This is a genomic window from Pseudomonas prosekii, from assembly GCF_900105155.1.
Classification (GTDB): domain Bacteria; phylum Pseudomonadota; class Gammaproteobacteria; order Pseudomonadales; family Pseudomonadaceae; genus Aquipseudomonas; species Aquipseudomonas prosekii.
In genome coordinates this window covers 1,828,855-2,059,540 of sequence record NZ_LT629762.1, presented here as the reverse complement: position 1 = coordinate 2,059,540, position 230,686 = coordinate 1,828,855, and the positions used below count along the sequence as shown (strand labels likewise).

The 230,686-nt window shown below is 59.6% G+C and carries 186 protein-coding genes, 3 tRNA genes, 3 rRNA genes, 1 other RNA gene and 3 pseudogenes (2 of these 196 running past the window's edge); 106 read left to right on the top strand and 90 right to left on the bottom strand.

The features are described from left to right. Both BLU01_RS09470 and BLU01_RS09465 read left to right on the top strand, forming a co-directional pair. Positions 1–2,623: the final stretch of a TcdA/TcdB pore-forming domain-containing protein gene (locus BLU01_RS09470; RefSeq protein WP_092273899.1), read on the top strand. 4,478 nt of this gene lie to the left of the window's left edge; 2,623 of the gene's 7,101 nt are visible here — the last part of the coding sequence; the start codon falls outside the window, past its left edge; the stop codon is at positions 2,621–2,623. Between the two features lie 27 nt (positions 2,624–2,650). After that, positions 2,651–9,742, top strand: a complete 7,092-nt coding sequence (locus BLU01_RS09465; RefSeq protein ID WP_092273896.1) for a TcdA/TcdB pore-forming domain-containing protein — start codon at positions 2,651–2,653, stop codon at positions 9,740–9,742. Between the two features lie 86 nt (positions 9,743–9,828). On the opposite strand, the gene BLU01_RS09460 is transcribed toward BLU01_RS09465, so the two are convergent. Further along, positions 9,829–10,485: an RNA-dependent RNA polymerase family protein gene (locus tag BLU01_RS09460; protein WP_092273893.1), complete on the bottom strand. Its 657-nt coding sequence runs from the start codon at positions 10,483–10,485 to the stop codon at positions 9,829–9,831. Between the two features lie 276 nt (positions 10,486–10,761). Between BLU01_RS09460 and BLU01_RS09455 the strand changes: the two genes are divergently transcribed. After that, positions 10,762–11,586, top strand: coding sequence for a hypothetical protein (locus BLU01_RS09455; RefSeq protein WP_092281544.1), 825 nt, complete (start codon positions 10,762–10,764; stop codon positions 11,584–11,586). A 58-nt stretch (positions 11,587–11,644) separates the two neighbouring features. On the opposite strand, the gene BLU01_RS09450 is transcribed toward BLU01_RS09455, so the two are convergent. From BLU01_RS09450 to gcbA, 14 genes are all read right to left on the bottom strand, one after another. Continuing rightward, entirely contained in the window at positions 11,645–12,241 is a 597-nt protein-coding gene (locus BLU01_RS09450) for a MarC family protein (protein ID WP_092273891.1), read from the bottom strand. 65 nt (positions 12,242–12,306) lie between these two features. Continuing rightward, positions 12,307–15,084: a hybrid sensor histidine kinase/response regulator gene (locus tag BLU01_RS09445; RefSeq protein ID WP_092273888.1), complete on the bottom strand. Its 2,778-nt coding sequence runs from the start codon at positions 15,082–15,084 to the stop codon at positions 12,307–12,309. A 99-nt stretch (positions 15,085–15,183) separates the two neighbouring features. Next, complete coding sequence (purD, locus tag BLU01_RS09440) at positions 15,184–16,479, bottom strand: phosphoribosylamine--glycine ligase (RefSeq protein WP_092273885.1); 1,296 nt, start codon at positions 16,477–16,479, stop codon at positions 15,184–15,186. 151 nt (positions 16,480–16,630) lie between these two features. Continuing rightward, positions 16,631–18,238: a bifunctional phosphoribosylaminoimidazolecarboxamide formyltransferase/IMP cyclohydrolase gene (gene purH / locus BLU01_RS09435; protein WP_092273882.1), complete on the bottom strand. Its 1,608-nt coding sequence runs from the start codon at positions 18,236–18,238 to the stop codon at positions 16,631–16,633. Positions 18,239–18,319: 81 nt separating this feature from the next. Further along, positions 18,320–18,640 carry a DNA-binding transcriptional regulator Fis gene (fis, locus tag BLU01_RS09430; protein ID WP_007907419.1) on the bottom strand — a complete coding sequence of 107 codons (321 nt, stop codon included), beginning with the start codon at positions 18,638–18,640 and terminating at the stop codon, positions 18,320–18,322. Continuing rightward, on the bottom strand, positions 18,637–19,647 hold the full coding sequence (dusB, locus tag BLU01_RS09425; RefSeq protein ID WP_092273879.1) for a tRNA dihydrouridine synthase DusB: 1,011 nt from the start codon (positions 19,645–19,647) through the stop codon (positions 18,637–18,639). Before dusB ends, fis begins: the two co-directional genes overlap by 4 nt. A 185-nt stretch (positions 19,648–19,832) precedes the next feature. Further along, on the bottom strand, positions 19,833–21,056 hold the full coding sequence (locus BLU01_RS09420; protein WP_092273876.1) for a DUF3426 domain-containing protein: 1,224 nt from the start codon (positions 21,054–21,056) through the stop codon (positions 19,833–19,835). A 30-nt stretch (positions 21,057–21,086) separates the two neighbouring features. Continuing rightward, positions 21,087–21,965, bottom strand: coding sequence for a 50S ribosomal protein L11 methyltransferase (prmA, locus tag BLU01_RS09415; protein WP_092273873.1), 879 nt, complete (start codon positions 21,963–21,965; stop codon positions 21,087–21,089). A 340-nt stretch (positions 21,966–22,305) separates the two neighbouring features. Continuing rightward, complete coding sequence (gene accC / locus BLU01_RS09410) at positions 22,306–23,661, bottom strand: acetyl-CoA carboxylase biotin carboxylase subunit (protein WP_092273870.1); 1,356 nt, start codon at positions 23,659–23,661, stop codon at positions 22,306–22,308. 17 nt (positions 23,662–23,678) lie between these two features. After that, entirely contained in the window at positions 23,679–24,137 is a 459-nt protein-coding gene (accB, locus tag BLU01_RS09405) for an acetyl-CoA carboxylase biotin carboxyl carrier protein (RefSeq protein WP_092273867.1), read from the bottom strand. 48 nt (positions 24,138–24,185) lie between these two features. Beyond that, positions 24,186–24,638, bottom strand: a complete 453-nt coding sequence (gene aroQ / locus BLU01_RS09400; RefSeq protein ID WP_092273864.1) for a type II 3-dehydroquinate dehydratase — start codon at positions 24,636–24,638, stop codon at positions 24,186–24,188. A gap of 145 nt (positions 24,639–24,783) precedes the next feature. Then, the gene (locus BLU01_RS09395; protein ID WP_092273861.1) at positions 24,784–26,547 is read right to left on the bottom strand and encodes a protein-disulfide reductase DsbD; all 1,764 of its coding nucleotides are present in this window, start codon (positions 26,545–26,547) and stop codon (positions 24,784–24,786) included. Positions 26,548–26,710: 163 nt separating this feature from the next. Next, positions 26,711–27,754, bottom strand: a complete 1,044-nt coding sequence (locus BLU01_RS28280; protein ID WP_408003140.1) for a methyl-accepting chemotaxis protein — start codon at positions 27,752–27,754, stop codon at positions 26,711–26,713. Positions 27,755–28,709: 955 nt separating this feature from the next. Continuing rightward, positions 28,710–30,380, bottom strand: coding sequence for a diguanylate cyclase GcbA (gene gcbA, locus BLU01_RS09385; protein ID WP_092273855.1), 1,671 nt, complete (start codon positions 30,378–30,380; stop codon positions 28,710–28,712). A 429-nt stretch (positions 30,381–30,809) separates the two neighbouring features. Here gcbA and BLU01_RS09380 point away from each other — a divergent pair, with 429 nt between their 5' ends. The 7 genes from BLU01_RS09380 (at position 30,810) to BLU01_RS09350 (ending at position 38,465) form a co-directional block, all read left to right on the top strand. After that, a complete protein-coding gene (locus BLU01_RS09380) occupies positions 30,810–31,877 on the top strand; it encodes a DUF2333 family protein (RefSeq protein ID WP_092273852.1) in 1,068 nt (355 codons plus the stop codon). Between the two features lie 3 nt (positions 31,878–31,880). Beyond that, positions 31,881–32,438: an NUDIX hydrolase gene (locus tag BLU01_RS09375; protein ID WP_092273849.1), complete on the top strand. Its 558-nt coding sequence runs from the start codon at positions 31,881–31,883 to the stop codon at positions 32,436–32,438. Between the two features lie 280 nt (positions 32,439–32,718). Then, positions 32,719–33,090: a translation initiation factor Sui1 gene (locus BLU01_RS09370; protein WP_092273846.1), complete on the top strand. Its 372-nt coding sequence runs from the start codon at positions 32,719–32,721 to the stop codon at positions 33,088–33,090. 223 nt (positions 33,091–33,313) lie between these two features. Beyond that, a complete protein-coding gene (gene speA / locus BLU01_RS09365) occupies positions 33,314–35,227 on the top strand; it encodes an arginine decarboxylase (protein WP_092273843.1) in 1,914 nt (637 codons plus the stop codon). Between the two features lie 233 nt (positions 35,228–35,460). Beyond that, positions 35,461–36,774: a type VI secretion system Vgr family protein gene (locus BLU01_RS09360; RefSeq protein WP_092273840.1), complete on the top strand. Its 1,314-nt coding sequence runs from the start codon at positions 35,461–35,463 to the stop codon at positions 36,772–36,774. Then, positions 36,771–37,571: a DUF4123 domain-containing protein gene (locus BLU01_RS09355; protein WP_092273837.1), complete on the top strand. Its 801-nt coding sequence runs from the start codon at positions 36,771–36,773 to the stop codon at positions 37,569–37,571. Before BLU01_RS09360 ends, BLU01_RS09355 begins: the two co-directional genes overlap by 4 nt. 18 nt (positions 37,572–37,589) lie before the next feature. After that, the gene (locus tag BLU01_RS09350) at positions 37,590–38,465 is read left to right on the top strand and encodes an alpha/beta hydrolase (RefSeq protein WP_092273833.1); all 876 of its coding nucleotides are present in this window, start codon (positions 37,590–37,592) and stop codon (positions 38,463–38,465) included. On the opposite strand, the gene BLU01_RS09345 is transcribed toward BLU01_RS09350, so the two are convergent. Both BLU01_RS09345 and BLU01_RS09340 read right to left on the bottom strand, forming a co-directional pair. Next, positions 38,459–39,808 carry an MATE family efflux transporter gene (locus BLU01_RS09345; protein WP_092273830.1) on the bottom strand — a complete coding sequence of 450 codons (1,350 nt, stop codon included), beginning with the start codon at positions 39,806–39,808 and terminating at the stop codon, positions 38,459–38,461. The genes BLU01_RS09350 and BLU01_RS09345 overlap by 7 nt on opposite strands. A gap of 122 nt (positions 39,809–39,930) precedes the next feature. Then, positions 39,931–40,224: a hypothetical protein gene (locus BLU01_RS09340; RefSeq protein ID WP_092273827.1), complete on the bottom strand. Its 294-nt coding sequence runs from the start codon at positions 40,222–40,224 to the stop codon at positions 39,931–39,933. Positions 40,225–40,425: 201 nt separating this feature from the next. Between BLU01_RS09340 and BLU01_RS09335 the strand changes: the two genes are divergently transcribed. Genes BLU01_RS09335 through BLU01_RS09320 form a run of 4 tightly spaced genes read left to right on the top strand, consistent with a single transcriptional unit; the run spans position 40,426 to position 42,704 of the window. Further along, on the top strand, positions 40,426–40,728 hold the full coding sequence (locus BLU01_RS09335; RefSeq protein WP_092273824.1) for a MazG-like family protein: 303 nt from the start codon (positions 40,426–40,428) through the stop codon (positions 40,726–40,728). Further along, entirely contained in the window at positions 40,728–41,477 is a 750-nt protein-coding gene (locus tag BLU01_RS09330) for a methyltransferase domain-containing protein (protein ID WP_092273821.1), read from the top strand. Before BLU01_RS09335 ends, BLU01_RS09330 begins: the two co-directional genes overlap by 1 nt. 12 nt (positions 41,478–41,489) lie before the next feature. Next, positions 41,490–42,104, top strand: a complete 615-nt coding sequence (locus tag BLU01_RS09325; protein WP_092273818.1) for a DUF4136 domain-containing protein — start codon at positions 41,490–41,492, stop codon at positions 42,102–42,104. A 42-nt stretch (positions 42,105–42,146) separates the two neighbouring features. Then, positions 42,147–42,704 (top strand): DUF4136 domain-containing protein, encoded by a 558-nt coding sequence (locus tag BLU01_RS09320; protein ID WP_092273814.1) that lies wholly within the window; start codon positions 42,147–42,149, stop codon positions 42,702–42,704. Positions 42,705–42,838: 134 nt separating this feature from the next. Here the strand turns inward: BLU01_RS09320 and BLU01_RS09315 are convergent, their stop codons facing one another. The 6 genes from BLU01_RS09315 to BLU01_RS09295 all read right to left on the bottom strand — a co-directional run bounded on the left by BLU01_RS09315 (position 42,839) and on the right by BLU01_RS09295 (position 50,312). Then, a complete protein-coding gene (locus BLU01_RS09315) occupies positions 42,839–43,663 on the bottom strand; it encodes an IS3 family transposase (protein WP_231987151.1) in 825 nt (274 codons plus the stop codon). An 8-nt stretch (positions 43,664–43,671) separates the two neighbouring features. Continuing rightward, positions 43,672–43,974: a transposase gene (locus tag BLU01_RS27980; RefSeq protein WP_231987094.1), complete on the bottom strand. Its 303-nt coding sequence runs from the start codon at positions 43,972–43,974 to the stop codon at positions 43,672–43,674. A 187-nt stretch (positions 43,975–44,161) separates the two neighbouring features. Continuing rightward, a complete protein-coding gene (locus BLU01_RS09310) occupies positions 44,162–45,829 on the bottom strand; it encodes a ShlB/FhaC/HecB family hemolysin secretion/activation protein (protein ID WP_092273811.1) in 1,668 nt (555 codons plus the stop codon). Between the two features lie 168 nt (positions 45,830–45,997). Beyond that, on the bottom strand, positions 45,998–47,758 hold the full coding sequence (locus tag BLU01_RS09305) for a collagen-like triple helix repeat-containing protein (RefSeq protein ID WP_092273808.1): 1,761 nt from the start codon (positions 47,756–47,758) through the stop codon (positions 45,998–46,000). Positions 47,759–48,102: 344 nt separating this feature from the next. Then, entirely contained in the window at positions 48,103–48,957 is an 855-nt protein-coding gene (locus tag BLU01_RS09300) for a MaoC family dehydratase (protein ID WP_092273805.1), read from the bottom strand. 2 nt (positions 48,958–48,959) lie between these two features. Continuing rightward, a complete protein-coding gene (locus BLU01_RS09295; protein WP_092273801.1) occupies positions 48,960–50,312 on the bottom strand; it encodes a 3-oxoacyl-ACP reductase in 1,353 nt (450 codons plus the stop codon). Positions 50,313–50,593: 281 nt separating this feature from the next. On the opposite strand from BLU01_RS09295, the gene BLU01_RS09290 reads away from it, so the two are divergent. Together BLU01_RS09290 and BLU01_RS09285 are read left to right on the top strand one after the other, a co-directional pair. After that, the gene (locus BLU01_RS09290; RefSeq protein WP_092273798.1) at positions 50,594–51,871 is read left to right on the top strand and encodes an acetyl-CoA C-acetyltransferase; all 1,278 of its coding nucleotides are present in this window, start codon (positions 50,594–50,596) and stop codon (positions 51,869–51,871) included. 371 nt (positions 51,872–52,242) lie between these two features. Next, entirely contained in the window at positions 52,243–53,034 is a 792-nt protein-coding gene (locus BLU01_RS09285) for an AraC family transcriptional regulator (RefSeq protein WP_092273795.1), read from the top strand. An 89-nt stretch (positions 53,035–53,123) separates the two neighbouring features. Here the strand turns inward: BLU01_RS09285 and BLU01_RS28275 are convergent. Continuing rightward, positions 53,124–53,720, bottom strand: a pseudogene (locus BLU01_RS28275) (methyl-accepting chemotaxis protein); the annotation flags it as partial. Positions 53,721–53,981: 261 nt separating this feature from the next. Further along, positions 53,982–54,914 (bottom strand): annotated as a pseudogene (locus tag BLU01_RS28270) (cache domain-containing protein); the annotation flags it as partial. 628 nt (positions 54,915–55,542) lie between these two features. Here BLU01_RS28270 and BLU01_RS09275 point away from each other — a divergent pair. Next, positions 55,543–56,436 carry a PA4780 family RIO1-like protein kinase gene (locus BLU01_RS09275; protein ID WP_092273789.1) on the top strand — a complete coding sequence of 298 codons (894 nt, stop codon included), beginning with the start codon at positions 55,543–55,545 and terminating at the stop codon, positions 56,434–56,436. A gap of 523 nt (positions 56,437–56,959) precedes the next feature. Here the strand turns inward: BLU01_RS09275 and BLU01_RS09270 are convergent. Both BLU01_RS09270 and BLU01_RS27975 read right to left on the bottom strand, forming a co-directional pair. Then, positions 56,960–57,784, bottom strand: coding sequence for an IS3 family transposase (locus BLU01_RS09270; RefSeq protein WP_231987161.1), 825 nt, complete (start codon positions 57,782–57,784; stop codon positions 56,960–56,962). 8 nt (positions 57,785–57,792) lie between these two features. Continuing rightward, positions 57,793–58,095: a transposase gene (locus BLU01_RS27975; RefSeq protein WP_231987094.1), complete on the bottom strand. Its 303-nt coding sequence runs from the start codon at positions 58,093–58,095 to the stop codon at positions 57,793–57,795. Between the two features lie 233 nt (positions 58,096–58,328). Between BLU01_RS27975 and BLU01_RS09265 the strand changes: the two genes are divergently transcribed. Next, the gene (locus BLU01_RS09265; protein WP_092273786.1) at positions 58,329–59,543 is read left to right on the top strand and encodes an MFS transporter; all 1,215 of its coding nucleotides are present in this window, start codon (positions 58,329–58,331) and stop codon (positions 59,541–59,543) included. Here BLU01_RS09265 and cueR read toward each other — a convergent pair. The 3 genes from cueR to BLU01_RS09250 all read right to left on the bottom strand — a co-directional run bounded on the left by cueR (position 59,497) and on the right by BLU01_RS09250 (position 63,032). Beyond that, positions 59,497–59,910: a Cu(I)-responsive transcriptional regulator gene (cueR, locus tag BLU01_RS09260; protein WP_092273783.1), complete on the bottom strand. Its 414-nt coding sequence runs from the start codon at positions 59,908–59,910 to the stop codon at positions 59,497–59,499. The genes BLU01_RS09265 and cueR overlap by 47 nt on opposite strands. Beyond that, the gene (locus tag BLU01_RS09255) at positions 59,910–62,300 is read right to left on the bottom strand and encodes a heavy metal translocating P-type ATPase (RefSeq protein WP_092273780.1); all 2,391 of its coding nucleotides are present in this window, start codon (positions 62,298–62,300) and stop codon (positions 59,910–59,912) included. Before BLU01_RS09255 ends, cueR begins: the two co-directional genes overlap by 1 nt. Before the next feature lie 348 nt (positions 62,301–62,648). Beyond that, on the bottom strand, positions 62,649–63,032 hold the full coding sequence (locus BLU01_RS09250) for a hypothetical protein (protein ID WP_092273776.1): 384 nt from the start codon (positions 63,030–63,032) through the stop codon (positions 62,649–62,651). A gap of 160 nt (positions 63,033–63,192) precedes the next feature. On the opposite strand from BLU01_RS09250, the gene BLU01_RS09245 reads away from it, so the two are divergent. Together BLU01_RS09245 and BLU01_RS09240 are read left to right on the top strand one after the other, a co-directional pair. Then, complete coding sequence (locus BLU01_RS09245) at positions 63,193–63,390, top strand: cation transporter (RefSeq protein ID WP_092273773.1); 198 nt, start codon at positions 63,193–63,195, stop codon at positions 63,388–63,390. 278 nt (positions 63,391–63,668) lie between these two features. Continuing rightward, a complete protein-coding gene (locus BLU01_RS09240; RefSeq protein ID WP_092273769.1) occupies positions 63,669–64,865 on the top strand; it encodes a multidrug effflux MFS transporter in 1,197 nt (398 codons plus the stop codon). 8 nt (positions 64,866–64,873) lie between these two features. Here BLU01_RS09240 and BLU01_RS27760 read toward each other — a convergent pair whose 3' ends face one another. From BLU01_RS27760 to BLU01_RS09230, 3 genes are all read right to left on the bottom strand, one after another. Further along, positions 64,874–65,044, bottom strand: coding sequence for a hypothetical protein (locus BLU01_RS27760; RefSeq protein ID WP_167370424.1), 171 nt, complete (start codon positions 65,042–65,044; stop codon positions 64,874–64,876). Positions 65,045–65,306: 262 nt separating this feature from the next. Next, on the bottom strand, positions 65,307–66,320 hold the full coding sequence (locus BLU01_RS09235; protein ID WP_092273766.1) for a zinc-binding alcohol dehydrogenase family protein: 1,014 nt from the start codon (positions 66,318–66,320) through the stop codon (positions 65,307–65,309). Between the two features lie 32 nt (positions 66,321–66,352). Beyond that, on the bottom strand, positions 66,353–66,646 hold the full coding sequence (locus BLU01_RS09230) for a putative quinol monooxygenase (protein WP_092273763.1): 294 nt from the start codon (positions 66,644–66,646) through the stop codon (positions 66,353–66,355). Between the two features lie 119 nt (positions 66,647–66,765). On the opposite strand from BLU01_RS09230, the gene BLU01_RS09225 reads away from it, so the two are divergent. From BLU01_RS09225 to BLU01_RS09215, 3 genes are all read left to right on the top strand, one after another. Then, a complete protein-coding gene (locus tag BLU01_RS09225; RefSeq protein WP_092273760.1) occupies positions 66,766–67,695 on the top strand; it encodes a LysR family transcriptional regulator in 930 nt (309 codons plus the stop codon). 303 nt (positions 67,696–67,998) lie between these two features. Then, complete coding sequence (locus BLU01_RS09220) at positions 67,999–68,733, top strand: ArsR/SmtB family transcription factor (RefSeq protein WP_092273756.1); 735 nt, start codon at positions 67,999–68,001, stop codon at positions 68,731–68,733. 127 nt (positions 68,734–68,860) lie between these two features. Beyond that, positions 68,861–70,240: an MFS transporter gene (locus tag BLU01_RS09215; protein ID WP_092273752.1), complete on the top strand. Its 1,380-nt coding sequence runs from the start codon at positions 68,861–68,863 to the stop codon at positions 70,238–70,240. Between the two features lie 112 nt (positions 70,241–70,352). Here the strand turns inward: BLU01_RS09215 and BLU01_RS09210 are convergent, their stop codons facing one another. The 3 genes from BLU01_RS09210 to BLU01_RS09200 form a co-directional block, all read right to left on the bottom strand. Beyond that, positions 70,353–71,306 (bottom strand): adenosine deaminase, encoded by a 954-nt coding sequence (locus BLU01_RS09210; RefSeq protein ID WP_092273748.1) that lies wholly within the window; start codon positions 71,304–71,306, stop codon positions 70,353–70,355. A gap of 81 nt (positions 71,307–71,387) precedes the next feature. Then, positions 71,388–72,353 (bottom strand): isopenicillin N synthase family dioxygenase, encoded by a 966-nt coding sequence (locus BLU01_RS09205; RefSeq protein WP_092273745.1) that lies wholly within the window; start codon positions 72,351–72,353, stop codon positions 71,388–71,390. A 143-nt stretch (positions 72,354–72,496) separates the two neighbouring features. Continuing rightward, positions 72,497–73,579 (bottom strand): BMP family ABC transporter substrate-binding protein, encoded by a 1,083-nt coding sequence (locus BLU01_RS09200; protein ID WP_092281542.1) that lies wholly within the window; start codon positions 73,577–73,579, stop codon positions 72,497–72,499. A gap of 309 nt (positions 73,580–73,888) precedes the next feature. Between BLU01_RS09200 and BLU01_RS09195 the strand changes: the two genes are divergently transcribed. After that, positions 73,889–75,004 (top strand): calcium:proton antiporter, encoded by a 1,116-nt coding sequence (locus BLU01_RS09195; protein WP_092273742.1) that lies wholly within the window; start codon positions 73,889–73,891, stop codon positions 75,002–75,004. Positions 75,005–75,126: 122 nt separating this feature from the next. Here the strand turns inward: BLU01_RS09195 and BLU01_RS09190 are convergent, their stop codons facing one another. The 3 genes from BLU01_RS09190 to BLU01_RS09180 all read right to left on the bottom strand — a co-directional run bounded on the left by BLU01_RS09190 (position 75,127) and on the right by BLU01_RS09180 (position 77,806). Then, complete coding sequence (locus BLU01_RS09190) at positions 75,127–76,485, bottom strand: 8-oxoguanine deaminase (RefSeq protein WP_092273738.1); 1,359 nt, start codon at positions 76,483–76,485, stop codon at positions 75,127–75,129. A gap of 258 nt (positions 76,486–76,743) precedes the next feature. Continuing rightward, on the bottom strand, positions 76,744–77,430 hold the full coding sequence (locus tag BLU01_RS09185; RefSeq protein ID WP_092273735.1) for an SDR family oxidoreductase: 687 nt from the start codon (positions 77,428–77,430) through the stop codon (positions 76,744–76,746). Between the two features lie 25 nt (positions 77,431–77,455). After that, a complete protein-coding gene (locus BLU01_RS09180) occupies positions 77,456–77,806 on the bottom strand; it encodes a MerR family transcriptional regulator (protein WP_092281540.1) in 351 nt (116 codons plus the stop codon). An 83-nt stretch (positions 77,807–77,889) separates the two neighbouring features. On the opposite strand from BLU01_RS09180, the gene BLU01_RS09175 reads away from it, so the two are divergent. Further along, positions 77,890–78,330, top strand: a complete 441-nt coding sequence (locus BLU01_RS09175; RefSeq protein WP_092273732.1) for a hypothetical protein — start codon at positions 77,890–77,892, stop codon at positions 78,328–78,330. 40 nt (positions 78,331–78,370) lie between these two features. Here the strand turns inward: BLU01_RS09175 and BLU01_RS09170 are convergent, their stop codons facing one another. From BLU01_RS09170 to BLU01_RS09145, 6 genes are all read right to left on the bottom strand, one after another. Continuing rightward, positions 78,371–79,297 (bottom strand): ABC transporter permease, encoded by a 927-nt coding sequence (locus tag BLU01_RS09170; protein WP_092273729.1) that lies wholly within the window; start codon positions 79,295–79,297, stop codon positions 78,371–78,373. Next, positions 79,297–80,403 (bottom strand): ABC transporter permease, encoded by a 1,107-nt coding sequence (locus BLU01_RS09165; RefSeq protein WP_092273726.1) that lies wholly within the window; start codon positions 80,401–80,403, stop codon positions 79,297–79,299. Before BLU01_RS09165 ends, BLU01_RS09170 begins: the two co-directional genes overlap by 1 nt. An 11-nt stretch (positions 80,404–80,414) precedes the next feature. Further along, entirely contained in the window at positions 80,415–81,992 is a 1,578-nt protein-coding gene (locus tag BLU01_RS09160; RefSeq protein ID WP_092273723.1) for an ABC transporter ATP-binding protein, read from the bottom strand. Between the two features lie 550 nt (positions 81,993–82,542). Continuing rightward, a complete protein-coding gene (locus tag BLU01_RS09155; protein WP_092273720.1) occupies positions 82,543–83,124 on the bottom strand; it encodes an IMPACT family protein in 582 nt (193 codons plus the stop codon). A 7-nt stretch (positions 83,125–83,131) separates the two neighbouring features. Continuing rightward, positions 83,132–83,782: a TetR/AcrR family transcriptional regulator gene (locus BLU01_RS09150; protein ID WP_092273717.1), complete on the bottom strand. Its 651-nt coding sequence runs from the start codon at positions 83,780–83,782 to the stop codon at positions 83,132–83,134. A gap of 199 nt (positions 83,783–83,981) precedes the next feature. Continuing rightward, positions 83,982–84,902 carry a LysR family transcriptional regulator gene (locus tag BLU01_RS09145; protein ID WP_092273714.1) on the bottom strand — a complete coding sequence of 307 codons (921 nt, stop codon included), beginning with the start codon at positions 84,900–84,902 and terminating at the stop codon, positions 83,982–83,984. 151 nt (positions 84,903–85,053) lie between these two features. Here BLU01_RS09145 and BLU01_RS09140 point away from each other — a divergent pair, with 151 nt between their 5' ends. The 11 genes from BLU01_RS09140 to BLU01_RS09085 all read left to right on the top strand — a co-directional run bounded on the left by BLU01_RS09140 (position 85,054) and on the right by BLU01_RS09085 (position 105,440). Further along, positions 85,054–86,403: an aspartate aminotransferase family protein gene (locus BLU01_RS09140; protein ID WP_092273711.1), complete on the top strand. Its 1,350-nt coding sequence runs from the start codon at positions 85,054–85,056 to the stop codon at positions 86,401–86,403. Positions 86,404–86,475: 72 nt separating this feature from the next. After that, a complete protein-coding gene (locus BLU01_RS09135) occupies positions 86,476–87,969 on the top strand; it encodes a CoA-acylating methylmalonate-semialdehyde dehydrogenase (RefSeq protein WP_092273708.1) in 1,494 nt (497 codons plus the stop codon). 581 nt (positions 87,970–88,550) lie between these two features. Continuing rightward, a 16S ribosomal RNA gene (locus BLU01_RS09125) occupies positions 88,551–90,087 on the top strand. Between the two features lie 310 nt (positions 90,088–90,397). Beyond that, positions 90,398–93,289, top strand: a 23S ribosomal RNA gene (locus BLU01_RS09120). Between the two features lie 168 nt (positions 93,290–93,457). Continuing rightward, a 5S ribosomal RNA gene (rrf, locus tag BLU01_RS09115) occupies positions 93,458–93,573 on the top strand. Together the 16S, 23S and 5S rRNA genes form the textbook arrangement of a ribosomal RNA operon. A 156-nt stretch (positions 93,574–93,729) precedes the next feature. Continuing rightward, positions 93,730–97,182, top strand: a complete 3,453-nt coding sequence (gene recC / locus BLU01_RS09110; protein WP_092273705.1) for an exodeoxyribonuclease V subunit gamma — start codon at positions 93,730–93,732, stop codon at positions 97,180–97,182. Next, on the top strand, positions 97,179–100,868 hold the full coding sequence (gene recB / locus BLU01_RS09105) for an exodeoxyribonuclease V subunit beta (RefSeq protein ID WP_092273702.1): 3,690 nt from the start codon (positions 97,179–97,181) through the stop codon (positions 100,866–100,868). The genes recC and recB overlap by 4 nt, the downstream gene beginning before the upstream one ends. Beyond that, positions 100,865–102,973 (top strand): exodeoxyribonuclease V subunit alpha, encoded by a 2,109-nt coding sequence (recD, locus tag BLU01_RS09100; protein ID WP_092273699.1) that lies wholly within the window; start codon positions 100,865–100,867, stop codon positions 102,971–102,973. Before recB ends, recD begins: the two co-directional genes overlap by 4 nt. Positions 102,974–103,093: 120 nt before the next feature. After that, on the top strand, positions 103,094–103,669 hold the full coding sequence (locus BLU01_RS09095; protein WP_092273696.1) for a YfiR family protein: 576 nt from the start codon (positions 103,094–103,096) through the stop codon (positions 103,667–103,669). Then, positions 103,666–104,931: a diguanylate cyclase domain-containing protein gene (locus BLU01_RS09090; protein WP_092273693.1), complete on the top strand. Its 1,266-nt coding sequence runs from the start codon at positions 103,666–103,668 to the stop codon at positions 104,929–104,931. Before BLU01_RS09095 ends, BLU01_RS09090 begins: the two co-directional genes overlap by 4 nt. Positions 104,932–104,987: 56 nt before the next feature. Then, complete coding sequence (locus BLU01_RS09085; RefSeq protein ID WP_092281539.1) at positions 104,988–105,440, top strand: OmpA family protein; 453 nt, start codon at positions 104,988–104,990, stop codon at positions 105,438–105,440. Here the strand turns inward: BLU01_RS09085 and BLU01_RS09080 are convergent. Further along, complete coding sequence (locus BLU01_RS09080; protein ID WP_092273690.1) at positions 105,437–106,384, bottom strand: LysR family transcriptional regulator; 948 nt, start codon at positions 106,382–106,384, stop codon at positions 105,437–105,439. The two genes, BLU01_RS09085 and BLU01_RS09080, sit on opposite strands and share 4 nt — an antisense overlap. A 161-nt stretch (positions 106,385–106,545) precedes the next feature. On the opposite strand from BLU01_RS09080, the gene BLU01_RS09075 reads away from it, so the two are divergent. Together BLU01_RS09075 and mmsB are read left to right on the top strand one after the other, a co-directional pair. After that, complete coding sequence (locus tag BLU01_RS09075; protein ID WP_092273687.1) at positions 106,546–108,072, top strand: CoA-acylating methylmalonate-semialdehyde dehydrogenase; 1,527 nt, start codon at positions 106,546–106,548, stop codon at positions 108,070–108,072. Between the two features lie 10 nt (positions 108,073–108,082). Beyond that, entirely contained in the window at positions 108,083–108,970 is an 888-nt protein-coding gene (gene mmsB / locus BLU01_RS09070; protein WP_092273685.1) for a 3-hydroxyisobutyrate dehydrogenase, read from the top strand. A 219-nt stretch (positions 108,971–109,189) separates the two neighbouring features. Here the strand turns inward: mmsB and BLU01_RS09065 are convergent, their stop codons facing one another. After that, a complete protein-coding gene (locus BLU01_RS09065; RefSeq protein ID WP_016783536.1) occupies positions 109,190–109,534 on the bottom strand; it encodes a cupin domain-containing protein in 345 nt (114 codons plus the stop codon). A gap of 533 nt (positions 109,535–110,067) precedes the next feature. Between BLU01_RS09065 and BLU01_RS09060 the strand changes: the two genes are divergently transcribed. Genes BLU01_RS09060 through BLU01_RS09010 form a run of 11 tightly spaced genes read left to right on the top strand, consistent with a single transcriptional unit; the run spans position 110,068 to position 124,860 of the window. Further along, entirely contained in the window at positions 110,068–110,637 is a 570-nt protein-coding gene (locus tag BLU01_RS09060; protein ID WP_092273682.1) for an acyl carrier protein, read from the top strand. Positions 110,638–110,646: 9 nt separating this feature from the next. Next, a complete protein-coding gene (locus BLU01_RS09055; RefSeq protein ID WP_092273679.1) occupies positions 110,647–111,921 on the top strand; it encodes a beta-ketoacyl-[acyl-carrier-protein] synthase family protein in 1,275 nt (424 codons plus the stop codon). A 1-nt stretch (position 111,922) separates the two neighbouring features. Next, positions 111,923–112,993, top strand: a complete 1,071-nt coding sequence (locus tag BLU01_RS09050; protein ID WP_092273676.1) for a beta-ketoacyl-[acyl-carrier-protein] synthase family protein — start codon at positions 111,923–111,925, stop codon at positions 112,991–112,993. Beyond that, on the top strand, positions 112,990–114,285 hold the full coding sequence (locus tag BLU01_RS09045) for a beta-ketoacyl-[acyl-carrier-protein] synthase family protein (protein WP_092273673.1): 1,296 nt from the start codon (positions 112,990–112,992) through the stop codon (positions 114,283–114,285). The genes BLU01_RS09050 and BLU01_RS09045 overlap by 4 nt, the downstream gene beginning before the upstream one ends. After that, positions 114,282–115,562, top strand: coding sequence for a beta-ketoacyl synthase N-terminal-like domain-containing protein (locus BLU01_RS09040; RefSeq protein ID WP_092273670.1), 1,281 nt, complete (start codon positions 114,282–114,284; stop codon positions 115,560–115,562). The genes BLU01_RS09045 and BLU01_RS09040 overlap by 4 nt, the downstream gene beginning before the upstream one ends. Before the next feature lie 49 nt (positions 115,563–115,611). Then, positions 115,612–118,482: an aminotransferase class III-fold pyridoxal phosphate-dependent enzyme gene (locus tag BLU01_RS09035; protein WP_092273667.1), complete on the top strand. Its 2,871-nt coding sequence runs from the start codon at positions 115,612–115,614 to the stop codon at positions 118,480–118,482. Between the two features lie 34 nt (positions 118,483–118,516). After that, positions 118,517–119,254 carry a 3-oxoacyl-ACP reductase family protein gene (locus BLU01_RS09030; protein WP_092273664.1) on the top strand — a complete coding sequence of 246 codons (738 nt, stop codon included), beginning with the start codon at positions 118,517–118,519 and terminating at the stop codon, positions 119,252–119,254. After that, the gene (locus BLU01_RS09025; RefSeq protein WP_092273661.1) at positions 119,251–120,015 is read left to right on the top strand and encodes an SDR family NAD(P)-dependent oxidoreductase; all 765 of its coding nucleotides are present in this window, start codon (positions 119,251–119,253) and stop codon (positions 120,013–120,015) included. The genes BLU01_RS09030 and BLU01_RS09025 overlap by 4 nt, the downstream gene beginning before the upstream one ends. A 2-nt stretch (positions 120,016–120,017) precedes the next feature. After that, positions 120,018–121,316: a DUF1302 domain-containing protein gene (locus tag BLU01_RS09020; RefSeq protein WP_092273658.1), complete on the top strand. Its 1,299-nt coding sequence runs from the start codon at positions 120,018–120,020 to the stop codon at positions 121,314–121,316. 24 nt (positions 121,317–121,340) lie between these two features. Further along, the gene (locus tag BLU01_RS09015; RefSeq protein WP_231987143.1) at positions 121,341–122,213 is read left to right on the top strand and encodes an outer membrane lipoprotein-sorting protein; all 873 of its coding nucleotides are present in this window, start codon (positions 121,341–121,343) and stop codon (positions 122,211–122,213) included. Between the two features lie 31 nt (positions 122,214–122,244). Beyond that, on the top strand, positions 122,245–124,860 hold the full coding sequence (locus BLU01_RS09010; RefSeq protein WP_092273655.1) for an efflux RND transporter permease subunit: 2,616 nt from the start codon (positions 122,245–122,247) through the stop codon (positions 124,858–124,860). A 66-nt stretch (positions 124,861–124,926) separates the two neighbouring features. Here BLU01_RS09010 and BLU01_RS09005 read toward each other — a convergent pair whose 3' ends face one another. The 3 genes from BLU01_RS09005 to BLU01_RS08995 all read right to left on the bottom strand — a co-directional run bounded on the left by BLU01_RS09005 (position 124,927) and on the right by BLU01_RS08995 (position 127,055). Continuing rightward, entirely contained in the window at positions 124,927–125,337 is a 411-nt protein-coding gene (locus BLU01_RS09005) for a MerR family transcriptional regulator (RefSeq protein WP_092273652.1), read from the bottom strand. A 196-nt stretch (positions 125,338–125,533) separates the two neighbouring features. After that, entirely contained in the window at positions 125,534–126,109 is a 576-nt protein-coding gene (locus BLU01_RS09000; RefSeq protein ID WP_092273649.1) for an NAD(P)H-dependent oxidoreductase, read from the bottom strand. A 55-nt stretch (positions 126,110–126,164) separates the two neighbouring features. After that, positions 126,165–127,055: a LysR substrate-binding domain-containing protein gene (locus BLU01_RS08995; protein WP_092273646.1), complete on the bottom strand. Its 891-nt coding sequence runs from the start codon at positions 127,053–127,055 to the stop codon at positions 126,165–126,167. A gap of 232 nt (positions 127,056–127,287) precedes the next feature. On the opposite strand from BLU01_RS08995, the gene BLU01_RS08990 reads away from it, so the two are divergent. From BLU01_RS08990 to BLU01_RS08945, 10 genes are all read left to right on the top strand, one after another. Beyond that, complete coding sequence (locus BLU01_RS08990) at positions 127,288–128,052, top strand: sulfite exporter TauE/SafE family protein (protein WP_092273643.1); 765 nt, start codon at positions 127,288–127,290, stop codon at positions 128,050–128,052. A 152-nt stretch (positions 128,053–128,204) separates the two neighbouring features. After that, positions 128,205–128,795: an NAD(P)H-dependent oxidoreductase gene (locus BLU01_RS08985; protein WP_092273640.1), complete on the top strand. Its 591-nt coding sequence runs from the start codon at positions 128,205–128,207 to the stop codon at positions 128,793–128,795. 263 nt (positions 128,796–129,058) lie between these two features. Beyond that, a complete protein-coding gene (locus BLU01_RS08980; protein WP_092273637.1) occupies positions 129,059–129,970 on the top strand; it encodes a LysR family transcriptional regulator in 912 nt (303 codons plus the stop codon). A 103-nt stretch (positions 129,971–130,073) separates the two neighbouring features. Then, a complete protein-coding gene (locus tag BLU01_RS08975; RefSeq protein ID WP_092273634.1) occupies positions 130,074–130,967 on the top strand; it encodes an NAD-dependent epimerase/dehydratase family protein in 894 nt (297 codons plus the stop codon). A 267-nt stretch (positions 130,968–131,234) separates the two neighbouring features. Then, positions 131,235–132,584: a GntP family permease gene (locus BLU01_RS08970; protein WP_092273631.1), complete on the top strand. Its 1,350-nt coding sequence runs from the start codon at positions 131,235–131,237 to the stop codon at positions 132,582–132,584. Positions 132,585–132,600: 16 nt separating this feature from the next. Beyond that, entirely contained in the window at positions 132,601–133,461 is an 861-nt protein-coding gene (locus BLU01_RS08965; RefSeq protein ID WP_092273628.1) for a MurR/RpiR family transcriptional regulator, read from the top strand. Position 133,462: 1 nt separating this feature from the next. Beyond that, on the top strand, positions 133,463–134,917 hold the full coding sequence (locus tag BLU01_RS08960) for an N-acyl-D-amino-acid deacylase family protein (RefSeq protein ID WP_092273624.1): 1,455 nt from the start codon (positions 133,463–133,465) through the stop codon (positions 134,915–134,917). A gap of 110 nt (positions 134,918–135,027) precedes the next feature. Further along, a complete protein-coding gene (locus BLU01_RS08955; RefSeq protein ID WP_092273621.1) occupies positions 135,028–135,396 on the top strand; it encodes a glyoxalase superfamily protein in 369 nt (122 codons plus the stop codon). A gap of 82 nt (positions 135,397–135,478) precedes the next feature. Then, positions 135,479–135,724 carry a FitA-like ribbon-helix-helix domain-containing protein gene (locus BLU01_RS08950; RefSeq protein WP_092273618.1) on the top strand — a complete coding sequence of 82 codons (246 nt, stop codon included), beginning with the start codon at positions 135,479–135,481 and terminating at the stop codon, positions 135,722–135,724. Beyond that, positions 135,721–136,140 (top strand): type II toxin-antitoxin system VapC family toxin, encoded by a 420-nt coding sequence (locus tag BLU01_RS08945; RefSeq protein WP_092273613.1) that lies wholly within the window; start codon positions 135,721–135,723, stop codon positions 136,138–136,140. The genes BLU01_RS08950 and BLU01_RS08945 overlap by 4 nt, the downstream gene beginning before the upstream one ends. Before the next feature lie 134 nt (positions 136,141–136,274). Here the strand turns inward: BLU01_RS08945 and BLU01_RS28265 are convergent, their stop codons facing one another. From BLU01_RS28265 to BLU01_RS08920, 6 genes and pseudogenes are all read right to left on the bottom strand, one after another. Then, a complete protein-coding gene (locus BLU01_RS28265; RefSeq protein WP_371918774.1) occupies positions 136,275–136,979 on the bottom strand; it encodes a methyl-accepting chemotaxis protein in 705 nt (234 codons plus the stop codon). 201 nt (positions 136,980–137,180) lie between these two features. Then, positions 137,181–138,059 (bottom strand): annotated as a pseudogene (locus BLU01_RS28260) (methyl-accepting chemotaxis protein); the annotation flags it as partial. Positions 138,060–138,340: 281 nt separating this feature from the next. Continuing rightward, positions 138,341–138,928, bottom strand: coding sequence for a ribosomal protein S5-alanine N-acetyltransferase (rimJ, locus tag BLU01_RS08935; RefSeq protein WP_092273607.1), 588 nt, complete (start codon positions 138,926–138,928; stop codon positions 138,341–138,343). Positions 138,929–138,985: 57 nt separating this feature from the next. Further along, positions 138,986–140,023 (bottom strand): sensor histidine kinase, encoded by a 1,038-nt coding sequence (locus tag BLU01_RS08930; protein WP_092273603.1) that lies wholly within the window; start codon positions 140,021–140,023, stop codon positions 138,986–138,988. 9 nt (positions 140,024–140,032) lie between these two features. After that, complete coding sequence (locus BLU01_RS08925) at positions 140,033–141,490, bottom strand: ATPase domain-containing protein (protein ID WP_092273600.1); 1,458 nt, start codon at positions 141,488–141,490, stop codon at positions 140,033–140,035. After that, positions 141,487–141,921 carry a hypothetical protein gene (locus BLU01_RS08920; protein ID WP_231987142.1) on the bottom strand — a complete coding sequence of 145 codons (435 nt, stop codon included), beginning with the start codon at positions 141,919–141,921 and terminating at the stop codon, positions 141,487–141,489. Before BLU01_RS08920 ends, BLU01_RS08925 begins: the two co-directional genes overlap by 4 nt. A 173-nt stretch (positions 141,922–142,094) precedes the next feature. Here BLU01_RS08920 and BLU01_RS08915 point away from each other — a divergent pair, with 173 nt between their 5' ends. The 3 genes from BLU01_RS08915 to BLU01_RS08905 all read left to right on the top strand — a co-directional run bounded on the left by BLU01_RS08915 (position 142,095) and on the right by BLU01_RS08905 (position 144,271). Next, positions 142,095–142,625, top strand: coding sequence for a GNAT family N-acetyltransferase (locus tag BLU01_RS08915; RefSeq protein ID WP_167370423.1), 531 nt, complete (start codon positions 142,095–142,097; stop codon positions 142,623–142,625). A gap of 198 nt (positions 142,626–142,823) precedes the next feature. Beyond that, positions 142,824–143,075: a helix-turn-helix transcriptional regulator gene (locus BLU01_RS08910; protein ID WP_092273594.1), complete on the top strand. Its 252-nt coding sequence runs from the start codon at positions 142,824–142,826 to the stop codon at positions 143,073–143,075. Next, positions 143,072–144,271: a type II toxin-antitoxin system HipA family toxin gene (locus BLU01_RS08905; RefSeq protein ID WP_092273591.1), complete on the top strand. Its 1,200-nt coding sequence runs from the start codon at positions 143,072–143,074 to the stop codon at positions 144,269–144,271. Before BLU01_RS08910 ends, BLU01_RS08905 begins: the two co-directional genes overlap by 4 nt. Before the next feature lie 32 nt (positions 144,272–144,303). Here BLU01_RS08905 and BLU01_RS27545 read toward each other — a convergent pair whose 3' ends face one another. After that, positions 144,304–144,672, bottom strand: a complete 369-nt coding sequence (locus tag BLU01_RS27545; protein ID WP_157720153.1) for a DUF6124 family protein — start codon at positions 144,670–144,672, stop codon at positions 144,304–144,306. A 224-nt stretch (positions 144,673–144,896) separates the two neighbouring features. Between BLU01_RS27545 and BLU01_RS08895 the strand changes: the two genes are divergently transcribed. Next, positions 144,897–145,763 carry an exonuclease domain-containing protein gene (locus BLU01_RS08895; RefSeq protein WP_092273583.1) on the top strand — a complete coding sequence of 289 codons (867 nt, stop codon included), beginning with the start codon at positions 144,897–144,899 and terminating at the stop codon, positions 145,761–145,763. 126 nt (positions 145,764–145,889) lie between these two features. Here BLU01_RS08895 and BLU01_RS08890 read toward each other — a convergent pair whose 3' ends face one another. The 9 genes from BLU01_RS08890 to BLU01_RS08850 all read right to left on the bottom strand — a co-directional run bounded on the left by BLU01_RS08890 (position 145,890) and on the right by BLU01_RS08850 (position 153,198). Then, positions 145,890–146,255, bottom strand: a complete 366-nt coding sequence (locus BLU01_RS08890; RefSeq protein WP_092273579.1) for a histone-like nucleoid-structuring protein, MvaT/MvaU family — start codon at positions 146,253–146,255, stop codon at positions 145,890–145,892. A gap of 968 nt (positions 146,256–147,223) precedes the next feature. Then, on the bottom strand, positions 147,224–148,609 hold the full coding sequence (locus BLU01_RS08885) for a tyrosine-type recombinase/integrase (protein WP_092281535.1): 1,386 nt from the start codon (positions 148,607–148,609) through the stop codon (positions 147,224–147,226). Positions 148,610–148,637: 28 nt separating this feature from the next. Beyond that, the gene (locus BLU01_RS08880; protein WP_092273576.1) at positions 148,638–150,476 is read right to left on the bottom strand and encodes a ClpP-like prohead protease/major capsid protein fusion protein; all 1,839 of its coding nucleotides are present in this window, start codon (positions 150,474–150,476) and stop codon (positions 148,638–148,640) included. Positions 150,477–150,478: 2 nt separating this feature from the next. Then, positions 150,479–150,706 carry a ribbon-helix-helix domain-containing protein gene (locus BLU01_RS08875; RefSeq protein WP_092273573.1) on the bottom strand — a complete coding sequence of 76 codons (228 nt, stop codon included), beginning with the start codon at positions 150,704–150,706 and terminating at the stop codon, positions 150,479–150,481. A gap of 105 nt (positions 150,707–150,811) precedes the next feature. Beyond that, positions 150,812–151,039, bottom strand: coding sequence for a DNA-binding protein (locus BLU01_RS08870; RefSeq protein ID WP_231987141.1), 228 nt, complete (start codon positions 151,037–151,039; stop codon positions 150,812–150,814). Next, entirely contained in the window at positions 151,036–151,332 is a 297-nt protein-coding gene (locus BLU01_RS08865; RefSeq protein ID WP_092273570.1) for a hypothetical protein, read from the bottom strand. The genes BLU01_RS08870 and BLU01_RS08865 overlap by 4 nt, the downstream gene beginning before the upstream one ends. Continuing rightward, positions 151,329–152,501 (bottom strand): AAA family ATPase, encoded by a 1,173-nt coding sequence (locus tag BLU01_RS08860; protein WP_092273567.1) that lies wholly within the window; start codon positions 152,499–152,501, stop codon positions 151,329–151,331. Before BLU01_RS08860 ends, BLU01_RS08865 begins: the two co-directional genes overlap by 4 nt. Further along, entirely contained in the window at positions 152,498–152,908 is a 411-nt protein-coding gene (locus tag BLU01_RS08855; protein ID WP_092273564.1) for a virulence-associated protein E, read from the bottom strand. Before BLU01_RS08855 ends, BLU01_RS08860 begins: the two co-directional genes overlap by 4 nt. A gap of 2 nt (positions 152,909–152,910) precedes the next feature. Next, the gene (locus BLU01_RS08850; protein WP_092273561.1) at positions 152,911–153,198 is read right to left on the bottom strand and encodes a DUF3077 domain-containing protein; all 288 of its coding nucleotides are present in this window, start codon (positions 153,196–153,198) and stop codon (positions 152,911–152,913) included. Here BLU01_RS08850 and BLU01_RS27540 point away from each other — a divergent pair. Then, complete coding sequence (locus BLU01_RS27540; RefSeq protein WP_157720152.1) at positions 153,198–153,383, top strand: hypothetical protein; 186 nt, start codon at positions 153,198–153,200, stop codon at positions 153,381–153,383. The two genes, BLU01_RS08850 and BLU01_RS27540, sit on opposite strands and share 1 nt — an antisense overlap. A 374-nt stretch (positions 153,384–153,757) precedes the next feature. Here BLU01_RS27540 and BLU01_RS08840 read toward each other — a convergent pair whose 3' ends face one another. The 10 genes from BLU01_RS08840 to BLU01_RS08795 form a co-directional block, all read right to left on the bottom strand. Continuing rightward, positions 153,758–154,012 carry a helix-turn-helix transcriptional regulator gene (locus BLU01_RS08840; RefSeq protein ID WP_092273558.1) on the bottom strand — a complete coding sequence of 85 codons (255 nt, stop codon included), beginning with the start codon at positions 154,010–154,012 and terminating at the stop codon, positions 153,758–153,760. Between the two features lie 93 nt (positions 154,013–154,105). Further along, entirely contained in the window at positions 154,106–154,915 is an 810-nt protein-coding gene (locus BLU01_RS08835) for a hypothetical protein (RefSeq protein WP_092273555.1), read from the bottom strand. A gap of 51 nt (positions 154,916–154,966) precedes the next feature. Continuing rightward, positions 154,967–156,205, bottom strand: coding sequence for a tyrosine-type recombinase/integrase (locus tag BLU01_RS08830; protein WP_092281531.1), 1,239 nt, complete (start codon positions 156,203–156,205; stop codon positions 154,967–154,969). Positions 156,206–156,371: 166 nt separating this feature from the next. Continuing rightward, positions 156,372–156,765, bottom strand: a transfer-messenger RNA (tmRNA) gene (ssrA, locus tag BLU01_RS08825). A gap of 94 nt (positions 156,766–156,859) precedes the next feature. After that, positions 156,860–157,138 carry a hypothetical protein gene (locus BLU01_RS08820; RefSeq protein WP_092273553.1) on the bottom strand — a complete coding sequence of 93 codons (279 nt, stop codon included), beginning with the start codon at positions 157,136–157,138 and terminating at the stop codon, positions 156,860–156,862. A 210-nt stretch (positions 157,139–157,348) separates the two neighbouring features. After that, positions 157,349–160,159: an FAD-binding and (Fe-S)-binding domain-containing protein gene (locus tag BLU01_RS08815; protein WP_092273550.1), complete on the bottom strand. Its 2,811-nt coding sequence runs from the start codon at positions 160,157–160,159 to the stop codon at positions 157,349–157,351. After that, positions 160,156–160,827: a LutC/YkgG family protein gene (locus BLU01_RS08810; RefSeq protein WP_092273547.1), complete on the bottom strand. Its 672-nt coding sequence runs from the start codon at positions 160,825–160,827 to the stop codon at positions 160,156–160,158. Before BLU01_RS08810 ends, BLU01_RS08815 begins: the two co-directional genes overlap by 4 nt. Next, complete coding sequence (locus BLU01_RS08805) at positions 160,827–162,281, bottom strand: LutB/LldF family L-lactate oxidation iron-sulfur protein (protein WP_092273544.1); 1,455 nt, start codon at positions 162,279–162,281, stop codon at positions 160,827–160,829. The genes BLU01_RS08810 and BLU01_RS08805 overlap by 1 nt, the downstream gene beginning before the upstream one ends. Beyond that, positions 162,278–163,102, bottom strand: a complete 825-nt coding sequence (locus BLU01_RS08800; protein WP_092273541.1) for a (Fe-S)-binding protein — start codon at positions 163,100–163,102, stop codon at positions 162,278–162,280. Before BLU01_RS08800 ends, BLU01_RS08805 begins: the two co-directional genes overlap by 4 nt. Positions 163,103–163,251: 149 nt before the next feature. Continuing rightward, positions 163,252–164,946, bottom strand: a complete 1,695-nt coding sequence (locus tag BLU01_RS08795) for a lactate permease LctP family transporter (protein ID WP_092273538.1) — start codon at positions 164,944–164,946, stop codon at positions 163,252–163,254. A 261-nt stretch (positions 164,947–165,207) separates the two neighbouring features. Between BLU01_RS08795 and BLU01_RS08790 the strand changes: the two genes are divergently transcribed. Continuing rightward, on the top strand, positions 165,208–165,975 hold the full coding sequence (locus BLU01_RS08790) for a GntR family transcriptional regulator (protein WP_092273535.1): 768 nt from the start codon (positions 165,208–165,210) through the stop codon (positions 165,973–165,975). A gap of 46 nt (positions 165,976–166,021) precedes the next feature. Here the strand turns inward: BLU01_RS08790 and smpB are convergent, their stop codons facing one another. Then, entirely contained in the window at positions 166,022–166,504 is a 483-nt protein-coding gene (gene smpB / locus BLU01_RS08785) for an SsrA-binding protein SmpB (RefSeq protein ID WP_092273532.1), read from the bottom strand. Between the two features lie 118 nt (positions 166,505–166,622). Here smpB and BLU01_RS08780 point away from each other — a divergent pair, with 118 nt between their 5' ends. From BLU01_RS08780 to BLU01_RS08770, 3 genes are read left to right on the top strand one after another with little or no spacing between them, the layout of a single operon-like run. After that, positions 166,623–168,026: a sodium-dependent transporter gene (locus BLU01_RS08780; RefSeq protein ID WP_092273529.1), complete on the top strand. Its 1,404-nt coding sequence runs from the start codon at positions 166,623–166,625 to the stop codon at positions 168,024–168,026. Between the two features lie 7 nt (positions 168,027–168,033). Then, on the top strand, positions 168,034–168,468 hold the full coding sequence (locus BLU01_RS08775; protein WP_054050071.1) for a type II toxin-antitoxin system RatA family toxin: 435 nt from the start codon (positions 168,034–168,036) through the stop codon (positions 168,466–168,468). Continuing rightward, a complete protein-coding gene (locus BLU01_RS08770; protein ID WP_092273526.1) occupies positions 168,461–168,775 on the top strand; it encodes an RnfH family protein in 315 nt (104 codons plus the stop codon). Before BLU01_RS08775 ends, BLU01_RS08770 begins: the two co-directional genes overlap by 8 nt. A 60-nt stretch (positions 168,776–168,835) precedes the next feature. Here BLU01_RS08770 and BLU01_RS08765 read toward each other — a convergent pair whose 3' ends face one another. Then, positions 168,836–169,363: an outer membrane protein assembly factor BamE gene (locus BLU01_RS08765; RefSeq protein WP_092273523.1), complete on the bottom strand. Its 528-nt coding sequence runs from the start codon at positions 169,361–169,363 to the stop codon at positions 168,836–168,838. Positions 169,364–169,460: 97 nt separating this feature from the next. Between BLU01_RS08765 and fur the strand changes: the two genes are divergently transcribed. Further along, positions 169,461–169,865, top strand: coding sequence for a ferric iron uptake transcriptional regulator (gene fur, locus BLU01_RS08760; RefSeq protein ID WP_003197684.1), 405 nt, complete (start codon positions 169,461–169,463; stop codon positions 169,863–169,865). A 109-nt stretch (positions 169,866–169,974) separates the two neighbouring features. On the opposite strand, the gene recN is transcribed toward fur, so the two are convergent. Then, on the bottom strand, positions 169,975–171,648 hold the full coding sequence (recN, locus tag BLU01_RS08755) for a DNA repair protein RecN (protein ID WP_092273521.1): 1,674 nt from the start codon (positions 171,646–171,648) through the stop codon (positions 169,975–169,977). A 242-nt stretch (positions 171,649–171,890) separates the two neighbouring features. On the opposite strand from recN, the gene grpE reads away from it, so the two are divergent. The 8 genes from grpE (at position 171,891) to BLU01_RS08715 (ending at position 182,354) form a co-directional block, all read left to right on the top strand. Beyond that, positions 171,891–172,457: a nucleotide exchange factor GrpE gene (grpE, locus tag BLU01_RS08750; RefSeq protein ID WP_092273518.1), complete on the top strand. Its 567-nt coding sequence runs from the start codon at positions 171,891–171,893 to the stop codon at positions 172,455–172,457. Between the two features lie 103 nt (positions 172,458–172,560). Further along, a complete protein-coding gene (gene dnaK, locus BLU01_RS08745; RefSeq protein WP_092273515.1) occupies positions 172,561–174,477 on the top strand; it encodes a molecular chaperone DnaK in 1,917 nt (638 codons plus the stop codon). A gap of 297 nt (positions 174,478–174,774) precedes the next feature. Further along, complete coding sequence (gene dnaJ / locus BLU01_RS08740) at positions 174,775–175,896, top strand: molecular chaperone DnaJ (protein WP_092273512.1); 1,122 nt, start codon at positions 174,775–174,777, stop codon at positions 175,894–175,896. Positions 175,897–175,905: 9 nt separating this feature from the next. Continuing rightward, positions 175,906–176,712 (top strand): 4-hydroxy-tetrahydrodipicolinate reductase, encoded by an 807-nt coding sequence (gene dapB / locus BLU01_RS08735; protein ID WP_092273509.1) that lies wholly within the window; start codon positions 175,906–175,908, stop codon positions 176,710–176,712. A 259-nt stretch (positions 176,713–176,971) separates the two neighbouring features. Beyond that, positions 176,972–178,108, top strand: a complete 1,137-nt coding sequence (carA, locus tag BLU01_RS08730) for a glutamine-hydrolyzing carbamoyl-phosphate synthase small subunit (RefSeq protein ID WP_092273506.1) — start codon at positions 176,972–176,974, stop codon at positions 178,106–178,108. A 118-nt stretch (positions 178,109–178,226) separates the two neighbouring features. Then, on the top strand, positions 178,227–181,448 hold the full coding sequence (gene carB / locus BLU01_RS08725; RefSeq protein ID WP_092273502.1) for a carbamoyl-phosphate synthase large subunit: 3,222 nt from the start codon (positions 178,227–178,229) through the stop codon (positions 181,446–181,448). Then, on the top strand, positions 181,445–181,921 hold the full coding sequence (gene greA / locus BLU01_RS08720) for a transcription elongation factor GreA (protein WP_092273499.1): 477 nt from the start codon (positions 181,445–181,447) through the stop codon (positions 181,919–181,921). Before carB ends, greA begins: the two co-directional genes overlap by 4 nt. A 28-nt stretch (positions 181,922–181,949) precedes the next feature. Continuing rightward, complete coding sequence (locus tag BLU01_RS08715) at positions 181,950–182,354, top strand: MFS transporter (RefSeq protein WP_092273496.1); 405 nt, start codon at positions 181,950–181,952, stop codon at positions 182,352–182,354. 9 nt (positions 182,355–182,363) lie between these two features. On the opposite strand, the gene BLU01_RS08710 is transcribed toward BLU01_RS08715, so the two are convergent. Continuing rightward, entirely contained in the window at positions 182,364–182,672 is a 309-nt protein-coding gene (locus BLU01_RS08710; RefSeq protein ID WP_008005472.1) for a YhbY family RNA-binding protein, read from the bottom strand. A gap of 105 nt (positions 182,673–182,777) precedes the next feature. On the opposite strand from BLU01_RS08710, the gene rlmE reads away from it, so the two are divergent. The 16 genes from rlmE (at position 182,778) to BLU01_RS08630 (ending at position 198,303) form a co-directional block, all read left to right on the top strand. Further along, positions 182,778–183,407: a 23S rRNA (uridine(2552)-2'-O)-methyltransferase RlmE gene (rlmE, locus tag BLU01_RS08705; protein WP_092273493.1), complete on the top strand. Its 630-nt coding sequence runs from the start codon at positions 182,778–182,780 to the stop codon at positions 183,405–183,407. A gap of 202 nt (positions 183,408–183,609) precedes the next feature. After that, on the top strand, positions 183,610–185,523 hold the full coding sequence (ftsH, locus tag BLU01_RS08700) for an ATP-dependent zinc metalloprotease FtsH (RefSeq protein ID WP_092273490.1): 1,914 nt from the start codon (positions 183,610–183,612) through the stop codon (positions 185,521–185,523). 8 nt (positions 185,524–185,531) lie between these two features. Continuing rightward, on the top strand, positions 185,532–186,383 hold the full coding sequence (folP, locus tag BLU01_RS08695) for a dihydropteroate synthase (protein ID WP_092273487.1): 852 nt from the start codon (positions 185,532–185,534) through the stop codon (positions 186,381–186,383). Positions 186,384–186,399: 16 nt separating this feature from the next. Further along, complete coding sequence (glmM, locus tag BLU01_RS08690; RefSeq protein WP_092273484.1) at positions 186,400–187,737, top strand: phosphoglucosamine mutase; 1,338 nt, start codon at positions 186,400–186,402, stop codon at positions 187,735–187,737. Positions 187,738–187,803: 66 nt separating this feature from the next. Beyond that, positions 187,804–188,559: a triose-phosphate isomerase gene (gene tpiA, locus BLU01_RS08685; protein WP_092273481.1), complete on the top strand. Its 756-nt coding sequence runs from the start codon at positions 187,804–187,806 to the stop codon at positions 188,557–188,559. Between the two features lie 4 nt (positions 188,560–188,563). After that, positions 188,564–188,947, top strand: coding sequence for a preprotein translocase subunit SecG (gene secG / locus BLU01_RS08680; protein WP_060541200.1), 384 nt, complete (start codon positions 188,564–188,566; stop codon positions 188,945–188,947). Between the two features lie 25 nt (positions 188,948–188,972). After that, positions 188,973–189,058: transfer RNA gene (locus BLU01_RS08675), tRNA-Leu, on the top strand. Positions 189,059–189,154: 96 nt separating this feature from the next. Further along, a tRNA-Met gene (locus BLU01_RS08670) sits at positions 189,155–189,231 on the top strand. Positions 189,232–189,369: 138 nt separating this feature from the next. Then, positions 189,370–189,828, top strand: a complete 459-nt coding sequence (gene rimP, locus BLU01_RS08665; protein WP_149088505.1) for a ribosome maturation factor RimP — start codon at positions 189,370–189,372, stop codon at positions 189,826–189,828. 47 nt (positions 189,829–189,875) lie between these two features. After that, positions 189,876–191,357: a transcription termination factor NusA gene (nusA, locus tag BLU01_RS08660; RefSeq protein WP_092273475.1), complete on the top strand. Its 1,482-nt coding sequence runs from the start codon at positions 189,876–189,878 to the stop codon at positions 191,355–191,357. A 27-nt stretch (positions 191,358–191,384) separates the two neighbouring features. Beyond that, positions 191,385–193,910, top strand: a complete 2,526-nt coding sequence (gene infB / locus BLU01_RS08655) for a translation initiation factor IF-2 (protein WP_092273472.1) — start codon at positions 191,385–191,387, stop codon at positions 193,908–193,910. A gap of 159 nt (positions 193,911–194,069) precedes the next feature. Then, positions 194,070–194,471, top strand: a complete 402-nt coding sequence (rbfA, locus tag BLU01_RS08650; RefSeq protein ID WP_030128077.1) for a 30S ribosome-binding factor RbfA — start codon at positions 194,070–194,072, stop codon at positions 194,469–194,471. 3 nt (positions 194,472–194,474) lie between these two features. Beyond that, positions 194,475–195,392, top strand: a complete 918-nt coding sequence (gene truB / locus BLU01_RS08645; protein WP_054616162.1) for a tRNA pseudouridine(55) synthase TruB — start codon at positions 194,475–194,477, stop codon at positions 195,390–195,392. A gap of 142 nt (positions 195,393–195,534) precedes the next feature. Further along, complete coding sequence (gene rpsO, locus BLU01_RS08640) at positions 195,535–195,804, top strand: 30S ribosomal protein S15 (RefSeq protein ID WP_003176135.1); 270 nt, start codon at positions 195,535–195,537, stop codon at positions 195,802–195,804. A 194-nt stretch (positions 195,805–195,998) separates the two neighbouring features. Further along, positions 195,999–198,104 (top strand): polyribonucleotide nucleotidyltransferase, encoded by a 2,106-nt coding sequence (gene pnp / locus BLU01_RS08635; RefSeq protein ID WP_092273469.1) that lies wholly within the window; start codon positions 195,999–196,001, stop codon positions 198,102–198,104. A gap of 123 nt (positions 198,105–198,227) precedes the next feature. Next, positions 198,228–198,303 (top strand) — tRNA-Thr (locus BLU01_RS08630). A gap of 9 nt (positions 198,304–198,312) precedes the next feature. Here the strand turns inward: BLU01_RS08630 and BLU01_RS08625 are convergent. After that, positions 198,313–198,978 (bottom strand): hypothetical protein, encoded by a 666-nt coding sequence (locus BLU01_RS08625; RefSeq protein WP_092273466.1) that lies wholly within the window; start codon positions 198,976–198,978, stop codon positions 198,313–198,315. A 316-nt stretch (positions 198,979–199,294) separates the two neighbouring features. On the opposite strand from BLU01_RS08625, the gene BLU01_RS08620 reads away from it, so the two are divergent. Further along, complete coding sequence (locus BLU01_RS08620; protein ID WP_092281529.1) at positions 199,295–199,600, top strand: DUF6388 family protein; 306 nt, start codon at positions 199,295–199,297, stop codon at positions 199,598–199,600. A 93-nt stretch (positions 199,601–199,693) separates the two neighbouring features. On the opposite strand, the gene nadC is transcribed toward BLU01_RS08620, so the two are convergent. Beyond that, entirely contained in the window at positions 199,694–200,542 is an 849-nt protein-coding gene (gene nadC, locus BLU01_RS08615; protein ID WP_092273463.1) for a carboxylating nicotinate-nucleotide diphosphorylase, read from the bottom strand. A gap of 360 nt (positions 200,543–200,902) precedes the next feature. Between nadC and BLU01_RS08610 the strand changes: the two genes are divergently transcribed. The 4 genes from BLU01_RS08610 to BLU01_RS08595 all read left to right on the top strand — a co-directional run bounded on the left by BLU01_RS08610 (position 200,903) and on the right by BLU01_RS08595 (position 206,912). After that, on the top strand, positions 200,903–203,116 hold the full coding sequence (locus BLU01_RS08610; RefSeq protein ID WP_092273460.1) for a DUF1631 domain-containing protein: 2,214 nt from the start codon (positions 200,903–200,905) through the stop codon (positions 203,114–203,116). Positions 203,117–203,180: 64 nt separating this feature from the next. After that, positions 203,181–203,741 (top strand): 1,6-anhydro-N-acetylmuramyl-L-alanine amidase AmpD, encoded by a 561-nt coding sequence (gene ampD, locus BLU01_RS08605; RefSeq protein ID WP_092273457.1) that lies wholly within the window; start codon positions 203,181–203,183, stop codon positions 203,739–203,741. After that, positions 203,738–204,574 (top strand): regulatory signaling modulator protein AmpE, encoded by an 837-nt coding sequence (gene ampE, locus BLU01_RS08600; RefSeq protein WP_092273454.1) that lies wholly within the window; start codon positions 203,738–203,740, stop codon positions 204,572–204,574. The genes ampD and ampE overlap by 4 nt, the downstream gene beginning before the upstream one ends. Positions 204,575–204,881: 307 nt before the next feature. Next, positions 204,882–206,912: a methyl-accepting chemotaxis protein gene (locus tag BLU01_RS08595; RefSeq protein ID WP_092273450.1), complete on the top strand. Its 2,031-nt coding sequence runs from the start codon at positions 204,882–204,884 to the stop codon at positions 206,910–206,912. Positions 206,913–207,037: 125 nt separating this feature from the next. On the opposite strand, the gene BLU01_RS08590 is transcribed toward BLU01_RS08595, so the two are convergent. Next, a complete protein-coding gene (locus BLU01_RS08590; RefSeq protein ID WP_092273447.1) occupies positions 207,038–207,814 on the bottom strand; it encodes a TatD family hydrolase in 777 nt (258 codons plus the stop codon). A 3-nt stretch (positions 207,815–207,817) separates the two neighbouring features. Continuing rightward, positions 207,818–208,813 (bottom strand): catabolite repressor/activator, encoded by a 996-nt coding sequence (gene cra / locus BLU01_RS08585; protein ID WP_092273444.1) that lies wholly within the window; start codon positions 208,811–208,813, stop codon positions 207,818–207,820. A 303-nt stretch (positions 208,814–209,116) separates the two neighbouring features. On the opposite strand from cra, the gene ptsP reads away from it, so the two are divergent. The 4 genes from ptsP (at position 209,117) to BLU01_RS08565 (ending at position 216,372) form a co-directional block, all read left to right on the top strand. Continuing rightward, positions 209,117–211,978 carry a phosphoenolpyruvate--protein phosphotransferase gene (gene ptsP, locus BLU01_RS08580; protein WP_092273441.1) on the top strand — a complete coding sequence of 954 codons (2,862 nt, stop codon included), beginning with the start codon at positions 209,117–209,119 and terminating at the stop codon, positions 211,976–211,978. Further along, positions 211,978–212,919, top strand: a complete 942-nt coding sequence (gene pfkB, locus BLU01_RS08575) for a 1-phosphofructokinase (protein WP_092273438.1) — start codon at positions 211,978–211,980, stop codon at positions 212,917–212,919. Before ptsP ends, pfkB begins: the two co-directional genes overlap by 1 nt. A gap of 11 nt (positions 212,920–212,930) precedes the next feature. Beyond that, on the top strand, positions 212,931–214,658 hold the full coding sequence (locus BLU01_RS08570; RefSeq protein WP_092273435.1) for a PTS fructose-like transporter subunit IIB: 1,728 nt from the start codon (positions 212,931–212,933) through the stop codon (positions 214,656–214,658). A 172-nt stretch (positions 214,659–214,830) separates the two neighbouring features. Then, complete coding sequence (locus BLU01_RS08565) at positions 214,831–216,372, top strand: alkaline phosphatase D family protein (RefSeq protein WP_092273432.1); 1,542 nt, start codon at positions 214,831–214,833, stop codon at positions 216,370–216,372. 337 nt (positions 216,373–216,709) lie between these two features. On the opposite strand, the gene BLU01_RS08560 is transcribed toward BLU01_RS08565, so the two are convergent. The 3 genes from BLU01_RS08560 to BLU01_RS08550 form a co-directional block, all read right to left on the bottom strand. Beyond that, a complete protein-coding gene (locus BLU01_RS08560; RefSeq protein WP_092273429.1) occupies positions 216,710–217,075 on the bottom strand; it encodes an endonuclease domain-containing protein in 366 nt (121 codons plus the stop codon). 376 nt (positions 217,076–217,451) lie between these two features. Continuing rightward, positions 217,452–219,977: a PepSY domain-containing protein gene (locus tag BLU01_RS08555; RefSeq protein ID WP_092281527.1), complete on the bottom strand. Its 2,526-nt coding sequence runs from the start codon at positions 219,975–219,977 to the stop codon at positions 217,452–217,454. A 243-nt stretch (positions 219,978–220,220) separates the two neighbouring features. Continuing rightward, entirely contained in the window at positions 220,221–222,536 is a 2,316-nt protein-coding gene (locus tag BLU01_RS08550) for a TonB-dependent receptor (protein WP_092273426.1), read from the bottom strand. A 207-nt stretch (positions 222,537–222,743) separates the two neighbouring features. Here BLU01_RS08550 and BLU01_RS08545 point away from each other — a divergent pair, with 207 nt between their 5' ends. The 4 genes from BLU01_RS08545 (at position 222,744) to BLU01_RS08530 (ending at position 227,593) form a co-directional block, all read left to right on the top strand. Continuing rightward, complete coding sequence (locus BLU01_RS08545; protein ID WP_092273423.1) at positions 222,744–223,424, top strand: Fe2+-dependent dioxygenase; 681 nt, start codon at positions 222,744–222,746, stop codon at positions 223,422–223,424. Then, positions 223,421–224,176 (top strand): tetratricopeptide repeat protein, encoded by a 756-nt coding sequence (locus BLU01_RS08540; RefSeq protein WP_092273420.1) that lies wholly within the window; start codon positions 223,421–223,423, stop codon positions 224,174–224,176. Before BLU01_RS08545 ends, BLU01_RS08540 begins: the two co-directional genes overlap by 4 nt. A 182-nt stretch (positions 224,177–224,358) precedes the next feature. Then, entirely contained in the window at positions 224,359–226,623 is a 2,265-nt protein-coding gene (locus tag BLU01_RS08535; protein ID WP_092273417.1) for an alpha-xenorhabdolysin family binary toxin subunit A, read from the top strand. Between the two features lie 76 nt (positions 226,624–226,699). Then, positions 226,700–227,593 carry a hypothetical protein gene (locus tag BLU01_RS08530; protein ID WP_092273414.1) on the top strand — a complete coding sequence of 298 codons (894 nt, stop codon included), beginning with the start codon at positions 226,700–226,702 and terminating at the stop codon, positions 227,591–227,593. 74 nt (positions 227,594–227,667) lie between these two features. Here BLU01_RS08530 and BLU01_RS08525 read toward each other — a convergent pair whose 3' ends face one another. The 3 genes from BLU01_RS08525 to BLU01_RS08515 all read right to left on the bottom strand — a co-directional run. Beyond that, positions 227,668–228,831: a type III PLP-dependent enzyme gene (locus tag BLU01_RS08525; RefSeq protein ID WP_092273411.1), complete on the bottom strand. Its 1,164-nt coding sequence runs from the start codon at positions 228,829–228,831 to the stop codon at positions 227,668–227,670. Positions 228,832–229,345: 514 nt separating this feature from the next. After that, complete coding sequence (locus BLU01_RS08520) at positions 229,346–230,503, bottom strand: osmoprotectant ABC transporter ATP-binding protein OsmV (protein WP_033058082.1); 1,158 nt, start codon at positions 230,501–230,503, stop codon at positions 229,346–229,348. After that, on the bottom strand, positions 230,500–230,686 hold the 3' end of the coding sequence (locus tag BLU01_RS08515; protein WP_092273408.1) for an ABC transporter permease. It continues 467 nt past the right edge of the window; only the last 187 of its 654 coding nucleotides appear in the window; its start codon lies off the right edge, out of view — the gene reads right to left on this strand; it ends in the stop codon at positions 230,500–230,502. Before BLU01_RS08515 ends, BLU01_RS08520 begins: the two co-directional genes overlap by 4 nt.

Sequence of the window (230,686 nt, the reverse complement as noted above, 5' to 3'; positions counted from 1 at the left end):
GCCCGACAGCCCGACAGTCATTCAAGTGGTGCTCGACGATGTGCCGCGCACACTGGTGGTGCCGATGCTGCTCAAGAGCTGGCAGGGGCAGATCGTTTATGAAATTGAAGCAGGTGATGCAGCGGGCCGGTTGATGCTCAATCAAGGCGTCAACGTGATGCTCAAATCGCAGTTGCCGAAAACCTTGCACTGGACACTGCTGGCGCCGTGGGCGACGGAAAGCGACGTGCAATTGCTCCCCGGCGCAGCGTTGAAAATTGGCGACGTGACTATCAGCTACAGCGGCAAAGCGCTCTTCGACTTCACTTTGCACCTGGCGGGCAACACCAGGTTTATCGTCGATCCGCGCCGCAAAGTGCTGATCCTTCAAGAGGCCGCCGAGCAGCCGGGCACGTCGGCACTCGCACTGCAAAAGCACTTCAAGGAATTGGCCCGCGAACATCGGCTGGAGCTGCCGTTTACCCCTGTGCACGAGTTTCTGGTGCCATTCGATGACCCGGCAGAGGAGCGCTTTACCACGGCCTATTACGATTCGGGCGAAGAGCGCTTTTTGTACATTCAGGACGACGATGCGTTGGTCCCGGAAAACCCGGTATTGGGCGCCGTGGTCGATGGCTCGGCCTATTTCTACCATCCGCAGGGTGTCGAGATTTACCAGACCGACGTGGTCAGCGGCCTGATCATCCATCGCTATCGCCTGATGCTGCGGCCCGGCGAATCGACCGTGACGCAATGTGTTGCGGTGCCGGGCGGCGGGGTCAGGGTGGTGCAGCATTTTGCGCAAGACGGCCAAGGCTTGACCCTTGACTATTTGCTGACTGACGAAGGGGTGTTCCTGACCTCGCTGACGCGCGAAGTCGATCACACGCTCGAAGATATCCTCGGGCAAGCGCCATTGCTGGCTGACTGGAAATCCTTGCTGGGCGATTACGTTGCATGGCCGAACGTGCGTTCTGAATATCGTTTCGAAACATCAATCTGGCAATTGGCGGTGTTCGTTTCGATTCACTGGAAACCGGACGCGAACAGTTCCGACATGAGCTGGGTGCGCAGCAGCGATGGCCTGATTATTCGACCAATGCCGCCGCGTGGGCATGCGCGCGGCTGGGGGGATTCGGACAAGGATAAGAACCAGTCGAACCTGCTGGCGCCGGGCGGGGCCGAGGGCAATGTGTTTGCCGTCTATACCCGTGACAGTCCGCGCCTGTGCGTGCAGCGCTGCGTGATTGTTGAAGAACAGGTTGCGGTGTCGATCGAATGGAAAACCGTGGCAGACCTGAAAAACGTGGTCGCGACCGAAGAGGGTTGCCTGGCCCTGACCGATAAAGGCCTGCTCTACGAGCTGACGGCGCAGGGCGAATTGCAACTGGCAGGGGTGAACGAAGTCTGGTTCAAGGAGCGCCCGCAATGGTGGGCGCAGCTGCCGGCGCTGGTGGCCGAAGCGCCTTTGAGCACGCTGACGCTGATCGGCTTGAGCAATGCCAGCGGCGATGCGCGGTTGTGCGCCTGGTATGTCGAAGGGCGCTTGCTGTTGGCGGATCTGGGCGGCGGCACGGCGGTGCGCTTGCTCGGGATTACCCCGGATAATGCCGCCGTGTGGTTGTTTGATGTCAGCCGTGGGCAGATTTGTCGGCAGGCATTTTTGCCCGAAGCGACATTGGCGGTGGCCTTTGGTGATGGTTCGCGATTGTTGGCGGCTGACGCGTTGCCGGTAGCGCAACCGCTGTGGACCGAATGGTTGTTCAGCGACGTCAAACGCTCGGGCGCCGGCCTGCTCGCCACGACCGTGGAAGGTTTGCAGATGCAACTCAACCACCAGGAGCCAGCGTTGCTGGTGGGCGTTGACCGTCAATGGGCGCGCGAACACGCCGCTGCGTTGGCCGAGCATCTGAAGGCGCTGGCGGCTGACTCGTCGCGATGCGCGCCGTTGCTGACGGTGGCGAGCGCGGGTGGCCAGCAATGGTTTGTCACAGGCACTGCACGCTTGTTTGCAGCCGCCAGCCTGGCCCATCCCGAAGTGACCGTTGCGGTGGGTACCCAACAGCAGAATAACGTGCTGTTGTTTGATGCTGCCGACGGATTGCTGCGCCGTTATCCGCTGCACGATGTGCTCGGGCCGCTCAGCTATCTCCAACGCGACGCCGAACTGCTGACGGTGGGCAGTGCGCAGGCGCTGGATGATCTGCTGCCGCTGATTCCCGATGATGTCAGCACGCTGATTCTGCGTTTGAGTGGCGAAGGCACGGTTTGCCAATTGTCGCAGGACGTCTGGCGTCGCCTCGAGTCGGTGATCATCGATTGCCGGCCGCCTCTGGGCAGCCCTGTGCCTGCACCGGTCAGGCTGGAATGGGCATTCCTTGCGCCGGAGCAATTGATTGTCAGCCTGGTAGATGAACACCTGGTGGTGCTTGATCCTGACACATGCCACAGCCTGATCTTCCGTCAGGTAAATGCGACAGATGTCGCGTTACGCGGGGAAGTGTTGCTGGCGATTCCAGGATATCAGTCATTTGCCATATCGACTTTAGTGAAGGTCTTTTTAGAACAAGGCCTACCGGCCTTTGCACTGCTGACAGCGTTACTACCTGCCGTGAAAGTTAAAACATTAGAAAGTCAACTCTGACTTTTTCTGGGAAAGGCACCCACTTCAATGAATGGATTTGAGGGGGGTGCTATTTTTATTAAGGATGATGAAGTGAGCGAAATGAGTAATAAAAATACAACTTTTAATGATCTGTTTGATCGTAGTGAGTTGGTGGCTGCATTACAGGGGCTTGATAACGATGAGTTGCACAATGCTGCGTTACGTTATTATGACGGTGCCGCTTCGGTAGCCATTTCCGGGGAACAATTAACGGCAGTGGCTCTGCTCAAGGATGTCATGGAGCTAGTTCCATCGGTTAATCCGAGCGCCGAGCTGCAGAAAGTTAAATCCAGTTTGGCGGATTATCATCAACGCTTGTCGACGACTGTGAATTTATTGGGTGCTTATAAAACCGTGCCCAAGAAAATGCATTTTGTCTGGGTCGGTGGTGCGGCGTTTGGTGATAATCAGCGAGATTACTTCAATATCTGGAAAACAGTACTGGGTAAGGATGGCTACACCCTAAACATTCATTATGATCCCGACGCGTTGATGGCTTTTGATACTAATCGTATCCTGACCCAGGCTGCCAAGGCCGACGCGATGCTGGCGGGAGGGGCGGCATTGACTGAAACAGTCCATGAATCTGCGGCCGGGCGAAATGTCTCCGAGTTGACTGGCCTTATCGAGGCTCGCCTGGTGGTATTGAAACAGCAAATGTTTGAGCACATTCAGGCTGCCCGACAACGTGGGCAAAGCGCCGATGCGGCGCGAATTGACCTCTTGGTGGATGCCTATGGCCAAGACCGCGCCGTGTTGCTGGCCTCAAAGCAGCGCTACCTTGAAAGTCATCTGGCCATGGCCGGCAAAAACGTACTGTTGCGAGATGTTCGCGCGGAGTTTGGATCGCATGTGCTGTGGGACGTCTACGATCGGGAAATTGCCTTTCGCGGCAATTTTGCCGGGGCTTCGGATGTCATACGTCTAATGGCATTGGAGCCCGAAGGTGGTCGCTACAGTGACTTGGACTACCTGCCGGCACTGGTTGCTGAAATGGCGGGGGTGAACATCAGTGAATACACTTTCGAACAACGCCTGGGGACGTTGCAACTGCTGCTCAATCATAACCCTGACTTTATGCCGGGGCGTGACAGAAATCGCTATAGAAGTTATCTGGATGATATTCCGGCAGAGCACAGATCAGCCCTGGAAGACTATGCAAAAAGCCACCCGTCAATAGTTGATGTATTCGTGCCGGCAGCGGAAGTGCAGATTCCGGTCGATGGCCTGATGTTGGGGCGAGGCTACGATACGCCTGGATCGGTGATGAACGCTTACATGTTGGCGCATCCGGAATCTGGCATGGTCAAGGCCTCCTTGAATCTGATAAGGCTGGCGTATGACGCGATATTTGAAATCGAGAAAAGTCTTGCCGAAAAGGGGGCACTATGGAGTGGAGACTCGGTAGCAGATGTTGCGTCGGATATTGTAAACCGACAGATTGAAGGCAGTCCGTATCGTGATTTCCTAACTCAGGCATACAGTGCAAAGTTGGTAAAGGCCATTGTTTATTACCATTTGGATGGTGTTCACCCAGAGGCCAATGGAACCGTTACGTTGAGTGGGCCGGGTGCAGTTATGTTCGGTAGGGATGTATTCGCGCAAGTCCAGGGCTTGTTAGAAGGTACAATCGATCTGGAAAACAGGCTGCGACTTGATGGCGGCTACAATCGAGCGACCGAAGAGGAGACCATCAGCGGATGGGTGGAACAGGAAAGAGGATTCGTAGCCTGGCTGGAGAAGGAGCGGGCGAACTGGCTTGAAGGCAGATACAAGGCCCGCTACGCCGGACAAATGAGCGAGTTGCTCAAACCGCAAACACTGACTTTCAAGCAAGGCTGGCCAGTCATCGAAGGCCGGCCCGTTATGCTGAACTCGATTTTGCAGCGAATGCTGAGTCACTTGGGCGAGCCTTTCCTGCGCGCAATGAACCAGCAACTGAGCGGAGATGTGACGTTCGACAAGCCTCTGAATTTGAGTTTCGATGAGCGTCAGCGGATCCTCGCGCAGGGCAGCAGCACCCCGCCGGTATCCATCGGCTTCGAACCTGCCGGTAATTTCAATGAATTGATTTCGCGCATCGGCCACGGTTCGCTACCACTGGAACAACTGAGCCCGGCGCATCGAGTGTACCTGGGTGGTCTGTTTGGTGCCGTTACACTGGACGAGGCCGGTTTCGGCCGCGCTTGGCAGCAAACGCTTGAATTGGCAAAGAACACCGCCGATCACGGTCTCGCACAACGCTACATCGCCATCGAACAGACGCTGCTGAGCCAGAACAATCCGGCCTTTACCGCCGGGCTCTCCGAAGGGCTGGCGACCTTCAATGTCGGCGCGCAAGATTCCAGGACGCTTAAAACGCTAGCCTTCGCGCAACCGCTCACTCTGCGCCAGTGGGGCGAGCATATTGCCCGAATTCGGATCCAGGCCGACCACGAACTGCGCACCAACATCTTCGACCGCAGTGCCACCGTGCTGGAAACCTTCATCACGGCGGGAGCGTCCACCGCCAAGCTCATGCCGCAGGGCTTGTTGATCCGCGGTGAAGGCGATCCGGGCAGGCATTGTTTTCCACTGGTGCTGGCCATGGCCGCTGCCTTGGCGAAAGGCCCATCGGCCGTCGACACACTCAGCGGTCGTCTGGCCAATGCCAATCTGGAACGCGGCGCCAGTGCCACCCACGCCCTGTTGCGTGTCCTGGATGAGCTGCGCAGCGTACCGATGGCTGAATCCGGCACCGTGTTGGGCGCATCCCGACTGGACCAGACCCTGCGCACACTGGAAGGAAAAACCGCCACCACTACCTTGATGCTCAACAGCGAAAGCCATTCGCTGCTACTGGCCAAAGTGGTGAGCGGCGACGCGAGCAGCTATCGCTTCTATGACCCCAACTTCGGTGTCTTCGGATTTGAGCAGGCCCGGGAGCTGCGTCGCGGTCTTGAACATTTCTTCAGTGACGCGCAAGTGACTCGGCTGTATGGCATCCCTTCGACGGTCGATGCCACGTTCAATGTGATCGAACTCGATGGATCACGGATCGCCGATAAAACCTTGCCGTCGAAAATCAACGTTGCCAGTTTGCTCGAATATGGGCCGGTGAGTGCTGGCGTTACGGTCGCTCCTTGGGAGCATCACGCGGCGTTGCGTGCCCGTGCATTGTCAGAGAACGCCCGTTTGGGACGTAGCCTGGGTGAGATGGATGCCCGCCATTGGGCCAAACAAATCGAGGGCAGTACGAAGCGCTTGCAAGCAGAAAACAAGTTGGGAGGTGAGTTTGTCCCGGTGTTCGAAAGTGTGCGCGAGCAATCGGGTGGCGGCTATGAAATCAGCCTGGTCAATACCAGGGACCCCAACAGTACAGTCCGGGTATCGAGCACGGATCGGATCCTGAACCGAATCAAATCTTTCCTGACAGAGACCTTCCAGACGTTATCGGTAAGGCCGTCCATTCCAGGCGTGGTGGATCCGACCAACTTCAGTGCGGTGCATTCGATCAATGCGGCGTATACCGTGCAGGCGCTGCTCATGGTGCTCAAAACCCTTGAGCAAACAGACGGTATCAACCAGGACCGCAGCCTGACCACCGCCGTGCGGATGCACGGTTATCTCAGCTATACACAATTGGCCCATGGCAACGTGATCGACGTCGTGGAACTGGTCAAACTGTTCAAGGTGGCACTCAAGGATGCCCCTCTGGTGGCCAGGGCCAGCTCGTCGGTGTTGGTCAATTCCCTTGGGCATATCGCCAGGGACGGCGTGGCCACGGTGTTGCAACTGGCGACGGTCGGCTTCGATATTTATCTTTTGGCCAATGCCAGGGACGATCTGCAGCGGGCGCAATTCGGTACGCAGTTAGCGTTTGACGCGACAGGGCTGGCGTTGTCGGTGGCCGGTATCGGCGCCGGTTTGGCCGGGGCCGGCACCGCGGCTGCATTCCTCGGCGGCGCCGGAGTGATCCTTGGCGGCTTGGCCGTGGGAGTGGGCGCATTGGTCGAAGGTTTCAATGGCACCCTGGAGCGCGGTCGGCAGATCGGAAAGTACTTGAACCGAGTCGACAGGGCTTATCGCACCGGTGGCCATTCGATCAAGGAAGGGGTGTTCTATCCCAATCCATACGCGGCCATTCGCGAGATCGATTTACGCAATAAACGCGTGACGTTCGACAGCCAGGAAATTCTCTCGGTGAAAGCCGGTTGGCTGTCCACTCCGGAGCAAGATCCCGATCGCACCAAAGCGATCAATATTCGCCAACACCTTGGTCGCCCGGAGCACGGCACGATTGCTGACCTGTCGACCTTTCAAACCCTCGTGCTGCCTTGCGTCGCCAAGACTTACTTCGGTTTCGATTACTCTGCGCTGCCGTTCGCGACCACGCGCTTCGAGCATTTTGACACCGCGCTGAAGCTTGAGTACGACGCGGCGGGCGAGCGTCAGTTCTGGTTTACGTTTTACTCGTTCCCCAGCGAGTTCATCTTGCATAACCTCTATCCGGTGGAGGTCGAAACCACGATCAACATCCGGCTGGATGAAGGGTCGCGCTCGCTGCTGGTTCCGCAGTTGAATAAACCCTTGCACGGCAAGTTGTCGTACAGCATTGAGGGGTATGGCGGCCATTGCGCGCTGACCCTGACGCCGGGCATACGTTTGATCAGCCTGTCTAACGCCAAAGGCGCCCTGCCGATAGCCTGGACGCTGCGGGCGCCGTGGCTCGGTGAGGACGCAATAGTTATAAAAACGGGACGCCTGACTGTCGGTGACATCGAAATCGAGGTGGTGGACCGCTCCGAGGTGACGGTTCAGACGGCGGAAAAAACCGTGAAGGTCGATTGGGCGAAACAGCAATTGCTGTTCGAAGAGCTGGTGCTGGAACCAGACGCCGACACCAAAACCCTTCAGGCAGAGGTAAGGGCACTGGCGCGCGACAATCGACTGGCCAGCCCGTTTACCGCCGTGCAGAACTTTCTGGTGCCCTATGGCGACCCGTACGCGCCACAACGCACGACCGCCTATTACGAGCAAGGTCGCGACCGGTTCATTTACTCGCGTGACCTGCCTGTGGCGCTCGCTGGCCAGGCGCGTCTGGGCGCGGTCATCGATCAGGTCGCCTACTTTTATGCGCCGCAGGAAGCGCTCATCTGGCAAGTTGACGTGGTCACCGGATCCATCAACCGTTTCTACCGTCTGATGGATCCGGTGCCAGGTTCCAGCATTGCGGTATTCCAGGACCTCGGGCAAGGAATGATCCGTATCGTTCAGCAAGTGACGCAGCGCAACGGGCGAGAAGTCGAAGTCATTTATCTGCTGGGCGAGAACGAAGTCAGGCTGGTGGCGACTGCCGGACAGCTCACCGAACGCCAACAGAGCCTGATGCTCAAGGCTAACCTGGGGCCATGGTCGAATTTTTTCTGGGACTACGAGTTGCTGGTCAAGCGTTCGAAACTTGAGCCGCTGACTCACGTACCGGTCGTTGATTATCAACCTGCGGCGTTTACCTCGATTACCCGTTTGACCGAAGGCAAAAAGGACCCTGTCAGCACGTGGGTTCGCGCCAGCGATGGCTTGCTGATTCGCCCGAATGGTTTGCCAGCCGAAGGGCCTGGCGGAGTGGTTATGCCTTTGCTATTGACTCCGGCCACGAGTACCGGCGACACCTTCCTGTTCTATGACAAGCCCAATCAGCGCCTCTACCGGCAAAAAATCGACTCGAGTGCCACTGGCAACAGCGTTCAGATTGAAGCCGTCAAGTTGTTAAATGTAGTGGATGTCATCGCAAACGAAGGGCGCTATGTTGCAGTGACCAAGGACGGACTGTATTTCGATATCAGCGATCAAGGAGAGGTACAGCTGGCCGGACTGACCGAAGACTGGTTACAGAACGAAAAAGGACCACTGGGCATCGGTTTTCAATGGTGGAAGCAGGTCGAAGCGCTTGCGCAGGAACACCAGGCCGTAAACTTTACGATTCTGGGCCTGGATAGCTTCGCCGGGGATCGGAAACTATGCGCCTGGTATGTCGGTGGACGTCTGCTGATTTGCGACATGGGGGCCGGCAAAGTGGTGCGCCTATTGGCGTTGACTCCCGATAAAGAGGCCGCGTGGCTCCTGGATGTGTCCGCCGGACAGGTTTACCGTCAGGCATTCCTTGCGCCAGAAACGCTCGCCGACGCTTTTGGCAACGACTTGCAACTGCTGCGCGCGGATCAGTTGCCGGCGCCGCACAAGGAATGGGCCGAGTGGTCGTTCGTTCAGGTCTCTGCCCATGGTGCAGGATTGCTTGGCCGCACGGTCGACGGTCTGGAAGTGGAAATGCTTGTGGGTGAGCCCGCCAGGATCGTCGGGGTCACGGCGCAATGGCTCAAGACACAGGGCAGTTCCAATCCTTACGACGAGCATATCGGGGCAGTGCTGAAAGCGTTGACCGCCAGGCACCGCCACGCGCCGTTCATTCAGATCGGTGGCAACCGTGGATATCACTGGTACGTCAGCAGCATTGATCGCGTGCTCGGTGAATCGAACACCCAACTGGAAACCCGCATGCTCGGCGTGCGCGAGGCAAAGACTGCCTTGCTTCATGAAATTCCAACCCGCCTGAGCTACAGCACCTCGAGAGACGTCTGGCTGGAAAACAGTGTGGCGCAGCGAGAGGCTGAGGTGTTGAGCCTGCAATGGCAGGGCACGCTGAATGATCTGACGCCGCTGATTCCCGATGATGTCAGCACGCTGATTCTGAGTTTGAGTGGCGAAGGCACGGTTTGCCGATTGTCGCAGGAGGTCTGGCGTCGCCTCGAGTCGGTGATCATTGATTGCCGACCTGCGCTGGGGAGCTCGGCGTCCGCTGCGGCGAAGCTCGAATGGAAGCTGGATACGCCTGCGGGGTTGATCATCAATCTGGTGGACGAACACGTGGTCATCCTCGATCCCGATACCGGTCACAGCCTGATCCTGCGCGAAGCCAATGCCACCGATGTGACGCTGCGCGGGGACATAGTGCTGGCCATCAGTGGTTATCAGCCTTTCACTGTTGCTTCAATGGTCACGCTGCTGGCGGACCGGCCAAATGTCAGTGGTGGGGAATTGCTGAATGCGCTAATTGCCTGACAAGCGAAAGTAACAGCGCTGCCGGCCTGAGTTATAACTTCTGCCCCTTCACAGCGGTTGCGTGTGAAGGGGCTTTTTATTGTGCGTTATCCCGTGGCGCGCTTTCTTCTCAGGGCAAAACGTTGCATGACTTTTTCACGAAGTTTTTTCGCCATCAACTCCCGCCGGGTGGCAAGTATCGCGCGATCAAGTTTCAGAAAAGCGCTTTGCTGGACCAGTACGGCGGTTTGTTGTTCCCATGGCCAAAACATAAAGTTGCTCTTTTTTGTGCCGGCATCCAACGACAGGTTGAACACCGCGATGTTCAAGTTGCCAGCGCCGTCATAACGTGCGGGCACTACTTGGAAGCGCTGACCTTCAAGACTTTCCTTGTCCAGCGAATAGACGGCGGGAGTGTCAGACTTGAACGCGCCAAGGGTGTCGATCATGGCATTGCCCTGGCGCGGGTCATTGATCGCTTGTGCCTTGCGCACCAGAAAATCCGCCACGCTCCCGGAGATGTCCGAGCGCGTGCGGGTGGTGATGGCGCCCTCGTGCAGCGACCAACCGAGGAACATCAGCGTGCGCACGTACTCTTCCAGCCAGCCTTGTGCGTTGGCAAAACGGTAGTGTGCAAGGTCTGCCGATTGAGTGGCGATATGGGTGGAGTCAGTCAAATCATCGAAGTCTTGAAGCGTGAGTTCGCCGATACATGAAATAAGGTTAGGGCCCGTCACCAGTCCGGACGGTAGTTCAATAGTCATAAGTCATTCCTGAAGCGTAAGTGCAGTGGATAGCGTTGACAGAACATTACTGTTGTCAGTGAAACTCAAAGCTTACAGGGGCAGATACAAAGCGCGGATAAAGAGTGCAAGTTAAAATCAGTCTTGATATGTAGGTCTTTATTGATCGAGATTGTCTGTTGAGTACATATAAGGAATTCAATTATGGTTAGTCTGATTGCGCGCGGTTGAGTTAGTTTTGTTGGGTGCCCAAGAGGCCGTTACTTAATTTTGAATGGAAGTTTTGATATGTTGAATATGGACATCATGGAAAGCACAGCGAATGTTGAAGTTTGTACTGATCGGGTGCTGGCACGCATCCGTAATCGTAAAGCATCGCTGCCGCCAATGCCCCGCGCCCGGAGCCTTGCAGTCACTTCCGAAGCCAAGCCGAGCAAAGAACTGAATGCGGTCGTGCTGGCAAATACCCTGGTGGGTTATGGCGATAATATTTCGCTGGATAACATGGCGATTATCGAAAACATGATCAAGTTTTCGAAGTTGGAAGCGACTTTTGAAGTGCCGGGTGATGATCCTAAAGCGTGGTACATGGCGTTTTTGACCTGCATGGACCAATCGGGCTGTTTCGTCGCCGATATGGGTTACAACGCTTACCAACAGAGTTCGATGCAGTTGACGATGGAGAACGTTGTTGTCGATATCGTCCAGGCCGGCGTTGCTGCCGCGCGGACCGCCATCCCCGGGGCCGCCGTGTTGAGCGCAATTGCTGACACCACCCTGGATTCTTTGAAAAAAACTCCTGACGCCATCAACCTGTTCAACCGTGAAGTGACCAGGAGTCAAGGCGTCCGGCTGGCGATCATGCCGTGCGACCAACTGCGTAACGGCGTTATCCTGACTTCGTTGTCGTCGATCGACAGCCTCGGTGGCAGCAAGGAAACCAGCCCGCTGTTCTTCGATTGGAAAACCGCCGGCCGCGATTTCTTTCAGGGCAGCACTTACATCACGTTCAACCCGACGCGTTATGCGCCACTCAAAGCTGAACTGGAAGAGTATCTGGGCCAGTACTACAAGGCTGCGCTGACCAATCGCTTTCAGCGCCGCAGAAATGCAATCAGCTAAGTAACGCAAAGTAATAAACAACAAGGCTGAAGGTTAATAACCTTCAGCCTTTGCGCTTTTACGGGACCAGATAACCTCTGACGCCGGTAAAGATAATCTGCGCCGCCAGCGCACACACGAACAACCCCATCAGGCGGCTGACAATCTGCAAACCCTGATCACCGAGAATTCGCTCGATGCGGTTGGACATGTAAAGCACCACACCGACGGTAAGGCTAGCCAGCGCGATACTCAGAATGGCCGTGAGTTTGTCGTCCCAATGCGGCTGGCTCACGCCCATCACCAGCAGCGCACCGATGGTGCCGGGGCCGACCGTCAGCGGGATGGTCAGCGGCACGATGGTCACGTCTTGCTGCACATTGTCGGTCTGCACCGCCGACTTGCCTTGCGCCATGCCCAGCGCCGAGATGAACAGCACGCTGCCGGCGCCGATGCGGAAGGCGTCCACGGTGATGCCGAACACACTGAAAATCACCCGCCCGAACAGGTACAGCAGAACGCTGGATACCAGGGTCGCCGTCGCGACTTTCCAGGCCAGGCGTCGTTGTTCCTTGCGCGAATAACCGCGAGTCAGGCTGATGAAGCAGGACAACACGAAGAACGGGCTATAGAGCACCAGCATCTTCAGGTAAACACTGAACAACACATGGAGCATGGGGACGGGCTCACTGGCGGGGGAAGTCGAGGCGCAGTCTATCAGGCGCTGTGGCGCCTGTCGGCTCAGGAGGTTTGCGGGCTCACGCGGCTCTGCTGATCACGCTGCGCAACCCAGTGTTCGATCAGTTCGCGCAGTTGCGACAACTCCACCGGTTTGGCCATGTGCCCGTCCATGCCGGCCTGGCGCGCGCGCTCCTTGTGCTCGGCGAGGATGTGCGCGGTCAGCGCCACCACTGGTGTGCGGATCCGCTGGTTGCCGACTTCCCACGCACGCAATTGCTGGGTCGCGGAGAAACCGTCGAGGATCGGCATTTCGCAGTCCATCAGCACCAGGTCGTAACGCTGCGCTTTCATCGCTTGCAGGGCTTCTTCGCCATTGCTCGCGGTGTCCGGTTGCAGGTTGAGCTTGCCGAGCATGCCGCGAATCACCTTGGTCGAGATGCTGTTGTCTTCAGCCACCAGAATGCGGAAGTCGCTGGGCACCTTGACCGGCAGGGTCGGGCCGCTGGGCAGGTTAGGCGACACGGCGAGGCCTTTGTTGCGCTGGGTCAACTCGTCCGCGAGGGTGGTCTTGAGCGTGTAGCCGGCTACCGGTTTGGCGAGAATGCGTTTGATCCCCGAGTTGCGCGCGATGATCTTGCTCGGCGCATTGCTGATGCCCGTGAGCATGATCAGCAGGATGTCGTGGTTCAGGCTCGGGTCTTCCTTGATCTTCGCCGCCAGTTGCATGCCGGTCATGCCGGGCATGTTCTGATCGAGCAAGACCACGTCGAAGTAATCGCGCAGGTGCGCCTTGGTGCGCAGCAGCGCCAGCGCTTCTTTGCCGGACGGCACCGCGCTGACGTTGAGGCCCCAGGCGCTGCACTGCTGCACCAGCACTTTGCGGCAAGTGTCGTTGTCGTCGACCACCAGCACGCGCGCGCCTTGCAGCGGGCTGTCGAGATCGGAAGTCGGGTGTTCGAGGCGATCCGGATCCAGCGGCAAAGTCAGCCACAAGGTGCTGCCCTGGGTGGTGCCGCTCTTGATGCCGAACTCGCCTTGCATCAGGCGAATCAGCTGACGGGCGATCACCAGCCCCAGATTGCCGCCCAGACGGGTGGCCGACAGGAAGTTTTTGCTGTGCAGTTCGGCGTGCATCAGCGCATCGCGTTCTTCGGCATCCATCGGCAAACCGCTGTCCTGCACGGCAATGCGCAAACGCGGTTTGGCGCTGCGGTCGTCGAGCGCGACGACGATCAGGATTTCGCCCTCGTCGGTTTTCTTCAGCGCGTTTTCCAGCAGGCTCAGCAGCGTCTGGCGCAGGCGCGTCGGGTCGCCGCTGATGACGCGGGGCACTTGCGGCTGAATGAAACTGATCAGTTCGACGTTCTGCTGTTCAGCCTTGGCGCGGAAAATACTCAGACAATCTTCGATCAACGCATTCAGGTCGAATTGCACGTCGTCGAGTTCGATCTGCCCGGATTCGAGCTTGGAGATGTCGAGAATCTCGTTGATCAGGGTCAGCAGTTCGTTGCCGGCGCTGTGGATCGTCTGCACGTAATCACGCTGCTTGACCGACAGCGGCGTGCCCAGCAACAGCTCGGTCATGCCCAGCACGCCATTCATGGGTGTGCGGATTTCGTGGCTGATTTTCGCGAGGAATTCGGCTTTGGCGTTGATCTCGGCGTTGCTCGCCGCCAGGTCACGGCTGACGCTGAAGCGATCTTCGGTGATGCTGCGATGGCGTTCGAACAGCGCCACGCTCATCAGCAAACCGCTGACGCAGATGAACACCAGCAGAATGATGATCAGGCCTTGCGGCGGCACCAGCGTCAGCCCCAGCAGCGCCGGAAGGATGATCAGCGCGCCAATGTTGAACACCACCATGCCGGCGACAAACAGCCGCGCCGGGCGATAGCCTTTTTGCCAGTGATAAGCGCCGACAAACAACATGCTCAGGCCGGCGAGCGCGACCAGCAGGTACGTAATGATGTTCAGCGGCAAGGTGTTGACGAACAGCAGCAGCAACCCGCAGACCACGGTGAACAGAATGTCGCCCAGCAGCAATTTGTTCAGCGGATGCGGGCCGAGCGGCGAAAAGAACCGATAGGCGAACATCAACCCGCACGGCGCGGTCAGCAACAACGCAAGGTAGGCGCCCGGCGTCTGGATCGCGTGCCAGTTCGGCAGCCACGGTCCGGCGAGGTTGAGCAGCAGGATCACGCTGAGCATCAGCAGGCATTCGCACGCCGCCAGCCATAAACTGCTGCGCGAACGGGTGTAAGCGAAGCGCACAAGGTTGTGCAGGATCAGCATGCCGATGCAGCCGAACAGCAGGCCGTAGATCAGCGTGAGGTTCTGATTGGCCGCGGTGTTTACCGCAGCTTGCAGGGTGATGTACGGCCGCAATTGATGTTGCGAAACCAGGCGCACGTACACATCGAGCGGTTTGTCGGCTTGCGGCAGCGGCAACATGAAGTCACTGCTCGGCAATGGCCGATTGGCTTGCGGTTGCTGGGTGCCGGTGTTGAGTTGCTCGACCAGCGTATCGCCGTCCAGCACATACAGATTGAGGTGCGACAAGTCGGGAGCGAACACGCGCAGCAATTGCTCGTGTTTGCCCGGCGCCAGTTTGAAGCGCAGCCATAACGCGCCGTCGGGCTCGGCCGCGGTGAGGCGGTCAAGTTCGATCGGGCTGAATTGATTGGTGTAGCGAGCGGAACGGATATCGCTGAGCGCCAGGTCGCCCTGTTCGTCGAGCAATACCGACCAGGCACTGCCTTGCGCGGCCTGGGCCGGAAGCATGCAGAGCAAGGTCAACAGAGTGACGGTAAGACCTATGGCAATCCTGAGCCAGCGCACGGCGAAATCCCTTCGTAGGTTGATGCCAGATTATTACTATGCGCGGCCCCGGAATAGTCCGGCAAGGGCCTCAAGCCCTTGCCTGGCCGAATGGCTGGCTTATTCCTGAGTTTCGCCACGCTCGCGGGCAATGGCGCGGTAGCCAATGTCCTTGCGATAGAAGCTGCCTTCCCAGTCGATCTTCGCCGCCAATTTGTACGCCTGCTGCTGCGCCGCATCAACGCTGGCGCCCATCGCCGTGGCGCAGAGCACCCGACCACCGGCCGTTACCACTTGACCATCCTTGAGCGCAGTGCCGGCGTGGAAGACTTTACCTTCCAGTTGCGCCGCTGCGTCCAGACCGTTGATCGCCACGCCTTTAGCGTAGTCGCCCGGATAGCCGCCTGCCGCCAGAACGATGCCGACGCTCGGGCGCGGATCCCATTGCGCTTCGACTTTGTCCAGGGCTTGCGCCAGGGCAGCTTCGACCAACAACACCAGGCTCGACTGCAAGCGCAGCATCACCGGTTGGGTCTCAGGGTCGCCGAAACGGCAGTTGAACTCGATAACTTTTGGGTTACCGGCTTTGTCGATCATCAGCCCAGCGTAGAGGAAACCGGTGTAGACGTTGCCTTCATCGGCCATGCCGCGCACGGTTGGCCAGATCACCAGGTCCATGACGCGCTGGTGCACGTCGGCGGTGACCACCGGGGCAGGGGAGTAGGCGCCCATGCCGCCGGTGTTCGGACCGGTATCGCCGTCGCCGACGCGTTTATGGTCCTGGCTGGTGGCCATCGGCAAGACGTTCTTGCCGTCGACCATGACGATGAAGCTGGCTTCTTCGCCATCGAGGAATTCTTCGATGACCACGCGCGAACCGGCGTCGCCGAAAGCGTTGCCGGCGAGCATGTCGCGCACGGCGTCTTCGGCTTCGGCCAAGGTCATGGCGACGATCACGCCTTTACCGGCGGCCAGGCCATCGGCCTTGATCACGATCGGTGCGCCTTTTTCGCGCAGGTAAGCCAGGGCCGGCTCGATTTCGGTGAAGTTCTGGTAATCGGCGGTCGGGATCTTGTGGCGCGCCAGGAAATCCTTGGTGAACGCTTTCGAGCCTTCCAGCTGCGCAGCGCCAGCGGTCGGACCGAAGCAATCGAGGCCGCGCGAGCGGAACAGATCGACCACGCCGGCGACCAGTGGCACTTCCGGGCCAACGATGGTCAGGGAAACGTTTTTCTCGGCGAAATCGGCCAGTTGCTCAAGCGCCAGCACGTCGATGGCGACGTTTTCGCACTTGGCTTCAATGGCGGTGCCGGCGTTGCCCGGAGCAACAAAAACTTTCTGCACACGCGGATCCTTAGCCACTTTCCAGGCCAGTGCGTGTTCACGGCCACCGCTGCCAATGATCAAAACATTCATTTCAAAAAACCTCGGTTGATTCTGGGAAGCAGCACTGGAGCTGCTTTTCTGTGGGAGCGAGCTTGCTCGCGATGGCGGCGGCACATCCAGCATCAATGTGTCTCAACAGGCGCTATCGCGAGCAAGCTCGCTCCCACAGGGGATCGGTGTATCAGTGACGGAAGTGGCGCATGCCGGTGAATACCATGGCGATGCCGGCTTCATCAGCCGCAGCAATCACCTCGGCATCACGCATCGAACCACCTGGCTGGATCACCGCAGTGATGCCGACCTTGGCCGCATTGTCCAGACCGTCGCGGAACGGGAAGAACGCGTCAGAGGCCATCACCGAACCGGCGACCTGCAAACCAGCGTGTTCAGCCTTGATCGCGGCAATCCGCGCCGAGTTCACGCGGCTCATCTGGCCCGCGCCGACACCGATGGTCTGGCGATTTTTCGCGTAGACAATGGCGTTGGATTTAACGTACTTGGCGACTTTCCAGGCAAAGATCAGGTCGTTGATCTCTTGCTCGGTCGGGGCGCGTTTGGTCACGACTTTCAGGTCTTCGCTGCCGATCATGCCGATGTCGCGGCTCTGCACCAGCAAACCGCCATTCACGCGTTTGTAGTCCCACGCAGCGGCGCGGTCAGCCGACCACTCGCCGCAGGACAGCAGGCGCACGTTGGCTTTCGCCGCGACGATGGCGCGGGCTTCTGCGCTGACGGATGGGGCGATGATCACTTCGACGAACTGGCGCTCGACGATGGCTTTGGCGGTTTCAGCGTCCAGCTCGCGGTTGAACGCGATGATGCCGCCGAACGCCGATTCGGTGTCGGTGGCGTAAGCCAGTTCGTAGGCCTGACGGATGCCGCCCTCGGCGTCCGGGCTCACCGCCACACCGCACGGGTTGGCGTGCTTGACGATCACGCAGGCTGGTTTGACGAAGCTCTTCACACACTCCAGCGCGGCGTCGGTGTCAGCCACGTTGTTGTACGACAGCTCTTTGCCTTGCAGTTGGGTCGCGGTGGCGATGCCGACTTCGGCAGGCTTGGTTTCCACGTAGAACGCCGCGCTCTGGTGCGGGTTCTCGCCGTAGCGCATTTCCTGAGCCTTGACGAATTGGCTGTTGAACGTACGCGGGAACTCGCTGCGACCTTCGGTGCTGAGGGTTTCAGCGCTCTGGTTCACGGTGCCCATGTAGTTGGCGATCATGCCGTCGTAGGCGGCGGTGTGTTCGAAAGCCTTGAGCATCAGGTCGAAACGCTGCGCGTAAGTCAGGCCGCCGGCCTTCAGGCCTTCGAGCACGCTGGCGTAATCGCTGGCATTCACCACGATGGCCACGTCTTTGTGGTTTTTGGCTGCCGAGCGAACCATGGTCGGGCCGCCGATATCGATGTTTTCGATGGCGGTCGGCAGGTCGCAGCCTGGCTTGTTGATGGTGGCTTCGAACGGGTAAAGATTGACTGCAACCAGGTCGATCGGCTTGATGCCGTGCTCGTTCATGATCGCGTCGTCGATACCGCGACGACCGAGGATCCCACCGTGGATTTTCGGGTGCAGGGTCTTCACCCGACCGTCCATCATTTCTGCGAAACCGGTGTAGTCCGCGACTTCCACTGCGGCAACACCGTTGTCGCGCAGCAGCTTGAACGTTCCGCCGGTGGAGAGGATCTCGACGCCCAGAGCTTCAAGCTCCTTGGCGAACTCGAGGATCCCGGTCTTGTCGGAAACGCTGATCAAGGCGCGGCGGATCGGCAGGCGGGTAGTCTGGTCGGTCATTTCAATTTCCATCAAAAGCAAAGGAGTCAGCAAAAAAGGCGACCGGTTTTACGCGGGCGCCTTTCTGGTTTGATTGAATGCTTACAGCAAATCGTACTGCTTGAGTTTCTTGCGCAGCGTGCCTCGATTGAGTCCGAGCAGCTCGCTGGCCTTGGTCTGGTTGCCCTTGACGTAGTTCATCACGCATTCGAGCAGGGGCGCCTCGACTTCGGAGAGCACCAGGTTGTACACATCCGTGACGGCAGCGCCTTCAAGGTGGGCGAAATAATTGTGCAGCGCCTTCTCGACACTCCCGCGAAGGGTCTGACCTTCTTCGCTCGGCGTATTGAGGTGCTGTTTCAAATTCACGTTGTCGCTCACGGGTGTTGTTCCACTCACTAAAGTCTCGGTCATCATCGTCATGCGGCCACCTCGTCTCCGTCCCCTGTCAGGCTCTTGTAACGTTCGGCGAAGTAGCCCTGAACGTTGGCGCATTGTGCTTCCGTATCTTCCAAACGATTGAAGTGGGCGCGAAACTCCCTGGCGCCCGGCAAGGTTGCGAGATACCAGCCCACATGCTTGCGGGCAATCCGTACGCCCATCACGTCTCCATAGAAAACGTGCAGCGCAGCCAGATGCTCTAGCAGAATGCGTTCCACCTCGATCAATGCCAGCGCCGGGAGTTTTTCGCCGGTGCGCAGGAAGTGATCGATCTCACGAAAAATCCACGGCCGCCCCTGGGCAGCCCGGCCTATCAACAGGCCATCGGCACCGGTCGCGTCGAGCACGTACCGGGCCTTCTCGGGTGAATCAATGTCGCCGTTGGCAAATACCGGCATCGACACGGCCTGCTTGATCGCGGCAATCGTGTCGTACTCGGCTTCGCCGGTGTACAGGTCGGCACGGGTGCGGCCATGCACCGCCAGCGCCGTGATCCCGGCCTGCTCGGCGATCTTCGCCACGGTCAGGCCGTTCTTGTTGTCGCGGTCCCAACCGGTGCGGATCTTCAAGGTCACCGGCACATCAACCGCAGCCACGACGGCCTGCAGGATCTCGGTAACCAGTGTTTCGTCTTTCAGCAACGCGGAGCCGGCGGCCTTGTTGCAGACCTTCTTCGCCGGACAACCCATGTTGATATCAATAATCTGTGCGCCCAGTTCGACGTTGGCCCGGGCCGCATCCGCCAGCATCTGCGCATCGCCACCGGCGATCTGCACCGAGCGTGGCTCGGGATCACCTTCGTGAATCATGCGCATCCGCGATTTGCGGGTGTTCCACAAGCTCATGTCGCTGGTGACCATTTCCGAGACTACGAGCCCTGCGCCCAGTCGCTTGCACAGCTGACGAAAGGGCTGGTCGGTGACGCCCGCCATTGGGGCGAGGATCAAGCCGTTGTGCAATGTATATGGACCGATGCGTACCGCCGACATAGGACTTCCCTGTTGTGGGGCCGGATCATTAGAGTTCGAAAAAGGGTTGGCATGATACCCGCTCTCGATGACTGGATAAAGGCTGAATTGAACAAAATCTGAACAGTTATTTTGTTATTGCCAGCAGTTCTGTCTGGGCGGGGGCAGTCAGAAATACGACGTCAATGCGCGAGCACTGAACCGTTTCACTCGGGCGAATGGAAGCTCAGGCTGTAGTTCACCGCTTTTGGACCTGGATCGAGAATATCCAGCGCGATATGGATCGGCGTTTGCGGCGGCATTTCGGCCATGCCTTCGAGGTCGCCACTCAGGTATTCGCCGGGTTTGAAGCGACGACTGGCGATCAAGTGACCGTTGAGGTCGGCGAAGCGCAGTTCCAGCAAGGGAAATGGCTGGGAGAACGTCGCGCGGTTGTAGATGATCGCGTCCACCACCAGCGCGCCGCTGAAGTCCGGATGGCTGCGCACCACCAGATTGCTGCTTTTGACTTTGGCGATGTCGACCTTGGACGGCACCGTGCAACCAAGGGTTGGGCACAGTTGCTGGAACCACGGGCGGTATTGGTCCTGGCGGGCCATTTCGTCGAAATGGTAAGCGATGTATTGGCCGGCAAGTGCGGCGGCGGCGAGCACGATCAACGCCAGCCACAACATCCGTCGGCCCCACGGCGAGCGGCGTTTTTGCCAGCCGAGTTGCAGCGGGTCGTCGCTGAGGTCGCTCAGGGCCTCGTCACGTTCGGTCGCGGCGCTGCGTTCATGCCGTTTGCGCAAAGGCGCGATTGGCGGCAGGTCGTCGTCCGGTGCATCGGTTGCCGACAGACGCTCATGGCGCTGGGGTTTGTCCAGCGGATCATTCAGGCGCAGGTGCGACAGCTGCGGCACTTGCGGCTCGTCGTCCAGATCAACCGGTTCCAGCGAGAACGAAGGTTCGGTGCGCGAGTGCTTGCCTGGTTCTGGCGGCGTTTGCCGTTGTTCGACTTCGAGCGCTTGGGCGCGATCCGCCGCCGATTCACTGAACAGGCTGTCGGACCACGGTTCATCGTCGTGCTCGACAGAATCGCGGCGCGCACTGAGGCCGTTTTCGCGGCGCTGGCCGATGTCCTTGACGGGCTGGATTTCGCGCTGTTCGAGCCGCGCCAGTTCCTGATCGAGATCGAGCGTGTCGAGGTCCATCTCGGTAGCTGACCATTGCTTTTGGCTGATAGCCCGCACCGGCGGTTCGACGACGCTGGCGTCGAGCGCTTTCTCCGCATCCTTGCCGGCCTGCTGCTCAAGCAGTTGCTTGGCGGCGTTGAACACCTGCAAACAGGAGCCGCAGCGAACCACCCCACGGGCCACGCTCAATTGAGCATGGCTGACGCGGAAGCTGGTTTGGCAATGCGGGCATTGGGTGACGAAGCTGTCGGTCATGCGGCGATCCGGATTATGCAGGCGCTCATTCTAGCGCCGACGGCCAGTGATGCGCACCCAGCCATCGCGATTGGCAATCGGGTCCAGATCGAAGTCTTGCGCGTAAGCCTTGGCGACGTCGTCGCCTTGCTCGGCAAGAATCCCCGACAGCGCCAGACGCCCACCGGGCTTGACCAGGCTGGACAGTTGCGGCGCCAGCGACACCAGTGGGCCGGCCAGAATATTGGCGACCAGCACGTCGGCCTGCACCTGTGGCAGATCTTCCGGCAGGTACAGCGGGAACAGTTCTTCAGCGATGTGGTTGCGCCCGGCGTTGTCGCGCGAAGCTTCCAGCGCTTGCACGTCGATGTCGGTGCCGACCGCTTGCTTGGCGCCCAGCAACAGGGCAGCGATCGCCAGAATCCCCGAGCCGCAACCGAAGTCGAGCACGTTGCAATCTTTCAGGTCCTGACCGTCAAGCCATTCCAGGCACAGCGCGGTGGTCGGGTGAGTGCCGGTGCCAAACGCCAGGCCCGGATCGAGCAGCAGGTTCACCGCATCCGGTTCCGGCGCGGCGTGCCAGCTCGGCACAATCCACAGCCGCTCACCGAAACGCATCGGCTCGAAACCGTCCATCCAGCTGCGTTCCCAATCCTGGTCTGCAATGATTTCGCTGTGATGCTCGGGCAGCGGACCACCGGTCAGCAGTTCCATGTGCGCCAGCACGCTGGCGGCCTCGGTGCCGTCCTCGAACAGCGCCAGCAGATGCGTGTGCGACCACAGCGGCGTGGTGTTGAGTTCCGGTTCGAAGATCGGCTGATCCTCGGCGTCCATAAAGGTCACCGACACCGCGCCCACTTCAAGGAAAGCGTCTTCGTAGGTTTCGGCTTGTTCTGGGCTGATGGCGAGACGGACTTGCAGCCAAGGCATGGCGGGCACCTTTGAAAAATATTGATTGCAGCCTAGCGGGCTGCGAGAAGCGCGCAAGTTTACGCGACCGCAGAGGGTTTGTGGGAGTGGACAACTCCGAATGCCGCTCAGTTGAAACGCAATATCCCTGTAGCAGCTGGCGAAGCCTGCGTTCGGCTGCGCAGCAGTCGTAAACCCTGAGTAAGTGGTCTTCCTCAAACACCGCACTGCCTGTATTCACGACTGCTTCGCAGCCGAACGCAGGCTTCGCCAGCTGCTACATGAGGCTGTTGCGGTTGATATGAAACCTGCAGAAACAACAAAGCCGCTCGAAAGCGGCTTTGTTGGTCTGGATCACATCTTAATGCTGTTCGGCCAGCTTGTGTTCCAGGTAGTGGATGTTGACTCCACCTTTGCAGAAGCCTTCATCACGGACCAGATCGCGGTGCAGCGGGATGTTGGTTTTGATCCCGTCGACGACGATTTCGTCCAGTGCATTACGCATGCGCGTCATGGCTTCTTCACGGGTTGCGCCGTAGGTGATCAGCTTGCCGATCAACGAATCGTAGTTCGGCGGAACCGCATATCCACTGTACAGGTGCGAATCGACGCGAACGCCGTTGCCGCCCGGAGCGTGGAAATGCTTGACCGTGCCTGGGCTCGGCATGAAGGTTTTCGGGTCTTCGGCGTTGATCCGGCATTCAAGTGCGTGACCGCGGATGACAACGTCTTCCTGGGTATACGACAGCTTGTTGCCAGCGGCGATGCTGAGCATCTCCTTTACGATGTCGATGCCGGTGACCATTTCCGAAACCGGGTGCTCAACCTGAACGCGGGTGTTCATTTCGATGAAATAGAACGCGCCGTTCTCGTACAGGAACTCGAAAGTGCCCGCGCCACGGTAGTTGATGTCGATGCACGCCTTGACGCAGCGAGCGAGGACTTCAGCACGAGCCTTCTCGTCGATGCCCGGTGCCGGCGCTTCTTCGAGAACCTTCTGGTGACGACGTTGCAGCGAGCAATCGCGGTCGCCCAAATGGATGGCGTGGCCCTGGCCGTCGGAAAGTACCTGGACTTCCACGTGACGTGGGTTGGTCAGGAATTTTTCCAGATAGACCATCGGGTTGCCGAACGCCGCGCCTGCTTCGGAGCGGGTCAGTTTGGCCGAGTCGATCAGGTCTTCTTCTTTATGCACAACGCGCATGCCGCGACCACCACCGCCGCCAGCGGCTTTGATGATCACCGGATAACCGACTTCGCGACCAATGCGCAGAGCGGTTTCTTCGTCTTCCGGCAGCGGGCCGTCAGAACCCGGAACAGTCGGTACGCCGGCAGCGATCATGGCGTGCTTGGCCGAAACCTTGTCGCCCATCAGGCGAATGGTGTCGGCTTTCGGGCCAATGAAGGCAAAACCGGAGTTCTCGACCTGTTCGGCGAAATCGGCGTTTTCCGCGAGGAAACCGTAGCCTGGGTGAATGGCGGTAGCGCCGGTCACTTCAGCTGCGGCGATGATCGCCGGAATGTGCAGGTAAGACTTTGCAGCCGATGCCGGACCGATGCAGACGGATTCGTCCGCCAGACCCAGGTGCATCAGCTCTTTGTCAGCCGTGGAATAAACGGCGACGGTCTTGATGCCCATCTCTTTGCAGGCACGCAAGATCCGCAGGGCGATCTCACCGCGGTTGGCGATCAGAACTTTTTCCAACTTCGCAGTCATCAAAGTCTCTCCGCGGTTCAAACGATGGTGAACAGGGGTTGGTCGTACTCAACCGGCTGGCCATCTTCGACGAGGATGGATTCGATCACACCGCTGGTTTCAGCTTCGATGTGGTTCATCATCTTCATGGCTTCGACGATGCACAGGGTGTCGCCTTTCTTCACGGTCTGGCCGACTTCAACGAAGGACGGCGAGGACGGCGAAGACTTGCGGTAGAACGTGCCGACCATCGGCGAACGGGCAACGGTGCCGTTCAGCACAGGTGCGGCCGGTGCAGCAGGAGCGGCAGCAACCGGGGCAGCAGCGGCAGGCGCTGGGGCCGGAGCGTGCATTGGCGCAGGAGCGTAATACTGCTGAGCCGGGGTCTTGCTGTGACGGCTGATGCGAACGGACTCTTCGCCTTCCTTGATCTCGAGCTCGTCGATGCCGGACTCTTCCAGCAATTCGATCAATTTCTTAACTTTACGGATATCCATGAATCATCAACTCCCAAGGGTCGGTCAGGGGCGTTTAACGCTTGTGGTTCAAGCCGTTGCCGGTCTTTCAAGCTGTTCCAGGGCGGCCTCCAGGGCCAGTCGATAACCGCTGGCGCCAAGGCCGCAGATCACTCCCACCGCTACATCGGAGAAGTAAGAGTGATGGCGGAAAGGTTCGCGTTTGTGCACGTTAGACAAATGCACTTCGATGAATGGGATGCTCACCGCCAGCAGCGCGTCACGTAATGCGACACTTGTGTGAGTAAATGCTGCTGGATTGATCAGAATGAAGTCCACACCTTCGCCGCGAGCAGCGTGGATGCGATCGATCAATTCGTACTCGGCGTTGCTCTGCAAGTGCAGCAAATGATGGCCGGCTTCACGGGCACGGCGTTCCAGGTCCTGGTTGATCTGCGCCAGTGTCGTAGCGCCATAGGTGCCCGGTTCACGGGTGCCGAGCAAATTCAGGTTGGGTCCGTGAAGAACCAGTAGCGTTGCCATCTGCTGTTCCTTGTTATTCAGGTGCAATTGTCAGAGTGCAGTTGTCAGAACCCGGCGACTATGCCGCAAAGCCTTTGTGACTGTCCAGTTCTATGCAATAGCCAGCACGATGGCCGATGTTTGCGCAAAATTTGTGACTGCCTGATTAAATCCGGTCATTTGCCTTCGCGACACGTTCGGCGAAGTCCTGCGCATTGATCTCGCCGATCACCCGCACATCGGCGCGTTCGGCGCCGTCCTTGCCGAAGAACATCAGTGCCGGTGGGCCGAACAATTTGTAGCGGTCGAGCAGCGCTCGTTGTTCGGCGTTGCTGGCGGTGATGTCGAAGCGAATCAGTCGATAACCTAGCAGCCGTTCGACGACTTTCGGGTCGTTGAGCACTTCGCGTTCGATAACTTTGCAGCTGATGCACCAGTCGGCGTACCAGTCCAGCAGCAGCGGCGTGCCGGCGGATTTCGCTTGCGCGAGCGCGTGATCGAGGTCGGCCGGGGTGCTGACGGTTTGCCAGATATTAGCCGATTGCGCTTGGCCGCTGCTGACCACTGGCGCGGTTCTGCCGAGCGGATTGAGCACATCGCCCTGACCGCTGAGCGCGCCGTACCAGCAAGCCATTGCGTAAAACAGCAGGAACAAGCCAAGCAATTGGCCGAGGCGTTTGCGCGGTGGTTTGTAGACGAACTCCAACGCGCCGAGGAACAGACCGACGCCGCCCCACAGCAGACCGACCAGCAGCAACGTGACCTGCCCCGGCACGACACGGCTGAGCAAGCCAATCGCCAAGGCCAGCAACAACACGCCAATCGCGTTTTTCACATAGATCAGCCACGGGCCGCTTTTCGGCAACCAGGCTGCGCCGCCGGTCGCGACCAACAGCAGCGGGGTGCCCATGCCCAAGCCGAGTACAAACAACTTCAACCCGCCGCCGAGCGCGTCGCCGCTGGCGCTGATGTACAGCAAGGCGCCGGCCAGTGGCGCGGAAACACAGGGCGACACCAGCAGGCTCGACACCACGCCGAGCACTGCCGCGCCCCATAACGAGCCGCCTTCGGTGCGCCCGGCAATCCGGTCGAGGCGGCTGCTGATGAAGTGCGGCAGTTTCAGCTCGAAGACGCCGAACATCGCCAGCGCAAACACCGCAAAAAACGTCGCAAACGGCACCAGAACCCAGGCCGATTGCAGCCGCGCCTGCAGATTGAGCTGCGCGCCGAACATCCCCATCAACGCGCCGAGCAGGGCAAAACACGCGGCCATCGGCAGCACGTAAGCCAGCGACAGATTGAAGCCGCGCAGCCCGCCGATCTGCCCGCGCAACACCACGCTGGAGAGGATCGGCAGCATTGGCAGCACGCAAGGCGTGAAAGTCAGGCCGAGACCGGCGAGGAAAAATAGCGCCAGTTCCCGCCAGCTCCAGTCGGCCGTCGTAGCAGCGCTTGGGTCAGCGGCAACGGCGCCAGTGCCGTCGATGCGCAAGCGCTCGGTTTCCGGCGGATAACACAGGCCTTTGTCGGCGCAGCCCTGATAGGTCACGACCAGCGTGAAGGCGCGCGGATCGCTGCGCGGCAGTTCGACATCGAGAATCGCGTGGTACACCTCGACGTCGCCGAAGTATTCATCGTGCTTCTTTTCACCGTTGGGCAATTGCGCGGCGCCGAGCGCGACGTCGGCCGGGTCGGCGCGAAACTGGAAGCGGTGGCGGTAGAGGTAATAACCGTCGGCGGCGACGAAACGCAGCTTGATGGTCTGCGCGGTGCTTTCCACCAGGCTCAACTGAAAGGCTTCGCGCACCGGCAGGAAGTCGGCGCTGTTGTTGATCGAGCCCAACGTCGAACTGGGCCGAGTGTCCAGCAACCCGGCGGCGGAGGCCGGCAGGGCGAGCACTAAAAGCAGCAGGCAAAGCAAACGGCGCATGACGATCTCGCGTGTCGGAAGTGCGGGCATGATAGCGGACAGTCGGCGGGTGTGCAGGGCCGGGAGTGTTGTGGTGATTGTTCTGACGCCATCGCGAGCAAGCTCGCTCCCACAGGGGTGCGCATTCCAATGTGGGAGCGAGCTTGCTCGCGATGGCGATCGATCAGACGCGGAAAGCCTGAACGGCCGTATGCAATCGCCCGCCCAGCACCAGCAAGTTCTCCCCTTGCTCGCGCCCCTCGCCAATCCGCAGCAGGTTATCCCCGCCCAACTGATGGATCCGCTCGCTGTGGTCGCGAATCTCGCTGACCGCGCCGCTCTGCTGCGCGGTGACATCGGCGATGCGCACGGCGGTGTCGGCAATGGTCTGGATCGCGCCGACGATTTTATCCAGCGCGCCGTCCGCCGCTTGTGCCTGATTGGCGGTGGCTTCGGCGTGTTCGACCTGAGCGCGCATGCCTTCCACCGATTGCCGCGCGGCGGTTTGCAGGCCGGCGATCAAGGTCTGGATTTCCGCTGTGGCGCCAGCGGTGCGCTGCGCCAACGAGCGCACTTCCTCGGCGACCACCGCAAAACCCCGGCCCATCTCCCCGGCGCGGGCGGCTTCGATCGCGGCGTTGAGCGCGAGCAGATTGGTCTGATCGGCAATCGAGCGAATCACCGTCAGCACACCGCCAATGGTCGCCGACTCCTCGGCCAGATGTTCGATCATCTGCGCATTGCCCTGCACTTCGCCGACCAGCGCATGCAACCCGGTGAGGCTCAGGCCAATGACCTTCTGCCCCTGCTGCACCGCCAATCCGGCATTGCGACTGGCGTCGGCCGCCTGGCTCGCATCGCCGGCGACTTGCAGGATGGTCGCTTCCAGTTCACCGAGCGAATCGCGGATCAGCGCAGTATCACCGGCCTGATGTTCGGCGCCGCTGTGCAGGTCGTTGCTCAGCTCGGCGAGGGTGCGACTGCTGCCGGCAACTTGTTCGGCATTCAAGCGAATAGTCCCGACCAGATCCACCAGATAAGCGCGCAAGCGATTCAGCGAGGCTTGAATGTCATGCAATTCGCGATTGGTTTTGCCCAGTTGAATGTCCTGGCTGAAATCGCCCTCGGCCCAGGTCGAGAGCGCCGGTGCGAGATTGGTCAGCGTGCGCGCCAGGCGTCGCTGCAAGGTGTCGATGAGCAGCGCGATCAGCAGGATCAGGCCGATCATCAATCCCTGAATCAAGCGCACTTCGCCCTGAATCTGCCCGTGCTGGGCGCGCACCGCCGGTTCCAGGCCGGCGATGGCCTGTTGCACGGCGGCGATTTTCACATGCGTCGCGGCGCTGAGTTCGGCACGTTTGTGGATTTGCTCACGAGTGCGCGCCAGTTCGGCGGGGTAGCGCGTGAGCAAGCTGTTGAGTTCGCGTTTGAGGCCGACGCCAGCATCTTCGGCGACGGTTTTTTCGTTGCTTTCCAGGCCCATCATGTTCGCGAAATCATCAGTGTTCGATTCGCTGCTGCTGGTCACGCCGAGCAGCGGCAATGCCTCCAGCAACTGCGCTTGCGCGCGAATGTTGGCGACTTCGCGCTCGACGTCGGCGGCCAATTCGCTGCGGCCGCTGCTGACCAGTTTGTCCCGCGCCAGCGACAGTTTGCCCAAATGCTGGGACGCGTTGAGCAATGGCGCCAGGTACGTCGCGTTAGCGCTGGCGTACTGGCTGAGTTGCTCGAGGCTGGCGCTGATTTCGCGTTCGGCTTGCAGCAGCAGCGCCTGCGGATCACCGGCGAGTTTGCCGGCGGCCAGCAGGTCGGTTTTGCTGAATGCTTCCAGGCCCGACAGGCTTGGGCGCAAGGTGTCGGCGAGCGCTGGCGGCAGTTGCGCGAGTTCGCCGTTCAATCCTTCAATCGCCTGACTGGCGCTGCTCAGGCGCAGGGCATCGCCGCTCGACAGGTAGTCTTCGACGTTGCGCGCCACTTCATTCTGGAATTGCTGCGACAGCCCGAGGTAACGCTCCATCAATAGATAAGGGCGTTCCAGAGCTTTCTGCGACCACCACAAAGTGGCGCCGAGGGCGACGCACACGGCGACGAGCAGGAGGGTATTGAGGTTGGTCAGGAGCTTCAGGCGCATATCGGATCTACCAACGGCAGAATGGTAAGCGCCTGAATTTATTGCGTTTGTATTACAGGGTTATGACCGAACCAGTGAATTCCGATGAAAAAGTGGCACTTTGCTTTGACGCGTGTGCGGCTTGTACGCGGTTGCGTCCGGCGTGCTTGGCGCGGTACAGCGCTTCGTCCGCCTGGCTGGCCATCATCAGGCTGTCGGAGTCTTCGCGCAGCTCAACCACCCCGGCGCTGAACGTGCACCAGAGGTCCTGCGGTTTGGCCGGGTAATGGATTTCGGCGAAGCGCTGACGGATTTCGTCGAGCACCTTGTGCGCCGATTCGACATCGGTGTCGGGCATGACAATGGCGAATTCTTCGCCGCCGTAACGGCCGATGAAGTCGGTCTTGCGCAGTCGCTGTTTGAGAAACAGCGCCAGGCTTTTGATCACGCGGTCGCCCATCGGGTGGCCATGGCTGTCGTTGACCCGTTTGAAATGGTCAATGTCGAGCATCGCAAAACTCAGCGGCTTGTTCTCGCGGCGGGCGCGGAACGAGCAGTCTTCGAGCAATTGCAGGATGTGCGTGTGGTTGTACAAACCGGTGAGGCTGTCGCGCACCATCCGCGCCTTGAGATTGCGCGCGCGCGCCGCGCGGTTGCGCACGGTGGTAATGAGGTGACGTGGCTTGATCGGTTTGGTCAGGAAGTCGTCGCCGCCCTCGCTCATCGCGTCGAGCTGCTTGTCGAGGTCGTCTTCGGCCGACAGATAAATGATCGGCACGCTGACGTAGCGGTCGTTGTGGCGAATGACCTTGGCCAGCTCGGTGCCGGTGCAGGCCGGCATGTACATGTCGAGGATGATCAGGTCGGGCTGGAAGTCCGCCAGTTCAGCCATTGCCTGAATCGGTTCGATCAAGGTTCGCGTGACAATCCCGGCGCTGTTGAGCAGGCGCTCGGTGTGCAGGGCCTGGGCGCGGGAGTCGTCGATGATCAGCACTTTATAAGGTTCGTACTGCGCGACGCAGGTCAGGACTTCGATTTTCTCCAGCAGGCTCGACGCTTCGAGGGTGCCGGTGAGAAATTCCTGGCCACCGGCGCGCACTGCGGCGAGGCGAGTCGGGGTATCGGTTTCGAGCAGGCTGAAGAACAGCAGTGGCAGCGGCTCGTCAAGGCCGACCTGGGCCTCGGCGGCCAATTGCAGGCCGACGCCGGGACCGCTGAAGTCGACATCCATGACGATCGCCGCCGGCAAGCGCTCGACCATCGAGGAGCGAAACGCCGCGACGCTGTCCAGCGATTGCGCGCTGAGCCCGAAGAATTCCAGTTGTTTGGCCAGGCGCTCGGCGCGATCGTGATCTTGCAGCATCACGTAGATCGGCTTGCGCAGTGGCGGCAGAAAAGTCTGGTCGAGTTGATCGCCGTGACGCAGGCCGGTGCGCGACAGGCGCTGCATCAAACGGTTGAGGTCGGTGATCAGGCCGCTGCTCAGGCGCCCGCGATTGGCGTCCACGGCTTCCAGCGACTGGCCGATCAGGCGCGCCAGTTGCGAGTGCTCGGGTTGTTCGAAGCGCTCGGCGAAGCGCAGCAGACGCAGATTGGCTTCGCTCAGCTCGGACAAATCGGTGGTTGACCACTCGCTGCGTTGCAGGCGCTGCCATATCTCAAGAATCTGACGTGCCTGATGAATTACCCGCTGGGCAAAATGGTGCTTGAGGCGCTCACGGCTGGGGTCTTCTGGCTCGGTCATATCCTGACTACTAGTTAGGGTGCATGCTGAGATCGACTGGTGGCTCTATGCTAGCATCTCTTTTCGATCACATGAGTGTCGCACGTCAATAATCTCGAAAGCGACCTCATTCAGTTCGTGACCGACTGGTCGCCAAGGTTTCTTGTAGCAGCTGCCGAAGGCTGCGTCCGGCGGCGAAGCCGTCGTGAAATCAGGCAGCTCGGTGCTCCAGGAACACCTGTTGCACGGGTTTCACGACTGCTGCGCAGCCGAACGCAGCCTCGCAGGCTCGGCAGCTGCTACAAGACTGTGCTTCATTTATAGTTGGGCGGCCACGGCGCGATTGTATGGCTCGCTGTTTCGCGCGAGATTTAGGCGCGGTAATCAGCGGCACGATGGCGTAGGGTTGTGGTCGAACCGATGAACTCAAGTGATTGAAAGGATATCGCCATGCTGGACTGGAAGAACCGCGCGGGCAGTGCGCCTGAACGTGCCGCTGAACCGAAATCGGCCACCCGCAGCTATGTCAGCGGCCTGTTGTTCAGCCGAGCGCTGCTGACGCTGATTGCCATTTATCTGTTGGTGACGATTGGTTTGGGCTGGTATTGGAGCGAAGAGCCCGACCTGTTCCCGGTGCAGCAAAATGCCCAGGTCGCCGCTGAACGCGACGGCCGGCAGATGGTGGTGGGTTACACCACGGTGGAAACCCTCAAATCGGTGGCCGGCACGTTGCTGAGCAAACCGGGCGGCTACATTTCCAACGACCGTTTCCCGCCGGGCCTGTGGATGGACAACATGCCGAGCTGGGAATATGGCGTGCTGGTCCAGGTCCGCGACTTGACGCGGGCGCTGCGCAAAGACTTCGCCCGTTCGCAGTCGCAGTCGGCGGAAGACGCTGATCTGGCGCGCGCCGAGCCGCGTTTCAACTTCGACAACAAGAGCTGGATCCTGCCTTCCAGCGAGTCGGAATATCAGGAAGGGATCAATTCCCTGAGCCGTTATCAGGCTCGCCTGTCCGATCCGGCACAGAAAAACGCGCTGTTCTATGCCCGCGCCGACAACCTCAACAACTGGCTCGGCGATGTCGGCACACGTCTGGGGTCGTTGTCGCAACGCCTGTCCGCCAGTGTCGGTCGGGTCAAGCTCAACACTTCGCTGAAAACCGAAGTGATCGTGCCGGGCCAGGTGCCGCAGGTTGACGAAGAAATCGTCGAAACCCCGTGGATGCAAATCGATAACGTGTTCTACGAAGCGCGCGGTCAGGCTTGGGCCTTGTCGCATCTGCTGCGCGCCATCGAAGTCGACTTCGCCGACGTGTTGGCGAAGAAGAACGCCACGGTCAGCGTGCGCCAGATCATCCGTGAACTGGAGGCGTCGCAAGAGCCGGTGTGGAGCCCGATGATCCTCAATGGCAGCGGCTTCGGCGTGTTGGCCAACCATTCGCTGGTCATGGCCAACTACATTTCGCGGGCCAACGCGGCCGTGATCGATTTGCGTCAACTGCTCAACCAGGGCTGATTGATGGTTGATAACGCCAGAGAGGCCGCCCATCGCGCGGCCTCGGATGCTGAACAGATCGCCTGGGTCGACGAGCACGACAACCTGCTCGGCGGCCTGGTGCGCAGCGACTTGCGCGAGCGTGGGCTGATCGGGCGCGGCACCTACATCATGCTGTTCAACTCGGCCGGTGAGCTGTGCGTGCACCGGCGCACGCTGAGCAAAGCCATCTATCCGGGGTTTTGGGATGTGGCGGCGGGCGGCATGGTCCAGGCCGACGAGACTTACGCCGAGTCGGCGGCCCGTGAACTCGCAGAAGAATTGGGCGTGAGCGGCGTCGAACTGACCGCTCATGACCATTTTTACTTCGAGGACAGCGAAAGTCGGCTTTGGTGTTCGGCGTTTTCGGCGGTGTGGGATGGCCCGTTGATCCTGCAACCGGAAGATGTGCTCGAAGCGCGCTTTATTCCCGTCGATCAGGTGCTCGAGGAAATCCAGCAAAAGCCTTACTGCCCGGACTCTCTGGCCGCGCTCGAGCGTTATCTCAAGGCGCAGGAAAACCACGTCGCAAAAGAGGCATGAAATGGCGCCGATTGGCTCTTAGCAAGTCGGCTTTTTGCCGTTACACTGCGCGACCTTTTCAAACTGAACCGGGTTTGCTCTTTGTAGGAGCGAAGCTTGCTCGCGAAGGCGGCGGCACATCCACAATGGTTGGGCCTGACACACCGCTTTCGCGAGCAAGCTTCGCTCCTGCCGGGTTTACCGGTCCAGTAGCGCTGCCCCTGCCTGAGTGGGGCTTCGCGGTCGATGGCGCCCTCCCGGGTTGCCGCGGCCAGTCTTTGTCCTCCGAAGAGGATTGCCGGTGGCCAAAAAAGCCGCATCCTTCGCCGCCCTTGGTGGCCTGGTATTTTCCACCGACGCAGGTCGTCATTGCCCCGATTGCAGCAAACCGGTGGACGCCTGTATCTGCAAACAAACCGTGATCCCGGCCGGCGACGGCATTGCCCGCGTGCGTCGCGAAAGCAAGGGCCGTGGCGGCAAAACGGTGACCACCATCACCGGCGTGCCGTTGGCCGAAGAGGCGCTCAAGGACCTCGCCACTACGCTGAAAAAGCGTTGCGGCACGGGCGGGGCGCTGAAAGACGGAATCATTGAGATCCAAGGCGATCATGTCGAGCTACTCTTGGCCGAGCTGGTCAAACACGGTTTCAAAGCGAAGAAGTCCGGCGGCTAGCAGCCTCTGTGAAAACCACCCTCGGCTTGATCCAGCCTCGAATGCACTCGGGACTGGCGTCGCCCACATGGTTTTCACAGAGCCTGTTCTGACCGGTTACTAAACTCAGCGCTGAATGTGAGCTCTATGGCCCTTACATGCAGGCTAATCGTCATTTTCACTCTTTAGACTGCGCCGGCCTGAACCCAGGCGACGCTCTATGACTTCTTTATAGGGGACTTCAATGTCCGTACGACGCACACGCAAAGACGATGGCAGCCAATGGACAGTTGCGGACAGCCGCAGTGTTTACGGGATCCGCCATTGGGGGGCCGGATATTTCGCGATCAATGAAGCCGGTCGCGTAGAAGTCCGTCCGAACGGTCCGACCAGTTCGCCTATCGACCTCTTCGAACAAGTCGACCTGCTGCGCAAAAGCGGCTTGTCCTTGCCGTTGCTGGTGCGTTTCCCGGACATCCTGCAAGACCGCGTGCGTCAGCTGACGGGCGCCTTCGATTCGAACATCGAGCGTCTTGAGTATCAGAGCAAATACACCGCGCTGTACCCGATCAAGGTTAACCAGCAGGAAGCGGTGATCGAGAACATCATCGCCACCCAGAACGTTTCCATCGGTCTGGAAGCCGGCTCCAAGCCTGAACTGCTGGCCGTGCTGGCATTGGCGCCGAAGGGCGGCACCATCGTCTGCAACGGTTACAAGGACCGCGAGTTCATCCGTCTGGCGCTGATCGGGCAGAAACTCGGGCACAACGTGTTCATCGTCATCGAGAAAGAATCCGAAGTTGAGCTGGTGATCGAAGAAGCCGCCTCGCTGAAGGTCAAGCCGCAGGTTGGCTTGCGCGTTCGCCTGTCGTCGCTGGCATCGTCGAAGTGGGCGGACACCGGCGGCGAGAAATCCAAATTCGGTCTGTCGGCGGCGCAACTGCTGTCGGTGGTCGAGCGTTTCCGCGCTGCCGGCCTCGACCAGGGCATTCGCCTGCTGCACTTCCACATGGGTTCGCAGATTGCCAACCTGGCTGACTACCAGCACGGCTTCAAGGAAGCGATCCGTTACTACGGCGAATTGCGCAACCTTGGCCTGCCGGTCGATCACATCGACGTCGGCGGCGGTTTGGGCGTCGACTACGACGGTACGCACTCGCGTAACGCCAGTTCGATCAACTACGACATGGACGATTACGCCGGTGTCGTGGTCGGCATGCTCAAGGAATTCTGCGACGCGCAGAGCCTGCCGCACCCGAACATCTTCTCCGAAAGCGGCCGTTCCCTGACCGCGCACCACGCCATGCTGGTGGTGCAAGTCACCGACGTCGAGAAACACAACGACGACGTGCCGAAGATCGACAACAAAGAAGAACTGCCGGAAACCGTGCAGTGGCTGGTTGACCTGCTGGGCCCGACCGACATTGAAATGGTCACCGAAACCTACTGGCGCGCCACGCACTACATGAGCGACATCGCCGCCCAGTACGCCGATGGCAAGCTGACCCTGGCACAGAAGGCCCTCGCCGAGCAGTGCTATTTCGCCGTGTGCCGTCGTTTGCACAACTCGTTGAAGGCGCGTCAGCGTTCGCACCGCCAAGTGCTCGACGAACTCAACGACAAGCTCGCCGACAAGTACATCTGCAACTTCTCGGTCTTCCAGAGCCTGCCGGACACCTGGGCCATCGGCCAGGTACTGCCGATCCTGCCGCTGCACCGTCTCGACGAAGAGCCGCTGCGCCGCGCGGTATTGCAGGACCTGACCTGCGACTCCGACGGCAAGATCAAGCAATACGTCGACGAGCAGAGCATCGAAACCAGCCTGCCGGTCCACGGTTTGAATGAGGGCGAAGACTACCTGCTGGGTATTTTCCTGGTCGGCGCTTACCAGGAAATCCTCGGCGACATGCACAACCTGTTCGGTGACACCGATTCGGTGAACATCTACCAGAACGACGATGGCAGCGTTTACCACGCCGGTATCGAGACCCACGACACGATCGAAGACATGCTGCGTTACGTGCACTTGTCGCCGGAAGAGTTGATGACTCACTACCGCGACAAGTGCGCCAGCGCGCGCATCACTGCCGGCGAACGTACGCAGTTCCTCGACGCTTTGCGCCTGGGCCTGACGCGTTCTTCCTACCTCTCTTCTTGAGGTAAGGCAGCGTTTCACCGGGTTGTCTGAAAGTGTCCCGCGCTCAGTGGGAAATTTCAGATGACCTGGTGCGACGATTCGTTGTTTTTATGCGAAAAAACTGACTTCAACGGCTATTAAAGCGAAGTCGTCTTCTTTTCACGTAGGTCATTTCCTAAGTTGTATTTCGGCACTCTACGCGGCCATGTCTCTCAGCGAGAATCCCCAGCCGCCCCTCCAGTAGAGAATCGCCGATGTTCGATCCAGTCAACGAACCGTTATTTCGTCTGGATGTCGCGGGCCTGCCCGACGCCTTTGAGGTCCTGGCCTTTACCGGCAATGAAGCCATCAGCGAACCGTTTGTGTTCGAGGTGGACTTACTCATCAATGACCCCTTCCTTGACCTCGCCAGCCTGCTGTACCGCGTAGCGTTTTTGCACTTCGACGCTTCGGGAAACGGTATCCACGGCCAATTTCATCAAATCGAACAACGCGAACATGGCCACGCCGCGCGGCTGTGTCGTGTGCGCTTGGGGCCGAAACTGGCGTGCCTGGGCCAGCGTTTCAGCCAACGGATTTTCAGTGCGCGCTCGGTGCCGCAGATTCTTCGCCAAGTGCTCAAGGAGCACGGGATTGTCGGCAAGGACTGGCGCCTGCAATTGAGCGCGGATTATCCGGTGCGGGACTTCTGCACGCAGTACCGCGAGTCGGATCTGCAGTTTTTCCAGCGCCTGTGCGCCGAAGAAGGTCTGCACTACTGCTTCGAACATTCCCGGCGCGGGCATTGCCTGATCGTCAACGACGCTCAGGCGCCGTCGGAAACTGCTGAAGAACGGGTCTTTCACGACCACGGCGACACGGTGCTGCTGAGCCGATTCGAAGTGCAAATGGGCGTGCAAAAGGTCCCGGTGACTGAGGGTTGCACCGAGTTGGCGACGTTGCGCAGCGGTCAATTGATGCCGTTGTCCGTTGAGCCGTTCAACCAGCGCAATCGCCTGTGGCGGCTGATCGAAGTTGAACATCGCGGCACCCAGGATCCGCAGTTTCCCTACGCCAACACGATCAGAGCGATTCCCTGCGAGGCGCCGTTGATCACCCCGCAGCGGCTGGCGAAACCGCGCATGCTCAGCCTGCAAAGGGCTTGGGTGGTGGACGTTGAAGAACGGCGTCCCGAGCCGTCTCGACCGATTGCCGTGCAGTTCGACTGGCTCTATCAGGGCGAGGGCGCCAAATCCGATCACTGCTGGCTGCCGTTGGCGCCCGAATTGCAAAGTGCGGCGTTTGCGTCCTGGCCGGCGGGGACGGAAGTGGTGGTCAGCTTCATTGGCGGCGATCCGGATCAACCGCTGATCACCGGCCGGCTCAACAGCCCGTCCGCCATCGACGCAATTGAACCGCCGATGCCGCTGCCCAGCGAGGCGCCCGACGGTTTGCTGGCCTTGCTGCAATCGAGCGAACCCTTGGTGTTGCTGTGTTTGCTGCCCGGCGGTGGCAGTTTTCGGCATTGTCGGGAAAGCGTCTGCACCTGCCGGGCCGCCACGCTGTTTGGCCAGAGCGGTGCGGCATGATCGGCGTGCAGACGCCGGCGGCGGCCACGCATTGGTTGCTGCTGGATGTGCCGGGTGCGCCGCGAATGGCGGCGCTGTTGCAGGACCAATTCGTCGGTTTGCGCTGCTTCTGGCTGTTCGAGGGCACCGAGCTGCACCCGCTGCGCGAACAAGGTCCGGCGCTGGTCGAGTTGCGCGATCAGGCGCCATTGCTTGAGCGCTGCTACGCCGAACCGCGTGCGTGGCAAGGTCTGCTGCTGGAGAGTGACGCCTCGGTGGCGCAATTGCTCGCGCACCTGCGGCGCATGCTGATGGTCAGCGTCGGCCTGCACCATCGGGCGTTGCTCAATTACTACAATCCGCACTGCGCGAGCTATTTCTTCGATGCCTGCGATGCCGAGGAGTTGACCCGCTGGCTCGGTCCGATCAACCAGTTGCGCTGGTTTGGCGGCACCTGGGCCGACCGCGCGATTGGCAGCCAGGGTTGGCAGCAATTGCTCAATCCACGGTTGGCCGTAAGCCCTCTGGCCATCGAGGAAAACCTCAGTGTTCGCCAACAGGAAAGACTCCAATGTTGTTTGCTCGAGCAACACACTTGGCACTGGAGTCGATCCACTGGCACTGATTACAACCGCCTGTGGTCCCATGTTCAGGAAGGCCTGGCGCTGGGCTTCAGCGAACGGCCGGTGCTGGATGACTGGTTGTGGTTGCGCTTGCAATGCCCCGATGCGCTGCCCGAGCAGGCCTTTTTGCCGGGGCTTAGCCAGCGCGAACGACTTGAGCACCTGCGCCGGTTCTGGCAGGGCGATTTTCCCTGATAACGAGGATTCACCCACATGGCGAGCGCAATCCGGCAACTGCTTACGGCTTTGATCGGCGCGACATTATTGGCCGCGCTGGCCGCGTGCTCGCCCCTGAAAACCCTGAATGCGCTGACCCCCGACGACACGTTCGACAAGACCGAAGGCATCGCTTACGGCATCGATCCACGGCAAAAACTCGATGTGTATACGCCCAAACAGCACGTGGCGAATGCGCCGGTAGTCGTGTTTTTTTATGGCGGCAGTTGGAACAGCGGTTCGCGCAGCGACTACAGCTTTGTCGGCGAGGCGCTCGCGTCTCGTGGCATCGTCGTGGTGCTGGCGGATTATCGCTTGTATCCGCAGGTGCGTTATCCGCTGTTTCTGGACGACAGCGCCAGCGCGGTAGCGTGGGCCCACGCGCACATTGGCGAGTTTTCCGGCGACCCGAAACGGCTGTTCGTGATGGGCCACAGTTCCGGCGCATACAACGCGGCGATGCTGGCACTGGAGCCGAAATTGCTGGGCGCGCAGGGCATGTCGCCGAAGGATTTGAGTGGCTGGATCGGGCTGGCCGGGCCGTATGATTTTCTGCCGATCGAGAATCCACAGGTGCGCCCGGTGTTTTTCTGGCCGAACTCGCCGCCGCAGTCGCAGCCGATCAATCTGGTGCGGCGTGGTTCGCCGCCGGCGTTACTGATGGCGGCCACCGAGGACAAACTGGTCGACCCGACGCGCAATACCGCAGGCCTGGCGAGCAAGCTGCGGGCGGCGGGCGTGCCGGTGCAGGATCGTTATTATTCGCGCACCGGCCACGCCACGCTGGTAGCGACGCTGTCGCGGCCGATGCGTGGTTTGGCGCCGGTGCTGGAGGAAATCAGCGTGTTCGTCAAAACCACGCCGACTCAGTGAGCGCGGCCGCTGAACCAGCCGTCGTTGCGGCGCAGGTACCAGGCAATCACGCCGAGCGTCATGCTGCGCAGCACCATGAACAGCAGGAACGTTATCCACAAACCGTGGTTGCCCAGACCTTGCAGCGCCCAGGCGAACGGCAGCAGCAACAGCACCGTCAATAGCATGCCGTTGCGCATTTCCCGGGCGCGGGTGGCGCCGATGAACAGGCCGTCGAGCAGGTAACTCGAGACTGCGATCAGCGGCAGGGCGGCGAGGTAGGGCAGGTAAATGAACGCAGTGTCGCGCACGCTCTGAATGTCGGTTTGCATCTCGATAAACAAGTGCCCGGCCAACAGGAACAGCACGGCGAAACCGACGCTGGCGATCAATGACCAGCCTGCGGCAACCACCAGTGAACGGCGCAACGCTTGCCGATCACGCGCACCGATGGCGTGCCCGCACAGGGCTTCGACGGCGTGGGCGAGGCCGTCGAGGGCGTGCGCGGTCAGCAGCAAACCGTTGAGCAGCAGCGCATTCGCCGCCACCGTCGCATCGCCGAGCCGCGCGCCTTGCACGGTGATCAGGAAAAACACCGATTGCAGCGCGAGGCTGCGAATAAAGATGTCGCGGTTCACCGCCAGCAACGGGCGCCAGCTCTGCCACAGCTTCAGCGCTGCCCAGGCAATGTGGCCGGGGTAGGCGCGCAGCGCTTTGCGGGTCATCAACAGGCCGATCAGTGCGCCGGTCCATTCGGCGATCACCGAGGCGCGAGCCGAACCGACCACGCCCCAATCCAGCCCAAGGACGAACCACAGGTTGAGCGCGATGTTGACCAGGTTGGTGCTCAGCAGAATAGCCAGCGGCGCCCGCGCATTCTGGGTGCCGAGGAACCAGCCCACCAGCGCATAACTGGCCAGCGCGGCGGGGAGGCCGAAAAGTCGGGTGTGGAAAAATTCGCGGGTCAGTTGGTCGAGTTCCGCCGACGGTTGCATGAAGTGCAGCGCGATACCGCTCAACGGCACGCCGAGCGCGCCGAGCATAATCGCCAGACCCAGCGCCAGCAGCAGGCCTTGCAGCAGAACTTGGCGCAACGCCGCGCCATCCCCGCGCCCGGCGGCCTGGGCGGCGAAACCGGTGGAGCCCATGCGCAGAAAACCCATGGCCCAGGCCAGAAAGGTGTACAGGCTGGCGCCGATCGCGACGGCGCCCAGTTGATGGGCATGCGGCAAGTGACCGATCACGGTGCTGTCGACCAGCGCCACCAGCGGTACGGAAATATTCGAGAGAATCATCGGCGCCGCGAGTGCCCAGACCTTGCGGTGGGTGTTGCGGTCGCGCCAGTCGGCGATCAGGTTGGACATGCAGGCTCCTTGGGGGAGCGGCATTGTAACGGCAGATATCAATCAGAGAATGCAGATCGTTCCTGCGCAGTGCGTCGGAACGATCAGGTGCAGGGGGAGGGGCAAGGGGGAGGGCAGGAGCGCTAGTGAATAATCCAGCTCAGCAACCACAATCCCAGCAGCAACCAGATGATCCCCATGATGATCGACGCATTCATGAAGGCGCGGATGGCTGACCACAGCAGCATCAGCCCGACGATCAACGCGATGATGCTGATGATCGAAGTGTCCATCCCCAGCGTCCGCGACAGCCCTTCGACGAAGTTGCCGCCGGCATTGCTCAGCAGATTGAACAGGCCACTGAGGCCATCGACGATAAAACGGATGACCGAACCGAGAGCCTGGCCGAGCCATTCAAAAAAACTTTCTACCTGCATGTGGGCGTCCTGATGAGTGTGGTGGCACGGTTGCCGCGCCTAGGCTTGGGCCACGGATCGCGGTGCCGAGTTCCCTGAGGCCGGAATCTGTGAGTATGGCGCAAAGATCCGCATAGGTTGATGAACCCTACGGGAGCGAAGCTTGCGCCACTTGCCTTCACTCGTCATCCCCCCGAAGCTATACGCCTTCAGGAGAGCCCGATGAACCTTGTTGAACTGACCGAACGCCTGCACGCCATCCGTGATCGCAATGACTGGCGGCAATTTCACAGCCCGAAAAACCTGGCCATGGCCGCGAGCGTGGAAATGTCCGAGCTGGTGGAAATTTTCCAGTGGCTCAGCGAAGACCAGTCACGCCAGTTGCCTGCCGAAAAACTCGCCCACGCCGGGCAGGAAGTCGGTGACATCGTGCTTTATCTACTATTGCTGTGCAGCGAGTTGGGGTTGGACATGAACGAAGTGGTGCGTAGCAAACTCGCGGACAGCGAACGGCGGTTCAGCTGATGAGCGACCGTCATTTCGATCAATTGGCGACGCGTTTCGCGGAAAAAATCTACGGCGGGGCCAAAGGCGCGATTCGCCTGGCGGTGCTGCAAGCCGACCTGGCCGAAACCTTGCCCGAGCGCCCGCTGCGCGTCCTCGACATCGGCGCCGGTCTGGGCCACATGTCGCTGTGGCTGGCCGAGCGTGGGCATGACGTGACGCTCGCCGAACCCGCCGAGCCGATGCTCGAAGGCGCGCGCCAGCGCTTCGCCGACGCCGGGCAGAGCGCGACGTTTATTCAGGCGCCGTGGCAGGATCTGCTCGGGCAGCTCACCGGACCTTACGACCTGGTGCTGTGTCACGCCGTGCTCGAATGGCTGGCCGAACCCCACGCGATCCTCCCGGTGTTGCACCAGTTGACCAAGCACGACGGCTGGTTATCCCTGGCGTTCTACAACCGCGACGCGCTGATCTACCGCAATCTGCTCAAAGGGCATTTTCGCAAGATGCGCAAGAATGACATGGCCGGCGAGAAGCAGAGCCTGACCCCGCAGCAGCCACTTGATCCGCGCGAACTTGCGGCGCAACTTGAGGGTTTGTGGCGGGTCGAAACTCAGAGCGGGGTCCGGGTTTTCCACGACTACATGCCGGTGGAGTTCCAGGCCCGCGCCGAATTGGTGGACTTGCTGGAAATGGAGCTGGCTCACCGTCGTCACCCAGGTTTTGCCGGGCTTGGGCGCTATTTGCACTGGATCTGTCGGCCGATCTGATCGGAGAACGAAATGAACGCGCGTTCCGGGTTATTGCTGATGTGTCTGGGTTTGGCCGCCTGTCAGGGCAGCAACCCTTACGTGGCCACGTCGAAACCCTTGCCGCCGGCGCCGCCACAAGCGGCGACCACGTTTGACCGCAGCGCGTATCCCGCGCCACCACGCGATTACGGGCGCTACCGCAATTGGGCGTGGCTCAACGGGCGCCTGCCGCCGGGCACCGCGTGGGCGGATTCGGCGCAAGTCGCGGAAGCGGTGAGCAATGCGCTGGACCAGCGCGGTTTGCGCCCATTGCACGATAACCGGCCGGCGGACCTGTTCGTCAGCGCTGCGCTGCACCTGGAAACCCGTTTGCGTCAGGTTCAGGACGACTATGGTTACTACGGTGGCGGCTATGGCGGCTACAACCGGTACGGCAGTGGTTACGGCATGTACAACACGGTGCCGATCGTGCGCTCGTACGAAGAACAGGTCGTCGTGGTGCGGGTTGATCTGTTTGACGCCGGCACCGGCCAACCGGTGTGGAGCGCCAGCGCCGAGACCAGCAATCGCAGCAGTCAGAGCCAGCGCGCGGAGGCGATACGCGAGGCTGTGGAAAAAGCCATTGCGGCGTATCCTCCGAGTTGAGAATAATTCCCACAGGTTCATGTCTTCCACCGGAGAACCCTCATGTTCCGTCCTCTCGTTTTACTGGCTGGCGCCCTGCTGCTCAGTGCCTGCGCTGGCCGCCAAGTCAATCATGACTTCGACGCCAGCCGCGATTTTGCTGCCTATCGCAGTTGGAGCTGGAAGGATCCGGCGCTGCAATACCGTCCCGATGATCCGCGGATCAAGAGTGATCTGACTGAACAGCGGATTCGTCAGGCGGTGTCCGATCAGCTCGATCAACGCGGCTTGCGCCCGGCCGGTGCGGGGCGGAAGGGTGATGTGAATGTGCAGGCTTACTTGATTGTCGAAGATCGTCAGCAGCAAGTGACGACCAATTACGGCGGCGGCTGGGGCGGTCCGTGGAACGGCTATTGGGGCGCGCCGATGTACAACGAAACGCGCAACATCACTTATAAAGTGGCGACCATCCAGGTCGATTTGCTCGACGGCAAGGACGGCAAACTGGTCTGGCGCGGCAGCGACGAGCAAATGCTCAGCAACTCCCCCAACCCCACCGACCGCGCCAACGCCGTACGCGAAACCGTCGGCCGAATCCTCGCCAACTACCCCCCGCACTAAAACCACCCCAACCCTGTAGGAGCAAAGCTTGCTCGCGATAGCGGTGCGTCATTCCCAGATGATTTGCCTGACCCACCGCCATCGCGAGCAAGCTTGATCTGGTCAAGTAATCCTGGACACCAATTACGGTTTTTTCACGCCGCCATTTTCTCCATGGCGACCGGTGACCGGTAATCGTTGTAGCTATGGAGCCTGAAGTTGTTGTAGCGCACCACGTAGCGCTGCAAATCAGCCCGGGCTTCATACTCCGAGCGGTAACCGGCTTCAGGCACCCACTCTGATTTCAGACTTCCAAAGAAACGCTCCATCGGGGCGTTATCCCAGCATTCGCCTTTACGACTCATGCTTTGCCGCAGTCCATTCGCCAGCAACTCATTCCTGAACTTATGGCTGGTGTACTGGCAGCCTTGATCGGAGTGAAACAGCACGTCTTTGGGTTTGCCTCGCAGCTCAACCGCCATCCGTAGGGCCTCGCAGGTCAGCTCCGCATCCGAGATCATCGAAAACGCCCAGCCCACGAGCCGGCGGGCAAACAGGTCCAGAACCGCTGCAAAATACATCCACCGCGTGCCGACCTTGATGTACGTCACGTCCGCGCACCACACTTGGTTGATCGCCGTGACATCAAACTCGCGCTTGAGCACGTGCGGCGCCACCAAGGCTTCAACGCCAGATGACTTGTATTTGTGACGTCGGCGCTGACGACTGACCACGCCGGCTTCTCGCATCAAGCTGCGAGCCATGTGCCGCCCGACGCGATGCCCCTTGGCTTGCAGCTCCCTAGAAAGGGTGCGCGCCCCCGCGGAAGCTCTGGATTCCTTGTGATGCTCTACCAGCATGGCTTTGAGTTTCTCCCGCTCAGGGTTCACCTTGCCTTGGCGCTGACGCCAAGCATAAAAACTGCTGCGGCTGACTTCAAACACCCGGCAGCAGTCGTTAACGCCATATCGCTCGCCCAGCTCATTGATCAGTGAGAATGATCTTTGGCGTCCAACAGCAGGAGAGCACTGGCCTTTTTTAGGATTTCGATATCCCGGTCTTTTTGCCTGAGCAAGGCTTTGAGTTCCTGAATTTCTCGCTGGTCAGCCGTGATCGCTTTGGCTCCCACCGGGGTCGAACCCTGGCGTTCTTTACGCACCTGATCGACCCAGCGACGCAAGGCGGTAGGGCCAATATCTAAACTGGCGCAAACCTCGGGAACCGATATCCCCTCATCCAGCACCATGCCAGCAGCCTTGAGTTTGAACTCAGTTGAATAAGAATTACGCATATCCAAAAACACCTCAGATTTGGGCGCCATCATAGCGCCCGATTGAAGTGTCCAAAATCATTAGGCCAGTTCAGCTCAGCTCCTACAGGGTTGATGGTTGGTCACGAGACCTGCGGCCACCACCAATCCCCTGTGGGAGCAGAGCTTGCTCGCGATAGCGGCCTGGCAGCCGCCGCAATTTCTTGCGCTACAGCTGATAACTGAAACTCACGCTATACCGCGGGCGTCGGTTGAAGGTGTCCAGCGCTTCATCGGACATCGGTTTCGCCGCTTCCAGCGCGACGTTGTAATACTTGGCGTCACCGAACCTCAGCCCCAGCGCCGCCGAGGACAGATTATTGCCCTGCACCGGCAGCTCGTTGAACCAGGTTTTCGCGCGATCGAACACCACGTACGGCTGCAACACTCGCACCCAACTGCCGTCGCGATTGAAGCTGTAATTCACCTCATACGCCACGCCCCACCCCTTGTCGCCGGACGCCTGATCATCGGGATAACCGCGACCAAAATTCTGCCCGCCAAACACCGCGCGTTCGCTGTCGGGCAAGGTGTCGTCGCTCCAGTACAGCGCGCCCGAAAGCACGCCTTGCCAGTTGTCGAAAAACTTGTCGCTCTGCACGCCGGATAACCGCAACCGCAGAAAATCCAGGTCCTGATCGGCATTGGTTTTCGCGCCCATGCCATCGATGCCTTGATACACGCCGCCGCTGAGAATCCGCAGTTGCCGGGCATTCGCCTTGCGCCAATCACTCTCGAACGCGAGTGCGCGGATGTCGGTGCGCACCTCGACGCTGCGCGGATCGTCGACCACGTCGTAGCGGGTTTTATCGTTGACCGCATACAGCCGCGCGCCGGCGCTCAGGGTCTGATTCGGCGCGGCGATCAGCGCATGGCTGAAGCCGATCGAATAACGATCATTCTCCCGATGCGGCTCCAGTTGCAGGCCGTTGGCGAGCAGCACGTTGGTGCCCGGTTCGGCGCGGTAGCGGGAGGCGGACAGACTCAGTTGCGTGCCTTCGGCATTGAGAAACTGCGCGTAGTCGAGCCGGTAGTAATGCTCTTTGTCCTCGCCCGGCGGAAACAGGCCGCTGAGGCTCAATTGTTCGCCCATCGACGTCTGCGCGTTGCTGCTGACCCCGAGCAAAGCCTGGGTGCCGCCGCGACTTTTTTCAGTGGCGCTCAAGCTGCTGGTGAACGGTTTGCGACTGGCCTGCACCGCCAGATATGCGGCGCCATCGGTGGTGCCGGGCGGCGGCACTTGCGCCTGCAACGTCACGCCGGGAATCCGGCTCATCAGCGTGGTGTAACGCTCGAATGTCTTGCGCGTCAGCGGTCGTTCGGCTTGCAGTTTGGTCACCAGTTTATCCAGCAGACCCTTGACCCGACCGATGTCGCCCTGCAACTGATAATCCTTGATGTAACCCTCCACCAGCACCACGCGGGCGACGCCGTTATTGAACGACTGCTGCGGCAGAAATCCGTAGGACAGCAAGTAGCCGTCCTGCTGATAACGACGGGTGATTGCGCGAGTCGCTTCGATCCATTCGGCGAGGCTGGTCTCGTGGCCGAGCAGCGGTTGAAAATTCGCCGCCAGCTCTTTGAGTGGGTAAATCGTCCCGCCCTCGATCTGCACGTTTTTGATCGTGACCTTGGTGCCCATGGTCAACGGCTGAGCCTGTGCGGCGCCAGGATCCGGCACTTGCAGCGGCGCCGTTTGCGGGCGATAAGCGTCCGCCGGCAGGTTCGGCACAGGAAGATTACGCGTGGTTTCGTTGCTGTTGAGAAAGCTCGGCAGGGTGTCGGCGAGGGCGAAGGAACTGACGCTGATTAACACGAGGGAAGCCATAACGCGCATAGGACACTCCATGGTCATATCGCAACATCCTTCGATTCGTCAGCTGACTGAACCAGAACCGCAGGATGTCCTGCTCCAAAAGAAAAAGCGGAAGACTCGAGTCGAATCTTCCGCCTCCAACCAAGCGTAGGCGCTGTAGATTGGGCCGTCGAATCGGCCAGGTGCAATTCAGTTTTTATTGCCGCCCAAACCACCGAGCAAACCGCCGAGTCCACCCGTGGCGCCAGTGCCCGAACCGCCGCTCGCGGCGCCGCCATTGAGCAGTCCGCCGACTGCGCCCACCGTAGCGCCGACCGTGGTGACGGTGTTGCCCACCGCCGCGACGACCGGGCTCGGCGCCGCTGCCGCAACGTTGCTGCCGACGCTGCTGACCGCGCCGCCCACCTGCGTCAGCAAGCCATTCACCGGAGCGCCGAGGCCGGTGGCCGCGCCAACTTGTTGAGTCACCGCAGTGACGCCGCTGGTGACCGGGTTGAGTGCCGCGCCTACCGTGCCGCCGACGCTGGCGAGTGCTGCGGTCGGCGCCAAGTCTGGCGCGCTTGAGCCACCGAGTGCGCCGCCAATCGATGCCACTGCGCCGCCGACTGCGCCGAGGTTGACGCCACCCGCGCTGACCACCGCATTGGTATTGCCGGCGTCCAGACCCGCGCCGACGTTCGCCACTGCACCGCCGACGGTTTGCAGCAGCCCCGAGTTGCCGAGGCCGCCGGGGCCAGTGCTCGCCACCAGGCCACCGGCGGTTCCGGTGGTGGTCGCGACGTTGGTCAACGCGGTGCCCGCGAGATTGGTCACTGGGTTGCCGTTGCCGGCCGCAGTCACTTTGCCGCCCAAATCAGCCACTGCCGTGCTGACGTTGCTGACCAGCGTGTTCACCGGATTACCCAGGCCGGTGGCACTGCCGACTTTGCTGACCAGTCCTTCGGTCAGTGTCACGACGGGCACCAGCACTTTGTTGCCGACGCCGTTGGACAGGGTGCCCAGCGGACCGGTGCTGGTGGCGACGTTCAAGGTGTCGCCGAGCATGCTGACTTTTTCGCCGACGCCGCCGAGCACTGGCGTGACTTTGCTGACGACACCGCCAACCAGTGGAATCGCGCTGGTGGCCGTGGCCAGTTTGCCGCTGATGTCGGTGACGCCGTTGCCGGCATCGGACATCACGTTGCCGACGATGGCGGTGGTTTTGGTCATGGCCAGCGGATCTTTGCCGAGTTGGCCGAGGCCGGTGTCGAGTCCGCCGCCGATGCTGTTGACGACATTGCCGGTGGTGGTCAGGGCGCTTTGCACCACGCCGCCGACCACCGGCAGGTTTGCGGTTGAATCACCAATGCCGGTGACGCCATCGCCCACGCCGCTAATGGTTTTACCGAGGTCGGAGACGACGGTGCTGGTGACCAACGTCGGGACGGTTGTGCCGCCGTCAGTTCCGCCAGGGCCATCGGTGCCGCCAGTGCCGCCAGTGCCGCCAGTTCCGCCAGTGCCACCGGTTCCGCCGGTGTTACCAGTGCCACCAGTGCCGCCAGTGCCTCCAGTTCCGGCAGTGCCGTCCGTTCCACCGCCAGTTCCGCCGGTTCCGCCGGTTCCGCCGGTGTTACCAGTGCCGCCAGTGCCGCCGGTACCATCCGTGCCACCGCCCGTTCCACCTGTTCCAGCGGTGCCATCGGTGCCGCCAGTTCCACCCGTTCCGCCAGTCCCATCGGTCCCGCCAGTTCCCGCCGTCCCGTCAGTTCCGCCCGCCGCGCCACCGGTGCCGCCGGTGCCGTCAGTTGCACCGCTACCGGCGCCGCTGCCACCGGCGGTATCCGTCGCGCCAGCGGAGGAACTGCCGGACGTACTGCGATGACCGCCACCGCCGCTGCTGCAACCGGTCAGTCCGAGAGAAAGGATCAATGCCACTGCTATTGCCGATTTGCACCACACTTGAGTTTTCATGAGAGTGATTCCTTGCACCTGAAACAACGTTCGCTGTCTTCGATGGCTGGCCGGTTCTGTCGTCGGCAATACCTTCGTCCGTTGCCTGTATCTCAATCCCGGCGGTGCTTCGTGGCCATTCTCAAGTTGGTATTAAGCCTTTCATGTAGCGCAGGCGAATGCGCCCTAAGGACTAATACCTAGGGCGTAAATCGGCGGATCGGTTTCAGTGAAAGTCGTTGCAAATCAACGAGCGGAGTTTTCTACAGGGCAGGGCGGGGGTGGGGAGAAAACCTTGGATATAGTCGCAATTACAGGGGGGCCGTGATCGTTCCCATGCGCGTGGGAACGATCTTTAACGATCATCAGGTCAGCGGTTGCCAGTGGCCAAGCATGTGCTCCAGCTCCCCGGCGCCCACCAGACGCAAATCGCCACTCGACGCCGCCGCACTCGCCAGCAACGTCACCTCGCTGGGCAACCGCACCGGTTTGTGAAACTGCACGGCGATTTCGACATTCGCCGTCGGCAGATGCTCGGCCAGCGCCGCCAGCGTGCGCGCCTTGTTCCACAAACCATGGGCAATCGCCGTGGGAAAGCCGAACAGCTTGGCACTCGCGGCGCTGAGGTGGATCGGGTTGTAATCCCCTGAGACCTTGGCGTATTGCCGACCAATGTCTGCCGGCGCCTTCCAGTGCGCCACCTCAATCAGCTCCAGCGTCGCGGCCACTTCATCCCCGACCGGCTCGCCCTCAAGCTTGACCCCGCGACACAACATCCGGCTTTCAGCCTGCCACAACGTGCCCAATTGATCGTCCAGCGTGGTGATCAGATCGAACGTCGCACCTTTGGCGTGCGCTTGCAGGTTTTGCACCTGAACGCTGACCCGCGCACGGCTCACCGCGCCCATCGGTCGCAACACCCGAATCCGATTGCTCAGGTGAATCAGCCCCAACAACGGGAACGGAAACTCCTTGGCCGTGAGCAATTGCATCTGCAAGGCAAACGCCAGAATGTGCGGATAGGTCGGCGGCAGCAGTCCATCGTCGGCGAAACCGCAGACTTTGCGATAGGCCGCCAGGCGTTGCTGATCGACGTCAACCCAGCAGCGCAAACCCTGGTCGGGCAGCGTGGTGCCGGTGATTTTTCGCCGGGTCGCCGCGTGCACATACAGCGCGGACAGGCTCGGTTCGCGGTCGAGAGTTTGCCAGTCGATCGTCATCGCTACGCTCCCAAAACACTTTGTCCACAAACCCGCAGCGCCTGCCCGGTAAACGCGCCGGTGCCCGGTTGTGCGAGCCACGCCACGGCTTCGGCGACGTCTTGCGGCAAACCGCCCTGGCCCAGCGAACTCATGCGACGCCCGGCTTCGCGCAGGGCGAACGGAATGTGCGCGGTCATCTGGGTTTCGATAAACCCCGGCGCCACGGCGTTGATGCTGATCCCGCGTTCGTGCAGCAACGGCGCCCAGGACTCTGCCAAACCGATCAATCCGGCCTTGCTCGCGGCGTAATTGGTTTGCCCGCGATTGCCGGCAATGCCGCTGATCGAGGCCAGCAGAATCACCCGGCCGTTATCGCGCAGGGTCCCGGCGTCGAGCAGCGCTTTGGTCAGCACCTGCGGCGCATTGAGGTTGACCGCGAGCACCGCGTCCCAGAATTCCGGGGTCATGTTGGCCAGGGTTTTGTCGCGGGTGATGCCGGCGTTGTGCACGACGATATCGATGCCGTCCGGCAGGTGCTCGATCAACTGCGCGGCGGCGTCGTCGGCGCAAATATCCAGGGTGACGCTGCGCCCGCCGAGGCGTGCGGCGAGCGCTTCGAGGTCGGCTTTGGCCTGCGGCACATCCAGCAGAATCACCTCGGCGCCATCGCGGGCGAGGGTTTCGGCGATGGACGCGCCGATCCCGCGTGCGGCACCAGTGACCAGCGCTTTGCGCCCGGACAATGGCCGCGTCCAGTCTTCAACCGGCGTCGCGCACGCGCTCAGGCGAATCACCTGACCGGAAACAAACGCGCTTTTCGGCGAAAGGAAAAACCTCAGCGGGCCTTCCAGTTGATCCTCGGCACCGTCGCCGACATAGATCAACTGCAACGTGCCGCCGCCGCGCAATTCCTTGGCCAGCGAACGGCTGAAACCTTCCAGTGCGCGCTGGGCACTGGCGGCAAACGGGTCGCTGAGGTGTTGCGGATCACGTCCGAGAATCACCAGATGCGCGCTGTGATCGAGGTTTTTCATCAGCGGCTGGAAAAATTCGCGCAGTTGCTTGAGGTGTTCGGTTTGCAGCAGTTGGCTGGCATCAAACACCACGGCTTTGATTTTCGGGCCGTGGCCGGGAATCCACGCGGTGGCCAGGGACGGCTCGGTGCCGTAGCTGTAAATCGCGTCGGTCAGGCGGTTGGCGAAGGCGCCGACTTTTTCCGCCAGCGGTCCGCCGCCAAGCAGCAATGCGCCCTCGACGGGCCGCAGGCGCCCGGCTTGCCAGCGCTCCAGTCGAACCGGCGACGGCAAGCCGAGGGCCCCGACCAAACGATGGCCGACGGACGAATTGGCGAAGTCGATATAACGGTCTGACATGGAACGCTCTCCGATAGCTGGGGTTCAAAGTGTGGACCATGAATGGCGATCAGTCGTTCGATCCACGAGATAAGGCCTACGCTTGATCACCAATGATTGAGGTGTAGCAGGCCTTTCGGCGACATGCGGACCTTGTGGGAGGTGAGCTTGCTCGCGATGCAATGCAATGTGTCAGTCAGCGCAATTTTGTCTGGCAGACCGCCATCGCGAGCAAGCTCGGCTCCCACAAGGGTTTGGTTATAGGGTTTGGTTAATTTTCGGATTTTCACAAGGAGCTTTTCATGACTCAGCTGCGCCGCGTCGCGATTATTGGCGGTAACCGGATTCCCTTCGCCCGCTCCAACGGGCCATACGCCACCGCCAGTAACCAGGCGATGCTCACCGCAGCGCTCGAAGGTTTGATCGAACGCTACAACCTGCATGGCCTGCGCATTGGCGAAGTGGCGGCGGGGGCGGTGCTCAAGCATTCCCGCGATTTCAACCTGACCCGCGAGTGTGTGCTCGGCTCGCGGCTGTCGCCGACCACCCCGGCCTACGATATCCAGCAAGCGTGCGGCACCGGCCTTGAAGCGGCGTTGCTGGTGGCGAATAAAATCGCCCTCGGGCAGATCGATTGCGCAATTGCCGGCGGCGTCGACACCACGTCCGACGCGCCGATCGGCATCAACGAAGGCCTGCGACGGATTCTCCTGCAGGCCAATCGCGCGAAAACCACGGGCGACAAACTCAAGACCTTCCTGCAATTGCGCCCCGGCCATTTGATCCCCGAATTCCCGCGCAACGGCGAGCCGCGCACCGGGCTGTCGATGGGCGAGCATTGCGAGTTGATGGCGCAGACCTGGAATATCCCGCGCGACGAGCAGGATCAACTGGCGCTGGAAAGCCATCAGAAACTCGCGGCGTCCTATGCCGAAGGCTGGCACAACGATTTGATCACGCCGTTTCTCGGCCTCACGCGCGACAACAACCTGCGCCCGGACCTGACGCTGGAGAAGCTCGCTGCGCTGAAACCGGCGTTCGAGAAAAGTGCCAAAGGCACGATGACGGCGGGCAACTCGACGCCGCTCACCGATGGCGCGTCGCTGGTGTTGTTGGGCAGCGAAGAATGGGCGAAGGAACGCGGCTTGCCGATCCTCGCGTATCTGCGCGACGGCGAGGCGGCGGCGGTGGATTTCGTCAACGGCGCCGAAGGCCTGCTGATGGCGCCGGTGTATGCGGTGCCGCGCTTGTTGGCGCGCAACGGCCTGACGTTGCAGGACTTCGATTACTACGAAATCCATGAAGCCTTCGCCGCGCAGGTGCTGTGCACGTTGAAGGCCTGGGAAGACCCGCAATATTGCAAAACCCGCCTCGGCCTCGACGCGCCGCTGGGCTCGATCGACCGCAGCCGCCTCAACGTCAAAGGCAGTTCGCTGGCCGCCGGGCATCCATTCGCGGCAACGGGCGGGCGCATCGTCGCCAGCCTGGCGAAGCTGCTCGACGCGGCGGGCAAGGGCCGTGGCTTGATTTCGATCTGCGCGGCCGGCGGCCAAGGCGTCACCGCGATCATCGAGCGCTAAGCCTCAGCTCATGAATCGGCTGGATTAGTGGAGAACCTGTGGCGAGGGGGCTTGCCCCCGTTGGGTCGCGCAGCGGCCCAAGACCTTAATCCACGATGTGTCAGGTACACCGCGTGGAATGGTTTTACGACTGCTGCGCAGCCGAACGGGGGCAAGCCCCCTCGCCACACAAGCCTTCATGAAAGCCCGCTCACCCCACAAGCCCTCATACAAGCCCGCTCGCCACACAAGCCTCCTTATCAGAAGCTCCGTTGCCACCATGTTCTCTATGCCCGAGAGAAATTCGCCGGCAACGCAATTGTGTTTGTCAGCCAGGGTTGAGTTGGCCTAAGGTCGGCGTTATCTGCCGTCCTGCGACATAAGGCCTGTCAATGACGTCCAACGGACAAATCTCCCTCGAACGTTCGATCCCGGCAATCACTGCGCTGCCGCGTCCATTATTCGCGCGGGTCGAAAGCCTGAATGCCGGTTCATGGACGCCGCCGCATCGCCACGATTGGGTGCAATTTTCTTACGCCATCAGCGGCGTGCTCGGCGTGCACACCGCCGAGGGCAGTTTCTTCGCGCCGCCACAGTGGGGCATTTGGATTCCGGCGGATCTGGAGCATCAAGTCGTGACCTCGATGCGCGCCGAAATGCGCAGCCTGTATGTGCGCCGCGAAGATTGCGCGTGGGCCGACGGGCGTTGCCGGGTGCTCGAAGTGACGCCGCTGGCTCGCGAGCTGATCAAGAGCTTCTGCCAGTTGCCGGCGCAATACCCGCAGGGCGACAGCCAGGAAGCGCGGCTGGTCAATGTGCTGCTGGATCAATTGGCGAATTTGCCTGAAGTGGCGTTTTCCCTGCCGTTGCCCCGGCATGAACGGTTGCTCGGGTTGTGCAACGAACTGATTGAAAATCCCGATCAGCAGGTGACGTTGCAGGCGTGGGCGGGGCGTTTGGGCACGTCGGAGAAAACCCTGATGCGCTTGTTCCAGCGTGAAACCGGTTTGAGTTTTCGCGGTTGGCGCCAGCGGATGCGGCTGTTGTCCTCGCTGAGTTTGCTGGAGGAGGGCGACAGCGTGACCAACGCCGCGCTGGCGTGCGGGTACGACTCGACGTCAGCGTTTATTGCGGCATTTCGCGGATTGTTCGGGTTTACCCCAGGGGAATTGTTTCGCCAGTGAGGCAGCCTTCGCGGGCAAGCCTTGCTCCTACAGGGTTTGCGGTGATCGTTGCCACGCTCTGCGTGGCAACGATCAAGCGCTGTTTATTTTCAGGTCCGGAACCGTCGAACCAACCCATCCAGCTCGCTCGACAACCCGGCCAGACTCTGCGAATCCAGGCGCGCCGAGTTCGCCAGTTCCGCAACCAATTGCGCATCGCCATGAATCTGGCTGATGTGCCGGTTGATGTCCTCTGCGACTTGATGCTGCTCTTCCGCCGCCGTCGCAATCTGCGTGTTCATGTCGCGAATCACATCCACCGACTCACGAATCAGCCCGAAGCTGCTGCGCGCCTCACCGATCCGCGTTACCGATTGTTGCGACACTTGCAGACTCGCGTGCATTTGCTGCGTCACCTGGCTGGTGCGCTTGGCCAGGTTGCCGAGCAAACCGTCGATTTCCGCTGTCGAGTCGGCTGTACGTTTCGCCAGGGCGCGCACTTCATCCGCCACCACCGCGAACCCGCGGCCCTGCTCACCGGCGCGGGCCGCTTCGATCGCGGCGTTCAGCGCCAGCAAGTTGGTCTGCTCGGCAATCGAGCGAATGGTCCCCAGAATCGACTGAATGTCATTGCTGTCGCGTTCCAGTTGCTGCATCGACTGCGCCGACGATTCGATTTCCTGACTCAGACGATCAACGCTGCTCACCGCCGCATCAATCTGTTGCTGACCTTCGCGCGCCTGGCGCTGACCGCTGTCGGCCGACTCGGCAGCCTGGCTGCACGAACGCGCGACTTCGTTGGCGGTGGCGACCATTTCGTGGAACGCCGTGGACACCATGTCCACCGCTTCACGCTGGCGCCCGGCCGCTTCGGCCATGTCGCTGGAAACCTGGGTCGAGCTCTGCGAGGTGGCGAGAATCCTGTTCGCCGCACCGCCGATGCTTTGGATCAGGTTACGAATCGCCGAGAGGAACTGGTTGAACCAGTTGGCCAGTTGCGCGGTTTCGTCGCTGCCACGGATTTCGAGGTTTTTGGTCAAGTCGCCTTCGCCCTGGGCGATGCCTTCCAGACCGCTGGCGACGCTGCGGATCGGCCGCACGATGAGGCTGGCGAAACTGGCGCCGACAATCGCGAAAAACACCGCCAGCACCGCCGCGATGATCGCGATCAGCCAGGTCAGTTGGGTCGCCGAACTCATCACATCGTTCTGCTTGATCAGGCCGATAAAGGTCCAGCCCAGTTGCTCTGACGGCCAGACGTTGGCCATGTAGCGCTCGCCGTTGAGCTCGACTTCCACCAGACCTTTGCCGGCCTTGGCCAGTTGCGCATAACCTTCGCCGAGGCTGCCGAGTGCCTTGAAGTTGTGCTCCGGCATCTTCGGATCGACCAGAATGGTCCCGTTGTTTTCCAGCAACATCAGGTAACCGGTTTCGCCGAGTTTGATCTGTTTGACGATTTCCGTGAGCTGCTTGAGCGTCACGTCGATGCTGACCACGCCGCCGTTGGTGCCCAATTTGTTGTCGATGGTGCGCACGGTGCTGACGTAAGTCGCGTCATCCTGCGCCCAGTAATACGCTTCGGTACGAAACGGTTTGCCCGGTTTCGCTTGCGCGGCTTTGTACCAGGGACGCTGGCGCGGGTCGTAATTGTTGAGTTTGGCGTCGTCCGGCCACGACACATAGCCGCCAGCGGCTGTGCCGACGATGGCGTAGGCGTAGGACGGATGGCTGTTGCCCAGATCCTGCAAGACCGCGAAGACGTTTTTGTCCATCTCGCCTTGCGCAATGCTCTCGGCATTGGCCGCCATGTAGGTCTTGAGGCTGTCGTCGGTGTTTTTGATCAGCGGTTGCGACGCCAGGTAATCGACGTTCTGGCTGATGCCGTCGAAAAACAATTGCATCGCATTGCTGACCTGACGAATCTCACGGCCGCTGCTGTCGACAAAATTGTCCTTGGCATCGCTGCGCAAGTTCATCACCACGAGGGTGGCGACCAGCACCACGGGCAAGCAGGCGATGACGGCAAACGCCCAGGTCAACTTCTGTTTAATGTTCATCCGCGCTCCAGATTTTCTTGTAGGCCCACGCAGTGCAGATGACTCGCGGATTATTGGCAGGCGAAAACGGTGTTGCTCGAAACCTTGGCTTCGACTCGGCTCCCTGAGCGCGGCATGGTCTTTTTTTGTCGGAGACGATTGTCGGAAAAATCCTTTTCTCACTGAGGATTTCGGCTGCAATCGCCGTAAATTAAGCGCTCTGGCGAAAAAACCTACGAACGGCGAGGACGAAGATGTCAGCCTCTGTCGCCAATGCCTGCACATCCCTGCGCCAACAAATGGCGGCGTGTCGGCTATGATCTGCATCGGTCGTAATCGGCGCAGGGTTTGTCGGGTAAAACCGGCACATTGTGTGCTTCAGATTGTTGTTGGGAACGTTCATAGGTCGGCAACCCCTCCCCGAGGCGCGAGGATTGCCGTATAACGAATGACTTTCGCGTGTTTGGTAATAAAGGACCCACAATAAAAGCTGATGAAGACTCCAAAACGCATTGAACCCCTGATCGAGGACGGTCTGGTCGACGAGGTGCTGCGCCCACTCATGAGTGGTAAAGAAGCAGCTGTTTATGTGGTGCGCTGCGGTAACGAACTACGCTGCGCGAAGGTCTACAAGGAGGCGAATAAACGTAGTTTCCGCCAGGCGGCCGAGTACCAGGAAGGCCGCAAGGTGCGCAACAGCCGACAGGCGCGTGCGATGGCCAAGGGCTCCAAGTTCGGCAAGAAAGAAACCGAGGACGCCTGGCAGAACGCCGAAGTGGCGGCCCTGTTTCGTCTGGCCGGCGCCGGTGTGCGAGTGCCCAAGCCGTATGACTTCCTCGAAGGCGTACTGCTGATGGAACTGGTCGCCGACGAATATGGCGATGCCGCGCCGCGTCTGAACGACGTGGTGCTGGAACCGGATCAGGCCCGCGAATATCACGCGTTTTTGATCACCCAGATCGTACTGATGTTGTGTACCGGTCTGGTGCACGGTGACCTGTCGGAGTTCAACGTGCTGTTGACCCCGACCGGCCCGGTGATCATCGACCTGCCGCAAGCGGTGGATGCGGCGGGCAACAACCACGCGTTCACCATGCTCGAACGGGACGTCGGCAACATGGCTTCGTACTTCGGACGGTTTGCCCCGGAGTTGAAGAAGACCAAGTACGCCAAGGAAATGTGGGCGCTGTATGAAGCCGGCACCTTGCACCCGGCGAGCATCCTGACGGGTGAGTTCGACGAGCCGGAAGAACTGGCGGACGTCGGCGGCGTGATTCGCGAAATCGAGGCTGCACGCCTCGACGAAGAGCGCAAGCAAGCGGTACGCGCAGCTGACGACGCGCCACCGAGCAAAACCGAAGAACCGCCGCCACCCTGGATGCAGTGATCGGTTAAACAAAAACCCGGCTCCGGCCGGGTTTTTTGTCGGCGCCCCAAAACCCCATGCACCGAAGATCCCCTGTAGGAGCGAGCCTGCTCGCGATGCGGTGGGTCAGTTGATGAGATTTTGGATGTGCCGACGCTATCGCGAGCAGGCTCACTCCCACAGTGGATCAGGGTGAATGCAAGAGTGATGTCCACCGCGAAACCCCTGTAGGAGTGAGCCTGCTCGCGATGCGGTGGGTCAGTTGATGAGATGTTGGATGTGCCGACGCTATCGCGAGCAGGCTCACTCCCACAGTGGATCAGGGTGACTGCAAGAGTGATATCCACCGCCAAACCCCTGTAGGAGTGAGCCTGCTCGCGATGCGGTGGGTCAGTCGATGAGATTTTGGATGTGCGGACGCTATCGCGAGCAGGCTCACTCCCACAGTTGATGTGGGTGAATGCAGGAATGTCGTCCACCGCAGGACCCCTGTGGGAGCGAGCTTGATCTGGTCAAGTAATCCTGGACACCAATTACGGTTTTTTCACGCCGCCATTTTCTCCATGGCGACCGGTGACCGGTAATCGTTGTAGCTATGGAGCCTGAAGTTGTTGTAGCGCACCACGTAGCGCTGCAAATCAGCCCGGGCTTCATACTCCGAGCGGTAACCGGCTTCAGGCACCCACTCTGATTTCAGACTTCCAAAGAAACGCTCCATCGGGGCGTTATCCCAGCATTCGCCTTTACGACTCATGCTTTGCCGCAGTCCATTCGCCAGCAACTCATTCCTGAACTTATGGCTGGTGTACTGGCAGCCTTGATCGGAGTGAAACAGCACGTCTTTGGGTTTGCCTCGCAGCTCAACCGCCATCCGTAGGGCCTCGCAGGTCAGCTCCGCATCCGAGATCATCGAAAACGCCCAGCCCACGAGCCGGCGGGCAAACAGGTCCAGAACCGCTGCAAAATACATCCACCGCGTGCCGACCTTGATGTACGTCACGTCCGCGCACCACACTTGGTTGATCGCCGTGACATCAAACTCGCGCTTAAGCACGTGCGGCGCCACCAAGGCTTCAACGCCAGATGACTTGTATTTGTGACGCCGGCGCTGACGACTGACCACGCCGGCTTCTTGCATCAAGCTGCGAGCCATGTGCCTCCCGACGCGATGCCCCTTGGCTTGCAGCTCCCTGGAAAGGGTGCGCGCCCCCGCGGAAGCTCTGGATTCCTTGTGATGCTCGACCAGCATGGCTTTGAGTTTCTCCCGCTCAGGGTTCACCTTGCCTTGGCGCTGACGCCAGGCATAAAAACTGCTTCGGCTGACTTCAAACACCCGGCAGCAGTCGTTAACGCCGTATCGCTCACCCAGCTCATTGATCAGTGAGAATGATCTTTGGCGTCCAAAAGCAGGAGAGCACTGGCCTTTTTTAGGATTTCGATATCCCGGTCTTTTTGCCTGAGCAAGGCTTTGAGTTCCTGAATTTCTCGCTGGTCAGCCGTGATCGCTTTGGCTCCCACCGGGGTCGAACCCTGGCGTTCTTTACGCACCTGATCGACCCAGCGACGCAAGGCGGTAGGGCCAATATCTAAACTGGCGCAAACCTCGGGAACCGATATCCCCTCATCCAGCACCATGCCAGCAGCCTTGAGTTTGAACTCAGTTGAATAAGAATTACGCATATCCAAAAACACCTCAGATTTGGGCGCCATCATAGCGCCCGATTGAAGTGTCCAAAATCATTAGGCCAGTTCAGCTTGCTCGCGATAGCGGTGGCTCAGTTGATGAGATTTTGGATGTGCCGACGCTATCGCGAGCAAGCTCGCTCCCACAGTGGATGGCGGGTGTTCCCAGCAATGCTGTCCTCGCACATACTGATGCCCCTCGAAATACCCCCCACACTCAAGGACTGAATGTGAATTCCAGCCGCAACACCCACCTCATCATCACTGCCCGGCTGATTTCCGATTTCGGCGCGTTCCTCAACATGGTTGCCTTGGCGACTTACGTCTATGTGCTGAGCAACAGTGCGATCAGCGTGGCGATTTTCCTCGCCAGCCGCGTTGCCGGCGGCATCCTTGCCAGTCTGATCGGCACACCGTTCTACCGCCGGGTTTCCGGGCGTCTGCCGCTGATTGCCTTTGATTTGTTGCGCGCCAGTGTCCTCGGCCTGCTGCTGATCCTGCCCGTCTCGCAGCAAGCATTGATGCTGCCAGTGATCGCGTTTGGCCTGGGCCTGGGCAATTCGATGTTCGCCATCGGCCTCAACAGCCAACTGCCGAACCTGATCGACAGCCAACATCTGCTCAAAGCCAATGCCTGGATCACTTCAGCGGCGTCGATTGCGATGGTCGCGGGCAGCCTGGTGGCGGGGTTGGTGGTGGCTGCGTTTGGTTTTGAAGCAGTGTTCGCGCTCAACGCCATTACCTATTTACTGGCCGCGCTGTTGATCGTGCCGCTACGTTTTCGCCCCGCCGCAGCGCCAGTCAAACCGGCCAATCAACGCGGCGAGTGGTCGGCGCTGCGCCAAGGTTTGCGCTCGGCGCCGGTGCTGGCGGCGATGCTTGTGGTGTCGATGGCCGACACCCTCGGCAGCGCCGCGCACAACGTCGGGTTTCCGATTATTTCCAAACTGCTGACGCCTGAATCGGCCAGCACCACGTTGGGGTTGATGCTCGTGGTCTGGGCCAGCGGCAAGCTGATTGGCGCGCGAATCGCCAGTCGCATGAAAGGCTCGGACAACATCAATCTGCAACGGCGTTTTTTTTACGGCGTGCTGCTGATGTCCTGCGGTTTCATCATGATGTTCCAGCAGCAGACGCTGTACGGCTTGCTGCTGTTTTCGTTGCCGGCGGGGCTCGGCGATGGCTTTTCCGAAGTCGGCCTGATGTCGCGTCTGCAACGCGAACCGGATCACCTGCGCCTGCCGATTTTCAGTTTCCTGACCCTGCTGCAAATGACCGGGTTCGGCATCGGCATGCTGATCGCCGCGCCATTTTACGCGTGGTGGACGCCCGGCGCGGTGGTGCTGTTGTTCCACGGCATTCCGCTGGGCACCTTGCTGCTGGTCAAGGTGTTGTCCCTCAGACGCGCGCAGGTTCGGCGCAGCAGCCCGACGCCAGTTCCTTGAGGATCGGGCAGTCCGGGCGGTGGTCGCCCTGGCAGTGTTCCACCAGATCTTGCAAGGTGTCGCGCAACTGGCCAAGTTCGCGGATCTTCTGGTTCAACTCGTCGATGTGCTGACGCGCCAGGGCCTTCACATCGGCGCTGGCGCGTTGGCGGTCCTGCCAGAGGGTCAGCAACTTGCCGACCTCTTCAAGAGAAAACCCCAGATCCCGCGAACGCTTGATAAACGCCAGCGTATGCAAGTCGTCATCGCCGTACACCCGATAGCCGCTGTCGGTGCGATGGGCGGCCTTGAGCAGGCCGATCGACTCGTAATAACGGATCATCTTCGCGCTCAGGCCACTGTGGCGGGCTGCTTGGCCGATGTTCATCAGTTGTCCTCCAGGTCCTTGGGTTTCCAGGTTTTCAACAGTAGCGCATTGCTCACCACGCTGACGCTCGACAGCGCCATCGCCGCGCCCGCCAGCACCGGGTTGAGAAAACCGAATGCCGCCAGCGGAATGCCAATCAGGTTATAGACGAACGCCCAAAACAGATTCTGGCGGATTTTCGCGTAAGTCTTGCGGCTGATCTCCAGCGCCGCCGGCACCAGCCGTGGGTCGCCGCGCATCAGCGTAATACCGGCCGCGTGCATTGCCACGTCGGTGCCGCCGCCCATGGCAATGCCGATGTCTGCGGCGGCCAGCGCCGGGGCGTCGTTGATGCCGTCGCCGACCATGGCCACCACGCCGGTTTTCTTCAGTTCGGCGACGGTCGCGGCTTTGTCGGCCGGCAACACTTCGGCGTGCACGTCGGTGATGCCCAGCGCCTCGGCGACGACTTTGGCGCTGCCACGGTTATCGCCGGTCAACAGGTGGCTGCTGATGTGGCGCGCGGTGAGTTGCTGCACCGCTTGCAGCGCGCCGGGTTTGAGCGTGTCGCCGAAAGCGAACAGCCCGAGCACGCGCGGTTCGGGACTTTGCTCGATCAGCCACGACAGCGTCCGACCTTCGGTTTCCCAAGCGCTGGCGGCGTCGGCCAAGGGACCTGCACTCAACGTGGTTTCTTCAAGCAGACGCCGATTGCCCAGCGCCAGGCGCCGCCCCGCAAGCGTGCCGGCAATGCCGCGGCCGGTCAGCGATTGGCTGTCGCTGACATCGGCGACGTGCAAGTTGCGTTCGGCGCAAGCATCGAGAACTGCCTTGGCCAACGGATGTTCACTGCCGCGTTGCAGGGCGCCGGCGATTTGCAGCAGCGCCGCTTCGTCGCCGTCCAGCGCAGTCAAATGCGCAATGCGCGGCGCGCCGGAGGTCAGCGTTCCGGTTTTGTCGAACACTACGGCGCTGACTTCATGGGCGCGTTCCAGTGCTTCGGCGTCCTTGATCAAAATGCCGTAGCGCGCCGCGACCCCGGTGCCGGCCATGATTGCGGTCGGCGTGGCCAGGCCCAGGGCGCAAGGGCAGGCGATCACCAGCACCGCGACCGCGTTGATCAGCGCGGTTTCAATCGGCGCGCCGTACAGCCACCAGCCGAGCAAGGTTGCCAGTGCAATCAGCAACACCGTCGGCACGAACACCTGGCTGACTTTATCCACCAGTTTCTGGATCGGCGCTTTCGCTGCTTGGGCGTCTTCGACCAGGCGAATGATCCGCGCCAGCACGGTTTCCGCGCCGAGCGCCAAGGTCCGTACCAGCAAGCGGCCTTCACCGTTGATCGCGCCGCCGGTGACTTTGTCGCCGGGTTGTTTCGGCACTGGCAGGCTTTCGCCGCTGATCAGCGCTTCGTCGGCGTGGCTCTGGCCTTCGACCACTTCACCGTCGACCGGGAAACGCTCGCCGGGTTTGACCATGACCAGATCGTTGAGGCGCAGGGCGCTGATCGCCACGTCCTGCTCGCGACCGTCGATGACTTGAATCGCGCGTTCCGGGCGTAACGCTTCGAGGGCACGAATGGCGCTGGCCGTCTGGCGTTTGGCGCGGCTTTCGAGGTATTTGCCCAGAAGCACCAGTGCGATTACTACCGCCGATGCTTCGAAATACAGGTGCGGCATGCGTCCGGCGGCGGTCGCCCATTCGTACAGGCTCAAGCCATAACCGGCGCTGGTGCCGAGGGCCACGAGCAAATCCATGTTGCCGGCACCGGCGCGCACGGCTTTCCATGCCGCGACGTAGAACCGCGCGCCGAAGATAAATTGCACCGGTGTGGCCAGCGCAAATTGCGCCCAGGCCGGCAGCATCCAGTGCATGCCGAACGGCTGGAGGAGCATCGGCAACACCAGCGGCAACGCGAGGGCGATGGCCATGATCAGCACCAGCCGCTCGCGGTGCAGGCGCTGTTGTTGGTCGTCGGTGGCTGGATGGTCGACTTCAAAGAGGCTGGCCGAGTAGCCGGCCTTGGTGACGGCGGCGATGAGGATCTGCGGGTCGATGTGGCCGAGCAGTTCGAGGTGCGCGCGTTCGTTGGCGAGGTTGACGCTGACGCTGCTGACGCCCGGCACTTTGCGCAATGCGCGCTCGACGCGGCCGACGCAGGACGCGCAGGTCATGCCGTCGATGCTCAATTGCAGACTGTGCTGCGGCACGCTGTAACCGGCTTGCTCAACCGCCTTCATCAACGCCTGCAGGCTGTCGCTGGGAGCCTGGATGCGCGCCTGTTCGGTGGCGAGGTTGACGCTGACGGCGCTGGCGCCGATGACTTTGCTCAACGCGCGCTCGACACGGCCGGCGCAACTGGCGCAGGTCATGCCGGCAATCGGCAGGTCGAAAGTGGTGGATTCGGACATCGGTCGCGCTCCCTGTAGAAAGTGCCGACAGGATCAACCTTGCCATGCGGGCAAGGTCAAGCGCCAATTTGGCTATCACCAAAATCTAACGGCGGGAACGGGCTGGTGTGGCAACGGGCTGGCGCTGCAACGGGCTGGTGTGGCGAGGGCTGTTGTGGCGAGGGGGCTTGCCCCCGTCAGGTCGCGAAGCGGCCCAAACCCTGCAGCCGCGATGTATCAGATAGGTCTGGGGGGCTGCTTTTACGGCTGCTTCGCAACCGGACGGGGGCAAGCCCCCTCGCCACAGAATCATGCTGACAGGAGGGCAAGCCCCCTCGCCACGGGATCGCGCTGACAGGGGATTCGAGGTCAGTATTCGAGGGCGGCGGGTTTCAGGAACATGCCTTCCAGTGACATGGCGATGCGGTACTTCAGCACGTCGCCGGCCTTCAGCGTGATGATTTGCGAGCCCGGCGCCAACATCCCCGCTTTGCACTCTGGCGTCTGCCCCGGCAATAGCTTCAGGCGCAAAGACACCGGGCCTGGCGGCAAGTTAAAGGAGGTGCTCTGTTCCTGGAACAGCCGCGCCGCCAGTTGGTCCTGGAGGTACACGCCGATTTCGCAGGAGGTCGCCACTTCCAGGCGCTCGCGGGAAATGATCAGGACGCCGTAATCTTCCCCGGCGGCGTTGGCCGAGGGCAGGGCGGCGAAAAGGCTGAGGAAGCCAAACAGGCTGAGAGCTGACCAGCGCATGACTGAATCTCCTGAGGTCGAGTCATTAATGAACGCAGCTTGGCCGAGCACGCCGCCGAATGCCAGCCCGGCAGATGATTGCAGAACTTGACCTTGCCATGGTGGCAGGGTCGAGACTGCCCGCACTGTCAATCAAAAGCCTCACTGAAGGAGTCATCCCATGCAAGTGTTCAACGTTCAAGGCATGTCCTGCGGCCACTGCGTCAAAGCCATCACTCAAGCACTGCAAGCGAAGGATCCGGCGGCCAGCGTTCGGGTTGACCTGGCGGCTAAAGAAGTCGGCGTTGAAAGCGCGTTGACCAGCGACCAGGTCATCGCCGCCATCACCGAAGAAGGCTACGACGCCAAAATCGCCTGAAGCCATCTCCCTGTGGGAGCGCGCTTTTGTGGCGAGGGGGCTTGCCCCCGTTGGGTCGCGAAGCGGCCCCCTGCGTCTTTCAGTTGGACCGGGCTGTCTGGATTGACGACTGCTTCGCAGCCGAACGGGGGCAAGCCCCCTCGCCACAAAAGCGCGGTCCCACGTTGGTTTTGCATTCATCCAAGGGTTTTTAATAGTTAGCGACCTATCGGAATGTTCAAGGCCTCCTCACGCAGCTAGACTGTCGAGCCTGCCGACCCACGCTCAATGGATGCCTGATGAACTTCCGTACCATTCTGATTCTTGGCGCCCTGACCGCTTTTGGTCCGCTGGCGATCGATTTCTATTTGCCGGCCTTCCCGGCGATGGCGCTGGCGTTCGGCACTGACGAAAAACACGTGCAAATGACCCTCGCCGCGTACTTCCTCGGCTTGTCGATCGGCCAGTTGCTCTACGGCCCGGTGGCGGATCGGTTCGGGCGGCGTATTCCGCTGCTCACCGGGGTCGGCCTGTTCACTGCGGCTTCGCTGGCCTGTGCATTTGCGCCGAACCTCGAATGGCTGATCGGCGCGCGGTTCGTCCAGGCGCTGGGCGGCTGCGCGGGGATGGTCATCTCGCGGGCGGTGGTCAGTGATAAATGCGATGCGGTGGGCTCGGCAAGAGTCTTTTCGCAACTGATGCTGGTGATGGGCCTGGCGCCGATCCTCGCGCCGATGCTCGGCGGATTGCTGGTCAACACCACCGGCTGGCAGTCGATCTTCCTTGTGCTCACCGGTTTCAGCGCCCTGGCTGCGGTGGCCGTGGCGCTCGGCTTGCCGGAAAGCTTGCCGGACTCGGTGCCGCGCCAACCGTTGTCCGGCGCCTTGCGCCAATACGGCCGCTTGATCGCTGACCCGATCTACCTCGGCCACGCGCTGACGGGCGGTCTCGCCGTCGCCGGAATGTTTGCCTACATCGCCGGCTCACCTTTCGTTTTCATCAAACTCTACGGCGTCCCGGCCGAGCATTTCGGCTGGCTGTTCGGCACCAACGCGGCGGGGTTCATTCTGGTGGCGCAGGTCAACGCGCGGATGCTGGCCAAGCGCGGCCCGGCGTTTCTGCTGGCGCGCACCGTGTGGATTTACCTGGCGGCGGGCCTGTCGTTGCTGGCGGTCAGCTCGCTGCACACGGAACAACTGTGGCCATTGCTGATCCCGTTGTTTGTTTGCATTGCCAGCCTCGGTTGCATCCTGCCGAACGCCTCGGCTTGCGCGATGAACGGGCAGGGCGCCCGGGCCGGCAGTGCCTCGGCGTTGCTCGGTTGCCTGCAATTCAGCGTCGCCGCCGGAGCGGCAACTTTGGTCGGGTTGTTGCACGACGGCACGGCCATGCCGATGGCGATGGTCATCAGTCTGTGCGGGATTCTGGTGGTGAGCGCGGCGATGCTCACCCGTCGTTTGCAAAATGCCCGGGCGTTGGCCCAAGCCAAGGCTTGATCGCGAACTCAGCCAGCGGCGCGCTGCTGGCGATCGGGGAATTGATGCGGGGCTTGCAGGCGCGCTTCGAGGGTGCGGGTGAAAGCCCGGGCCTCGGCTTCGCTGCGGAAAGTGACGGCATGTTGGTCGAGACGGACCTGCCACTGGGATGTTGCCACTTCTTTTATCAGGATCTTCATTGCTGACCTCCTTAAGTAAAAGACTGTGTCGCAGAGGCCTCGATTGTAGACCCGAATAAGTGCGCAATTGTGACAACGGGCAAGCATCTGACTGACGGTGTAGGACTTGTAGGAGTGTTTGCGCGGCTGTGTGCGGGACTGCTTTTTGTGGGAATGTTTTTGCGACTGCTTTTGCAACTGCTTTTGTGGGAGCAAAGCTTGCTCGCGATGGCGATCTTGAGGACGCCTTCGCGGGCAAGCCTTGCTCCTACAGATTCGGCGGTTAAAAGCCTTCGAGGACGATTTTGCCTTTGGCCTTGCCGCTTTCCAGCAGCTCATGCGCGCGCCGCAGATTAGCCGCATTGATCACGCCGAAGTGCTCGCCCACTGTGGTTTTCAAAGTCCCGGCATCGATCAGCTCAGCCACCCGGTTGAGCAAATTGTGCTGCTCGAGCATGTCAGCGGTTTCAAACAGCGAGCGGGTGTACATGAATTCCCAGTGCAACGACAGGCTCTTGCGCTTGAGTTTGGTCACGTCCAGCGACTTCGGATCGTCGATCAACGCAAGTTTGCCCTGCGGCGCCAGAGCCTCGACCAGTTGGTCCAGGTGCTCATCAGTCTGGGTCAGGCTGGCCACGTGGGTCACGTGCTGAATATCGGCGCGCTTGAGTTCTTCGCTCAGCGGCTGGCTGTGATCGATCACCAGATCGGCGCCCAACTCACGCACCCAGTTCTGGGTTTGTTCACGGGACGCAGTGCCAATAACCTTTAACCCAGTGAGCTGGCTGGCCAGTTGCGTGAGGATCGAACCGACTCCGCCCGCCGCGCCGACGATCAACAAACTCTGACCTTCATCGGTTTTGCCTTCGCGCACTTGCAGGCGCTCGAACAACAATTCCCACGCAGTAATCGCGGTCAGCGGCAACGCGGCGGCTTCGGCGAAACCGAGGGTTTTCGGCATGTGGCCGACAATGCGCTCGTCGACAACGTGCAATTCGCTGTTGCCGCCAGCGCGGGCGATGGAGCCGGCGTAGAACACTTTGTCGCCCGCCTTGAACAGCGTCACATCGCTGCCGACCGCTTTGACCACACCGGCAACGTCCCAGCCGAGCACTTTGGCGGCGCCGTTTTCAGGTTGGACGTTCTGCCGGACTTTAGTGTCGACCGGGTTGACCGAAATCGCTTTAACTTCCACCAGCAGGTCGCGCGGGCCGGCGAGCGGTTCTGGCAGTTCGATGTCCTGCAACGACTTGGCGTCGCTGATCGGCAGCGAGGCGTAATAGGCAATGGCTTTCATGAAAAACTCCGCAAGGGTAATAAAGGAAGAAATCAGCTCAAGGTGCGCAGGCGCTTGAGCTCGAAGTGTTCGAGGAAGTCACCGGCCTTGGCGCGAAAGTTTTGCACGTGGGCGCTGGCGTCATGCGCCTGCAGGGCTTCGTCGCTGCTCCACTGCTCGATCATGTAGAAGGCCAGCGGGTTGGCGAGGTCCTGGTGCAAATCGTATTGACCGCAACCGGCCTCGACGCGGGTCGGTGCCAGCAGCGCTCGCAGGTGTTGTTCGAGGGCATCTTGCTGACCCGGTTTGGCGATGAGCGTGGCGATAGCGGTGAAAGGCTGGGACATGGTCGACTCCTGACGCTGCGTGATGGGCGATGGGGCAGATAATTAGCTATTTCCCGGCAAGATAAAACCCGCTAAAAGAGCAGTCTCTTTCAATATTTTTTTGATAATCGGGGCTGAAGATGCTGCGTTTCGACGATTTGCAGTTGTTTGTCCGGGCCGCGGATTTGGGCAGTCTGTCGGCGGCGGCGCGGGTGATGGACATGTCGGCGGCCGTGGCCAGCGCGGCGCTCAAGCGCATCGAACAGCAACTCGGCGCACGTTTGCTGGCCCGTTCCACGCGCAGTTTGCGCCTGACCGCCGAAGGCGAGGGTTTTCTCGAATATGCCCGCGCGGCGCTGAGCAATCTGGATGAAGGCCGGCGGTTGCTCGCCAGCGGCCAGGATCAAGTCAGCGGCATTCTGCAATTGTCGGCGCCGTCGGACTTTGGGCGTAACTTGCTATTACCGTGGCTGGATGAATTTCAGCGCGAACACCCGAAACTGACCGTGCGTCTGCTGTTGGGCGATCGCATTGCCGACCTGTTCCGGCAACCGGTGGACATCGCCCTACGTTACGGCGAGCCGGAAGACTCAAGCCTGGTGGCGCTGCCAATCGCCGCAGAAAATCGCCGCGTGCTCTGTGCGTCGCCCGCGTACCTCGCGCAGCACGGCGAACCGCGTCATCTGGAACAACTGGCGCAGCACAATTGCCTGTTGTTCATGCTCGGCAGCCGGGTGCACGACCGCTGGAGTTTTCACGACGGCAAACGCGAAGTCGGCTTGACCGTCAGCGGCGACCGTTTCAGCGACGACGCCGATGTGGTGCGCCTGTGGGCGGTCGCGGGAGCCGGGATCGCTTACAAATCCTGGCTCGACGTGGCGGCCGATGTACTCGCCGGTCGCCTCAAAGTGCTGTTGCCGGAATTGCTTTGCGAGCGCGCACCGCTGAATTTGCTGTGCGCCCATCGCGCACAATTGAGTAAGCCGGTGAACCTTCTACGCGAGATGCTTGCCAGCCGATGCGCGCAATTGAGTAGTCAATTTCCGCGATTCTCGGCGGTTGATCATTAGTCGCAGGCAAATAGCGAAATTTCCGTCAGGAACTATCACCTCTTGCCGGCTCCCAAGGGCAGGAACCGACGGCCAACGCGCTTATACTAGCGCCCGCCTGAAGCCTGTAACGCCGAACCGGCCTGCCCGCGTTCACCATCAGCCGTGCCTGCCATGGGGTCGCCCGAGGTTGCCCGATACAGCGTGCTGCCGGGCGGTTTGCCGGGCCCGGTTTATGGCAGTTATCGCGTCTTGGCCGACGAACCATTACTGGTCAATATGTCCGTGAGCAGTAGACGAAACGATTCCACAGGGAGTGAATACATGGAACATGCACCTTGCATCAGCCAGATCGCCACGTTGCTGGCTGACCCCAAGCGCAGCGCAATGATGTGGGCCTTGATGGATGGCTCGGCGCGGCAGACCGAGGAGCTGGCCCTGATGGCCGGGCTGTCGCCCTCTTCGGCCAGTGCACACTTGGCGCGCCTGGCGGCCGGCGGTCTGTTGAAGGTCGAAGAGCGCGGGCGCAAACGCTTTTTCCGCCTCGCTGCGCCGGAAATCGGCGCTGCAGTAGAAGCCCTCGCCAGCGCCAGCATCGCCAGCCAGCCACGGCAAATTCCCGAAACCCTCAAACGCGCCAACCCCATGCTCAAACGCCCAATGGCACCGGCGTCGCTGTTGCAGGCGCGTTTATGTGATGACCATCTCGGCGGCACGCTGGCGGCGGATTTGTATCAGCGTTTGCTCGATGCCGGGTGGATCGAGCAGTTCGATCAGCGCGTAGTGGTCACCCACAAGGGCGCCACGCAACTGGCCAGCCGTGGTGTGTTCGTCCAGGCGCTGGCTCATCGCAACGCGCAAATCGCCTGCGCCTGCCCCGACTGGAGTGAACGCCGTCCGCACATGGGCGGTTCATTGGGCGCGGCGTTGCTGCAGCTGTTCCTGCAATCCGGCTGGCTGACCTTGCCCAACGATTCCCGCGCATTGCAAGTCACCGCCACCGGCCAGCGTGAAGTTCACCGGTTCGCCCGGGAAACCGAGCTGGAAATGGCCTTCTAGAGCTTTTGTAATCGGCGTACGCAAGGACCAACGTCGTTCACGGTTGTGAGCAGGTCGCACCCGGCAATTACCCGCCGTCGCTATCGCGCACACTCGATCCGGGGACTTTCGGATGGGGGAACGCGACATGCAAATAGCACAATTCAGCGCGGCAGAACGTTTGGAACGCCTGCCGATCAGCGGTTATCACCGCATCATTTTCATCATCATTGCCTTGGCGTTTTTCTTCGATTCCATGGACCTGGCGATGATGACGTTCCTGCTCGGTTCAATCAAAACCGAGTTCGGCCTCAGCAGCGCCGAGGCCGGGCTGCTGGCCAGTTCGAGTTTCTTCGGCATGGTGCTGGGGGCATCGCTGTCCGGCATGCTGGCTGATCGCTTCGGGCGTAAACCGGTGTTCCAGTGGAGCATCGTGCTGTGGGGCATCGCCAGTTACTTGTGCTCCACGGCGCAGAATATTGAAACGTTGACGCTGTTCCGCATTCTGTTGGGGATCGGCATGGGCATGGAGTTTCCGATCGCGCAGTCGATGCTCTCGGAGCTGATTCCGGCGAAGGGGCGCGGGCGTTACATCGCGTTGATGGACGGCTTCTGGCCGCTGGGGTTCGTCGCGGCCGGCGTGCTGTCGTACTTTTTGCTGCCAGTTATCGGGTGGCGCGACATCTTTCTGGTACTGGCGGTGCCGGCGGTGTTTGTCCTGGCGATCCGCTTTTTCATTCCCGAGTCGCCACGCTGGCTCGAACAGGCCGGTCGGCACGAGGCGGCGGACAAAGTGTTGCTGGGCATTGAAGAACGGGTGCGCAAATCCCTCGGTCGTGCAGAGCTGCCGGCGCCGATTCGTTTGCCGCGTGTGGCGAGTACGCCGGGCAACTTCTTTTCCGCGCTGCGGCAGATCTGGTCGCCGCTGTACCGCCAGCGCACGATGATGATCTGGAGCGTGTGGTTCTTCGCGTTGCTTGGCTTCTACGGGCTGACCTCGTGGCTGAGTGCGCTGTTGCAACAGTCGGGTTTTGCCGTGACGCAATCGGTGTATTACACGGTGCTGATATCGCTTGGCGGGATTCCCGGTTTTCTCATGGCGGCGTGGCTGGTGGAGCGCTGGGGGCGCAAACCGGTGTGCGTGGTGACGCTGCTGGGCGGCGGGGTGATGGCGTTTCTTTACGGGCAGAGTGCGGTGTTTGGCGGCAACGTCGGGCTGCTGATCAGCTCGGGATTGTTGATGCAGTTTTTCCTGTTCGGCATGTGGGCTGTGCTCTACACCTACACGCCTGAGCTGTACCCGACCTCGGCACGCGCGACTGGCTCGGGGTTTGCCTCGGCGATTGGCCGCGTCGGTTCGCTGCTCGGGCCGTTGGTCACCGGATTGGTGTTCCCGATAACCGGGCAGGGCGGGGTGTTCGCGTTAGGCGCGATGTGTTTCGCGATCGCGGCAGCGGTGGTGTGGGTGTTCGGCATGGAAACGCGAGGCAAGACGCTGGAGGAGCTGACAGAAGCAACCGCGATCTAAAAAAATGTGGGAGCGAGCCTGCTCGCGAAAGCGGTGTGTCAGTTAAACAAATGTCGACTGACACGCCCCATTCGCGAGCAGGCTCGCTCCCACAGTGGTTTTGCGGTGAGACTTACGGCTTGATCAACCGCGCATCCAGGCTGTTTTGCGCCAGACGCTTGGCCTGATCCTGGGTCATGCCGAGGTCGGTATACAGCGCATGGAAGTTCTCGGTGACGTAACCGCCGAAGTACGCCGGGTCATCCGAGTTCACCGTGACTTTGACCCCGCGTTCCAGCATGTCGAGGATGTTGTGCTGGGACATGTGATCGAACACGCAAAGCTTGGTGTTCGACAACGGGCATACGGTCAACGGGATCTGCTCGTCGATGATCCGCTGCATCAGGCGCTCGTCTTCGATGGCGCGCACGCCATGGTCGATGCGCTGGATTTTCAGCAGGTCGATGGCTTCCCAGATGTATTCCGGCGGGCCTTCTTCACCGGCGTGGGCGACGGTCAGGAAGCCTTCGTGACGTGCGCGATCAAACACTCGCTGGAACTTGCTCGGCGGGTGACCCATTTCCGAACTGTCCAGACCGACAGCGACAAACGCATCGCGGAACGGCAGCGCCTGATCGAGGGTTTTCTCGGCTTCTTCTTCGCTCAAGTGGCGCAGGAAACTCAGGATCAAACCGCTGGTGATGCCCAGTTGCTGCTCGCCATCCTTCAGCGCGGAAGCGATGCCGTTGAGCACCACTTCAAACGGCACGCCACGGTCGGTGTGGGTTTGCGGGTCGAAGAACGGTTCGGTGTGAATCACGTTCTGTGCCTTGCAACGCAGCAGGTACGCCCAGGTCAGGTCGTAGAAATCCTGCGAGGTGCGCAACACATCGGCGCCCTGGTAATACAGGTCGAGAAACTCCTGCAGATTGTTGAAGGCGTAAGCCTTGCGCAGGGTTTCCACGTCGTCCCACGGCAACGCAATCTTGTTGCGCTCGGCCAAGGCAAACAGCAACTCGGGTTCCAGCGAACCTTCGAGGTGCAAGTGCAATTCTGCCTTGGGCAGGGCGTTCAACCAGTCATACATGTTCGAATTCTCATCAGGTGCAATGCCGGCATTCTACAGATGCTCGCTGCAACAATTGGTAAAACCTGACCAACCGGTTGATCACACGGCTTCCTGTTCACGTCGATAAGCGTAGGTATCGGCGAAGCGCGAAAGCAGGAATTCGGCGCAAGTCGTCGCAGGATATTTCGCCGGGTGCTGCGCGTCCTGGCAACCGGGCAGGCATTCGATGCGCGTGTCGGGGTGCGGTTCGGCGAAGAATGGCATCGAGTAGCGGTCCACGCCCAACGGGCTGATCACTCGGTGCGGCGTCGACAGGTAACGGTCGTTGCTCCAGCGCGCCATCATGTCGCCGAGGTTGACCACAAACGTACCGTCGATGGGCGGCGCGTCGATCCATTCACCGTTGACGTTGCGCACTTGCAAACCGCCTGCGGCGTCTTGATACAGCAGCGTGATGCAACCGTAATCGGTGTGCGCGCCGGCACCTTGTTGTTCGGCGGAGCTGGCGGTGTGGCGCGGCGGATAGTGAATCATCCGCAGCACGCTGACCGGCTCGACGAAACGGCTGTCGAAGAAATCGCGGTCGATGCCGAGCGCCAGCGTCATGGCCCGCAGCAGGGTCTGCGCGAGCGCCTGCATGTCGCCGTAATGTGCCTCCATCAGCGCTTCCCAGCCGGGTTGCGCGGGATGGCGATTGGGCCCGCGCAGGGGTTTTTCCGCGAGCACCTGCGGGTGATCGGCCGGCAGGTGCAGGCCCATGTCGAAGGTTTCCTTGAGGTCGCTGGGTTTGCTCGGGTCGAGTTGCTCGGTAGCGATCGCGCCGTAACCGCGGTGGTGGCGGGTCTGGGTGATGTCGATCTGGAGTTTTTCTGCGGCGGGCAGGGCGAAGAAACGTCGAGCGTGGTCGAGCACCGCGTCGATGCGCGACGCGCTGATCGGGTGACCCTTAATGTAGAAAAAGCCCCACTCGCGGCAGGCGCGATCAATCTGCGCGGCGACCGCTTGCCAGGCGTTTTCGTCAGCGGAGTAGAGCGGGGCAATGTCGATGATCGGGAGTTGGTTCATGCGCAGTCCTCAGAACGCTCAAAGTCTATTGTGGGAGCGAGCTTGCTCGCGATAGCGGTGAGTCAGGCGCTATTGATGTCGACTGACACTCCGTCATCGCGAGCAAGCTCGCTCCCACAGGGTTTTGTGTCTGACTTGAAAGGCTACTTCGGTATATCGGCCTTCATGCCTTCCACGTAGTAATTCATCGAGGCCAGTTCGGCGTTGCTCGCTGTTGCCCCTTCGGCGATTTTCACGTTGCCGGCCTGATCTTTGATCGGCCCGGTAAACGGGTGCAGCGCGCCGCTCTTGATGTCGGCAATGATCTGCTCGGCCTCGGCTTTCACCGGCGCCGGCACCAGATCGCTGATCGGCAACTCAACCGTGCCTTCTTTCAAACCGCCCCAGTAATCCTGGGATTTCCACGTCTGGTCGATCACGCTCTGGGTCGCCTGAATGTAGTGCGGCGCCCAGTCGTTGACGATCGAGGTCAGCACCGCTTTCGGCCCGAAGTGCGCCATGTCCGAAGCGTAGCCCACGGCATACACGCCGCGACGTTCGGCAGCCTGAATCGGCGCCGGGCTGTCGGTGTGCTGGAACACCACGTCGACGCCCTGGTCGATCAACGCGTTGGCGGCGTCGGCCTCTTTGCCCGGATCGAACCAGGAATTGACCCACACCACTTTGATCTCGGTGCCCGGGTTGTATTTGTTCAGGGCCAGCTGAATGGCGTTGATGTCGCGGATCACTTCCGGGATCGGGAACGAGGCGACGTAACCGATTTTTTTGCTCTTGGTCATCTTCGCCGCAAGAAAACCGCCGACGTAACGCCCCTCGTAGGTGCGCGCCAGATAGGTGCCGAGGTTCTTGTCCTGCTTGTAGCCGGTGGCGTGCTCGAAGGTCACTTTGGGAAATTGTTTGGCGACTTTCAGCGTCGGGTTCATGTAGCCGAAGGACGTGGTGAAGATCAGGTCGTACTTGTCCTTGGCCATGTTGCGGATCACCCGCTCGGCGTCGGCCCCTTCGGCGACGTTCTCGACATAGTTGGTGGTGATCTGCGAACCGAATTTCTCCGCCAGTGCCTTGCGCCCCTGTTCATGCTGATACGTCCAGCCGTGGTCACCGATCGGGCCGATGTAGACGAAACCGACTTTCAGCGGGTCGGCGGCACTGGCGCTCAGGCTGGCGCTCAGACCGATGGCCGCCGCAACGGCGCACAGCAACTGCTTCAACGGACGTTTATGCATGAACTCGAACTCCATTTTGTTTTGTGGTTGGAGGAGCCAATGCAAATTGCTGACCAACAGGACAACAATCATTCCGAAACCGTGTCGCGCCCTTCGCGGGCGAGCCTCGCTCCTACAGGGACTGCGGCGCTCTTGTAGGAGCGAGGCTTGCCCGCGAAGAGGCCCTGAGGGCAACCGCAGAACTATCCCGGTGCACGTTTGCCAATCCACGCCATGCGCTGGTGCGCTAATGTGTAACGAAACGTTAGCGCCGCCCCGTAGTCAGTAGCTCATCACTCTGGTTTGCTTCACTCGGTAAAAAGGCTCGCAATGCTCACACTCCTCAAGCAAGAAAAGTTTCTCCTGCTGGCCGTTATCGCCGCCGTCGTCGCCTATCCGCTGGAACACTGGATATTGAACAACGGCCAACCGGTGGCGCTGGCCGCCGGGTTGATCCTGATCGGCTTCATCGTCGCCGCGTCGATGCGCGTCGCCCATCACGCCGAATTGCTCGCCGAAAAGGTCGGCGATCCCTACGGCACGATGATCCTGACCCTCGCCGCGGTGCTGGTCGAAGTGGTGATCCTCGCGATCATGATGAGCAACGAAGCGTCGCCGACCCTGGTGCGCGACACGATCTACTCGGCGGTGATGCTCGACATCAACGGCATCCTCGGTCTCGCCGCGTTGATGGGCGGGATCAAGCATGGCGAACAGTCCTACAACGACGACTCGGCGCGCAGCTATAGCGTGATGATCCTCACGGCCATGGGCGTTTCGATGGTGGTGCCGGAATTCATTCCCGAAGCCAACTGGAAGATTTATTCCGGGTTCACCATTGGCGCGATGGTGGTCCTTTATGCGCTGTTCCTGCGCATGCAGGTCGGGCCGCACAGCTACTTTTTCAGCTACAGCTACCCGGAAAAACGCCGCAAGAAAGTCACTGAGCAGGCTTCCGCAGAGCAGGCTTCGGCAGACGAAGCGGAGCCGGTCAACGTGACCCTGAGCATCGCGATGCTGGTGTTTGGCGTGGTGGTGATTGGTGCGTTGGCCGAAGTGATGTCGAAAACTCTGGATCTGGGGCTCGAAGGTACGGGCGCGCCGCCGGTGATCACGGCGATTCTGGTAGCAGCGATTTCCGCTGCGCCGGAGATTTTGACTGCATTGCGCGCCGCGCTGGCCAACCGCATGCAATCGGTGGTCAACATCGCCATGGGCGCGTCGCTGTCGACGGTGATCCTGACGGTTCCGGTGATGGAAGCGATGGCGCTGTACACCGGCCAGCCGTTTCAGATGGCGATGACACCGGTGCAAACGGTGATGATTTTCCTGACGCTGATCGTCAGCGCGATCAACCTCAATGACGGCGAAACCAATGCCATCGAAGGCATGACGCATTTTGTGTTGTTTGCGACGTTCATCATGTTGTCGCTGCTCGGTCTCTAACCTCACCACAAAACAATGTGGGAGCGAGCTTGCTCGCGATAGCGGAGTGTCAGGCACCAATAATGCCGACTGACACTCCGTCATCGCGAGCAGGCTCACTCCCACAGTTGATCGGTGTTGTGTCAGGTGCCAGCGATGAGTTGCCGCGCAGCCTGGCTGTGATCGGCAATCAAGCCTTTCAGATCCAGCCCTTCGATCTGGCCGTCAATCACTCGCCATTTGCCGCCGACCATCACTCGGTCCGCACGATCGGCGCCGCACAGCAGCAACGCCGACACCGGATCATGGCTGCCGGAGAAGCGCAGCTCATCGAGCTTGAACATCGCCAGATCGGCCTGTTTGCCCACCGCCAACTCACCAATGTCGCTACGCCCGAGCAGGCTCGCCGAACCCTTGGTTGCCCAACCCAGAACCAGTTCCGGGGTGATCTTCTCGGCACCGTAACGCAAACGCTGGATGTACAGCGCCTGCCGGGTTTCGAGCATCATGTTCGAGGCATCGTTGGACGCCGAACCGTCCACGCCCAGGCCCAGCAACGCACCCGCCGCCGTCAGGTCCAGCGTCGGGCAGATCCCGGACGCGAGGCGCATGTTCGAACTCGGGCAATGGCAAATACCAGTGCCGGCGGCGCCGAGACGGGCGATTTCATCCGGGTTGAAATGGATGCCGTGCGCCAGCCAGGTGCGCGGGCCGAGCCAGCCGACGCTGTCCAGATAATCCACGGTGCGCAGGCCGAAGCGTTGCAGGCAGAAGTCTTCTTCGTCGAGGGTTTCAGCGAGGTGAGTGTGCAGGCGCACGTCGAGTTTATTCGCCAGTTCGGCACTCGCGGACATGATTTCCGGGGTGACCGAAAACGGTGAGCAGGGCGCCAAGGCAATCTGGATTTGCGCGCCGTCGCCGCGTTCGTGGTACTCGGCGATCAGGCGTTGGCTGTCGGCGAGAATCACCTCGCCTTCCTGCACGGTTTGTTGCGGCGGCAGACCACCGTCCTTTTCGCCGAGGCTCATCGAACCGCGCGTGAGCATGGCGCGCATGCCGAGTTCGCGAACGCTTTCGACTTGCACGTCGATCGCGTTTTCCAGCCCTTCAGGAAACAGATAGTGGTGATCGGCAGCGGTGGTGCAGCCCGACAACAGCAATTCGGCCAGCGCGACTTTGGTCGCGAGGGCGAGTTTTTCCGGAGTCAGGCGGGCCCACACCGGATAGAGGGTTTTCAGCCACGGGAACAGCGGCTGATTGACCACCGGCGCCCAGGCGCGAGTCAGGGTTTGATAGAAGTGGTGATGCGTATTGATCAGGCCCGGCAGGATCACATGCTCGCGGGCATCGAAAACTTCTCCACAGGGCGCGGAGGGCCGCTGGCCAGCGGCGAGCAGTTCAACGATCACCCCGTCTTGCACAACCAGGCCGCCACGGGCATCGAGGCCATTGGCAGTGAAGATCGCAAGGGGATTTTTTAACCAGGTACGGGTCGCAGGCATGTTGGCCGGCTCCTCTGAAAGTGGGTTCAGGTTAGCCAGCTCAGTGATTACCCTGTCTGCTGATCCAGGGTCGCCGCGAGGACGAGGTGCGGAGTTTCCTGCAAAAAAGCTTCGCGGGCAAGCCTCGCTCCCACAGGTCCGACGCATAACCCCGTAGGAGCGAGGCTTGCCCGCGAAGGCGGCGTGTCATACACCAATGATGTCGACTGACACTCAGCCTTCGCGGGCAAGCCTCGCTCCTACAAAGGCAAATAGGGGTTACCAGGGAATGGTTTCACCCTTGTAGTTGACGAAGTGATGCCCGCCCTTGCCGGTGTACGCATTCACTTGATCGATCAGACCGCGAGTGCTGGTCTCGACGTCGAGGTCCGCGCCTTCGCCGCCCATGTCAGTCTTGACCCAACCCGGATGCAACGACAACACGGTGAGTTTTTGCTCGCCCAATTGCGTCACAAAACTGTTGGTCATCGAATTCAGCGCGGCTTTGCTGGCCTTGTACAGCGCCAGTTCCGGCGCGTCCGGCATGGTCACGCTGCCGAGCACCGAACTCATGAACGCCAGCACGCCGCTGCCGTCACGAATCTGCCCGACAAAGCGCTGCGCGAGGTTGATCGGCGCCACCGCGTTGGTGAAAAACAGTTGCCCGACTTCGGCCAGTGTCGCGCCGCCCGGCGTCTGCACGTCCGGGCCCTTGACCCCGGCGTTGACGAACAGCAGGTCAAACATTTCACCCTTGAGCTGCTGGCTCAGCGCGATCACCGCTTGCTGATCATCCATGTCGAGCTTTTCAATGCGCACCTTGCCCAGCGCTTGCAGCGCCGCGGCTTTCTGCGGGTTGCGCACGGTGGCGGTGACGTGCCAACCGTCGGCCAGCAGGGTTTTCACCAGCCCGAGGCCCAGGCCCCGAGAGGCGCCGATGATGAGTGCGGTTTTTGCCGTGGACATGTCGGGATTCCTTGATGAGTGAGGATCATGGATTCAAAGGACAACGCTGGCCCAGCCGTTGTTGCAACTCGCTGCGCAATGCACCGAGTTGGTCCATCCGGGTTTCGATCAACTTGAGCTTGTCTTGCAGCAATTGCGTGACGGCGGTGTCCGGGTCGGGCGATTGCCACAACGCGGCGACGCTGTTGCCGATTTCGCCGAGGGTAAATCCCAGCCGCTGCGCAGTCTTGATGTACAGCACCAGTTGCACCATGTCCGCCGGGTAGTCGCGGTAACCATTGGCGCTGCGTTGCGCCGCGATCAACCCGCGCTGCTCGTAGAAACGCAGGGTGTCGCGGCTGACGGCGCTGGCCTGGGCTAATTCACCGATGCGCATCATGACGTCTCGAAAGGGGCTTGACCCTGGAGCATACCCCAGGCTTTAGCCTTGTTGCTCCCCCGATTTCTGGAGCAATGCTGATGTGGACTTCAACGCAATATCGCCGTGTGGTGCGAGGCAGCGCCTGGTATGACTTGCTGGTGATGGCGGCGTTTGTCACGCCGTGGACTTTCGCTTTGCTGCATGGCGCGCTGACGGCTGTGAGCCTGGCGCTGAATCTGCCGGGCGAACTGCCGGCGTTTGCGCCGATGCATGGGTTGATGGCGAATCTGTTGGGGTCGATTGTTTGTGTGTGGGCGGTGTTGCGGATTCGCGATCCGCAGGCGGTTTTTGGCCGGTATGACGCGGTTGGAAGGTTTCTGTTTGCTGGGTGGCAGCTGTATGCCTTAGTGCATGGCGCCAGTTCGCTGTTGGTGATTTTCCTGGTGTTTGAATTGGCGTGGGGCATTGCTCAGGTGTTGCCAATGCGGACGCCTTCGCGGGCAAGCCTCGCTCCTACAGGAACGGTGCAAAACCTGTAGGAGCGAGGCTTGCCCGCGAAGAGGCCAGACCAGCTAACCGCTAATGCCCACCCTGCCAAGGCTGCCCCAACGAAACCGGCGCATACAGCCGAGTACGCAACGCATCCCGCGACAGCAGCACCAACACCACAATCGTCGCAACGTACGGCAACATCGCCAGCAGACTCGATGGAATCGCCAGCCCCAATCCCTGCGCCACCAGGTGCAGGATGCTGGCGAGGCCAAACAGGTACGCGCCGAGCAGCAACCGCCACACCCGCCAACTGGCAAAAACCACCAGCGCCAAAGCAATCCAGCCACGCCCGGCGCTCATGTTTTCCGCCCACATCGGCGTATACGCCAGCGACAGATAAGCCCCGGCCAACCCGGCCATCGCCCCGCCAAACAGCACCGCCAACGTGCGCACGCCAAGCACCGGCAAACCCATCGCGCTGGCTGCATCGGGGTTTTCCCCGACCGCTTGAATGATCAACCCGTCCCGACTTTTCAGAATCACCCACGCCACCAGCGCAAACAGCGCGAACGACAGATACACCAGCAAATCCTGGGCAAACAGCATGCGCCCGAGCAGCGGAATCTCACTCAAAAATGGAATCGCCACTGGCTCAAAACCGGCCAGCGGCTTACCCACCCACGCCGCGCCGACAAACGTCGACAGGCCGACGCCGAAGATCGTCAGCGCCAGCCCGGTCGCCACTTGATTGGCATTGAACACCAGCGCCACCAAGGCAAACAGCGACGACAGCAGCATCCCGGCGAGCATCGCCAGCAACACGCCGAGCCACAGATTGCCGCTGTTGAGCGCGACGATAAAACCAATCACCGCGCCAAACAGCATCATGCCTTCCTGGCCCAGATTGAGTACGCCGCTCTTCTCGCAGATCAGTTCGCCCAGGGCCACCAACAGCAACGGCGTGCCGCAGCGAACCATTGCGTAGAAAATATTGCTCAGCAGATCGATATCCATCACAGCGCTCCTGCGGTCAGGGGGGTGGCGGGTGCGCGGCGCGCCCAGCGCAGGTTCAGGCGCGGCCGATAAAGAATCAGCACGTCACTGGCCAGCAGGAAAAACAGCATCATTCCCTGAAACAATTGAGTGATGGCTTGCGGCAGGTTCATGCTCATTTGCGCGCTCTCGCCACCGATGTACAGCAGCGCCATCAACAGGCTCGCAAACAGAATGCCGATCGGGTTGAGCCGGCCGAGAAACGCCACGGTAATCGCCGCATAGCCGTAACCCGGCGAAACCTGCGGGACCAATTGACCGATCGGCCCAGTGACTTCGCAGACCCCGGCGAGCCCGGCCAACCCGCCGCTGATCAACAGCGCCAGCCAGATCAGACGCTTCTCGCGAAAACCAACGAACCCGGCGGCACGCTTGTCCAGCCCGAGCACTTTGATCTGGAAACCGACAAAGCTTTTCTGCAACAGCACCCACACCGCAACCAGCGCCAACAGCGCGAAATACACCCCGGCATGCACGCGGCCATCCTCCATCAACAGCGGCAAGCGACTGGCGTCACCAAACATCGCCGACTCCGGGAAGTTGAACCCGGCCGGGTCTTTCAACGGCCCGTGAACGCAGAACAGCAACAAGTTCAGCGCGATGTAATTGAGCATGATGCTGGTGAGGATTTCATTGGCGTTGAAGCGCGTGCGCAGCCATGCAGTCAGCCCGGCCCACGCCGCGCCGGCCAGGGTGCCGACCAGCAGGATCATCACCAGCGCCCAGTGACTTTGCAGGTCGATGATATTTACCGCCAACGCGCTACCGGCGAGGGCACCCAACAGCAACTGGCCTTCGGCGCCGATGTTCCAGATTCGTGCCTGATACGCCACCGCCAGGCCCAACGCGCACAGCAGAATCGGCAGCGCTTTGACCAGCAATTCGGAAGCGCCGTAGAGGTCGCTGACCGGGGCGATCAATAACGTGTGCAAGGTCAGCAGTGGATCGTGGCCCAGTGCGATAAACAGCAATGAGCCGCAGCCCAACGTCAGCGCCGCCGCCAGCAGCGGCGAGCACCACAACATCAGGCGCGATTGCTGGCCTCGGGGTTCGAGTGAAAGCAGCATGTGAAACTCCGTTAAACGCTTGCGGTGGCAGGTAAATGGGTCTGGGAATCTGCGGCATCAAACTGCCCGGCCATCCAGCCGCCGACGTCGCTCAGGCGGGTGTCGACGGTGGCCCGCAGCGGCGACAAGCGGCCGCTGCACAACGCGCCGAGGCGGTCGCAGATCTGGAACAGTTCGTCGAGGTCTTCGGAGATCACCAGGATCGCCGCGCCGGCGTCGCGCAAGGCAATCAAGGCGCGGTGAATAGTCGCCGCCGCGCCAACGTCCACGCCCCAGGTCGGGTGCGCGGCGACCAGTAATTTCGGCTGCTGGAGGATTTCCCGGCCGAGGATGAATTTCTGCAAATTGCCGCCGGAGAGGCTGCGCGCGGCGGTTTGCGTATCCGGCGTCTTCACCGCGAAACGGCGGATGATTTCCTCGGCCAACGCTTCGACATTGCCGCGCTGGATCAGGCCGTTACTCACCAGACCTTGCTGGAATGAAGTGAGCAGCGCGTTATCGGCCAGGCTCAATTCTGGCACTGCACCGTGGCCCAGACGTTCGGCGGGGACGAAGGCCAACCCCATTTTGCGCCGCGCATCTGGGCGCAAATGGGCGACGGGCTGGCCGTGGAATTGGATCGTCGCGGCGGCGTCGCGCACAAGCAGCTGTTCACCGCTGAGCAACCCCAGCAACTCGTCCTGACCGTTGCCCGCAACACCGGCGATTCCAACGATTTCGCCGCTGCGCACTTCAAGGTTGATGTCTTTGAGTGAACAACCAAACGGGTCCGGGTTGTGCCACGACAAGCCGCTCACATTCAGAAATGCTTCGCCGCCAACGACCTTCGGATAATCAGTAATCAACTCGGCCGCTTCGCCGACCATCAGCCGCGCCAGTTGCTGGTCCGAGCAGTCGGCCGGCACGCAATGCCCGGCCACTCGACCGCCGCCCAACACCGTGGCGCTATGGCACAACGCGCGAACTTCACCGAGTTTGTGGCTGATAAACAGAATGCTGCAGCCCTCGGCGGCGAGCCGGCGCAGGGTCACGAACAATTCGTCGGCCTCTTGCGGCGTCAGCACCGAGGTCGGCTCGTCGAGGATCAACAAACGAATGTCCTGCATCAGGCAGCGAATGATTTCCACCCGCTGGCGTTCACCGATCGACAGGCTGTGCACCAGTCGCTCCGGCTCCAGCGCCATGCCGTAGCGTTGCGAGACTTCACGAATCTTTGGTTCGAGTTGTTTCGGCGTACCCGCCGCCGCGCCCATGGCCAGGGCAATGTTCTGCGCGACGCTGAGGGTTTCGAACAACGAAAAGTGCTGAAACACCATGCCGATCCCCAAGCCGCGCGCCTGAGCCGGATTGCGCATGGTGATGCGTTGACCTTGCCAGAGCACTTCCCCGGAATCGGCGTGGGTCACGCCGTAGATGATCTTCATCAACGTGCTTTTGCCCGCGCCGTTTTCGCCAAGCAACGCGTGGATTTCACCGGGGGCGATGCTCAGGTCGATGGCGTCGTTGGCCAGGCAACCGGGATAGCGTTTGCTGATGTTGCGCAGTTGCAGGCGCGGCGTCTGGGGCGGGATCGGCACGGGGTTGGGCATGACAGGCTCGGGTCGATGAAGTGAATGCCTGTGGATAAAGCAATTTTCTGGCCATTGAGTCAGGAATTTGCGTCGAGCCATGCCGGGGCAGGCTTTGCGCGGGATGTGGCGAGAGGATGTTTGTGCAGATCAGGCACCACTTCGGAGCAAAGGGCTTGATCAGGCTCCTTTTTTGTCCGCGACGTTTGATCAAAAAACGAGCAATCGGCTGCAAGCTATGCCGGATATGGGGCTGCGCGAGGCATGAACGGGTTATCCACAGCTTGCTCCACAGTATTTGTGTGCAAGCTCGACGCTCGGGCATAAGCGCAACGCGGCTATCTTCTAAAGGTGATAAACCGCGCTAACTGTTTGTTTTTCCGTGGATTTGGCGTTTTTGATGGCGCTTTGGACGAAAAACGTACAATGCCCGCAAAGCCGCATGACAGAAGGGTTACAGCGCTATGTGCTCAGGTTATCCACAGCCGGGTGCACAGTAGATGTGGGCAAGTGTAGATTGCGTTGAACAGGATCAACGCCCTGAAATATTGCAGCCTGCATCGCTCAAGACTTACCGCTCAAGAAGAATGCGTCCACGGCTCAAATCTGCGAGCTGCAATTGCAGCGTTTCAATCTGCGCTTCGCCCAGCGCCAGTTTCAGATCGACGCCGTTGGCGGTGAACGATTCCTCGACCACCAACCCGCCCAGCTCCGCCACCCGCAACTTCACCAGCGCCAACTCGCCGAACGCACACGCGCAACTCAGCGGCACGCGGCTGATCAATTCGATTTTCGGCGCCGCTTGCAGGCATTTGTTGGCGCCGCCGCCATACGCGCGGGCCAGTCCGCCGGTGCCGAGCTGAATGCCGCCGTACCAGCGAATCACCAACACCGCGACTTGATCGCAATCCTGCGCTTCAATCGCCGCCAGAATTGGCCGGCCAGCGGTGCCGCCCGGCTCGCCATCGTCGTTGCTGCGGTATTGGCCGCCGAGTTTCCACGCCCAGCAATTGTGCGTGGCGTTCAAGTCGCTGTGCTGCTCGATGAATGTTTGGGCGTCGGCCGGGCTGCCGATTGGCGCGGCGAGGGTGATGAAGCGGCTTTTGCGAATCTCTTCGCGGTATTCGCACAAGTCGCTGAGGGTAAAAGGCATAGGTCGCTTAGATAGTCGGTGTCAGGCCGCAGCCCTTGAGAATAATTCGAATCAGATTGTTGCCGGCATCTTCCATGTCTTGCTTGGTCAACTTGGCGCGACCGCTGACTCGGCAAATCTGCGTGGCGAAGTCGGCGTAATGCTGCGTGCTGCCCCACAGCAGGAAGATCAGGTTGACCGGGTCAACTGCGTCCATTGTGCCGGCGTCGATCCACGCCTGGAACACGGCGGCGCGCCCCTTGAACCAGGCGCGATAGTCCTGGTTGAAATACTCGGTCAAACATTCACCGCCGCTGATCACTTCCATGGCGAAAATCCGCGAGGCCTGCGGTTGGCGTCGGGAAAATTCCATTTTGGCGCGGATGTAACGGGTCAGCGCTTCGGCCGGATCGTCGTCGGTGGTGAGGGTGTTGAAGGTGCTGTCCCACAATTCGATGATGTTGCTCAGCACTGCCACGTACAAACCCAGCTTGTTGCTGAAGTAGTAATGCAGGTTCGCTTTGGGCAACCCGGCATTCACGGCGATGGTGTTCATGCTGGTGCCTTTGAACCCGTGGCGGGCGAATTCATCTTCGGCGGCTTTGAGGATCGTCTCTTCGTTCTTCTGACGAATGCGGCTGGCAGGTTTGCCGCCGTGGGCGGGGACTTCAAAGGTCATAGGCACTTCCGAAAGGGTCTGTGGGCGCAACCCCTGCGTTGATAGCGCACCCGCCGGTTTCAGACAAGTGCTGACACGATAAAACCTTGCCGTTGTAGGAGCGAAGCTTGCTCGCGAAAGCGGCCTGACATTCAACACTGATGCTGGCTGATATGACGCCTTCGCGGGCAAGCCTCGCTCCTACAGGGTTCTTCGTTTATTAGCGGGTGGCGGCAAGGCTTTCGAGGAAACTTTCCAGCACCAAGTGCGGGCGCCGGCCCTTGCGGGTGACCGAGGCCAGGCTCAGGTCGTAAAAACGCGCGGTGGGTTTGAGCGCGCGCAAGCGACCTTGCTGCACCCAGAGACTCGCGTAATGGTCCGGCAGGTAGCCGATGAAGCGTCCGGTCAGAATCAGGAACGCCATGCCTTCGCGGTCGGAGGCGCTGGCGGTGCAGTTCAGCGCTTGGTAATGCGCCTGGATTTCGGCGGGTAAACGGAAGGTCGGCGCAATCGCGTCCTGGCTGTTCAGGCGATCATCGTCCAATTGCGTGTCATCGACGTAAAACAATGGATGGCCGACCGCGCAATACAACAGCGAGCGCTCGCTGTACAACGGCTGATATTCCAGCCCCGACAACGCGCTGGCCTGCGGTACCACGCCGACATGCAAGCGTCCGTCGAGCACGCCTTGTTCAACTTCGTTCGGCGCAATCATGCGGATCTGAATCTGCACGTCCGGCCCGCGTTCCTTCAATTGTGCCAAGGCATGTGTGATGCGCATGTGCGGCAGGGTGACGAGGTTGTCGGTCAGGCCGATGGTCAACTCGCCGCGCAGATGCTGGTGCAGGCCGTTGACCTCGGTGCGGAAACTTTCCAGCGCACTTAATAGCTGCAACGCCGATTGGTAAACCTCGCGACCTTCTTCGGTCAGGGAAAACCCGGCGCGCCCGCGTTGGCACAGGCGCAAGCCGAGGCGCTGCTCCAGATCGCTCATCTGTTGGCTGATGGCCGAGCGACCGATGCCGAGCACCGATTCCGCCGCCGAGAAGCCGCCGCACTCGACCACGCTGCGAAAAATCCGCAACAGGCGGATATCAAAGTCACTGACCTGGGCCAGCGGATCGGGGCGGCGGGTGCTCATGGTTGGGCGCTCATGGTTGGGAGATGAAAGTTTAGTGACTGGCAGACTGAAGGTTAGAAGAGTTGGATTTCACCGACTTTATCCCCGTGGCAATTTAGCTGCAAGAACGCTTTTGATCTCTGTGCCGCTTATTGCCTGCGAGGTTTTATTGATGAACTTGCCCGAAAACGCCCCGATTTCCTTGGCCAGCAAGCTCAAGCTTGATGCGCACTGGATGCCCTACACGGCCAACCGAAATTTCCAGCGTGATCCGCGACTGATCGTCGCCGCCGAAGGCAGTTGGCTGACAGACGACAAGGGCCGCAAAGTCTACGATTCGCTTTCAGGTCTTTGGACCTGCGGCGCCGGGCATACGCGCAAGGAGATTCAGGAAGCGGTCGCCAAGCAGTTGGGCACGCTCGATTACTCGCCGGGTTTCCAGTACGGCCACCCGTTGTCGTTCCAGTTGGCCGAGAAAATCACTGACCTGACGCCGGGCAATCTGAATCACGTGTTCTTTACCGACTCAGGTTCCGAGTGTGCGGATACCGCCGTGAAGATGGTCCGCGCCTACTGGCGTTTGAAAGGTCAGGCGACCAAAACCAAGATGATTGGCCGCGCCCGGGGTTACCACGGCGTGAACATTGCCGGCACCAGCCTCGGCGGCGTCAACGGCAACCGCAAAATGTTCGGTCAGGCGATGATGGACGTCGATCACCTGCCGCACACGTTGCTGGCGAGCAATGCCTATTCGCGTGGCATGCCAAAAGAGGGCGGTATCGCCTTGGCAGATGAGTTGCTGAAGTTGATCGAATTGCACGACGCTTCGAACATCGCTGCAGTCTTCGTCGAACCGATGGCCGGCTCCGCTGGCGTACTGGTTCCGCCTGAGGGTTACCTCAAGCGTCTGCGCGAAATCTGCGATCAGCACAACATCCTGTTGGTGTTCGACGAAGTGATCACCGGTTTCGGTCGTACCGGTTCGATGTTTGGCGCCGACAGTTTCGGCGTGACCCCGGACCTGATGTGCATCGCCAAGCAAGTCACCAATGGCGCGATCCCGATGGGCGCGGTGATTGCCAGTTCCGAGATTTATCACACGTTCATGAACCAGGCGACGCCGGAGTACGCGGTGGAATTCCCGCACGGCTATACCTACTCGGCACACCCGGTGGCGTGCGCCGCTGGCCTGGCAGCACTCGATTTGCTGCAAAAGGAACACCTGGTGCAAAGCGTCGCCGAAGTCGCGCCGCATTTCGAAAATGCGCTGCACGGGCTGAAAGGCTCGAAGAACATCATCGACATTCGTAACTACGGTTTGGCCGGCGCGATCCAGATTGCCCCGCGTGATGGCGATGCGATTGTGCGTCCGTTCGAGGCGGGCATGGCGTTGTGGAAAGCCGGGTTCTACGTGCGTTTCGGCGGCGACACCCTGCAGTTCGGCCCAACCTTCAACAGCAAGCCGCAAGACCTTGATCGCCTGTTCGATGCGGTCGGCGAAGTGCTGAACAAGATCGACTGATTTCTCGTCTCTCTCTATATAAAGAAGGGCGCTATTTGATGAGCGCCCGTGAACAATTTTCTGGAGCCCCGCATGAGCCTTATCCCGCATTTGATCAATGGTGAACTGGTGACCGAGGAAGGTCGCACCGCCGACGTGTTCAACCCGTCGACCGGCAAAGCCATCCACAAGCTGCCATTGGCCAGCCGCGAAACCATTCAGAAAGCCATTGATTCCGCCAAGGCTGCGTTTCCGGCGTGGCGCAACACGCCGCCGGCCAAGCGTGCCCAGGTGATGTTCCGCTTCAAGCAATTGCTGGAGCAGAACGAAGCGCGCATCGCCCAGTTGATCAGCGAAGAACACGGCAAGACCCTGGAGGACGCCGCCGGTGAATTGAAGCGTGGCATCGAGAACGTCGAGTTCGCCTGTGCGGCTCCGGAAATTCTCAAGGGTGAATACAGCCGTAACGTCGGCCCGAACATTGATGCATGGTCGGACTTCCAGCCATTGGGCGTGGTTGCGGGGATCACCCCGTTCAACTTCCCGGCGATGGTGCCGTTGTGGATGTACCCGTTGGCGATCGTCTGCGGCAACTGCTTCATCCTCAAGCCGTCCGAGCGTGATCCAAGCTCGACCCTGCTGATCGCGCAATTGCTGATCGAAGCCGGTCTGCCTAAGGGCGTGCTGAGTGTGGTGCACGGCGACAAGGCTGCGGTGGATGCGCTGATCGAAGCGCCGGAAGTCAAAGCATTGAGCTTCGTGGGCTCGACGCCGATTGCCGAGTACATCTACGCCGAAGGCACCAAGCGCGGCAAACGCGTCCAGGCACTGGGTGGCGCGAAGAACCACGCGGTGTTGATGCCGGATGCGGATCTGGATAACGCGGTCAGCGCACTGATGGGCGCGGCGTATGGTTCTTGCGGCGAACGTTGCATGGCAATTTCAGTGGCCGTGTGTGTCGGTGACCAAGTGGCCGATGCGCTGGTGGCCAAGTTGGTGCCGCAGATCAAGGCGCTGAAGATTGGTGCTGGCACTTCTTGCGGGTTGGACATGGGGCCGCTGGTTTCCGGTCAGGCGCGCGACAAGGTCAGTGGCTATATAGAAGACGGCGTTTCTTCTGGCGCAACCTTGGTGGTGGATGGCCGTGGTTTGAGCGTGGCAGGGCATGAGGAAGGCTTCTTCCTGGGTGGCTGCCTGTTTGATAACGTCACGCCAGAAATGCGCATCTATAAAGAAGAGATCTTCGGGCCGGTGTTGTGCGTCGTCCGGGTCAACAGCCTGGAAGAGGCGATGCAGCTGATTAACGATCACGAATACGGCAACGGCACCTGCATCTTTACCCGAGACGGCGAAGCGGCGCGGTTGTTCTGCGATGAGATTGAAGTCGGGATGGTTGGCGTTAACGTGCCGTTGCCAGTGCCAGTGGCCTATCACAGCTTTGGCGGCTGGAAGCGTTCGCTGTTTGGCGATTTGCACGCGTATGGTCCGGATGGCGTGCGTTTCTACACCCGCCGCAAGGCGATTACTCAGCGCTGGCCGCAACGAGCGAGCCATGAGGCATCGCAATTCGCGTTCCCTAGCTTGTAAGTAGAAGGGCAGAAGGCCGGCTTCTCAATTGATTGGGGGGCCGGCCTTCGTGCTTTTGGGGCTTTTCTGACCTATATGACAGTTTTGTGAAAATAGGTGTTGACGGCAGATTCTGGAAGTCTATAATTCGCCCCTCTTCCGGCGCAGTCGAAACGGAAAACTCCTTGGTAAACAATGAGTTACGCAGGTTTCGGGAGTGAGTTGCTTCAGTTCATCGAAGCGCGAAAGGGGGTTGAAAAAGAGGGGTTGACAGCAGCGAGTAACGCTGTAGAATTCGCCTCCCGCTAACGAGAGATCGAAAGCGCAAGTGGTTGAAGTTGTTGAAGAAATCTTCGAAAACTTCTGAAAATAACCACTTGACAGTAACTGGCGCTGCTGTAGAATGCGCGCCTCGGTTGAGACGAAAGATCTTAACCAACCGCTCTTTAACAACTGAATCAAGCAATTCGTGTGGGTGCTTGTGGAGTCAGACTGATAGTCAACAAGATTATCAGCATCACAAGTTACTCCGCGAGAAATCAAAGATGTAACCAACGATTGCTGAGCCAAGTTTAGGGTTTCTTAAAAACCCAAAGATGTTTGAACTGAAGAGTTTGATCATGGCTCAGATTGAACGCTGGCGGCAGGCCTAACACATGCAAGTCGAGCGGTAGAGAGAAGCTTGCTTCTCTTGAGAGCGGCGGACGGGTGAGTAATGCCTAGGAATCTGCCTGGTAGTGGGGGATAACGCTCGGAAACGGACGCTAATACCGCATACGTCCTACGGGAGAAAGCAGGGGACCTTCGGGCCTTGCGCTATCAGATGAGCCTAGGTCGGATTAGCTAGTTGGTGAGGTAATGGCTCACCAAGGCGACGATCCGTAACTGGTCTGAGAGGATGATCAGTCACACTGGAACTGAGACACGGTCCAGACTCCTACGGGAGGCAGCAGTGGGGAATATTGGACAATGGGCGAAAGCCTGATCCAGCCATGCCGCGTGTGTGAAGAAGGTCTTCGGATTGTAAAGCACTTTAAGTTGGGAGGAAGGGCAGTTACCTAATACGTATCTGTTTTGACGTTACCGACAGAATAAGCACCGGCTAACTCTGTGCCAGCAGCCGCGGTAATACAGAGGGTGCAAGCGTTAATCGGAATTACTGGGCGTAAAGCGCGCGTAGGTGGTTTGTTAAGTTGGATGTGAAATCCCCGGGCTCAACCTGGGAACTGCATTCAAAACTGACAAGCTAGAGTATGGTAGAGGGTGGTGGAATTTCCTGTGTAGCGGTGAAATGCGTAGATATAGGAAGGAACACCAGTGGCGAAGGCGACCACCTGGACTGATACTGACACTGAGGTGCGAAAGCGTGGGGAGCAAACAGGATTAGATACCCTGGTAGTCCACGCCGTAAACGATGTCAACTAGCCGTTGGGAGCCTTGAGCTCTTAGTGGCGCAGCTAACGCATTAAGTTGACCGCCTGGGGAGTACGGCCGCAAGGTTAAAACTCAAATGAATTGACGGGGGCCCGCACAAGCGGTGGAGCATGTGGTTTAATTCGAAGCAACGCGAAGAACCTTACCAGGCCTTGACATCCAATGAACTTTCCAGAGATGGATTGGTGCCTTCGGGAGCATTGAGACAGGTGCTGCATGGCTGTCGTCAGCTCGTGTCGTGAGATGTTGGGTTAAGTCCCGTAACGAGCGCAACCCTTGTCCTTAGTTACCAGCACGTAATGGTGGGCACTCTAAGGAGACTGCCGGTGACAAACCGGAGGAAGGTGGGGATGACGTCAAGTCATCATGGCCCTTACGGCCTGGGCTACACACGTGCTACAATGGTCGGTACAGAGGGTTGCCAAGCCGCGAGGTGGAGCTAATCCCAGAAAACCGATCGTAGTCCGGATCGCAGTCTGCAACTCGACTGCGTGAAGTCGGAATCGCTAGTAATCGCGAATCAGAATGTCGCGGTGAATACGTTCCCGGGCCTTGTACACACCGCCCGTCACACCATGGGAGTGGGTTGCACCAGAAGTAGCTAGTCTAACCTTCGGGAGGACGGTTACCACGGTGTGATTCATGACTGGGGTGAAGTCGTAACAAGGTAGCCGTAGGGGAACCTGCGGCTGGATCACCTCCTTAATCGACGACATCAGCTGCTCCATAAGTTCCCACACGAATTGCTTGATTCACTGTAAAGACGAAAAGTCAGCCTTCAAGGTGGCTTGTGTCGTTAGAGTTTAGAAATGAATATTCAACTATGAATATTGATTTCTAGTCTTTGATTAGATCGTTCTTTAAAAATTTGGGTATGTGATAGAAAGATAGACTGGACGTTACTTTCACTGGTAACGGATCAGGCTAAGGTAAAATTTGTGAGTGGCTCTTTGAGTACTACGAATTTTCGGCGAATGTCGTCTTCACAGTATAACCAGATTGCTTGGGGTTATATGGTCAAGTGAAGAAGCGCATACGGTGGATGCCTTGGCAGTCAGAGGCGATGAAAGACGTGGTAGCCTGCGAAAAGCTTCGGGGAGTCGGCAAACAGACTTTGATCCGGAGATGTCTGAATGGGGGAACCCACCTAACATAAGTTAGGTATCTTAAGCTGAATACATAGGCTTAAGAAGCGAACCAGGGGAACTGAAACATCTAAGTACCCTGAGGAAAAGAAATCAACCGAGATTCCCTTAGTAGTGGCGAGCGAACGGGGACTAGCCCTTAAGTGGCTTTGAGATTAGCGGAACGCTCTGGAAAGTGCGGCCATAGTGGGTGATAGCCCTGTACGCGAAAATCTCTTAGTCATGAAATCGAGTAGGACGGAGCACGAGAAACTTTGTCTGAATATGGGGGGACCATCCTCCAAGGCTAAATACTACTGACTGACCGATAGTGAACTAGTACCGTGAGGGAAAGGCGAAAAGAACCCCGGAGAGGGGAGTGAAATAGATCCTGAAACCGTATGCGTACAAGCAGTGGGAGCCCACTTTGTTGGGTGACTGCGTACCTTTTGTATAATGGGTCAGCGACTTATTTTCAGTGGCGAGCTTAACCGAATAGGGGAGGCGTAGCGAAAGCGAGTCTTAATAGGGCGTCTAGTCGCTGGGAATAGACCCGAAACCGGGCGATCTATCCATGGGCAGGTTGAAGGTTGGGTAACACTAACTGGAGGACCGAACCGACTACCGTTGAAAAGTTAGCGGATGACCTGTGGATCGGAGTGAAAGGCTAATCAAGCTCGGAGATAGCTGGTTCTCCTCGAAAGCTATTTAGGTAGCGCCTCATGTATCACTGTAGGGGGTAGAGCACTGTTTCGGCTAGGGGGTCATCCCGACTTACCAAACCGATGCAAACTCCGAATACCTACAAGTGCCGAGCATGGGAGACACACGGCGGGTGCTAACGTCCGTCGTGAAAAGGGAAACAACCCAGACCGTCAGCTAAGGTCCCAAAGTTATGGTTAAGTGGGAAACGATGTGGGAAGGCTTAGACAGCTAGGAGGTTGGCTTAGAAGCAGCCACCCTTTAAAGAAAGCGTAATAGCTCACTAGTCGAGTCGGCCTGCGCGGAAGATGTAACGGGGCTCAAACCATACACCGAAGCTACGGGTATCACTTAGGTGATGCGGTAGAGGAGCGTTCTGTAAGCCTGTGAAGGTGAGTTGAGAAGCTTGCTGGAGGTATCAGAAGTGCGAATGCTGACATGAGTAACGACAATGGGTGTGAAAAACACCCACGCCGAAAGACCAAGGTTTCCTGCGCAACGTTAATCGACGCAGGGTTAGTCGGTCCCTAAGGCGAGGCTGAAAAGCGTAGTCGATGGAAAACAGGTTAATATTCCTGTACTTCTGGTTATTGCGATGGAGGGACGGAGAAGGCTAGGCCAGCTTGGCGTTGGTTGTCCAAGTTTAAGGTGGTAGGCTGGAATCTTAGGTAAATCCGGGATTCTAAGGCCGAGAGCTGATGACGAGTGTTCTTTTAGAACACGAAGTGGTTGATGCCATGCTTCCAAGAAAAGCTTCTAAGCTTCAGGTAACCAGGAACCGTACCCCAAACCGACACAGGTGGTTGGGTAGAGAATACCAAGGCGCTTGAGAGAACTCGGGTGAAGGAACTAGGCAAAATGGCACCGTAACTTCGGGAGAAGGTGCGCCGGTGAGGGTGAAGGACTTGCTCCGTAAGCTCATGCCGGTCGAAGATACCAGGCCGCTGCGACTGTTTATTAAAAACACAGCACTCTGCAAACACGAAAGTGGACGTATAGGGTGTGACGCCTGCCCGGTGCCGGAAGGTTAATTGATGGGGTTAGCTAACGCGAAGCTCTTGATCGAAGCCCCGGTAAACGGCGGCCGTAACTATAACGGTCCTAAGGTAGCGAAATTCCTTGTCGGGTAAGTTCCGACCTGCACGAATGGCGTAACGATGGCGGCGCTGTCTCCACCCGAGACTCAGTGAAATTGAAATCGCTGTGAAGATGCAGTGTATCCGCGGCTAGACGGAAAGACCCCGTGAACCTTTACTATAGCTTTGCACTGGACTTTGAATTTGCTTGTGTAGGATAGGTGGGAGGCTTTGAAGCGTGGACGCCAGTTCGCGTGGAGCCAACCTTGAAATACCACCCTGGCAACTTTGAGGTTCTAACTCAGGTCCGTTATCCGGATCGAGGACAGTGTATGGTGGGTAGTTTGACTGGGGCGGTCTCCTCCTAAAGAGTAACGGAGGAGTACGAAGGTGCGCTCAGACCGGTCGGAAATCGGTCGTAGAGTATAAAGGCAAAAGCGCGCTTGACTGCGAGACAGACACGTCGAGCAGGTACGAAAGTAGGTCTTAGTGATCCGGTGGTTCTGTATGGAAGGGCCATCGCTCAACGGATAAAAGGTACTCCGGGGATAACAGGCTGATACCGCCCAAGAGTTCATATCGACGGCGGTGTTTGGCACCTCGATGTCGGCTCATCACATCCTGGGGCTGAAGCCGGTCCCAAGGGTATGGCTGTTCGCCATTTAAAGTGGTACGCGAGCTGGGTTTAGAACGTCGTGAGACAGTTCGGTCCCTATCTGCCGTGGACGTTTGAGATTTGAGAGGGGCTGCTCCTAGTACGAGAGGACCGGAGTGGACGAACCTCTGGTGTTCCGGTTGTCACGCCAGTGGCATTGCCGGGTAGCTATGTTCGGAATAGATAACCGCTGAAAGCATCTAAGCGGGAAACTAGCCTCAAGATGAGATCTCACTGGGACCTTGAGTCCCCTGAAGGGCCGTCGAAGACTACGACGTTGATAGGTTGGGTGTGTAAGCGCTGTGAGGCGTTGAGCTAACCAATACTAATTGCCCGTGAGGCTTGACCATATAACACCCAAGCAATTTGACTACTCGAAAGAGCATCAGATTGCGGTGTGTGAAGACGCAATGAACCGAAAGTTCGACTGTGCACAAAGCCACACACAAATACCGAAGCTGTCACATACCCAATTTGCTGAAGCGCGGCCATCTGGCCACGATTTGGTACCCGAATTTCTTGACGACCATAGAGCTTTGGAACCACCTGATCCCATCCCGAACTCAGCAGTGAAACGATGCATCGCCGATGGTAGTGTGGGGTTTCCCCATGTGAGAGTAGGTCATCGTCAAGATTAAATTCCGAAACCCCTATCTGCGTATGCAGGTAGGGGTTTTGTTTGTCCGGTGGAAAAGTTCCTACAGCATTCTCGGACGCCTTGCGGCTGTCACAGTCCCTCGACAATGCTAAGGTTCGGCCCTAGCTTTTGTATTTACCCAAGGAAGCCTTTATGCCGGACGCAGCGTCCCTCAATGCCGGGTTTATGGTGGTTCAAAGCAACAGTCTTGATGAACTGCGCAGCCTGGTGATCGGCGTAATGCGGCAATACCCGCTGGCTCCCCTGGAAAATGAAATAGCCTTGGTTCAGAGCAACGGCATTGCTCAATGGCTGAAGCTCGCACTCGCCGAAGACCCTGAAGATGACGACATGGGCGGCTGCGGTATCGCCGCGGCAATCGATGTGCAATTGCCGGGCAGTTTCATGTGGCAGGTGTATCGCATGGTCCTTGGCCGAGATGAAATCCCGGTCAAATCCCTGCTCGATAAAGCACCACTGACCTGGCGTCTGATGAGACTGCTGCCGCAGTTAATCGACCAACCGCATTTCGAACCTCTGCAGCGCTTTCTTACCCACGACACCGATCTGCGCAAACGCTATCAGTTGTCTGAACGCCTCGCCGATCTGTTCGACCAATATCAGGTCTACCGAGCCGACTGGCTCGAAGATTGGGCGGAAGGAAAACATCAACTGAGGAATGGCAGAGGCGAAGCGAAGCCGCTGACCCCAGCCAATTGCTGGCAAGCGGAGTTGTGGCGCGCGCTGCTTCTGGATGTCGGCGAGCAAGGCATGGCGCAGAGCCGTGCCGGTGTCCACCAGCGTTTCATTGAGCGCATCAACAGCCTCGATGAAGCGCCTGCCGGTTTACCGTCCCGAGTAATCGTTTTCGGGATTTCTTCACTACCCGCACAAGCACTTGAAGCTCTTGCCGGATTGGCGCGATTCAGTCAGGTCCTGCTCTGCGTGCACAACCCATGTCGTTACCATTGGGCAGACATCGTCGCCGATAAGGACTTGCTGCGGCATCAATACAAACGGCAGTCGCGCAAAAGCGGGATGCCGGTTGTGCTCGATCCGCAAACCCTTCACCAACATGCACATCCCTTATTGGCGGCGTGGGGTAAACAAGGGCGCGACTACATCAGCCTGCTCGACAGCTACGATGACCCGAACAGCTATCGCGCGGCTTTTCGCGATGGTCGCATCGACCTGTTCAGCGAAAACAATCCGCAAAACATGCTCAATCAGTTACAGGACGACATCCTCGAACTGCGTCCATTAAACGAAACTCGCGAGCATTGGCCGGCAGTCAATCTGCAAAGCGACCACTCGATTCGCTTCCACATTGCCCACAGCGCACAGCGCGAAGTCGAGATTCTCCACGATCAATTGCTCGAACGCTTTAGTGCCGATCCAGACCTGCGGCCTCGCGACGTCATCGTCATGGTTCCCGATATCGACAGCTACGCGCCGCATATCCGCGCGGTGTTCGGTCAGCTGGAACGTTATGACCCGCGCTTCATTCCATTCACCTTGGCCGATCAGGGCCAGCGTGGCCGCGATCCACTATTGATCGCCGTCGAGCACCTGCTCAAGCTCCCGGACAGCCGTTTCCCGGTCAGCGAGATCCTCGACCTGCTGGATGTGCCCGCCCTCCGGGCCCGATTCGGCGTGGAAGAGCGTGACTTGCCGACGCTGCATCGTTGGATCGAAGGCGCCGGCATCCGCTGGGGTATGAATGCCGAACAGCGGGCCGGCCTCGGTCTGCCGCCAGAACTGGAGCAGAACAGTTGGCGTTTCGGCCTGCGCCGCATGCTGCTGGGTTACGCCGTGGGCAGCGCCAGTGCCTGCGAAGGCATCGAGCCTTACGACGAAATTGGCGGGCTCGATGCCGCACTGATCGGTCCTTTGGTCGCCCTGCTCGATGCGCTGGAAATCGCCCATCAGGAGCTCACCCAACCGGCGCCGCCGAAAGAGTGGGGCGTGCGACTGCAAGGCTTGGTGCAGTTGTTTTTCAAGGCCAGTAATGAACACGACGATTATCTGCTGGCTCAACTCGAAGAGCTGCGCGAAACCTGGCTGGATACCTGCGAGTCGGTAGGGTTGCAGGATGAACTACCGCTGACCGTAGTGCGCGAAGCCTGGCTGGCCGGTCTCGACCAAGGGCGCTTGTCTCAGCGTTTCCTCGCCGGCGCGGTGAATTTCTGCACATTGATGCCGATGCGCGCGATCCCTTTCAAACTGGTGTGCCTGCTCGGAATGAATGACGGCGATTACCCACGCGCGCAGCCGCCGCTGGACTTTGACTTGATGGGCAGCGATTACCGTCCCGGCGATCGGTCCCGGCGTGAAGACGATCGCTACCTGCTGCTGGAAGCGCTGTTGTCCGCGCGAAATCAACTATATATCTCCTGGGTCGGCCGAAGCATTCGCGATAACAGCGAACGCCCAGCCTCGGTGTTGATCGGCCAACTGCGTGATCACCTGGCCAGCGGTTGGCGGCTGAATGACGAGGATGAATCGTTGCTTGAGGCGATGACCCAGGAGCATCCCCTGCAACCGTTCAGTGCCCGTTACTTCCACGAAGGCGATGCGCTGTTCAGTTATGCCAGCGAGTGGCAAGTGCTTCACCAGTCGAAAAAACCTGCAACCGACGCCGAGGTCCTTGAACCTTATGTTCAGGACGAACCGCTGAGCCTCGGACAGTTACAGGATTTCCTCCGCAACCCTGTCAGACATTTCTTCAGCCAACGCCTGAAAGTATTCTTCGAAGCCGCCGAAGTGCCGCTGGCCGACGAAGAACCGTTTGTCCTCGACGCACTGCAGCGCTATAGCCTCAGCGACAGTTTGCTCCAAGCCGCACTGGGCCAACTGGAGAACGCCGATCAAGCGCTGGAGGCTCATGCGCTGAGTCTGCAAAACAGCGGGCTGCTGCCAATGGCCGGTTTTGGCGAATGGCTGCAACGAGAGTTGATCGAGCCGCTCCCAGACCTGCTGCAACGCTACCAGCAACTTCTGACGTTATGGCCAACGCCGCTCACCAGTGCCTTGCCGGTGAGTCTGGAATTGCACGGCTTGCGCCTCGAAGGCTGGCTCAGTGGGCTGCATCAACGCGCCGACGGTGGTCTACTCTCGGTTACCACCATTCCCAACAGCATCGGCTCGATCAAGACGCGCAAGTGGCATCGACTGACTCGTCCGTGGGTCAATCATCTGGTTGCCTGCGCCAGTGGTTTGTCGATGACCACCGCGCTGGTCGCCAGTGACGACAGCCTTTTGCTCGAACCCTTGGAGAAGGGCGCCGCATTGCGAGCGCTCGGCAACCTGCTGCTCGCCTGGCAAACCGGTATGCGCCAGCCACTGCCGATCGCCGTCAAAACCGCGTTTGCCTGGCTCGGTCAAGCCGACCCGGTCAAAGCCGAGGCCGCCGCGCGCAAAGCTTATGAAGGGGACGGCCAGACCACCGATGGCGAGCGCCGCGAAAGTCCGGCACTTGCGCGGCAGTTTGCCAATTACGACAGTCTTGTCGCCGACGAGACATTCGCCGGTTGGTGCGACTCTTTATACCGGCCATTGCTTGAAGCACCTTGGCGATCATTGACCAGCGAAGGTGCGCGCTCATGAATACGAACAAACCATTAGCGCTGGCCTTCCCACTTCGTGGCAGCCAACTGATCGAGGCCAGTGCCGGGACCGGCAAGACCTTCACCATCTCCGCGCTGTATCTGCGGCTGGTCCTTGGCCATGGCGGCGAATCCAGCGGGTTTGGACGTGAACTGCTGCCGCCGCAAATCCTCGTCGTGACGTTCACCGATGCGGCCACCAAAGAGCTGCGCGAACGCATTCGAACCCGCCTTGCTGAGGCTGCCCGCTACTTCCGCGACGAGACGCCAGCCCCCGATAGCCTGATTGCCGAGTTGCGCGAAGAGTTTTCTCCCGAGCAATGGTCCGGTTGCGCCAATCGCCTCGACATCGCAGCGCAATGGATGGATGAAGCGGCGGTCTCGACCATCCACAGTTGGTGTCAGCGCATGTTGCGCGAACATGCGTTCGACAGCGGCAGTCTGTTTACCCAGACCCTGGAAACCGATCACAGCGATTTGCTCGGTGAAGTGCTGCGCGATTATTGGCGGCTGTTTTGCTACCCGATGCAGGACGATGCGCTAAGTTGGGTTCGCACCAATTGGGGCGGCCCTGCCGCATTGCTGCCGCGCGTGCGAGGTCTGTTTGCCAGCGAGCGCGAGAGCATTCAGGGCAAAGAACCTGCCGAGTTGATCGCCGAAAGTTTGCTCGAACGACGCACCGCGCTGGTCGACCTGAAGATGCCTTGGCAACAATGGGCAGACGAATTGCTCGCAATCTGCCAGCAGGGCGTGGCGAGTAAAACCGTCGACGGACGCAAGATGCAGGCGCGCTACTTCGAACCGTGGTTCGAGAAAATCAAAGCCTGGGCGGCGGACGAAGCCCTCGAGCAACTCGACATCGGCACTGGCTTCACCCGCCTGACGCCCGATGGCATGGCAGAAGCCTGGAAGGGTGAAGTGCCTCGTCATCCGGGCCTGGACGCGATGCCCGGCCTGAAGCTCAGTCTCGACGGATTGCCGACGCCCGACGCGGCGGTTCTGCAGCACGCCGCGCAGTGGGTCGGTGCTCGATTCGAAGAGGAAAAACGTCGTCGCGCAGAGATGGGCTTTGACGACATGTTATTGCGCCTCGATGCAGCACTGCAGGCCGACGGCGGCGAGCGCCTGGCCAGCCTGATTCGTGAACAATTCCCGGTGGCGTTGATCGACGAATTCCAAGACACCGACCCGGTGCAATACCGCATCTTCGAGAGCATCTATCGCATCGAAGAGAATAATCCCGAGTGCGGACTGTTCCTGATCGGCGACCCGAAACAGGCGATCTATGCCTTTCGCGGCGCCGACATTTATACCTACCTGCGCGCCCGCCAGGCCACCACCGGACGCTTGCATACACTGGGCACCAACTTCCGCTCCAGCCACGGCATGGTCAACGCGGTGAACCACGTTTTCGAGCGCGCCGAATTGCGAGAAACCGGACGCGGTGCGTTTCTCTTTCGCGAGGACAGCGGCGAAAATCCGGTGCCGTTCCTGCCGGTGCAATCCCAGGGCCGCAAGGAAGTTCTGCACATCGATGGGCAAAGCGTGGCAGCGCTGAACATCTGGCATCTGGTCGCCGATCAACCGCTGTCCGGTGTGGTTTATCGACAACAACTGGCCGCCGCGTGTGCCAGCGAAATCACCGCGCTGCTCAATGGCGGACAACAGGGGCTGGCGGGATTCACCCAGGACGGTAAAGCGTTCCGCGGACTGTTGCCGGCCGATATCGCGATTCTGGTCCGCGACGGCAAAGAGGCCCAAGCCGTGCGCGGTGAACTGTCTGCTCGTGGTGTGCGCAGTGTTTACCTGTCGGACAAGGATTCGGTGTTCGCCGCTCAGGAGGCGCATGACCTGCTGACCTGGCTCAAGGCCTGCGCTGAACCCGACGCCGAACGCCCATTGCGTGCCGCGCTCGCCAGCATCACCCTGAACCTCTCGTTGGCAGAGCTCGAGCAGTTGAATCAGGACGAATTGGCCTGGGAAGCGCGGGTCATGCAGTTCCGCCGTTATCGCGAGATCTGGCGCAAGCAAGGCGTGCTGCCGATGCTCCGGCGCTTGCTGCACGACTTCCAGTTGCCCCAGGCATTGATCACCCGCAGCGACGGCGAGCGGGTATTGACCAACCTTTTGCACCTCTCCGAACTGCTGCAACAAGCAGCCGCCGAACTGGATGGCGAACAAGCGCTGATTCGCCATCTGTCCGAGCACCTGGCGTTGTCGGGGCAGGCTGGAGAAGAACAGATCCTGCGTCTGGAAAGTGATGAACAACTGGTCAAGGTTGTCACCATCCACAAATCCAAGGGCCTCGAGTATCCGTTGGTGTTCCTGCCGTTCATCTGCTCGGCGAAACCGGTGGACGGCAGTCGTCTGCCATTGCATTACCACGACGCGGCGGGCAAGGCGCAAGTAACGCTGAAACCGACTGCCGAGTTGATCGCCCTGGCCGATGACGAGCGTCTGGCCGAGGATTTACGCCTGCTCTACGTCGCGCTGACCCGCGCGCAGCATGCGTGCTGGCTGGGTGTCACTGATCTCAAACGTGGCAATAACAACAGCTCGGTGCTGCACCTGTCAGCATTGGGTTACCTGCTGGGCGGCGGCGCGGCACTGGCCGAATCCGCCGGTCTGACGCGTTGGCTCGAAGACTTGCAGCAAGACTGCCCCGCGCTCAGCTACAGCGAAATGCCCGAGGCGACGTCCGAGCTCTACCATCCGCCGCGCAACGAGGCGACTTTGCTCGCGCCGTTGATCCCCAAGCGCAAGGCCAGTGAAAACTGGTGGATTGCTTCATACAGTGCCTTGCGCATTGGCGACAGCATGAGCGTGGGCAGCGACGAAGCGCCGGAAAATCCGCAGGCGCAAAAGCTCTTCGACGATGAACGTCTGGATCCCGAAGCGCCACGCGAAGTGGCTACCGGCGGCGCCGACATTCACCGCTTTCCGCGTGGTCCAAACCCTGGCACATTCCTCCACGGTTTGCTCGAATGGGCCGGCGATGAAGGTTTTAATGCTTCACCGAAAGCCGTGGAAGACGCGGTGGGCCGTCGCTGCAACCGACGCGGCTGGGAAGGCTGGATCGTCACGTTGAGCGACTGGCTGCAACACCTGCTGCGCTCGCCGCTGCACATTGGTGGCGGGCAGCCACCGGTGGTCTTCGAGCAACTGAGCCAATATCGCGTCGAAATGGAGTTCTGGTTCGCCAGCCACACGGTCGACGTGCTCAAACTTGATGAACTGGTGCGCCAACACACCCACAACGGCGTGGCGCGCGTGGCCGCCGAACCGGTGCTACTCAATGGCATGTTCAAGGGTTTCATCGACCTGACGTTCGAGCATGAAGGCCGTTATTACGTCGCCGACTACAAATCCAACTGGCTCGGCGTCGACGATGCGGCGTACACCGAGCAGGCCATGGAACAGTCAATTCTCGACAACCGCTACGACCTGCAATACGTGCTGTACCTGTTGGCACTGCATCGCCAGCTCAAGGCGCGGCTGCCTGACTACGATTACGACCGACACATCGGTGGCGCCTTGTACCTGTTCCTGCGCGGGACTCGCGCGGCCAGCCAAGGCGTTTATTTCGCCCGGCCGCCGCGGGAATTGATCGAACGACTGGACCGGCTGTTCCAGGGCAAGGCCGAACCCAAGGCTGAGCCCGCCTGGGAACAGGGAGAACTGCTATGAGCCGCACCTTCGCCGATCTGCTGCCGACGCCGCTCGCGGCCGAAAGCCTGGCCGACCTGGCGCCGCTCAGCCGCGCCGAGGATCTTCTGCTGCTGCTGACACGCTGGGTCGAACGCGGCTGGCTGCGAGCGCTGGACAAAGCGTTTGTCGCGTTTCTCCACGAACTCGCGCCCGATGACGATCCGCTGGTGTTGCTCGCCGCTGCGTTGACCAGTCACCAGCTCGGTCACGGCCATGTCTGCCTGGACCTGTTCGAAACCCTGAAAGCACCGGATTTTGCCCTGTCGCTGCCGCCGGAAGGTGATGTGCAAAGTGGAGCGATGTTGCTGCCGTCGCAATTGCTCGAAGCGCTGGACGGCGCCCACTGGTGCAAGGCGCTGGCGGCCAGCAGTCTGGTGGCGTTGGCGGTCGATGGCAGCGAAGCGGCGCGCCAGCGACCTTTGGTGCTGTCGGGCAAACGCCTGTATTTGCGTCGTTACTGGACCTACGAACGGCGCATCGACAATGCCCTGCGCCAACGCTTGGCCGAACACGAAGCGACGCCTGCGGATCTGCTGCAACGCTTGACCGGCCTGTTCGGTCCAGCCAAACCCGGCGAGGTAATCGACTGGCAAAAACTTGCGTGTGCTCTCGCTACCCGCAGCGCGTTCAGTATCGTCACCGGCGGCCCGGGGACCGGCAAGACCACTACCGTCGTGCGCTTGTTGGCGCTGCTTCAAGCGTCTGCCGTGGAAGCCGGCAAACCATTGCGTATTCGTCTGGCTGCGCCTACCGGCAAGGCTGCTGCGCGGCTCACCGAGTCCATCAGCCAGCAAGTGCAATCGCTGACAGTCGCCGAAGCGGTGCGCGAGAAGATTCCCTCCGAGGTCACCACCGTGCACCGTTTGCTTGGCAGTCGTCCCGGTACTCGGCATTTCCGTCATCACGCCGGTAACCGATTGCCGTTGGATGTGCTGGTGGTCGATGAAGCCTCGATGATCGATTTGGAGATGATGGCCAATCTGCTCGATGCCTTGCCGGCGCATGCACGGCTGGTGTTGTTGGGTGACAAGGATCAGTTGGCTTCGGTGGAAGCGGGCGCCGTGCTCGGGGATCTGTGCCGCGATGCCGAGGGCGGTTGGTACAGTCCGCAGACTCGCCAATGGCTGCAAGCCGTCAGCGGTGAAAGCCTTGAGGCCAGTGGGCTGCACGAAGATACCGACGGCACGCACCCGTTGGCCCAACAAGTGGTGATGTTGCGCCACTCACGCCGGTTCGGCGAAGGCAGCGGCATTGGCCAATTGGCGCGATGGGTCAATCAGCAGCAGCCTGATGAGGCGCGCAAGCTGTTGGCCGAACGCAACTTCAAAGACGTGTTCTCCCTGCCGCTCAAGGGTGAGCAGGACAAAGCGCTGGAGCGCTTGCTGCTCGACGGGCACAACGACGGGCCACACGGTTATCGCCATTACCTGAGCCTGCTGCGCGATCAGCGGCCCGCGCTGGGCAGCAGCCTCGATGATCCACGCTGGACCGAATGGGCGCGGCAAGTGCTGAACGCTTTCGACACTTTCCAGTTGCTCTGCGCCGTGCGCAAAGGGCCGTGGGGCGTGGAAGGCCTGAATCAGCGCATCACCGAAGCCTTGCTCAAGGCGCGTTTGATCGACGGTGATCAGCAGTGGTACGAAGGTCGGCCGGTGCTGATGACGCGCAACGATTACGGTCTGGGCTTGATGAACGGCGACATCGGCATCGCGCTGAAATTGCCCGAGCGCGACGGCCCCGAGGCCGGCAAACCGGTTTTGCGTGTCGCGTTCCCGCGCAACGACGGACAGGGTGGCGTGCGGTTTGTCCTGCCGAGCCGGCTCAACGATGTCGAAACGGTGTACGCGATGACCGTGCACAAATCCCAGGGTTCGGAGTTTGCGCACACGGCGCTGATCCTGCCGGACGCTCTCAATCCGGTGCTGACCAAAGAATTGATTTACACCGGCATCACCCGCGCCAAGGACTGGTTCACCCTGATCGAGCCTCGCGCGGGCGTGTTCGAGGAGGCGGTGCAACGCAAAGTGAAGCGCCTCAGCGGGCTGATGCTGGAGTTGGACGAGGGCATTGAGTCTAGCGCTTGAACTGCCAATCGGTTGACGACATAAAACTGGCTGCAAGTCCCGTGTTTAGCGGCCTCGCGGGGTGTTCGGTGCTGTGCTATCGTTGCGGCATCATTGCGTTTAATCGAAGAGAATCCCTGCATGAAGTTGGCTGTCCGGGTGACAGAGAGCGTTACCGGCTGCAAGCAACTATTGCTTGTTGTCGTGCTCTGTCTGCTGACCGGTGTCACATCCGCTCAACCTGAAACCGCCGTCAGCATGGCCGACCAACGGGCCAAAGCGGTGACCCAGGTTGTGCTCGGGATTCTCAGTTACGCGCGTTGGCCGGTCGAGCCTGCGCAACTGCGCCTGTGCGTGGTCGGCCCGACTCAATACACCGACGACCTGGTCAAGGGCTCGACCCAGGCCAGCGGACGTCCCGTCACCGTGCAACGCTTGCTTGCCGGTAATCCGGCGATTGCCAGCGATTGTGATGCCGTGTACATCGGCAAACTGACCGCCGATGAGCGCGGCCGTTTGTTTGCCTCGTTGATCGGGCAACCGATATTGAGCATCAGCGAAGGCAGCGACCCGTGCACCGTTGGCAGTCTGTTTTGCCTGCGGGTCAGCGATGATCAAGTGTCCTTCGAGGTCAACCTCGATTCCGTCGCGCGCAGTGGCGTGCGCATTCACCCGAGCGTGCTGCAACTGTCGCGCCGCAAGCCGGCGGCACCATGAGCCTATTCAAATCGAGTCATCGCCCCACGTTGCGTTCGGTCATTGGCCGCGGCCATTTGATTGTTGCGCTGGTCGGCGTGGCCATGGCCAGCGTATCGCTGACGTTCCTCGGCGTGTTGGCCCTGCGGGTCTACGCCGACCATAACCTGCACCTGATCGCGCGCTCGATCAATTACACCGTCGAAGCGGCGGTGGTGTTCAACGACAAGGCGGCTGCCACCGAAGCGCTGGCCTTGATCGCCTCTACCGAAGAAGTCGCCGACGCGCGGGTGCTCGACGAGCAAGGCGTGCTGCTCGCCCGTTGGCAGCGCCCGGAAACCGGATTCCTCTCTGATCTCGAAATGCAGATCGCCAAGGCGTTTCTGGAAAAACCGATCAGCATGCCGATCGTCCATCAGGGCCAGGAAATCGGCAGCATCGAGCTCACCGGTCACGGCGGCAGCCTCCTGCGCTTCTTGCTCAGTGGGTTGGTGGGAATCATTTTGTGCACGGCCGTCAGTGCCTGGGTCGCGTTGTATCTGGCGCGTCGACAATTGCGCGGCATCACCGGCCCGTTGCGCAGCCTCGCCGCGGTGGCGCACGCCGCACGCAGCGAACGCGCCTTCGACCGACGCGTGCCGCCCGCCGCCATCGCCGAGCTGGACAACCTCGGCAACGACTTCAATGCCTTGCTTGATGAACTCGAATCCTGGCAAACCCATTTGCAAAGCGAGAACGAAACCCTCGCCCATCAGGCCAGTCATGACAGCCTCACCGGGTTGCCCAATCGGGCTTATTTCGAAGGTCGGTTGATTCGTGCGTTGCGCAATGCCAACAAACTCAACGAACGCGTGGCGGTGTTGTTCCTCGACAGCGACCGCTTCAAGGAAATCAACGACAGCTTCGGCCACGCGGCGGGCGACGCGGTGCTGGTCGCGGTGGCCACTCGGGTTCGGGCGCAGTTACGCGAAGAAGACCTGGTGGCGCGCCTCGGTGGCGACGAATTCGCCGTGCTGCTGACACCGCTGCACAAGAACGAAGACGCCGAGCGCATTGCCGACAAAATCCTCGCCAGCATGGAAGTGCCGATCACCTTGCCCGGCAGCACCACGGTGTTGACCTCTCTCAGTATCGGCGTCGCGGTCTACCCCGATCATGGCTCCACGCCGGGGGCGCTGCTCAATGCCGCCGACGCCGCGATGTACCAAGCCAAGCGCCTGTCCCGAGGCGCCCAACAAACGGCCGGGTCGGAGCACCCAGCCCACGTTCAAACCAGGAGCTAATTTCCGTGTTTTCGATTCCCCAGCGTTCCCTGCGATTTTTCGCCGTCACCCTGTTCATGGCGTTATTGGCGTTGACCGGCTGCCAGACCGTCCCGCAACAAGGCCTGACCCCGGCGCAGATTGCCGTGCTTAAACAACAAGGTTTCGAGCTGACTGATGAAGGTTGGGCGTTTGGCCTGTCCGGCAAAGTCCTGTTCGGCAGCGACGTCGAAACCCTCAATGCGCAAAGCACCGAAATCGTCCAGGGCATCGGTAAAGCGCTGCAAGGCGCCGGCATCGAGCGGGTGCGGGTCGACGGGCACACCGATGGTTCGGGTAAAGAAACCTACAACCAGCAACTGTCCCTGCGCCGCGCGAAAAGCGTGGGCAATGTGCTGACCTCAGTCGGAATGAAACAACAGAACATCAAGTTGCAAGGCCTCGGCAGCACCGAACCGGTAGCGTCGAACGACACCCCGGCGGGCCGCACCGAGAATCGCCGGGTGGCGATCGTGGTGATTGCCGATTAATCGGCAAACAGCATTTCCCGACTTTCCCCCATCAACAAACTCCGATTCTGCTCAGTCACCTCGCGGATGTAATCCCACAACAGGGTGATCCGCTTGAGCTTCCTCAGGTCCTCGCGGCAGTACATCCAGAACTGCCGCGTGATGTTGATTTCCGCCGGCAACACCGGCAGCAGCCGTGAGTCCTGCGCCGCCAGAAAGCACGGCAGGATCGCCAGCGACCGCCCTTGCTGCGCCGCGACGAATTGCGCGATCACGCTGGTGCTGCGCAAGTTGGCGCTGGCGCCGGGCAGCACGTTGGCCAGGTACAGCAGCTCCGAGCTGAACGCCAAGTCATCGACATAACTGATGAACGAATGTTTTGCCAAGTCAGCCGGGCGGCGGATGGGTGGGTGTTTGTCCAAATAATCCTGGGTCGCGTAGAGCTGCAATTTGTAGTCGCAGAGTTTGCAGCAGACGTACGGCCCATGCTCCGGACGTTCGAGGGCGATGACGATATCGGCCTCGCGTTTGGACAGGCTGATGAAGTGCGGCAGCGGCAGGATATCGACCGAGATCGCCGGGTAGGCATCGACAAAATGGCTGAGCTGTGGGGTGATGAAAAAACTCCCGAAACCTTCGGTGCAGCCCATCCGCACATGCCCGGACAGCGCCACGCCGGAGCCCGAAACCTGCTCGCACGCCATGTGCAAAGTGCTTTCAATCGACTCGGCGTAACCGAGCAAACGCTGGCCCTCGGCGGTCAGCACGAAGCCGCTGGTGCGCGACTTCTCGAACAGCAAAGTGCCCAGCGCGGTTTCCAGCGAACTGATGCGGCGCGAGACGGTGGTGTAGTCCACCGCGAGGCGCTTGGCCGCGGTGCTGGCCTTGCGGGTGCGGGCGACTTCGAGGAAAAACTTGAGGTCGTCCCAGTTCAGCGAACCTAAAGACGTGATGTTTTTTTGCATGATGGACCGGCTTTTATGTGCGTTCTTATTAGAAGTTTGCACATCTATACTCCAAAAACCGTCCGACAACCAATTCGCGACACACGCCTCATCTCAAGGCGACTTACACGCCTTGGCTCCCTGCATAGCTTTCCAGATAAGAATAAGTCCAGGAGACCAGCATGAACGCATCGCTCACGCCAAACGAAACCACGGTCCAGAACGTCAAGCTGTTGATCGACGGCGAATGGGTTGAATCCCAGACCACCGAATGGCAGGACATCGTCAACCCGGCGACTCAGCAAGTACTGGCCAAAGTGCCGTTTGCCACTGCGCAGGAAGTAGACGCCGCGATCAGCGCCGCCCATCGCGCCTTCCAGACCTGGAAGCTGACGCCGATCGGCGCGCGGATGCGCATCATGCTCAAGCTCCAGGCATTGATTCGTGAACATTCCAAACGCATCGCCGTGGTCCTCAGCGCCGAGCAGGGCAAAACCATTGCCGACGCTGAAGGCGATATTTTCCGTGGCCTCGAAGTGGTCGAGCACGCCTGCTCCATCGGCACTTTGCAAATGGGCGAGTTCGCCGAAAACGTCGCGAGCGGCGTCGACACTTACACGCTGCGCCAGCCGATCGGCGTGTGCGCCGGCATCACCCCGTTCAACTTCCCGGCGATGATTCCGCTGTGGATGTTCCCGATGGCCATCGCCTGCGGCAACACTTTCGTGCTCAAGCCGTCCGAGCAGGATCCGCTGTCGACCCTGCTGCTGGTGGAACTGGCGATTGAGGCCGGCGTTCCGGCCGGCGTGCTCAACGTGGTTCACGGTGGCAAAGACGTGGTCGATGCGCTGTGCACGCACAAGGACATCAAAGCGGTTTCCTTCGTCGGTTCGACCGCCGTCGGCACGCACGTCTACGACTTGGCCGGCAAACACGGCAAACGCGTGCAATCGATGATGGGCGCGAAGAACCACGCCGTGGTCCTGCCGGACGCCAACCGCGAACAAACCTTGAACGCCTTGGTGGGCGCCGGTTTCGGCGCGGCCGGTCAGCGTTGCATGGCCACTTCGGTGGTGGTGCTGGTGGGTGCGGCCAAGCAATGGCTGCCGGATCTGAAGGCGCTGGCGCAGAAACTCAAAGTCAACGCCGGTAGCGAGGCGGGCACCGATGTCGGCCCGGTCATTTCGAAGCGAGCGAAAGCGCGGATTCTGGAGCTGATCGAAAGCGGCATCAAGGAAGGCGCCAAGCTTGAACTCGACGGTCGCGAGATCAGCGTTGCGGGTTTTGAGCAGGGCAACTTTGTCGGCCCGACGCTGTTCTCCGGTGTGACCACCGAGATGCAAATCTACACCCAGGAAATCTTCGGCCCGGTGTTGGTGGTGCTGGAAGTCGACACGCTTGATCAGGCGATTGCGCTGGTCAACGCCAACCCGTTCGGCAACGGCACTGGCCTGTTCACCCAGAGCGGTGCAGCGGCGCGCAAATTCCAGAATGAAATCGACGTCGGCCAGGTCGGCATCAACATCCCGATTCCGGTGCCAGTGCCGTTCTTCAGTTTCACCGGTTCGCGCGGTTCGAAACTCGGCGACCTCGGCCCGTATGGCAAGCAAGTGGTGCAGTTCTACACTCAGACCAAGACGGTCACCAGTCGCTGGTTCGATGACGACAGCGTCAACGACGGTGTGAACACCACCATTAACTTGCGTTAAGGAGCCGGACATGAAAATCGCATTTATCGGCCTCGGCAACATGGGCGCGCCGATGGCGCGCAACTTGATCAAGGCTGGCCACTCGCTCAACTTGGTCGACCTGAACAAAACCGTGCTCGCCGAACTCGAGCAACTGGGCGGCACCATCAGCGCTTCGGCTCGCGAAGCGGCGCAAAACGCTGAGCTGGTGATTACCATGCTGCCGGCCGCCGTGCATGTGCGCAGCGTCTGGCTCGGTGAGGACGGCGTGCTCGCCGGTATCGGCAAAGGCGTGCCGGCGGTTGATTGCAGCACCATCGATCCGCAGACGGCGCGTGATGTCGCCGCGGCCGCCGCCAAACAAGGCGTGGCCATGGCGGATGCGCCGGTGTCCGGCGGCACCGGTGGCGCGACGGCGGGCACGCTGACCTTTATGGTCGGCGCCACCCCAGAGCTGTTCGCAACGCTGCAACCGGTGTTGGCACAGATGGGCCGCAACATCGTCCATTGCGGCGAAGTCGGCACCGGGCAAATCGCCAAGATCTGCAACAATTTGCTGCTGGCGATTTCGATGGTCGGCGTCAGCGAAGCGATGGCACTGGGTGATGCATTGGGCATCGACACTGGCGTGCTGGCCGGGATCATCAACAGTTCGACCGGGCGTTGCTGGAGTTCGGAGATGTACAACCCGTGGCCGGGCATCGTCGAAACAGCGCCGGCCTCGCGCGGTTATACCGGCGGATTTGGTGCCGAACTGATGCTCAAGGATCTGGGGTTGGCGACCGAAGCGGCGCGTCAGGCGCACCAGCCGGTGGTACTCGGCGCGGTGGCCCAGCAGTTGTATCAGGCGATGAGCCAACGCGGGGAGGGTGGCAAAGACTTCTCGGCGATCATCAACAGCTACCGTAAACCGCAGTAACACCGCAAAAACTGTAGGAGTGAGCCTTTGTGGCGAGGGGGCTTGCCCCCGTTGGAGTGCGAAGCACTCCCCTGCATTTCCAGCAGTGACAGCGCGTTGGCAGATTTCACCACGGCTTCGCCGCCATACGGGGGCAAGCCCCCTCGCCACAACAGCCCTGCATCTGGGCTTTAGCGCCATTTACCGGGAATCACGTCGGGTGATTCCCGGTTTTTTGCATCAGGCAAACACGAAATACTTGCGCACGGTTTCGACCACTTCCCACGTGCCTTTCATCCCCGGCTCAACCACGAAAATATCCCCGGCGCGCAGGTGGATCGGCTCTTTGCCTTCCGGCGTGATGATGCAATAACCCTCGCGGAAATCGCAGTATTCCCACTTCACGTATTCGACGTACCACTTGCCCGGTGTGCAGATCCAGGTGCCCATGATCTTGCTGCCGTCTTCGCTGGTGTAGGCGTTGAGGTTGACGGTGTGCGGGTCGCCTTCGAGTTTTTCCCATTTGCAGGCGTCGAGGACGGGCAGCGGATGGGTGTCGCGAAGGACGGTGATGGGTGCGCTCATGTGGACTCCGGGGCAGTGGGCTGGGGAACTGAAGTCGCACGGTATAGCGCGCCGCAGTTGCGCAATTGTCTGTGCTCGACATTCAGATACTCAGCAGCGCTATTGCGGCTTGCCCCGGCCGCACTCACAAACCATCAAACTGCGGTAATTACCGCCCGCCCTGATATAGAGCAAGGGTTATGAAGTTATAACTGTTTACTTGTCCGGTTTTTGTTGCTTGTACGTCTGTGCTGTCTTTCGCAAGTTAGAACTTTCAGCCTGTTCCGGTATTCATCCGCGACACCGCGCTCTTCCTACCTTACCCAGCGTTTGTTAAGCAATTAAGACGTCCTTCACCCATCTGCGCACCAATAGAGTGCGGCGCCGAGGCAGTTTGAACGCCCGTCCGAAGTTGCTGAAAAACTTCAAATAGTTCGTTGACTCTCCCCTTAAGGACAGAGTTTAGATTTCCGCCGCGTGAGAAGTTTCTGTGGGAATAGTTACTTCTCCTGTGCCGAATTTATGAAGCAGTCACGATATATAGGGAGATAGACATGAACAATCCATTGGAATTGGAAAACGTTATTGCCAGCACTCGCGAAATCCTCGCGCAACTGCTGGTGATGAGCGCCGACGATATCGACGAAAACAGCAGCATCGTCGATGACCTCAGCGCGGATTCGCTGGACATCGTCGACCTGAGTTTTCAGTTGGGCCGTCAATATGGCTGCACGTTGCCGAAAACCAGCGTGTTGGATCACGCCGTCGCCGTGTGCGGCGACGCCAGTGAATTCCTGGTCAACGGTCGCATCACCGAGAGCGGCAAGGAACTGCTCGAACAGAGCTTGAGCGCCTACGCCCCGGAGCAACTCAAGGCCGGCATGCAACCGGCACAAGTGTTTGCCGCCACCACCGTGCGCAACTGGGCGCAACAGTGCCGCAATCTCTTCAACTACCTGCCGCAAGACTGCCCGGATTGCAGTTCCAGCCATGCGCTGTTGAACGAGCGTCAGCAAGTGGTCTGCGGTGCTTGCAGTGCGCGTCTGGTGCCGGCGGACGGTGACGAAGTTTCGCGTCGACTGGTGGAGCAGTTTGTCGCCACTCACGTCAAAGAAACGGTGTAGGGAGTTCTCATGCGGGCACGAGAAGTCTATGTGACCGGATTCGGTCTGGTGGCGCCCATGGCGCTGGACGCCGCCACGTTGTTCGAGCGGATTTGCCAGAAGCAATCCTGTGTCCGCGAACATCCACGGTTCAAGGCGTTGGGCTTCAACAACTGCGCGGCCGGTTTTATCGATGACGGCCAATGGCAGCAGATCGCCGCCGGGTTCGGCGGCAACGCTGCGCTGCATCCACGGCAAAGCGTGCTGGCCGATTACGTCGCCCGGCAAGCCTTGCAACATGCCGGCCTGACCCCGGCCGACGTTGCTCATGCGCGCAGCGGATTATTCCTCGGCGCCAACAAATACTGCGCTGACAGCGACGAGCTGCAGCGCGCCAGCCACTGCATGGATGAGGCCGGGCGCGTCGATCTCGATCGACTGCTGGCGCACCCGGCGCCGGCAAGTTCGCCGTTCGAGCGGCGGGTAGATCAGCAGACTCAACACCTCGCCGAGCGACTCGGGATCCGTGACCACATTTCCACCCATTCCGATGCATGTGCCGCCGGCACCATGGCAATTGGCAGCGCCTACCGGGCCATCGAGCGCGGCGAAATCGACCTGGCGATTTGCGGCGCCGTCGAATTGATGGCCAACGAACTGCCTTATTACATGTTCAACAGTCTCGGCGCGCTGTGCCAGGCCGACCTGCCGGCCAGCGAACAGAGCCGCCCGTTCATGCCCGACCGTTGCGGTTTCGTCATCAGCGAGGGCGCGGCGCTGGTCATCCTTGAATCCGCCGAACACGCGCAGCGGCGCAAAGCCACGGCGCTGGGCCGCGTATTGGGTTACGCGAATGTCTGCGAGGCGCAAAAAATGACCTCCAGCAGCCGCGATGGCAGCAAATACGAGGAATGCATGGAAGCGGCCATCGAAGACGCCGGACTGCTCGGCAGCGCGGTGCAACACGTCAACACCCACGGCACCTCCACGCAGGCCAACGACAGTTGCGAAGCGCTGGCGCTGCAACGGGTGTTTGCTCAAGGGCAGCAACACGTGACGTTCACCGCCAACAAATCGGCGATCGGCCATTCCCTCGCGGGCAGCGGCGCAATCGAAGCGGTGCTGTCGCTGATCAGTTTGCGCGACGGCGTGCTGTTGCCGACGTTGAACTACGACCACGACCGCGCCGAATACCCTGCGCTGAAATTCCTCAGCGAACCGGTGCGCCAGTCGATCAACGTGGTGATGTCCAATTCATTCGGTTTCGGCGGCGTCAACAGCTCGCTGATTTTGGGGAGGGCATGACATGAGCATTGCCGTTTACATCCATTCGGCGGCGGTTTTGAACGCTGCCAGCGACCCGTGCGGCAACCCGTGCGGCGACCTGCTCGGAACGCCGCCAGCGCCGCAACCCTTGGCATTCGACCCGACGCGCCGCGCCTTTGCCTTGGCCACGCCGAGCCTGGCCCGCGACCTGTTCGACCGCAAGATCCAGCGCAGCGTCGAGCCGCAAGGCCTGCGTCTGTTGCATTGCGTGGCCAGCCTGGCGCCGTCACTCGCGGCGCTGCAATTGCCGCCGACACGCATTGCGTTGACTGCAGCGATTCCGGAGGTCGACGCGCCGAGTCCTTGCTGGGAAGCGGTGCAGGCGATAAGCGAACAACCGCAAAAAGTGCTGGCACCGTTGTTGGCCAACACGCCGCCGCTGCACGCGCTGACACTGCTCAACAGCAGCGTGATGGCCTACGTCGCCGAAGCCTTGGAATGCCACGGCCCGATGGCGGGGTTTTGTTCCCAGGACAACGCCGGGCTCGACGCGTTGATTGAAGCTGTGCAGCAAATTGCCGAGCAACGCGCCGACGCCGCGCTGGTGGTCAGCAGCAGCCCGAACCTGACGCCGGCCCTGTATTTGCGCGAACCCAAGCCGCCGGCCGAGGTGATTTTCGGTGAAGGCGCGGCCGCGTTGCTGCTGGCATCGACACCGGCGCCGGACAGCGCCAATGCGCTGCGGGTCGTCGGGTTCGCCCGCGGTTACAGCGCCGATCCGCAACGCGCCGCGGCCGTCGGTGCCAAGGTCATCGAACAGGTTCTGAACGCGCAGAAACTTCGCCTCAGTGACGTGCAGGACATCGTCGCGAATGCCGATGATCCGCTGCTGAAAAACCTCTTCGCCGAACATCCTCGTGGCATTCAAAGCAGCCGTAGCGTGACCGGCGAACTCGGCGCCAGCGCTTTGCTGACGGAAATCGCCCTGACCTTGCAGCAGCGTCAATCCGCAGCGCCGACGCCCGGCCATACGCTGTTGGTCAGCCACAGCCGCGCCGGACATTGGGGCGCCTTGCTGTTGCTCAGCGAAACCATGGAGAAGCACACATGAGTGCAACACGGATTGTGATTACCGGCATGGGCGCCGTGACTGGGTTTGGTTTCGAGTGGCAGACCCTCTGGGAAAAAATGCTCGGCGCCGAACATTGTGTGCGCCCGTGGCAGCCCGACGGTTTGCAGGACGAAATCTTCCCGGTGCGCTACGCCGCCGCCGTCGACATGACGCTTTTGCCCGAGACCCTGCGCGACCATCCAGCCTGGACCGTGGCGCTGGAAAAACGCAGCCGTTTTGGCTGGGTCGCCGCCACCCAGGCCGTCAACGACAGCGGCCTGAGCGTCGCGCAAATGCGTGATGCCGCGGTGCTTTGCGCCTCCGGGGCGCCGCAACACATGCTCGCCGACATGCTGCTCGCCCAAGGCCCCGACGCTGCCGCGCCGAGCTGGCAACAGCTGATGCCGCGTGCCGCCGAAGTCAGCGCCGACGGCTCGCTGCGCCAGAGCAATGATCGGCTGGCGCGGGTGATTGCCGACGGCCTGGGTTGTGAAGGCCCGGTGATCAACATCAGCAGCGCCTGCGCTGGCGCGTCCCAGGCGATCGGCAATGCGTTCCAGATGATTCGTCGCGGCGAAGTCAGCGTGGCGATTGCCGGTGGCGCCGATTCGGTGTTGAACCTCGACACCATGGCCGCGCTGTACCTGCTCGGCGCGGCCTCCAGCGAACAGCGCTGGGGCGCCGATGTGTGCCGGCCATTCGACCGTGATCGCAGTGGCCTGATTGCCGGCGAGGGCGGCGGTTTTGTGGTGCTGGAAAGCCTCGAACACGCCTTGGCGCGCGGCGCCACGCCGTATGCCGAAGTGCTCGGTTTTGGCAGCAGCCTCGACGCCTACAAAGTCACCGCACCGCAACCCGAAGGGCGTGGCGCAGCGCTGGCGATGCAAGCGGCTCTGGACGACGCCGGTTTGCGCCCGCAGCAGATTGATCTGGTGAACGCCCACGGCACTTCGACGCCGCTGAATGACGTCGCCGAGACGCTGGCGATCAAAAGTGTGTTCGCCGAACACAAGCACTATCAGTCGCTGGCGGTCAGCGCCAACAAATCACAATTCGGCCACTTGATTGCGGCTGCCGGTGCACCGGAATGCATCGTCACCGCGCTGGCCTGTCTGAATGATCTGGTGACGCCAACCGTCAACCTGCACGCCGTCGATGAGCAATGCGACCTCGACTATTGCGCCGGGCAAGCAGTCAGCCGTCGGGTGGATTTTGCCTTGAGCAATTCGTTTGGTTTCGGCGGGCTCAACACTTCGCTGGCGCTTGGCAAATACCGGGAGCACGTACAATGACTGGCGCTAATGTACGTGTCGCGATTGCCGGCAGCGGCTGCGTGTTGGCCAGTGGCTGGGGCGTGCAGCGTTTCTGGTCGGCGGCCAGTGAAGCGCGGAGCGGCATCGCGCTGCTGCAATCGAAACTGTTTTACAGCGAGCGCGTCGCCGCGTTCGGGCATGTCGCCGAGGAAGACCATCAACGCAGTCGGCAGGACGTCGCGCAGAACTTGCAGCGCTACTGCCCGCCGGCGGTGATCTGGGGTGTCAGCGCGGTGCGCCAGGCGTTGGACGACGCCGGGCTGCAACCGGGCAGCGATGGCGTGCGTTATGGCCTCTATTGCTGCCAGGGCGGCTACACCCATCCGTCGATTGCTGCGTATGGCGAGCTGCTCCACGAATGCCGCGACCAGCGCCGCGCTGAGCCCGGCGATGAAAGCCGCGATGAAAGCTGCGATGAAAGCGGGGCCGACATGCAGCGCCTCGCTCGACGGGTATTGCAGGAGCGCGCACTCGATCCGTTCCTGGTGCTGAAAAGTCTGAGCAACGGTTTGCTCGGGATCATCAGCCTGGCGCTGAAACTGGAGTGCGAATGCAACGCCTACATGCAAGGCGTGGCGGGCAATCTGTCGGCCATGCGCGAAGCCTGCGCGGCGCTGCAAAGCGGCCGTATCGATGCGGCCATTGTGGTCGGCGCCGGCAGCGAACTTGACCCGTTGGCGTTGGCCGCACTGGCCGACGCCGGGGTGATCAGCACCGAGGGCAGCCACGACATGCTGGCGTTTGATCGCCGGGGCACGGGCGGCATTGCCGGGGAGGGCGCGGCGGCGTTGATTCTGCGCCGCGCCGACGATTTGCCGCCAGGGCCGAAAACCTGCGTCGCGGGGCTTTACGCGCATGCACGGCTGGACGCGTTGAGCCTGCCGGACAAACAGGCCGATCTGCTGATCAGCAGCGCCAGCGGCGATCCGCAAAAAGACGCCGACCTTGCACGCACGCTGGCTCGCGTCGGTGCTGCGCACATCACCAGTGCGGCATCGGTGACCGGCATTCTCAGCGGTGCGCCGAGCCTGGTCGATCTGATCCTCGCGCACCACGCACTACAGGCGCAAAGCGTGCCGCCGATCATCGGGTTGCAGCAATCAGTCGATGCGCATCTGCCGTTTGTGCTCGGCGAACGCCGCGACGCGGTGCTGCACGACTGCCTGATCATCAACCGCGACAGCAACGGTTTCAGCGCCTGTTACCAACTTGACTATCAGTACGAGCATCAGCACGACCATCAGCTCGCCCGCTAGCCGCCGGCGCGCACTCAAACATTTTTTCTACTCAAGGGATGTCACTGTCATGGATTACCGCGATTACGTACGGCCAAAATTTGTCGAACTGATGCAGGCGCTGGGCCTGGAATGCCAGTTCCACCGGGCGTTGGGCAGCAAGCTGTTTTACCGCGACAAAAGCGGCGCGGAAGTCACCGTCACCGATTTTCTCGGCGGCTACGGCGCGGCGCTGTACGGCCACAATGACCCGCAATTTGTCGATCAACTGTGCAACCTGTTGCGCGCCGACGTGCCGTTCAATGCGCAGATGTCGGTGCGCGGCGCTGCCGGGCAACTGGGGCGCGAACTCAGCGAAGCGTTCAATCGCGAACTGAACAACAGCGAGCGCTACATTTCGACCTTCTCCAACAGCGGCGCCGAGTCGGTGGAAATCGCCGTCAAACATGCGGAATACCGTCGGCAGAAAGCCTTGCAGAAGCAGTTCGATGAACTGGATTTCGCCTTGGCCAACCTGACCGCCAGCGACAAGGCTTACGTTGAGCTGGACCGCGACGAGCTCGACTTGCCCGCCGGATTGCTCCCGGACAATCTGTCCTACTTGACCGTGCGCCAAGTGGTGGAAGCGGTCCGTCAACACAACCTCGCGCAGTTGCACGTCGAGCCGGTTTTCGTCGCTCTGCGCGGTAGCTTCCACGGCAAATTGGTCAACACCGTGCAGCTGACTTACGGCAAACAATACCGTCAGCCGTTTGCCCGTTTTGGCCTCAACGTCGAGTTCATCGACCCGCAACAACCGCAGCAACTGCACGACCTGCCAGCGCGTCACACACGGCATTGGTTGAGCCTGGCGTGGAGCGGCGAAACCTTGCAGGTGCGTCGTGAAGCGTTCAGTGCAATCACCGCTGTGTTGGTCGAGCCGATTCAGGGCGAGGGCGGCATCAACGAGTTCGCCAACGAGTTCTATCTGGGGCTGCGGCGCTTGTGCAACGAGCAGCAATGCCCGCTGATCATCGACGAAGTGCAATCGGGTTTTGGCCGCACCGGCACCTTGCTCGGCGCCAGCCATTTCAACTTGCAGGGCGATTACTACTGCCTGTCGAAAGCGCTGGGTGGCGGCCTGATGAAAATCGCCGCGACGGTAATCCGCGCCAGCCATTACGAAAACGATTTCAGCTACATCCACAGCTCGACCTTCGCCGAAGACGATGCTTCGTGTCATATCGCTCTGGCAGCGTTGCGCCGGTTGTTCGAGAACGACAGCGCGATGCTCAAGGACGTGAACAAAAAAGGCGAATACCTCAAGTCATCGCTGCTCGAACTCAAGGCCGCTTATCCGGATGTGATTGCCGATGTGCGCGGGCGCGGCTTGCTGCTCGGTTTCGAACTGCATGACCTGACCGGCAGCAGTTCGCTGGTGCAGGCCTCGGCGCAGTACAACGATGCGCTGGGTTACATCATCGCCGGCTACCTGCTGCAATTCGAATCGCTGCGGGTCGCGCCGTCGGGCAGCAACGCCAACGTGATTCGCCTCGAACCGCCGGTGTGCATCACGTTCGAAGAAATCGACGGTTTGATCGCTTCGTTGCAGAAAGTCTGCGACATGCTGCGGCGTCGCGATGCGTTCCCGTTGGCGGCCGGTATCTGTGCCGACAGCATCCAAGCCGTGCCGGCGCGCGAGGTCAGTTTCGAGGCGACTGAAAACCTCCCAAAGCCTGACGAAAACGTGCGCGTGGTAGCGCGCGTGGCGTTCATCAATCACCTGATCGACGCGGACATGCTCAGTGATGTCGACCCGTCGCTTTCGACCCTCAGCGCCGAGCAGAAACGCGAGTTCATCAAACGCATGGCCCCGGAGCGACGCGCGGCGCCCATCGGCCCGGCGCTGATTCGTTCGAAACTCGGCACTGCCGTGGAATTCACCTTGTACCCGTTGTGCATGGACTCCGACGCGATGGCCGAATACATCGCCAGCGGTGACCTGGAAAAGATCCGCGACGAAATCGCCCATCGCATCCGTGATGCCCGCGCCGACGGCTACAGCGTTGCCGGGCTGGGCATGTACACCTCGATCGTCACCAACAATTGCCAGGCGCTGAAGATTCCCGACATGGCGCTGACGTCGGGCAACGCGCTGACCATCGGCATGGGCCTCGAAGCCATCGAGCAGGGCTGCAAACAACAAGGCCTGGAACTGCGCGAGCAGACGGCGGCGGTGGTCGGTGCGGCCGGCAACATTGCTTCGACTTATGCCTCGTTGCTCTCGGTCGAAGTCGAGCACCTGATCCTCATCGGCAGCGGTCGTGACGGTTCCCTGCGGCGTCTGGAAAAGACCGCGCATTTGATCTACGCCGAAGCGGCGCGGGCGATTCTCAAGGGTGTCGCCGAGCATGACCGGCTCGCCAGCCGCTTGCGCAAACTTGAAGGCATCGACGCGTTGTTGCAGGCGCATGGCAACGCCGCCGACCTCGGTCAGCGGGTGATGCGCCTGGTCGAAGAGCGCCTGGGCGCGAACGCCTTTATCACCGTCAGCAACGACCTCGACGTGTTGAAGCAGGCGCGCATCGTGCTGTGTGCGGCGAACGCGCCGCAGCCGTTTCTCGGCGCCGAACACTTTGCCGAAAACAGCGTGATCTGCGACATCGCGGTGCCGTTGAACGTCGATCAAAACCTCGCGAGCCAGCGCTCGGACGTGCTGTACATGCACGGCGGGATCGTCCAGACGCCGCTCGGCGATGGCCTGGCGCCGAACGTGCGCGCCTACCTCAAGCAAGGTCAGTTGTACGCGTGCATGGCCGAGTCGGTGCTGATGGGGTTGTCGGGGATGAAACAGCATTACTCCTACGGCGATATCAGCCGCGAACAGGTGCAGCAGATTCGCGCACTGGCGGCGACTCACGGCTTCAGCCTCGCGCAGTTCAAGACCAACAATTCCCTTTGAAAAAATCTTAACCAACTCTCTCTAAGGAATGGTCATGCCGAATAAAGTAGCAGTGGTGACCGGCGGCAGTCGCGGCATCGGCCGGGCGATTGTCCTGGCGTTGGCGGGCGCCGGTTATCAGGTCGCGTTCAGTTATGTGCGCGACGAAGTGGCGGCGATGTCCCTGCGCGAAGAGGTGCAGGCGTTGGGTCTGGACTGTCTGGCGTTGCAATGCGACGTCAGCAGCGGCGACAGCATCAAGGGTTTTTTCCAGCGCGTCGAGGCGCATTTCGAGCGCATCGACGTGCTGGTCAACAACGCTGGGATTACCCGCGACGGCTTGCTTGCAACGATGCCGGAGCACGACATCGTCGAGGTGATCCAGACCAACCTGATCGGCACGCTTTTGTGCTGCCAGCAGGTGGTGCCGGGCATGCTGCGCCAGCGCAGCGGTTGCATCGTCAACATCAGCTCGGTGGCCGCGCAAAAACCCGGCAAGGGCCAAAGCAACTATGCCGCGGCCAAGGGTGGCGTCGAAGCGCTGACCCGCGCGCTGGCGGTGGAATTGGCGCCGCGCAACATCCGCGTCAACGCGGTGGCGCCGGGCATCGTCAACACTGAAATGAGCACCGCACTGATCGGCACTCAAGAGCAGGAAATCCAGGCGCGATTGCTGATCAAGCGTTACGCCGAACCGCAGGAAATCGCCGAAGCGGTGCTGTACATCGCCGATCGTGGTTTGTACCTGACCGGCGAGGTCTTGCCGGTCAACGGCGGGTTGAAAATGCCATGACCCGCACCATTCTGATCACCGGTGCCGCCAAAGGCATCGGCCGCGCCGTCGCGGAAAACTTTGCCAGCGACGCCGATCACCGGTTGATTCTGCTCGATTTGGATCTGCCGGAATTGCAGCGCTGGGTGGACGAGCAGCAAGGGCAAATCAAAGCCCAGGTCGAAACCCATGCGGCGAACATTGCCGACCTGGCGAGCATGGAGGCGTTTTTCAAAAACCTCGGCCAACAGGTGCAATACGTCGATGTGCTGGTGAACAGCGCCGGCATCTGCAACGAGAACGAACCAGAAGATTTGCACAACTGGCACAAGGTGATTTCGGTCAACCTCAACGGCACGTTTTACGTGACTTCGTTGTGCCTGCCGCTGATGCCGGATCGTGGGCGGATCATCAACATGTCGTCGATCCTCGGGCGCGCCGGCAAGGTGCGCAACAGCGCGTATTGCGCGTCCAAACACGGCATCGTCGGCATGACCAAAGCCTTGGCGATGGACCTGGCACCACGGCAGATCACGGTCAACGCGATTCTCCCGGCGTGGATCGACACGCCGATGCTGCAAGGTGAGCTGGCCGCGCAAGCGGCGATTGCCGGGCTGACCCAGGAACAGATCCTGCGTAACGCGAAAAAGAAATTGCCGATGCGCCGCTTCATTCAGAGTGAAGAAGTCGCGGCGATGGTGCGTTACCTCGCCAGCCCGGAGGCGGGCGGGGTGACGGCGCAGAGTCTGGTGATCGATGGCGGTGTCGGGTTGGGAATGTAGCCATGACCGGATCACCTATCAGCTGCGCCGCGTGGGCGGCGCTGGCGTGCATTGCTGCGCAACCGGCGTCGGCGGCGTTGAGCATCGAGGATTTGAAGCCCAATTACGCCGATGCCGAAGTCGGCGTGGCCAGCGCATTGCGTTTGCACGGCGATGACCAGATCACCCAGAAAGCCGTGTATTTCAAGGCCAACCTGGAAGGCAATTGGGACGGCGGTTACTACAAGGCCAAGGGTCGCGTGCGTTACGACGCCCGCTACGATGGCAACAATCCGTACAGCGAACGGGCGCGCGACAAGTACCGTTTCGACGCCGACTGGCGGCATTTGTATTGGGGCCAGTCGGTCGGTGACGGCGAGGTCACGGTCGGTTGGCAGCAAGTGGTGTGGGGCCGGGCCGATGAGTTGCGGGTGCTCGATCAGGTCAACCCGCTGGACTATCGCGACGGCGTTACGCCGCTGCTCGAAGACAGCCGCATTGCCGTGCCCATGGTGCGGTATGCGCAACCGGTTGGTGAGTGGGAACTGGAGGCGTTGTGGATCACCGATTTTGTCAAAAACCAGGCACCGGTGGCCGGCAGCGAGTTCGATGCGCCGCTGTTTGCCAGGCCTGACCCGCAGTATTTTCTGCTCGACTCCAAGCCCGATTACGACGGCGACGAGGGGTTCGCTTATGGCCTGAGCGCCAACGGCCGGATCGGTTCGGTGGACACCAGTTTTGTCGCGCTGAATGCGCGCCAGCAAGACCCGGTGTATGCCGTCGAAGGCTTGGCCGAGGATGGACGCACGCGCCTCGAACGGCAGTTTGCGCGCTACACCATGGGCGGCGCGGGGCTGGCGATCGATGCCGGCCACAGCATCGTCGTGCGCAGCGAAATCGCCTGGTTCGACAACTGGCGCGTGACCAACCCGACCCGCGCTTACGGCGCCGACAGCAGCTCGATGGTCAAGTCGCTTCTGGGCGTCGATTACCTGCTGCGCGACTGGCTGATTTCCGCGCAATGGCAGCACCAGCAATTGCTCGACTGGCAGGACGGCATGGTCCAGGACGAGCGCGAAAATCTGTTCACTTTGTCCGCCGAGGGCACGCATTGGCAGGACCGCTTGAAAAGCCGTCTGGTGGTCGCCGCGTCGCCACCGTTCAAGGACGACGCGCTGCTGCAAGGCATCTTCACTTACAAACCGGTGGACTGGATCAAGCTCGGGCTGGAAGTGGACGTGTTCGTCGGCAAATCCGACAAAACTTTCGGCGAGTACAACAACCGCGACCAAGTGCGACTGTCCGCCGGCTACCTGTTTTAACCCATGATCAAAAAGGAATTTTCCATGTTGCCAATCTTTGAAAAGCAGACGTTTAAAAAGCTGATGCTTAAAAATCTGACCGCCGCGCTGATCTTGAGCGGTGCTTGCGCCACTGTCGCTCACGCCGCCGACGGCAAGAATGCCGACGAGATTCTCAGCCAGGTACGCGACCGTAATGACGGCAAGAGTTTCATGTCCCAGGTGTCGCTTATCCTCCACGACAAGAAGGGCAATACCCGCGTGCGCGAATTCACCTACCTGCAAAAGGATTACCCGGACAGCGACAAATTCAGCATGTATTTCTCCGCGCCGACGGATGTGCGCGACGTGGCGTTCCACATTGAAAACCCGCACGAAACCCTGGGCCTGGAAGACAGCCAGTGGATGTACCTGCCGGTCAGCCGTCAGACGCGACGCATTTCCACGACTGACAAGCGCGGTTCGTTCATGGGCAGCGAGTATTCCTACGCCGACCTCGACAAGATCCGGGTCAAGGATTACACGCAAAAACTGCTTGGCGAAGAGACGGTCAAGGGCCGCGACTGCTACGTGATTGAACGTGAACCGGCCTCGCCCGAAGTGCTGGCCAAGACCGGTTACAACAAGCTGAAAGTGTGGATCGACAAGCAGAACTTCCTGGTCATGCGTCAGGACTTCTTCGACGTCAAAGGTGTGCTGGTCAAGCAAATGCGCACACAGAAAGTCGAGACCATCGACTCGATCGACAGCATCGTGCTCAGCGAAACCGAGCATTACATCGACGGCACACGCTCGGAAATGCGCTTCAACCACCTGCAATACAACGTGCAACTGGAAGACCGCTTGTTCACCCAGACCGCCATCAAGCGCGGGCTGAAAACCGGCGACGTGCCGGAATTTGCCGTGTCCGCCCGCTAAGCGCTGACCCCGACGACTGGAACGCATGCTCATGGAAAGATACCTGAACTTCGTCGAGCGCTATGCGCGGGCGATCGTTTTCCTGCTGGTGGCGATCACCGCGTATTTCACTTATACGCTGGGCTCACTGATCTCCGACACCAACCCGTACCTGCTCAAGGAAAGCCATCCGGCGCGCAAAACCATCATCGACCTGCAAGGCGAATTCACCGGTACTTTCGACTCGGTGATGGTCGCGATCAACAACCCGCAAACGGTGTTCAACAAGCCGACCCTCAATGCGCTTTTTGCCCTGTCGCAGTCGGTGCGCAAGATGATTCTGGCCAACGACGCCGACAAGGAACAACTGGCGCAAATCGTCGCCAAACATCCCGACGACAGCCGGGCGCAGTTGCTGACCCGGGACATTCTCGAAGGCGGGTTTTCCCAGAACGACTACGCCCAGGCCAAAGCGCTGCGTGATTACGCCAAGGAACAAAACTGGGACAGTTACGACCAATTGTTCCTGACGTTTCTGGCCGAGCGGATCAACCCGATCCGCGAAATGGCGTCGATGGGCGACCTGGAAAACATCGTCCTGACCAACGATGGCGAGCTGCTGATTCACAAGACCTTGAACGCCTACGACATGGACCCGGCGCTGGTCGAATCGCAGATCATGGGCAACGAGCTGATGGTCGACGGCGTGGTATCGAAGGACAAGAAAGTCGCGATGCTGGTCGCCGAACTGGGCACCAAGCAGGACGATGCCCAGGCGCAATTGCGTGCGTATCAAATCGTGCGCGGCATCGTTGCCGACTATCAGGCTGCGCACCCTGAATTCACCGATGAGATTTTTATTGCCGGGATGCCGATCTTCATCGCCGCCCAGCAAGAGATCATCGACCATGACTTGGCGGTGCTGTTTCCGATTGTCTTTCTGCTGATCACCGTGCTGCTGATTTTCTTCTTCCGCAAACCCCTGGGCGTGCTGCTGCCGCTGTTCAATATTCTGTTCTGCACCATTTGGACGCTGGGGCTGATGGGCCTGCTGCGGGTGCCGTTCGACCTGTTGACCAGCGTGCTGCCGGTGTTCCTGTTCACCATTTGCTGCTCGGACGCGATCCATGTGATGGCCGAGTATTACGAGCAAAAAAACGCCGGCAAAAGTAACCGCGAGGCCAATCGGCAAACTCAGCGATTGATGGTGGTGCCGGTGGTGTTGACGACCGTAACGACCATTGCCACGTTCATGATTTCCACCACCAACAACATTGTCAGCATCCGCAACTTCGGCGTGTTCATGTCGATTGGCCTGACTGCGGCGCTGATTATTTCGCTGTTGCTGATTCCGGCGTGGATCTCGATCTGGGGCAAGGATCAGACGCCGAAAACCCTGGCGGCGGTGCACAAGGAATCGATCATTTCGCGCTACCTGGTCGCGTTTTGCGCGCGGCTGATTCAGTGGCGCAAACCGATTCTGTGGGTGGCGTTGCCGCTGCTGGCGCTGATGACCGTGTTTACCTTTCGCGTCGATATCGAGGATTCGGGCATTGCGTATTTCAAGAGCGAAAGCCATATCCGCGTCTCCGACCAATACATCAACCACGCCGGGGTAGCAGGCACGGCTCCGGGCTGGATCGCCATCGATAGCAAGGAGCCGCGCGGCGTACTGACCACCGAAGTGGTGCAGTTCATCGACAAGCTCGACCAGTTCATCAAGCAGCAACCGCACGTCAGTTACGGCTACTCGCTGGCCACATACGTCAAGCGCATGAACCTGGTGCTCAACGACATGAATCCCGATTACCTGCGCGTGCCGCAAGCATTGGAGCAGGTCACGGCGGTCAATGACGAAGGGCAAACCGAGCGCTTCGAGGTGCCGGGCAATTCGCTGATCGAGCAGCACGTCATGCTCTTTGAAAACGGCGGCGGTTCGGACCTGAACAACGTGCTCAACGCCGACTATTCCAAAGCGCTGACGCTGTACACCATGACCTCATCGGTGGCCAGCGATTACCAGAACATGCTTGATCGGCTGGACGCCTGGCTGCTGGTGAACAAACCGGCCAACCTCGAAGTGACGCACGCGGGCACGCCGTTGATCTGGACCGGGGTGTTGCAGGAAATCACTCAAGGGCAGGTTTTGAGTTTTTCCCTGGCGCTGATCGTGGTCACGCTGATGATGATGTATTGGCTGAAGTCGGTGCGTCTGGGCGTGCTCGGCATGCTCACGCTGCTGACCACGTCGGTGACGGTGTACGGCTTCATGTTCCTGTTCGGCATCGAGCTGAATATCGGCACCACGCTGGTGACTTTCCTGGTGGTTGGCGTGGTCGATTACGCGGTGCATTTGCTGTCGCGGATCAAACTGCTGGTGCAGCAAGGGGTGCACATCGACGCGGCGATCTTGCAGGCGATGCACACCGTGGGCCGCTCGACGGTGGTCAACGTGGTGATTTTCTCGGTGGGCTTCATGGCGCTGCTGTTTTCCGACTTCAAGCCGATTGTCGATCTGGGCGCGCTGGTGGCGATGGCGCTGTTCTCCAGCGGGGTCATGACCATTCTGCTGGTGACGCTGGTGTCGCCGTGGTTTTTCGCGGCGATTGTGCCGGTCGCGCACACGCCCGAACGCACACCTGTGGTGGGTGAACATGCGCTGAGCTGAACCGACGAACGTGTCCGCAATTGCCCTTGGGGTTTGCGGGCACGCTCGCCCGGCGCAGCAACGTGCTCAGTTCAGCGTGGTAACCGGATTTTTTTTGCCGTAACGGGCGATGCGCTCGAACTGGCATTCTTCCCGAGCGTCGTTGAGGCTGCTTTCAAACGCTTCGAGGCCATCGTGCAATTGCTGCAAAGCGCCGATCTGGGACACCAGTTCGGCCTTTTTTTCGTCGATGGCTTTTTGCGCCATGTCCCACGGGAATGCTTCGCCGTCGTACTTGTTCAGCATCACTTGCAGCTCTTTGAGCTTGAAACCCAGTTGCTGGGCGCACTTGATGAACGTCAGCACTTCGACGCTCTGTTGGCTGTAGATGCGGTATTTGCCTTCGCGCTTGGGCTCGGGCAACAGGCCGATTTCTTCGTAGTGGCGAATGCTTTTGACTGTGGTGCCCGATAGCTGGGCGGCTTTGCCGATATACATAAAGGTCCGTCTCGATGATCAAACAGGGCGTAGCGCTGTCAGGCCTCATGCCTGACAGGGGGGAATAATATAGGGGATAAATGGCAAAAGTTGCAGCGGCGACCAAATGACGCGCACAGCCGACGAACGACCGCTTTGCAGGGGACGGGAGCGAAGCTGACGGCGTCGGCGCGCCGTCAGCGAACGGCGAGGTCAATCAGCTGCCGGCAGTGACCCGCGCCTGTTCGAGCCAGGCGTCGCGCTGGGTCGACTTCGAGCCGAGGATCGGCCCGAACGTCAGGGTCTTCAGCGGTTTGATGCCGCAAAACTCCAGGGTGGTTTTGCGCATCTGGTGCAGGCCCGGCATGCGGTAAATCCATTTGTAGTACCAGGGCGGCGTGTCCATGGTCACCAGCAAATGCGCGGTGCGGCCCTTGAGCAGTTTGTCGGGGAACGCTTTGCCTTCGCGGTACTTGAAGGCGAAACCGGGGAGGAAAATCCGATCGAGAAAGCCCTTCATCAACGCTGGAATACCGCCCCACCAGATTGGATAAACGAACGTCAGGTGTTCGGCCCACAGGATGTCGGCCTGGGCTTGCAGCAGGTCCGGCTCCAGCGGCTGGATGACGCGGTAACCCTCGTGCAGTACCGGGTCGAAATCCAGCGCGTCGAGGCGCAGCAAGCGCACGTCATGTCCGGCAGTTTTGGCGGCCTGGACGTAGGTATCGCTCAGCGCCCCGCAGAAACTGTCGGTGGAGGGGTGACCCAGAATCACGAGCATTCGTTTGCTCATCGCATGTACTCCCGAAATGAAGCCCGCAGCATAGAGTCTGCCCCTAGCGGTAGAGTCAAGGCGTTGTCGGGCTCAATGCCTGCAGCAAGGCGCGGGCGTAAGCGGGCAGGGTGGCGAAGTCGCGGGCGCAGAGTTTCAGCGAGCGGTTGGCCCAGTCTTCGCCCAGCGCTCGGCTGAGCAGCGGCTGCCGCGCCTGCCAACGTTCGACGGCGATGCGCGGGACGATGGCCAGCCCGGCACCGCGAGCAACCATGCGCATGACGCTGTCGAAGCCATCGGCACGAATGCGGATTTGCATGCGCTGGCCGATGTGCAACGCCTGTTCTTCAAGGTGAATGGCCAGCGCGCTGTTGGCGCCGAGCGCGACGTAGTCATGCTTCAAGGTGTCGGCGAAGGTGGGCGATGCTTGTTCGCCGAGGGGATGGCCGGTCGGCAGGATCAGCACCAGCGGATCGTCGCGAAACGCTCGGGTCTGCAGGCCTTCAGTGTCGACGGCGTTGGAGACAATGCCCAGGTCCGCCGCGCCTTGGCGCAAGGCATGGGTGATGCGCGCGCTGGGCAATTCCTGCAAATCAATGTCGAGGTTGCGGTGGTTGCGCAGGAAGTCGGCGAGCAGTTCGGGCAGGTACTCGGTGATGGCAGTGGTGTTGCACAACAGGCGTACCTGGCCTTTGACGCCGTTGGCGTATTCGGCCAGATCCTGTTGCATGCGCTCGGCCTGTTGCAGCAGCGTTCTGGCGTGTTGCGCAAGGGCTTTGCCGGCCGGCGTGGGGGTGACGCCACGGCGATTGCGTTGGAGGAATTCAATGCCCAGCGACGCTTCCATTGCGCGGATGCGTGCGCTGGCGGCAGCGAGGGATAGATGGCTGCGGGCGGCGCCGGCGGTGATGTTGCCGGTGTCGAGAATGTTCAGGTAGAGGCGCAGGTCGGTCAGGTCGAAGTGCATGGTTTTATCTTCTGTTGGCGCTCGTTCCCGCTGCGTGGGAGCGATCATTTTTGCGTTGATCCGGCGGGCCTCTTCGCGGGCAAGCCTCGCTCCTACAGGAGTGCTCCGGTGTTCACAGACCCTGTAGGAGCGAGGCTTGCCCGCGAAGGCGTTATCAGCCTCAATCCAATCAAGAGGCAAGCTCAGTATATGGCGCATTTTCAACCCGGCCAGCCGCGTGCACGATAGCCGCATGAACACACTCGTTGGGTACTATCAAAACCTCGGCCTGGCCCTGTCGCTGTTGGTCATCGCCACTTTCCTGCTCGCCGGCATGATCAAAGGCGTCATCGGCCTCGGTCTGCCGACCATCGCCATGGGCCTGCTCGGTCTGGCTATGGCGCCATCGCAGGCTGCCGCGTTGTTGATCATCCCGGCAACCCTGACCAACGTCTGGCAACTGGCATTCGGCGGTCACTTGCAAGGGCTGATCAAACGCTTGTGGCCGATGCTCCTGGCGATTTTTATCGGCACTGGCGCGGGCATATTGTCGCTCGGTATGGCCGGCGGGCATTGGGTGGTCCGGGGTTTGGGCGCGGCGCTGTTGATCTATGCGCTGAGCGGATTGTTGCTGCCGATCTTGCGCGTCGGCAGCCACACCGAACGCTGGCTCGGCCCGGTGTGCGGGGTGCTGACGGGCGTCATCACCTCCGCCACCGGCGTGTTCGTGATTCCGGCCGTGCCGTACTTGCAAGCGCTCGGTCTGAACAAGGATCAACTGGTGCAGGCGCTGGGCCTGGCGTTCACCGTCTCGACCCTGGCGCTCGCCGCCGGCCTGTTCTGGCGCGGCGCACTGGGTGGCGGCGAGTTGAGCGCGTCATTGCTGGCGCTGATCCCGGCGGTGCTGGGGATGTTGCTCGGGCAGTGGCTGCGCCAGCGGATCAGCGCTGTGCTGTTCAAACGGGTGTTCTTCATCGGCCTCGGCGTGCTCGGCGGGCATTTGTTGATCAGCGGGTAATGTCCGACTAACCCTCGGCGCAAGTTCGCAGCAACAATCCCCGGCTAATTCGTGCGTTTTGGTCAAATGATTTTTGTGAATTCGACGCTTACTCCGCGCGAGGCGGATGGTTAACCTGCCGCCATTGAATTCCCAACCTTCCGAGACTCCCGATGAAAAAAGTCCTGTTGCTCAATGGCGGCAAAAAGTTCGCCCACTCCGATGGCCGCTACAACGCGACCCTGCACCAAGCTGCGTTGAGCGTGCTGGATCGCGGTGGTCTGGACGTCAAAACCACGTTCATCGACGAGGGCTACGACCTCGCCGAAGAAGTGGCGAAGTTTGTCTGGGCCGACGTGATCATTTATCAGATGCCGGGCTGGTGGATGGGCGCGCCGTGGACGGTGAAAAAGTACATCGACGAAGTCTTCACCGAGGGTCACGGCAGCCTCTACGCCAGCGACGGCCGAACCCGTTCCGATGCTTCGCAAAAGTACGGCAGCGGCGGTTTGTTACAGGGCAAGCAATACATGTTGTCGCTGACCTGGAACGCGCCGCAGCAAGCCTTCGACGACCCGAGCGACTTCTTCGAAGCCAAAGGCGTCGACGCGGTGTACTTCCCGTTCCACAAGGCCAACACCTTCCTTGGCATGAGCGGATTGCCGACGTTCCTCTGCGTAGACGTGATGAAACGCCCGGACATCGAAGGCGATGTGAAGCGCTACGAGGCGCATTTGACTGAGGTGTTTGGCCTCAAGGGCTGACAGTCAGCTACTATCGAAAGTCGCAATCTGTGGCCAGAGCATTTTATGCACAGCGCCTGTTGTGCACAGCGCCTTTTGTGGCGAGGGGGCTTGCCCCCGTTGGGCGGCGAAGCGGCCCTGAAGCTCACGCCGCAGTGGTATCTGACTGACCGCATGCACAGGGTTTGCGACTGCTGCGCAGTCGAACGGGGGCAAGCCCCCTCGCCACAGTACGCCCCTTATCTCCAAGGGTTTTGCGCAGCAATATCGATAAGAGGAATTCAGTGAAAGCCAGATCCGATGAATTGCAGATTTTCGTCTGCGTGATTGAATGCGGGTCGATTTCCGCCGCCGCCGAGCAGGTCGGGCAAACGCCTTCGGCGGTCAGTCGCACGTTGTCGCGCCTCGAAGCCAAGCTCGACACCACGCTGATCAACCGCACCACGCGGCGCATGGACCTGACGGAGGAGGGCAAGTATTTCTTCGAGCACGCCAAGCGAATTCTCGATCAAATGGACGAGCTCGAAGAACGCCTCAATTCCCGCCAGCAAACGCCTTCCGGGCGCCTGCGCATCAACGCCGCGTCGCCCTTCATGCTGCACGCCATCGTGCCGTACATCGACGAGTTCCGCCGGCTCTACCCGGACATCCAGCTCGAACTCAACAGCAACGATCTGATCATTGACCTGCTGGAACAAAGCACCGACATCGCCATTCGCATCGGCACGCTGGCCGACTCGACGCTGCACGCGCGTTCGCTGGGTTGCAGCCCGCTGCACATCGTCGCCAGCCCGGCGTATCTGCAGCAACACGGCACGCCCGTCGCCGTCGCTGACCTCACGCAACACGCGCTGCTCGGTTTCACCCAGAACGATGGCCTCAACCAATGGCCGCTGCGCCATGTGCACGGCGACCGCTGGCCGATCAACGCGGCGATCAACGCCTCCAGCGGCGAAACCGTGCGCCAACTGGCGCTCGAAGGCCAGGGCATCGCCTGCCTGTCGGACTTCATGACCCACGCCGACATCCGCGCCGGGCGCCTGCAAGAAGTCCTCGCCGATTTCAACAGCGGTTATCGCCAGCCGATCAACGCTGTTTACTACCGCAACTCGCAACTGGCCCTGCGCATCCAGTGCTTCCTCGACTTCATCCAGAGCAAACTGGCGGTGTACGCGAACTCGGACTTCAAAGGCTGATTCGTGACCCCTGCGCAACAGTGAATTGGGCCAACGGGGATTTTTCGCCAAAGATCGCTGGTTGATACTCGTTGCATCACTTATCCACGCAGGGAGTTTCTCCATGAACGTATTTGTTACCGGCGCTGCCGGATTTATCGGCGGCTCGATCGCCACAGGTCTGGTCCAGGCCGGGCATAAAGTCACCGGCCTGGTGCGCAGCGCCGAACAAGCGCAGGAACTCAGCGCGCTCGGCATCCGCCCGATCATCGGCACCCTCGACGACAGCGCTCTGCTGGCCGAACAGGCGCACGCCGCTGATGCGGTGATCAACGCCGCCAGCAGCGACCATCTCGCCGCTGTCGAAGCGTTGCTCGAGGCCCTTCGCGGCTCCAACAAAGTATTCCTCCACACCAGCGGTTCGAGCATCGTCGGCGATGCCTCGGGCGGTAAATCCAGCGACGTCATCTATTACGAAGACCACCTGCCGGCGCCAACCGTCGATAAAGCCGCCCGCGTCGCCATCGACAACCTGATCCTCGCCGCCGCGAAGGACGGGGTGAATTCGGCGGTGATCTGCAACACCTTGATCTATGGCCACAGCCTCGGCGTCAAACGCGACAGCGTGCAGTTGCCACGCCTGCTCAAACAGGCGCGCAACAGCGGTATCGTCCGCCACGTCGGCACCGGCAAGAACATCTGGTCCAACGTGCACATCGAAGACGTCGTCGCCCTGTACCTGCTAGCGCTGAGCAAAAACGTCCCGGGCACTTTCTACTTCGTCGAAAGCGGCGAGTCGTCGTTCATCGACATGACCACCGCCATGGCCGAGGCACTGAAGCTCGGCGCACCGCAAGACTGGCCACTCAAAGACGCCGAAGCCGCGTGGGGCTACGAAATGGCCAACTACGGCCTCGGCTCCAACAGCCGCGTGCGCGGCAAACACGCACGCGAACAACTGGGCTGGGCGCCGAAACGCACGTCGGTGGTTGAATGGATTCGTAACGAAATGGTGTGAGCTAGTTTCAGACCGCGTCATCGTTCTTCGCGGGCAAGCCTCGCTCCTACGGGTCCCTCATACCTGTAGGAGCGAGGCTTGCCCGCGAAGGCGTTTTCAGCATGAAAATCCCCACCCAAAACTTTCATAACCCACCTCCCGCCATACCTCTGTGCGACACGCCTTACCTGTGCACGAAAATTACTTTCACCTCGTTTGAATATCGCGCTCTGAAATGATTTATGAGTTTCACAAATCAATCGACGTGACCCTTTCGAGGAGTACCGCATGACGCCTTCCTTTGGCTATTGGCTGCTGGTTTATGCCGCTGTCGCCATCATTGCGCTGATCGTTCTGATCGCGCGTTATCGACTCAATCCGTTCATCGTCATCACCCTGGTTTCGATTGGCCTGGCGCTGTTGGCGGGGATGCCGCCGTCGGGCGTGGTAGGCGCTTATGAGGCGGGCGTGGGCAAGACGCTGGGGCATATTGCGCTGGTGGTGGCGTTGGGGACGATGCTGGGCAAGATGATGGCGGAGTCGGGTGGCGCGGAGCAGATGGCGCGCACGCTGATCGACCGTTTTGGCGAGAAGAACGCGCATTGGGCGATGGTGTGCATCGCGTTTCTGGTCGGGTTGCCGCTGTTTTTCGAGGTCGGTTTTGTCTTGCTGGTGCCGATTGCGTTCACCGTGGCGCGGCGCGTCGGGGTGTCGATTCTGATGGTCGGTTTGCCGATGGTCGCGGGGTTGTCGGTGGTGCACGCGTTGGTGCCGCCACACCCGGCGGCGATGTTGGCGGTGCAGGCGTATCAAGCGTCGGTCGGACAGACGCTGCTGTACGCGATTTTGATTGGTATTCCGACGGCGATTATCGCCGGGCCGCTGTACGCCAAATTCATCGTGCCGCGCATCCACTTGCCGGCAGATAACCCGATGGAACGGCAATTTCTCGACCGCGAGCCGCGTGATCGGCTGCCGGGTTTCGGCATCACCATGGCGACCATTCTGCTGCCGGTGGTGCTGATGCTGATTGGCGGTTGGGCCAACCTGATTTCCACGCCGGGCAGCGGCTTCAATCAATTCCTGCTGTTTATCGGCAACTCGGTGATCGCCTTGCTGCTGGCGACGTTGCTGAGCTTCTGGACCTTGGGTCTGGCGCAGGGCTTCAGCCGTGAATCGATCCTCAAATTCACCAATGAATGCCTGGCACCGACCGCCAGCATTACCTTGCTGGTCGGCGCCGGCGGCGGTCTGAACCGGATTCTGGTGGACGCCGGCGTCACCGATCAAATCGTCAGCCTGGCGCAGGTTTTTCACCTGTCGCCGCTGATCATGGGTTGGCTGTTCGCCGCGTTGATGCGCGTTGCTACCGGTTCGGCGACCGTGGCCATGACCACCGCGTCCGGCATCGTCGCGCCGGTGGCCATTGGTCTGGGTTATCCGCATCCGGAGTTACTGGTGCTGGCGACGGGCGCAGGCTCGGTTATCTTTTCCCACGTCAACGACGGCGGCTTCTGGCTGATCAAGGAATACTTCAATATGACGGTTGCCCAGACTTTCAAGACCTGGACGGTGCTCGAAACGCTGATATCGGTGGTAGCTTTCGGGCTGACCCTGGGTCTTTCCTACCTGCTTTAGCCGGAGCCCCCGCGCCATGGACATCCTCTACCAGATCCGCGCTCGCCAGGATTCGTTCAGCGCCGGCGAAGGTCGCATCGCCCGGCTGATGCTCGACGACGTCGGTTTTGCCTCATCCGCCAGCCTCGACGAATTGGCCCTGCGCGCGGAAGTCAGCACCGCCACGCTGTCACGGTTCGCGCGCACGGTCGGCTGCCGCGACTTGCGCGATTTGCGTCTGCAACTGGCGCAGGCCAGCGGCGTCGGCAGGCGTTTCCTCGACCCGGCAGGCACGCCGGAACAATCGGGTTTTTATCGGCAGATTGTCGGCGACATCGAATCGACCTTGCACGAGCACTTGGCCGCGTTTGACGAGTCGCGGTTCGCCGATGCGGTGAAATTGCTCGGCAAGGCGCGGATGATTCATGCGTTCGGCATGGGCGGTTGTTCGACGTTGTGCAGCGATGAACTGCAAGTGCGCCTGGTGCGTCTCGGCTATCCGATTGCGGTGTGCAGCGACCCGGTGATGATGCGCATCACCGCCGCCAGCCTCGGCGCCGAACACGCGGTGATTGCCTGCTCGCTGACCGGCATCACCCCGGAGCTGCTTGAAGCCGTGGAACTGGCGCGCAGCTACGGCGCGCGGATTCTCGCGATCACCCGCGCCGACTCGCCGCTGGCGCTATTGGCCGATGTATTGCTGCCGCTGCAAGGCGTCGAAACCTCGTTTATCTACAAACCGACGGCTGCGCGCTACGGCATGTTGCTGGCCATCGACGTGCTCGCCACCGAGCTGGCGCTGGCCAATCCTGAAGACAATCAAGAACGTCTGCGGCGGATCAAACTCGCCCTCGACGATTACCGCGGCGGCGACGATCACCTGCCGCTGGGAGACTGACATGCTGTACGACACGCTGATCCGCAATGCCTTGGTTATCGACGGCAGCAATGCGCCCGGTTATGCCGCCGACGTGGCGCTTCTGAACGGGCGCATCGAACGCATCGGCGACTTGCACGACGCCCGCGCCAGCGAACAAATCGACGCCGCCGGCCGCGTGCTGGCGCCGGGTTTCATCGACGTGCACACCCACGACGACACCGTGGTCATCCGCCAACCGCAAATGTTGCCCAAGCTCAGCCAAGGCGTGACCACGGTGATCGTCGGCAACTGCGGGATCAGTGCGGCGCCGGTCAGTCTGCGCGGCGATCCGCCCGATCCGATGAACCTGCTCGGCACTTCGGCGGCGTTTGTTTACCCGACCTTCCGCGATTACCGCGAAGCGGTGGAAGCTGCGAACACCACGCTCAACGTCGCCGCGCTGGTCGGTCACACCGCGTTGCGCAGCAATCACCTCGACGATTTGTTGCGCAGCGCCAGCGCCGAGGAAATCACCGCGATGCGCGAGCAATTGCGCGAAAGCCTGGAGGCCGGCGCGTTGGGGTTATCCACAGGTCTGGCGTATGCGAGCGCGTTCTCGGCGTCCACCGATGAAGTCATGCAATTGAGCGAAGAACTGACGGCGTTCGGTGCGGTGTACACGACCCATTTGCGCAGCGAATTTGCGCCAGTGCTGGAAGCCATGGACGAAGCGTTTCAGATCGGCCGACACGCGAAATCGCCAGTGATCATTTCCCACCTCAAGTGCGCCGGCGTCGGCAATTGGGGGCGCAGTCCGCAGCTGTTGGCGGCGCTCGAAACCGCGGCGCAAAGCCATCCGGTCGGCTGCGATTGTTATCCCTACGCGGCGAGTTCTTCGACGCTCGACCTCAAGCAGGTTACCGACGCTCACCGCATCACCATCACTTGGTCCACACCGCATCCCGAGTTGGGCGGCCGCGACTTGATCGACATCGCCGCCGATTGGAACGTGCCGCTGCTCGACGCCGCGCGCCGCCTGCAACCGGCCGGGGCGGTGTATTACGGGATGGACGAAGCGGACGTGCGGCGAATCCTCGCGCACCCGTTGTCGATGGTCGGCTCCGATGGCCTGCCCGAAGACCCGTTCCCGCACCCGCGCCTGTGGGGCGCATTCCCTCGGGTGCTTGGCCATTTCAGCCGTGATGTCGGGCTGTTTCCGCTGCACACCGCCGTGCACAAAATGACCGGGTTGTCGGCCGCGCGTTTTGGCTTGAAGCAACGCGGCGAGATTCGCGCCGGACATTGGGCGGACCTGGTGTTGTTTGATCCGCTGACCATCCGCGACGTCGCCGATTTCCACGATCCGCAACGCGCGGCGGAAGGGATTGACGGGGTTTGGATCAACGGCGTGCTGAGCTACGTCGATGGCAAAGCGAACGGGCGCCGGGCCGGACGGTTTCTGGCGCGGGAAGGGGATTTGCGTGGAGGTTTTTAGCCTGTGCGCGCCTCAGTGATCGCGCGGTGAGCTTGAAGAAATTTCGGATAATGCCCAAGCACTGACATCCAGCCCGGCTACACTGCGCTTTTTTGATCAGGGAGATACCCATGAGCTTCGGCAAAACCACACCGATCCTGCGCATTTTCGATGAAGCCAAAGCGGTCGAATTCTACGTCGACTTCCTCGGTTTCCAAATCGACTGGCAGCATCGCTTCGAAGCCAATTTCCCGCTCTACCTGCAAGTCTCCCGCGGCGAATGCGTGCTGCACCTCTCCGAACACCACGGCGACGCCACCCCCGGCTCGGCGCTGCGCATCGAAACCGACGAACTCGAAGCGTTCCAGCAACAACTGCAAAACAAGGACTACGCCTACGCCAAACCACAAATCCAGGCAACGCCATGGGGTAGCCAGGATTTGACCGTGACCGATCCTTTCGGCAATCGGCTGGTGTTTACCAATGCGATTTGTGTTTGAGAGCCGCTCGGCGGTTAGCGAGTTTTAAGTGAAAAACCTGTGCTAGCCTGCAATCAATGATTTCATTGATTGCGGGGGCGTTATGGCCAGTATCACCATTCGAAACCTTGACGACCAAATCAAGGAACAACTGCGTATATCCGCCGCTCACAACGGGCACTCGATGGAAGAGGAGGCGCGCCTGATTCTGGCAAGGGCGCTGGCAACTGTTGACCGTGCTGGTGGACTCGGAAGCCGGATTCGCAACAGGTTCAGTGAAAGTGGCGGAGTGGAACTCGAACTTCCGGCGCGGGACGCGAAAGCCGTGGCGGTGGATTTCTCCGAATGATCGTGCTCGATACCAATGTGCTTTCAGAGTTCATGCGATTAAAGCCCGACGTAAAAGTCTTGGCTTGGGTCGATGCTCAGCCGGTAATGGAGTTGGCAATCAGTGCTGTCACTGTCGCGGAAATTCTCCATGGCATTGCCAGGCTGCCCGTCGGTAAGCGCAAACAAAAGCTTGAGGCGCATGCGATGGCGATGTTCGAAGAGGACTTTGCTGGGAGGATATTTTCTTTCGATGCCCACGCTGCCGTTGAATACGCAACGCTGGTCGCGAACGGTGAAGCTAACGGCCGAGCAGCATCAATGGCCGACGCTCAGATAGCTGCGATTTGTCGAAGCCATGGAGTACCGATCGCCACCCGCAATGTTCGGGACTTTGCGTTTTCCGGGGTAGAGGTCATCAACCCTTGGGAGGTGTGATATTGGCGGCGTTCGCGTGAGGTCACTCCGCGTGGGAATGACGCCGGGGACGCTCCGCGTTCCGCTGGTGAAGGTGACGCAGAGCGTCACGGGATGCATTCCCACGCAGAGCGTGGGAATGATCAGGTCTGCTGTCAGACGCGGAAGTGGCTGACCATCTGTTGCAGTTGGCCACCCAAACGCGCGAGTTCGACGCTGGATTTTGCGGTTTCGTCGCTGGCGGCGGCGGTTTGTTCGGAGACGTCGCGCACGTTGACGATGCTGCGGCTGATCTCCTCGGCCACGGCGCTTTGCTGCTCGGCGGCAGCGGCGATCTGTTGGTTCATCGACTGGATGTTGGACACCGTGCGGGTGATGTTTTCCAGCGAGACGCCAGCCTTGCGAGTCAACGCGACGCTGCTGTCGGTCAGGGAACGGCTGTTGTTCATCACCGCCGACACCTGTTGAGTACCGTTCTGCAGACCGGCGACCAAACCTTCGATTTCTTCGGTGGACTTCTGCGTGCGTTGGGCCAAACCACGCACTTCGTCGGCAACCACGGCAAAACCACGACCGGCTTCACCGGCGCGGGCCGCTTCAATCGCGGCGTTCAGCGCGAGCAGGTTGGTCTGTTCGGCCACGGCTTTGATCACGTCCATGACGCTGCCGATCTTGTCGCTTTCCTGTTGCAGCACGCTCATCGCTTCGGTGGAGCGTGCCACTTCGGTGGCCAGACGTTCGATCTGCGCAATCGCTTCGTTGACCACTTTGTCGCCCTCGCGCGCTTCGCCATCCGCGGCGGCAGCGGCTTGCGAGGCTTCTTCGGCATTGCGCGCAACTTCCTGCACGGTGGCAGTCATTTCGTGCATCGCGGTGGCGACTTGATCGGTTTCGATCTTCTGGCTGTTGACCCCGGCGCTGGTCTGCTCGGTCACGGCCGACAGCTCTTCAGCGGCGCTGGCAATTTGCGTAACGCCGTCGCGAATGCCGCTGATCAACTCGCGCAGGGTCACGCCCATGCGGCCGATGCCTTGCTGCAACACACCAAGTTCGTCGCGGCGAGTGACTTTGACGTCCTGGGACAAATCGCCGCTGGCGATACGGTCAACAACGGTCATGGTCTCGCGCAACGGGCCGGTGATCTGGCGCGTGATAAGCACCGCAGCAATCACGCCAACCAGCAATGCCAGCAACGTGCTGATCAGTTGCAGAGTGCGCGCCTGGGCGCTTTCGATGTCGCGACGGTCGAGCTGGAATTGATACAGCTTGTCGCTCAGGGTGACGATCGCGGCGCCCTGATCGGTCATGTCCTTGCGCACGCGCACGGCGTCGCTGGTCGCGGCTTTGAACGCCATCAGCGCGCTGCGGTAATTAGTCAGTGCGGTGTCGAGTTGGCGCAGCGCGTCTTGCTGAGTGTCGGCGAAATGCGTATTCAACGGCTTCAGACTGGCGATGGCCGCGTCGACCTGGGCGAGGGCTTTTTGCTCGGTTTCGGCGTTGGTGGTGGCGGTGTAGCCGCGCACTTCGTAACGGGCGAGCATGAACGCTTCTTTGGCCTGGGTGATGGCCTGGAATTCTTCGAAACGCAGGTCGCTCAGGGGCATTTCCTGCACCCGCGCGCTGATTGAGTTGATCAGCGTGTAAGCGGATTCGGCGTTGGCGGCCATGGCGTCGCGGGCACCGTTGCCGGTGCGGTAGGCGGCGCGCATTTCTTTGAGTGACGCCTGATAAGCGGCGATGACGCCAGCCTGCTCTTTGAGCATTTTGACGTTTTCAGCATTCTTGAAACTGCCCAGCAGCGCGGTTTGTTGCGCGGCAAAACTGTCGAGGGTGGTCTGCACATTCTGCGCGGCGGTTTCATCGCCGTTGGTCAGCATGTATTGCAGGCGCACCACGCGCAATTTGGTCAGGCCGGCGTTGAGCTGGGTGATGTCGCTCATCCAGTTGCTGCGGTCAATCAACCCGCCCAGGCTCGTCCAGCCGGTCAGGGCGAGGACGCAGGTCAGTGCCAGGACAAGGCCGAATCCCAGGCCCAGTTTCATGTTCACGCTGATGTTGCCGAACCAGCTATTCATCACAATTCCTCCAGGAACGTTGTGCTTCTTGATCGTCAGTTGGCTGGAAGATTGTTGTTTTTAGGCGCCAGCAAGGTGTGTTGCAGACCTGTATCGGCAGCAATCGCGAGAGCTGAAAGGTTTTTCCCCTGGAGGCGGAATGCGGATCAGGCGAGCGGTTTTGACCAGCGCTGTTCCGGTGTTTCAAAACGCTCGTTGATCAACGCCGTCAGCACATGATCCTGCCAGCGCCCGGCAATGCTCAGGTAGGCCTTGGCGTAACCTTCGCGCTCAAAACCGAGACGTTCGAGCAACTGCGCGCTGCGTTCGTTGCCGGGGATGTAATTGGCCATGATCCGGTGCAATTGCTGCACGTCGAACATGTAACTGATCGCCGCTTCCAGCGCTTCCTGCATCAAGCCCTGGCCCTGATGCTCGGCGTCAATGTGATAGCCGAGGTAACACGCCTGGAACGCGCCGCGGGTGATGCCGCTGAAGTTGCAGGCGCCGATCATCTGGTCGTTGTCCGGGTTCAGCAACGCGAAATGCACCGCCAGACCGGCGGCGAAAGCGCTGGCCTGAATCTCCAGACGCGAACGCACGCGTTCGGTGCTGTGGTAATCGGCGGGGCGGATCGGCGACCAGCGCGCCAGATGCCGCTGGTTGCGCCGGTAGAAATCGCTTTCCAGCGACGCCTGATCAGGGTCGAGCACCGCCAGGGTCAGGCGTTTGCACGGCAGGGAAAACAGCGGCATGGGGCGCTCCGGTTGGCGGGGATGTTTGCGCAAGCATTGCGTGGCCGGCGGAAAAACTCAATCCGCTGCCGGAAGCGGGACCAGCGGCAACGTGACGATAAACGTGCTGCCGCGGCCATCGCCATCACTGGTGCCGACGACCGTGCCGCCATGCGCTTCAACCAACTCGCGCACCACCGTCAGGCCGATGCCGAGCCCGGCGCCGTTGAAGCCGATGGCATGAACGTCTTGCACGAACGGCTCGAAGACAAACGGCAAAGCCTCGGCGGAAATCCCGATGCCGTCGTCGCGAATGTTCATTGTCAGCAGGTTATCGCTGGCGGTGACCAACAGCGTGACGTTGCCGTAGGCCGGGGTGTACTTGGCCGCGTTACCGAGCAAGTTGCCGAGGATTTGCGCCAGCCGTACCGGATCGCCATCCACCGACAAGGCGCAGGTCGGCAGTTCAGCGTTGAAGTGCAATTGTCGGGTGGTCATCACCGGGCCACAGATATCGATGGCCTGGTGAATGATTTGCAGCATGTCGACGATCTGGCAATTGAGGCGCAATTTGCCGGTGCTGGCGCGCGACACGTCGAGCAAATCGTCGACCAGCCGCGACATGTGCCGCACCTGGCTTTCGATCAGCGACTGCATGCGCGGCAGCTCTTCTTTCGGCACGCGAACCAGCCGCCCGGCGATCATGCTGATCGGCGTCAGCGGGTTGCGCAGTTCGTGGGCAACGAGTGTGAGAATGTTGCGCTGCTGCGCCAGGGTGTGTTCCGCCGAAGCTTGCAGGTTTTGCGCGCTGAGCGCGGCGATGACCAACTGCGCGTTGGCCTCGCGCATCTCCAGAAACAGCCGCTGTTCTTCTTTCGAGCGCTGGGGTTTTTCCGCATCCGATTGCGCCAGCAGAATCGCCAGGACCAATTGCTGGTTGGCCTCGACCAGTTGTTCGATCTGCTGCGCGTCGACCAGGCGGTTATTGGTGTCGCTCAGTTCCTTTTGCAGCGACGCCAGCACTACACGCGCCTCGGCGGTTTTCTGGCCAAGCACGAACAACTCACGAGCGGCCGTCGCCATCGCTTGTGCATTCGTGCCATTGGCCTCGGTCATTGGCTTGGCTTACGCCTCGTCACTTCCGGGCCGCCGGGTTGGCCGGCCCCCGAGCAAACCTTCCTGGTCCGGGAGCATTTCGCCGACCTGCAAGCCGCCATCGTCGATGCGGTACAGGCGCAACTCGTCGGAATGAGCGCTGGCGCGGACCTTGACCACGGCCATGATGCGCAGCAAACGGCTCTGCACTTCGATGTAGCGCTGGACGATGATCGCATCGGTGAGAAACGCCGTGCCGTAAGGGCTGAAACGCAGGTCGGTGTAGCGGTCCTCCAGTTCCGAGGTCATCAGCACGCTGACGCCGGCACCGGTCAGCGCCGTGACCATGCGCGACAGCGACTCGCGGAAGTCTTCGCGGAAGGTCGGCGCCAGCGCCAGTTCGAAGCCCGACAGCGAGTCGATGACCACGCGAGTGGCTTTCAATCGAGTGATTTCACAGAGCAGTAACTGGACGATTTCGTCGATCGACAAGTCCGGCGCGCGGCTGTCGACCAAGCCGACCTGACCGCTCTCAATGAGTTTGGCCAACGTGGTGTTTTGCGAGTGATTGGGCCGTTGCTCAAACACTGCAATTACCCCGGTTTCGCCATTGCGCGCGCCTTCCGCGAGGAACGTCGCGGCGAGAATGCTTTTGCCGGAACCCGACGGCCCGGCCACCAGCAACGAATAACCACGAGGCAAGCCACCGCCGAGCATTTCGTCGAGCTGCGGAACCCCCATTTTCAGGCGTTTGATCGGGAATTCCAGCGGTACTCCAACCCGGTTGAGCGGCGCTGGCGCGAAGACCTTGATCCCGGACGTGGCGATGCGGAAGGTGTGCAAACCGGGCAATGTCGGCTGGCCGCGCATCTTCATGATTTCCATCTTGCGCACCATCGAGTTGCGCTCGACGCTCTGGCGCAACCAGATCAGGCCGTCGGCCACGGTGAAAATCGGGTTGGTGTCGGTTTCGGTGAAGTATTCGCCAATCAGGAAGGTCGTTGCCTGCCAGGTGGTCATCAACATGCCCAGTTGCTGAACGAACTGCGGCAGGTTGTTGTTGGGATTGTCCTGGGTCTGGCTGGCCAGCACCACGGAGCGGAACGAGTCGACAAACACCAGCGCCGGGGCGTGGGTCTCGACTTCGCTGACGATGCGCCGCAATACCTCATCCAGATCGCCGGCCAACGTATCGTCGACCAAATTGATGTAGCGGATCGACTGGTTGATCGCGTCGCTGTCGAAAAAGTCGAATTGCTGCTGATAACGCAGCATCTTCAGCGGCGGCTCGCCGAGCACGGTAAAGAACAACGCCGGGCGTTCCGGCGTCGCCAGGGCAAACATCATTTGATGCGCCAGGGTAGTTTTACCGCAGCCAGGAGGGCCGGCGATCATGTTGAACGAAAACTCGGGTAATCCTCCGCCCAGCACCTCGTCCAGGCCTGGCACGCCGGTGGCCAGACGGTTGATAGTCACTTTGGTGCTCATGGCGAAGTTTCCTGCGAAGGGGTGTCGCTCAAAGAAGGTTCCCACACGCAACGAAGCAAACGTGCGGTGAGCGAGGGCCCGATCAGGGTGGTCAGTAGTTCATAAAACGTGGTCAGCAGCACTTCACCGAAAAACAGCGCATCGACCTCGCTTTGCTTGACGAGTACGGATTGGAGCGCAATCAGGTCCCACGCCGCTTGGACGCTGTCGTAAATGCTGGCCAAACGCGGCTGATTGGAGACGCACAGGTGGATGCTGCGGCGGTACAACGCGACAACCCCTTGGTGGCCAATGATCGGCGTAAGGGCTGCGTCCATCTCCTGCAAGGTCGAAACGATCGCCTGGGCGATGCTTGCAGTGTCAGCGTTAGGGCCAACACGGTGCGCCAGAGAAGCTACGATCTGGCGGCTCTCTTCGCTTAGCGTGGGCATGGCTAACTGATATCTGATTGACAGGCAGCGATGGTACACCCTATGAGCATGCAGGTCGTTAGTTGCATCAACTCTGATTACTCATGCCGATTTTATGAACATTGCCGACCTAAACTTCGCAGGCCATAGGTCGTTGATATCAGTGAAGATGGACCGAAATTGAAGGATGAAATATGGACGTTTTATTAACTCAGTGCCGGTCTCCAGTAAGTTTGCGGGCGCCGGATCCTGCGTTATCCGTGGCGCTGCAGCGAGCGTTAAATGACAGCTTTGCCGTGCATTCGGAGTTTTTGCCTTGGGCGAAATCCTTTACCTCTGAGGACGAGGCGCGGGCGTTCATGTTGCGCTCGGTTGATGAATTCACTAGCGAGACTGGCGAGCGGCGGTTTTTTATTGTTGCCGGCGATGGCGAGGCGATGGTTGGCTGCATTGGCTTGATCCCGCGCGGTCGCAATCGGCATGAGGTGGGTTATTGGGCTAACACTGAGTTTGCCGGCAAGGGTTATATGCGGCGGGCGCTGACGGCGTTGATCGGTAATTTGCCGGGCGATGTTTTTTATCTGACAACGTCCTCGGCGAACCTGGCGAGTCAGCGGTTGGCGGTGGCGGCGGGTTTTGCGTTGATCCGCATATTCAAGCGCGCGCGGCACACGGAACTGCATGGGGTTCAGGATACGTATCTGTATCGCTTGAAAGGGGCGTAGGCGAGGCGGTTAATCGCGGGCAAAAAAAAGCCCGCGGGAGGGCGGGCAAACCGTAGTTTCTTGAATGAGCGAGGGCAATGTATCCGATGGGGCGGGGTGTTGGGGTGAAGAAAAATTCATGTGGTTTCATCGATAATATTGCTCGTCGCAAGGTTACGTATGCGTTACATTCGTCGCTCAATGTCACGGTAACGGAACATGGACTGCTATCTGCTCATTTCACGGCTTGCGAAACAGATCCGCGAAAAACGCCTTAACCGCGGCCTCACGCAGGCCAGTCTCGCCGAGCTCGCTGGTCTGACGCGGCAAAAAGTCATTGCTGTAGAAAAGGGCAGTCCTTCAATTGGCATGCTGGCGTATGCGCGAGTCCTTGGCGCTCTTGATTGCGAATTGGCGGTGCTCCCCGCCGCCATGCCGACCCTTGAAGAGCTTGGAGAGTTGTTCAAATGAAGATGGTCACTCTCAAAGTCAGCACACCTGACGGCAGTAGCGGCAGTGTTTTTACCAGCGCTGAGGACTTCATTTTCCGTTACCACGAAGACGCGTTGCCGCCGATGGCGATCAGTCTGTCGATGCCTGTACGACCTGACGAATTCCGCCGACGAGATCTGCACCCGATCTTTCAGATGAATCTCCCGGAAGGCTACGTGCTGGAACAACTGCGTAATCGCCTGGCCAAAACGGTAAACATCGACCCGATGATGTTGTTGGCACTCTCCGGTAGCAGCTCGCCCATTGGCCGAGTGCAGGTTCGTTCTGACGCGATCGACGTATTGCTCGGGGAACAGCAATTCAAAGGTGAAAAACTCGAAGAAATTCTGGCGTGGGATGGCGCTGAGGACATCTTCGCCGACCTTCTTGATCGCTATATCCTGCGAGCCGGTATTTCGGGCGTTCAGCCCAAGGTATTGGTGCCCGAACAGCGAGGCTCTGAGCTGTCCCGCGTAACCACGAAGACATCTGATCTGATCATTAAAAGTGGCCGGGACGAATTTCCGGGCCTTGCGATCAATGAGTTTCTTTGCATGTCCATCGCCAAGGAGGCAGGCATCCCGGCACCGGAGTTTTACCTCTCTGATAACTCCAAACTGTTCGTCATGCGCCGCTTTGACCGCGACCCGCAACTTAATCCAATCGGCTTCGAAGACATGGCGGCGCTAATGGGCCTCTCGGCCGATCAGAAATACAGCAAAAGCTACGCCGCCATCGCCAAAGCAATACGGCTGTTTTGTCCGGCGGAGCATCAGCGTTCATCGCTTGATCAACTATTTGATAGCGTGGCGCTCAGTTGCATCGTCGGAAACGGCGACGCGCATTTGAAAAACTTCGGTTTGCTCTATTCCGAGCCAACGCAGCGCGATGCACGACTCGCTCCCGCCTATGACATCGTCAACACCACCGCTTACATCCCAGAAGATGTGTTGGCGTTGGACCTGGCGGGCAACAAATCAATGTTCGCCTCCCGTCAGGGCTTATTGGAGTTTGCACATACCTGTGACGTAGAGCATCCCAAAGAGCGCATTCAGCGGCTGCTTACAGCGCTCGAAAAAACCCTTGGCAGTTATCCCGAGTACAGAGAGCAGGCGCCCCACGTGGTCAGTTCCATTGAAGAGTCCGCCGCACCTTTCGCGTTAACGTTCAGATAGGCCCAACGCCGGTAACGGCATTTCACGAACGCTTAATGAAAAACCGGCGTTTGCCCCCGAGCTTCAAGATTCTTCAGCGCCCGGTTGATCAAGATCTCGCTCAACATGGCCAACTTGCCAATCACCACGACCGTGTTGCGGTCCCGGCCTTCCATTTGCGTCATCAGCTCTCTCACCAAGGCTTTGACCAGCGCCAGATTCTGGCTGGCGTGATCGAGCATCGTGATCGCATCGGCGTCCGGCTGGACCTCGAAGATGCAGGTCATCGGGTCAACCAGTCTCGGGGTTCGCACGCGAGCGCTGGTCGGAGGTTGAGCGACGGCGGGGTTTGCGCTCTGGTCGGTGGTGTCGGGTTCTGCAAGCACGGTATTTTCAGTTGAATCTGGGCTGATCTTTTTCAAGGAAGAACTCCGGAAGTCAGGTTTCCTGCGCTTTTCGGCGTGCCGGTTGGCAGCAAAAAATCAGGTTATCTGCTCGCAAGTGCGCTCGGTAGTTCATGGAGTTCGCCGCAGCTTGCGGGAAATTTCCTAGGACGTGTGTTCGCGGTTCATCGAACTGAAAAAATCCGGGCTTTAGCCAATAACCTCTCTATTCTCACGGGACAATTCAGGCGCGGGTGAGAGAAATGGATTTCACGGTTATCGATGTCGAAACAGCCAACCCCAACCTCGCGAGTATTTGCCAGGTAGGAATTGCGGTATTCAGAGGTGGGAAACTTCACCAGACCTGGAGTTCGCTGGTCAATCCAGAGGACTACTTTCACCCAATGAACTCCGCCGTGCATGGCATTGATGAAAGCATGGTGGCTTCGGCGCCATCCTGGGCGCAGGTCTATCCACAAATATTGCCATTCGTTACCCATCAAATCGTCGCAAGTCACATGCCCTTCGATCGAACTGCAACGCTGCGAGCCTGCCAGAACGCAGGTTTGGCGCATTTCGACTGCTCGTGGCTGGACACCGCAAGAGTTGCGCGCCGCACCTGGAGCGAGTTTTCGCAATCGGGCTACGGCCTGAAAAACCTCGCGACCACTTTGGGCATTTCCTTCGAGCATCACGATGCTGTGGAGGACGCGCGTGCAGCCGGGGAAATTCTGGTCCATGCAATGACTCACACAGGCTTGACGGCGGCAGATTGGTGTTCGCTCGCTAACCAGCCACTGGCAAATGTTCTGCGCTCGTTCAACCAACTGGTCATCAATCCGAATGGGGAATTGGCCGGCAATGTCGTGGTGTTCACTGGGGCGCTGTCCATCCCTCGCAGAGAGGCGGCTGAACTGGCTGCTTCTGGGGGGTGTGAAATCGGGAGTGGAGTGACGAAGCACACCACTTTGCTGGTCGTCGGCGATCAGGATATTGGGCGATTGGCGGGGAAAGACAGGAGCTCGAAACATGTGAAGGCTGAGGAGCTGATTGCCAAGGGGCAGAACATTCGCATTTTGGGCGAGAGTGATTTTCAGGTGTTGTTGGGATTTGAATCTTTGGGGCGTTGAGCTGACCGTGGTCGACCGTTGCATAGACCGTCAAAGCCTCACGCGCAGCACGGAGCGAAATAGCCGTATTCAATTGGCGGTAAAAACTAAAAAGGGCCCATCTGGGCCCTTTTTCAGGTAAAGCTTTTACTTCTTCAGCCAGCCCTCGACGACGTCGGCACCGTGCTCTGCTTTCCACTCTTTCAATGCTTTGTGATTGCCGCCCTTGGTTTCGATGACTTCACCGGTCTTCGGGTTTTTATACACCTTGAGGCCGCGTGGTTTGCGCGTCTTGGCGACAGGTGATGCAGTTTGGCGTCGGGCCGTGGTCTTCGGTTCCAGCAGATTGATGATGTGATTCAGACTAAAACCGTACTGTTCGAGCAGCTTGCGCAGCTTGGTCTCGAACTCGATTTCCTTCTTCAGTCCGTCATTACCCTTCATCGCCTCCAATGCCTTGAGTTGCTCGGCAAGATGCTTTTCCAACTGACGAAATTCTGCGAGTTTGGACATCGTATTTCCTCTATTCAGTGTGCGGTGCGTAGTTATTGAGATAGGCGGACCTGCTTGCAAGTTCAGCGCTATTTTTTGCGTGTCAGGTGGCTCTCAATAAGCGTCATTCCCGCTCTGATCGCGTTGTCGGTGGGGGTGAAACGAATGCAAAGAAACGGCCTGGGCGGTCGCTAGGCAGGTGAAAGCCACCTAGGTCGTGGCCAAGCATTTGCGGCAACGGCTCTGAAGCGTGAAGATATTGGACGAGGGTGGATTGCCAGAAACAAGAAAGCCCGCACTAGGCGGGCTTCTTGAGGTGTTTCGTAGACTGTCCGAGACAGGTCTAAACAGCTAATTTGGTGGGCCGGGGACGTTTGAACCGGACTGAAATGTCCCCGTAAGCATTGGGTTTGGTGTGGCTGTGTGATTCAAGGCATACACAGTGGCATACACGCTGCTGGTTGCTGTGCCGTGTCAGATAAGAAAAATGACCAGTCATCATATTCCTGCATCTGGCCGTTACGCGTAACGCTGGCGGTTTGAATCCTCATTAAGCATCTGAACCCGCGTCCAATATTCCGAAAGTGCGTCGCGAAACGTGCCAACCAACTCAGACCAACCTGTCGGTTGTGGTGTCAGCGGGGCAAATTCAGCCTCCGTTGCATAAGATCTGGGGTGAAACCCTTATGGGGTGGGGCTTTGGTTGCTTCAACTAAACAACAACCAACCACCGAAACGAGGTCATACATAGCGAACGAGCGGGGCCCGAATTACCCCCTATAGGGGGAGGGGGCCGGGAGTACCTTTTGCTTTTTTTGTCTGGCTGCTCGCATGGCCTGTTCCGCCAATTTGCACAGAATTCGACTTGAGCGCGCGGCACCTGTTTTGCGCGTGTTGCTCCAGTCGTGCCCTTTTTATGCAGTCGTGCCCATGTCCAAGGGTGGGCACAACTGAGGGCACAAGGGCACGACTGGACAAAAGCTCTTGGCTCATACGTCCGTCCACTGGGTGAAATGCCCCCAGACTTCTTGCCGCGCTTCAGCTCTAGGATTGCCCCCGGCCTCATCGTTTCGCATCCTCCCTTGGGATGGATATGGAGAATCGATGGAGGCCACGCTGATACTGGTCTGCGTGGGTGATGCCTCTACCGCGTGTCCCGCATATGTCCCACCGTGCAAGGCAGTGAAGCCGTGGTGGTCGAGGTGGTTGTGCCACGTCTCCAGAGCCTTGCGCTTCATGCCCTCGGCAGTGGTGTGGATGTAGGTCGCATCCAGGTCTTTCATGGCGTGGTTCAGCAGCATTTCGCCCACCATGTAATCCACGCCTAGATCAGCCCAGGCGGTACGAGCCACTTTGCGCAGGTCATGGCTCGACCATGAACCCTTGGCCAAACCGGCAAACAGGGTGCTGGCGTTGGTGGCACTAATCGCCGTACCAGTGCGTCCAGGGAACAGGAGCGGCCCTTGATACCCTGCTGTTTGCTGTATGGTCCGGTAGCGCTCGATCAGGGCGCAGGCTTGCTCGGTCAGTGGCAGCGTGTGCTCGGCTTTGGTCTTGGTGTCCGGTGCGGGGATAAACCACTGGCGGGTGGTGAGGTTGAGGTTCTTCCAACGAGCCAGCCTCGTTTCGCCCAGTCGGGTGCCATGACAGAGCATCATCAACGCGAGCATCGATTCCAGCGGTGCATGTTCGATCCGTTCGGTCAGGGCGTGCAGAAGCGTTGGTAGGTCATCACCGCGTAACCGGGCGGGCTTGGGCTTGATGCGGGTCTGTACGAAGTCGGTGTACTTGAGGTCGGCCATGGGATTGGCGGTGATCAGGCCAAGGCGCATGGCTTGCCGGAAGGCGACCGCCAGCACGCCATACACCGAACGCACGAATGACAACGAGTAACGCTCTTGCATGGGCCACATCAGCAGGCGGTCGAGACTGGCACGGTCAAGGTTTGCCAGCGTGACATCCTGAAGGCGTGGTACCAGATGACAGCGCAAGGCTGACTGAACACTGGCTTTTCGTTTGGCCGACAACCCCCGGTCCCGCCCCATACGATCGGCGTACCAGGTCAGCACCTCTCCAACGGTGCGCCAGGCGGTGGTGGTGGAGGCTGCCTTGGGATCGACTGCGCGTCGTGCCAGGATCGTCGGCAGTGTGCTAATCATCAGTTTGGCACTGATGCTGGGATAATTACCGGCTTTGCCCCACTTGCCACGCACGACGACATGCCAGGCGCCCTTGTTGCGGTCGGTGGTGGAGTAGCGGAATCTGAGTTCGGGGTGACGGATGTCGCGCAGTTGACGAATTTCGCCGCCAGTGTGGCGGCGAATCTCGGCATCACTGATCACGACCGTCAGGGTCTTGAGGTCGGGACAAGGCATAGGTGATGGCTTCGTATAGGTGAGAAACTTAGACGGCTTTCGCGCGAGCCAGGCCGCGATAATCCAGCGGAGCCACACCGGCATCGATACGCACCTTGAGGCTAACACCGTCCACAGACCACCCTACCTGCTCCTCCAAATAAGGTGTGTCGACGCCCTCCAGGTAGGCCACTTCGATGGTGTCCGACCCTTGCTCCGCCGCGACGAACCAGTACGGTGTAGACAGTCGATCCAGTCGGCTTTCGACGATGAGCTGGCCCATCTTGCTGACAGGGTTGGCGATTCCGCTGTTGGTCTCTGGCCCTGGCACCGACGTACTGTTCAGCACCTGCATGGCGGCTGACTCAAGGCCGGCCGGGACAATGACAAAAGCGGGTGAGATATTCAGCGCTGTATCGAAGTCATCTTTCTGCAAGCGCATCTTGCGGCGCAGTTCGCCCAGGATCGCAGGGGACATAGCGGCACCGGTTTCGTCGATGTTGCCGTGATCGGCACTGAACAGTGGCTTGCCGTCGACGAAGGCCGCGTTGGTGGTCAGCACTGAATAAACCAAGTCGCCAATGGTGCGGCTTGCCGAACGGCCCAGGTGGGCAGGAAGCGCGCTGAATGCGCTCAAGTCATCATTGATGATCGCCTGGCGGGTAATGCTGAACAGTCCGCCATAGGTCGCGAGAGCGATCGGTGCGCCCCGGTCGTTGCAGGTAACGTATTTGTACTCAGCCCCTTCGAGGACTTTAGGCAGCGTTGGGAAGCCGGACATGCCAACTCGGCGCGCGGGGTTGAAGTTGCTCAGCGAGCCTTTTTTGGTCCAGCGTTGGAACGTCTCGCCGCTGGACTCCCAGCCCCGCAGCATGGCTTTTTCGGAAACGCTCATCAGCACATTACCGAAGTCGCTGGTGGTGTGTGTAAAGGCTGCCCCCACCAACTGCATTTTCGAGCCGTAACTGGCCACGCCTACACCACGTTCGGTGAGAGACGCGCGAGCCATCTCAGCCAAGGTCATGGTTCGATAAGGGTTGTTGGCATCCTGAGCTTGAGCGATACCCAGGCGAGTGCTCAGTGCATCGATCATGCCGTCACGGACAATGTTGCCATTACCTGCATGGGCGAACGTGTCGGTGCGCAGGCCACTGATCGGAGTGGTTCCTTCGCCCAACGCTACCAACAGTTTTTCGCGGACTTGAGCGGTGGTGTAGGTCATGAATTCTTTACTCGCTTGTAGACGCTGAATGCTTTCGTGGCCTGCAAAAGACCCGATAAGTGCGTTGAGCTTTTGGCGGTGGGCTTCGCGGCTGTCGGTTAGCCGCTGGAGAGATTGCGTTGCGGCTTCTGGCGCCTGAACAACGGTGGCCAGGAATGACATGGCCGTCGCTGCCAAACGTGGCTTGCCGCGCTCGGCGTTATCTACACGATGGGCAAAACCAGCGTCGACGGCTTCATAGGCGTTGAACCATGTTTCGGCACTCATGATTGCCACGACCTTTTCTCCGCTAAGGCCCGTTCGCGCGGTATAAAGCGCGGCCATTTCGCGGCTGGCCATGTCAAGCGTGTCGGCAGTTTTGCGCATCTTGGTGGCATCGCCAGATGTAACAGTCCACGGGTTGTGAACCATCATCAAGCTGTGCTCGGCCATCACGATTTCATCGGCGGCCAGCGCCACGATTGTGGCCGCACTGGCACACAAACCATCGACGACGGCAGTGACATGGCCCTGGTGTTTATTCAGGATGCTGTAGATCGCCAGGGCGTCGGTTACGCTGCCGCCAGGGCTATTGATATGGACGGTTAGCGGCAGTTGGCCGACCACCATGGCCTTGACCTTTTGAGCGGTGACTTCGTCGATCACGTCATAGATTTGAATGTCCATGCTCAGCCCTCGCTGCTGGCGTCGTCATCGCTAGCGGGTTGTTGTTCCCAGGGGCGCGGCATGGGAGCGGCGACATGGTCGCACCACTTGCGGATAGCGTGGCGGGCCAGGGCGGGCAGAGAGAACATTGGGGAGTGCTCACCGGCTTCGGCATCAAGGCGGCGTTTGAGTTGTTCGAGGTTGCGAATGCAGTCTTCGTCCAGGTGAATAGTCATGCGTTTTTCGGCCATGGGGTTTCTCCGTAAGCTTTCTGAACTGCTGATAAATGTCAGCAATGTGAGAACGCACACATTGGAGAAACAGCCATGGCCGCTCAACGCGGTAAATCTTCGTTTTTATGCGGTTTCCGTAACGAATTTGCTGATATCTGCGATTTTATAAAACCTTCGATTACCTCGGCGGACGTAGGGAAGTGGCGATTGACCAGCTGACGCCATTTGGCGGAAGTATGAAGGTGTGTATCCCAGCAGCTTGGCGGTGGCGTTCTCCGGCACCAGGCCGCCAAGCAGGGGAGCAACATCCATCTGCTGCAAACGGGTGTAGATTTCGTCCTCAACACTCACGGTGTCACCTCCGCATCAGGCCAGCGCCAACGAACCTCAGCCAGTGCTTCGTTACGCGTAACGGGTACACCCACCATCGTGCATATAGGTCTTTCGCCCAGAACTACTCTCCAGTGGCAGCGGCGCTCAATCCCATCATTCGCTGCCAGCTCGGCCAGCAACTCAAGACGATGTGCGCGGATATATTTTTGCAGGTCATCCGTGACCCGCGACCTGGGCGATACCACCACCCGATTTCCCTTCTGGCGTGCCGACAAGCCGCACTGCGCTAAATAGTCGATCGTGGTGCTCATATCGCCACCTCATCCACACTCAGCTCGGCTTCCACGGGGGCATCTATTGCTGGCTTTCCCCTGTGAGGAAAGGCCGCGTAATCACCCGTCGCTTGAGGGAGTGACCAGGTGACTACGGTGTCTGCACCAAACCCAGCCCTGGCAGTAGTGACCGACAGATTTTCTCGCGCATTCCTGATCTGTTTTTGCGTATACCCGTTGCCCACCATCAGGTTTTTCGCTTCTTTTCCCGTCAGTGGCCCAGCGCTGAGGATTCGCCGCAAGGCCTCCGCTGGATTGTCACTGTCATCCAGGCGCTCTTCGTCGCAGGCTTCTACATCGCTAAGGATGTCGCGGGCGCTCCCCTCGATCACATCACCCCATTGCACCCGTGTGGTCTCGATCCCGCCCTCGATGTCGCAGGGCTCGATGGTGTAAGAAACGCCACCCTCATCGGTGCCGATGTTCGACTTCGCCCGCGCCAGCACGCGCACGTCGGATCTTTCCTGCTTGGCTGCTACGAGCACTGTCCTGGCCAGCGCTGAAAACGCCTGTGAGCCTATCACTCGATCTGCTGGCGATGATCCGGCGCCGCCCTTGGCAAAGTGGGATATTCCCACCACTGCACAGAGGTTTTGCTCGGCAAAGTCCACCACGCCTTGTAGGCCTCGACGCACGTCATTGGCTTTGTGCATATCGCCCTTCACCGCGCTGACAATGGGGTCGATCATCAGCAGCGATACACCTCCTATTTCATTTGCTGTTGCCCTAAGCAAGGCAATATCGTTTGCCGGGTCGAACGAGTCAGCGTCGCCTTGGGCATTAACGCGGCCATCAATGAAGTAAACCCGACTCATGTCAGCGCCAGCAGCGGTCAGTCGAGGCGCTAACGTATCGCCTATGTCGTCCTCGCTTGACCAGATCAGGGCGTTACCGGGCTCATTGCAACGGCTGCCGTCCGGCCAACGGCCACCCGTGGTAATGGTTGCGATCAGGCTAAGCAGCAACGTGGTTTTCCCCGTGCCGCCCGCTCCCGCCAAAATGTGCAATTTTCCTTTTGCCAGCCAACCTGGCCACAACCAGCGAATGGCCACCGGCTTGATGCTCGCCGCGCACACGGCATTAACTTTCCATACTGTGGGGCTGTCGGCCTTCGCCCACTGATCCGCATAAAGATCTTGAGCGCTCATTTGACCCCCAGGCGCAGCTTGGCGAGGTTGAAGCGCTGTAGATCGTCGCCAAACAACTTTCCGTCATCGAGCATTGACTTTCCGATTAGGTATATGACGCGCTCATGTTTAATCGCGGCAGCACTGGGGCCGCGGCGTTCGCGCTTTACTCCTGGGAATAGATCGCGCAATTCCAAACCGATAGCCGAAACAATGTCCTGCGCCGTACATCCGGCCCAGCACTTGAGCAAAACAGTACCGTCTGATGTTTCAGTTATGGCGAGGCTGGGAGACTTGTCGTCATGTGCAGGGCAACACGCTTTCCACTTACTAGTGCCGGCAACTTTAACTTTGTCGAGGCAACTAAGCACTTTATCCAGGCAAGCCGATCCCGCTAGCGCAACTTGGCGCTGATTAGAGGTTTTCATGATTACGCCCCTGAATTGAGGTCGTTAATTTCCAACTTCCACAGCACGGAATTAAGCGCGGCTCTGGCGCTTTCAACTGTGTGGGTCACCATAAAGGCGTTATTGCCCTCAAGTGGGATTTCCCCAGAAGCTGCATCAGCGAGGCTATCCATCACGCTGGCAAGAAGATCCGAAGCGATATGCAAAGCGTTTTGAGCGTCGACGTTAGGGTTAACGCTAAACAGCTCTTGTTTTTTGTGTGCGTGGGCAGGAGAGATAAAACGAACTTCGGTAGTAGTCAGATGTTTCATTGCGCGCCTCCGGCCAACATGGCTTCAAAGAACCGGGCGCGGGCCATTTCGGCGTTGTAACGCTGGTGACGAACTTTGAGGCTGGATTGGCTCTTGAGCTGGGCGACAGCACGGGCACGGTGACGCTCGATTTTGTTTTGGATTTCGGGCGGAGTGAGGCTAAAAAGAAGGTTAAGCACGGGTGACGCTCCTTGATTTGAGGAGCCGCCGCCTATTGCCGCGAAGCAAGGAAGGGTGGCGGCTGTGCGCGGGTTCGCGGACCGGGAATCAAGGAAACCGGCACACCCGAAGGTGTCCCACGCACAGCCACCATAAAGCGAAGATACAGGCACAAAAAAAGCGCCTGCAATCGTAATGTGGGCGCTGTGGCGCCTTGGATTCATCGGGCCGCGACGCCCGGTCGCTGAATTTGCAGCGACAGCAAAACGATAACCGTGATTTTTGTCACTGGCAACCGATTTCGGCAGTCGTGCCCTTGTGCCCTCAGTAGTGCCCAGCCTTGGGCATGGGCACGACTGCACTAAAAGGGCACGACTGGAGCATTTAAAATTCGGACCGCTCACTGTTTCGCATCCCCAGGGTGGTCGACTTGGACTTTGTCTCTGGCTGCAATCTTGGATTGCAGCCAGGCTTCTACCTCGGCCACGACGTAGTAAGCGGCAGCTTGGCGGGAGTCACCGTCTTTGATGGGCTTGGGGAATGATGGGTCTTTCACTCTGAGCTTGGCGAGGCCGGAGCGGGTCACGTCTAGCCATTGGCAGAGGGCGGGCTGACGGATCAGCCCCTTGCTTGGAGGGGGATTATTCGGATGCATATGGGCCTCTGTGTGGTTAAGGCCCGCTACGTTATGCACCTTTCTCGCACCTTTCATAGCAATGCAAAATATTTGCTTGCATTGCAAACAACATTATTGATTCTGCGTTTCCATAGCCTGTTTTGCTATCCTCAGGGCGTGGTTTACATCGTCTTTGCGCGCTCCTTTCCATTTGCGCTCACCGATTTCCGCCGCAACAGCTCCCTGTTTTTTCTGGTCATCGCGCAGCAGCTCCCAAAGTCCAGCAACCACAAGTTGCCAGTTAATATTTCGTTCTCCAATAGGCCCTGTGCTTACCAATGTTTGGCGCCCATCGGCAGTGGGTATGTAATCGTTGAACTCCCTAAATGGACTCAATACATACGAAGTCTTGGCCGGTAAATCTTTACCAGCTAGCTCTTCCTCATATAAGTCGTAAAAGTCCCAAGTCTGCCCGCGTGAATGGAGGATCGCCGGCCACTCCGGGCAAGCGGTTGGATCGTTCATGATCTCAGCTACTTGGCAAATCTCGTGAGGTGAATAAACTCGCACATAATGGTCAGGTCTAATCTCATCAACACCGAAGTCGGCCCTACCTGCTAATACCCGCCACCTAGTGCCATTGCTGTCCTCTATCCAACCATCGTAAGGCAGCGGATATGGAATAACGGAAAGCCATTCCTGCATGGCGCCACGATCCTTATCGTACTCAGGGAATCGATCATCATCGGCAAGGGAGAACACTACGTCAGGGTAAGTTTCAGAATCGACTGGCGAAAACTGCATATACCCCGGAATAATTCCTTCCAAGGCGTACCCTGCCATATCTTCGCTACTGACTTTCTCACCTATCAGTAAAGAAAGAAGTTGTGCGGCTTCATCTTCAGAAATGTAGCGTTTGAGCTTAAGTGGCTTGATTGCCATGTGTTTCCCTACGGTTTTGTTATAGAAGGTGTGGGTGTCAGAAGTTCGCTATCAAGCGCGCTTGAACGCCACCACGTTTCCAGCGGCGAGCGCATCCAAGTGGTCGGCGTACCACTGCATCATGGTCGTGCGCTGGCCCAGGTATTGCGCTTTGTTGTACACCCCTGCAATCCCGTCTTTGACGTGTGATAGCTGAGCTTCAATGTGATTCTCCTCGAAGCCGTGTTCATTGAGGATCGTGCTGGCGATATGGCGGAATCCGTGGCCGGTCTGCCGACCTTCGTAGCCAAGGCGACGCAGTGCCATCAGAAAAACGGTATTGGAACGCGGTTTGGTGGTGTCGCTGCGACCAGGAAATAGCAGCAAATAAGCCCCGGTGAGGTTGTGCAGAGCGTGCAACAGTTCGACGGCTTGGCGCGGTAGGGGAACCACATGTTCACGACGACGCTTCATTCGTTCAGCGGGAACAGTCCACAGGCCTCCATCTAGATCGAACTCAGCCCACCGGGCTTCTCGCAGTTCAGACGGACGACAGGCGAGCATAGACAGCAGGTGTAAGCCGATACGAACGTCCGCCGCACTTGGGTACGCTCTGATAGCTCGCAATAGAGGCGGCAACTCGTCGATTGAAACGTGGGCATAGTTCTCGGCTGGCTTGGTAAGCAGGAACTTGTGCAGCCCCTCCAGTGGATTGTGAGTAGCGCGGCCAGTGACGCGAGCCAGGTCGTAAATTTCCCGGCACATGCCGCGTACTCGGCTGGTCTGCTCGACAATCCCGGTTTGCTCCATACCGCGCAGAAACTCCATCCACTCCATTGGCAGAACACCTTGATAGGGCCGCTTACCAAAGACGGGAAACACATGCAGTTCCAGGGCGCCGATGGTTCGGGTGGCAGTACCCGCACTCCAGCCTTTGCGCTTGTTGGCGTACCACTCTCGCGCCAGATGCTCGAAAGTGTTGTTAGCCGCTTCGCGTTCCGCTGCTTTTTGAGCGCGCTGGGTAGCGAGCATGCTGCCATCTTTCATTGTGCTGTCACGTAGCTCTGCCGCCTTTTGACGTGCCTGTTCGCCGGTCAACTGGTGGCTGCCCTTGCCGTAGCCTCCCAAGCCTAGCCAGGACCATTTGCCATCGGCTTTTTTGTAACGCAGCTCCCACGACTTCTGGCCGGTGGGCTTCACTCGCAAATAGAGCCCGGCGCCATCCAGTTCACGGTAGGTGCTGGCTTCAGGCTCAAGGCTGGCCAGGGTGGTGTCTGCCATCGGACGGCGCTTAATCTCCGAACGCTTCATGCGTGTATGCCCCAGTTTCAAATTTAAGGCGAGCATACAAGCAGGCATACACGGGGTGCAATGCTGTGTGGGTTCATTCGGGGATGTCCAGACACAAGAAAGCCCGCACGGGGCGGGCTTCTTGGGGTGTTTCCGAGTCATGTGGGAACATGTGGAAACTAGTATTTGGTGGAGCCGGGGGGATTTGAACCCCCGTCCGCCAGTACTCCGCTGTCGGTACTACATGCGTAGCCGTTTCTATTAAGTTAACCCTCAGCGACCCGAAGGGCAGGGTGCTTTGGGCGAGTTGTGTAAGTTTTAGCCGCTTCGTCCACAACGTACTGCACGGCGATTCTGTTCTATATGACAATCACTTTGGGTTTACAGACATCCCCTGGTGATTGCTGGACCCGAAGGTACCAGGAGGGAAGGGCTAAGGCTGCTTACGCAGCGAGAGCGTATTCCCCGTAGGTTTCGTCATTGGCAACTATAGAAAGTTGCAACAGTGGATTTACGAGTTCTGTTACCAACTCGGCATGCACCTAAAGTTTCGCGACCGGCGTCGAATCCTAAACGGCCCCGTGCCTGTTGCTCGGTGAATCATATGAGCGACAGGCGTGCGCAGTGTACGCCAACACAGCTCAGAAGGCCAACCCGAAGGTTGGCCTCAACTGATTATGGGTTGGGTTCGTTGGACAATTTGTCTGCACGCGACAGTGCTTGGGTCGCTTCGGTGATGCATTTTTTCTCGTCACCGGCGGCTTGCGAGGCTTGTGCGCTGGCGAGCAGTCGATTGAGCTCCATCCGAGTGTTTTCGGAGGTCGCCGGGATCGAGGTCACTTTGTCCTTGAGCTCTTGCACTTTGACGGTACACAGGTTGTTTTCCGCAGCGAATACGGGGGAGGCCAACATTGCAGCGGAAATGAACAGACCAGCGAGTGCGGTACGTTTCATGGGTATCTCCTGAACGTTTGGTCTCGGTGCTGGGCGTTCATTGGCCGGCACGTCGAGTCGGTGGCAAGCCTCGTTAACGGGCTTATACAGATGACTACAGCCGAGTAAAGGAATTCGCTTTTTATGAATAAAGTTATGAAGGAAGCGTTTTTAACTCATAAACGCACTAAAAAGGGGCGGATTCGCCCCCTTTTTGCAGGTGGAAATTGATCAGACTGAACGTGCGTGCGTCACCCGGTCCACCAGATAGACCAACCCGTGGTAGTCAATCCCGCCATGTTGCGTAAGACCAATCTCACACGTGCGGCTGGTCGACAGTCCCTCGCTGCAATGCTGCACCGCATCCTTGAGCGAGCGCAGCGAATGCGCGTTCAATTCCGGCGTGGTGAAACCCTTGTCGCCGGCAAATCCGCAGCAATGAATGCCTTCCGGAATCACCACGTTGTTGCTGCATTTACGCGCCAGATCGATCAACGCCTGGCTCTCGCCAAGGTGCTGGGTGCTGCACGTGACGTGCACCGCGATCGGCGCTTCCTGCGGGGTGAAATCCAGTCGATCCATCAAGTGCGTACGGATGAAACGGACGGGATCGTACAGATCGAGACGCACATCACCCAAATCCTCAACCAGCCTTAACGTACAAGGACTGGTGTCGCAGTAGATCGGATCGAGCCCGCCGCGACTGGCATGCAGCAACGCGCCGATCAGCTCCTGACGCTTGTGTTCGGCCTGCTCGGCGTAGCCCTTGGAGGCAAATGGCTGACCGCAGCAGAGGCTGTCGAGGTTATCCGGGAAGATCACTTGGTAACCGGCCTTTTCCAGCAGACCACGGGTTTTGTCGTACAACGACATCTGCTCTTTATCCCCTGCCGCCGGGCCCATTGCCCGCGAGACACAAGCCGCCAGGTACACCACGCGAGGGCGTTGGTCCGACACGGTCGGGCTGAAGCGAATGGCTTTTTCCGGCTGCGGCATGGCGCTGGTCCATTGTGGGACCTGACCTTTGGACAGCCGCGTCAACGTGGCCGAGAGCTTGGCCAAACGCGGCGCCCCGAGCATCATTCGCGCACCGTTGGCGACGTGCAGGGTGAAGCGCGCACCTTGCAGGGCTTTGGCGAAATTTCCTTCAATCCAGTTGGCGGTTTTCGTGTGCGTTGCCTTACGACTGCGGAGCTTTTTCACCAGGTCGCCGGTATTGATTCCTACAGGGCAGCGCTGTGCGCAAAGACCCGTCGCGGCGCAGGTTTCGATGCCTTGATAGTCGTAGGCGGCTTCGAGTTCGGTGGTATCGACGCCGGCGCGTTGTTTCGCCTGAATGTCGCGCCAGATCACAATGCGCTGGCGCGGGCTCAGGGTCAGGCCTTTCGACGGGCACACCGGCTCGCAAAAACCGCACTCGATGCACTTGTCGACGATCTCGTCGGCGGCGGGCAGCGGCTTCAGATGTTTGAGGTGAATCTGCGGATCGTCGCTGAGTACCACGTCCGGATTAAGAATGCCGTTCGGGTCGAGCAGGCGTTTGAGTTGCCACATCAACTGATAGGCATCGCTGCCCCATTCCAGTTCGACGAAGGGCGCCATGTTGCGACCGGTACCGTGTTCCGCCTTCAGCGAGCCGCCGAATTCCACGGCAACCAACTGCGCCACGTCGTCCATGAACGCCTGGTAGCGTGCGATTTCTTCCGGGTTGTTGAAGCCTTGGGTGAAGACAAAGTGCAGATTGCCTTCCAGCGCGTGTCCGAAAAGGATCGCTTCGTCGTAGGAATGTTTGTCGAACAACGCGATCAGCCGATTGACGCCGATCGCCAGTTGTTCGACCGGGAACGTCACGTCTTCGATGATCACCGTGGTGCCGGTTTTACGCACGGCGCCGACAGCGGGGAAGGTGTCTTTGCGGATCGCCCAGAGGCGGGCGTTTTCCAGCGGATCTTCAGTGAAGTCGACTTGTTTCTCGACCGGGAATGAAGTCAGCGACGCCATGATCTGCGCCAGTTGTTCGTGGAGCAAAGTGGACGACGCGGCGCGGGATTCGATCAACAGGGCGCAGGCATTATTCGACAGTTGTTGTACGAAAGAAGGCATGCCGGGTTTGTCTTGCACCGAGCGCAAGCTGCGGCGGTCGAGCAATTCAACAGCCGCGACCGGTTGGCTTTTCAGTACGGTCACCGCGTTGCAGCAGGTTTCCACGTCCGGGAACACGATCAGCGCCGAGGCTTTGTGCGGGTGGTCGATCACCGTGTCGTAGGTCACCGCGCTGATGAAGCCCAGCGTACCTTCCGAGCCCACCAGCAAGTGGCTCAAGATATCCACAGGTTCGTCGAAGTCCACCAAGGCATTTAGCGACAACCCGGTGGTATTTTTCAGACGGTATTTGTGGCGAATTCTCGCGGCCAGTTCGGCATTGGCGCGGGTCTCGCGGCTCAAAGTCGCCAAGCGTTCCAGCAACGGCGCATGACTCTCGCGAAACGCCGCGACACTGGCCGGGTCCTCGGTATCAAGGCGGCTGCCATCGGCCAATACCAGCCGGATTCCGGCCAGTGTGTGATAGGTGTTTTGCGCCGTGCCGCAGCACATGCCGCTGGCGTTATTGGCGACGATGCCGCCGATTTTGCAGGCGTTGATCGACGCTGGGTCCGGGCCGATCTTGCGCCCGTACGGCGCCAGCCACGCGTTGGCCTGGGCGCCAATCACCCCCGGTTGCAGGCGAATTTGCGTGCCTTGGCCGCGAATCTCGCGCGCGTTCCAGTTATCCCCCAGCACAATCAGCACCGAGTCGCTGATCGCCTGCCCGGAAAGGCTGGTGCCGGCCGCGCGAAAGGTCACCGGCACCTGATCGCGTTGCGCCAGTTTAAGCAGGGCGACCACTTCGTCCTCGGATTCGACGCGGATCACCAACTGCGGAATCAGCCGATAAAAACTCGCGTCAGTGCCGAACGCCAACGTCGATAACGGATCATCGAAACGCCGGTCTTGTGGAATCAGTTGCTGCGCGTCACGCAGAAAAGCGGCCGGTAACGTCATTGGTCCTCCAGGATCAACACCACCAAATCTTTCGGACCGTGGGCGCCGTAGGCCAGCACTTGCTCGATGTCGGCGGTTTTTGACGGGCCGGACACCAGCAAGGCATTGGTCGGCATGCCTTGGGCCCACTCGAATTCCTCTTGCACCTGATAGAAGTTGTCGCGGATTTCACTGGCCTTGAGCAAGGCGAAATGCACCGGCGGCACCAGACTCATCAAACGCGGTTCTTCGCGCGTTGGCCAGAGAATCAGGCTACCTGTCGCGGCGATTGCTCCGAGTGTCGTGGTAAGGCTGGCCGGGGTGTCGTTAAACAGTTCGGCTTTCCACGCTTCTACCGGGCGGTCGTAGGATTTGAGTGTCGGCAGGTGCGGATTGTTCGACCAGTGTTGTGTGACGCGCTGCCCATGCCCTGTAGTCGGTGCGATCAACAGGCTCGGCAACTGCCGGTCGTGCAGCAATTGTGCGAGTAACTCGGGCCAGTCTTCGCCCGTGGTCAGATGGATTTCGGTATGCACCGCTTCCATCAGTTTGCGCAGTTGCGGGATGCGTTGTTCCGGGGTGTAGGTGTAGGGCGCGGTCACCAGTTCGACGTCGAACTCGTCAGGCACTGGTGTCGTGCCTGTCAGACTATTGCGCAATTTGCCGAGGATATTTTGCCTGGCGCTCATCAACGATCTCCCTGTTTGGCCAAGTGCTCGCGGGCCATGTCATGCAGCGAGCGGGCAGCGGGTTTTGGCGCGCTGTGGTTTTGCGTCCATGGCCCGACGTTGGCTGGCGCGAGTGCACGCAGGCGCGTGGCGAAGAAGCCGAACCAGCGATAAAGCGTCGGTGAACTGTTGAGTCTGGCCCAGGCGTTCCAGATAAAACGCTCCTTGCGCGAATACTTGCTGCCCTGGCCACGCATGACTTGGTGCGGTGAGTCCGGGGCCTTGACGTTCTCCTCGCGCAGGCGACGCAGCAATGCCGGGATAGGGATTTTTACCGGGCAGACTTCACCGCAGGCGCCGCACAGCGACGATGCACTTGGATGGTCCGGGACTTTCGCCAGGCCGACCATGTGCGGCGTGATGATTTTTCCGATCGGCCCAGGGTAAACCTCGCCATAAGCGTGGCCGCCGATTCGGGTGTAGACCGGGCAATGATTCATGCAGGCGCCGCAGCGTATGCAGTTCAGGGTCTGGCGCAATTCGCTGTCGGCGAAGGCCTGGCTGCGACCGTTGTCGAGCAACACCAGATGCACTTCTTGCGGGCCGTCGAGTTCATGCTCCTTGCGCGGGCCGGAGATCATGTTGACGTAGGTGGTGATGGGTTGGCCAAGGGCCGAGCGGGTCAGCAGCGATAACAGCGGCACCACGTCGCGCAGGTTTTCAACGACTTTTTCGATGCCGGTCACGGCGATGTGTACCGGCGGCACAGTGGTGGTCATGCGGCCATTGCCTTCGTTTTCGACCAGCAGCAAGGTGCCGGTTTCGGCCACGGCGAAGTTGACGCCGGAGACGCCGATGTCCGCTTCGAAGAATTTCTGTCGCAAGACTTTGCGACCGATCTGAATGAGTTGGTCAACGTCCTTGGTGTATTCCACGCCAAGTTTGTCGTGGAACAAGGACGCGACCTGACCGGCGTTCTTGTGGATCGCCGGCATAATTATGTGTGAAGGTTTCTCGTGGTCGAGCTGGACGATGTACTCGCCCATGTCCGATTCCAGGCATTCAATGCCTTGATCAGCGAGGAAATGATTCATCTCCATTTCTTCACTGACCATCGATTTACCCTTGATCACTTGCCGCGCCTCGTGAGCGCGGATGATCGACAAGACGATGCCATTGGCTTCGTCCACCGTTTCCGCCCAGTGCACTGTCACACCGTTGCGGGTCAGGTTCTGTTCAAGCTGCTCGAGCAAATCGGGCAACTTGGATAACGCACGGGCCCGAACAGCATTGCCCAGCGCTCGCAGATGTTCTCTTTCATGGGCATCGCTGAAAGACGCTGCCCGTTTGGTCATCAGTGAATCCATCGCCGTGCGAAAGTTATTTCGCAATTGCGTGTCAGCCAAAGCCTCGTGAGCCCTGGTTCTGAAATCTTCTTCTACGGCAACCGTAGGAATAATCACCGAGGCGTTCATCGGACACCGCCGGTACGTTGCCAAAGGAAACTGGCCAGATGTTGGCCGCGCAACGCTTCCTTCTGTTTCTCCAGCGAGCCGTTGATGTTCATCAAACAGCCGCAATCGGCACTCAGCACTTGATGCGCGCCGGATTCCTTCAGCGATCGGGTCTTGTCTGCCACCATCGCTCCAGAAATGTCTGGCATACGGACGCTGAAAGTCCCACCAAAGCCACAGCATTCACTTTCGTGGCTGTGCTCGACCCGTTCGACGTTGCCCAACTGCGCCAATAATTCGCGGCCATGCAGGTGCGTATTCATCTCGCGGCGTGCCGAGCACGAGGTGTGCAGCGCCACTTTCACCGGTTGGCCGCTGTCCTTGAGTTGCACTTTGCAGACAAACAGCAGGAATTCGGCCAGTTCATACGTCCGGGCGGCGAGCGCCTGAACCTGTTTCAACGTCTGCGGCTCATCCTTGAACAAGTCGGCGTAGTGCTCGCGCAACATGCCCGCGCAAGAACCCGACGGCACCACCACCGGAAAATCCCCGGCAAACAGCGCCAGTTGCGAGCGCGCCACGGTCCGGGCTTGCTCGGTGTAACCGGAGGTGTAAGCCGGTTGCCCGCAGCAGCTTTGCCCTTGCGGGTATTCGACGCGAATGCCTTCGCGTTCCAGCAGGTGAATCGCGTCCATCCCGGCTTCGGGGTAGAACAGATCCACCACACATGTCCCGAACAGGTAGACCCGCGACGGTTTTTCGCTGGGGTATTGTCGAGGCTCGGGCAGTGGCGGGGCGACGCGGGTCGCGTTCGGCACGGCGTTGTAAAAAAGCTCGCTCATCAGGCGTCTCCGGGTGGTCCCGGTTATCCGTCCGTTGAGGCTGCTGAATATAAAGCGGCAAGCTTTCAGCAGCCTTACAGACCGGGTGGTGAATAGCTGACGCCGGAATCGTGGTCCGGCGTCGGTTTTTTCGTTGTTGGTTGTAGTCCTTAGTGCACCAGCATGCCGGTCAGCCAGTAGGCCTGGACGTAGGTGATCAGGCCGACGATGGTTGCGAAAAACAGGCTGTGCTTGAGGGTGAAACGGAACAGGTCCGACTCCTTGCCGACCAGCCCGGTCGCGGCGCACGCCACGGCGATCGATTGCGGCGAGATCATCTTGCCGGTGACGCCGCCGCTGGTGTTTGCCGCAACCAGCAACACATCACTGACGCCGATCTGGTGCGCGGTGGTCGCTTGCAACGAACTGAACAGCGCGTTCGACGAGGTATCGGAACCGGTCAGGAACACGCCGAGCCAGCCGAGGAATGGCGAGAAGAACGGGAAAGCTGCGCCGGTGCCGGCCAATACCAGCGCCATGGTCGAGGACATGCCCGAATAGTTGGTGACGAAGGCAAACGCCAGCACCATGCCGATCGACAGAATTGGCCAGCGCAGTTCGTAGAAGGTTTCTTTCAAAGTGGTAAGACCAGTTTTGAAATTGATCTTCAGCACCAGCATCGAGATCAGCGCCGAGAAGAAAATCGCCGTGCCGGTCGCCGAAATCGGATCAAGTTTGAACACCGCCGGCAAGGCGGTTGGTGCGGTGACGATTGGCGCGACTTTGATCACCAGTTGGTCGAGGTGCGGGATGGCAAAGTTGAACACCCAGCTGTACATCGAACCGCCGGCGGCGAACATCGCTTTGAATGGTTTCAACGTCCAGATGGTGACCAGCACGGTGAGAATCAGGAATGGCGACCAGGCTTTGAGGATTTCCATGAAGCTGTAAGGCGACGCCACGGTCGAACGCGGCTGGCCGAATCCGCCGGCGCTGGCAGTCACCACCGAAGCGGAAACGGCACCGGCGATGTGCTGGCCGGCGGCGCGTTTTGGCTGCCAGACTTTCAGGAACAGCGTCAGCGAGATCAGGCTGGCCAGGGCCGAGGTGATGTCCGGCAGTTCCGGGCCGATGAAGTTCGAGGTGAAGTATTGGGTGATCGCAAAACTCAAACCGGCGACCAGGGCAGCCGGCCAGGTTTCGCGAACGCCGCGCAGGCCATCCATCATGAACACCAGCCAGAACGGCACGAACAGCGACAGCAACGGCAGTTGGCGACCGGTCATGGCGCCGATTTTGAATGCGTCGATGCCGGTGACTTGCCCGGCAACGATGATCGGAATGCCCAGCGCGCCGAACGCGACAGGCGCGGTGTTGGCGATCAGGCACAGGCCGGCGGCGTACAACGGATTGAAGCCAAGTCCCACCAGCAGAGCGGCAGTAATCGCTACCGGCGCGCCGAAACCGGCGGCACCTTCAAGGAACGCGCCGAAGCAGAAACCGATCAGCAACACCTGCAAACGCTGGTCGTCGGTGATCGACAGCACCGAGCTGCGGATCACCTCGAACTGGCCGCTCTTGACCGTCAGTTTGTACAGGAACACCGCGGCGACGATGATCCACGCGATCGGCCACAAGCCATACGCGAAGCCATAACCGGCGGCGGCGAACGCCATGTCGACCGGCATCTGGAACGCGAAGATCGCCACGGCGATCGACAGCGCCAGCGTGATGCTGCCGGCGACGTGGCCCTTGAGGCGGAACACGGCCAAGGCCAGAAAGAAAAACACGATGGGAATAACGGCCGCGAGCGCGGACACGCCGAGACTGCCGAGCGGGCTGTAGAGCTGTTGCCAGGTTTGCATATGGGGTGGCCCCTAATTGTTGTTGGTCAGGCACTGTCAGCGTTCTTGGTTAATTGGTAATACCAATTTACAATCGCTGTGGGCTAGGTTAAAAGCCTTGTGGGCGGTGTGTCAATTTGTCGCCCTAAAACTTTTGTCGAATAAGCGGTGCAGAACGCATCTGATCTGTTTTGTCGGATGCCGTCTGGTAGGTGCTGTCATCGCGCCGATAGGCCAGAATAGAGAGCCCGGCGAGCTGCCGGGATCGTGGAGAATTGAGTTATGGGGTTTGATCAAATTCGTCAGCGCCGTTTGTCTGACGATATTGTCGAGCGGCTTGAGGGGATGATTCTCGAGGGCACGCTGAAGTCCGGCGAGCGCTTGCCGGCCGAGCGCGCACTGGCCGAGCAGTTCGGCGTGTCACGCCCGTCGTTGCGCGAAGCGATCCAGAAACTGGCGGCCAAGGGTTTGCTGGTGAGTCGTCAGGGCGGCGGCAATTATGTGGTGGATTCGCTCGGCTCGACCTTCAGCGATCCGCTGCTGCATCTGCTGGAAAGCAACCCCGAAGCGCAGCGCGACCTGTTGGAATTTCGCCATACGCTGGAAGCGTCCTGCGCTTATTACGCGGCGATGCGCGCCACTGATGTCGATCGCGAACGGCTGACCGCTTCATTCAACGAATTGCAGGACTGCTACACGCGTCACGATGAAGTGAGCCGGGTGGAAGAGGGCGCGGCGGACGCGAAATTTCATTTGGCGATCGCTGAGGCGAGCCACAACGCCGTGCTGCTGCATACCATTCGCGGGTTGTTCGATCTGTTGAAGCGCAACGTCGTGACCAACATTGGCGGCATGTACAAGCAGCGCACGGAAACTCGCGACATGCTGATCAGTCAGCACCGGGAGTTGTACCTGGCGATTATCGAGGGGCGGGCGGAGCAGGCGCGAGAAGTGTCCAGCCGCCATATCCTGTATGTGCAGGAAGTGCTGGAAGAAGTGCGGCAGGAAGTACAGCGCGTGGCTCGGGCGGAGCGGCGCAAGGGGATTTAGTCATGATCGCTCCCACGCTCTGCGTGGGAACGACCAGGCAGGGAGATTACTCTTCCTTGCCCTTGTTGCGCACTGCGCGCTGCAGTTCGCGACCGGCATCGCGTTCGCGTTCGGTATCGCGCTTGTCGTATTCCTTCTTGCCCTTGCCCAAAGCAATTTCGCACTTGACCATGTGCTTGCTCCAGTACCAGGACAGGCATACGCAGGCATAACCCTTTTGCTGCACGGCAGTGGCCAGCTTTTCCAGCTCGCGCCGGTTGAGCAGCAGTTTGCGGGTGCGGGTCGGATCAGCGATGACGTGCGTACTCGCGGTCATCAGCGGCGTGATGTGACTGCCAAGCAGCCAGGCTTCGCCATCCTTGAGCAGCACATAACTGTCAACCAGTTGCAGCTTGCTTGCCCGCAGACTTTTTACTTCCCAGCCGGCCAGGACCAGACCAGCCTCGAACTTGTGTTCGATGAAGTAATCGTGTCGCGCCTTTTTATTCTGCGCGATGGTCCCTGTTGGGTGTTTCTTCGTTTTAGCCATAGGGGCGGCATTATAGGGAGTTGCACGCGAGTCGGCTACGGTATCGCTACGTGCTTGAGCAGGTTGATTGAATCCCGGACAATGCGGCCTCTTTTTTGAACGCTTGGACGTGATAACGATGTCGACAGACAAGGTTTCTGTCCACGGCAGTTGGGCTAGCCGCTGGGTCTTCATACTCGCCGCGACCGGTTCGGCCGTGGGCCTGGGTAGCATCTGGAAATTCCCGTACATGGTCGGCGTCTATGGCGGCGGCGCCTTTGTGCTGATGTTTCTGGCGTGCATTGCGCTGATCGGGGTGCCGGTCATGCTGGCCGAAACCCTGATTGGCCGCCGCGCGCGGCAAAGTCCGGCGAATGCTTTGAAAGTGTTGGCGCAAGAGGCCGGGCACTCGGGCAAGTGGTCGTGGGGCGCATTTGCCGGGATGATCACGGCGTTGCTGATCCTGTCTTTCTATAGTGTGGTCGGCGGCTGGTCGCTGGATTACATCATCGACATGGGCCGTGGCGACTTTCAGGGCGTTACGGCGGATCAGGTCGGCGCGTATTTCGGCAATGTGATCGCCGATCCGTGGCGCCTGACACTTTGGCACACGATTTTTATGCTGCTGTCCGCCATTGTCATCGCCAAAGGTGTGGTGGCCGGGCTTGAGCGCAGCCTGCGGATCATGATGCCGCTGCTGTTCGTGATGGTCATTGTGCTGTTGGGTTACAGCATGACCACCGGGCATTTCATGGAAGGCGTGCATTTCATGTTCGACTTCCACCCGGAAAAAGTCCTCGACGGCTTGCTGCCAGCGATGGGCCACGCGTTTTTCTCGCTCAGCGTCGGTGTCGGCTCGATCATGATCTACGGCGCCTATATGCCGAAGAACTCGTCGATCTCGGGCACCGTGGTCGGCGTGGCGATCCTCGATACCTTCGTGTCGCTGGTTGCCGGCCTGGCATTGTTTCCGATTGTGTTCGCCGCCGGTTTGAACCCGAGCGAAGGCCCTGGGCTGATGTTCGTCAGCCTGCCATTTGCCTTCGGGAACGTGGCGTTCGGTCAGGTGATGGGCGTAGTGTTCTTCGTGCTGGTAGCGATTGCAGCGTGGAGTTCGGCGATTTCCCTGCTCGAACCCATGGTCGCGTATCTGGTTGAGCGGACCAAAATCAGCCGCGCCTGGGTGACTTTCTGGCTGGCGTTCACCTGCTGGTTCGTCGGGCTGGGCACGGTGTTTTCCTTCAATATCTGGAAGGAAGCGAAATTTTTCGTGAACGAAGGCGGGATGTTCCATCTCTACCAATGGGGCGCGACCGGCGGCCTGGATTTCTTTGGAGTGATCGATTTCTTCACCTCGCGGATCATGTTGCCACTCGGTGGTTTGTGTTTCGTGGTGTTTGCAGGCTGGGTGATGGGACGGGAAGCGGTACGCGACGAATTGTCGATCCGCAGCCCGATTCTGTTTGCCCTGTCCCTGTTTTTGATGCGCTATGTGGCGCCCATCGGCATTCTCGTAGTGTTTGCCGCCCAGCTGTGGAAGTGACGCTGACATGACGACACATATTCAACGCTCGGCCCTGCTGCCGTATCCGGCGCAAGCCTTGTATGACTTGGTCAACGACGTTGCACGTTACCCGGAATTTCTGCCGTGGTGCTCGGCGGCCGAAGTCCTCGAAAGCTCCCCTGAGCACATGCGCGCCAGCGTGGGCGTGGCCAAGGGTGGCTTGAGTCAGCATTTCGTCACGCGTAATACGTTGGTGCCCGGGCATTCGATCGAGATGAATCTCGAGGAAGGCCCGTTCAATCAGTTGCATGGCGTTTGGGTGTTCAAGCCATTGGGCGAGAAGGCCTGCAAAATCAGCCTCGACCTGTCGTTCGATTACGCCGGGCCGATCGTCCGTGCAACGTTGGGGCCGTTGTTCAATCAGGCTGCCAACACGCTGGTCGACGCCTTTTGTCAGCGTGCCAAGCAAATGCATGGTTGAGTCGGTGATCGAGATTGAGGTGGTGTATGCCGCCGTGGATCGTCAGGCATTGCTCAGTGCTGCCGTGCCTGCGGGCTCGACAGTCCGGGCGGCTTTGCTGGCGTCCGGCATCGGTGCCGAGTTTGCCGAGCTGGACCTGGCGACTTGTCCGGTAGGAATTTTCGGCAAGGTGATCGCCGATGCTGATACGCGGGTGGTTCAGGCCGGTGATCGCATCGAGATTTATCGCCCTTTGCTTGCCGATCCGAAAGAAGTTCGGCGCTTGCGTGCGGCCAAGGCTGCCGAGGCCAAAGCGCGAAATCAGTGAATCGCTGAGCGCCAGACAATAAAAAACCCGGACATGCCGGGTTTTTTATTGCGTCGCAAATTATTGCGGCGTGGTGTCCAGCGGTTCTGGAGTCGGGACTGGAACGGTTTCTACGCCGTCGACGTCCTTCTGAATCTGATCCAGCAACGAACCTGGTTTCACCGGTTTTTCCGGTTCTGGCTTCTCGGTGTTTTCTGCAGGAGCGGTCACGTTAGTGCCGGGTTCCTTGCCGAGAATGGCTTCGTCGCGGCTCACGCCAGGCATGAAATCACCCGACAGGCTGACGAGTTGGTCGTTAGGGTTAAAGATAACGCTTACGCGTTCCTGTTGGCGTTCTCCACCACCCGGTTGCAGGCTATACAGGTAATCCCAGCGATCGGCATGGAACGTGTCGGTCAGCAGAGGGTTGCCCATGATAAACCGTACTTGCCGACGGGTCATTCCCGGGCGTAACTGGTCTATCATGTCCTGCGTGACGACATTGCCCTGCTGGATGTCGATTTTGTAAACCCCGGGGAATGAACAACCGGCGAGTGCGAGCAGTCCCACGAAGGTGAAACTGGTTAGCAAGAGCTTGGTGTTTTGCATCGGTGGGCGACTTCCACTATCTTGGCTGGGACAACGTAAACGCCGATCATACCCGCATTAAGAGAAGCTGCGAAGCAGCATCGCGAGAAAGCTGACCATGGTTGAAAATAGCGAACTACGCAAAGCCGGCCTCAAAGTGACCCTGCCACGGGTCAAAATTCTGCAAATGCTCGATTCTGCCGAGCAGCGCCACATGAGTGCCGAGGATGTCTACAAGGCTCTGATGGAGGCTGGTGAGGACGTCGGTCTGGCCACGGTTTACCGTGTACTGACTCAGTTCGAGGCAGCTGGGCTTGTGGTGCGACACAACTTCGACGGCGGTCACGCAGTCTTCGAACTGGACGACGGCAAGCATCACGACCATATGGTCAACGTCGAAACCAGTGAAGTGATCGAATTCTTCGACGAAGAAATCGAGCGTCTTCAGAAGGCGATCGTCGATAAGTACGGTTTCGAGATGGTGGATCACAATCTCGTACTGTACGTACGCAAGAAAAAGTAAGCATGTCGCGCGAACATGATGTTCGCGAAACGAGCGAAGGCGACCCCAGGGTCGCCTTCGTGCTTTCTACCGTTCTTATATTTCTACCGTTCTTAGATTCCTGCAGCGCTTAGATTTTTGCGGTGATGACCATTTTCTTCGCGTGAGCCAGGGATTCTTTGGTGAGATCGATCCCGCCGAGCATCCGCGCGACTTCTTCGACGCGATCATTCTTGCTCAGCTTCGACACCGCCGTGTGTGTCGCATCGGCACCGCGCACTTTATGCACAAACAGATGCTGGTGACCCTGCGCCGCCACTTGAGGCAAGTGCGTGACCGTCAGCACCTGACCGCGCTCGCCGAGCCGGCGTAGCAACTGGCCGACAATCTCGGCGGTCGGGCCACCGATGCCCACGTCCACTTCGTCGAACACCAGCGTCGGCACGCGCGATGTCTGCGCGGTGATGACCTGGATCGCCAGGCTGATCCGCGATAGCTCACCGCCCGACGCCACTTTCGCCAGCGCTTTCATCGGCTGCCCAGGGTTGGCGCTGACCAGCAGTTCGACTTGCTCAAGCCCGTTAGGCAGCAATTCGTCACTACTATTAGGGCGCAGTTCGATGGTGAAGCGCCCGCCGGGCATGCCCAGACGCTGGATTTCCTGTTCAACGGCGCTGGCCAGAGTGCCCGAGGCCTGATGGCGCAAGTCGCTGAGGTCGCGTGCCTTCTCTTGATAATGGCGGGCGAAAGACGCCAGCTCTTCGCCCAGCCGTTCGATGGATTCGTCGTTGGCATTCAGCGTTTCAATTTCATCCAGCAGCTTTTGCTGCATCTCCGCGACTTCGGTCGGCTGGATCCGGTGTTTGCGCGCCAAGGTGTAGATCGCATCGAGGCGTTCTTCCAGATATTGCAGACGCGCCGGGTCGGCGTCGAAGTTATCAAGGAAGCGGTTCAGTTCGCCGACGGCTTCCTCGACCTGAATCTGCGCACTGGTCAGCAAACTGCTGGCTTCGCCCAAGGCGCCAACCGAATTGTTGACGCTCGACAAGCGATTGAGGCTGGCGGTCAGTGCATTCAAGACATTGCCGGAATCACTCTCGCTGCATTGCTCGACCACTTGTCGGCAGATGCCCAGCAGGGTTTCGGCGTTGGTCAGGTTTTTGTGTTCCTGCTCCAATTGCTCCAGCTCGTTTTCGCCGAGGCCGAGGTTTTCCAGCTCTTCGAGTTGATAGCTGAGCAATTGATGGCGGGCGCGTTGCTCGTCGCCGGAGTTGGACAGGCGATCCAGCTCCTGGCGGGTCTGGCGCCAGCGCTGCGCGGCCAATTGCACTTGGCGGGCGAGGTCGGTGGCACCGGCATATTCGTCGAGCAAGCGGCGGTGGGTATCGGTTTTGAGCAGGGATTGGTGTTCGTGCTGGCTGTGGATGTCGATTACCAGCTCACCCAAAGCCTTGAGATCGCCGAGCGGGCAGGGCGTGCCGTTGATGTAGCCGCGCGAACGCCCTTCGGCCGTAATCACCCGGCGCAGAATGCACGGGCCGTCGCTTTCGAGGTCGCGTTCGGCCAGCCAGGCGCTGGCCTCGGGAATGTCGATCAGGTCGAAGGTCGCGAGAATATCGGCCTTGTCGGCGCCGGGGCGAACCACGCCGCTGTCGGCGCGATCGCCGAGGGTCAGGCCCAGGGCGTCGAGCATGATCGACTTGCCGGCGCCGGTTTCCCCTGTGATCACGCTCATCCCGCGATCGAGTTCGAGATCGAGATGTTCGACGATGGCGTAGTTGTGTACAGACAGGTGAACCAGCATAAAGGCCGCTCCCAGGCTTTAGGTCTGGTTATTTATACAGTGTTTTATTCGGAGCTGACAATGGCCGCGCTTAGCTCGATTTGCTTGATCCGACGAAATCGTTAGCACGCTTGGGAATGACAATGCTGTGCTTTTTTGTAGGGTTAAACCTTGCGCGCCCCTTGAAGCACGATTTTGCGGCCCCATATAGCTGGACAGAAGCGCGAGTTGAGCTCGCGGACGATATTGAAAGGAGAAATTCTATGGCTGACGAACAGACAGTGGATCCGCAAAATCTCGACGCCGATCAGGCTGCCCAAGGTTCGGGCGATGAGCTGGCGACCCGTGTACAAGTGCTCGAGGAGCAATTGGCTGGCGCTCAGGATCAGGCTTTGCGTGTAGCAGCTGATCTGCAGAACGTCCGCCGTCGCGCCGAGCAGGATGTCGAAAAGGCGCACAAATTCGCGCTGGAAAAATTTGCCGGCGACTTGCTGCCGATCATCGACAGCCTGGAGCGTGGTCTGGAGTTGTCCAACCCGGACGATGAAAGCATCCGCCCGATGCGCGAAGGCATTGAGCTGACCCTGAAAATGTTCCAGGACACCCTGAAGCGTTATCAGTTGGAAGCGATCGATCCGCATGGCGAACCGTTCAACGCCGTTCATCATCAGGCGATGGCCATGCAGGAAAGCGCCGATGTCGAGCCGAACAGCGTGCTCAAGGTGTTCCAGAAGGGCTACCAACTGAACGGTCGCTTGCTGCGCCCGGCGATGGTTGTGGTCAGCAAGGCGCCTGCGCCAGTTTCGCCTTCTATTGATGAGCAGGCTTGAAATTAGCCGCAAGGCCCCCATTTAGAAGTCAAGCGTTTAAGTGCTACCGCAGTCAGCCACCACTGCTGCGGCAACCAAATCCAAAAGTTTCGGGAGAGTTAACATGGGCAAAATTATCGGTATCGACCTGGGGACTACCAACTCCTGCGTCTCCGTGCTGGAAAACGGCGTAGCCAAAGTAATCGAAAACGCTGAAGGCGCGCGTACTACGCCGTCGATCATCGCTTATGCCAACGATGGCGAAATCCTCGTTGGCCAGTCGGCCAAGCGTCAGGCTGTGACCAATCCGCATAACACCCTGTACGCGGTGAAGCGTCTGATCGGTCGTAAGTTCGACGAAGAAGTCGTGCAGAAAGACATCAAGATGGTCCCGTACAAAATCGCCAAGGCTGACAACGGCGACGCATGGGTTGAAGTGAACGGCCAGAAAATGTCGCCGCCACAGATCTCGGCTGAAATTCTGAAGAAAATGAAGAAGACCGCCGAAGACTACCTCGGCGAGCCAGTGACCGAAGCGGTGATCACCGTTCCGGCTTACTTCAACGACAGCCAGCGTCAGGCGACCAAAGACGCCGGCCGTATCGCGGGCCTGGACGTTAAACGCATCATCAACGAACCAACCGCAGCTGCTCTGGCTTACGGTATGGACAAGGCGAAGGGCGATCACACCGTGATCGTTTACGACTTGGGCGGCGGTACTTTCGACGTTTCCGTGATCGAAATCGCTGAAGTCGATGGCGAGCACCAGTTCGAAGTATTGGCCACCAACGGTGACACGTTCCTGGGCGGTGAAGACTTCGACATTCGTCTGATCGACTACCTCGTTGACGAATTCAAGAAAGAAAGCGGCATGAACCTCAAAGGTGACCCGCTGGCGATGCAGCGCCTGAAAGAAGCCGCTGAAAAAGCCAAGATCGAACTGTCTTCGAGCAATTCGACCGACGTTAACCTGCCGTACATCACTGCAGACGCGACCGGTCCTAAGCACTTGAACGTGAAAATCTCCCGCGCCAAGCTCGAAGCGCTGGTAGAAGACCTGGTTCAACGCACTATCGAACCTTGCCGCATCGCTCTGAAAGACTCCGGTATTGACGTTGGCGCCATCAACGACGTGATCCTGGTAGGCGGTCAGACCCGTATGCCACTGGTTCAGAAGCTGGTTACCGAGTTCTTCGGTAAAGAAGCGCGTAAAGACGTGAACCCGGACGAAGCCGTTGCCATGGGTGCTGCTATCCAGGGCGCAGTATTGGCCGGCGACGTTAAAGACGTTCTGCTGCTGGACGTTAGCCCGCTGACCCTGGGTATCGAAACCATGGGCGGCGTGATGACCGCGCTGATCGAGAAAAACACCACGATTCCTACCAAGAAATCGCAAGTGTTCTCGACTGCCGACGACAACCAGGGCGCTGTGACCATTCACGTGCTGCAAGGTGAGCGTAAGCAAGCGGCTCAGAACAAGTCTTTGGGCAAGTTCGACCTGGCCGAGATTCCACCAGCACCACGTGGCGTGCCACAAATTGAAGTGACCTTCGACATCGACGCCAACGGCATTCTGCACGTAGGCGCCAAAGACAAGGCCACCGGCAAGACCCAGTCGATCGTGATCAAGGCCAACTCCGGTCTGTCCGAGGAAGAGATTCAGCAGATGATTCGCGATGCTGAAACCAACGCCGACGAAGACCGCAAGTTCGAAGAACTGGCCGCTGCCCGTAACCAGGGTGATGCACTGGTTCACTCGACGCGCAAAATGGTCTCGGACGCTGGTGACAAGGTCAGCGCTGAAGAGAAGACTGCAATCGAAGCTGCTGTTGTTGCTCTGGAAGCCGCCGTCAAAGGTGACGACAAAGCTGCAATCGACGCCAAGGTTGAAGAGCTGTCGAAAGTCTCCGCGCCAGTCGCTCAGAAAATGTACGCCGAGCAGGCTCAGCCAGCTGAAGGCGCTGCACCGCAGGGCGAATCGGCTGAGAAGGCTGACGACGTTGTCGACGCTGAGTTCGAAGAAGTAAAAGACCAGAAGTAAGTTGTTGGTCGCCCGGTTGACTGCCTTCTGGCGGTGACTGGTAGGATGTCGCCGCGCGGGAGCTTGCTCCCGCGTTGGCGTGTCTGGAGTTAGCGAATTTTTACAGCATGCGACAGCGCTCGCGTGTTGGCGGTATGGCCGAAGATGCTCCTGCTTTTCGCGCCGCAAGTACCGCATCGAATCAAAGACCAGGATCGTTGAATTGACGTGAGTTGGGTCCGGGCCTGTATTGGGGCTCAACGAGTTTGGCAGAGCTCAGGAGGGGTTTGCCGAACGTCCTTAAGAGTGCAAAGACTTATGGCAAAGCGTGACTATTACGAAGTATTGGGTGTTGAGCGTGGCTCAAGCGAAGCAGACCTGAAGAAGGCCTACCGCCGCCTGGCGATGAAGCATCACCCGGACCGTAATCCCGATGACAAAGCGTCGGAAGAGATGTTCAAAGAGGCCAACGAGGCCTACGAAGTGCTGTCCGATTCCAGCAAGCGCGCGGCATACGACCAGTACGGTCATGCCGGTGTCGACCCGAGCATGGGCGGCGGTGCCGGTTTTGGCGGTCAGAACTTCTCCGACATCTTTGGTGATGTCTTCAGTGATTTCTTCGGTGGTGGTCGCGGCGGTTCCCGTGGCGGTGCCCAGCGCGGCAGCGACTTGCGCTACACGCTGGAGCTGAATCTGGAAGAAGCGGTGCGCGGCACGTCGGTGAATATCCGTGTTCCGACGCTGGTCAACTGCAAGCCGTGCGACGGTTCGGGCGCCAAGAAAGGCTCCGCGCCGATCACCTGCCCGACCTGCGGCGGTATCGGCCAGGTCCGCATGCAGCAAGGTTTCTTCTCGGTGCAGCAGACCTGCCCGCGCTGCCATGGCCAAGGCAAGATCATTTCCGACCCGTGCGATTCCTGCCACGGCGAAGGTCGTGTCGAAGAGTACAAAACCCTTTCCGTGAAAGTCCCGGCCGGTGTTGATACCGGTGACCGCATTCGTCTGTCCGGCGAAGGCGAGGCGGGCGCTCAGGGTGGGCCGACTGGCGATCTGTACGTGGTGATCAATGTGCGCGAGCACGCGATCTTCCAGCGCGACGGCAAGCATTTGTTCTGTGAAGTGCCGATCAGCTTCGTCGATGCGGCGTTGGGCGGCGAGCTGGAGATTCCGACCCTTGATGGTCGAGTCAAACTGAAAATCCCGGAAGGGACGCAGACCGGCAAGCAGTTCCGTGTTCGCGGCAAAGGCGTTGCGCCGGTGCGTGGCGGCGGTGCTGGTGACTTGATGTGTCGTGTGGCGGTGGAAACTCCAGTCAACCTGGGTCGTCGTCAGCGCGAATTGCTCGAGGAGTTCCGCAGTTCGCTGGCGGACGACAACAGCCATTCGCCGAAAACCACCGGTTGGTTCGAAGGCGTGAAGCGCTTCTTCGGCGACTTGTAAGGAGTGAGCATGCGACGTATTGCGGTGATGGGCGCTGCCGGGCGCATGGGCAAGATCCTCGTTGAAGCGGTGCAGCAACGCGCGCCGCTGACCGGTCTGACGGCGGCCATCGTGCGTCCCGGCAGCACGCTGATTGGCGTCGATGCCGGTGAGCTGGCTTCGTTGGGCCGGATTGGCGTGCCGCTGTGCGGGCATGTCGAAGCCGTGGCTGAAGAGTTCGATGTGTTGATCGACTTCACGCTGCCGGAAGTGATGCTGAAAAACCTGGCGTTCTGTCGTAAGGCGGGCAAAGCCATGGTCATCGGCACCACCGGGCTGGACGCTGCGCAGAAGCAAGTGCTGGCCGAGGCTGGCAAGGATATTCCGATCGTGTTCGCGGCCAACTTCAGCGTTGGGGTAAACCTCTCGCTCAAGCTGCTCGACATGGCGGCCCGGGTCTTGGGTGATGAGGCGGATATCGAAATCATCGAGGCGCATCATCGGCACAAGATCGACGCGCCATCCGGCACGGCGCTGCGCATGGGAGAGGTGATCGCCAGTGCGCTGGATCGTGATCTGCAGAAGGTTGCGGTTTACGGGCGCGAAGGTCATACCGGCGCTCGCGAGCGTGAAACCATCGGCTTCGCAACCGTTCGCGGTGGTGATGTGGTGGGTGATCACACCGTGCTGTTCGCCTGCGAAGGTGAGCGACTTGAAATCACGCATAAAGCGTCCAGCCGCATGACATTCGCCAAGGGTGCTGTGCGTGCAGCGCTGTGGCTGGATGGTCGGGCGCCAGGCCTTTATGACATGCAAGACGTGCTCGACCTGCGTTAAGATGCGCCCGAAATCGGGTTCAAGCCCAGCGTTTGAACCCGGTTTTACTCCGCCACGCGACGCCCTGTCGCATTCTCCGGCCTTTAAGGCTCATTGGCGGTAGACCAAAAAAGCCTTTTTCTGTAAGCTACAGCTTTAGTGTGTCCACTAAAAGCGCGCAGAATTATTCGGTGAAGAAGCGGGGTGACGTGTCCATACGTCACTCCGCTTTTTTACAACCTGCGATCGCCCTTTCAGGCTTTATTTACGGGAGGTCTTCTTGACTAAGCCAGCCATACTCGCCCTTGCTGATGGCAGCATTTTTCGCGGCGAAGCCATTGGAGCCGACGGTCAGACCGTTGGAGAGGTGGTGTTCAACACCGCCATGACCGGCTATCAGGAAATCCTTACCGATCCTTCCTACGCCCAACAGATCGTTACCCTGACTTATCCGCACATCGGCAACACCGGCACCACGCCGGAAGATGCCGAGTCCGACCGCGTCTGGTCCGCTGGCCTGGTCATCCGTGACCTGCCGCTGGTTGCGAGTAACTGGCGTAACACGATGTCCCTGTCCGATTACCTGAAAGCCAACAACGTTGTGGCAATCGCCGGTATCGACACCCGTCGCCTGACACGCATCCTGCGTGAGAAAGGCGCGCAGAACGGCTGCATCATGGCCGGCGACAACATCTCCGAAGAAGCCGCGATCGCCGCAGCCCAAGGCTTCCCTGGCCTGAAAGGCATGGACCTGGCGAAAGTCGTCAGCACCAAAGAAAAGTACGAATGGCGCTCGACTGTCTGGGGCCTGAAAACCGACAGCCACGCGACCATCGACGCCTCCGAGCTGCCGTACCACGTGGTTGCCTACGACTACGGCGTCAAGCTGAACATCCTGCGCATGCTGGTCGAACGCGGTTGCCGCGTGACCGTGGTGCCGGCGCAGACGCCAGCCGCTGATGTGCTGGCGATGCAACCGGACGGCGTGTTCCTGTCCAACGGCCCGGGTGACCCGGAGCCTTGCGACTACGCGATCCAGGCGATCAAGGACGTGCTCGAAACCGAAATTCCGGTGTTCGGCATCTGCCTCGGTCACCAATTGCTGGCCCTCGCCGCTGGCGCCAAGACCCTGAAAATGGGCCACGGCCACCACGGCGCGAACCACCCGGTCCAGGATCTGGACAGCGGTGTGGTGATGATCACCAGCCAGAACCACGGTTTTGCGGTAGACGAAACGTCTCTGCCGGGCAACGTCCGCGCGATCCACAAATCGCTGTTCGACGGCACCCTGCAAGGCATCGAACTGACCGACAAGAGCGCCTTCAGCTTCCAGGGTCACCCTGAAGCCAGCCCTGGCCCGAACGACGTAGCGCCTCTGTTCGATCGCTTCATCAATGAAATGGCCAAGCGACGTTAATCGCCAGCACTGATGCAGCACAGCTTGAGGGTGGTCCCGACATCGGCGGCCCCCTCAAGGCTTCACAGATTGAACAAGACGGCTTGCCGACTGACCTGCGGATTTGAGTGACAAACCCATGCCAAAACGTACAGACATAAAAAGCATTTTGATTCTCGGCGCTGGCCCGATCGTGATCGGCCAGGCCTGCGAATTCGACTACTCCGGCGCCCAGGCCTGCAAAGCCCTGCGCGAGGAGGGTTACCGCGTCATCCTGGTGAACTCCAACCCAGCGACCATCATGACCGACCCGGACATGGCCGACGCGACCTACATCGAGCCGATCAAATGGCAGACCGTTGCCAAGATCATCGAGAAAGAGCGTCCGGACGCGCTGCTGCCGACCATGGGTGGCCAGACCGCGCTGAACTGCGCACTGGATCTGGAGCGCGAAGGCGTTCTGGAGAAGTTCGGCGTAGAGATGATCGGCGCCAATGCCGACACCATCGACAAGGCTGAAGACCGTTCGCGCTTCGACAAGGCAATGAAGTCGATCGGCCTCGATTGCCCGCGTTCCGGCATCGCTCACACCATGGAAGAGGCCAACGCGGTACTCGAGAAGCTGGGCTTCCCGTGCATCATCCGTCCGTCCTTCACCATGGGCGGCACCGGCGGCGGTATCGCTTACAACCGCGAAGAGTTCGAAGAAATCTGCGCCCGTGGTCTCGACCTGTCGCCGACCAAAGAGCTGCTGATCGACGAATCCCTGATCGGCTGGAAAGAATACGAGATGGAGGTTGTCCGCGATAAGAAGGACAACTGCATCATCGTCTGCTCCATCGAAAACTTTGACCCGATGGGCGTGCACACCGGTGACTCGATCACTGTGGCGCCAGCACAGACCCTGACGGACAAGGAATACCAGATCATGCGTAACGCCTCGTTGGCGGTATTGCGTGAAATCGGCGTGGAAACCGGCGGCTCCAACGTCCAGTTCGGCATCTGCCCGGACACTGGTCGCATGGTCGTCATCGAGATGAACCCGCGTGTTTCCCGCTCTTCGGCGCTGGCCTCGAAAGCCACTGGTTTCCCGATTGCGCGTATCGCTGCCAAATTGGCGATCGGCTACACGCTGGACGAATTGCAGAACGAAATCACCGGCGGCGCTATGCCGGCGTCTTTCGAGCCGTCGATCGACTACGTCGTCACCAAGCTGCCACGCTTCGCCTTCGAGAAATTCCCGAAAGCCGATGCACGCCTGACCACGCAAATGAAGTCGGTCGGTGAAGTCATGGCCATCGGCCGGACTTTCCAGGAATCCCTGCAGAAAGCCCTGCGCGGCCTGGAAGTGGGCGTTTGCGGTCTGGACGAGAAGCTCGACCTGAGCAACCCGGAAAGCATGAGCGTGCTTAAGCGCGAACTCACTGTGCCGGGCGCCGAGCGTATCTGGTACGTGGCTGACGCCTTCCGCGCCGGCCTGTCGGTCGAAGACATCTTCGGCATGAACATGATCGATCCGTGGTTCCTGGTGCAGATCGAAGATCTGATCAAGGAAGAAGAGAAGGTCAAGACCCTAGGTCTGGCCAGCATCGACCGCGACATGATGTTCAAGCTCAAGCGCAAGGGCTTCTCCGACATGCGTCTGGCCAAGCTGCTGGGTGTGACCGAGAAAAACCTGCGTCGCCACCGTCACAAGCTGGAAATCTTCCCGGTCTACAAGCGCGTTGACACCTGCGCGGCCGAGTTCGCCACCGACACCGCCTACATGTACTCGACTTACGAGGAAGAGTGCGAAGCTGCGCCGTCGGGCCGCGACAAGATCATCATCCTCGGCGGCGGTCCAAACCGTATCGGCCAAGGCATCGAGTTCGACTACTGCTGCGTTCACGCGGCACTGGCGCTGCGCGAAGACGGGTACGAGACCATCATGGTCAACTGCAACCCGGAAACCGTTTCGACCGATTACGACACCTCTGATCGCCTGTACTTCGAACCAGTGACCCTGGAAGACGTGCTGGAAATCTGCCGCGTCGAGAAGCCAAAAGGCGTGATCGTCCAGTACGGCGGCCAGACCCCGCTGAAACTGGCTCGCGCTCTGGAAGAGGCCGGCGTGCCAATCATCGGCACCAGCCCTGATGCGATCGACCGTGCCGAAGACCGCGAGCGCTTCCAGCAAATGGTTGAGCGCCTGAACCTGCGTCAGCCGCCTAACGCCACCGTGCGCAGCGAAGACGAAGCGATTCGTGCTGCTGCCAAGATCGGTTACCCGCTGGTGGTTCGTCCGTCCTACGTACTGGGCGGCCGTGCGATGGAAATCGTTTACGAAGAAGAAGAGCTGAAGCGCTACCTGCGTGACGCGGTGAAAGTGTCCAACGACAGCCCGGTGCTGCTCGACCACTTCCTCAACTGCGCCATCGAAATGGACGTGGATGCGGTTTGCGACGGCACTGATGTGGTGATCGGCGCAATCATGCAGCACATCGAGCAGGCCGGCGTTCACTCCGGTGACTCCGCGTGCTCCCTGCCGCCGTACTCGCTGCCTGGGCATATCCAGGACGAGATGCGCGAGCAGGTGAAGAAAATGGCTCTGGAACTGGGCGTTGTCGGCCTGATGAACGTGCAGTTGGCGCTGCAGGGCGAAGACATCTACGTCATCGAAGTCAACCCGCGCGCTTCCCGGACCGTACCGTTCGTGTCCAAGTGCATCGGGGTTTCCCTGGCAATGATCGCGGCACGCGTAATGGCCGGTAAGACTCTGAAAGAAATCGGCTTCACCGAGGAAATCATCCCGAACTTCTACAGCGTGAAAGAGGCGGTGTTCCCGTTCGCCAAATTCCCTGGCGTGGACCCGATCCTCGGCCCAGAGATGAAGTCCACCGGTGAAGTGATGGGCGTCGGCGACACCTTCGGCGAAGCGTTCGCCAAGGCGCAGATGGGCGCCAGCGAAGTGCTGCCGACCGGCGGCACCGCATTCATCAGCGTACGCGACGACGACAAGCCACTGGTTGCAGGTGTGGCGCGTGATCTGATCAACTTGGGCTTCGAAGTGGTCGCGACTGCCGGCACTGCCAAGCTGATCGAAGCCGCAGGCCTGAAAGTGCGCCGCGTGAACAAGGTGACCGAGGGTCGTCCGCACGTGGTCGACATGATCAAGAATGACGAAGTCACGCTGATCATCAACACCACCGAAGGTCGTCAGTCGATCGCTGATTCCTACTCCATTCGTCGTAACGCCTTGCAGCACAAGATTTACTGCACCACTACCATTGCTGCTGGCGAAGCCATCTGCGAAGCGTTGAAGTTCGGTCCCGAGAAGACTGTGCGCCGCTTGCAGGACCTACACGCAGGATTGAAGGCATGATCAAGTACCCAATGACTGTCCAGGGCGCGAAAGCCCTGGAAGAAGAACACACGCACCTGACCAAGGTTGTCCGTCCCAGGCTCAGCCAGGACATCGGCACGGCTCGCGAGTTGGGCGACTTGAAGGAAAACGCCGAGTATCACGCTGCCCGCGAGCAGCAGGGTATGGTCGAGGCGCGGATTCGTGACATCGAAGGCCGGATTCAGAATCAGGTCATCATTGATGTCACGACCATTCCTCACACCGGCAAAGTGATTTTCGGCACCACCGTTGAAATCGCCAACGTCGAGACAGACGAGCGCGTGACTTACCACATCGTCGGTGAAGACGAGGCTGACTTCAAAAAGGGCAAGATTTCGGTGGGTTCGCCACTGGCTCGCGCCCTGATCGCCAAGGAAGAAGGTGATGTGGTCGCGGTGAAAACGCCGGGTGGCGTTATCGAGTACGAGATTGTCGAAGTCCGCCACATCTGAAAACAGGCGCCCGCTCCGTGCGGGCGCCATGCTTTGGCAGCTGGCCCAGATGTTGTGGGTTGGTGGCCTGTGGCTGCTGTACCTCGGTCTGCTGCCGGTGCTGGGCAAAATTGGCCTGGCACCGCTGCTGATCGATGAAATTCGAGGCGCGCTGGATGCGCTGATGGTGGGTTTCGCCACAGCGTGTGTGATATTTCAGGCTTTGGTGCTGATTCAGGCCGAGGGCCTTGTCAGTCTATGGCGGGATATTCGCGGGCAACTGCTGCTGATGGCGCTTTATGCGTGTGCGATGTTTTGTATCGTGCGCCTGAACTGGCCGGATGCGGTGCGCTGGGAAGCGTTCAGTTTTCTGGTGCTGGGTTTTTCCGGGCTAGTGCTGGTGTTGCAACCAGTGCCTGGATGGAGCGGCAGGGTGCGCGAAGCACACCCTTGACCCTTGCCATCACTTGAAGCGATGGACGTTCGACAGTTGCTTGTTGACGCTGAAGTTCTTGCGGTAAATCAGTGCCATCTTGCCGATGACCTGAACCAGGTCCGCTTTGCCGACCTTGCACAGTTCTGCAATGTTCGCCAGGCGCGACTCGCGATCGAGAATGTTGAGCTTGATTTTAATCAGCTCGTGATCCGCCAATGCGCGTTCAAGTTCGGCTAACACACCTTCAGTCAAACCGTTGTCGGCCACAGTCAAAACTGGTTTCAGATGGTGGCCAATGGATTTGTACTGTTTCTTCTGCTCTTGAGTGAGCGGCATAATCTGACCCCTGCGTCTGATCTTGTAAAAAGCGGCGGCCAGTTTACCCGAGCGAGTCCGGGACCGCCCAGTTAATCACGACCCGTTTTATTTTCGAGGTGGCCCGTGGCCCGTTCCAAGACAAGCCTTAAATGGCTGCAAAGACATGTCAATGATCCCTATGTGAAGCAGGCGCAGAAGGATGGTTATCGCTCGCGTGCGAGTTACAAGCTTCTGGAGGTCCAGGAGAAATACAAACTGATCCGTCCGGGTATGAGCGTTGTCGATCTGGGAGCGGCGCCCGGCGGCTGGTCGCAGGTCACAAGTCGACTGATCGGTGGTCAGGGGCGTCTGATCGCCTCGGACATCCTGGAAATGGACAGCATTCCGGACGTGACTTTCATCCAAGGTGATTTCACCCAGGACGAAGTGCTCGCGCAGATCCTGGAAGCCGTGGGTAATTCGCAGGTGGACCTTGTGATTTCCGATATGGCCCCCAATATGAGTGGTACGCCTGAAGTAGATATGCCAAAAGCCATGTTTCTATGTGAACTGGCGCTTGATCTGGCGACTCGGATACTCAAGACGGGTGGCAATTTCGTGATCAAGGTGTTTCAGGGCGAAGGGTTTGATGCTTATGTGAAGGACGCTCGTCGGAAATTCGACAAGGTCCAGATGATCAAGCCGGACTCTTCCCGTGGCAGTTCCCGCGAGCAATACATGCTGGCTTGGGGCTACCGCGGCAGCAGTGAGTAAGTCGAGGTTTATGAGCAGGTCGATAGGTTTTTCATATTTCGTCCTGCGGGCAATAGCGAATATTGTGTAGAAAGTGTTTCACAAAGGGTTACAGACGGCGCCTGCCAGAGCCGTTCGTAATGTAGTAAGTTAGGCCGGTGAATATCATGCGAAGCGCGCGCCAGTAGCGGAGCTTGCTTCAGAGGGTAGTTAATTGAACGATATGGCAAAGAATCTGATCCTGTGGTTGATCATCGCGGCAGTCCTCGTGACTGTGATGAACAACTTCTCCAGCCCTAACGAGCCGCAGACCCTCAACTATTCCGACTTCATCCAGCAGGTCAAGGATGGCAAGGTCGAGCGCGTAGCGGTTGATGGCTATGTAATTACCGGCAAGCGCAATGATGGCGACAGCTTCAAGACCATTCGTCCGGCAATCCAGGACAATGGCCTGATCGGCGACCTCGTGGACAACCACGTTGTAGTCGAAGGCAAGCAGCCAGAACAGCAAAGCATCTGGACTCAACTCCTGGTCGCAAGCTTCCCGATCCTGGTGATCATCGCCGTCTTCATGTTCTTCATGCGGCAGATGCAGGGCGGTGCCGGTGGCAAGGGCGGGCCGATGAGCTTCGGCAAGAGCAAGGCGCGCCTGCTCTCCGAAGATCAGGTAAAAACTACTTTGGGTGACGTCGCCGGTTGCGACGAAGCCAAAGAAGAAGTTGGCGAACTGGTCGAGTTCCTGCGCGATCCGGGCAAGTTCCAGCGTCTGGGTGGCCGCATTCCTCGCGGTGTGCTGATGGTTGGTCCTCCGGGTACCGGTAAAACCTTGCTCGCCAAGGCAATTGCCGGCGAAGCGAAAGTGCCGTTCTTCACCATCTCCGGTTCTGATTTCGTTGAAATGTTCGTCGGTGTCGGCGCGAGCCGCGTCCGCGACATGTTCGAGCAAGCCAAAAAGCACGCACCTTGCATCATCTTCATCGATGAAATCGACGCTGTCGGCCGTCATCGTGGCGCTGGCATGGGCGGCGGTCACGATGAGCGTGAGCAGACTCTCAACCAGTTGCTGGTGGAGATGGACGGCTTCGAAATGAATGACGGCATCATCGTCATCGCTGCAACCAACCGTCCGGACGTGCTCGACCCAGCCTTGCTGCGTCCAGGCCGTTTCGACCGTCAGGTTGTCGTGGGGCTGCCTGACATTCGTGGTCGCGAGCAGATCCTCAAGGTTCACATGCGTAAAGTGCCAATGGGTGACGACGTTGCTCCGGCCGTGATCGCTCGTGGTACTCCGGGCTTCTCCGGTGCTGACCTGGCCAACCTGGTCAACGAAGCGTCGTTGTTTGCTGCCCGTACCGGCAAGCGCATCGTTGAAATGAAAGAGTTCGAACTGGCCAAAGACAAGATCATGATGGGCGCCGAGCGCAAATCGATGGTCATGTCCGAGAAAGAAAAGCAGAACACTGCTTACCACGAGGCTGGCCACGCCATTGTTGGTCGTGTCGTGCCTGAGCATGATCCGGTCTACAAGGTGTCGATCATCCCGCGCGGTCGTGCGCTGGGTGTGACCATGTTCCTCCCGGAAGAAGATCGCTACAGCCTGTCCAAGCGCGCACTGATCAGCCAGATCTGCTCGTTGTACGGTGGCCGTATCGCTGAAGAAATGACCTTGGGCTTTGATGGTGTCACCACGGGTGCATCGAACGACATCATGCGTGCCAGCCAGATTGCACGGAACATGGTGACCAAGTGGGGCCTGTCGGAAAAACTCGGTCCGTTGATGTATGCCGAAGAAGAGGGTGAAGTATTCCTTGGTCGCGGCGGCGGTGGTCAGAGTGCAAGCTTCTCCGGTGAGACAGCCAAGCTGATCGACTCCGAAGTGCGCAGCATCATTGACCAGTGCTACGGCACGGCCAAACAGATCCTTACGGACAACCGCGACAAGCTCGACGCCATGGCCGACGCGCTGATGAAGTACGAGACGATCGATGCTGATCAGATCGACGACATCATGGCCGGTCGCACGCCGCGCGAGCCGCGTGATTGGTCGGGTGGCGGTGCTGGTCCTACCGGAACGACTCCGGTCGCGCCGGAACCACGTCCGGAAACACCTATCGGCGGCCCAGCTGCTGACGTTTAAGGCTTGAAATGACTTCTGTTCAGTCCCTGACCCGGTTGCCTTGCGGCAACCGGGTTCTTGATTTGGCCCATACGCATGTCATGGGCATTCTCAACGTCACCCCTGATTCCTTTTCCGATGGCGGTCGTTACAGCCAGCTCGATGCTGCGCTGCGGCACGCCGAGGCCATGGTGATGGCCGGTGCGACGCTGATTGATGTCGGTGGCGAATCGACCCGGCCAGGCGCCCGAGCGGTTTCCCCGCTCGAGGAGCTTGAGCGCGTAGCGCCGATCGTCGAACGGATCAATCGTGAGCTGGACGTGATCATCTCGGTTGATACTTCCACGCCGGCAGTCATGCGCGAAACCGCACGACTGGGGGCGGGCTTGATCAATGATGTGCGCTCGTTGCGGCGCGACGGTGCCCTGGATGCAGCGGCGGCCACTGGGCTGCCGGTGTGTCTGATGCATATGCTCGGCGAGCCGGGCGACATGCAGGACAATCCTCATTATCACGACGTGACCAAAGAGGTCGGCGATTTCCTCGCCGAGCGCATGGCGCAGTGCGCTTCGGTGGGAATTCCTGCTGAGCGGATCATCCTCGATCCGGGGTTTGGCTTCGCAAAAAACCTGCAACACAATCTAAGCTTGTTCAAACATATGGAAGCCCTGCATGCCTTGGGGCGGCCCCTGTTGGTCGGGGTTTCGCGAAAGAGCATGATAGGTCTGGCGTTGAATCGCCCGGTTGGGGAGCGTCTTTTTGGCGGCTTGGCACTCGCCGCGCTGGCTTCGGCCAAGGGTGCGCGTATATTGCGCGTCCATGATGTCGCCGAAACCGTCGATGTAGTGCGGATGATCGCCGCAGTGGAATCAGCCGAATAAGAATGATGGAGCACTTATGACTAAGAAATATTTTGGTACCGACGGCATTCGTGGTCGGGTCGGCGAGTATCCGATCACCCCGGACTTCATGCTCAAGCTTGGCTGGGCCGCCGGTATGGCGTTCCGCAAGATGGGGGCGTGCAAGGTTCTGGTAGGCAAGGACACGCGCATCTCCGGGTACATGTTTGAATCGGCGCTGGAGGCCGGGCTGACGTCGGCCGGTGCCGATGTGATGCTGCTGGGCCCGATGCCGACCCCGGCGATCGCTTACCTGACCCGGACTTTTCATGCCGAAGCCGGCATCGTGATCAGTGCCTCGCACAATCCGCACGATGACAACGGCATCAAGTTTTTCTCCGGGAAGGGCACCAAGCTTCCTGATGAAGTCGAGCTGATGATCGAAGAGCTGCTCGACACCCCGATGACCGTGGTCGAGTCGAGCAAGATCGGCAAGGTATCGCGGATCAACGACGCGTCGGGTCGTTACATTGAATTCTGCAAAAGCAGCGTACCGACCGGCACCAATTTCGCCGGTCTGAAAATCGTCATCGACTGCGCCCACGGTGCCACCTACAAAGTGGCACCTAGCGTGTTCCGTGAGTTGGGCGCCGAGGTGGTTGTGCTCTCGGCTCAGCCGAATGGCCTGAACATCAACGACAACTGCGGCTCGACCCACATGGGTCAGCTGCAAGCGGCGGTGTTGGCCGAGCACGCTGACCTGGGTATTGCCTTCGACGGTGATGGCGATCGGGTGCTGATGGTTGATCACACTGGCGCTATCGTCGATGGTGACGAGCTGCTGTTTATCATTGCTCGCGATCTGCATGAGCGTGAAAAACTGCAGGGCGGCGTTGTCGGCACCCTGATGAGCAACCTCGGGCTTGAGCTTGCCCTGGCGGATCTGGCGATTCCTTTCGTGCGCGCCAATGTCGGTGACCGTTACGTGATCGCTGATCTGCTGGAGCGCAATTGGCTGGTCGGTGGCGAGAACTCCGGGCATATCGTTTGCTTCAATCACACGACTACCGGTGACGCGATTATCGCGGCGCTGCAGGTGTTGATGGCGCTCAAGCGTCGTAGCGAAGGACTGGCCCAGGCACGTCAAGCGCTGCGCAAGTGCCCGCAAGTGCTGATCAACGTGCGTTTCGGTGGCGGTGCGAGCCCTCTGGATCACCCGGCGGTCAAGGAAGCCAGCGAGCGCGTTACCCAGGCGATGGCGGGGCGCGGACGCGTGTTGTTGCGCAAGTCCGGGACCGAGCCATTGGTGCGCGTCATGGTCGAAGGCGAGGACGAAACACAGGTTCGTGGTTACGCCGAAGAGCTGGCAAAACTGGTAAGTGAAGTTTCTGCCTGAATTCGGCTTGCCAGCCTTCATTGTGTTGGGTAACATCTGCGCCCACTTTGACCGACGAGGTACAGCATGCGTCGCCCTATGGTAGCTGGTAACTGGAAGATGCACGGTACCCGCGCCAGCGTCGCTGAGCTGATCAACGGGCTGGGTAACCTGGCCTTGCCGAGCGGTGTTGAAGTAGCGGTATTCCCGTCTTTTCTGCATATCAATCAAGTGATTGATGGTTTGGAAGGCAAGTCGATCAAGGTCGGCGCGCAGAACGCTGCGGTGGAATCCAAACAAGGTGCGTTGACCGGTGAAGTTGCACCGAGTCAGCTGGCTGAAGAGGGTTGCTCACTGGTACTTGTGGGCCACTCCGAACGTCGCCAGATCATCGGCGAGAATGATGAAACACTCATTCGCAAGTTCGCAGCAGCGCAGGCATGTGGCTTGATTCCGGTGTTGTGCATAGGGGAAACCCTTGAGCAGCGCGAAGCTGGAAAAACTCTTGAGGTTGTCGGGCGTCAGCTGGGCAGCATCATCGAGGAGCTGGGTGTCGGTGTGTTTGCAAACGCAGTAATTGCTTACGAGCCGGTCTGGGCCATTGGCACCGGGCTGACTGCTTCGCCGCAACAGGCGCAGGATGTGCACGCAGCCATTCGCGCTCAGTTGGCGGTAGAGAATTCTGAAGTCGCGCAAGGTGTGCGGCTTCTATACGGCGGCAGCGTGAAGGCGGCCAATGCGGTCGAACTGTTCGGCATGCCGGATATCGATGGGGGGCTCATTGGTGGAGCTTCCCTGAATGCAGATGAGTTCGGTGCGATTTGTCGCGCCGCGGGAAACTGAAAAAATGCTGGAAACAGTCGTAGTCGTTTTTCATCTGCTGGGTGCATTGGGCGTAGTTGCTCTGGTATTGCTGCAGCAGGGTAAGGGTGCGGACGCTGGCGCGTCTTTCGGAGCAGGTGCTTCAAATACTGTGTTCGGAAGCCAAGGTTCCTCTACCTTTCTTAGTAAGTTTACTGCTATACTTGCCGCCGGTTTCTTCATAACCAGCTTAGGGTTAGGTTACTTTGCTAAAGAGAAAGCTCAAGAGCTGACTCAAGTAGGTTTGCCAAACCCGGCAGTGTTGGAAGTTCCAAAGCAACAACCGGCTTCTGATGATGTCCCGGTGCTTCAAGAGCAAAAGTCGGCTACTCCAGCGACTGACGTACCTCCAGCTCAAGAGCAGAAGTAAGAAGTAGGGTTTCAAACGTAGTATTGCCGAGGTGGTGGAATTGGTAGACACGCAACCTTGAGGTGGTTGTGCCCATAGGGTGTAGGGGTTCGAGTCCCCTTCTCGGTACCAATTATCAGGAGAGCCCGCTGTTGCGGGCTTTCTTGTAGGTGGAAGGTTACATTGACCCTGTCAGGGATCGGTCGTATACTTCCGCCCCAGCTTTGTCGCGGGGTGGAGCAGTCTGGTAGCTCGTCGGGCTCATAACCCGAAGGTCGTCGGTTCAAATCCGGCCCCCGCAACCAGTTTCAGGAGCCCCTTTTAAGGGGCTTTTTGTTAGCTGGACACTTTCAACGCCGCTGTTCGACGGCGTTTCAAGGATGGGCGTTTCGCCCATTTTTTTATTTTGCATAGCATGCACATACATGCACGAGGGGGTTCAGGTGTCGAGCAAGCTAGAAGAGTTGCAGGCCTTGCTGGCCCCGGTGGTCGTGGCCCTAGGCTATGAATGCTGGGGTATTGAGTTTTCGGCTCAAGGTCGCCACTCAATGTTGCGCGTTTATATCGATAAAGAAGGCGGCGTGCTGGTGGACGATTGTGCCATCGTCAGCCGCCAGATCAGCGGTGTCCTGGATGTTGAAGATCCGATCACCGTTGAGTACACCCTTGAAGTTTCCTCGCCTGGCATGGAACGCCCACTGTTCACTATTGAGCAGTTTGCAAAATTTGCCGGTGAACAAGTGAAGATCAAGCTGCGCTCGCCTTTCGAAGGCCGACGCAACTTTCAGGGCCTTCTGCGCGGTGTAGAAGAGCAGGATGTCGTGGTGCAGGTTGAAGACCACGAGTTTCTGTTGCCGATCGATATGATCGACAAGGCCAACATTATTCCCAGTTTTGACTGAGACGCGGATCCCGCGGATCCAATGGCTTGCGAAAGGCGAGGCGTACGATGAGCAAAGAAGTACTGCTGGTTGTTGAGTCGGTATCCAATGAAAAGGGCGTACCGGCAAACGTAATTTTTGAAGCGCTGGAGCTGGCTCTGGCCACTGCTACCAAAAAACGTTTCGAAGACGAAGTCGATCTGCGTGTGGAAATCAATCGCCACACCGGTGCTTACGAGACATTCCGTCGTTGGACGGTCGTCGAAGAAGCAGATCTTGACGATCCGGCCATCGAAACCTGGCCGAGCAAGGTTGCAGAAACGCATCCTGGTGCTCAGGTCGGTGAGGTAGTCGAAGAAAAAATCGAATCCATCGAGTTCGGCCGTATTGCTGCACAGACTGCCAAGCAAGTCATTGTGCAAAAAGTACGCGAAGCCGAGCGCGCACAAGTTGTCGACGCTTACCGCGAACGCCTGGGTGAAATCATCTCCGGCACCGTGAAGAAAGTGACTCGCGACAACGTGATCGTCGATCTGGGCAACAACGCTGAAGCGTTGCTGGCTCGTGAAGACATCATTTCGCGCGAAACCTTCCGTGTCGGCGTGCGTTTGCGCGCGCTGCTCAAGGAAATCCGCACCGAGAACCGCGGCCCGCAGCTGATCCTGTCGCGTACCGCGCCGGAAATGCTGATCGAGTTGTTCCGCATCGAAGTGCCGGAAATCGCTGAAGGCCTGATCGAAGTAATGGCTGCCTCCCGTGACCCGGGTTCGCGTGCCAAGATCGCTGTCCGTTCCAAGGACAAACGCATCGACCCGCAAGGCGCTTGCATTGGTATGCGCGGTTCGCGCGTCCAGGCAGTGTCGGGCGAGTTGGGCGGTGAACGTGTCGACATCGTCCTGTGGGACGATAACCCGGCGCAGTTCGTGATCAATGCAATGTCGCCGGCTGAAGTGGCGGCAATTATCGTTGACGAAGATGCCCATGCAATGGACATCGCCGTTGGCGCAGACAATCTTGCTCAGGCCATCGGTCGCGGTGGTCAGAACGTGCGTCTGGCTAGCCAGTTGACTGGCTGGACCCTGAACGTGATGACCGAATCGGACATCCAGGCTAAGCAGCAAGCAGAAACCGGCGACATCCTGCGCAACTTCATCGACGAGCTGGAAGTCGACGAAGATCTGGCACAGGTGCTGGTAGATGAAGGCTTCACCAGCCTGGAAGAGATTGCCTACGTACCGTTGGAAGAAATGCTCAACATCGACGGCTTTGACGAAGAAACCGTCAACGAGCTTCGCGCTCGCGCCAAGGATCGTTTGTTGACCAAAGCCATCGCTACTGAGGAAAAGCTGGCAGACGCCCATCCGGCCGAAGACCTGCTCTCGCTTGAGGGTATGGACAAGGATTTGGCGATGGAACTGGCGGTGCGCGGCGTAATTACCCGCGAAGACCTGGCCGAGCAGTCTATTGACGACCTGCTCGACATCGACGGCATTGACGATGATCGTGCCGGCAAGTTGATCATGGCCGCCCGAGCCCACTGGTTCGAGTAATTAGGCGCGGCCTGAGGAGAGAAGTGCATGACGCAAGTCACGGTGAAACAACTGGCCGATGAGGTCAAAACACCGGTAGAGCGCCTGTTGCAGCAGATGCGTGAGGCAGGTCTGCCGCACACCGCCGCCGAAGAACATGTGACTGACAGTGAGAAGCAATCTTTGCTGACTCACTTGAAAAGCAGTCACAAGGCGAAAGTGGAAGAACCACGCAAGATTACACTGCAGCGTAAAACCACCAGCACCCTGCGTGTTGCTGGTAGTAAAAGCATCAGCGTTGAAGTCCGTAAGAAGAAAGTTTTCGTACAACGCAGCCCGGAAGAAATCGAAGCCGAGCGCAAACGTGAACTGGATGAACGTCGCGCAGTAGACAATGCTGCTCGTCAGAAGGCTGAAGAAGAAGCCAAGCGTCGCGCCGAAGAAGAAGCACGTCGCCAGCCTGCAACCGCGCAAAACGCTACTAACGATGCTGTCGCAGCGCCTGCTGCGGCCGCCGAACCTGTTCGCGAAAGCGCTCCGGTTCCGGCTGCTGCACCGGCTCCTTCTGCCGACCGTAAGCCGAACGATCAGCGTCGTCCGGACAAACCACGCGCTGACGATAACAATCGTCGTAGCGGCGGTGGCGATGGCGAGCGCAAAAACGCTCCGCATCGTGCTTCGGTCAAAGAAAAAGCGCCTGCTCCACGTGTTGCGCCACGCACTACCGACGAAGAAAGCGATGGCTTCCGTCGTGGTGGTCGCGGCAAGGCCAAGCTGAAGAAGCGCAACGCTCACGGTTTCCAGAGCCCAACCGGCCCTGTCGTGCGTGATGTGCAGATCGGCGAGACCATCACTGTTGGCGATCTCGCCCAGCAGATGTCGGTCAAGGCTGCTGAAATCATCAAGTTCATGTTCAAACTGGGTACTCCAGCGACCATCAACCAGGTGCTTGATCAGGAAACTGCTCAACTGGTAGCCGAAGAACTGGGCCACAAAGTGACCCTGGTCAGCGACACCGCCCTGGAAGATTCCCTGGCCGAGTCCCTGAAGTTTGAAGGCGAGACGTTCTCCCGCGCGCCAGTTGTGACCGTAATGGGCCACGTTGACCACGGTAAAACCTCGCTGCTCGACTATATCCGTCGTGCCAAGGTAGCTGCAGGCGAAGCCGGCGGTATCACCCAGCACATCGGTGCGTACCACGTTGAAACCGAACGCGGCATGGTCACCTTCCTCGACACCCCGGGTCACGCCGCGTTTACCGCAATGCGTGCCCGTGGTGCCAAGGCGACCGACATCGTGATCCTGGTAGTTGCAGCGGACGACGGCGTAATGCCGCAGACCATTGAAGCTGTCCAGCACGCCAAGGCTGCCGGTGTTCCTCTGGTAGTTGCCGTGAACAAAATCGACAAGCCGGGCGCCGATCTCGATCGCATTCGTAGCGAACTGTCGGTTCACGGCGTGACCTCGGAAGAGTGGGGCGGCGACACCCCGTTCGTATCGGTTTCGGCGAAAGTCGGTACTGGCGTGGACGAGTTGCTCGAAGCTGTTCTGCTGCAAGCCGAAGTTCTGGAATTGAAGGCGACGCCTTCCGCTCCTGGCCGTGGTGTTGTAGTTGAATCGCGTCTCGACAAGGGCCGTGGCCCGGTGGCTACCGTTCTGGTTCAAGACGGTACCCTGCGCCAAGGCGACATGGTTCTGGTCGGTTCGAACTACGGCCGTGTACGTGCCATGCTCGACGAAAACGGCAAGCCAATCAAAGAAGCCGGTCCTTCCATCCCTGTCGAGATCCTCGGCCTGGACGGTACTCCGGACGCTGGCGACGAGATGAGCGTGCTGTCGGACGAGAAGAAAGCCCGTGAAGTGGCTCTGTTCCGTCAAGGCAAGTTCCGCGAAGTCAAACTGGCCCGTGCTCACGCCGGCAAGCTTGAAAACATCTTCGAAAACATGGGCCAGGCAGAGAAGAAGACGCTTAACATCGTCCTCAAATCTGACGTCCGTGGTTCGCTGGAAGCGTTGAACGGCGCCTTGAATGGCCTAGGTAACGACGAAGTGCAAGTGCGTGTTGTCGGTGGCGGTGTCGGTGGTATCACCGAATCCGACGCCAACCTGGCACTGGCTTCCAACGCTGTACTGTTCGGCTTCAACGTGCGTGCCGATGCTGGCGCTCGCAAGATCGTCGAGCAGGAAGGCCTGGATATGCGTTACTACAACGTGATCTACGACATCATCGAAGACGTCAAGAAAGCCCTCACCGGTATGTTGGGCAGCGATGTTCGCGAGAACATCCTGGGTATCGCTGAAGTGCGTGACGTGTTCCGCTCGCCGAAGTTTGGCGCGATCGCCGGTTGCATGGTTATCGAAGGTGTTGTTCACCGTAACCGTCCAATCCGTGTACTGCGTGAAGACATCGTTATCTTCGAAGGCGAGCTGGAATCCCTGCGCCGCTTCAAGGATGACGCTTCCGAAGTACGTGCCGGCATGGAATGCGGTATTGGCGTCAAGAGCTACAACGACGTCAAGCCTGGCGACAAGATCGAAGTTTACGAGAAGGTTCAGGTTGCTCGCAGCCTCTAACTCGCGCACTTCAAGGGCCACGATGAGCCGCTGCATGCAAATGCGCGGCACAGCGTCAGGACTCTAAACGCAACGCCCGGTCTGGCTTTTGTCAGGCCGGGCGTTTGCCGCTTTCAGACCCCACGGGTTTCACCGTGAGGCAGTAACAGGTAACAAGACATGGCAAAAGAATACAGCCGTACCCAACGTATCGGCGATCAGATGCAGCGTGAGCTGGCACAGCTGATCCGTCGTGAAGTCAAAGACCCGCGCGTCGGCCTGGTCACCATTACCGCTGTTGAAGTCAGTCGTGACGTCGGTCACGCCAAGATTTTCATCACCGTGATGGGGCAGGACAGCGCCGAAGATATCGCGCAAAGCATCAAGGTGCTCAACTCCGCCGCCGGTTTCCTGCGTATGCAGTTGGCTCGCGAAATGAAGTTGCGCAGCGTTCCGCAGTTGCACTTCCACTACGACGAAAGCGTCGTGCGTGGCGCGCACCTGTCGGCCCTGATCGAGCGTGCGGTGGCTGAAGACAATCAGCACCCGGTAGCGGCTGAACCCGAAGACGCCAAGGAGTAATCGGTGGCTCAGGTCAAACGTATCCGTCGTAACGTCAGCGGCATCATCCTGCTCGACAAACCGTTGGGGTTCACCTCCAACGCGGCGTTGCAGAAGGTTCGCTGGTTGCTGAACGCCGAGAAGGCCGGGCACACCGGCAGTCTCGATCCGCTGGCCACCGGCGTGCTGCCGTTGTGCTTCGGCGAGGCCACCAAGTTTTCGCAGTACCTGCTCGATTCCGACAAGGCCTATGAAACCCTGGCGCAACTGGGCAAGACCACCACCACGGCGGATGCCGAAGGTGAGGTTTTGCAGGAGCGCCCGGTGACCGTTGGTCGCGCCGATGTCGAAGCTGCCTTGCCCGGTTTTCGTGGGCAAATCAGTCAGATACCGCCGATGTACTCGGCGCTCAAGCGTGATGGCCAGCCGCTGTACAAGCTGGCGCGTGCAGGCGAAGTAGTGGAGCGTGAACCGCGTTCTGTTACTATTGCGCGCTTGGAATTGCTGGCCTTTGAGGGTGATACTGCGCGGCTTGCGGTGGATTGCAGCAAAGGCACCTATATCCGCACCCTGGTGGAGGATATTGGTGAGCAACTCGGTTGTGGCGCTTACGTTGCAGAATTGCGACGTACCCAGGCCGGGCCTTTCACGCTGGCGCAGACGGTCACGCTTGAAGAGTTGGAAGCGGTACATGCCGAAGGCGGCAACGAAGCGGTCGACCGCTTCCTGATGCCATCGGACAGCGGCCTGCTGGATTGGCCGTTGTTGCAGTTCTCGGAGCACAGCTCGTTCTACTGGCTTAACGGCCAGCCGGTACGCGCCCCGGATGCACCGAAGTTCGGCATGGTACGGGTACAGGATCACAACGGTCGTTTCATCGGTATCGGTGAAGTGAGCGAAGACGGGCGCATCGCGCCGCGTCGACTGATTCGGTCGGAATGACCGAAACCAGCCTGTGTAACAGCAGGTTGGCGAGGGTGGCTGTTAACAGGCATGGTCACTACTCATTTATAGATACAGGGATTTGTCCCTGGCCTGTTGAAGCTGTTTCTCTGAAACAGTTTCCTGATAAAAGGATTGCCTCATGGCTCTCGACGTTCAAGAAAAAGCTCAAATCGTTGCTGACTACCAGCAAGCTGTTGGTGACACTGGTTCGCCAGAAGTGCAAGTTGCACTGCTGACCCACAACATCAACAAGCTGCAAGGTCACTTCAAGGCCAACGGTAAAGATCACCACTCCCGTCGTGGTCTGATCCGCATGGTAAACCAGCGTCGCAAGCTGCTGGATTACCTGAAAGGCAAGGATCTGGGTCGTTATCAGGCTCTGATCGGTCGCCTGGGTCTGCGTCGCTAATAAGCGATTGCGCTAGAGGTTGGTTGTTTGCTGTGTGTCAGCGGGTTTCCCGCAGGCACATGGCAGGCTCCCAGCCTCAAGTTTTATCTGGATACACGTTTTACCCTGGACAGGCGTTGGGCCGATTCCCGACATTGCCCAAGAATTTCGCAAGAAGACAAGTTCCCCAAGAGCCACAAAGAAGGTAGGACACCGTGAACCCGGTAATCAAAAAATTCCAGTTCGGTCAGTCGACCGTTACCCTCGAGACTGGCCGTATCGCCCGTCAGGCCTCCGGCGCAGTATTGGTCACCGTTGACGACGACGTCAGCGTGTTGGTGACTGTCGTTGGTGCCAAGCAAGCCGATCCAGGCAAAGGCTTTTTCCCTCTTTCCGTTCACTACCAGGAAAAGACTTACGCTGCCGGTAAGATCCCTGGCGGTTTCTTCAAGCGTGAAGGCCGTCCTTCCGAGAAAGAAACCCTGACTTCCCGACTGATCGACCGTCCGATCCGTCCGCTGTTCCCAGAAGGCTTCATGAACGAAGTGCAGGTTGTCTGCACCGTCGTTTCCACCAGCAAAAAGACCGATCCGGACATCGCTGCGATGATCGGTACCTCGGCTGCCCTGGCAATCTCCGGTATTCCTTTCGATGGCCCGATCGGCGCTGCCCGCGTTGCGTTCCACGAAAGCACCGGCTACCTGCTGAACCCGACTTACGAACAACAGAAAGCTTCGAGCCTGGACATGGTCGTTGCCGGTACGTCGGAAGCCGTGTTGATGGTTGAATCGGAAGCCAAAGAGCTGACCGAAGACCAGATGCTGGGCGCGGTACTGTTTGCTCACGACGAGTTCCAGGTGGTGATCAACGCCGTCAAAGAACTGGCCGCTGAAGCTGCCAAGCCAACCTGGACCTGGGCTCCACAGCCAGAAGCTACCGCGCTGCTGGGTGCTATCCGCGCCGAGTTCGGCGACGCAATCTCCCAGGCTTACACCATCACCATCAAGGCCGACCGTTACGCTCGCCTGGGTGAGTTGAAGGATCAGGTCGTCGCCAAGCTGTCCGGTGAAGAAGGCCAACCGACTTCCGCTGAAGTCAAAGCGGCGTTCGGCGAAATCGAATACCGCACCGTTCGCGAGAACATCGTTAACGGCAAGCCACGTATCGACGGTCGCGACACCAAAACTGTCCGTCCTTTGAACATCGAAGTCGGTGTTCTGCCAAAGACCCACGGTTCGGCGCTGTTCACCCGTGGCGAAACTCAGGCTCTGGTCGTTGCAACACTGGGCACCGCCCGTGACGCACAACTGCTGGACACCCTGGAAGGCGAGAAAAAAGACCCGTTCATGCTGCACTACAACTTCCCGCCGTTCTCGGTAGGTGAATGTGGTCGCATGGGTGGCGCTGGTCGTCGCGAAATCGGTCACGGCCGTCTGGCCCGTCGTTCGATTGCTGCCATGCTGCCTGCTGCCGACGTGTTCCCGTACACCATTCGCGTGGTATCGGAAATCACCGAATCCAACGGTTCGAGCTCGATGGCTTCGGTCTGCGGCGCTTCCCTGGCCCTGATGGATGCCGGCGTTCCGATGAAGGCACCGGTTGCCGGTATCGCCATGGGTCTGGTTAAAGAAGGCGAGAAGTTCGCCATCCTGACCGACATCCTCGGCGACGAAGATCACCTCGGCGACATGGACTTCAAAGTAGCCGGTACCGCCAAAGGTGTTACCGCGCTGCAGATGGACATCAAGATCAAAGGCATCACCGAAGAAATCATGGAAATCGCTCTGGGCCAAGCCCTGGACGCGCGCCTGAACATCCTCGGTCAGATGAACCAGATCATTGGTCAGTCCCGTACCGAACTGTCGGAAAATGCTCCGACCATGATCGCGATGAAAATCGACACCGACAAAATCCGTGATGTTATCGGTAAAGGTGGCGCAACCATTCGTGCGATCTGCGAAGAAACCAAAGCTTCGATCGACATCGAAGACGACGGTTCGATCAAGATCTTCGGCGAAACCAAGGAAGCGGCTGAAGCAGCACGTCAGCGCGTTCTGGGCATCACCGCAGAAGCTGAAATCGGCAAGATCTACGTCGGCAAGGTTGAGCGCATCGTCGACTTCGGCGCATTCGTCAACATCCTGCCTGGCAAGGACGGTCTGGTTCACATCTCGATGTTGAGCGATGCTCGCGTTGAGAAAGTGACCGACATCCTGAAAGAAGGCCAGGAAGTAGAAGTACTGGTACTGGACGTGGACAACCGCGGCCGTATCAAGCTGTCGATCAAAGACGTAGCAGCAGCCAAGGCATCGGGCGTTTAATCACCCCCGCGCTTGACCGCTGAATAACAAAACGCCCCGACTGGTTCGGGGCGTTTTGCTGTGTGCGGGAAAGTGCCCTGGATATTTGCCGGCCTGCAATCGCGATGCTAGGTTTAGCTCACCGCCCGTGTAGCTCAGCCGGTAGAGCAGCGCACTCGTAACGCGAAGGTCGCAGGTTCGATTCCTGTCTCGGGCACCATTCCTGTTGTTACTTCACCTTGCTTCGCACTTCCTCGATCGAGCGCTTCAGTTGGTCCATCTGACTGTTCTGGTCACTCATTTCCCGCTTCAGACTCGACATATCACTGGAACTTGAGCTGGAGCTCGACCCGGCGCTGCGCTTGAGGTCTTCGACCTGGCTGGCAAGTTTTTTCAGCTCGTTGTCCTGTTCGCTGGTTTTGCGCTTGAGGTCATTGACTTCGCTGGAGCTTGAGCTGGAACTCGAACCGTTGGCTTTCTTCATGTCTTCCAGTTGGCTGTTGAGTTTCTTCAGCTCTTTGTCCTGCTCCTCGACGGTCCGCTTGAGCTTGGTGATTTCATCGCTGCTCGGACCGTTGCTTGTCCCGGTAGCGCGCCGCAGGTCTTCGATGAGGGTGGTTTGTTCACTGACAGTCTTCTTCAGCTTGTCGATTTGGTCAGTGTTGGATTTTACGGTGTCGCGCATCTCGGAGAGCGTGTCGGCGTTGAAGCGCGTATCGACCAGTACTTTCTTGCCGTTCTTATCGTGCAGCGCCACGACCGTGTCGGTGTAAGACGTGCTGTCGGAGCTCAGCTCGATCGCCTGCGCCGTATTCGGCAGCGCGACGTTACCGAGGAAAAGGGCAGCCATGCCAGTTGCATACAGGGTGGACGAAAGCTTGGGGAAATTGCGCATCACCTGAGTTCCTTAAGGAGTGCCTATATGGCACATCGCTATGACTCGGCTTTTTGAAACTTGTTCCTGAGCCCCGCACAAAATAGCTGTCGCCGGGGGAGGCGGGCTTTTTTTTGTGAATTTGATGTAAAGATGCATATAAATCGTCCGCCAAAGGTCCTATATTCGGAACTCGCACGAGCGACCCAAAGCTGTTTTCAGATGATCCCGAATGGTTCTGAAGGCCAGACAAACCGGGCTTTACGCGGTTATTTGCGTCAGAGAGATCCTTGATGATCCAGATCCATCTTCCATTCCCCAGATCAGCGAGAACGACATGACTGTTAAAGAATTGACCCAGGAAGCCAGGCACGAAGAAGCCCTGAAGAAGTACGTGCTGGAGTGTCCGCAGCTAGCTGACGAGATCAAGGACCTGCCCGCCGACGATCAGAAAGACCAGATTCAGTGGGCGTTCGAGGATGAAGCGGAATCCCAGGGCTTGCAGCCGTGGGAACTGACGCTCAAGTACACCTCGACTCCTGAAGAGTTTGAGGAGGCGCGGTTGGTCCTGCACAAAGAGGCGGCCGAAGTGCTGGGCGTCGAGTGGGAAGAATACTGCGAGATGAATAATCTGGTGGTCTGACACATTCTTGCGCCGATCACCTTGTAGGAGCATGGCTTGCCCGCGATAGCGATTGCGAAATCGCCATCGCGGGCAAGCCATGCTCCTACAGGTTTACAAACTCAAGCGCATCGACAGGTCCACAGCCTTCACATCCTTGGTCATCGCACCAATCGAAATGTAATCCACACCTGTTTCGGCGATCGGCAGCAGTGTGCTTTCGTTGATCCCGCCGCTGGCTTCCAGTTTTGCCTTGCCGGCGTTCAGGCGCACAGCTTCGCGCATGTCATCCAGGCTCAATTCGTCGAGCATGATGATGTCGGCGCCGGCAGCCAGTGCCTCTTTCAATTCCGTAAGACTTTCCACTTCGATTTCCACCGGTTTACCCGGCGCAATCTTGTGCGCGGCGTTGATCGCTTGCTCAATGCCGCCGCATGCGGCGATGTGGTTTTCCTTGATCAGGAATGCGTCGTACAAGCCGATCCGGTGGTTGTGGCAGCCGCCGCAGGTTACCGCGTATTTCTGCGCCAGACGCAGGCCGGGCAGGGTTTTGCGCGTGTCGAGCAGCTTCACCTGAGTCTGCGCGACGAAATCCGCCAGAAACTGTGCGCGAGTCGCCACGCCGGAAAGCAATTGCAGGAAATTCAGCGCGCAGCGTTCACCGGTCAGCAGCGAGCGCGCCGGGCCTTCCAGATGAAACAGCGCCTGATTGGCTTTCACCCGTTCGCCGTCGCGCACCTGCCAGTGCACCGCAACGCGCGGGTCCAGTTGCCGAAAAACCGCATCGACCCACGCCGTGCCGCTGATCACGGCCTCGTCGCGGGTGATGATGGTGGCTTTGGCCAGACGTTCGGCCGGGATCAGTTGCGCGGTGATGTCGCCGCTGCCGATGTCTTCGAGCAACGCACGGCGCACGTTGGCTTCGATTTCGGCGGTCAAATCGGCGAGGCGTAGATTCGGCATAACGGGCTCCACAAACAAAGTGGCTCGATTATAGGGGCATGACGCGAAGCAACCCAAGGCGTCCAAGGCACGCACTTGGATTTGAAACCTGCATTTGGTCGAATCGCGTGAGCATAAAACCTTAAGTGACGGTCTGTTACATACGTCTATTTAAACGTGAGCCAGAGAGTCCGCTGGCACAAGCTTCGCGATTTGCCGATAATCCGACTTGTATTTGACGTCATGCCTTTGACGTCGCGCGGGATTTCCCAATTCATAAAGGGCAACGGGTGGCACTGGTCCCCGTTGAGCGTCGGCTGTGAGGCTTGCGCGGACGAACTTTCTCACCGAACCGAAGAATCACCGTTTCAGGAGGCTTGGATGCACAACGACGGGAATGTAGTGCCTTTGCACAAGGCCGCTACCGAGGCGAATCATTCGCCGCTCGCCCGCCTGCCTGTGATTCTGCTTCAGGTTCGCGACAAGGCTGCGCAGCAGTTGCGCCATGGTTTGCAGGAACTGTTCGATAACGCCGACGACACCCTGTTTGAAATGGCCGACCGCGCCCGCAACGACGTCGAGCAGAACATCTTTTTCGAAGCCATGCGCGATTTGCGCCTCAAGCGTAAAAGCATTGAGCGCGGCTTTCTCGAGCTATTCTTCGAGGCCTTTGTCAGCCTCACTCAATACGACGTCAGCCGCTCAGTCCTGCCGCTGACGCACACGTTGACGTTTGATCCCGACGCGCCGCTGCCCAACGACGACCTTGAGCGCAGCGTCGCCGTGGAAGCGATGGTCAGCAAAGTGATGAATCGCGACGGTTTTGCTCTCGATCAACTGACCACGCGGCTGAGCGTGTTGTTGGGCAAAGAGTTGCTCGAACAGCACAATCCGTTGGGCCCGGCGATGCTCTGCGAATACTTTCTGCAGGCCGGGCGCAATCTGGGCGTGGAGATCAAGGTCAAGCTGATCATCCTCAAACTGTTCGAGCGCTATGTGCTCAGCAGCGCCGATCAGCTCTACGCCGAAGCCAATCAACTGTTGATCGCCACGGGCGTGTTGCCCGAACTCAAACCGGCGCCGGCGCGGCGCGCTACTGATCGCGCGATCGCCAGTGCGCAGGCTGAACCGGCCGACGCCAGCGCCAGGCCTGGCCACACGCACATCGACGAAAGCGTGCAGGAAGTGTTCGCCGCGTTGCAGGAATTACTCTTTCACGTGCGCGGCACCGTGGCACCGACCCTCGAAGCCAGCGTGCCGCCGCAACCGATTTCCACGCGCGACCTGATGCGCCTGCTCTCACACTTGCAGCAATACGTGCCCGACCCGGCGGCGCAGGACGACTTCGATCTGCGCAATCAGCTCGAACAATTGCTCACTCGAGTCAGCGTCAAAAGCGGCAAGTCGCGGGTGGTTGGGGTTGCCGATGAAGACGTGATCAACCTCATCGCGATGTTGTTTGAATGCATCCTCGATGACCGCAACCTGCCGGACTCGCTCAAAGCGCTGATCGGCCGTTTGCAGATTCCGATGCTCAAGGTCGCGGTCGTCGACAAAAGCTTTTTCAGCCGCAGCAGCCACCCGGCGCGGCGCCTGCTCAATGAAATCGCCGCCGCAGCCATGGGCTGGGGCGAGTGTGATGACCATGAGCGCGACACTCTTTACCTGCGCATCGAGCAAGTGGTGCAGCGGCTGTTGAACGACTTTGTCGATGACCCGGCGATTTTCTCCGAGTTGCTCGCGGACTTCCTCGCGTTCACCAGCGATGAGCGTCGGCGCAGCGAGCTGTTGGAGCAACGCACCCGCGACGCCGAAGAGGGCCGGGCGAAAACCGAACTGGCGCGCCAGCGTGTCGAGCAAGCATTGAATGAAGCGCTGCTGGGCAAGCTGTTGCCGCAAGCAGTGGTGGCGTTTGTCCAGAATGCCTGGAGCAAAGTGCTGATGCTGACGTGCCTCAAGCATGGCGACCAGTCCGTCGAATGGCAGGCCGATGTGCAAACCATGGCGCAACTGATCTGGAGCGTGCAGCGCCACGACGAGGCCGACGCCAACCTGCGGCTGTTGTCGCTGGTCCCGGGTTTGCTTAAAGCGCTGCGCGATGGCCTCAGCAGTTCGGCGTTCGATCCGTTTGCCACCAGCGAATTCTTCGCCGAACTGGAAACCTTGCACGTGCAATTGTTCGAGCGCCCGGCGCAACCGTCGGCGCCTGCGAATGAAACACCGGTGATGGTCGAAGTGGTTGAAGAAATCGTCCTGCGTACCGCTGATGAAGGTACGGTTGACCCGACGTCGCTGCGCTTGCCGGCTAACGATGCCGGTCTGCTCGAAGTCGAGCGCTTGCGGGTCGGCAGTTGGGTGGAGTTTCAGGAAGACGAGGACAACACCCTGCGCTGCAAACTGGCAGCGGTCATCGATGCCACCGGCAAATACATTTTCGTCAATCGCACCGGCATGAAAGTGCTGGAGCGCAGTCGTAACGGGTTGGCGCTGGAGTTTCGTCGCGGCGCGGTGCGCACGCTGGACGATACGCTGCTGTTTGATCGGGCGCTGGAATCGGTGATCGGCAACTTGCGCCGTCTCAATCACGCCAAGTGATCGCGCGCGGAGGGTCTATCGCGGCATACTGGGCGCCAACACGATTGTCGTTGAAGGAACCTGTATGCAGTTGGACCCCGCGAGCGGTTGGTGCCAGGGCGTTGATATCTGCCCGTCACCCAACTTCAATGCGCGCCCCTCGGAAGAAATCTCCCTGCTGGTGATCCACAACATCAGCCTGCCGCCCGCCCAATTCGCCACCGGCAAGGTCCAGGAGTTTTTCCAGAATCGTCTGGATGTCACCGAGCATCCTTACTTTGAAGGGATTGCCGAGCTGCGCGTTTCTGCGCATTTTCTGATCGAACGTGACGGCACCGTCACTCAGTTTGTCTCCTGTCTTGAGCGCGCCTGGCATGCCGGCGTCTCGAACTTCGAGGGACGGGAATTCTGTAATGATTTTTCCGTGGGTATCGAGCTGGAAGGCACCGATGATCTGCCGTTCACCGATGCGCAATATCTGGCGCTGACGACCCTGACCCGACAGCTGCAAAGCGCTTTCAGCGGGATTACCGCGCAGCGCATTTGCGGGCATAGCGACATCGCTCCGGGGCGCAAGACTGACCCGGGACCTGCGTTCGACTGGGCACGCTACCGCGCCGCCCTGGCAAAAGAGGAACAACAATGAGTTTTCTGGTGTTGCTGTTGGCGGTCTGGATCGAGAAATTCTCGGCCCTGCGCCATCGTCTCCAACGTGATGGCGGCTGGTTGCGCGAACTGCACAAACTCGAAGCCAGCCCTCGTCTCAAGGACCATCCGTGGCTGGTGTTGATCATTCTGGTATTGCTGCCGGTGGCGCTGCTCGGTTTGCTGTTGATCGTGCTGCAACCGGTGGCTTACGGTTTGCTGGCGTTGCCGGTGCATCTGCTGGTGGTGATTTACAGTTTGGGTCGCGGCGATCTGCTCGGCCAGCTCGGGCCGTTTCGCGATGCCTGGCGTCGCGAAGACCTGCAAGCCGCGACGCACGTGGCCAAACGCGACCTCGATATCTGCGCCGAGGATGGCGAGCAATTGCTGGAGCGGGTGCAGGCGCACCTGTTGTGGCAGGCCTATCAAAGCTTCTTTGCGGTGATTTTCTGGTACTTCCTGTTGGGCCCGGTCGCCGCGCTGAGTTATCGCTTGCTCGCCCTCGCCGAGGAGCACGGGCAGAACCCGGCAGTGGTCGAGCGCGCCGCGCAATTGCGGCATGCCTTTGATTGGGTGCCGGTGCGCTTGCTGGCGGGGAGTTTTGCGCTGGTCGGCAACTTTGTCGCGGTCGGACGGGTGATGCTGCACGAACTGCTGAACTGGAACATCAGCGCCGCGCAGTTGATCGAAAAAGTCGGCCTGGTCGCCGGAGAAATCCCTGCACCGGTGGTCGGACCGGATGGCATCAACAGCCTCGATCGCCTGTGGGAATTGCTGCTGCGCGCGGCAGTGCTCTGGTATGCCGGATTTGCGCTCTGGACGGTGTTGCCCTGAGTCAGCAATATTTTCGGCATGGCAATCATGTGGCGAGGGGGTTTACCCCCGTTCGGCTGCGCAGCAGTCGCAAATCCTTTGCCCGCAGTCTAATCGTTGATGACTGGGGCGGCTGCGCCACCCAACGGGGGTAAACCCCCTCGCCACAGGAATCCGATTGAGACGTGAAGCCCGCCATCCTGCCGTTAACCTTAAGTTACAAAAACTCCCGCCGATTTAAGCTATACAGACATGGCGCCCAATAGTGGCTATCTGCTGTGTCTGTGCGCCTGCCAATAAAAATAAGAAATCCAAGGGAGACTTCACAGTGAAGAGCTTGCTCTATCCTGCTGTCGCGCTGATGAACCGCTTGAGCTTCGGCATGAAGTTCAGCCTGATCAGCGTGCTGTTCCTGGTGCCGATGCTGGTGACCAACTTCTACCTGGTGCGCGATTCCTATCGTGAATTCCAGGGCACCCAAATCGAATTGCAAAGCCTCGACCTGCTGGGCAGCAGCCTGACCCTGCGCCGCGACCTGGAAACTCTGAACAATCTGGTGCAGATCGACGTCACCCTCGGCCAATCCGGCAAGGCCGGTGATGTCGAGAGCAAGATCAGCGCGCTGGAGCAGAGCGTCCTCGCGCGCTTGCAAGGGTTGGCGGCGATGAGCACCGACCCCGAGCAGATCAGCGCGTTCGACGCCAAACGCGACGAAATGATCGCTGCGTTCAAGGCCCAGCAAGCGGAAAACTCTCTGCAAAGCAAAAGCGCGCTGATCGGCAAACTGCTCGGCAGCGCGCAGATTTTCAGTCAGATCATCACCAGCCAGGCCGGCCTCAGTCGCGACACGCAAAGCGACATGCGCCAGCTCAGTGAGCTGATCACCAACGTCACCCCGCCGGTCACGCAGATTCTCGGCGAGGGCCGGGCCATGGGTTCGTTGTCGCTGGGGCAGGGCTTTCTCAATTCGGCATCGAGCACGCGTTTTGATGAATTGCTCGCGCAAATCGAAAAGCTCCAGGCTGAATACGGGCTGAAACTGCAAGACGCGCTGGGCTCCAGCAAAGCCGCGAATCAAACCCTCGCCGCCCAGGCCGAAACCAGCAAGGCCTCGCTGAAAAAGGCCAGCGAACTGTTCGAAGAACAAGTGGTGATGGCCGACACGCTCGATGCGCCGTGGCCGGCGTTTTACGATCAGGTCAGCGGCCTGATGGAGCAGACCTACCAGCTCAACGAAGCGACCCTGAAATTCCTCGGCACCCAGTTGCAGCAACGGCTGGAGCAAAACCGCATGCACATGGTGTTGCAGGCCGTGGCGTTGTCGGTGGTGTTTGTGCTGATCTTTTACCTCTACGGCGGCTTCTACGCGTCGACCCGCACCACCCTGAAAAACCTCGGGGCGATGATGGACAACGTCGCGGCCGGCGACATGACCGTGACGTTCCACGCCAACAGCCGCGATGAGCTGGGCGAGTTGGGCGAAGTGTTCAACGGCACGGTGAAGAAGATCCATGACTTGATCGAGCGCGTCGGCCGCACCGTCGGCGAAGTCGAACGTCAGGCCGGGCAAGTGCAGGACGTTTCTGCGCAGAGCAACCAAGCCGTCGCCGGGCAACGCAGCCAGATCGAGCAGGTCGCCACGGCGATGAACCAGATGTCTGCGACTTCACTGGAAGTAGCGCGCAGTGCGGCAGCCGCGGTCAGCAGCGCGCACAGCGTCAATGACGAAACGCTCAGCGGTCGCGGTTTGGTCGAATCGCAGCAGGGCAGCATTGCCGCGCTGGCGACTGAGATTGATCAGTCGGTGCTGGTGATCAATCAATTGGCCAGCGACAGCCAGTCGATCAGCCGGGTACTCGAGGTGATCAAAAGCATCGCCGAACAAACCAACCTGCTGGCGCTCAACGCGGCCATCGAAGCGGCGCGGGCGGGCGAGCAGGGCCGGGGCTTTGCGGTGGTGGCGGATGAAGTGCGCACGTTGGCCAAGCGCACTCAGCAATCCACCGAAGAAATCGAGCAGATGATTGCCAAGCTCCACGGCGGAGTGGGCGCGGCGGTGAAAGCCATGGGCGTCAGTCATCAGATGGCCAGTGGCACGGTCGGGCAGTCGGAGAAGGTCCAGCAAGCGCTGGAAAACATCCTCGGCGCGGTCGGCATGATCGTCGACCAGAACCAGCAAATCGCCGCTGCCGTGGAGCAGCAAACGGCGGTGGCCCACGACATCGACCAGAACATCGTCGAGATCAACCGCGCCGGTGAGCGCACCGCCGAGGGCGCGCATCAGACCGAAAACGCCAGCCGCGCATTGTCGGCGCAAGTGCTGGAACTGAAACAACTGATCAGCGCATTCCGCGTCTGATTACCCCGCAATCCCCTGTGGGAGCGAAGCTTGCTCGCGATGGCGTACTGACCGTCAACATTGATGATGACTGACACAGCGCCATCGCGAGCTAGCTCGCTCCCACAGGGAATGAGTGCAACTACCTACCAGTTAAACAATTCGCAGGCATTCGCCGTGCTCGCCGCCGCCAGTTGCTCAGGGCTGATCGCCATAATGTTGGCCAGCGCCGCACAGATCGCCGGCAAGTGCGCCGGGCTGTTGCGCTGACCGGGAAACATCGCCGGCGCCATGTCCGGCGAGTCGGTTTCCAGCACCACTGCATCGAGCGGCAACTGCGCCAAAACCCTGTGCATGCGCAACGCCTGCGGCCAGGTCGCGGCGCCACCGAGGCCGAGTTTGAAACCGAGCTTGAGGTATTCGCGCGCCTCTTCCTGGCTGCCGGCGAACGCGTGGATGATCCCCGCGCGTTTCAGGCGAAAACGCTTGAGCGTGGCGATCACCGCCGCGTGGCTGCGACGCACATGAATCAGCGCCGGCAGATTGAAATCCGCCGCCAACTGCAACTGCGCATCGAACAATGCCTGCTGGCGCTCGCGGTCAAGGGTTTCGATGAAGTAATCCAGGCCAATCTCGCCCACCGCGCACAACTGCCGATGACCGGCCAGGCGCGTCAGCCAATCACCGAGCGCTGTCAGGTCTTCGGGTTGATGCTGATCCAGATACACCGGGTGCAAACCGAACGCCGCGTGCAAATCGGCATCGCTCAAGACCAGATCCCAGACCCGCTGCCAATTGCCCTGATAAACCCCCAGCACCACCATCTGCCGCACCCCGAGGGCGCGGCTTTGTTCCAGCAGCGCCGGGCGATCGGCGTCGAAATCCGGAAAATCCAGGTGAGTGTGGCTGTCGATCAGCTGCACGGTTCAGTCCTGCAAAATGCGCTGCTTGAAAGTCCGCGCGATGGCCTGCACGCCCGGCTGATAATCCGATTGTTCGATGGCGGCCAACGCCAGTTCCAGCGCTTTATCAGCGATCAACTGGTGCTGCTGGGCCATGGCGTTGACCGGCAACGGCAGGAAGTCCAGCAACTGCGTATCGCCGAAGGTGCCGAGGCGCAGCGGCCGGGTTTTCAACGGGAAGTCATGCAAAGCGTCGAACACGCCTTGCAGCAATACGTAGGAAGTCGTCACCAGCGCATCCGGCAAATGCCCCAGGCGCTGGAGTAATTCTTCCATCAGTTGTTTGCCGCACTCGCGGCTGAACGACTCGCCTTGCTCAATGAAGATTTCACCCTTGAACCCGGCCAGCGCTTGCTTGAACCCGGCGGCCCGTTCCTGGCTGATGCTCAGCTCGGGACGCGCGCCGATCAGCGCGATCTGCTTGGGCAACGGCTGCAGCAGGCTCTGGGTCAGGTGCAGACTGGCCTCGCGGTCATCGCTGATCACCGAACAGAAATGCTCTGGCTCCATGACCCGGTCGATGGCGATGATCGGCATGCCTTTGGCCTGCAACTGGCGATAACTGTCGTCATCGGTTGGCAGGCAACTGGCGACGATCAGCGCATCGCAGCGCCGTGCACGAAACAGCTTGAGCAACTGCCGCTCACTGTCCGGCGCATCGTCGGAACTGGCGATCAGCAATTGATAGCCGCGTGCGCGGGCGCCTTGCTCCAAGAGCTTGGCGATGCGCGCGTAACTGGGGTTTTCCAGATCCGGCAGAATGAAACCCAGCGTGCGGGTGTGCCGACTGCGCAAACCGGCGGCTTGCGGATTAGGGGTAAAACCATGCTGCTCGACCACCGCGCGCACGCGCTCGACCGTCGCGCTGCTGATGCGTTGCTGGGTAGCTTTGCCATTGATGACATAACTGGCGGTGGTCACGGACACGCCGGCCAACTGTGCGATATCACTGAGTTTCAACTCGGGAATTCCTTGTTTTTTCGAGCTTGCCCCGACATTTTCGCCAATCCTACCCGATTCAGGCAGGCGACCCATGTCGCACCGCATCCGACAAGTTGGACTTCTAGGATGAGTCATAATCGAGTAACGTGCCAAACTTTCTAGATTAAACGTTTCAGCAAGCGTATTTTCTGCGTTAAGGCTGCATTGGCCGGTTCTGCCGCGAAACCGCCAAGTGTGCGCAAAAAGCCTAAGCTGATTCAATTCAAAGCTGATTCATTCAGAACAATACCTGGCGCCCCTTGGCGCCAAAAAGGAGAAAGCATGCTCGAGCTCACCATAGAGCAGATATCCATGGCTCAGACGGCTGTGGATAAGTCCGCCGCGCTGCACCTGCTGGCCCAGCATCTGGTCGCCGACGGGTTGGTCGCCGAGGGTTACCTCGCCGGTCTGCAGGCGCGCGAAGCGCAGGGCTCGACCTTTCTCGGTCAAGGTATTGCGATCCCCCATGGCACCCCGGAAACCCGCGATCAGGTGTTCACCACTGGCGTGCGCCTGATGCAATTTCCCGAAGGTGTGGATTGGGGTGATGGCCAGATCGTCTACCTGGCGATCGGCATCGCCGCCAAATCCGATGAACACCTGCGCTTGCTGCAACTGCTGACCCGTGCCCTCGGCGAGACCGATCTGGGCGAGGCCTTGCGCCGCGCCAGCAGCGCCGAAGCGTTGCTCAAATTGCTCCAGGGCGCGCCGCAGGAATTGGCCCTGGACGCGCAAATGATCGGCCTCGGCGTGTCGGCCGATGACTTCGAAGAACTGGTCTGGCGCGGCGCGCGTCTGCTGCGTCAGGCCGATTGCGTGAGCAACGGTTTCGCTGCGGTGTTGCAGCAAGTCGAAGCGCTGCCGCTGGGTGATGGCTTGTGGTGGCTGCACAGCGAACAAACGGTCAAGCGCCCGGGACTGGCGTTCGTCACCCCGGACAAACCGATGCGCTACCTCGGCCAGCCATTGAGCGGCCTGTTCTGCCTCGCCAGCCTTGGCGAAGCGCATCAGGCGTTGCTCGAGCGACTGTGCGCATTGCTGATCGAAGGGCGCGGCCACGAATTGGGCCGCGCCACCAGCAGCCGCAAAGTCCTCGAAGTGCTCGGCGGTGAAGTGCCGGTCGATTGGCCGAGCGCGCGCATTGCCCTGGCCAACGCCCACGGTTTGCACGCGCGCCCGGCGAAGATCCTCGCGCAATTGGCGAAGAACTTTGACGGCGAGATTCGTGTGCGCATCGTCGATGGCGCGGACAGCGCGGTGTCGGTGAAGAGCCTGAGCAAACTGCTGAGCCTCGGCGCGCGACGCGGTCAGGTGCTGGAATTTATTGCTGAGCCAAGCATTGCCGCAGATGCCTTGCCGGCGCTGTTGGCGGCTATCGAAGAAGGCCTCGGCGAAGAAGTCGAGCCGCTGCCGGCAGTCAGTCAGCAACGCGAAGTGTTTGCCGATGTCGCCGAAGTGCTGCTGGCGCCCAAGTCCGGCAGCCTGATTCAGGCCATCGCCGCGGCGCCCGGCATCGCCATCGGCCCGGCGCATATTCAAGTGCTGCAAGCCATCGATTACCCGCTGCGCGGCGAGTCTGCGGCGGTCGAACGCGAGCGTCTGCACAGTGCGCTGGCGGATGTTCGGCGCGACATTCAAGGTTTGATCGAACGCAGCAAATCCAAGGCGATTCGCGAGATCTTCATCACGCACCAGGAAATGCTCGACGACCCGGAATTGACCGATGAAGTCGACACGCGCCTGAAGCAGGGCGAAAGCGCTGAAGCGGCGTGGATGGCGGTGATCGAAGCGGCGGCCAAACAACAGGAATCGCTCAAGGACGCGCTGCTCGCCGAGCGTGCCGCCGATTTGCGTGATATCGGCCGTCGCGTGCTGGCGCAACTGTGCGGCATCGAGACCCCGAGCGAACCCGAGCAACCGTACATTCTGGTGATGGACGAGGTCGGCCCGTCCGACGTCGCGCGTCTTGATCCGGCGCGCGTGGCCGGGATTCTCACCGCTCGCGGTGGCGCCACGGCACACAGCGCCATCGTCGCCCGCGCCTTGGGCATTCCGGCCTTGGTCGGTGCCGGTGCAGCGGTGTTGCTGCTGGCGCCGGGCACGCCGTTGCTGATCGACGGCCAGCGCGGTCGCCTGCACGTCGACGCCGATGCTGCAACGCTGCAGCGCGCCACCGAAGAGCGTGACACCCGCGAACAACGCTTGAAAGCCGCCGCCGAACAGCGTCATCAACCGGCGCTGACCCGCGATGGCCACGCGGTCGAAGTGTTCGCCAATATCGGTGAAAGCGCCGGGGTTACTGCTGCGGTCGAGCAGGGCGCCGAAGGCATCGGTTTGCTCCGTACCGAATTGATCTTCATGGCGCATTCGCAAGCGCCGGACGAGGCCACGCAAGAAATCGAATACCGCCGCGTCCTCGATGGTCTCGCCGGTCGGCCATTGGTGGTGCGCACGCTCGACGTTGGTGGCGATAAACCGCTGCCGTACTGGCCGATTGAAAAGGAAGAAAATCCGTTCCTCGGCGTGCGCGGGATTCGCCTGACCCTGCAACGTCCGCAGATCATGGAAGCGCAATTGCGCGCCTTGCTGCGGGCTGCCGACAACCGTCCATTGCGGATCATGTTTCCGATGGTCGGCAGCGTCGATGAGTGGCGGCAGGCGCGCGACATGACTGAGCGCTTGCGCCTGGAAATCCCGGTCGCCGATCTGCAACTGGGAATCATGATCGAGGTGCCGTCGGCAGCGTTGCTGGCGCCGGTGCTGGCCAAGGAAGTGGACTTTTTCAGCGTCGGCACCAACGACCTGACCCAATACACCTTGGCCATCGATCGCGGGCACCCGACCTTGTCGGCCCAGGCTGACGGCTTGCACCCGGCGGTGCTGCAACTGATCGACATCACCGTGCGTGCCGCGCATGCCAATGGCAAATGGGTCGGCGTGTGCGGCGAACTGGCGGCGGACCCGCTGGCGGTGCCGGTGCTGGTCGGCCTCGGTGTCGACGAGCTCAGTGTTTCCGGACGCAGCATCGCCGAGGTCAAGGCACGCATCCGCGAACTCGACCTGGCCCAGACGCAAATTCTCGCCCAAGAGGCCTTGGCCGTGGGCAGCGCCAATGAAGTGCGCGCATTAGTGGAGGCCCTGTAATGGCCAAGATTCTAACCCTGACCCTCAACCCGGCACTCGACCTCACCGTCGAATTGCCGGCGCTGGCGCCCGGTCAGGTCAACCGCAGCGACGAGATGCACACGCACGCCGCCGGTAAAGGCGTGAACGTCGCGCAAGTGCTCGCCGACCTCGGGCATCAACTGACGGTCAGCGGTTTTCTCGGTGAAGACAACCTGCAAGCGTTCGAAACCCTGTTCGCCAAACGCGGTTTTGTCGACGCGTTCATTCGCGTGCCCGGCGAGACCCGCAGCAATATCAAACTGGCTGAAAGCGACGGGCGCATCACCGACATCAACGGCCCCGGCCCGCAGGTCAGCGCCGCCGCGCAACAGGCGTTGCTTGATCGGCTCGAGCAGATCGCGCCGGGCCACGATGCCGTGGTGGTTGCCGGCAGTTTGCCGCGCGGGGTCACTGCGCAGTGGTTGCAGGGGTTGATCGTGCGCTTGAAAAATCTCGGCTTGAACGTGGCGCTGGACACCAGCGGCGAGGCCTTGCGCGCAGGGTTGGCGGCCGCGCCGTGGCTGATCAAACCGAACACCGAAGAACTCGCCGAAGCGCTCGGTTGCGAAGTGGTTTCGGTGACCGCGCAGGCGCAGGCCGCCAGCCGTTTGCACGCGCAAGGCGTCGAACATGTGGTGATTTCCCACGGCGCCGATGGCGTCAATTGGTTCAGTGTCGGCGCGGCGATGCACGCCACGCCGCCGAAGGTCAGCGTGGTCAGCACGGTCGGTGCCGGCGACTCGCTGCTGGCCGGCATGCTCCACGGTTTGCTCAGTGCCGACACGCCTGAACAGACCTTGCGCACGGCCACCGCGATTGCCGCGATGGCGGTCACGCAGATTGGTTTCGGCATCAGTGATGTCGCGCACCTGGCGCAGCTCGAACAGGGCGTGCGCGTGCGCCTCCTGACAGAACAATAAGAGGGGTTGTCATGAAGTTAGCCATCGTTACGGCCTGCCCCAACGGCATGGTCACCAGTGTGCTGTGCGCCCGGTTGCTCGACGCCGCGGCCCAGCGTCAGGGCTGGAGCACCAGCGTCGAAGTGGTCGACGCCGCGCACCCGGAACGCCAGTTGTCGGCGGCCACCCTTGAGTCCGCCGAGTGGGTGTTGCTGGTCACCAGCACGCCGGTCGACATGTCGCGGTTCGTCGGCAAACGCGTGTTTCGCAGCACCCCGGCGCAAGCGCTGCAAGACGTTGAAGCGGTGCTGCGGCGTGGCGCTGAAGAAGCTGAAATTTATGTGGCCGACGAAGCGGTTGCAGCCGCCAAAAACGCCCCGCGTCTGGTCGCGATTACCGCGTGCCCGACCGGCGTTGCTCACACCTTTATGGCCGCCGAAGCCTTGCAGCAAGCGGCCAAGCGTCTGGGTTATGACTTGCAGATCGAAACCCAGGGCTCGGTCGGTGCGCGCAATCCACTGAGCGCGGCGGCGATTGCCGACGCCGATGTGGTGCTGCTGGCGTGCGATATCGAAGTCGCCACCGAGCGTTTCGCCGGCAAGAAGATTTACCGCTGCGGCACCGGCATCGCGCTGAAACAGTCCGAAGCCACGCTCAATAAAGCCTTGGCCGAAGGCAAGCAGGAAACCGCTGCGAGCGGCGCCAAAGGCCCGGCCAAACAAGAGAAGTCCGGCGTCTACAAACACCTGCTCACCGGCGTGTCGTTCATGCTGCCGATGGTCGTGGCGGGCGGCTTGATGATCGCGTTGTCGTTCGTCTTCGGCATCACCGCGTTCAAGGAAGAAGGCACGCTCGCCGCGGCGCTGATGCAGATCGGCGGCGAGACCGCGTTCAAACTGATGGTGCCGTTGCTCGCAGGCTATATCGCCTACTCGATCGCCGACCGTCCGGGCCTCGCGCCGGGGATGATCGGCGGGCTGCTGGCGAGCACCCTGGGCGCCGGTTTTATCGGCGGGATCATTGCCGGTTTCATTGCCGGTTACGCGGCGCAGGCGATCAATCGTTATGCGCGTTTGCCGCAAAGTCTTGAAGCGCTGAAACCGATTTTGATCATCCCGTTGCTGGCGAGTCTGTTCACCGGTCTTGTGATGATTTACGTGGTCGGTAAACCGGTCGCCGGGATGCTCGAAGCGCTGACGCATTTCCTCGACAGCATGGGCACCACCAACGCGATTCTCCTCGGTGTGTTGCTCGGCGGGATGATGTGCGTGGACTTGGGCGGGCCGATCAACAAGGCGGCTTATGCGTTTTCGGTGGGGCTGCTGGCCTCGCAGAGTTATGCGCCGATGGCCGCGACCATGGCCGCCGGCATGGTGCCGCCGATTGGCCTCGGCATCGCCACGTTCATTGCCCGACGCAAGTTCGCCCAGACTGAGCGCGAGGCCGGTAAAGCGGCGTTTGTGCTGGGCCTGTGCTTCATCTCCGAAGGGGCGATTCCGTTTGCTGCCAAGGACCCGTTGCGGGTGATTCCGGCGAGCATCGCCGGTGGCGCGCTGACCGGTGCGTTGTCGATGTATTTCGGCTGCAAGCTGATGGCGCCGCACGGCGGTTTGTTCGTGCTGCTGATCCCGAATGCGATTAACCACGCGCTGCTGTATCTGCTGGCGATTGTCGCCGGGAGTCTGCTGACGGCGGTGACGTATGCGCTGCTGAAACGGCCGGAAGTGGTGGAATTGGCGGTAGAACCGGTCAACGCCTGACACCCCTGTCCTGTAGGAGCAAGGCTTGCCCGCGAAGACGGTTTAGCATTCAACACATGTGCTGACTGTTGGATCGCCTTCGCGGGCAAGCCTCGCTCCTACAAGGGATGTGGGGTGTCACAGCGGTTTCATCTGCACATGCTTAAGTTTTCCTTTTCCCAGGGAGAACACCATGAGCGAATTCGATCTCGGTCGCCGTCGCGTCATTCAGGCGGTCGGCGCCGGGTTGTTGTTGCCGGGCCTGGCGCCAGCGGTGATTGCATCGGTTCAGGATCGCCCGCAACTCACCGACGGCGTGCAGTCCGGCGATTTGCTCGGCGACCGCGCGATGGTCTGGAGCCGCAGCGACCGGCCGGCGCGGATGGTGGTGGAATGGGATACTCGCAGCCTGTTCACCAACCCTCGACGTTTCGTCTCGCCGCTGGCCGACGCGCGCACCGACTTCACCGCCCGCGTCGAACTCAGCGGCCTGCCCGCCGATCAGGCGATTTTCTACCGTGTGCATTTTGAAGACGCGCAAAGCGGCGTCGCCAGCGAGCCGTGGTTCGGTCATTTGCGCAGCGTGCCGACGGCTCGGCGTGACCTGCGGTTTGTCTGGAGCGGCGATACCGTCGGCCAGGGTTTCGGGATCAACCCGGACATCGGCGGCATGCGTATCTACGAAGCGATGCGCCTGCGTCTGCCGGACTTCTTTATCCACAGCGGCGACACCATCTACGCCGACGGCCCGGTGCCGGCGCAACTGACCACCGAAAGCGGCCGGGTGTGGCGCAACATCACCAGCGAAGCGAAAAGCCAAGTCGCCGAAACCCTCGACGACTATCGCGGCAATTATCGCTACAACTTGATGGACGAAAACGTCCGCCGCTTCAACGCCGAAGTGCCGCAGATCTGGCAGTGGGACGACCACGAAGTGGTGAACAATTGGTCGCCGGGCAAGCAACTGGACGAGCGCTACAAGAGCAAAGATATCCACAGCCTGGTCGGCCGTGCGCGCCAGGCCTGGCTCGAATACGCGCCGATGCGTTTGCAGAGCGCTGACAACGGCGGGCGGATCTATCGCAAGCTCGGTTACGGGCCGCTGCTCGATGTGTTTGTGCTGGACATGCGCAGCTATCGCGAGGCGAATGACGACAACCTCGGCGCCGCCAAACCATTCCTCGGACGCGAACAACTCGACTGGCTGAAGACGTCGCTGCAAGCCTCGACCGCGCAGTGGAAAGTCATTGCCGCGGACATGCCGATTGGCCTCGGCGTGCCGGATGGCGAGGTCAGCGCGGGTGTCACGCGCTGGGAAGCGGTGGCCAATGGCGACCCGGGACCGGCGCAGGGCCGCGAGTTGGAAATCGCCGAATTGCTCGGTTATCTGCGCGCGCAGAAGGTGCGCAATTTCGTGTTCCTGACGGCCGATGTGCATTACTGCGCCGCGCATCATTACCACCCCGACCGCGCGGCGTTTCAGGACTTTGAGCCATTCTGGGAATTCGTCGCCGGGCCGTTGAATGCCGGCAGCTTCGGGCCGAATCCACTGGATAAAACTTTTGGCCCGGAAGTGGTGTTCGAGAAAGCCCCACCGGCACAAAACACCTCGCCGTTTGCCGGATTCCAGTTCTTCGGCGAAGTGAACATCGAAGGGCAGAGCGGCGAAATGAGCGTGGTGTTGCGGGATCTGGATGGGGTGAGCGTGTTTGAACAGAGGTTGCAGCCGGTTTGATCTTCTTCGATTTCAAGAGCCACCCCTCACCCCAACCCTCTCCCCAGAGGGGAGAGGGGGAAAGGGGGCCGATCTCTGTCGTCTTCGAGGTCGGGGTTCGGCTCGAAGCCGCATGTTTTCAGAACATGAGTTCGACTCGATCTTTCAGGCCGATGTGTAGCGCAAGACACCTCGGTCGGCTCCCTCTCTCCTTTGGGGAGAGGGGGCTGATCTCTATCGTTTTCAAAACCTGGGTTCGGCTCGATCTTTCAGGTCGATGTGTAGCGCAACACACTTCGGTCGGCTCCCTCTCCCCTTTGGGGAGAGGGCTGGGGTGAGGGGCGATTCCAGATCTGAATTACGGCATTCGATTCGCAGCAATCCTGATGATCTGTTCCAACACATCACTCATCCGCTCAATCACCTCCAGATTACTGAACCTGACAACCTCAATTCCTCTCTGCCGCAGGTGGAGCGTGCGCCGCTGATCATGAATCCTGCCCGAGGTTTCATAGTGCTGCCCACCATCGAGTTCTATCGCCAGTTTCAATTCGGCACAGTAGAAATCCAGCACATACGGCGGGCATGGAAACTGCCGGCGAAATTTCAGATTGGCGATTTGTCGGGCGCGCAACTTCTGCCAGAGCAGGAGTTCGCAGTCGGTTTGGTTAGCGCGTAATTGACGGGCGAATTGGCGCTGGTCGAGGGTAGGGCGGGTGAGCATGCTTCACGTCCGTGTGAAGGGGATGGAGGTTTTACTGTAGGCAGAGTTTTGGCGTTTGGCTTGAAATCGACCCCTCACCCCAACCCTCTCCCCAGAGGGGAGAGGGGAAAAGGGGGCCGATCTCTATCGTTTTCGAGGTCGGAGTTCGGCTCGAAGCCGCATGTTTTCAGAACATGACTTCGACTCGATGTTTCAGGTCGATGTAGCTCTAAGAACGCCTCGGTCAGCCCCCTCTCCCCGGTGGGGAGGAGGAAAGGCAGATTTGCGTTGTTTGAAGACCTGAGGTCGACTCGATGTTTCAGGTCGATGTAGCTCTAAGAACACCTCGGTCAGTCCCCTCGCCCCTTTGGGGAGAGGGTTAGGGTGAGGGGGCGCCTTAATAAACGTCGCGGCGGTAGCGGCCTTGTTCGATCAAGCGGTCTACCGCTTCAATCCCGAGCAGCTCGTTGAGCACGTGATCCACGCCAGAAGCCATACCCTGCAAGCTGCCGCAGATGTAGATCACAGCGCCCTCATCCAGCCATTTCAGCAACAGGTCCGCCGATTCACGCAAGCGATCCTGAACGTAGACCTTCTCCTCCTGATCGCGCGAAAACGCCAGATCGAGGCGTTCCAGATCACCCTCGATCAACCAGCCTTCAAGCTCGTCGCGGCACAAAAAGTCATGCTCGCGATTGCGCTCGCCAAACAGCAGCCAATGGCGCTGCTGGCCATCGGCAATCCGCGCTTTGAGCAAGCTGCGCAGCCCGGCGAGTCCGGTGCCGTTGCCCAACAGAATCATCGGCACGGGCTCGACCGGCAGATGGAAACTGCTGTTGCGCCGCACCCGCATACTGATGCTGCCGCCCACGGGCGCGTGTTCAGTCAGCCAGCCAGAACCGATGCCCAGGCTGCCGTCGGGGTGCAGTTCCTGGCGCACGATCAGTTCCAGAATGCCGTCAGCGGCAATCGAGGCGATGGAGTATTCGCGCATCGCCAGCGGCACCAATGCCTGCACCAGGGCCTGCGCATGCAGACCGACCAAATGCGCGCGGTTCTCGGGCAATTGGCGGGTGGCGAGTGCCTGATCCAGCGGTTGCGCGAGGCCATCGAGTTCGACCATCGCGCGACCATCAATGCCCAGCCCGTCGAGGAAATGCTCGATGGCCCACGGGCAATTGCGCGGCATCACTTCCACCAAGTCGCCGGCCAGCCAACTGCTGGTATTCGGCGCGCTCAGGCCGACCAAGTACACCGGCGCACCGCTGCTGTCCGGGTTCATCAGTTTGCGGCGGGTCAGCGTCCAGTTGTCGTAGCTCGGCGCTTGCCAGGTGTCCACGGGCGCCTGTCCGGTCAGCAGGCCCAATTGCTGCTGCCAGTGACGCAAGGCGTAGGGGTCGCCGCTGTCGACTTCCACCGGCGCGAACAAGGTCTTGCCGCCATGTTCGCCAAGCCAGTTATGCAAGCGTCGGGCGAAACCGCAGAAGTGCTGATACTGCCGATCACCGAGGCCGAGCACCCCGTAGTTCAGGCTTTGCAGGCTCGACGCCCGGCCCAGCACTTTGCGCTCGAAACCACGGGCACTGTCCGGCGCCTCGCCGTCGCCGAAGGTGCTGACCACAAACAGCGCGTTGCTGGAATCAAGCAGATCCTGCTCGCTGACATTGGCCAGCGGCGCAACCTTCACCGGCAATCCGGCGGCCTGTAACTGGCCGGCGGCCTGCCAGGCCAATTGCTCGGCGAAACCGCTCTGACTGGCGAAACCGATCAGCCACGCCGGCGCATCGCTGCCCGGCTGCACCAGGCCTTGGCGTGCATCCTTGATCTGGCGTTTCTTGCGCCGACGGTCGAGGTACAGCAACCAACCGGTGACGAAAAACAGCGGCATGCTCAGCGCGGTCAGGGTCAGGATAATCCGCCCGACGATGCCGAAATAACTGCCAGTGTGCAGCGCGTAAATGCTCGTCAGCAACTGCGCCTTGAGGCTCTTGTCGCTGTAGCGATCATGGCGTTTGACGATGCCGGTGGCCGGGTCGAGGCTGATCTGGTTTAGCGCGCGGTCATGCGGCGAAGTGTTCAGCAGATAGAACACGGTCGCCGGTTGGCCGGCCACGGGCGGCATGCGGATGTTGTAAGCGGACAGTTGCGGGCCGGCGGCGCTGTAGATGCTGCTCCACATGGCCGCGTAATCGGCAGCAGGCGCCGGGCCGCTCGGCGCCGGACCACGGTTGCGCACGCGCTCGTTTTGCGGCGCGTCCGACAGCAATTGCGTCACGCCTTTGTTGAACCACTCGTAAGACCAGGTCAGCCCGGTCAGCGCCGCCAACAGGTAAAACAGCATGCACCAGGTGCCCGCCACCGAGTGCAAATCCCAGTTGAAACTGCGGCCCTTTTTCTTCCAGTCGAGGGTCAGCCAGGCGCGCCATTTGTTCCATTGGCGCGGCCAGCGCAGGTACAGTCCGGAGAGGCAGAAGAACACCAGGATCAGCGTGCACGCGCCGGTGATTTGCCGACCGGTGTCGCCGATTGCGAGGAAGCGGTGCAGTTGCAGGACGAAGCCGAAGAAGCCCTGGCTGGTGGCGTCGCCCATGAATTCGGCGGTGTACGGGTTGAAGTAGCGCATCTCGCCGCGACGTTCGCCCGGTGGCGGGGTGAAGACCACGCGGGCAGCGTTGCCGCTGTCGGTCTCGACCCAGAGCATCGAGACTTTTTTGCCGGACGCGGCTTCGACGCGTTCAACCAATTCGGCCGGCGGCAGGACCCCGGCGACCTGTTTTTCCACCTGCAACACAGAAGGATTGAGCGCCCGCAGGATTTCATCCTGAAACGACACCGTTGCCCCGGTGATGCCCATCAGGGCCAGGATCAGTCCGGCGCTGATGCCAAAAAACCAGTGCAACTGGAACAGGGTTTTCTTCAACACGTCGCTCGCCTTGTTCGTTCGAAAATAGTCATCACGGCGCGCATTATGCCGTGGGTTGTCGAGAAACATTCTTTATTACGCGCAAAAGCCCCGTTCACCTGGATGAACGGGGCCGGCTGCGGTTTCTGCCTCTGCTTCTGTAGGAGCAAAGCTTGCTCGCGAAGAGGCCGTGTCAGTCGACATCGATGTTGCCTGATACGACGCTTTCGCGAGCAAGCTCTGCTCCCACAGGGTATTGCGCTGTCAGAAGTGGAAGTTGGTGCTCAGCAATGCGGTGCGACCGGCGGCCTGGTTGGCGAAGTGGGTCGAAAACGCTTTGTCGTAGTAGGTTTCGTCGGTGAGGTTTTGCACGTTCAATTGCAGATCGACGTTTTTGCTCAGCTTGTAAGCGGCCATCGCGTCGTAGCGAACGTAGGAATCAACCATCGTCGTGTTGGCGACGCTGCCGAAAACCTCATCAACATAGAACGCGCCGCCACCGATGGTCAGCTTCGGCGTGACCTGGTAAGTGGTCCACAGGCTGGCGCTGTTTTTCGGCGTGTTCGGCAGCTGATTGCCATCGTTGGCCTTGCCCAGCGGGCCGCCGTCGACTTGCTCGCTGTCCATGAACGCGTAACCGGCGAACACCTGCCATTTATCGGTGAGCTTGCCGGTCGCCGACAGTTCGACACCTTGCACGCGGGTGGTGCCGGCGTTTTCATACGACGTGGTGTCGACCTGCACGCGAGCGTTGTCCTTCTCGGTGCGGAAGATGTCGGCGGTCAGCGACAGGCGCTCGTCGAGGAAATCCCATTTGGTGCCGACTTCGTAGTTCTTGGTGGTTTCCGGCTCCATGTCGCTGCTCAGCAAGTTGCCGCTGCGATCGGTCGAGCCGCCCAGCGGGTTGCCGTCCATGCCTTCGCCGAGGGTCGCGCCCGGTGGTGTCGCCGAAGTGGCGTAAGACGCGTAGATGCTGCCGTTTTCGGCAGGCTTGTAGACCACGCCGAACTGCCCGGTGACGAATTCGCTGACGTCATCGCCCTTGGCCGTGGTCGCGCCGGCGCCGTTGTAGGTTTTGTACTGGGTGTCGAAATGGTCGTAGCGGAGGCCCATGTTCACCAGCCACTGATCAGACAATTCCAGCGTGTCGAACACATACAACGCGTAGGTATTGGCCTTGGTGTCGGTCCCGGCGTAGTTGCGCGAGATCGCGCCGTTCCACGGATCGTTCGGGTTTGGATTGGCCAGCGAGGTGCAGTTGTAGCCGCTCGGTGCGCCGATCAATCCCGGGTTGCAGTTGGTGGTCGCGGCAGCAGTGCGCGGGGTCGTGTCGGTGTTGACGCTGTACGAAGACTTCTGACTTTCCTCGCGGCTGAACTCGATGCCGGTCGAGAAGCTGTTCTTGAACCCGGCGATGTACACGTCGCCAAACAGATCGGTCTGGTTAGTGGTGGTTTCGGTATTGCTCACGCGGGTGTTGGCCCGGCGCCAGACGCTGCCATTGTTGACGTTGCCCTTGCTGTCGTCGGGCTGAGTGAGGATGTAATCCTGCATGCTGCTGCCGTGGCGCAGGGTGTTCTTGACGGTCAGCGCGTCGCTCAAATCGTGCTCGATGGCGAAGGTCGCGGTGTCGGTGCGGCCCTTGCGGAAGTCACGGTCGAGGCCGTAGAAATTGTTGTGGTCGCCGCCGGCATTCGGTTTGTCCGGGTTGGACTTGGTCCGCGCAGCCGAACCGGCGGTCGGGATCGAGTACGGAATGCCCGAGTCTGGCGTGTCGTTGCTTTCCAGATGGTAGTAATCAAGGTTGACGCGGGTGTCGGTGCCCAAGCCGAATGCCAGCGAAGGCGCGATGCCCCAGCGGTCGTAATCGACTTTGTCGCGGCCAGCGACATTGCTTTCGTGGCTCATCAGGTTCAGACGGCCGGCGGCGCTGTCGGAGAACTGATAATTGCCGTCCACGGTGTAACGCTGAGTCTGGTCGGAACCGAAGGTGTAACCACCGTCAAACGAATTGCCGAGGTGCGCTTTTTTGCTCACCAGGTTGATGGTGCCGCCTGCCGCGCCGCGACCGCCGATGGCGGAGTTCGGACCCTTGCTGACTTCAATCGATTCGACGGCGAAGATTTCGCGGCTCTGCGAACCGGTATCGCGCACGCCATCCAGATAGGTATCGCCCTGGGCGTCAAAACCACGAATGAACGGCCGGTCGCCCTGCGGGTTGCCACCTTCACCGGCACCGAACGTGATGCCCGGAACGGTGCGCAGCGCGTCCTGCATGTTCAGTGCGCCGGTGTCCTTGAGCACTTGTTGCGGAATCACCGTGACCGAGCGCGGCGTGTCCACCAGCGGTGCGGTGTACTTGGGCGAGGAGGCTTTTTCGACGTTATACGTTGTCGCGTCCTGGGCTTCGCCAGTGATCGCGGTAGCGTCGAGGGAAATTGCATTGCCCGATGCTTTTTCGTCAGTCGGCTCGGCGGCGAAAACCATGTGGCCAGCAGAGCCGGCAGTGATCGCCACACCAATTGCAGACGCGAGCAAACGTGGTGAACTGACCGGTAATTGTGGTTGTTGGCGTGACATTGGAATTCCCCTCCCCAAGGATTTGAGGTCGCGGAATATAGGGTAAACAGGTATTTGTATCAATTGCGAAACGTTGCTATTTGAGACGAATTTACATTCTTTACAATTTATCCTTACGGTTTCTGCTGATTCGTTCGTCTGCGGGGTTTTACACAGTCAATAAGAATCAATACCATTGGCGCCCCTTCGAGTTCTGGTGTCGTTGTCATGTTGCTGCACATTCCCGGCGTGTTCGCGAAAGAAGAAGTGCAGCGCATTCGCAAGGCGCTGGAGCAGGCCGATTGGGCCGACGGCAAAATCACCGCGGGTTTCCAGTCGGCCAAAGCCAAGCACAACTTGCAGTTGCCTGAAGGTCATCCGCTGGCCAAGGAAATCGGCGCGGCGCTGCTTGAGCGGTTGTGGGCCAACCCGCAGTTCATGTCGGCGGCGCTGCCGCACAAGGTGTTCCCGCCGCTGCTGAATTGCTACACGGCGGGCGGCAGTTTCGACTTTCATATCGACAACGCCGTGCGTCAGCCCAAGGGCAGCATCGAGCGGGTGCGCACCGACCTGTCGGCGACGCTGTTTTTCAGCGAGCCGGAGGATTACGACGGCGGCGAACTGGAAATCCACGACACTTTCGGCACGCAACGCGTGAAGTTGCCGGCCGGCGACATGGTCCTGTACCCCGGCAGCAGTTTGCACAAGGTCAACGCCGTCACGCGTGGCGCGCGTTATGCCGCATTTTTCTGGACGCAAAGCCTGGTCCGCGAAGACAGCCAACGCGCCTTGCTCTATGAAATGGACGGCGCGATCCAGCAACTGACCCAGGACATGCCCGACCATCCTTCGCTGATCCGCCTCACCGGCACCTATCACAACTTGCTGCGGCGCTGGGTCGAGGTATGACCTTCCATTTGCGCCGCGAGGAAGTCCTCGACGGCGACCAGCTCAAAGCCATGCTCGAAGAAAGCCCCGCGCGCGCCGCCCAGGCAATCCTGATCGCCGCGCGTGAAGGCGTGCTCGACGCCCAGGCCTTGCTCGGGCAAATCCTCCTCGACGGGCTGGGCATCGCGCAGGATCAGCCGCTGGCCGTGCGCTGGTTCGCCATCGCCGCCAACGGCGGTCACCTGATGGCGCGCAACATGCTCGGGCGCTGCCAAGAGCATGGCTGGGGTTGCACTGCCGATGCTTCGATTGCCGCCACGCATTATCGTGTTGCAGCTGAAAGCGGCCTGGATTGGGCGATGTACAACTACGCCAACCTGCTGGCGACCGGGCGCGGCGTTGTTGAAGATCAGGCGCAAGCATTGAGCCTGTATCGCCGCGCGGCGGAGTTGGGCCATGCGAAATCGATGAACTTGCTCGGACGTTATCTGGAGGAAGGCCGGTATTGCCCGGCCGATCCGGTGACCGCGTTTGACTGGTATCGACGTTCGGCGCTGGGCGGCGATTTTCGTGGGCAATTCAGTTACGCCAGTGTTCTGGTGGAACTCTCGCACATCGAAGAAGCCCTGGAGTGGTATCGCCGGGCAATGCTCGCGGGGCATTCGGCATTTCTGGTTAACGCTGCACAAACATTGTCGAGCGCGCCGCACGCGCAAGTGCAAGCCATGGCGGTGGAATATCGCGCACGGGCGGCCAAGCAACTGGGCGAGTGACAACTGGCTTCGCTGCCATTAATAGTTAGTTGGAATCTTTTATAAATATATTTTCTTGATTCCGCACTTCTGCGTCGTGTCATGTTGTGTTCTATTCAGATCGCGAAGTTTGGGTTCAGTTGAAACTCCCGCTGCGCATTTTATTGTTTGATAACTCATTTTGACTAATTAAAGGAATAATTATGTCTGCTAATAACTTGTGGGATGGTGCTCTGAAGAACGCGTCTCCCGATCAGATCATGCAGTACGCGGCAGAGGCTCCGGCACGCTTGATCAATGCTTCGGCGTCAGACGCCAACAGCGAAGTCCGCGCCACGGGACTGTTGTTGACCAAGAAACAAATTATCGACCTGCACAAGTATCAAGCGGCGGCTTTCAGACTCCCGCGCAACTTGAAAGATGTGACCGATTACTTGCGCTTCGGTGTCGGTCAAGATGGCGGGCCGGGCCTGTCGCCTGCGGATTTCCTGACCACGTTCCTCAATACTCACAACCATGCCGCGCGTTGGACGGACTTGCGCGAACGCATCATGATGACCGGTCGTGGTCTCAGTAACTTTGCTACAAGCATGTTGACTTACAGTGCTTCAATTGAAGAGGTTTATTCCGACGTCAGGGCTGGAAAACTGTTGGACGCACGGGATGTTAAAACCCTTGAACAACTCAGGCTGGTGGAGCTTGAGTTGGGTGACAAGTTTCCCGGTCTTCAACTGGAGAGCGATACGCTGAGTGACTTGGGTTATTTCCTTGATCGAATCTTCGAAGAGGTCGAGAAAAACCTGCAAGTTACCAAAGGTATCAAGACCGACCTCGATGCGTTTGGTTCGGATCTTCAGGAATATATTCTGCCCGGCATCCAGCACAGAGTTGGTTTGATCCAGAAAAATACCTTGTCGGCAGAGATCAAACGGCTCCAGACGCAAATTGATGACCGCGCCAAGGAAATCGAACTGAAGAATACCGAGTACAAGGCCGCCGTCCAGGAAGCACTGAAAGCGGCAGCGGGTATGAACATAGTTGGTTTGGCGATGGCCATCTACATGGGGGTTGAGGCGGAGAACATCCGGGCGGCGCGTAATGAGCTGTATGCGGTCCAGGATCAAGACATTCTGCGACTCAATAACATGAATCAGACGCTGGGTTCCCTGGCGCGAGTAAAGCATGACTTGCAAAGTCTGGAAATCGTGGCGATCGATGCCGACATTGCAACGAAAAACCTCATCTATACCTGGAATCTCTTGTACATCGCCGTTGAAAATTCTTCCAAAGCTATTGCCACCATCAATAACGCATTGTCCCTGCGGCAATTCATTACGCAATTCAGGCTGGTGGTCAATCCATGGAAGAAAATCGAGACCGATGCCGACGCGCTGATTCAGGTGTTCAAGGAAGCTCAGGAAGAATATTCGCGCAATAACCTGGTGGGAGCACGCTCGATGAAAGTTGTCAGTTTATTTAACGCCGCTTATCCACCGTTGGATCTGGCGACCTTGAGTGCCAGTCACGGACAAATGCGTGGTGCCCGCACTCAGGCACACGGCTGGCAGGTAAAACTCGGTTATTTGCCGGATTTGTTTGGTCGCTTCGATAGCATCGTCAAAGAGGTTGGCCAGGGCAGCAGCGCGTTACAGAGCGCTAGCCAAACCAGTAAATACGAACTCGAAACATTGTTGGAGTCACTTGAAAGCCTGGAACAGGAGCGCTTGGGCGAAAGCGACCCTCTAGTGATCGAGGAAATTGACGGTGATCGCCGGCAACTTCTTCAGCGCGCAGCCGCGACCATCAAAGTTCATTCGGCCAGGCTTCAGGGATGTCTTGGGAACATCAGCGATTCATTTGATCGTCGTCTGGTCCAGACTTACCTTGCTGATTTCGCTCACGACGAACAAGTCGCGAAAGACCAACTCGCTGAGCTGCAAGTACAGTTGCAGGCTCTGCGAGATGAACGTCAAATTCTTTCCGATGCCGTTGCTACGCTGCAAAAGGCAGGCATCGAAGACCTTGCCAAGGATATTGAACTGACGCTGAGTAAAGTCACTCAGTTGGGCCTTGCGCCTCCAGAGATACAGTTGGTGATGATGGCAATCGAACAATTGAAGAAAACGTTGATCGACGCGAGCAAGTCGATTGCTTTCATCGACATGCTTCGTGAGAGCGACAAGTTGAAACTGAAGATTGATGCCCAGGTCGAGAAGGTCGATGTCGAGAACTCGATCATTCAGGCCTCGCTAGGCAGGATGAAGTATTTGCAGGCCATTCTTTTGATTGAAGACTCGCGCCAGACATATGCCGATATCTACGGCGGCGCAGTGAACGCCTATCAGCAATTTCTGACCGCCACCGCTCCGGCGCAATTCACCGATATCGAAACTATGACCAACGCATTCAAGGCTCAGGCAGCGTTGTTCATCAGGTTTCTTGCGCCAGTATCGATGCCAATGCGTTGATCCACCATTGATCTCGCGCTGCCAGTGTGGAACTTGACGCTGGCAGTCGAGGTTTTATCAGGTCAAGGAGAGACTAATGCTGGATTATTTATTGGCAGAAAAGAATTTTGCCTCGTTAAAGCAATACGTTGTTTTTTTGAACGACTTGCCCACTTCACTTCAAGAGATCAACCGGTTTTCAGATTCAGTCGCCCGCTCCGGGTACACATTGCTGCCACGGCCCGATTCTCAGGCACTGATCCAGGTCGCGCGTGACAACGCTGTGTGTTGGCGCGCAATCGGTATTACCGTGCCTTGCCTGGGCAAAGTATCCGCCCGGACGTTGGAAGAGGTGAGTGGCTTTATTCGCCAGTTTCAGGTGGTTGTCAGTGTCAGCGCGAATCGGCGTTCGGCAATTTCGGCGATTGATCCTCTGCAGTTTGCGGTGGTCAGGTCTACCGGCTGGGGCAATGCACCGCGTGCCAATATTATTGAGGTGCTGCGCGAACTCTATGCGCGGCTTGAACGTTGCCAAAATGCAGTGACCGACTTCAAGGTGCAGGTGACTCAACTTGAAGCATCGATCCATAGTATTTTCATTCGGTTCATTGAATCACTGACATTGCCGTTAAGCACCGAGGGGCCGATGTCCAAGATTGAGGCTTATTACACTTTGGGTCGGATCGGATTGCCCGGTATGGACTACGATCCAGGCCAACCGTATCCGCAATGGCAACGGCGGCAAATGGCCGAGGCGCACATGGCCCGTTTGAATGACCTTTACCGAAAGGTCAGTATTGCCGTCGGCAATCTCAGCGATTTCTGTTATCGCTGGACTTATATGCTTGATGAAGCCAAACAGTCGCTGGCCACTCATCATCCACATCAAACAATGATGCGCGCCAAGGCATCGATGCCATTGATCACCGGCTCACTGAATGAAGTCAAATCAATGTCTGACCAGCTGTTGAAGATGGCCAGAGTCTTCTGACAAAACCTGTGCGATAAAAAAACCCATGACACTGTCATGGGTTTTTTATCTCGCGCGGTGATCCGAAACGTCAGTTACACGTAAAACGACTTCAGCGGCGGGAAGCCATTGAACTCGACGGCGCTGTAACTGGTGGTGTAGGCACCGGTCGACAACCAGTACATACGATCACCAATCGCCAGGTTCAGCGGCAGACCGTACTTGTAGTTTTCATACATGATGTCGGCGCTGTCGCAGGTCGGGCCGGCGATAACCACTTCTTCCATCTCGCCTTTCTTCTCGGTCCAGATCGGGAACTTGATGGCTTCGTCCATGGTTTCGATCAGGCCGGAGAACTTGCCCACATCGGTATAAACCCAACGCTCGACGGCGGTACGCGACTTACGTGCGACCAACACCACTTCGCTGACCAGAATGCCGGCGTTGGCGATCAACGAACGGCCCGGTTCGAGAATGATTTCCGGCAAGTCGTCACCGAAGTCTTCCTTGAGGAAACGGATGATTTCTTCGGCGTAGGTTTCCAGGCTGTTGGTGCGGGTGATGTAGTTGGCCGGGAAGCCGCCGCCCATGTTGATCAACTTGAGGACGATGCCGTCTTCTTCTTTCAAACGCTCGAAGATCACTTTGACCTTGGCAATCGCGGCGTCCCAGACGCTGATGTCGCGCTGTTGCGAACCGACGTGGAACGAGATGCCGTAAGGCACCAGGCCGAGGTCGCGGGCGAGGATCAGCAGGTCCATGGCCATGTCGGTCTGGCAGCCGAATTTGCGCGACAGTGGCCAGTCAGCCGTGGTCGAGCCTTCGGTGAGGATGCGCACGTAGACTTTCGAACCCGGTGCAGCCTTGGCAATGTTGCGCAGGTCGGCTTCGGAGTCGGTCGCGTACAGGCGCACGCCCTTGTCGTAGAAGTAGCGAATGTCTTTGGATTTCTTGATGGTGTTGCCGTAGCTGATGCGCTCCGGGCCAACGCCCTGGTTCATCACTTTGTCGAGCTCGTAGATCGAGGCGATGTCGAAGTTCGAGCCTTTATCTTTGAGCAGGTCGATGATTTCCACCGCCGGGTTGGCTTTGACGGCGTAGTAGACCTTGGCGAATTCGAAACCGGCGCGCAGGTCGTCGTAGGCCTTGCTGATCATCGCGGTGTCGATCACCACGAACGGGGTTTCTTGCTTGTCGGCGAACGCCTTCATTTTCTGGAAGGTTTCGCGCTCGAAATAGTCATCGACGTTGATCGACATGCTGGGAACTCCTGGTGGCAAACTGATTGATCAATGGGTGCAAATGAACGCCCTCCGTATCCCCACTTTGGTTCGCCTACTTCCCAAGGCATGTCGCCGAAAGCAAAAAGGTCTCCCGGGCGCTGCGCCTCGGGGGACCTTGCTGTCTCGTCGTCAGTACTTGAGCCGGATGGATCGTTTCCAGCATGGACGTTCGGCGCGAACTTTAGGGCGTGAGGGGGATGAGATGCAACAAAAAATGTCGCGTTTTTGCATGCTTTCGTCGTGTGATGCCCCACAGGTACTGATGTAACCGACCTGCGTGACAGTGTGATGTTCCCTGAACAGGGAAATCTGATGGGATTTGCATTGCTTTTGTGGCGAGGGGGCTTGCCCCCGTTCGGCTGCGCAGCAGTCGTAGAACCAGATGATGCGGTCTATCAGAACAACCGCATTCTCCGGTTTCAGGACCGCTTCGCAGCCCAACGGGGGCAAGCCCCCTCGCCACAGGGAGCTGTTTTTCCACAGGGTCAGATCAGGCGACAGCAGTCTCGGCGGGCGAAACGATGCTGGTCTTGCCGCCACGCGATTTACCCGAGCTCAGGTACTCGGCAATCGATTCCTGCGTCACTTCACCGAGGAACACCCGTTCGGCGTCCATCACCGGCAGCCACGAGCGGTTGAACTCGTACATGCGCGACAACAGGATGCGCAAATGCTCGTCGAACGCCGCCGTGGCGTTGAACTCGCGCAGGTATTGCGCGCACGTACCGGTCTGGCGGTGCAAGTCGCGACGACGGACATAACCGAGCGCTTTGTTCTCGCCATCGGTGACCACCACGTAACGACGGTCCAATTCGTCCATCAGCTCCAGCGCCTCGGCCACCGGGGTTTCCGGGCTCACCGACGGCGCGTTGTCCGCAGCGTCTTCAGCCTTCACCAGCAACAGACGCTTGAGCGTGCTGTCCTGGCCGACGAAGTTGCTGACAAAGTCGTCCGCCGGGTGTGCGAGCAGCGTGTCCGGGTGGTCGATCTGCAACAGCTTGCCAGCGCGGAAGATCGCAATCTTGTCGCCGAGCTTGATCGCCTCGTCGATGTCGTGGCTGACCATGATCACGGTCTTGTTCAGCGCGCGCTGCATCTCGAAGAACTCGTTCTGGATCATCTCGCGGTTGATCGGGTCGACCGCGCCGAACGGCTCATCCATCAGCAACAGCGGAGCATCCGCCGCCAGTGCGCGAATCACGCCGATCCGCTGTTGCTGGCCGCCGGACAACTCACGCGGGTAACGCGTCAGATACTGCTTGGGCTCAAGCTTGATCATGCTCATCAACTCGCGGGCGCGGTCGTGGCATTTCTGTTTGTCCCAGCCCAGCAGGCGCGGAACGATGGTGATGTTTTCTTCGATGGTCATGTTCGGGAACAGACCGATCTGCTGGATCACATAACCGATGTTGCGGCGCAGGGTCACGGCGTCGAGGTCGGTGGTGTCTTCGCCGTTGATCAGGATCTTGCCGGAAGTCGGCTTGATCAAGCGGTTGATCATTTTCAGCGTGGTGCTTTTGCCGCAGCCCGATGGCCCGAGGAACACACAGATTTCGCCTTCATTGACGGTCAGGCTTACCGAGTCCACGGCTTTCACATCTTTGCCGTTGCTTTGGAAGGTCTTGCTGAGGTTTTGAAGTTCGATCATTTGAGTAATCCTTTTGGAGTCAGCGTGCGTTGCAGCCATTGCAGAAGCAGGTCGGCGAAGATGGCCAGGAGACTGACCAGCACGGCGCCGACGATGAGCATCGACATGTCGCTGCGGCTGATTGAAGCGAGAATGAGGACACCGAGGCCACCGGCGCCGATGGTCGCGGCGATGGTCATGACA

Bases quoted from the DNA above. Each gene is read 5' to 3' on its own strand.
- BLU01_RS09465 (WP_092273896.1), top strand. From the start codon at position 2,651: ATGAATGGATTTGAGGGGGGTGCTATTTTTATTAAGGATGATGAAGTG.
- BLU01_RS09460 (WP_092273893.1), bottom strand. From the start codon at position 10,485: ATGACTATTGAACTACCGTCCGGACTGGTGACGGGCCCTAACCTTATT.
- BLU01_RS09455 (WP_092281544.1), top strand. From the start codon at position 10,762: ATGGACATCATGGAAAGCACAGCGAATGTTGAAGTTTGTACTGATCGG.
- BLU01_RS09450 (WP_092273891.1), bottom strand. From the start codon at position 12,241: ATGCTCCATGTGTTGTTCAGTGTTTACCTGAAGATGCTGGTGCTCTAT.
- purD (WP_092273885.1), bottom strand. From the start codon at position 16,479: ATGAATGTTTTGATCATTGGCAGCGGTGGCCGTGAACACGCACTGGCC.
- purH (WP_092273882.1), bottom strand. From the start codon at position 18,238: ATGACCGACCAGACTACCCGCCTGCCGATCCGCCGCGCCTTGATCAGC.
- fis (WP_007907419.1), bottom strand. From the start codon at position 18,640: ATGACGATGATGACCGAGACTTTAGTGAGTGGAACAACACCCGTGAGC.
- dusB (WP_092273879.1), bottom strand. From the start codon at position 19,647: ATGTCGGCGGTACGCATCGGTCCATATACATTGCACAACGGCTTGATC.
- BLU01_RS09420 (WP_092273876.1), bottom strand. From the start codon at position 21,056: ATGACCGACAGCTTCGTCACCCAATGCCCGCATTGCCAAACCAGCTTC.
- prmA (WP_092273873.1), bottom strand. From the start codon at position 21,965: ATGCCTTGGCTGCAAGTCCGTCTCGCCATCAGCCCAGAACAAGCCGAA.
- accC (WP_092273870.1), bottom strand. From the start codon at position 23,661: ATGACTGCGAAGTTGGAAAAAGTTCTGATCGCCAACCGCGGTGAGATC.
- accB (WP_092273867.1), bottom strand. From the start codon at position 24,137: ATGGATATCCGTAAAGTTAAGAAATTGATCGAATTGCTGGAAGAGTCC.
- aroQ (WP_092273864.1), bottom strand. From the start codon at position 24,638: ATGGCAACGCTACTGGTTCTTCACGGACCCAACCTGAATTTGCTCGGC.
- BLU01_RS09395 (WP_092273861.1), bottom strand. From the start codon at position 26,547: ATGCGCCGTTTGCTTTGCCTGCTGCTTTTAGTGCTCGCCCTGCCGGCC.
- BLU01_RS28280 (WP_408003140.1), bottom strand. From the start codon at position 27,754: ATGATCGGCCTGATCCTGCTGATCGCGCTGCTCATCGACACCTTGCAG.
- gcbA (WP_092273855.1), bottom strand. From the start codon at position 30,380: ATGACCGAGCCAGAAGACCCCAGCCGTGAGCGCCTCAAGCACCATTTT.
- BLU01_RS09380 (WP_092273852.1), top strand. From the start codon at position 30,810: ATGCTGGACTGGAAGAACCGCGCGGGCAGTGCGCCTGAACGTGCCGCT.
- BLU01_RS09375 (WP_092273849.1), top strand. From the start codon at position 31,881: ATGGTTGATAACGCCAGAGAGGCCGCCCATCGCGCGGCCTCGGATGCT.
- speA (WP_092273843.1), top strand. From the start codon at position 33,314: ATGTCCGTACGACGCACACGCAAAGACGATGGCAGCCAATGGACAGTT.
- BLU01_RS09360 (WP_092273840.1), top strand. From the start codon at position 35,461: ATGTTCGATCCAGTCAACGAACCGTTATTTCGTCTGGATGTCGCGGGC.
- BLU01_RS09355 (WP_092273837.1), top strand. From the start codon at position 36,771: ATGATCGGCGTGCAGACGCCGGCGGCGGCCACGCATTGGTTGCTGCTG.
- BLU01_RS09350 (WP_092273833.1), top strand. From the start codon at position 37,590: ATGGCGAGCGCAATCCGGCAACTGCTTACGGCTTTGATCGGCGCGACA.
- BLU01_RS09345 (WP_092273830.1), bottom strand. From the start codon at position 39,808: ATGTCCAACCTGATCGCCGACTGGCGCGACCGCAACACCCACCGCAAG.
- BLU01_RS09340 (WP_092273827.1), bottom strand. From the start codon at position 40,224: ATGCAGGTAGAAAGTTTTTTTGAATGGCTCGGCCAGGCTCTCGGTTCG.
- BLU01_RS09335 (WP_092273824.1), top strand. From the start codon at position 40,426: ATGAACCTTGTTGAACTGACCGAACGCCTGCACGCCATCCGTGATCGC.
- BLU01_RS09330 (WP_092273821.1), top strand. From the start codon at position 40,728: ATGAGCGACCGTCATTTCGATCAATTGGCGACGCGTTTCGCGGAAAAA.
- BLU01_RS09325 (WP_092273818.1), top strand. From the start codon at position 41,490: ATGAACGCGCGTTCCGGGTTATTGCTGATGTGTCTGGGTTTGGCCGCC.
- BLU01_RS09320 (WP_092273814.1), top strand. From the start codon at position 42,147: ATGTTCCGTCCTCTCGTTTTACTGGCTGGCGCCCTGCTGCTCAGTGCC.
- BLU01_RS27980 (WP_231987094.1), bottom strand. From the start codon at position 43,974: ATGCGTAATTCTTATTCAACTGAGTTCAAACTCAAGGCTGCTGGCATG.
- BLU01_RS09310 (WP_092273811.1), bottom strand. From the start codon at position 45,829: ATGCGCGTTATGGCTTCCCTCGTGTTAATCAGCGTCAGTTCCTTCGCC.
- BLU01_RS09305 (WP_092273808.1), bottom strand. From the start codon at position 47,758: ATGAAAACTCAAGTGTGGTGCAAATCGGCAATAGCAGTGGCATTGATC.
- BLU01_RS09300 (WP_092273805.1), bottom strand. From the start codon at position 48,957: ATGACGATCGACTGGCAAACTCTCGACCGCGAACCGAGCCTGTCCGCG.
- BLU01_RS09295 (WP_092273801.1), bottom strand. From the start codon at position 50,312: ATGTCAGACCGTTATATCGACTTCGCCAATTCGTCCGTCGGCCATCGT.
- BLU01_RS09290 (WP_092273798.1), top strand. From the start codon at position 50,594: ATGACTCAGCTGCGCCGCGTCGCGATTATTGGCGGTAACCGGATTCCC.
- BLU01_RS09285 (WP_092273795.1), top strand. From the start codon at position 52,243: ATGACGTCCAACGGACAAATCTCCCTCGAACGTTCGATCCCGGCAATC.
- BLU01_RS09275 (WP_092273789.1), top strand. From the start codon at position 55,543: ATGAAGACTCCAAAACGCATTGAACCCCTGATCGAGGACGGTCTGGTC.
- BLU01_RS27975 (WP_231987094.1), bottom strand. From the start codon at position 58,095: ATGCGTAATTCTTATTCAACTGAGTTCAAACTCAAGGCTGCTGGCATG.
- cueR (WP_092273783.1), bottom strand. From the start codon at position 59,910: ATGAACATCGGCCAAGCAGCCCGCCACAGTGGCCTGAGCGCGAAGATG.
- BLU01_RS09255 (WP_092273780.1), bottom strand. From the start codon at position 62,300: ATGTCCGAATCCACCACTTTCGACCTGCCGATTGCCGGCATGACCTGC.
- BLU01_RS09250 (WP_092273776.1), bottom strand. From the start codon at position 63,032: ATGCGCTGGTCAGCTCTCAGCCTGTTTGGCTTCCTCAGCCTTTTCGCC.
- BLU01_RS09245 (WP_092273773.1), top strand. From the start codon at position 63,193: ATGCAAGTGTTCAACGTTCAAGGCATGTCCTGCGGCCACTGCGTCAAA.
- BLU01_RS09240 (WP_092273769.1), top strand. From the start codon at position 63,669: ATGAACTTCCGTACCATTCTGATTCTTGGCGCCCTGACCGCTTTTGGT.
- BLU01_RS27760 (WP_167370424.1), bottom strand. From the start codon at position 65,044: ATGAAGATCCTGATAAAAGAAGTGGCAACATCCCAGTGGCAGGTCCGT.
- BLU01_RS09235 (WP_092273766.1), bottom strand. From the start codon at position 66,320: ATGAAAGCCATTGCCTATTACGCCTCGCTGCCGATCAGCGACGCCAAG.
- BLU01_RS09230 (WP_092273763.1), bottom strand. From the start codon at position 66,646: ATGTCCCAGCCTTTCACCGCTATCGCCACGCTCATCGCCAAACCGGGT.
- BLU01_RS09225 (WP_092273760.1), top strand. From the start codon at position 66,766: ATGCTGCGTTTCGACGATTTGCAGTTGTTTGTCCGGGCCGCGGATTTG.
- BLU01_RS09220 (WP_092273756.1), top strand. From the start codon at position 67,999: ATGGAACATGCACCTTGCATCAGCCAGATCGCCACGTTGCTGGCTGAC.
- BLU01_RS09215 (WP_092273752.1), top strand. From the start codon at position 68,861: ATGCAAATAGCACAATTCAGCGCGGCAGAACGTTTGGAACGCCTGCCG.
- BLU01_RS09210 (WP_092273748.1), bottom strand. From the start codon at position 71,306: ATGTATGACTGGTTGAACGCCCTGCCCAAGGCAGAATTGCACTTGCAC.
- BLU01_RS09205 (WP_092273745.1), bottom strand. From the start codon at position 72,353: ATGAACCAACTCCCGATCATCGACATTGCCCCGCTCTACTCCGCTGAC.
- BLU01_RS09200 (WP_092281542.1), bottom strand. From the start codon at position 73,579: ATGCATAAACGTCCGTTGAAGCAGTTGCTGTGCGCCGTTGCGGCGGCC.
- BLU01_RS09195 (WP_092273742.1), top strand. From the start codon at position 73,889: ATGCTCACACTCCTCAAGCAAGAAAAGTTTCTCCTGCTGGCCGTTATC.
- BLU01_RS09190 (WP_092273738.1), bottom strand. From the start codon at position 76,485: ATGCCTGCGACCCGTACCTGGTTAAAAAATCCCCTTGCGATCTTCACT.
- BLU01_RS09185 (WP_092273735.1), bottom strand. From the start codon at position 77,430: ATGTCCACGGCAAAAACCGCACTCATCATCGGCGCCTCTCGGGGCCTG.
- BLU01_RS09180 (WP_092281540.1), bottom strand. From the start codon at position 77,806: ATGCGCATCGGTGAATTAGCCCAGGCCAGCGCCGTCAGCCGCGACACC.
- BLU01_RS09175 (WP_092273732.1), top strand. From the start codon at position 77,890: ATGTGGACTTCAACGCAATATCGCCGTGTGGTGCGAGGCAGCGCCTGG.
- BLU01_RS09170 (WP_092273729.1), bottom strand. From the start codon at position 79,297: ATGGATATCGATCTGCTGAGCAATATTTTCTACGCAATGGTTCGCTGC.
- BLU01_RS09165 (WP_092273726.1), bottom strand. From the start codon at position 80,403: ATGCTGCTTTCACTCGAACCCCGAGGCCAGCAATCGCGCCTGATGTTG.
- BLU01_RS09160 (WP_092273723.1), bottom strand. From the start codon at position 81,992: ATGCCCAACCCCGTGCCGATCCCGCCCCAGACGCCGCGCCTGCAACTG.
- BLU01_RS09155 (WP_092273720.1), bottom strand. From the start codon at position 83,124: ATGCCTTTTACCCTCAGCGACTTGTGCGAATACCGCGAAGAGATTCGC.
- BLU01_RS09150 (WP_092273717.1), bottom strand. From the start codon at position 83,782: ATGACCTTTGAAGTCCCCGCCCACGGCGGCAAACCTGCCAGCCGCATT.
- BLU01_RS09145 (WP_092273714.1), bottom strand. From the start codon at position 84,902: ATGAGCACCCGCCGCCCCGATCCGCTGGCCCAGGTCAGTGACTTTGAT.
- BLU01_RS09140 (WP_092273711.1), top strand. From the start codon at position 85,054: ATGAACTTGCCCGAAAACGCCCCGATTTCCTTGGCCAGCAAGCTCAAG.
- BLU01_RS09135 (WP_092273708.1), top strand. From the start codon at position 86,476: ATGAGCCTTATCCCGCATTTGATCAATGGTGAACTGGTGACCGAGGAA.
- recC (WP_092273705.1), top strand. From the start codon at position 93,730: ATGCCGGACGCAGCGTCCCTCAATGCCGGGTTTATGGTGGTTCAAAGC.
- recB (WP_092273702.1), top strand. From the start codon at position 97,179: ATGAATACGAACAAACCATTAGCGCTGGCCTTCCCACTTCGTGGCAGC.
- recD (WP_092273699.1), top strand. From the start codon at position 100,865: ATGAGCCGCACCTTCGCCGATCTGCTGCCGACGCCGCTCGCGGCCGAA.
- BLU01_RS09095 (WP_092273696.1), top strand. From the start codon at position 103,094: ATGAAGTTGGCTGTCCGGGTGACAGAGAGCGTTACCGGCTGCAAGCAA.
- BLU01_RS09090 (WP_092273693.1), top strand. From the start codon at position 103,666: ATGAGCCTATTCAAATCGAGTCATCGCCCCACGTTGCGTTCGGTCATT.
- BLU01_RS09085 (WP_092281539.1), top strand. From the start codon at position 104,988: ATGGCGTTATTGGCGTTGACCGGCTGCCAGACCGTCCCGCAACAAGGC.
- BLU01_RS09080 (WP_092273690.1), bottom strand. From the start codon at position 106,384: ATGCAAAAAAACATCACGTCTTTAGGTTCGCTGAACTGGGACGACCTC.
- BLU01_RS09075 (WP_092273687.1), top strand. From the start codon at position 106,546: ATGAACGCATCGCTCACGCCAAACGAAACCACGGTCCAGAACGTCAAG.
- mmsB (WP_092273685.1), top strand. From the start codon at position 108,083: ATGAAAATCGCATTTATCGGCCTCGGCAACATGGGCGCGCCGATGGCG.
- BLU01_RS09065 (WP_016783536.1), bottom strand. From the start codon at position 109,534: ATGAGCGCACCCATCACCGTCCTTCGCGACACCCATCCGCTGCCCGTC.
- BLU01_RS09060 (WP_092273682.1), top strand. From the start codon at position 110,068: ATGAACAATCCATTGGAATTGGAAAACGTTATTGCCAGCACTCGCGAA.
- BLU01_RS09055 (WP_092273679.1), top strand. From the start codon at position 110,647: ATGCGGGCACGAGAAGTCTATGTGACCGGATTCGGTCTGGTGGCGCCC.
- BLU01_RS09050 (WP_092273676.1), top strand. From the start codon at position 111,923: ATGAGCATTGCCGTTTACATCCATTCGGCGGCGGTTTTGAACGCTGCC.
- BLU01_RS09045 (WP_092273673.1), top strand. From the start codon at position 112,990: ATGAGTGCAACACGGATTGTGATTACCGGCATGGGCGCCGTGACTGGG.
- BLU01_RS09040 (WP_092273670.1), top strand. From the start codon at position 114,282: ATGACTGGCGCTAATGTACGTGTCGCGATTGCCGGCAGCGGCTGCGTG.
- BLU01_RS09035 (WP_092273667.1), top strand. From the start codon at position 115,612: ATGGATTACCGCGATTACGTACGGCCAAAATTTGTCGAACTGATGCAG.
- BLU01_RS09030 (WP_092273664.1), top strand. From the start codon at position 118,517: ATGCCGAATAAAGTAGCAGTGGTGACCGGCGGCAGTCGCGGCATCGGC.
- BLU01_RS09025 (WP_092273661.1), top strand. From the start codon at position 119,251: ATGACCCGCACCATTCTGATCACCGGTGCCGCCAAAGGCATCGGCCGC.
- BLU01_RS09020 (WP_092273658.1), top strand. From the start codon at position 120,018: ATGACCGGATCACCTATCAGCTGCGCCGCGTGGGCGGCGCTGGCGTGC.
- BLU01_RS09015 (WP_231987143.1), top strand. From the start codon at position 121,341: ATGTTGCCAATCTTTGAAAAGCAGACGTTTAAAAAGCTGATGCTTAAA.
- BLU01_RS09010 (WP_092273655.1), top strand. From the start codon at position 122,245: ATGGAAAGATACCTGAACTTCGTCGAGCGCTATGCGCGGGCGATCGTT.
- BLU01_RS09005 (WP_092273652.1), bottom strand. From the start codon at position 125,337: ATGTATATCGGCAAAGCCGCCCAGCTATCGGGCACCACAGTCAAAAGC.
- BLU01_RS09000 (WP_092273649.1), bottom strand. From the start codon at position 126,109: ATGAGCAAACGAATGCTCGTGATTCTGGGTCACCCCTCCACCGACAGT.
- BLU01_RS08995 (WP_092273646.1), bottom strand. From the start codon at position 127,055: ATGCACTTCGACCTGACCGACCTGCGCCTCTACCTGAACATTCTCGAC.
- BLU01_RS08990 (WP_092273643.1), top strand. From the start codon at position 127,288: ATGAACACACTCGTTGGGTACTATCAAAACCTCGGCCTGGCCCTGTCG.
- BLU01_RS08985 (WP_092273640.1), top strand. From the start codon at position 128,205: ATGAAAAAAGTCCTGTTGCTCAATGGCGGCAAAAAGTTCGCCCACTCC.
- BLU01_RS08975 (WP_092273634.1), top strand. From the start codon at position 130,074: ATGAACGTATTTGTTACCGGCGCTGCCGGATTTATCGGCGGCTCGATC.
- BLU01_RS08970 (WP_092273631.1), top strand. From the start codon at position 131,235: ATGACGCCTTCCTTTGGCTATTGGCTGCTGGTTTATGCCGCTGTCGCC.
- BLU01_RS08965 (WP_092273628.1), top strand. From the start codon at position 132,601: ATGGACATCCTCTACCAGATCCGCGCTCGCCAGGATTCGTTCAGCGCC.
- BLU01_RS08960 (WP_092273624.1), top strand. From the start codon at position 133,463: ATGCTGTACGACACGCTGATCCGCAATGCCTTGGTTATCGACGGCAGC.
- BLU01_RS08955 (WP_092273621.1), top strand. From the start codon at position 135,028: ATGAGCTTCGGCAAAACCACACCGATCCTGCGCATTTTCGATGAAGCC.
- BLU01_RS08950 (WP_092273618.1), top strand. From the start codon at position 135,479: ATGGCCAGTATCACCATTCGAAACCTTGACGACCAAATCAAGGAACAA.
- BLU01_RS08945 (WP_092273613.1), top strand. From the start codon at position 135,721: ATGATCGTGCTCGATACCAATGTGCTTTCAGAGTTCATGCGATTAAAG.
- BLU01_RS28265 (WP_371918774.1), bottom strand. From the start codon at position 136,979: ATGACTGCCACCGTGCAGGAAGTTGCGCGCAATGCCGAAGAAGCCTCG.
- rimJ (WP_092273607.1), bottom strand. From the start codon at position 138,928: ATGCCGCTGTTTTCCCTGCCGTGCAAACGCCTGACCCTGGCGGTGCTC.
- BLU01_RS08930 (WP_092273603.1), bottom strand. From the start codon at position 140,023: ATGACCGAGGCCAATGGCACGAATGCACAAGCGATGGCGACGGCCGCT.
- BLU01_RS08925 (WP_092273600.1), bottom strand. From the start codon at position 141,490: ATGAGCACCAAAGTGACTATCAACCGTCTGGCCACCGGCGTGCCAGGC.
- BLU01_RS08920 (WP_231987142.1), bottom strand. From the start codon at position 141,921: ATGCCCACGCTAAGCGAAGAGAGCCGCCAGATCGTAGCTTCTCTGGCG.
- BLU01_RS08915 (WP_167370423.1), top strand. From the start codon at position 142,095: ATGGACGTTTTATTAACTCAGTGCCGGTCTCCAGTAAGTTTGCGGGCG.
- BLU01_RS08910 (WP_092273594.1), top strand. From the start codon at position 142,824: ATGGACTGCTATCTGCTCATTTCACGGCTTGCGAAACAGATCCGCGAA.
- BLU01_RS08905 (WP_092273591.1), top strand. From the start codon at position 143,072: ATGAAGATGGTCACTCTCAAAGTCAGCACACCTGACGGCAGTAGCGGC.
- BLU01_RS08895 (WP_092273583.1), top strand. From the start codon at position 144,897: ATGGATTTCACGGTTATCGATGTCGAAACAGCCAACCCCAACCTCGCG.
- BLU01_RS08890 (WP_092273579.1), bottom strand. From the start codon at position 146,255: ATGTCCAAACTCGCAGAATTTCGTCAGTTGGAAAAGCATCTTGCCGAG.
- BLU01_RS08885 (WP_092281535.1), bottom strand. From the start codon at position 148,609: ATGCCTTGTCCCGACCTCAAGACCCTGACGGTCGTGATCAGTGATGCC.
- BLU01_RS08880 (WP_092273576.1), bottom strand. From the start codon at position 150,476: ATGGACATTCAAATCTATGACGTGATCGACGAAGTCACCGCTCAAAAG.
- BLU01_RS08875 (WP_092273573.1), bottom strand. From the start codon at position 150,706: ATGGCCGAAAAACGCATGACTATTCACCTGGACGAAGACTGCATTCGC.
- BLU01_RS08865 (WP_092273570.1), bottom strand. From the start codon at position 151,332: ATGAGCACCACGATCGACTATTTAGCGCAGTGCGGCTTGTCGGCACGC.
- BLU01_RS08860 (WP_092273567.1), bottom strand. From the start codon at position 152,501: ATGAGCGCTCAAGATCTTTATGCGGATCAGTGGGCGAAGGCCGACAGC.
- BLU01_RS08855 (WP_092273564.1), bottom strand. From the start codon at position 152,908: ATGAAAACCTCTAATCAGCGCCAAGTTGCGCTAGCGGGATCGGCTTGC.
- BLU01_RS08850 (WP_092273561.1), bottom strand. From the start codon at position 153,198: ATGAAACATCTGACTACTACCGAAGTTCGTTTTATCTCTCCTGCCCAC.
- BLU01_RS08840 (WP_092273558.1), bottom strand. From the start codon at position 154,012: ATGCATCCGAATAATCCCCCTCCAAGCAAGGGGCTGATCCGTCAGCCC.
- BLU01_RS08835 (WP_092273555.1), bottom strand. From the start codon at position 154,915: ATGGCAATCAAGCCACTTAAGCTCAAACGCTACATTTCTGAAGATGAA.
- BLU01_RS08830 (WP_092281531.1), bottom strand. From the start codon at position 156,205: ATGAAGCGTTCGGAGATTAAGCGCCGTCCGATGGCAGACACCACCCTG.
- BLU01_RS08820 (WP_092273553.1), bottom strand. From the start codon at position 157,138: ATGAAACGTACCGCACTCGCTGGTCTGTTCATTTCCGCTGCAATGTTG.
- BLU01_RS08815 (WP_092273550.1), bottom strand. From the start codon at position 160,159: ATGACGTTACCGGCCGCTTTTCTGCGTGACGCGCAGCAACTGATTCCA.
- BLU01_RS08810 (WP_092273547.1), bottom strand. From the start codon at position 160,827: ATGAGCGCCAGGCAAAATATCCTCGGCAAATTGCGCAATAGTCTGACA.
- BLU01_RS08805 (WP_092273544.1), bottom strand. From the start codon at position 162,281: ATGAACGCCTCGGTGATTATTCCTACGGTTGCCGTAGAAGAAGATTTC.
- BLU01_RS08800 (WP_092273541.1), bottom strand. From the start codon at position 163,102: ATGAGCGAGCTTTTTTACAACGCCGTGCCGAACGCGACCCGCGTCGCC.
- BLU01_RS08795 (WP_092273538.1), bottom strand. From the start codon at position 164,946: ATGCAAACCTGGCAACAGCTCTACAGCCCGCTCGGCAGTCTCGGCGTG.
- BLU01_RS08790 (WP_092273535.1), top strand. From the start codon at position 165,208: ATGGGGTTTGATCAAATTCGTCAGCGCCGTTTGTCTGACGATATTGTC.
- smpB (WP_092273532.1), bottom strand. From the start codon at position 166,504: ATGGCTAAAACGAAGAAACACCCAACAGGGACCATCGCGCAGAATAAA.
- BLU01_RS08780 (WP_092273529.1), top strand. From the start codon at position 166,623: ATGTCGACAGACAAGGTTTCTGTCCACGGCAGTTGGGCTAGCCGCTGG.
- BLU01_RS08775 (WP_054050071.1), top strand. From the start codon at position 168,034: ATGACGACACATATTCAACGCTCGGCCCTGCTGCCGTATCCGGCGCAA.
- BLU01_RS08770 (WP_092273526.1), top strand. From the start codon at position 168,461: ATGGTTGAGTCGGTGATCGAGATTGAGGTGGTGTATGCCGCCGTGGAT.
- BLU01_RS08765 (WP_092273523.1), bottom strand. From the start codon at position 169,363: ATGCAAAACACCAAGCTCTTGCTAACCAGTTTCACCTTCGTGGGACTG.
- fur (WP_003197684.1), top strand. From the start codon at position 169,461: ATGGTTGAAAATAGCGAACTACGCAAAGCCGGCCTCAAAGTGACCCTG.
- recN (WP_092273521.1), bottom strand. From the start codon at position 171,648: ATGCTGGTTCACCTGTCTGTACACAACTACGCCATCGTCGAACATCTC.
- grpE (WP_092273518.1), top strand. From the start codon at position 171,891: ATGGCTGACGAACAGACAGTGGATCCGCAAAATCTCGACGCCGATCAG.
- dnaK (WP_092273515.1), top strand. From the start codon at position 172,561: ATGGGCAAAATTATCGGTATCGACCTGGGGACTACCAACTCCTGCGTC.
- dnaJ (WP_092273512.1), top strand. From the start codon at position 174,775: ATGGCAAAGCGTGACTATTACGAAGTATTGGGTGTTGAGCGTGGCTCA.
- dapB (WP_092273509.1), top strand. From the start codon at position 175,906: ATGCGACGTATTGCGGTGATGGGCGCTGCCGGGCGCATGGGCAAGATC.
- carB (WP_092273502.1), top strand. From the start codon at position 178,227: ATGCCAAAACGTACAGACATAAAAAGCATTTTGATTCTCGGCGCTGGC.
- greA (WP_092273499.1), top strand. From the start codon at position 181,445: ATGATCAAGTACCCAATGACTGTCCAGGGCGCGAAAGCCCTGGAAGAA.
- BLU01_RS08715 (WP_092273496.1), top strand. From the start codon at position 181,950: ATGCTTTGGCAGCTGGCCCAGATGTTGTGGGTTGGTGGCCTGTGGCTG.
- BLU01_RS08710 (WP_008005472.1), bottom strand. From the start codon at position 182,672: ATGCCGCTCACTCAAGAGCAGAAGAAACAGTACAAATCCATTGGCCAC.
- ftsH (WP_092273490.1), top strand. From the start codon at position 183,610: ATGGCAAAGAATCTGATCCTGTGGTTGATCATCGCGGCAGTCCTCGTG.
- folP (WP_092273487.1), top strand. From the start codon at position 185,532: ATGACTTCTGTTCAGTCCCTGACCCGGTTGCCTTGCGGCAACCGGGTT.
- glmM (WP_092273484.1), top strand. From the start codon at position 186,400: ATGACTAAGAAATATTTTGGTACCGACGGCATTCGTGGTCGGGTCGGC.
- tpiA (WP_092273481.1), top strand. From the start codon at position 187,804: ATGCGTCGCCCTATGGTAGCTGGTAACTGGAAGATGCACGGTACCCGC.
- secG (WP_060541200.1), top strand. From the start codon at position 188,564: ATGCTGGAAACAGTCGTAGTCGTTTTTCATCTGCTGGGTGCATTGGGC.
- nusA (WP_092273475.1), top strand. From the start codon at position 189,876: ATGAGCAAAGAAGTACTGCTGGTTGTTGAGTCGGTATCCAATGAAAAG.
- infB (WP_092273472.1), top strand. From the start codon at position 191,385: ATGACGCAAGTCACGGTGAAACAACTGGCCGATGAGGTCAAAACACCG.
- rbfA (WP_030128077.1), top strand. From the start codon at position 194,070: ATGGCAAAAGAATACAGCCGTACCCAACGTATCGGCGATCAGATGCAG.
- rpsO (WP_003176135.1), top strand. From the start codon at position 195,535: ATGGCTCTCGACGTTCAAGAAAAAGCTCAAATCGTTGCTGACTACCAG.
- BLU01_RS08625 (WP_092273466.1), bottom strand. From the start codon at position 198,978: ATGCGCAATTTCCCCAAGCTTTCGTCCACCCTGTATGCAACTGGCATG.
- BLU01_RS08620 (WP_092281529.1), top strand. From the start codon at position 199,295: ATGACTGTTAAAGAATTGACCCAGGAAGCCAGGCACGAAGAAGCCCTG.
- nadC (WP_092273463.1), bottom strand. From the start codon at position 200,542: ATGCCGAATCTACGCCTCGCCGATTTGACCGCCGAAATCGAAGCCAAC.
- BLU01_RS08610 (WP_092273460.1), top strand. From the start codon at position 200,903: ATGCACAACGACGGGAATGTAGTGCCTTTGCACAAGGCCGCTACCGAG.
- ampD (WP_092273457.1), top strand. From the start codon at position 203,181: ATGCAGTTGGACCCCGCGAGCGGTTGGTGCCAGGGCGTTGATATCTGC.
- ampE (WP_092273454.1), top strand. From the start codon at position 203,738: ATGAGTTTTCTGGTGTTGCTGTTGGCGGTCTGGATCGAGAAATTCTCG.
- ptsP (WP_092273441.1), top strand. From the start codon at position 209,117: ATGCTCGAGCTCACCATAGAGCAGATATCCATGGCTCAGACGGCTGTG.
- pfkB (WP_092273438.1), top strand. From the start codon at position 211,978: ATGGCCAAGATTCTAACCCTGACCCTCAACCCGGCACTCGACCTCACC.
- BLU01_RS08570 (WP_092273435.1), top strand. From the start codon at position 212,931: ATGAAGTTAGCCATCGTTACGGCCTGCCCCAACGGCATGGTCACCAGT.
- BLU01_RS08565 (WP_092273432.1), top strand. From the start codon at position 214,831: ATGAGCGAATTCGATCTCGGTCGCCGTCGCGTCATTCAGGCGGTCGGC.
- BLU01_RS08560 (WP_092273429.1), bottom strand. From the start codon at position 217,075: ATGCTCACCCGCCCTACCCTCGACCAGCGCCAATTCGCCCGTCAATTA.
- BLU01_RS08550 (WP_092273426.1), bottom strand. From the start codon at position 222,536: ATGTCACGCCAACAACCACAATTACCGGTCAGTTCACCACGTTTGCTC.
- BLU01_RS08545 (WP_092273423.1), top strand. From the start codon at position 222,744: ATGTTGCTGCACATTCCCGGCGTGTTCGCGAAAGAAGAAGTGCAGCGC.
- BLU01_RS08540 (WP_092273420.1), top strand. From the start codon at position 223,421: ATGACCTTCCATTTGCGCCGCGAGGAAGTCCTCGACGGCGACCAGCTC.
- BLU01_RS08535 (WP_092273417.1), top strand. From the start codon at position 224,359: ATGTCTGCTAATAACTTGTGGGATGGTGCTCTGAAGAACGCGTCTCCC.
- BLU01_RS08530 (WP_092273414.1), top strand. From the start codon at position 226,700: ATGCTGGATTATTTATTGGCAGAAAAGAATTTTGCCTCGTTAAAGCAA.
- BLU01_RS08525 (WP_092273411.1), bottom strand. From the start codon at position 228,831: ATGTCGATCAACGTCGATGACTATTTCGAGCGCGAAACCTTCCAGAAA.
- BLU01_RS08520 (WP_033058082.1), bottom strand. From the start codon at position 230,503: ATGATCGAACTTCAAAACCTCAGCAAGACCTTCCAAAGCAACGGCAAA.